Source organism: Pseudomonas sp. rhizo66 (assembly GCF_031931925.1).
Taxonomy (GTDB): domain Bacteria; phylum Pseudomonadota; class Gammaproteobacteria; order Pseudomonadales; family Pseudomonadaceae; genus Aquipseudomonas.
Genome location: NZ_JAUJWZ010000010.1, coordinates 1 through 217,733, shown reverse-complemented (window position 1 = coordinate 217,733; position 217,733 = coordinate 1). Strand labels below are relative to the sequence as shown.

General features: G+C 59.3%; 190 protein-coding genes, 2 tRNA genes and 1 riboswitch. Of the genes, 86 read left to right on the top strand and 106 right to left on the bottom strand.

Translation table 11 applies throughout. The features are described from left to right. Positions 1 to 1,172: retention module-containing protein (locus tag QZR14_RS14430; RefSeq protein ID WP_311996933.1), on the bottom strand; the 1,172-nt coding region annotated here is incomplete at its 3' end. 532 nt (positions 1,173 to 1,704) lie between these two features. On the opposite strand from QZR14_RS14430, the gene QZR14_RS14425 reads away from it, so the two are divergent. The 3 genes from QZR14_RS14425 to QZR14_RS14415 all read left to right on the top strand — a co-directional run bounded on the left by QZR14_RS14425 (position 1,705) and on the right by QZR14_RS14415 (position 6,768). Next, positions 1,705 to 3,063 carry a TolC family outer membrane protein gene (locus QZR14_RS14425; protein WP_007914523.1) on the top strand — a complete coding sequence of 453 codons (1,359 nt, stop codon included), beginning with the start codon at positions 1,705 to 1,707 and terminating at the stop codon, positions 3,061 to 3,063. 173 nt (positions 3,064 to 3,236) lie between these two features. Further along, a complete protein-coding gene (locus QZR14_RS14420; protein ID WP_250603647.1) occupies positions 3,237 to 5,396 on the top strand; it encodes a type I secretion system permease/ATPase in 2,160 nt (719 codons plus the stop codon). 10 nt (positions 5,397 to 5,406) lie between these two features. Then, positions 5,407 to 6,768 carry an HlyD family type I secretion periplasmic adaptor subunit gene (locus tag QZR14_RS14415; RefSeq protein ID WP_250603645.1) on the top strand — a complete coding sequence of 454 codons (1,362 nt, stop codon included), beginning with the start codon at positions 5,407 to 5,409 and terminating at the stop codon, positions 6,766 to 6,768. A 144-nt stretch (positions 6,769 to 6,912) separates the two neighbouring features. On the opposite strand, the gene QZR14_RS14410 is transcribed toward QZR14_RS14415, so the two are convergent. Continuing rightward, positions 6,913 to 7,509: a tRNA-uridine aminocarboxypropyltransferase gene (locus QZR14_RS14410; RefSeq protein ID WP_311996932.1), complete on the bottom strand. Its 597-nt coding sequence runs from the start codon at positions 7,507 to 7,509 to the stop codon at positions 6,913 to 6,915. Between the two features lie 18 nt (positions 7,510 to 7,527). After that, entirely contained in the window at positions 7,528 to 8,421 is an 894-nt protein-coding gene (locus QZR14_RS14405; RefSeq protein ID WP_007956593.1) for a LysR family transcriptional regulator, read from the bottom strand. A gap of 396 nt (positions 8,422 to 8,817) precedes the next feature. Here QZR14_RS14405 and speB point away from each other — a divergent pair, with 396 nt between their 5' ends. The 5 genes from speB to QZR14_RS14380 all read left to right on the top strand — a co-directional run bounded on the left by speB (position 8,818) and on the right by QZR14_RS14380 (position 14,122). Next, positions 8,818 to 9,768 carry an agmatinase gene (speB, locus tag QZR14_RS14400; RefSeq protein WP_003222717.1) on the top strand — a complete coding sequence of 317 codons (951 nt, stop codon included), beginning with the start codon at positions 8,818 to 8,820 and terminating at the stop codon, positions 9,766 to 9,768. 10 nt (positions 9,769 to 9,778) lie between these two features. Then, positions 9,779 to 10,201, top strand: coding sequence for a YybH family protein (locus tag QZR14_RS14395; RefSeq protein WP_311996931.1), 423 nt, complete (start codon positions 9,779 to 9,781; stop codon positions 10,199 to 10,201). Positions 10,202 to 10,258: 57 nt separating this feature from the next. Further along, a complete protein-coding gene (locus tag QZR14_RS14390) occupies positions 10,259 to 11,761 on the top strand; it encodes a purine-cytosine permease family protein (RefSeq protein WP_311996930.1) in 1,503 nt (500 codons plus the stop codon). A gap of 163 nt (positions 11,762 to 11,924) precedes the next feature. Continuing rightward, on the top strand, positions 11,925 to 13,304 hold the full coding sequence (locus QZR14_RS14385) for a sodium:solute symporter (protein WP_311996929.1): 1,380 nt from the start codon (positions 11,925 to 11,927) through the stop codon (positions 13,302 to 13,304). An 86-nt stretch (positions 13,305 to 13,390) separates the two neighbouring features. After that, a complete protein-coding gene (locus tag QZR14_RS14380) occupies positions 13,391 to 14,122 on the top strand; it encodes an MBL fold metallo-hydrolase (protein ID WP_311996928.1) in 732 nt (243 codons plus the stop codon). A 78-nt stretch (positions 14,123 to 14,200) separates the two neighbouring features. Here the strand turns inward: QZR14_RS14380 and QZR14_RS14375 are convergent, their stop codons facing one another. Then, on the bottom strand, positions 14,201 to 14,329 hold the full coding sequence (locus tag QZR14_RS14375; RefSeq protein WP_007914492.1) for a PA1414 family protein: 129 nt from the start codon (positions 14,327 to 14,329) through the stop codon (positions 14,201 to 14,203). A gap of 142 nt (positions 14,330 to 14,471) precedes the next feature. Next, entirely contained in the window at positions 14,472 to 15,365 is an 894-nt protein-coding gene (gene ptrR, locus QZR14_RS14370; RefSeq protein ID WP_311996927.1) for a putrescine utilization regulator PtrR, read from the bottom strand. A gap of 104 nt (positions 15,366 to 15,469) precedes the next feature. Between ptrR and QZR14_RS14365 the strand changes: the two genes are divergently transcribed. Next, on the top strand, positions 15,470 to 16,651 hold the full coding sequence (locus tag QZR14_RS14365; protein ID WP_311996926.1) for an MFS transporter: 1,182 nt from the start codon (positions 15,470 to 15,472) through the stop codon (positions 16,649 to 16,651). Here the strand turns inward: QZR14_RS14365 and QZR14_RS14360 are convergent. The 3 genes from QZR14_RS14360 to QZR14_RS14350 all read right to left on the bottom strand — a co-directional run bounded on the left by QZR14_RS14360 (position 16,596) and on the right by QZR14_RS14350 (position 19,138). Then, on the bottom strand, positions 16,596 to 17,528 hold the full coding sequence (locus QZR14_RS14360; RefSeq protein ID WP_311996924.1) for a DMT family transporter: 933 nt from the start codon (positions 17,526 to 17,528) through the stop codon (positions 16,596 to 16,598). The two genes, QZR14_RS14365 and QZR14_RS14360, sit on opposite strands and share 56 nt — an antisense overlap. 268 nt (positions 17,529 to 17,796) lie before the next feature. After that, a complete protein-coding gene (locus QZR14_RS14355) occupies positions 17,797 to 18,198 on the bottom strand; it encodes a DUF2177 family protein (RefSeq protein ID WP_250603627.1) in 402 nt (133 codons plus the stop codon). 103 nt (positions 18,199 to 18,301) lie between these two features. Continuing rightward, on the bottom strand, positions 18,302 to 19,138 hold the full coding sequence (locus QZR14_RS14350) for a CvfB family protein (protein ID WP_311996923.1): 837 nt from the start codon (positions 19,136 to 19,138) through the stop codon (positions 18,302 to 18,304). 340 nt (positions 19,139 to 19,478) lie between these two features. Here QZR14_RS14350 and QZR14_RS14345 point away from each other — a divergent pair, with 340 nt between their 5' ends. The 3 genes from QZR14_RS14345 (at position 19,479) to QZR14_RS14335 (ending at position 21,536) form a co-directional block, all read left to right on the top strand. Continuing rightward, positions 19,479 to 19,667 (top strand): hypothetical protein, encoded by a 189-nt coding sequence (locus QZR14_RS14345; protein ID WP_016985943.1) that lies wholly within the window; start codon positions 19,479 to 19,481, stop codon positions 19,665 to 19,667. A 204-nt stretch (positions 19,668 to 19,871) separates the two neighbouring features. Continuing rightward, positions 19,872 to 20,588 carry a TorF family putative porin gene (locus QZR14_RS14340; RefSeq protein WP_250603623.1) on the top strand — a complete coding sequence of 239 codons (717 nt, stop codon included), beginning with the start codon at positions 19,872 to 19,874 and terminating at the stop codon, positions 20,586 to 20,588. A gap of 78 nt (positions 20,589 to 20,666) precedes the next feature. Beyond that, the gene (locus QZR14_RS14335) at positions 20,667 to 21,536 is read left to right on the top strand and encodes a DUF6279 family lipoprotein (RefSeq protein WP_311996922.1); all 870 of its coding nucleotides are present in this window, start codon (positions 20,667 to 20,669) and stop codon (positions 21,534 to 21,536) included. A gap of 123 nt (positions 21,537 to 21,659) precedes the next feature. On the opposite strand, the gene QZR14_RS14330 is transcribed toward QZR14_RS14335, so the two are convergent. Continuing rightward, positions 21,660 to 22,052 carry a hypothetical protein gene (locus tag QZR14_RS14330; RefSeq protein WP_007914475.1) on the bottom strand — a complete coding sequence of 131 codons (393 nt, stop codon included), beginning with the start codon at positions 22,050 to 22,052 and terminating at the stop codon, positions 21,660 to 21,662. A 175-nt stretch (positions 22,053 to 22,227) separates the two neighbouring features. Here QZR14_RS14330 and QZR14_RS14325 point away from each other — a divergent pair, with 175 nt between their 5' ends. Further along, a complete protein-coding gene (locus QZR14_RS14325; RefSeq protein WP_311996921.1) occupies positions 22,228 to 22,962 on the top strand; it encodes a DUF899 domain-containing protein in 735 nt (244 codons plus the stop codon). 74 nt (positions 22,963 to 23,036) lie between these two features. Here the strand turns inward: QZR14_RS14325 and QZR14_RS14320 are convergent, their stop codons facing one another. Together QZR14_RS14320 and QZR14_RS14315 are read right to left on the bottom strand one after the other, a co-directional pair. Next, the gene (locus QZR14_RS14320; RefSeq protein ID WP_311996920.1) at positions 23,037 to 23,543 is read right to left on the bottom strand and encodes a hypothetical protein; all 507 of its coding nucleotides are present in this window, start codon (positions 23,541 to 23,543) and stop codon (positions 23,037 to 23,039) included. Then, positions 23,540 to 34,774: a two-partner secretion domain-containing protein gene (locus QZR14_RS14315; protein WP_311996919.1), complete on the bottom strand. Its 11,235-nt coding sequence runs from the start codon at positions 34,772 to 34,774 to the stop codon at positions 23,540 to 23,542. The genes QZR14_RS14320 and QZR14_RS14315 overlap by 4 nt, the downstream gene beginning before the upstream one ends. Positions 34,775 to 35,218: 444 nt before the next feature. On the opposite strand from QZR14_RS14315, the gene QZR14_RS14310 reads away from it, so the two are divergent. The 3 genes from QZR14_RS14310 to QZR14_RS14300 all read left to right on the top strand — a co-directional run bounded on the left by QZR14_RS14310 (position 35,219) and on the right by QZR14_RS14300 (position 36,946). Continuing rightward, positions 35,219 to 35,494: a hypothetical protein gene (locus QZR14_RS14310; protein ID WP_311996918.1), complete on the top strand. Its 276-nt coding sequence runs from the start codon at positions 35,219 to 35,221 to the stop codon at positions 35,492 to 35,494. A gap of 255 nt (positions 35,495 to 35,749) precedes the next feature. After that, positions 35,750 to 36,334 (top strand): papain-like cysteine protease family protein, encoded by a 585-nt coding sequence (locus QZR14_RS14305; protein ID WP_311996917.1) that lies wholly within the window; start codon positions 35,750 to 35,752, stop codon positions 36,332 to 36,334. A 12-nt stretch (positions 36,335 to 36,346) separates the two neighbouring features. Continuing rightward, the gene (locus QZR14_RS14300) at positions 36,347 to 36,946 is read left to right on the top strand and encodes a hypothetical protein (protein ID WP_250603611.1); all 600 of its coding nucleotides are present in this window, start codon (positions 36,347 to 36,349) and stop codon (positions 36,944 to 36,946) included. 54 nt (positions 36,947 to 37,000) lie between these two features. Here QZR14_RS14300 and QZR14_RS14295 read toward each other — a convergent pair whose 3' ends face one another. Next, positions 37,001 to 38,341, bottom strand: coding sequence for a DEAD/DEAH box helicase (locus QZR14_RS14295; RefSeq protein ID WP_103306179.1), 1,341 nt, complete (start codon positions 38,339 to 38,341; stop codon positions 37,001 to 37,003). Between the two features lie 191 nt (positions 38,342 to 38,532). Between QZR14_RS14295 and QZR14_RS14290 the strand changes: the two genes are divergently transcribed. Continuing rightward, positions 38,533 to 39,831 carry a mechanosensitive ion channel family protein gene (locus tag QZR14_RS14290; RefSeq protein WP_250603609.1) on the top strand — a complete coding sequence of 433 codons (1,299 nt, stop codon included), beginning with the start codon at positions 38,533 to 38,535 and terminating at the stop codon, positions 39,829 to 39,831. A 90-nt stretch (positions 39,832 to 39,921) separates the two neighbouring features. On the opposite strand, the gene QZR14_RS14285 is transcribed toward QZR14_RS14290, so the two are convergent. The 3 genes from QZR14_RS14285 to QZR14_RS14275 all read right to left on the bottom strand — a co-directional run bounded on the left by QZR14_RS14285 (position 39,922) and on the right by QZR14_RS14275 (position 42,251). Then, positions 39,922 to 40,779 (bottom strand): carboxylate/amino acid/amine transporter, encoded by an 858-nt coding sequence (locus tag QZR14_RS14285; protein WP_311996916.1) that lies wholly within the window; start codon positions 40,777 to 40,779, stop codon positions 39,922 to 39,924. A 327-nt stretch (positions 40,780 to 41,106) separates the two neighbouring features. Continuing rightward, complete coding sequence (locus QZR14_RS14280; protein ID WP_110720045.1) at positions 41,107 to 41,706, bottom strand: FMN-dependent NADH-azoreductase; 600 nt, start codon at positions 41,704 to 41,706, stop codon at positions 41,107 to 41,109. A 230-nt stretch (positions 41,707 to 41,936) separates the two neighbouring features. Beyond that, positions 41,937 to 42,251 (bottom strand): 3-phosphoglycerate kinase, encoded by a 315-nt coding sequence (locus QZR14_RS14275; protein WP_250603603.1) that lies wholly within the window; start codon positions 42,249 to 42,251, stop codon positions 41,937 to 41,939. A gap of 49 nt (positions 42,252 to 42,300) precedes the next feature. Between QZR14_RS14275 and QZR14_RS14270 the strand changes: the two genes are divergently transcribed. The 5 genes from QZR14_RS14270 (at position 42,301) to aqpZ (ending at position 47,536) form a co-directional block, all read left to right on the top strand. Continuing rightward, positions 42,301 to 43,224 carry a LysR family transcriptional regulator gene (locus QZR14_RS14270; RefSeq protein WP_007914443.1) on the top strand — a complete coding sequence of 308 codons (924 nt, stop codon included), beginning with the start codon at positions 42,301 to 42,303 and terminating at the stop codon, positions 43,222 to 43,224. Positions 43,225 to 43,238: 14 nt separating this feature from the next. Continuing rightward, entirely contained in the window at positions 43,239 to 44,042 is an 804-nt protein-coding gene (locus QZR14_RS14265) for an alpha/beta fold hydrolase (protein WP_311996915.1), read from the top strand. 3 nt (positions 44,043 to 44,045) lie between these two features. Beyond that, a complete protein-coding gene (locus QZR14_RS14260) occupies positions 44,046 to 44,609 on the top strand; it encodes a peptidylprolyl isomerase (protein WP_250603599.1) in 564 nt (187 codons plus the stop codon). 88 nt (positions 44,610 to 44,697) lie between these two features. Then, positions 44,698 to 46,530, top strand: coding sequence for an ABC transporter ATP-binding protein (locus QZR14_RS14255; RefSeq protein ID WP_250603597.1), 1,833 nt, complete (start codon positions 44,698 to 44,700; stop codon positions 46,528 to 46,530). Positions 46,531 to 46,840: 310 nt separating this feature from the next. Beyond that, positions 46,841 to 47,536, top strand: a complete 696-nt coding sequence (gene aqpZ, locus QZR14_RS14250) for an aquaporin Z (protein ID WP_250603595.1) — start codon at positions 46,841 to 46,843, stop codon at positions 47,534 to 47,536. Between the two features lie 103 nt (positions 47,537 to 47,639). On the opposite strand, the gene QZR14_RS14245 is transcribed toward aqpZ, so the two are convergent. Both QZR14_RS14245 and QZR14_RS14240 read right to left on the bottom strand, forming a co-directional pair. Then, positions 47,640 to 48,764, bottom strand: a complete 1,125-nt coding sequence (locus QZR14_RS14245) for a GNAT family N-acetyltransferase (RefSeq protein ID WP_250603593.1) — start codon at positions 48,762 to 48,764, stop codon at positions 47,640 to 47,642. Between the two features lie 107 nt (positions 48,765 to 48,871). Continuing rightward, the gene (locus QZR14_RS14240; RefSeq protein ID WP_311996914.1) at positions 48,872 to 50,197 is read right to left on the bottom strand and encodes a hypothetical protein; all 1,326 of its coding nucleotides are present in this window, start codon (positions 50,195 to 50,197) and stop codon (positions 48,872 to 48,874) included. Between the two features lie 376 nt (positions 50,198 to 50,573). Between QZR14_RS14240 and QZR14_RS14235 the strand changes: the two genes are divergently transcribed. Then, positions 50,574 to 51,896 (top strand): putative porin, encoded by a 1,323-nt coding sequence (locus tag QZR14_RS14235; RefSeq protein ID WP_007914428.1) that lies wholly within the window; start codon positions 50,574 to 50,576, stop codon positions 51,894 to 51,896. 183 nt (positions 51,897 to 52,079) lie between these two features. Here the strand turns inward: QZR14_RS14235 and QZR14_RS14230 are convergent, their stop codons facing one another. From QZR14_RS14230 to aceK, 5 genes are all read right to left on the bottom strand, one after another. After that, on the bottom strand, positions 52,080 to 52,319 hold the full coding sequence (locus QZR14_RS14230) for an anti-sigma factor family protein (RefSeq protein ID WP_250603589.1): 240 nt from the start codon (positions 52,317 to 52,319) through the stop codon (positions 52,080 to 52,082). Next, complete coding sequence (locus tag QZR14_RS14225) at positions 52,313 to 52,924, bottom strand: RNA polymerase sigma factor (protein WP_250603587.1); 612 nt, start codon at positions 52,922 to 52,924, stop codon at positions 52,313 to 52,315. Before QZR14_RS14225 ends, QZR14_RS14230 begins: the two co-directional genes overlap by 7 nt. Before the next feature lie 137 nt (positions 52,925 to 53,061). Beyond that, complete coding sequence (locus QZR14_RS14220) at positions 53,062 to 54,183, bottom strand: beta-ketoacyl-ACP synthase III (protein ID WP_311996913.1); 1,122 nt, start codon at positions 54,181 to 54,183, stop codon at positions 53,062 to 53,064. Between the two features lie 319 nt (positions 54,184 to 54,502). After that, positions 54,503 to 58,414 (bottom strand): ATP-dependent RNA helicase HrpA, encoded by a 3,912-nt coding sequence (gene hrpA / locus QZR14_RS14215; protein ID WP_311996912.1) that lies wholly within the window; start codon positions 58,412 to 58,414, stop codon positions 54,503 to 54,505. Between the two features lie 275 nt (positions 58,415 to 58,689). Continuing rightward, positions 58,690 to 60,411 carry a bifunctional isocitrate dehydrogenase kinase/phosphatase gene (gene aceK, locus QZR14_RS14210; RefSeq protein ID WP_311996911.1) on the bottom strand — a complete coding sequence of 574 codons (1,722 nt, stop codon included), beginning with the start codon at positions 60,409 to 60,411 and terminating at the stop codon, positions 58,690 to 58,692. A 398-nt stretch (positions 60,412 to 60,809) separates the two neighbouring features. On the opposite strand from aceK, the gene QZR14_RS14205 reads away from it, so the two are divergent. Beyond that, complete coding sequence (locus QZR14_RS14205) at positions 60,810 to 62,435, top strand: methyl-accepting chemotaxis protein (protein ID WP_311996910.1); 1,626 nt, start codon at positions 60,810 to 60,812, stop codon at positions 62,433 to 62,435. Between the two features lie 86 nt (positions 62,436 to 62,521). Continuing rightward, positions 62,522 to 63,430 (top strand): DMT family transporter, encoded by a 909-nt coding sequence (locus tag QZR14_RS14200; protein WP_311996909.1) that lies wholly within the window; start codon positions 62,522 to 62,524, stop codon positions 63,428 to 63,430. 88 nt (positions 63,431 to 63,518) lie between these two features. Here the strand turns inward: QZR14_RS14200 and QZR14_RS14195 are convergent, their stop codons facing one another. The 4 genes from QZR14_RS14195 to cysK all read right to left on the bottom strand — a co-directional run bounded on the left by QZR14_RS14195 (position 63,519) and on the right by cysK (position 67,194). Beyond that, positions 63,519 to 64,382 carry a DMT family transporter gene (locus tag QZR14_RS14195; RefSeq protein WP_311996908.1) on the bottom strand — a complete coding sequence of 288 codons (864 nt, stop codon included), beginning with the start codon at positions 64,380 to 64,382 and terminating at the stop codon, positions 63,519 to 63,521. Between the two features lie 95 nt (positions 64,383 to 64,477). Next, positions 64,478 to 64,642 (bottom strand): hypothetical protein, encoded by a 165-nt coding sequence (locus QZR14_RS14190; RefSeq protein ID WP_162835961.1) that lies wholly within the window; start codon positions 64,640 to 64,642, stop codon positions 64,478 to 64,480. A gap of 454 nt (positions 64,643 to 65,096) precedes the next feature. Continuing rightward, positions 65,097 to 66,035 carry an aspartyl/asparaginyl beta-hydroxylase domain-containing protein gene (locus tag QZR14_RS14185; protein ID WP_250603573.1) on the bottom strand — a complete coding sequence of 313 codons (939 nt, stop codon included), beginning with the start codon at positions 66,033 to 66,035 and terminating at the stop codon, positions 65,097 to 65,099. Positions 66,036 to 66,219: 184 nt separating this feature from the next. Then, positions 66,220 to 67,194, bottom strand: a complete 975-nt coding sequence (cysK, locus tag QZR14_RS14180) for a cysteine synthase A (protein ID WP_250603571.1) — start codon at positions 67,192 to 67,194, stop codon at positions 66,220 to 66,222. A 127-nt stretch (positions 67,195 to 67,321) separates the two neighbouring features. On the opposite strand from cysK, the gene QZR14_RS14175 reads away from it, so the two are divergent. From QZR14_RS14175 to QZR14_RS14165, 3 genes are all read left to right on the top strand, one after another. After that, positions 67,322 to 68,398, top strand: coding sequence for a DUF748 domain-containing protein (locus QZR14_RS14175; protein ID WP_311996907.1), 1,077 nt, complete (start codon positions 67,322 to 67,324; stop codon positions 68,396 to 68,398). 206 nt (positions 68,399 to 68,604) lie between these two features. Next, the gene (locus QZR14_RS14170) at positions 68,605 to 69,450 is read left to right on the top strand and encodes an AAA family ATPase (protein ID WP_007911294.1); all 846 of its coding nucleotides are present in this window, start codon (positions 68,605 to 68,607) and stop codon (positions 69,448 to 69,450) included. A gap of 12 nt (positions 69,451 to 69,462) precedes the next feature. Further along, positions 69,463 to 70,641, top strand: a complete 1,179-nt coding sequence (locus QZR14_RS14165; protein ID WP_311996906.1) for a vWA domain-containing protein — start codon at positions 69,463 to 69,465, stop codon at positions 70,639 to 70,641. 64 nt (positions 70,642 to 70,705) lie between these two features. On the opposite strand, the gene QZR14_RS14160 is transcribed toward QZR14_RS14165, so the two are convergent. From QZR14_RS14160 to QZR14_RS14140, 5 genes are all read right to left on the bottom strand, one after another. Further along, positions 70,706 to 71,254: a hypothetical protein gene (locus tag QZR14_RS14160; RefSeq protein ID WP_311996905.1), complete on the bottom strand. Its 549-nt coding sequence runs from the start codon at positions 71,252 to 71,254 to the stop codon at positions 70,706 to 70,708. 118 nt (positions 71,255 to 71,372) lie between these two features. Further along, a complete protein-coding gene (locus tag QZR14_RS14155) occupies positions 71,373 to 72,290 on the bottom strand; it encodes a biotin-dependent carboxyltransferase family protein (protein WP_311996904.1) in 918 nt (305 codons plus the stop codon). After that, positions 72,287 to 72,991: a 5-oxoprolinase subunit B family protein gene (locus tag QZR14_RS14150; protein WP_311996903.1), complete on the bottom strand. Its 705-nt coding sequence runs from the start codon at positions 72,989 to 72,991 to the stop codon at positions 72,287 to 72,289. Before QZR14_RS14150 ends, QZR14_RS14155 begins: the two co-directional genes overlap by 4 nt. After that, on the bottom strand, positions 72,988 to 73,740 hold the full coding sequence (locus QZR14_RS14145) for a 5-oxoprolinase subunit PxpA (RefSeq protein WP_311996902.1): 753 nt from the start codon (positions 73,738 to 73,740) through the stop codon (positions 72,988 to 72,990). Before QZR14_RS14145 ends, QZR14_RS14150 begins: the two co-directional genes overlap by 4 nt. Before the next feature lie 62 nt (positions 73,741 to 73,802). After that, positions 73,803 to 75,089 carry an MFS transporter gene (locus QZR14_RS14140; protein ID WP_311996901.1) on the bottom strand — a complete coding sequence of 429 codons (1,287 nt, stop codon included), beginning with the start codon at positions 75,087 to 75,089 and terminating at the stop codon, positions 73,803 to 73,805. 159 nt (positions 75,090 to 75,248) lie between these two features. Between QZR14_RS14140 and QZR14_RS14135 the strand changes: the two genes are divergently transcribed. Further along, positions 75,249 to 76,160, top strand: coding sequence for a LysR family transcriptional regulator (locus QZR14_RS14135; protein WP_250603561.1), 912 nt, complete (start codon positions 75,249 to 75,251; stop codon positions 76,158 to 76,160). 109 nt (positions 76,161 to 76,269) lie between these two features. Here the strand turns inward: QZR14_RS14135 and QZR14_RS14130 are convergent, their stop codons facing one another. Genes QZR14_RS14130 through QZR14_RS14120 form a run of 3 tightly spaced genes read right to left on the bottom strand, consistent with a single transcriptional unit; the run spans position 76,270 to position 78,114 of the window. After that, complete coding sequence (locus tag QZR14_RS14130) at positions 76,270 to 76,812, bottom strand: DUF2937 family protein (RefSeq protein ID WP_034153178.1); 543 nt, start codon at positions 76,810 to 76,812, stop codon at positions 76,270 to 76,272. Between the two features lie 12 nt (positions 76,813 to 76,824). Next, positions 76,825 to 77,601: a class II glutamine amidotransferase gene (locus tag QZR14_RS14125; RefSeq protein WP_007911322.1), complete on the bottom strand. Its 777-nt coding sequence runs from the start codon at positions 77,599 to 77,601 to the stop codon at positions 76,825 to 76,827. A gap of 15 nt (positions 77,602 to 77,616) precedes the next feature. Next, a complete protein-coding gene (locus QZR14_RS14120) occupies positions 77,617 to 78,114 on the bottom strand; it encodes an MFS transporter (RefSeq protein WP_250603560.1) in 498 nt (165 codons plus the stop codon). 226 nt (positions 78,115 to 78,340) lie between these two features. On the opposite strand from QZR14_RS14120, the gene QZR14_RS14115 reads away from it, so the two are divergent. Continuing rightward, positions 78,341 to 80,395 (top strand): S9 family peptidase, encoded by a 2,055-nt coding sequence (locus QZR14_RS14115; protein ID WP_311996900.1) that lies wholly within the window; start codon positions 78,341 to 78,343, stop codon positions 80,393 to 80,395. A 194-nt stretch (positions 80,396 to 80,589) separates the two neighbouring features. Further along, positions 80,590 to 81,063: a Crp/Fnr family transcriptional regulator gene (locus tag QZR14_RS14110; RefSeq protein ID WP_250603558.1), complete on the top strand. Its 474-nt coding sequence runs from the start codon at positions 80,590 to 80,592 to the stop codon at positions 81,061 to 81,063. On the opposite strand, the gene QZR14_RS14105 is transcribed toward QZR14_RS14110, so the two are convergent. Next, positions 81,060 to 81,344 carry a hypothetical protein gene (locus tag QZR14_RS14105; RefSeq protein WP_122600660.1) on the bottom strand — a complete coding sequence of 95 codons (285 nt, stop codon included), beginning with the start codon at positions 81,342 to 81,344 and terminating at the stop codon, positions 81,060 to 81,062. The two genes, QZR14_RS14110 and QZR14_RS14105, sit on opposite strands and share 4 nt — an antisense overlap. A 79-nt stretch (positions 81,345 to 81,423) precedes the next feature. Here QZR14_RS14105 and QZR14_RS14100 point away from each other — a divergent pair, with 79 nt between their 5' ends. From QZR14_RS14100 to QZR14_RS14085, 4 genes are all read left to right on the top strand, one after another. After that, positions 81,424 to 82,110 carry a spermidine synthase gene (locus tag QZR14_RS14100; protein ID WP_311996899.1) on the top strand — a complete coding sequence of 229 codons (687 nt, stop codon included), beginning with the start codon at positions 81,424 to 81,426 and terminating at the stop codon, positions 82,108 to 82,110. Between the two features lie 48 nt (positions 82,111 to 82,158). Then, positions 82,159 to 82,530 (top strand): YajD family HNH nuclease, encoded by a 372-nt coding sequence (locus QZR14_RS14095; RefSeq protein ID WP_007911336.1) that lies wholly within the window; start codon positions 82,159 to 82,161, stop codon positions 82,528 to 82,530. Positions 82,531 to 82,661: 131 nt separating this feature from the next. Further along, positions 82,662 to 83,132, top strand: a complete 471-nt coding sequence (locus tag QZR14_RS14090) for an RNA methyltransferase (protein WP_311996898.1) — start codon at positions 82,662 to 82,664, stop codon at positions 83,130 to 83,132. Between the two features lie 81 nt (positions 83,133 to 83,213). Beyond that, on the top strand, positions 83,214 to 83,591 hold the full coding sequence (locus QZR14_RS14085) for a YgaP family membrane protein (RefSeq protein ID WP_007911338.1): 378 nt from the start codon (positions 83,214 to 83,216) through the stop codon (positions 83,589 to 83,591). 95 nt (positions 83,592 to 83,686) lie between these two features. Here QZR14_RS14085 and QZR14_RS14080 read toward each other — a convergent pair whose 3' ends face one another. Both QZR14_RS14080 and QZR14_RS14075 read right to left on the bottom strand, forming a co-directional pair. Then, the gene (locus QZR14_RS14080) at positions 83,687 to 84,916 is read right to left on the bottom strand and encodes a hypothetical protein (protein WP_311996897.1); all 1,230 of its coding nucleotides are present in this window, start codon (positions 84,914 to 84,916) and stop codon (positions 83,687 to 83,689) included. A 35-nt stretch (positions 84,917 to 84,951) separates the two neighbouring features. After that, positions 84,952 to 85,401 carry a YcgN family cysteine cluster protein gene (locus QZR14_RS14075; RefSeq protein WP_003222605.1) on the bottom strand — a complete coding sequence of 150 codons (450 nt, stop codon included), beginning with the start codon at positions 85,399 to 85,401 and terminating at the stop codon, positions 84,952 to 84,954. A gap of 279 nt (positions 85,402 to 85,680) precedes the next feature. On the opposite strand from QZR14_RS14075, the gene QZR14_RS14070 reads away from it, so the two are divergent. Next, positions 85,681 to 86,274 carry a nitroreductase family protein gene (locus QZR14_RS14070; protein ID WP_311996896.1) on the top strand — a complete coding sequence of 198 codons (594 nt, stop codon included), beginning with the start codon at positions 85,681 to 85,683 and terminating at the stop codon, positions 86,272 to 86,274. Positions 86,275 to 86,399: 125 nt separating this feature from the next. Here the strand turns inward: QZR14_RS14070 and QZR14_RS14065 are convergent, their stop codons facing one another. The 4 genes from QZR14_RS14065 to QZR14_RS14050 all read right to left on the bottom strand — a co-directional run bounded on the left by QZR14_RS14065 (position 86,400) and on the right by QZR14_RS14050 (position 90,673). Beyond that, positions 86,400 to 87,332 carry a D-2-hydroxyacid dehydrogenase gene (locus QZR14_RS14065; protein WP_034153168.1) on the bottom strand — a complete coding sequence of 311 codons (933 nt, stop codon included), beginning with the start codon at positions 87,330 to 87,332 and terminating at the stop codon, positions 86,400 to 86,402. Positions 87,333 to 87,436: 104 nt separating this feature from the next. Then, entirely contained in the window at positions 87,437 to 87,730 is a 294-nt protein-coding gene (locus tag QZR14_RS14060; RefSeq protein ID WP_122608866.1) for a YcgL domain-containing protein, read from the bottom strand. Beyond that, entirely contained in the window at positions 87,727 to 88,860 is a 1,134-nt protein-coding gene (rnd, locus tag QZR14_RS14055) for a ribonuclease D (protein WP_123452454.1), read from the bottom strand. Before rnd ends, QZR14_RS14060 begins: the two co-directional genes overlap by 4 nt. A gap of 163 nt (positions 88,861 to 89,023) precedes the next feature. Continuing rightward, on the bottom strand, positions 89,024 to 90,673 hold the full coding sequence (locus tag QZR14_RS14050) for a phosphoethanolamine transferase (protein WP_311996895.1): 1,650 nt from the start codon (positions 90,671 to 90,673) through the stop codon (positions 89,024 to 89,026). Between the two features lie 404 nt (positions 90,674 to 91,077). Between QZR14_RS14050 and QZR14_RS14045 the strand changes: the two genes are divergently transcribed. Both QZR14_RS14045 and QZR14_RS14040 read left to right on the top strand, forming a co-directional pair. Beyond that, positions 91,078 to 92,262 (top strand): cyanate transporter, encoded by a 1,185-nt coding sequence (locus QZR14_RS14045; RefSeq protein WP_311996894.1) that lies wholly within the window; start codon positions 91,078 to 91,080, stop codon positions 92,260 to 92,262. Between the two features lie 185 nt (positions 92,263 to 92,447). After that, positions 92,448 to 93,383: a LysR family transcriptional regulator gene (locus QZR14_RS14040; protein ID WP_250603545.1), complete on the top strand. Its 936-nt coding sequence runs from the start codon at positions 92,448 to 92,450 to the stop codon at positions 93,381 to 93,383. A 3-nt stretch (positions 93,384 to 93,386) separates the two neighbouring features. Here QZR14_RS14040 and QZR14_RS14035 read toward each other — a convergent pair whose 3' ends face one another. The 6 genes from QZR14_RS14035 to QZR14_RS14010 form a co-directional block, all read right to left on the bottom strand. Next, positions 93,387 to 93,752: a 5-carboxymethyl-2-hydroxymuconate Delta-isomerase gene (locus QZR14_RS14035; protein ID WP_311996893.1), complete on the bottom strand. Its 366-nt coding sequence runs from the start codon at positions 93,750 to 93,752 to the stop codon at positions 93,387 to 93,389. Positions 93,753 to 93,919: 167 nt separating this feature from the next. Further along, positions 93,920 to 94,840 (bottom strand): LysR substrate-binding domain-containing protein, encoded by a 921-nt coding sequence (locus QZR14_RS14030; protein ID WP_311996892.1) that lies wholly within the window; start codon positions 94,838 to 94,840, stop codon positions 93,920 to 93,922. Positions 94,841 to 94,913: 73 nt separating this feature from the next. Beyond that, complete coding sequence (locus QZR14_RS14025) at positions 94,914 to 97,010, bottom strand: DUF6311 domain-containing protein (RefSeq protein ID WP_311996891.1); 2,097 nt, start codon at positions 97,008 to 97,010, stop codon at positions 94,914 to 94,916. Then, entirely contained in the window at positions 97,007 to 97,393 is a 387-nt protein-coding gene (locus QZR14_RS14020; RefSeq protein WP_250603538.1) for a GtrA family protein, read from the bottom strand. The genes QZR14_RS14025 and QZR14_RS14020 overlap by 4 nt, the downstream gene beginning before the upstream one ends. After that, the gene (locus QZR14_RS14015; protein WP_311996890.1) at positions 97,390 to 98,100 is read right to left on the bottom strand and encodes a class I SAM-dependent methyltransferase; all 711 of its coding nucleotides are present in this window, start codon (positions 98,098 to 98,100) and stop codon (positions 97,390 to 97,392) included. Before QZR14_RS14015 ends, QZR14_RS14020 begins: the two co-directional genes overlap by 4 nt. Positions 98,101 to 98,103: 3 nt before the next feature. Further along, positions 98,104 to 99,069, bottom strand: a complete 966-nt coding sequence (locus QZR14_RS14010) for a glycosyltransferase family 2 protein (protein WP_250603534.1) — start codon at positions 99,067 to 99,069, stop codon at positions 98,104 to 98,106. 277 nt (positions 99,070 to 99,346) lie between these two features. Between QZR14_RS14010 and QZR14_RS14005 the strand changes: the two genes are divergently transcribed. Further along, on the top strand, positions 99,347 to 99,538 hold the full coding sequence (locus QZR14_RS14005; protein WP_250603532.1) for a YegP family protein: 192 nt from the start codon (positions 99,347 to 99,349) through the stop codon (positions 99,536 to 99,538). A gap of 106 nt (positions 99,539 to 99,644) precedes the next feature. On the opposite strand, the gene QZR14_RS14000 is transcribed toward QZR14_RS14005, so the two are convergent. The 6 genes from QZR14_RS14000 to dapA form a co-directional block, all read right to left on the bottom strand. Continuing rightward, on the bottom strand, positions 99,645 to 103,145 hold the full coding sequence (locus tag QZR14_RS14000) for a glycosyltransferase (RefSeq protein ID WP_311996889.1): 3,501 nt from the start codon (positions 103,143 to 103,145) through the stop codon (positions 99,645 to 99,647). 378 nt (positions 103,146 to 103,523) lie between these two features. Next, positions 103,524 to 103,613 (bottom strand) — tRNA-Ser (locus QZR14_RS13995). Between the two features lie 83 nt (positions 103,614 to 103,696). Beyond that, positions 103,697 to 104,410: a phosphoribosylaminoimidazolesuccinocarboxamide synthase gene (gene purC, locus QZR14_RS13990; protein ID WP_250603528.1), complete on the bottom strand. Its 714-nt coding sequence runs from the start codon at positions 104,408 to 104,410 to the stop codon at positions 103,697 to 103,699. 28 nt (positions 104,411 to 104,438) lie between these two features. Next, a complete protein-coding gene (locus tag QZR14_RS13985; RefSeq protein ID WP_129390454.1) occupies positions 104,439 to 105,200 on the bottom strand; it encodes an MBL fold metallo-hydrolase in 762 nt (253 codons plus the stop codon). Positions 105,201 to 105,206: 6 nt separating this feature from the next. Continuing rightward, a complete protein-coding gene (bamC, locus tag QZR14_RS13980; protein WP_250603526.1) occupies positions 105,207 to 106,322 on the bottom strand; it encodes an outer membrane protein assembly factor BamC in 1,116 nt (371 codons plus the stop codon). Positions 106,323 to 106,339: 17 nt separating this feature from the next. Then, the gene (gene dapA / locus QZR14_RS13975) at positions 106,340 to 107,218 is read right to left on the bottom strand and encodes a 4-hydroxy-tetrahydrodipicolinate synthase (RefSeq protein ID WP_093438308.1); all 879 of its coding nucleotides are present in this window, start codon (positions 107,216 to 107,218) and stop codon (positions 106,340 to 106,342) included. 330 nt (positions 107,219 to 107,548) lie between these two features. On the opposite strand from dapA, the gene QZR14_RS13970 reads away from it, so the two are divergent. Together QZR14_RS13970 and QZR14_RS13965 are read left to right on the top strand one after the other, a co-directional pair. Then, positions 107,549 to 108,109, top strand: a complete 561-nt coding sequence (locus QZR14_RS13970) for a glycine cleavage system protein R (RefSeq protein WP_034153153.1) — start codon at positions 107,549 to 107,551, stop codon at positions 108,107 to 108,109. Between the two features lie 10 nt (positions 108,110 to 108,119). Beyond that, a complete protein-coding gene (locus tag QZR14_RS13965; protein WP_250603524.1) occupies positions 108,120 to 108,593 on the top strand; it encodes a peroxiredoxin in 474 nt (157 codons plus the stop codon). 124 nt (positions 108,594 to 108,717) lie between these two features. Here QZR14_RS13965 and QZR14_RS13960 read toward each other — a convergent pair whose 3' ends face one another. Both QZR14_RS13960 and QZR14_RS13955 read right to left on the bottom strand, forming a co-directional pair. After that, on the bottom strand, positions 108,718 to 109,788 hold the full coding sequence (locus QZR14_RS13960) for an AI-2E family transporter (protein ID WP_250603523.1): 1,071 nt from the start codon (positions 109,786 to 109,788) through the stop codon (positions 108,718 to 108,720). A gap of 30 nt (positions 109,789 to 109,818) precedes the next feature. Further along, positions 109,819 to 110,058 carry a sulfurtransferase TusA family protein gene (locus QZR14_RS13955; RefSeq protein WP_007911399.1) on the bottom strand — a complete coding sequence of 80 codons (240 nt, stop codon included), beginning with the start codon at positions 110,056 to 110,058 and terminating at the stop codon, positions 109,819 to 109,821. A gap of 98 nt (positions 110,059 to 110,156) precedes the next feature. On the opposite strand from QZR14_RS13955, the gene QZR14_RS13950 reads away from it, so the two are divergent. Further along, complete coding sequence (locus tag QZR14_RS13950) at positions 110,157 to 111,590, top strand: M48 family metalloprotease (RefSeq protein ID WP_250603521.1); 1,434 nt, start codon at positions 110,157 to 110,159, stop codon at positions 111,588 to 111,590. 82 nt (positions 111,591 to 111,672) lie between these two features. Here QZR14_RS13950 and QZR14_RS13945 read toward each other — a convergent pair whose 3' ends face one another. Then, positions 111,673 to 113,106, bottom strand: coding sequence for a DegQ family serine endoprotease (locus QZR14_RS13945; RefSeq protein WP_250603519.1), 1,434 nt, complete (start codon positions 113,104 to 113,106; stop codon positions 111,673 to 111,675). A 34-nt stretch (positions 113,107 to 113,140) separates the two neighbouring features. Between QZR14_RS13945 and QZR14_RS13940 the strand changes: the two genes are divergently transcribed. Beyond that, positions 113,141 to 113,302: a hypothetical protein gene (locus tag QZR14_RS13940; protein WP_007911405.1), complete on the top strand. Its 162-nt coding sequence runs from the start codon at positions 113,141 to 113,143 to the stop codon at positions 113,300 to 113,302. Positions 113,303 to 113,316: 14 nt separating this feature from the next. On the opposite strand, the gene QZR14_RS13935 is transcribed toward QZR14_RS13940, so the two are convergent. From QZR14_RS13935 to rpoE, 3 genes are read right to left on the bottom strand one after another with little or no spacing between them, the layout of a single operon-like run. Next, positions 113,317 to 114,282 carry a MucB/RseB C-terminal domain-containing protein gene (locus QZR14_RS13935; protein WP_311996888.1) on the bottom strand — a complete coding sequence of 322 codons (966 nt, stop codon included), beginning with the start codon at positions 114,280 to 114,282 and terminating at the stop codon, positions 113,317 to 113,319. An 8-nt stretch (positions 114,283 to 114,290) separates the two neighbouring features. Then, on the bottom strand, positions 114,291 to 114,878 hold the full coding sequence (locus QZR14_RS13930; protein ID WP_034153146.1) for a sigma-E factor negative regulatory protein: 588 nt from the start codon (positions 114,876 to 114,878) through the stop codon (positions 114,291 to 114,293). 30 nt (positions 114,879 to 114,908) lie between these two features. Beyond that, positions 114,909 to 115,490 carry an RNA polymerase sigma factor RpoE gene (gene rpoE / locus QZR14_RS13925; RefSeq protein WP_003172477.1) on the bottom strand — a complete coding sequence of 194 codons (582 nt, stop codon included), beginning with the start codon at positions 115,488 to 115,490 and terminating at the stop codon, positions 114,909 to 114,911. 558 nt (positions 115,491 to 116,048) lie between these two features. Between rpoE and nadB the strand changes: the two genes are divergently transcribed. After that, entirely contained in the window at positions 116,049 to 117,665 is a 1,617-nt protein-coding gene (nadB, locus tag QZR14_RS13920; protein WP_250603515.1) for an L-aspartate oxidase, read from the top strand. Here nadB and QZR14_RS13915 read toward each other — a convergent pair. Together QZR14_RS13915 and QZR14_RS13910 are read right to left on the bottom strand one after the other, a co-directional pair. After that, entirely contained in the window at positions 117,634 to 118,086 is a 453-nt protein-coding gene (locus QZR14_RS13915; protein ID WP_311996887.1) for a protein YgfX, read from the bottom strand. The genes nadB and QZR14_RS13915 overlap by 32 nt on opposite strands. Continuing rightward, positions 118,070 to 118,324 (bottom strand): FAD assembly factor SdhE, encoded by a 255-nt coding sequence (locus tag QZR14_RS13910; protein WP_095049216.1) that lies wholly within the window; start codon positions 118,322 to 118,324, stop codon positions 118,070 to 118,072. Before QZR14_RS13910 ends, QZR14_RS13915 begins: the two co-directional genes overlap by 17 nt. A gap of 150 nt (positions 118,325 to 118,474) precedes the next feature. Here QZR14_RS13910 and ygfZ point away from each other — a divergent pair, with 150 nt between their 5' ends. Then, complete coding sequence (ygfZ, locus tag QZR14_RS13905) at positions 118,475 to 119,416, top strand: CAF17-like 4Fe-4S cluster assembly/insertion protein YgfZ (protein WP_311996886.1); 942 nt, start codon at positions 118,475 to 118,477, stop codon at positions 119,414 to 119,416. A 35-nt stretch (positions 119,417 to 119,451) separates the two neighbouring features. Beyond that, entirely contained in the window at positions 119,452 to 120,273 is an 822-nt protein-coding gene (locus QZR14_RS13900; protein WP_250603510.1) for an HDOD domain-containing protein, read from the top strand. A gap of 105 nt (positions 120,274 to 120,378) precedes the next feature. Here the strand turns inward: QZR14_RS13900 and QZR14_RS13895 are convergent, their stop codons facing one another. Both QZR14_RS13895 and QZR14_RS13890 read right to left on the bottom strand, forming a co-directional pair. Further along, positions 120,379 to 121,764, bottom strand: coding sequence for a sensor histidine kinase (locus QZR14_RS13895; protein ID WP_311996885.1), 1,386 nt, complete (start codon positions 121,762 to 121,764; stop codon positions 120,379 to 120,381). Next, a complete protein-coding gene (locus QZR14_RS13890) occupies positions 121,757 to 122,428 on the bottom strand; it encodes a response regulator (protein ID WP_221734356.1) in 672 nt (223 codons plus the stop codon). Before QZR14_RS13890 ends, QZR14_RS13895 begins: the two co-directional genes overlap by 8 nt. 236 nt (positions 122,429 to 122,664) lie before the next feature. Between QZR14_RS13890 and QZR14_RS13885 the strand changes: the two genes are divergently transcribed. The 5 genes from QZR14_RS13885 (at position 122,665) to QZR14_RS13865 (ending at position 128,085) form a co-directional block, all read left to right on the top strand. Next, on the top strand, positions 122,665 to 123,957 hold the full coding sequence (locus QZR14_RS13885) for an OprD family porin (RefSeq protein ID WP_250603506.1): 1,293 nt from the start codon (positions 122,665 to 122,667) through the stop codon (positions 123,955 to 123,957). A gap of 92 nt (positions 123,958 to 124,049) precedes the next feature. Continuing rightward, positions 124,050 to 125,027 (top strand): Bug family tripartite tricarboxylate transporter substrate binding protein, encoded by a 978-nt coding sequence (locus QZR14_RS13880; protein ID WP_250603504.1) that lies wholly within the window; start codon positions 124,050 to 124,052, stop codon positions 125,025 to 125,027. A gap of 56 nt (positions 125,028 to 125,083) precedes the next feature. After that, on the top strand, positions 125,084 to 125,542 hold the full coding sequence (locus tag QZR14_RS13875) for a tripartite tricarboxylate transporter TctB family protein (RefSeq protein ID WP_250603501.1): 459 nt from the start codon (positions 125,084 to 125,086) through the stop codon (positions 125,540 to 125,542). Between the two features lies 1 nt (position 125,543). Further along, positions 125,544 to 127,058, top strand: coding sequence for a tripartite tricarboxylate transporter permease (locus QZR14_RS13870; protein ID WP_250603499.1), 1,515 nt, complete (start codon positions 125,544 to 125,546; stop codon positions 127,056 to 127,058). Then, the gene (locus tag QZR14_RS13865) at positions 127,051 to 128,085 is read left to right on the top strand and encodes an AbrB family transcriptional regulator (protein WP_311996884.1); all 1,035 of its coding nucleotides are present in this window, start codon (positions 127,051 to 127,053) and stop codon (positions 128,083 to 128,085) included. The genes QZR14_RS13870 and QZR14_RS13865 overlap by 8 nt, the downstream gene beginning before the upstream one ends. Positions 128,086 to 128,212: 127 nt before the next feature. Here QZR14_RS13865 and ung read toward each other — a convergent pair whose 3' ends face one another. Beyond that, complete coding sequence (ung, locus tag QZR14_RS13860; protein ID WP_311996883.1) at positions 128,213 to 128,905, bottom strand: uracil-DNA glycosylase; 693 nt, start codon at positions 128,903 to 128,905, stop codon at positions 128,213 to 128,215. A gap of 132 nt (positions 128,906 to 129,037) precedes the next feature. On the opposite strand from ung, the gene QZR14_RS13855 reads away from it, so the two are divergent. Further along, on the top strand, positions 129,038 to 130,150 hold the full coding sequence (locus QZR14_RS13855; RefSeq protein WP_311996882.1) for an enoyl-CoA hydratase/isomerase family protein: 1,113 nt from the start codon (positions 129,038 to 129,040) through the stop codon (positions 130,148 to 130,150). Positions 130,151 to 130,218: 68 nt separating this feature from the next. Here QZR14_RS13855 and QZR14_RS13850 read toward each other — a convergent pair whose 3' ends face one another. From QZR14_RS13850 to QZR14_RS13840, 3 genes are read right to left on the bottom strand one after another with little or no spacing between them, the layout of a single operon-like run. Next, positions 130,219 to 135,762, bottom strand: coding sequence for a calcium-binding protein (locus QZR14_RS13850; RefSeq protein ID WP_311996881.1), 5,544 nt, complete (start codon positions 135,760 to 135,762; stop codon positions 130,219 to 130,221). Positions 135,763 to 135,764: 2 nt separating this feature from the next. Beyond that, a complete protein-coding gene (locus QZR14_RS13845; RefSeq protein WP_311996880.1) occupies positions 135,765 to 136,619 on the bottom strand; it encodes a hypothetical protein in 855 nt (284 codons plus the stop codon). Between the two features lies 1 nt (position 136,620). Continuing rightward, positions 136,621 to 137,865, bottom strand: a complete 1,245-nt coding sequence (locus tag QZR14_RS13840) for a glycosyltransferase family 4 protein (RefSeq protein WP_311996879.1) — start codon at positions 137,863 to 137,865, stop codon at positions 136,621 to 136,623. 388 nt (positions 137,866 to 138,253) lie between these two features. Here QZR14_RS13840 and QZR14_RS13835 point away from each other — a divergent pair, with 388 nt between their 5' ends. After that, positions 138,254 to 143,563 (top strand): SET domain-containing protein-lysine N-methyltransferase, encoded by a 5,310-nt coding sequence (locus QZR14_RS13835; protein ID WP_311996878.1) that lies wholly within the window; start codon positions 138,254 to 138,256, stop codon positions 143,561 to 143,563. Positions 143,564 to 143,696: 133 nt separating this feature from the next. On the opposite strand, the gene QZR14_RS13830 is transcribed toward QZR14_RS13835, so the two are convergent. Then, the gene (locus QZR14_RS13830; RefSeq protein ID WP_311996877.1) at positions 143,697 to 144,104 is read right to left on the bottom strand and encodes a hypothetical protein; all 408 of its coding nucleotides are present in this window, start codon (positions 144,102 to 144,104) and stop codon (positions 143,697 to 143,699) included. A gap of 180 nt (positions 144,105 to 144,284) precedes the next feature. Further along, positions 144,285 to 144,545, bottom strand: coding sequence for a hypothetical protein (locus tag QZR14_RS13825; RefSeq protein ID WP_311996876.1), 261 nt, complete (start codon positions 144,543 to 144,545; stop codon positions 144,285 to 144,287). Positions 144,546 to 144,829: 284 nt separating this feature from the next. Continuing rightward, a riboswitch (guanidine-I (ykkC/yxkD leader) is annotated at positions 144,830 to 144,930 on the top strand. A gap of 63 nt (positions 144,931 to 144,993) precedes the next feature. Here QZR14_RS13825 and QZR14_RS13820 point away from each other — a divergent pair. The 13 genes from QZR14_RS13820 to QZR14_RS13760 all read left to right on the top strand — a co-directional run bounded on the left by QZR14_RS13820 (position 144,994) and on the right by QZR14_RS13760 (position 159,558). Further along, entirely contained in the window at positions 144,994 to 146,061 is a 1,068-nt protein-coding gene (locus QZR14_RS13820) for a putative urea ABC transporter substrate-binding protein (protein ID WP_311996875.1), read from the top strand. Positions 146,062 to 146,079: 18 nt separating this feature from the next. Beyond that, a complete protein-coding gene (locus QZR14_RS13815) occupies positions 146,080 to 146,895 on the top strand; it encodes an ABC transporter permease (protein ID WP_311996874.1) in 816 nt (271 codons plus the stop codon). Beyond that, on the top strand, positions 146,892 to 147,680 hold the full coding sequence (locus tag QZR14_RS13810) for an ABC transporter ATP-binding protein (protein WP_311996873.1): 789 nt from the start codon (positions 146,892 to 146,894) through the stop codon (positions 147,678 to 147,680). Before QZR14_RS13815 ends, QZR14_RS13810 begins: the two co-directional genes overlap by 4 nt. A 13-nt stretch (positions 147,681 to 147,693) precedes the next feature. After that, the gene (locus QZR14_RS13805) at positions 147,694 to 148,419 is read left to right on the top strand and encodes an urea amidolyase associated protein UAAP1 (protein WP_311996872.1); all 726 of its coding nucleotides are present in this window, start codon (positions 147,694 to 147,696) and stop codon (positions 148,417 to 148,419) included. A gap of 11 nt (positions 148,420 to 148,430) precedes the next feature. Then, the gene (locus tag QZR14_RS13800; protein WP_311996871.1) at positions 148,431 to 149,072 is read left to right on the top strand and encodes an urea amidolyase associated protein UAAP2; all 642 of its coding nucleotides are present in this window, start codon (positions 148,431 to 148,433) and stop codon (positions 149,070 to 149,072) included. A gap of 282 nt (positions 149,073 to 149,354) precedes the next feature. Next, the gene (gene uca, locus QZR14_RS13795) at positions 149,355 to 152,987 is read left to right on the top strand and encodes an urea carboxylase (RefSeq protein WP_311996870.1); all 3,633 of its coding nucleotides are present in this window, start codon (positions 149,355 to 149,357) and stop codon (positions 152,985 to 152,987) included. Positions 152,988 to 153,011: 24 nt separating this feature from the next. Further along, the gene (gene atzF / locus QZR14_RS13790; RefSeq protein ID WP_311996869.1) at positions 153,012 to 154,784 is read left to right on the top strand and encodes an allophanate hydrolase; all 1,773 of its coding nucleotides are present in this window, start codon (positions 153,012 to 153,014) and stop codon (positions 154,782 to 154,784) included. A gap of 282 nt (positions 154,785 to 155,066) precedes the next feature. Then, on the top strand, positions 155,067 to 156,554 hold the full coding sequence (locus QZR14_RS13785; RefSeq protein ID WP_250603476.1) for a sensor domain-containing diguanylate cyclase: 1,488 nt from the start codon (positions 155,067 to 155,069) through the stop codon (positions 156,552 to 156,554). Further along, positions 156,547 to 156,777 (top strand): cysteine-rich CWC family protein, encoded by a 231-nt coding sequence (locus QZR14_RS13780; protein ID WP_250603474.1) that lies wholly within the window; start codon positions 156,547 to 156,549, stop codon positions 156,775 to 156,777. Before QZR14_RS13785 ends, QZR14_RS13780 begins: the two co-directional genes overlap by 8 nt. Positions 156,778 to 156,810: 33 nt before the next feature. Continuing rightward, on the top strand, positions 156,811 to 157,503 hold the full coding sequence (locus QZR14_RS13775) for a pseudouridine synthase (protein ID WP_311996868.1): 693 nt from the start codon (positions 156,811 to 156,813) through the stop codon (positions 157,501 to 157,503). A gap of 316 nt (positions 157,504 to 157,819) precedes the next feature. After that, positions 157,820 to 158,704, top strand: a complete 885-nt coding sequence (locus QZR14_RS13770; protein ID WP_311996867.1) for an alpha/beta fold hydrolase — start codon at positions 157,820 to 157,822, stop codon at positions 158,702 to 158,704. 158 nt (positions 158,705 to 158,862) lie between these two features. Then, positions 158,863 to 158,936 (top strand) — tRNA-Gly (locus QZR14_RS13765). A gap of 217 nt (positions 158,937 to 159,153) precedes the next feature. Beyond that, entirely contained in the window at positions 159,154 to 159,558 is a 405-nt protein-coding gene (locus tag QZR14_RS13760; RefSeq protein WP_123452368.1) for a type II toxin-antitoxin system HicB family antitoxin, read from the top strand. A gap of 87 nt (positions 159,559 to 159,645) precedes the next feature. Here QZR14_RS13760 and QZR14_RS13755 read toward each other — a convergent pair whose 3' ends face one another. After that, positions 159,646 to 160,008, bottom strand: coding sequence for a DUF6124 family protein (locus QZR14_RS13755; protein WP_220558260.1), 363 nt, complete (start codon positions 160,006 to 160,008; stop codon positions 159,646 to 159,648). Positions 160,009 to 160,574: 566 nt separating this feature from the next. On the opposite strand from QZR14_RS13755, the gene QZR14_RS13750 reads away from it, so the two are divergent. Continuing rightward, positions 160,575 to 161,303: a class I SAM-dependent methyltransferase gene (locus tag QZR14_RS13750; protein ID WP_311996866.1), complete on the top strand. Its 729-nt coding sequence runs from the start codon at positions 160,575 to 160,577 to the stop codon at positions 161,301 to 161,303. A 160-nt stretch (positions 161,304 to 161,463) separates the two neighbouring features. On the opposite strand, the gene tam is transcribed toward QZR14_RS13750, so the two are convergent. Further along, positions 161,464 to 162,234, bottom strand: coding sequence for a trans-aconitate 2-methyltransferase (gene tam / locus QZR14_RS13745; protein ID WP_311996865.1), 771 nt, complete (start codon positions 162,232 to 162,234; stop codon positions 161,464 to 161,466). Between the two features lie 164 nt (positions 162,235 to 162,398). On the opposite strand from tam, the gene QZR14_RS13740 reads away from it, so the two are divergent. Beyond that, positions 162,399 to 162,809, top strand: coding sequence for a low affinity iron permease family protein (locus QZR14_RS13740; RefSeq protein WP_186623797.1), 411 nt, complete (start codon positions 162,399 to 162,401; stop codon positions 162,807 to 162,809). An 87-nt stretch (positions 162,810 to 162,896) separates the two neighbouring features. Here the strand turns inward: QZR14_RS13740 and QZR14_RS13735 are convergent, their stop codons facing one another. The 8 genes from QZR14_RS13735 to QZR14_RS13700 form a co-directional block, all read right to left on the bottom strand. Beyond that, the gene (locus QZR14_RS13735) at positions 162,897 to 163,397 is read right to left on the bottom strand and encodes a DUF4142 domain-containing protein (protein WP_311996864.1); all 501 of its coding nucleotides are present in this window, start codon (positions 163,395 to 163,397) and stop codon (positions 162,897 to 162,899) included. 76 nt (positions 163,398 to 163,473) lie between these two features. Continuing rightward, the gene (locus QZR14_RS13730) at positions 163,474 to 163,629 is read right to left on the bottom strand and encodes a KGG domain-containing protein (RefSeq protein ID WP_077045875.1); all 156 of its coding nucleotides are present in this window, start codon (positions 163,627 to 163,629) and stop codon (positions 163,474 to 163,476) included. A gap of 116 nt (positions 163,630 to 163,745) precedes the next feature. Beyond that, positions 163,746 to 165,095 carry a sensor domain-containing protein gene (locus QZR14_RS13725; protein WP_311996863.1) on the bottom strand — a complete coding sequence of 450 codons (1,350 nt, stop codon included), beginning with the start codon at positions 165,093 to 165,095 and terminating at the stop codon, positions 163,746 to 163,748. Between the two features lie 79 nt (positions 165,096 to 165,174). Then, on the bottom strand, positions 165,175 to 165,813 hold the full coding sequence (locus QZR14_RS13720; RefSeq protein WP_034153111.1) for a LysE family translocator: 639 nt from the start codon (positions 165,811 to 165,813) through the stop codon (positions 165,175 to 165,177). Positions 165,814 to 165,873: 60 nt separating this feature from the next. Then, on the bottom strand, positions 165,874 to 166,290 hold the full coding sequence (gene fos, locus QZR14_RS13715; RefSeq protein ID WP_311996862.1) for a fosfomycin resistance glutathione transferase: 417 nt from the start codon (positions 166,288 to 166,290) through the stop codon (positions 165,874 to 165,876). 4 nt (positions 166,291 to 166,294) lie between these two features. Then, a complete protein-coding gene (locus QZR14_RS13710; protein WP_311996861.1) occupies positions 166,295 to 167,023 on the bottom strand; it encodes a hypothetical protein in 729 nt (242 codons plus the stop codon). A gap of 29 nt (positions 167,024 to 167,052) precedes the next feature. Next, complete coding sequence (locus QZR14_RS13705; protein WP_311996860.1) at positions 167,053 to 167,787, bottom strand: hypothetical protein; 735 nt, start codon at positions 167,785 to 167,787, stop codon at positions 167,053 to 167,055. Between the two features lie 360 nt (positions 167,788 to 168,147). Further along, positions 168,148 to 169,425, bottom strand: coding sequence for a hypothetical protein (locus QZR14_RS13700; protein WP_311996859.1), 1,278 nt, complete (start codon positions 169,423 to 169,425; stop codon positions 168,148 to 168,150). A 219-nt stretch (positions 169,426 to 169,644) separates the two neighbouring features. On the opposite strand from QZR14_RS13700, the gene QZR14_RS13695 reads away from it, so the two are divergent. After that, positions 169,645 to 170,262, top strand: a complete 618-nt coding sequence (locus QZR14_RS13695) for a hypothetical protein (RefSeq protein WP_311996858.1) — start codon at positions 169,645 to 169,647, stop codon at positions 170,260 to 170,262. Between the two features lie 29 nt (positions 170,263 to 170,291). Here QZR14_RS13695 and yiaY read toward each other — a convergent pair whose 3' ends face one another. Then, entirely contained in the window at positions 170,292 to 171,440 is a 1,149-nt protein-coding gene (yiaY, locus tag QZR14_RS13690; protein ID WP_250603438.1) for an L-threonine dehydrogenase, read from the bottom strand. Positions 171,441 to 171,595: 155 nt separating this feature from the next. Here yiaY and QZR14_RS13685 point away from each other — a divergent pair, with 155 nt between their 5' ends. Next, positions 171,596 to 172,615 (top strand): DUF4917 family protein, encoded by a 1,020-nt coding sequence (locus QZR14_RS13685; protein ID WP_311996857.1) that lies wholly within the window; start codon positions 171,596 to 171,598, stop codon positions 172,613 to 172,615. Between the two features lie 97 nt (positions 172,616 to 172,712). On the opposite strand, the gene QZR14_RS13680 is transcribed toward QZR14_RS13685, so the two are convergent. Next, the gene (locus tag QZR14_RS13680; RefSeq protein WP_311996856.1) at positions 172,713 to 173,255 is read right to left on the bottom strand and encodes a helix-turn-helix domain-containing protein; all 543 of its coding nucleotides are present in this window, start codon (positions 173,253 to 173,255) and stop codon (positions 172,713 to 172,715) included. A gap of 106 nt (positions 173,256 to 173,361) precedes the next feature. Between QZR14_RS13680 and QZR14_RS13675 the strand changes: the two genes are divergently transcribed. Continuing rightward, on the top strand, positions 173,362 to 174,144 hold the full coding sequence (locus QZR14_RS13675) for an aldolase (RefSeq protein ID WP_077571483.1): 783 nt from the start codon (positions 173,362 to 173,364) through the stop codon (positions 174,142 to 174,144). A 22-nt stretch (positions 174,145 to 174,166) separates the two neighbouring features. Beyond that, positions 174,167 to 175,048 (top strand): dihydrodipicolinate synthase family protein, encoded by an 882-nt coding sequence (locus QZR14_RS13670; RefSeq protein ID WP_311996855.1) that lies wholly within the window; start codon positions 174,167 to 174,169, stop codon positions 175,046 to 175,048. A gap of 140 nt (positions 175,049 to 175,188) precedes the next feature. On the opposite strand, the gene QZR14_RS13665 is transcribed toward QZR14_RS13670, so the two are convergent. From QZR14_RS13665 to QZR14_RS13655, 3 genes are all read right to left on the bottom strand, one after another. Continuing rightward, positions 175,189 to 175,533 carry a YegP family protein gene (locus QZR14_RS13665; protein WP_311996854.1) on the bottom strand — a complete coding sequence of 115 codons (345 nt, stop codon included), beginning with the start codon at positions 175,531 to 175,533 and terminating at the stop codon, positions 175,189 to 175,191. A gap of 192 nt (positions 175,534 to 175,725) precedes the next feature. Next, positions 175,726 to 176,031, bottom strand: a complete 306-nt coding sequence (locus QZR14_RS13660) for a ribbon-helix-helix domain-containing protein (protein WP_311996853.1) — start codon at positions 176,029 to 176,031, stop codon at positions 175,726 to 175,728. Between the two features lie 13 nt (positions 176,032 to 176,044). Continuing rightward, on the bottom strand, positions 176,045 to 176,626 hold the full coding sequence (locus tag QZR14_RS13655) for a DJ-1/PfpI family protein (protein ID WP_250603421.1): 582 nt from the start codon (positions 176,624 to 176,626) through the stop codon (positions 176,045 to 176,047). Between the two features lie 278 nt (positions 176,627 to 176,904). Between QZR14_RS13655 and QZR14_RS13650 the strand changes: the two genes are divergently transcribed. After that, positions 176,905 to 177,795 carry a DMT family transporter gene (locus QZR14_RS13650; RefSeq protein ID WP_108225299.1) on the top strand — a complete coding sequence of 297 codons (891 nt, stop codon included), beginning with the start codon at positions 176,905 to 176,907 and terminating at the stop codon, positions 177,793 to 177,795. Positions 177,796 to 177,918: 123 nt separating this feature from the next. Here QZR14_RS13650 and QZR14_RS13645 read toward each other — a convergent pair whose 3' ends face one another. The 4 genes from QZR14_RS13645 to QZR14_RS13630 all read right to left on the bottom strand — a co-directional run bounded on the left by QZR14_RS13645 (position 177,919) and on the right by QZR14_RS13630 (position 181,514). After that, entirely contained in the window at positions 177,919 to 179,136 is a 1,218-nt protein-coding gene (locus QZR14_RS13645; RefSeq protein WP_311996852.1) for a class I SAM-dependent methyltransferase, read from the bottom strand. Between the two features lie 343 nt (positions 179,137 to 179,479). Beyond that, positions 179,480 to 180,097 carry a TPM domain-containing protein gene (locus tag QZR14_RS13640; RefSeq protein ID WP_250603416.1) on the bottom strand — a complete coding sequence of 206 codons (618 nt, stop codon included), beginning with the start codon at positions 180,095 to 180,097 and terminating at the stop codon, positions 179,480 to 179,482. Between the two features lie 33 nt (positions 180,098 to 180,130). Continuing rightward, complete coding sequence (locus QZR14_RS13635) at positions 180,131 to 180,892, bottom strand: TPM domain-containing protein (RefSeq protein ID WP_284676732.1); 762 nt, start codon at positions 180,890 to 180,892, stop codon at positions 180,131 to 180,133. A 13-nt stretch (positions 180,893 to 180,905) separates the two neighbouring features. Then, a complete protein-coding gene (locus QZR14_RS13630; RefSeq protein WP_250603414.1) occupies positions 180,906 to 181,514 on the bottom strand; it encodes a LemA family protein in 609 nt (202 codons plus the stop codon). Between the two features lie 260 nt (positions 181,515 to 181,774). Here QZR14_RS13630 and bglX point away from each other — a divergent pair, with 260 nt between their 5' ends. Beyond that, a complete protein-coding gene (gene bglX / locus QZR14_RS13625) occupies positions 181,775 to 184,066 on the top strand; it encodes a beta-glucosidase BglX (RefSeq protein WP_311996851.1) in 2,292 nt (763 codons plus the stop codon). A 98-nt stretch (positions 184,067 to 184,164) separates the two neighbouring features. Here bglX and QZR14_RS13620 read toward each other — a convergent pair whose 3' ends face one another. From QZR14_RS13620 to QZR14_RS13600, 5 genes are all read right to left on the bottom strand, one after another. Then, the gene (locus QZR14_RS13620; protein WP_311996850.1) at positions 184,165 to 185,322 is read right to left on the bottom strand and encodes a phospholipase D-like domain-containing protein; all 1,158 of its coding nucleotides are present in this window, start codon (positions 185,320 to 185,322) and stop codon (positions 184,165 to 184,167) included. Position 185,323: 1 nt separating this feature from the next. After that, positions 185,324 to 185,914, bottom strand: coding sequence for a YceI family protein (locus QZR14_RS13615; protein ID WP_250603407.1), 591 nt, complete (start codon positions 185,912 to 185,914; stop codon positions 185,324 to 185,326). A 143-nt stretch (positions 185,915 to 186,057) separates the two neighbouring features. After that, positions 186,058 to 186,354 carry an amidase gene (locus QZR14_RS13610; RefSeq protein WP_311996849.1) on the bottom strand — a complete coding sequence of 99 codons (297 nt, stop codon included), beginning with the start codon at positions 186,352 to 186,354 and terminating at the stop codon, positions 186,058 to 186,060. Beyond that, positions 186,351 to 187,430, bottom strand: coding sequence for a serine hydrolase domain-containing protein (locus QZR14_RS13605; RefSeq protein ID WP_311996848.1), 1,080 nt, complete (start codon positions 187,428 to 187,430; stop codon positions 186,351 to 186,353). Before QZR14_RS13605 ends, QZR14_RS13610 begins: the two co-directional genes overlap by 4 nt. 178 nt (positions 187,431 to 187,608) lie before the next feature. After that, positions 187,609 to 188,487, bottom strand: a complete 879-nt coding sequence (locus tag QZR14_RS13600; RefSeq protein WP_311996847.1) for an acyl-CoA dehydrogenase family protein — start codon at positions 188,485 to 188,487, stop codon at positions 187,609 to 187,611. Positions 188,488 to 188,640: 153 nt separating this feature from the next. Between QZR14_RS13600 and olsB the strand changes: the two genes are divergently transcribed. Further along, a complete protein-coding gene (gene olsB, locus QZR14_RS13595) occupies positions 188,641 to 189,396 on the top strand; it encodes an L-ornithine N(alpha)-acyltransferase (RefSeq protein WP_016982801.1) in 756 nt (251 codons plus the stop codon). Beyond that, positions 189,396 to 190,187 (top strand): lysophospholipid acyltransferase family protein, encoded by a 792-nt coding sequence (locus QZR14_RS13590; protein WP_311996846.1) that lies wholly within the window; start codon positions 189,396 to 189,398, stop codon positions 190,185 to 190,187. Before olsB ends, QZR14_RS13590 begins: the two co-directional genes overlap by 1 nt. A gap of 125 nt (positions 190,188 to 190,312) precedes the next feature. Here the strand turns inward: QZR14_RS13590 and QZR14_RS13585 are convergent, their stop codons facing one another. Next, positions 190,313 to 190,891 (bottom strand): acyl carrier protein phosphodiesterase, encoded by a 579-nt coding sequence (locus QZR14_RS13585; RefSeq protein WP_311996845.1) that lies wholly within the window; start codon positions 190,889 to 190,891, stop codon positions 190,313 to 190,315. Between the two features lie 170 nt (positions 190,892 to 191,061). Between QZR14_RS13585 and QZR14_RS13580 the strand changes: the two genes are divergently transcribed. From QZR14_RS13580 to QZR14_RS13570, 3 genes are read left to right on the top strand one after another with little or no spacing between them, the layout of a single operon-like run. Next, complete coding sequence (locus QZR14_RS13580; protein WP_007917068.1) at positions 191,062 to 191,364, top strand: ArsR/SmtB family transcription factor; 303 nt, start codon at positions 191,062 to 191,064, stop codon at positions 191,362 to 191,364. Between the two features lie 34 nt (positions 191,365 to 191,398). Next, complete coding sequence (locus QZR14_RS13575; RefSeq protein WP_311996844.1) at positions 191,399 to 192,565, top strand: MFS transporter; 1,167 nt, start codon at positions 191,399 to 191,401, stop codon at positions 192,563 to 192,565. 28 nt (positions 192,566 to 192,593) lie between these two features. Beyond that, positions 192,594 to 193,643: an alkene reductase gene (locus tag QZR14_RS13570; RefSeq protein WP_250603391.1), complete on the top strand. Its 1,050-nt coding sequence runs from the start codon at positions 192,594 to 192,596 to the stop codon at positions 193,641 to 193,643. A 478-nt stretch (positions 193,644 to 194,121) separates the two neighbouring features. Here the strand turns inward: QZR14_RS13570 and emhR are convergent, their stop codons facing one another. After that, positions 194,122 to 194,754 carry an efflux system transcriptional repressor EmhR gene (gene emhR, locus QZR14_RS13565; RefSeq protein WP_016982806.1) on the bottom strand — a complete coding sequence of 211 codons (633 nt, stop codon included), beginning with the start codon at positions 194,752 to 194,754 and terminating at the stop codon, positions 194,122 to 194,124. 266 nt (positions 194,755 to 195,020) lie between these two features. On the opposite strand from emhR, the gene emhA reads away from it, so the two are divergent. From emhA to QZR14_RS13540, 5 genes are all read left to right on the top strand, one after another. Beyond that, positions 195,021 to 196,178, top strand: coding sequence for an efflux RND transporter periplasmic adaptor subunit EmhA (gene emhA / locus QZR14_RS13560; RefSeq protein ID WP_311996843.1), 1,158 nt, complete (start codon positions 195,021 to 195,023; stop codon positions 196,176 to 196,178). 3 nt (positions 196,179 to 196,181) lie between these two features. Then, on the top strand, positions 196,182 to 199,346 hold the full coding sequence (gene emhB, locus QZR14_RS13555; RefSeq protein WP_311996842.1) for an efflux RND transporter permease subunit EmhB: 3,165 nt from the start codon (positions 196,182 to 196,184) through the stop codon (positions 199,344 to 199,346). Next, positions 199,343 to 200,803, top strand: a complete 1,461-nt coding sequence (gene emhC, locus QZR14_RS13550) for an efflux RND transporter outer membrane subunit EmhC (protein WP_311996841.1) — start codon at positions 199,343 to 199,345, stop codon at positions 200,801 to 200,803. The genes emhB and emhC overlap by 4 nt, the downstream gene beginning before the upstream one ends. A gap of 379 nt (positions 200,804 to 201,182) precedes the next feature. Then, on the top strand, positions 201,183 to 202,442 hold the full coding sequence (locus QZR14_RS13545; protein ID WP_311996840.1) for an OprD family porin: 1,260 nt from the start codon (positions 201,183 to 201,185) through the stop codon (positions 202,440 to 202,442). A gap of 268 nt (positions 202,443 to 202,710) precedes the next feature. Further along, positions 202,711 to 203,517 (top strand): methyltransferase domain-containing protein, encoded by an 807-nt coding sequence (locus tag QZR14_RS13540; protein WP_311996839.1) that lies wholly within the window; start codon positions 202,711 to 202,713, stop codon positions 203,515 to 203,517. 95 nt (positions 203,518 to 203,612) lie between these two features. Here QZR14_RS13540 and pcaC read toward each other — a convergent pair whose 3' ends face one another. From pcaC to pcaR, 11 genes are all read right to left on the bottom strand, one after another. Next, positions 203,613 to 204,005, bottom strand: coding sequence for a 4-carboxymuconolactone decarboxylase (gene pcaC, locus QZR14_RS13535; protein WP_024011942.1), 393 nt, complete (start codon positions 204,003 to 204,005; stop codon positions 203,613 to 203,615). 10 nt (positions 204,006 to 204,015) lie between these two features. Beyond that, positions 204,016 to 204,807, bottom strand: a complete 792-nt coding sequence (gene pcaD / locus QZR14_RS13530; RefSeq protein WP_311996838.1) for a 3-oxoadipate enol-lactonase — start codon at positions 204,805 to 204,807, stop codon at positions 204,016 to 204,018. A 12-nt stretch (positions 204,808 to 204,819) separates the two neighbouring features. After that, positions 204,820 to 206,184, bottom strand: coding sequence for a 3-carboxy-cis,cis-muconate cycloisomerase (locus QZR14_RS13525; protein ID WP_311996837.1), 1,365 nt, complete (start codon positions 206,182 to 206,184; stop codon positions 204,820 to 204,822). Between the two features lie 46 nt (positions 206,185 to 206,230). Beyond that, the gene (locus QZR14_RS13520; protein ID WP_311996836.1) at positions 206,231 to 207,526 is read right to left on the bottom strand and encodes an MFS family transporter; all 1,296 of its coding nucleotides are present in this window, start codon (positions 207,524 to 207,526) and stop codon (positions 206,231 to 206,233) included. Between the two features lie 210 nt (positions 207,527 to 207,736). Further along, positions 207,737 to 208,303 carry a protocatechuate 3,4-dioxygenase subunit alpha gene (pcaG, locus tag QZR14_RS13515; RefSeq protein ID WP_311996835.1) on the bottom strand — a complete coding sequence of 189 codons (567 nt, stop codon included), beginning with the start codon at positions 208,301 to 208,303 and terminating at the stop codon, positions 207,737 to 207,739. Position 208,304: 1 nt separating this feature from the next. After that, entirely contained in the window at positions 208,305 to 209,009 is a 705-nt protein-coding gene (pcaH, locus tag QZR14_RS13510; RefSeq protein WP_250603368.1) for a protocatechuate 3,4-dioxygenase subunit beta, read from the bottom strand. A gap of 36 nt (positions 209,010 to 209,045) precedes the next feature. Beyond that, complete coding sequence (gene pcaF, locus QZR14_RS13505) at positions 209,046 to 210,251, bottom strand: 3-oxoadipyl-CoA thiolase (protein WP_311996834.1); 1,206 nt, start codon at positions 210,249 to 210,251, stop codon at positions 209,046 to 209,048. Beyond that, positions 210,248 to 211,027 carry a CoA-transferase subunit beta gene (locus QZR14_RS13500; protein ID WP_064393051.1) on the bottom strand — a complete coding sequence of 260 codons (780 nt, stop codon included), beginning with the start codon at positions 211,025 to 211,027 and terminating at the stop codon, positions 210,248 to 210,250. The genes pcaF and QZR14_RS13500 overlap by 4 nt, the downstream gene beginning before the upstream one ends. Beyond that, on the bottom strand, positions 211,027 to 211,884 hold the full coding sequence (locus tag QZR14_RS13495) for a CoA transferase subunit A (protein WP_041070518.1): 858 nt from the start codon (positions 211,882 to 211,884) through the stop codon (positions 211,027 to 211,029). The genes QZR14_RS13500 and QZR14_RS13495 overlap by 1 nt, the downstream gene beginning before the upstream one ends. Positions 211,885 to 212,145: 261 nt before the next feature. Continuing rightward, positions 212,146 to 213,492 (bottom strand): MFS transporter, encoded by a 1,347-nt coding sequence (locus tag QZR14_RS13490; protein WP_127926124.1) that lies wholly within the window; start codon positions 213,490 to 213,492, stop codon positions 212,146 to 212,148. Positions 213,493 to 213,786: 294 nt separating this feature from the next. Next, positions 213,787 to 214,629: a pca regulon transcriptional regulator PcaR gene (pcaR, locus tag QZR14_RS13485; RefSeq protein ID WP_007917109.1), complete on the bottom strand. Its 843-nt coding sequence runs from the start codon at positions 214,627 to 214,629 to the stop codon at positions 213,787 to 213,789. A 652-nt stretch (positions 214,630 to 215,281) separates the two neighbouring features. Here pcaR and QZR14_RS13480 point away from each other — a divergent pair. Then, the gene (locus tag QZR14_RS13480) at positions 215,282 to 215,482 is read left to right on the top strand and encodes a hypothetical protein (protein WP_008080067.1); all 201 of its coding nucleotides are present in this window, start codon (positions 215,282 to 215,284) and stop codon (positions 215,480 to 215,482) included. A 374-nt stretch (positions 215,483 to 215,856) separates the two neighbouring features. Beyond that, on the top strand, positions 215,857 to 217,332 hold the full coding sequence (locus QZR14_RS13475; protein WP_064119763.1) for an inorganic phosphate transporter: 1,476 nt from the start codon (positions 215,857 to 215,859) through the stop codon (positions 217,330 to 217,332). Positions 217,333 to 217,733: the final 401 nt, after the last annotated feature.

Genomic DNA, 217,733 nt, shown 5'->3' with positions numbered 1-217,733 from the left:
TTGGTGTTCAGCGTGTAGGTGTACGTGCCGTCAGCATTCAGAACCAAGGTGCCGTAAGTGCCGGTGAACGTGCCCGGAGTTACCGGTCCGGTAGGGACGCGGTCAGCCCCTTGCACATCGTTGGTCAGCACGTTGCCGGTCAGGGTCAGCAGGGTTTCCGAGGCTGTACCGTTGGCGTCGTCAAACGCTTTCGGCACGTCGTCAGTGATATTGACGTCGAGCGTGCCCGTCGCGGTGTCGCCATTGCTGTCGCTGGCAATCACCGTGAACTGCTCGCTGAGGTTGTTCACGCCATCGCCGGCTGCGTGGCTTTCGTTGCCGTTGAGGGTGTAGCTGTAACTGACCACGCCCGTCGCCGGGTTGTAACCAGTGATGGTCAGGGTGTTGCCCAGTTGCGTGGTGATCGATTGCGGGAACCCGACCGCTACGCCGCCGTTGATCAGGTTGATGCCACCGATGCTCAGACTGGTCAAACCATCCGGCGCCGACACGGTGAAGCTGCCGCTTTGCGTCAGTGCTCCTGGATTGGCCGCCGAGCCGTCGGGCAGATTGGCTTCATTGACGTTCAGCTCGCCGCCAGCCACGTTCAGGCCGCTGAGGGTCACCGGATTGTTGACTGGAGGCGGCACAACGACTGCCGGGGTGTTGTCGCCGTTGTCGATCACCGCGTTACGACGTTCTTCGGGGAATTCAGGAATACCGCCGAACCCGGCGGTGGGGAAACCGATGATCGGGTCAACCCGGCCGCCGACTTCGGTCAGCAAGACAAAACTGTGGCCACCGCCCAGTTCACCTGGCGCACCGCCCGGAGCATTCGGGCCGGCCGCGGTGGCTTCAGCGGTTTTGCTCGGGTCTTCACCGGCGGCGATGGCTTTCTGGATCTGCTCGACGTCGGTGAGTTGCGCGTCGCTCGGGGTCACGGCCTCCGCAGCATTTACGTGTGCAGCCTGACCGGCCAACAGTTCACTGGTCATGGCCATGCTGCTGCCGCGTCCAAGGGTCAGTTCTTTGCCGTTGTCCAGCTTCACCGCCACCGCGCCTTCCGCGCCAGTGATCAGTTGATCGCCTGCAAACAAACGATCCCCCTCAACCAGTGCGCGTTTAATACCGTCGGCTGACTGGGCGAAAACCTGGCCAATGACTTTAGTGACTGTGCCGATGAGCGTTGCCATGTGAAATCCTCCGCTGCCGACCACCGTCGGCACTGGTAAGCGAAGCAGCCCATGGCTCAATCGGGTTGTCGGAGGTGACGCTCGCACCCTCGACAGTTCGTTTCGCAGGCGGCCTCTTTCGGAAACATCAGTGCTATCAAGCACTTCCACATCCTGATCAAAGCCATACGCCCACTAACGCTACGTAACGGTGGTGAATCACTCGAGTGACAAAAATCTGTCGCTCATCAGCCGCTACGCGTCCCTCCCCTTCAGCAGTACTTCGCCGTATGTCGCAAAGTGAGTGGAACTTTCCTCAAGCCTTTTTGCGCTCCCTAAAGCGCATAAAACAAAGGCTTTCATGCTGAACAATGTGCCGGTTTTTACAAAGCGCATAAGTTTTTTTCGGCATAAGCCTTATGAAAATTTTTTCTTAGCTACGCTTCAGGATGTTCTTAGCTCTGTTGTTACAAGAGTGAAACGCATACACCTAAAAATATCGTCAAATATTTGGCGACAGTAACACACCATCAGGACTCAGGGAGATGCACCCATGCGCGTTCTAACCCCCCTCTGCAGCGCGGTTTTGCTGGCCATGGCTTGCACTTCTCAAGCTCAGGCCATGAACCTCACCGAGGCGATTCAAAGCACCATCGCCACTCACCCGGAACTGGCCTCGCGCGTGGACGCCCGCCTGTCGGCAGATGAGCAAGTCAAAGTGGCCAAGGGCGGTTTCTATCCGTCCGTCGATCTGAACGCCGCGTATGGCCGTGGCTACAGCGACAACACCAACACCCGGGCCTTCGGTAATCACCACACCGAAATCCTCAATTACACCCAGTCCGAGCTGCGTTTGCGGCAAATGCTGTTCGACGGTTTCAACACCGCCAACGAGGTCGAGCGCACCAAAGGCGTGTCCAATTCGCGTGCGTACTACGCGCAGGGCACCGCTCAGGATCTGGCCTTGCGCACCATCGAGGTCTACCTCGAAGTGCTCAAACGCCGCGAGTTGGTGACGCTGGCGCGCAACAACCTGCAGGCGCACTTGCGGGTCAACGATCAGATCGGCCTGCGCACCGAGCGGGGTGTCGGCAGCACCGCCGACTCCGATCAATCGGTTGCGCGTAAAGCGCTGGCGCAGAACAACCTCGACACCGCCGAAGTCGATCTGTCTGACGCCGAAGCCAACTTCTACAGCGTGGTCGGACGCATGCCCGATGAACTGGAAACCCCGGCCTCGACCCGTGGCGAGTTGCCGACCGAACTGCGTGAAGCCCAGCAGAGCATGGTCGACAACAACCCGTATCTGAAATCCGCCCAGGCTGACGTGCAGTCGGCCGAGAGCCAGTACGAAGTCGCCAAATCGCCGTTCTACCCACGCTTCGATGCCGAAGCCGCCGTCGGCGCGAATAACAACGTGCAAGGCGATGAAGGCCACGACAACGAATGGCGGGTGGGCGTGGTGATGAACTACAACCTGTTCCGTGGCGGCAGCGACAAGGCGCGACTGGCCGCCAATGCCCACGACATCAATCAGGCCATGGACATCCGCAACAACGCCCTGCGTCAACTCAACGAGAACATTCGCCTGGCGTGGAACGCCATGGAAAACGCGAAGAAACAGACCCCGACCGCCCGCGAATACGCCGAAACCACCAAACGCGTGCGCGCCGCGTATCAGGATCAGTTCGGCCTCGGCCAGCGTACCCTGCTCGACTTGCTCGACAGCGAAAACGAGCTCTACAACGCCAACCGTCGTTACACCGAAATCCGCTACACCGAGGAATATTCGATGTACCGCGTGCTGGCGAACATGGGCCAGTTGCTGAGCAAGCAACGGGTGGTGCTGCCGGCTGATGCGATTGCGGCGACCGAAGTGAAGAACGAAGCGCGCCTGCCCGAGCTGAAATAACCAACTCCCTGTAGGAGCTGCCGCGGGCTGCGATCTTTTGACGTTGTTTTTTACGATCAAGATCAAAAGATCGCAGCCTGCGGCAGCTCCTACACGTGATTGGGGTGATAGACGATCAAGCGTTCCGTTCAGTTTTGTGTAGCCAGTGCCACCGTTTCAGGGGAGCGATCAATATGACCAGCATGGAACCCGGCAACATCGGGGTCGATCCGCGGCTGAGCTTCGATGATCCGTTACTCGACGGTCTGTTGATCCTTTGCAAACTGCATGGCGCGACGGTCAGCCGTGCCAGCCTGAGTGCCGGGCTGCCGCTGAACAAACAGCGTCTGAGCCTCGACCTGCTGCCCCGCGCTGCCGCCCGCGCCGGATTGCAGGCACGGATTCTGCGGCGTGAGCTGAAAGACATCTCGCCGCTCAACCTGCCGATTCTGCTGCTGCTCAACGACGGCCGCACCGCCGTATTGCGGCGTTTCGGCGATGACGGCAAAGCGCTGATCCTGCCCAGCGAAGCCGATGGCGGCGAACAATGGATCAGCCGTGAAGAGCTCGCCGAGCATTACAGCGGCCAGGCTCTGTTTGCGCGTCCGCGCCACGAACTCGAAGACCTGCGCTCGCCGCTGGTGCCACGGGTGCATGCATGGTTTCGCGACACCCTGAAGCTGTCGAAATGGCTCTACAGCGATGCGATTCTCGCCAGTTTCCTGATCAATCTTTTAGGCCTGATGGTGCCGCTGTTCGTCATGCAGACCTACGATCGCGTGGTGCCGAATCAGGCCACGTCGACCCTGTGGGTGCTGTCGATCGGGCTGTTGATCGGCACTGGGTTTGAACTGGTGTTGCGGGTGGTGCGTGCGCACCTGCTCGACACTGCCGGCAAGAAAACCGACGTGATCCTTTCCGCGACTTTATTCGAACGCATCACCGGCATGTCGATGAAGGCGCGGCCGGCAACCATCGGTGGTTTCGCCCAGAGCATTCATGACTTCCAGGGCCTGCGTGAATTTCTCACAGCGGTAACCCTGACCAGCCTGATCGACCTGCCCTTCGTGGTGCTGATGCTGGTGGTCATCGGCCTGCTCGGCGGCTGGCTGGTGGTGATTCCGCTGCTGGCGTTTCCGATCACTATCATCTTCGCCATGGCGATTCAGGTGCGCCTGCGCGACACCGTGCAGAAAAGCCTGAGCCTCGGCGCTGAACGCCAGGCAGTGCTGATCGAAACCCTCGGCGGTCTGGAAACCCTCAAGGCCTGCAGCGCCGAAAGCGAGCGCCAGCACAAATGGGAAAGCACCCACGGCGCCCTCACCCGTCTCGACAGCCATGCGCGCAACTTATCCGCGCTGGCCACCAACGGCACGTTATTCATTCAACAGTTTTCCGGAATGGCGACGATTGTTGCCGGGGTCTACAGCATCATCGCCGGCAACCTCAGCGTCGGTGCGCTGGTCGCCAGCTACATGCTCGGCAGCCGTGTACTCGCGCCGCTGGGGCAGATTGCCGGGCTGATCACCCGCTATCAGCAAGCGCAACTGACCATGAAAAGCACCGACGCGCTGATGGCGCTGCCGCAAGAGCGCGACGGCAAACAGCGGCCGCTGGAGCGCACGCAGTTGCAAGGCGCGCTCGACGTCAACGGCGTGACCTTTCATTACAACGGCCAGAATGCCCCGGCGCTGAGCAATGTCAGCTTCAGCCTGAAACCCGGTGAACGGGTCGGCATCATCGGTCGCAGCGGTTCGGGCAAAAGCACCTTGGCGCGTCTGGTCATGGGCTTCTATGAACCCGAGGAGGGCCAACTGCTGCTCGACGGCCTCGACCTGCGCCAACTCGATGTCGCTGACCTGCGCCAGCAGATCGGCTACGTCGCCCACGACCTGCCGCTGCTGGCCGGCAGCCTGCGCGACAACCTGACCCTCGGCGCACGTTACATCAGCGATTCGCGGATGCTCGAAGTCGCCGAACTGACCGGCGTTACGGAACTCGCTCGTCAGCATCCGCAAGGCTTTGATCGGCCAGTAGGTGAACGCGGGCAATTGCTTTCTGGCGGCCAACGCCAGGCGGTGTTGCTGGCGCGCTCCTTGTTGCTCGACCCGCCGATCATGCTGCTCGACGAACCCACCAGTGCCATGGACAACAGCAGCGAAGACCAATTGCGGCAAAAGCTGCATGGCTGGGTGCAAGGCAAGACACTGCTGCTGGTCACCCACCGCACCTCGATGCTGAGTCTGGTGGATCGGCTGCTGGTGCTGGACAACGGGCGGGTCGTCGCCGACGGTCCGAAAGAAGCGGTCATCGATGCACTGCGCAAGGGCCGTGTCGGCTCGGCGGCGGTCTAGGAGTTGCCCCATGTCTGCTTCCTCCGATAGCAAATCGCGCGGCTACTTCGACAGCTTCGGCAGAAGCGCCGAAGCCGAGTTCATGCCGGAAACCGCCGGTGCTTCCTTGCAGGATTCACCGCGCTGGTCGCGCATCACTGTGTGGCTGGCGGCGGCGCTGCTGATCAGCGCGGTGGTCTGGGCCAGGTTTGCCGTGCTCGAAGAAGTGACCATGGGCGAAGGCAAGGCGATTCCGTCGAGCAAGATTCAGGTGATCCAGAACCTTGAGGGCGGGATCGTCACCGAGATCTTTGTGCGCGAAGGACAAATGGTGAACAAGGGCGACACATTGCTGCGTCTGGATGACACGCGCTTTCGCTCGAACAAGGGCGAGAGCGAGGCCGATCGTTACGCCTTGACGGCGCAGGTCGAGCGGCTGTCGGCGGAGGCCGAGGGCCGGCCGTTCAAGCTCTCCGATGAAGTCATCGCCAAGGCGCCGCAAGTCGCCGAAGACGAGCGGTCGCTGTACGAACAGCGCCAACGTCGGTTGGCCAGCGAGCAGCGCACGCTTAGCGAACAACTGCGGCAGAAAACGCAGGAACTGGCGGAGTTTCGCTCCAAACAGGGCCAGTTCAGTTCCAGCCTGGCGCTGTTGCAGCAAGAGATGAACATGTCCGAGCCACTGGTCAAAACCGGTGCGGTGTCACCCGTGGAAATCCTCCGGCTCAAACGCAGTGCGGTAGAAATCCGAGGCTCTTTGAACGCGACGACGCTGGCCATTCCCCGCGCCGAATCGGCGATTGCCGAGATCCGCAGCAAGATCGACGAGTCGGAGCAAACCTTCCGCTCCGAGGCGGCGAAAGAGCTGAATGAGAAACGCACCGATCTGTCGAAAATCACCGCCACCAGCATCGCCATCGACGACCGCGTCACCCGCACCACGGTGACCTCACCGGTGCATGGGGTGATCAAGCAATTGAAGGTCAACACCATCGGCGGCGTGGTGCAACCGGGCAGCGACATGGTTGAAATCGTGCCGTTGGAAGACAACCTGCTGATTGAGGCCAAGGTGCGGCCGCAGGATGTTGCGTTCCTGCATCCGGGCCAGAAAGCCATGGTCAAGTTCAGTGCTTACGACTACACGATTTATGGCGGGCTGAGTGCCAAGCTTGAGTTGATCGGTGCGGACACGATTACCGATGACAAGGGCAACAGCTTCTACCTGATTCAGGTGCGCACCGATAAAAACCATTTGGGCGGAGATGTGAAACCGCTGCTGATCATCCCGGGGATGGTGGCGACGGTGGACATTATTACCGGGGAGAAAAGTGTGCTGGATTACTTGCTGAAACCGGTGCTTAAAGCCCGGACCGAGGCGATGCGCGAACGCTAGAGATATCCGGATTTTGTGGTGAATTGACTGGCCCCATCGCTGGCAAGCCAGCTCCCACAGTGTCCGTGTCGGCCACAAAACCTGTGAACACCTCAGAACCTGTGGGAGCTGGCTTGCCAGCGATGAGGCCAGCAAGAACACCGACTATTTTTCAGCATGATTACGCTGAAACGTCTCCTCGCCCATCGCCGCAATCTGCCCCTCGATCAACGCTTCGAACGGCTTGAGCAACGGCTCGAATGACGCCGGAGCCTCCAGTGTCTGCAACGCCTGCACAATCGCCTCAATCGTCGACAACGCCCCCGGCCCCGGCGCCTTGCGCAACCGATAGCGCGACACCCCGCCCTCGGCCAGCGTCACCCGCGGCAACGCCGCCAGCAGCGGATTGAGGTGGAGCATCTTGCGCGCTTTGCGCCACGTACCGTCCGGCACCACCAGCAACAGCGGTTCATCGGACTCGTCGTAAGCCTGCATCGGTTGGGCATCGTCCGCCGGGAACAACAACCGAGCCCGATACCCCGGGCGGTTCAACAGGGTCGGCAAATCCTCGAATACCTCACCGACAATCAGCTCGGCACTGCGTAAACCCAGCGCCGCCAGCCGCGCGGTATTCAACGCATGGTTAACCTCGCTCGGATGCTGCAACAGCAACACCCGCGTGCGGCTGTCGAGGTTCGGGATCAGCGGGCACAGGCAATGGGTTTGGGGGCGCAGGCAGCGCGGGCATTGGGGTCTGGACATACTTCTTGTTCCTGCAAGCTAAGCCTGATTGAGCTGAGCTTTGAGCAAATCGCGGAAGGTCTGGATCAGCGGTTCACGGCTACGACCGCGACGCATGATCATCGAAAACGGCGCCTGATAACCGAAGGTCGCCGGCAGCAACACGCGCAAATCGCCCTTGTCGGCCCACGCCTGAGCATAGTGCTCCGGCAAATAACCGATGTAGGCGCCGGACAGCACCAGAATCAGCTGCGCCTCCATACTTTCCACGGTGGCGGCGCTGTGCTTGAAGCCGTGGCGGGCCAGTTCCGCCTGACTCCAGTAACCACGCCCGACCATGCGTTGCTGGGTGATGACTTGCTCGGGAATGCGCCGCTCGTTGAACAACGGATGGCGGCTGCTGCAATACAACCAGTGCTGCTCGCGGTACAGCGGCATGTACACCAGACCGCTCATGCGCGTGGAAAACGCACCGATGGCCAGATCGAGACGATTGTCCTGCACGCCGAGTTGCAGTTCGTACGGGCTCATCACCGACAAATGCAAATGCACCGCCGGGTGTTCCTGACTGTAGGCACCAATGGCTTCGGCGAACGGCAGAGCCTTGTCGCTGACCGTGGAGTCGATCACGCCGAGGTTGAGCGTGCCGCGCAGTTCGCCCTTGAGCGCTGCCGCGTATTGCTCGAAACCTTCGAGCTCGGCGAGCAGGCGCAGGGTTTCCTGATGGAACAGCTCACCCTTGCTGGTCAGGCTGAACCCACCGCGGCCGCGATGGCACAGCACCAGACCGAGCGCGGCTTCAAGCTGGCTCATGTAGGTGCTGATCGCCGAAGTCGACAGGTTGAGTTCCTGCTGCGCATTGGCGAAACCCTGATGCCGGACCACGCTGACGAAGATGCGCAACAGTTTCAGGTCGGGTAAAGCGTTGGCCATTTCTACTCCGGGCTTTGCAACTGTGTGTCTGTGGGAAAACCCCCTCACCCCAGCCCTCTCCCGGAGGGAGAGGGAGCTGATCTCCATGGCTTTCAAATCCTGAGTTCGACTCGATTTTTCAGGTCGATGTAGATTCCGCCAACAACTCGGTCGGCCCCCTCTCCCTCTGGGAGAGGGCTGGGGTGAGGGGCGGCAATGTTCAGCCAGGCAAGAATCCCAAGACCGCAAAGTCTAATCCCAGCCCCGCCATTAGTTTAGAAAAATCTGAACTAAGTTTTTGCCCGTAGCGATTCTTTCCCCTCACTACATTTCGCATCATCGGCCCCACAGCGGCGTCCGAACCCGTGCTCAACGGCGCGCCGACATAAATAAAACAAAGACGATGAGGCCTTACCCGTGGACAAGATTCTTCACCAACCACTGGGCGGCAACGAAATGCCGCGCTTCGGCGGCATCGCCACCATGCTCCGACTCCCCCATGTACCGACCGCTGCCGGCCTGGACGCTGCCTTCGTTGGCGTGCCACTGGATATCGGTACTTCGCTGCGCCCCGGCACCCGCTTCGGGCCTCGCGACATCCGCACCGAATCGGTGATGATCCGCCCGTACAACATGGCCACTGGCGCTGCGCCGTTCGACTCGCTGTCGGTCGCCGACATCGGTGACGTGGCAATCAACACTTTCAACCTGCTCGACGCCGTACGCATCATCGAAGAAGCCTACGACAACATTCTCGAGCACAACGTGATCCCGATGACCCTGGGTGGCGACCACACCATCACCTTGCCGATCCTGCGCGCGATCCATAAAAAGCACGGCAAGGTCGGTCTGGTGCACATCGATGCCCACGCTGACGTCAACGATCACATGTTCGGCGAGAAGATTGCCCACGGCACCACTTTCCGTCGCGCCGTCGAAGAAGGCCTTCTGGACTGCGACCGCGTGGTGCAAATTGGTCTGCGCGCGCAGGGTTACACCGCTGACGACTTCAACTGGAGCCGCGATCAGGGCTTCCGCGTGGTTCAGGCCGAAGAGTGCTGGCACAAGTCGCTGGCACCGCTAATGGCCGAAGTGCGCGAAAAAGTTGGTGGCGGTCCGGTGTACCTGAGTTTCGACATCGACGGCATCGATCCAGCCTGGGCGCCTGGCACCGGCACCCCGGAAATCGGTGGTCTGACGACCATTCAGGCGATTGAGATCGTCCGTGGCTGCCAGGGCCTCGACCTGATCGGTTGCGATCTGGTAGAAGTCTCGCCCGCTTATGACACCACCGGCAACACCTCGCTGCTGGCCGCCAACCTGCTGTACGAAATGCTCTGCGTACTACCTGGCGTGGTCCATCGCTGAGGATCGGGTCATGAACGAACGTGATCAGGTTTTGCGAGCGGCCGCCGAACTGGTGGACGCCTTCGCCCGTAACGATCGCGAAGCTTACTTCGGCGCGTTCAGCGCCGATGCGAGTTTCGTTTTCTACACCCTCGAACAGCCACTGCTGTCGCGCGATGCCTATCAGGCCTTGTGGGACCGCTGGCGCGCCGAGGATGGCTTCGAGGTGCTTGCGTGCACCTCGAGCAACGCCTTCGTCAGCCTGCAAGGTGATGTGGCGATTTTCATCCATGACGTGGCCACCGAGCTGCGCATGCAAGGGGAGCAACACTTCAGCCAGGAGCGCGAGACGATTGTGTTCAAGAAACACGCGTCGAGCCTAGAACAACAAGGCCTTTGGCTGGCCTGTCACGAACATTTGTCCGCAATGCCGGAAGGGCTGCCATCCCCTTAGCCAAAACAGGTGACGCCTCACGCACGATGAGGCGCGCCTTTATGATCGGAGCAGATCATGAATAACAACAACAACGACCAAAGCCTTACGCAGATTGAAACCCACGGGGTCGAACAGATCCCGGACCACGAACGAACCGCAGGCCCGACGGACTTGTTCCGGATGATCTTCGGTGGTTCGAACACCTTTGCCACCGCCGTGCTCGGCAGTTTCCCGGTTTTGTTTGGCCTGTCTTTTCAGGCTGGCGTCTGGGCGATTGTGCTGGGCGTGCTGCTCGGCTCGCTGATCCTCGCACCGATGGGCCTGTTCGGCCCGCTCAACGGCACCAACAATGCCGTGTCGTCCGGTGCGCACTTCGGCGTGCACGGGCGGATCGTCGGTTCGTTCCTGTCGCTGTTGACCGCTATCGCGTTTTTCTCGCTCTCGGTGTGGAGTTCGGGCGATGCGCTGATCGGCGGTGCAAAACGCCTGATCGGTCTGCCGGAAACCGACCTGACCCTGGGCCTGGCCTACGGTCTGTTCGCGATTCTGGTGCTGACCGTGTGCATCTACGGCTTCCGCTTTTTGCTGTGGGTGAACAAGATCGCGGTGTGGAGCGCCAGCCTGTTGTTCCTGCTGGGGATCTTCGCCTTCGCCGGTCCGTTCGACGTCAACTACGCCGGTACGGTGAACCTCGGTCAGCCGGGCTTCTGGGCGGCGTTCATCGGTGCTGCGCTGGTGGCGATGAGCAACCCGATTTCCTTCGGTGCGTTCCTCGGCGACTGGTCGCGCTACATCCCGCGTGAAACCTCCAAGCAACGCATCATGGCGGCCGTGGTGCTGTCGCAGATTGCCACGTTCATCCCGTTCCTGTTCGGCCTGACCACCGCGACCATCGTCGCGATCAAGGCACCGGACTACATCGCGGCGAACAACTACGTGGGCGGTTTGCTGGCGGTGTCGCCGAGCTGGTTCTTCCTGCCGGTGTGCCTGATTGCGGTGATCGGCGGCATGTCCACCGGCACCACTTCGCTGTATGGCACTGGGCTGGACATGTCCAGCGTGTTCCCGCGAGTTCTCTCGCGAGTGAAAGCGACACTGCTGATCGGCGTGCTGTCGATTGCCTTCATCTTCATCGGGCGCTTTGCGGCGAACCTGGTGCAGAGCGTGTCGACCTTCGCCGTGCTGATCATCACCTGCACCACGCCGTGGATGGTGATCATGATCATCGGCCTGTTGGTACGTCGCGGCTTCTACTGCCCGGATGACCTGCAAGTGTTCACCCGTGGCGAACAGGGCGGACGCTACTGGTTCAGCCACGGCTGGAACTGGCGCGGCCTGGGGGCGTGGATTCCGAGTGCGGCAGTCGGCTTGTGCTTTGTGAATCTGCCGGGGCAGTTCGTTGGCCCGCTGGGTGAAATGGCCGGCGGCATCGACATCAGTTTGCCGGTGACATTAGGCCTGGCTTCGGTGGTGTACCTGACGCTGCTGAGCCTGTTCCCGGAACCGCGCGAAGTGTTCGGCCCCAAGGATGCCCGGCGTGAAGCCGCAGTAAAACCTCAACTGCGTCAGGCCGCCTGACGCCGATCCCCTGTGGGAGCGAGCCTGCTCGCGAAAGCAATCTTTCAGTCACTTCTTCGTTGAATGTGCTGACGCCTTCGCGAGCAGGCTCGCTCCCACAAAGGGCAGCTACACCGAACCAAATTTGTTTCACCATAAAAAAGACAATCGGAGACACGCCATCATGGCTTTGGATTTATTCGTCGTCCTCATCTACGCCGCCGGCATGCTCTTGCTCGGCTACTTCGGCATGCGCAAGGCCAAGACCAACGAGGACTTTCTCGTTGCCGGTCGGAACCTCGGCCCGAGCCTGTACATGGGCACCATGGCCGCGACCGTGCTTGGTGGCGCGTCCACCGTCGGCACTGTACGTCTGGGCTACGTGCACGGCATCTCCGGTTTCTGGCTGTGCGCGGCACTCGGTTGCGGCATCGTTGCGCTGAACCTGTTCCTCGCCAAACCGCTGTTGAAACTGAAGATCTACACCGTTACCCAAGTCCTGGAAAAACGCTACAACCCGATGGCCCGCTCGGCGAGCGCGGCAATCATGCTGGCCTACGCACTGATGATCGGCGTGACCTCGATCCTGGCGATCGGCACCGTGCTGCAAGTGCTGTTTGACCTGCCATTCTGGGTTTCGGTACTCGTCGGTGGTGGCGTGGTGGTGATCTACTCGGCGATCGGCGGCATGTGGTCGCTGACCCTGACTGACATCGTCCAGTTCATCATCAAGACTGTGGGCCTGATGTTCATCCTGTTGCCGATCTGCCTGTACCGCGTCGGCGGTTGGGACGAGCTGGTGCTGAAACTGCCGGCGACCGCCTTCAGCTTCACCACGATCGGCTGGGACACGATCATCACCTACTTCATGATCTACTTCTTCGGCATCCTGATCGGTCAGGACATCTGGCAACGGGTGTTCACCGTCAAGACTGCCAAAGTCGCGCAATACGCCGGCAGCCTCGCGGGCATCTACTGCATCGTCTACGGCCTGGCCTGCGCGCTGATCGGCATGGCCGCGCACGTGCTGATCCCGGATCTGGACAACGTCAACAACGCCTTCGCCGCCATCGTCAAACTGTCGCTGCCGGACGGCATCCGGGGTCTGGTGATCGCTGCGGCACTCGCGGCAATGATGTCCACCGCCAGCGCCGGCCTGCTCGCCGCTGCCACCACGCTGACTGAAGACCTGCTGCCGAAATTGCGTGGCGGCAAACAGTCGAGCCTGGGCGTCAACCGCCTGTTCACCCTGCTGACCGGTGTCGTGGTGCTGGGTATCGCGCTGGTGGTGAATGATGTAATCAGCGCCCTGACCCTCGCCTACAACCTGTTGGTGGGCGGCATGCTGGTTCCGCTGATCGGTGCGATTTTCTGGAAACGCGCGACCACCGCAGGCGCTATCGCCAGCATGGGCCTGGGCTTCGCCACGGCACTGCTGTTCATGTTCAAGGACGGTCTGGATGCGAACACGCCGATCTACTACAGCCTGGCGGTGGGTCTGGTGAGTTTTGTGGTGGTCAGCCTGGTCTCCCCTCGCCCGGCGACCGTGGCCAGTGCCATCTAAGCTTTGATGTAACGGCTTGATGCTTTCTTCGACGGGTGTGGCGTCGGTTGCCACACCCGTTTTTTTACGCCTGGAGAAAAGTGCTGATGAAAATAGTTTCTCGTGATCAGTGGTTTGAAGTGCAGCACCTGAGTGACGGCATTCGGCTGATTCATGAGCCGTATATCCGCCCGTTCTACCGCTGCAACCTGTGGCACGTTCAGGGCCGCGACAAAGATCTGCTGCTGGACAGCGGTTCGGGGCTGGTCAGCCTGCGCGAACAATTGCCGTGGATCACCGAGCGACCGTTGGTGGCAGTGGCCAGTCATTGCCATTTCGACCATATCGCCGGGCATCACGAATTTGCTGAACGGCTGGTGCATCCGGCCGAAGCGGACATTCTGGCCGCGCCGGATGGCGAAAACGATTTGAGCCGCGCTTTCGTCGGCGACGACATGTTCGAAGCGCATCCGGATTGCCCATTGTGCTACGCCGAATACCGGGTCAAAGCCGCGCCGGCCACCGGGTTTGTCGAGGACGGTGATGTGCTGGATCTGGGCAACCGCACGCTGCAAGTGCTGCACACGCCGGGGCATTCACCGGGCGGGATCAGCCTGTATGAAGCGGCGACTGAGACCCTGTTCAGCGGCGACATCATCTACGACGGGCCGCTGATCGAAGACGCCTACCACTCTGATCTGCAGGATTACGCCAGCAGTCTGAGGCGTTTGCAGGCGTTGCCGATCCGCACGGTGCATGGCGGGCATTTCGGCAGTTTTTCCGGCGCGCATTTGCGCTCCATGATTGACGAGTGGTTGCGCGGCCAAGACCGCGAATGACTTGAGTCGGTTTTTACTGGAGATTTCACGGCGCTGAAAACGCAAAAGATCGCAGCCTTTGATCTCGGATCGGGGGCGTTACCGGCGCCGTTGTTGACGGCGGCGTTGCTCGTCATCGGTGCGGATCGGTACAGGTTGCAGAGGCGGTTCGATCAAGCCGAGGGCAACACCCAAGTCGTGCAGCCAGTTTTGAATTTTCTCTTTCATCGTCGTGCCCCCTTCAGGGTGGTGCTGAGCGGCCGGAATTCTGAGGCCGCTTCGCACTGATAATAGTCCGAAGTCCTACGCAATGCTCGGCCAAATCCGCAATGATCTGTTACTGAATTGAACAGAGTGTGCCGCCATTGGTTCAGGCGGTTTCGCGGGTTTCGATCTGAGCCGCAGGATAGACAGCCTGCTGCACTTCGATCCATGCATTAAGGTTGGCGCCGACCATGCCCTTGCGCCACATGAGCCATGTTGTCGCACCCACGAATGGCTCGGCCAACGGATGTACCGCGATGCTGTCGCGCCCCGGCAGACTGGCCAGCATCGACTCCGACATCAGCGCCACGCCACTGCCGGCAATCACGCAGGCGAGCATGCCCTGATACGACTCGATCTCCATCGCCCGCCCCATGGTCGCGTGATAGTGCGAAAACCACGCCTCCAGGCGCATGCGGTAGGAACAGCCGCGACGAAAGGTAAACACCGATCGCCCTTCGACATCCCGCGCACTGTGCACCGGCGGATGATCGATTTCAGTGATCAGCACCAACCGCTCCTCGCACAACGGCACGCCGTCGAGCCCGGCCAGTTCCAGCGGGCCATCGACCAACGCAGCATCAAGGCGCCCGGTGAGTAATCCTTCCAGCAACTCACCGCTCGGCGCCGACTGCACCTGCAGATTCACCGCCGGATAGTGTTTGTGGTACTGCGCCAGCAACGCCGGCAAATGGATCGCCGCCGTGCTGTACATGGTGCCCAGAGCAAAGTCACCGGCGGGTTTGCCGCCCATCACCGCCGCACTGGCCTGATCGCGCAGAGCGAAGAGTTTGCCGGTGTAGTCCAGCAAGACTTTTCCCGCAGGCGACAACTGCAAACGCTGACGCTCACGGACGAAAAGCTCGACGCCCAGTTGCTCTTCAAGTTGTTTAAGCCGGGTCGACAGATTCGATGGCACCCGGTGCAGACGTTCGGCGGCGCGGGTGATGGAACCCTCCTCGGCCACGGCCTGAAAGATCCGCAATTGGCTGAACTCCACAACTATTCTCCAGAACAGAACAAGTTACTCACTATTATTCAATTTTAAAGAAAGTCAATCAGTCCTAGCCTGACGGTCATTGAAGCCCTCACGGAATGCCGACCATGTCGCCGCTCATTCGCTTATCCGCCTGCTTCGTGGCCTTGATGATGGCCATGGGCATCGGACGTTTCGCCCTCACCCCGCAAATGCCGCACCTGCTCAGCGAGGGGCAGATCGACCTGACAGCCGCCGGTCTGATTGCGGCGGCCAATTACCTCGGTTACCTGCTCGGCGCGGTGGACGCGATGTTCGCCCATCGCCCGCAGCAAGTTCAGCGGCGCTTGCATGGTGGCTTGTGGCTGTGTGTGCTGCTGACCCTGGCATCATTCTGGGCCGACGGTTTTTGGTCGCACCTGGTGCTGCGCTTCGGCACCGGGGTGGCAAGTGCGTGGGTGCTGGTGATGATCACGTCTTTAAGCCAACCCTTGGCAGCGGCAGCGGGTCGTCCACGTTTGGGCGCTCTGGTATTTGCCGGACCGGGTTTAGGGATTTTTCTGACAGGGTTGTTGGCACTGGTCTCGCATCAGCTTAACCAGACGTCCGCGACGTTGTGGCTGATTTATGCAGCGGCTGCGTTGGTGATGATGCTGAGCGTATGGCGACTGCTGCCAACGCCGGTCGCAGCGGCTTCGGTTGCTGTGGCGGCGGTCAGCCCATCGAATCGGGGCATCGGACGGTTGGCGATGATTTATGCGCTATATGGCGTCGGTTACATCATTCCGGCGACTTTCCTGTCACAGATGGCCACTGCGCAATTTCACGGGCAATGGCAGGCCGATCTGTTCTGGCCGTGCTTTGGCCTGGCCGCGGCGCTCGGGGTCTTGCTGGTGAGCTTGCGGCGTCACGATCCCGCAACCACTCGTCACTGGTTGATGGCGACGCTGTGGTTGCAAGCGGCCGGAGTGTTCGCTTGCCTGCTGGGCAGCGGCATTGGCCTCGCGTTGGGGGTGATCCTGTGCGGCACGCCATTCCTGGCGTGCATGCAACTGGTCATGCAACGCTCGCGGGAACTGGCGCCGCATGCCACTCAGCGCAATGCCGGCATGCTCACAGCCTGTTTCGCCGTCGGCCAACTCAGCGGCCCATTGCTGGCAGCATTGAGCAGCCATTTCAGCGGCGGTTTGCAGCCGGCATTGGTGATCGCCGGCAGCGGTTTGTTGCTGGCCGGCGGCTTGGCGATGCAGACGCCTAGCGCTGGCCCAGCGCTTTGCGCAAACGCCGACGCAGCCACTGCTCGGCGCTGACAAAAGTGATGCCGAGCAAAACCAGCACAGCTCCGATGACGAAGTTCGCAGTCAACGGTTCGCCAAGTAGCACCACGCCAAAGGTCACGCCGAACAGCGGCGTCATGAACGAGAACACCGCGAGGTTGGCCGCCAGATATCGGCGCAGCAGCCAGAACCAGATCAGGTAACTGAAGAATGACACGACCAGCCCTTGGAACAACACGCTGGCCACCGCCACGGGGGTCAGGCTGACGTGAGTGATCTGGCCGCTGAACAGCGCGATCAGCAGCAGGCCAAGGAAGCCGACGATCAACTGATAGAACAGGGTCAGTGTCACCGGCGCCTCCGAAAGACGCGAGGCGCGCACCACCACCGTGGTCGCGCCCCAACAGGCACCGGCCAGAACACCAAAGGCATCGCCGAGCAGCATACGGCGGTCGAGGTTGTCCCACGACACACCGCCGGCAAAGGCAATCGCGATGCCGATGAAAGCGAGCAGAATCCCCAGCCATTGCAAAGGTCGCAGTCGTTCACTGGCCAGTAGAAAATGCACGCCCAGCGCGGTGAAAATCGGCGCAGTGTAGAGGAACACCGACATGTGCGCAGCGGTGGTCAGTTGCAGGCCTTCGGCGATGAAAAAGAACTCCAGACCAAACAGCGCACCGGCCAGCAAACCACCGCGCCAAGTGTTGCCGACCTGACTCCAGCCGCCCTTCCAGCAGATCAGCAAGCCGACCAGCAACGCGGAAATCCCCGAGCGCCCCGCCGCTTGCATCACTGGCGCAATATCCGCCGCCGCCCACTTGATCATCACCTGCTGCACGCCCCAGATCAGACAGAGGCCGATCATCACTTGCAGGGCAAAACTGTCGGCATTGCGCCGCTCGACACTCACCGCAACACCTCGAATACACACAACATGGCAGGCCATCCAATGGTCAGAAAACAGTGTCGAGGATTATCAATGAGTCGGGCGGAAAAAGCCGTCTGGAAAAGACACTTTGTGCTTCAGTGGCGTCAGCGGGGAATGGCTGTCGGCTGCGCCGCCATTCGCGAGCAGGCTCGCTCCCACAATGACAGGGTTGTCCGCTGTTCCACTGTTCGACACAAAACCCTGTGGGAGCCTGGCTTGCCAGCGATGGCGTCAGTTCTATCAACCCTGCTCACGGATCTGAATGCAGTCGTTTAGCCAACAAAAAACCAACGCTACAAGCCACCGCAGTGGCAAACGCTCCCCACGCCCAATCCATCAACGTCACCTGCACCGACCAGCCACGCAATGTCGCCCAATTGGTCAGGTCATAGGTGCCATAAGCCACCAGCCCCAACAACGCGCCCCGCTTCGCCGCCCACTGCCAGGTCGCCGCCGGCAGCACCACAAACACCACACAACCAAAAACATACAGGCAATAAAAAACCGCTGCCGGAACCAGCAGCGGTTTTTCGAGCATCAGCGAACCGAGCAGTTCGCGATAGGTCGGCGCCATCAACAGGCCGAGCCAGATACCGTCGAGCAGCAGGAACGCAATCAGCGTCGCAACATATGCAACCAGAGTTTTCTTCATCACACCCGCCCTCAAGTAGGAGTTGCCGAAGGCTGCGATCTGTTGATCTTCAAAGTCAAAAGATCGCAGCCTTCGGCAGCGCCTACATGGGGCCAGCGGTGTCTCAGGTTAGTTCAATGCGATCGGCATGAATAACGATCTTGCCTTCCTTGTAAAGCGAACCGATGGCCTTCTTGAAGTTGCCCTTGCTGACGCCGAACAGGCTGCTGATCAACGCCGGATCGCTCTTGTCGCTGACCGGCAATGTGCCGCTGTTGTCACGCAACCTGGCGAGAATCTTCGAGTTCAGGCTGCTGGCTGCTTCCTGGCCAACCGGCTGCAGGCTCAGGGCGATCTTGCCGTCGGCCCGCACTTCCTTGATGTAGCCCTTCTCTATCATGCCGGCGCGCATGAACTTGAAGATTTCATTCTTGTGGATCAAACCCCAGTGCTTGTTGTTGATGATCGCCTTGAAGCCCATGTCGGTGGCTTCGGCAACCAGCAGATCAACTTCCTGGCCCTGGCTGTAGTTGGCCGGAGTCTTGTCGAGGTAGCGGTCCAGTCGTGCAGTGGCGGTGATACGGCGGGTGTGCTTGTCGAGGTAGACGTGCACTACGCAGTATTCGCCGGCGGTCATCTGGCGCTTTTCTTCGGAATACGGCAGCAACAGATCCTTCGGCAGCCCCCAATCGAGGAACACACCGATGCTGTTGACTTCAACGACTTTCAGACTGGCAAATTCGCCGACCTGAACTTTTGGTTTTTCCGTGGTGGCGAGAAGTTTGTCTTCGCTGTCCAGATAAACAAAAACATTGAGCCAATCTTCATCTTCGCTGGGAATATCTTTCGGAATATAACGGTTGGGCAAAAGAATCTCGCCATCGGCACCGCCGTCCAGATATAAACCGAAGTTAGTGTGTTTAACCACTTGCAAACTGTTGTAACGCCCGACTAAAGCCATTTCCAGAACCCTCATTGCGTGGGCGGCATTCTACCCGTTTTTGCCGTGGCCGTCGGGTGACAGATCGGCACGCGTGTGAAACCGGCTCAACACCTTGATTTTTCTTGGCCGCAGATGGGCGGAGGTGCCACTCGTCAGACAGACACGAACGCTCATGGCTGAATAATTCCATGCACGTGCACATAAATGTTTTTATTTAAAACAGCAGGTTAGCCGGATATTTCGAACATTTAATCGAGAATAATGCAGCAATGAGGTGGGTTATTCCGGGGGATATTTACCAAGCAATTGTCAAGTTATTCCTGTACGATGCCTGGCCGAGTTACTTTTCTACAGGTTAATGGCCGCCATGCGTGTAAAAGCATCCACCAGCAAAGCAAAGCCAGCTCCAGCCGTTGAAACCAGCGAATCGATCAACGATCAGATCGCAGCGTTCCTCAAGTCTGGTGGCGAGATCCAGCAAATTGCCAAAGGCGTCAGTGGCCAGACATTCGGCCCGTCCAAGCAGATCAGCCTGGGCAAGAAGTAATACCGGTTTTACACCCGTCCAGAGGCGCTTTGAGCTTCGAAGCGCCTGGACTGGCACCGCGTCCCCCCCTCCGTTTTAAACAAAATTCCTGGTAAATCGACGAACGGCCTTCAATGCCGGTCATTCGCCGGTATCCTTGCACGCGTCTAGATCAAGCGTTTCAGCAGGCCCGCCTTCCTGCGCTCGCTGTTCATGGAGTGACGCATGCGCAAAACATCCTGTTTATTAATCGTAGGCCTTCTGGCCAGTGCGACCGCGCACGCGCAGATTTTCCAGCGTGAACTCGGCGACTTTGATCTCAAACTCGGCACCACGCCAACGCGTAGCATGGCTCAAGGCCTGGTCAAACCGGCGGCCGTCGGTTCCTTCCATGGCGGCCTCGACCTTAGCCATGACAGCGGCCTCTATGTCGGCCAGTACGCACCGAGCATGGGCATCTCCCCGGGCAAGAACCTCGAAATCGATTCCTACGTCGGTTTTAAACAACCTTTCGATCAGACCCTCGGCTATGAAGTCGGGATGATCCACTACAGCTATCCCAAGGTCGACACCCTCGACAGCCAGGAGCTGTTTGGTGGCCTGACCCTGCTCGGCAGTCGTTTCGGCGTGGCCTTCAGCAACGACCCGGATAAACAGAACAACACATTGTTTGCCGATCTTGGCGGCAACCAGCCGTTCGGCATCGGCGTCAGCATGAAATACACCACCCACCAACTGAACACGCCAGTGGCAGTGGACGGTGGTTATGTCGGCAGTTTTACTGATTGGTCGGTGAAATTGTCCCGACCGTTCATGGGCGTCGACCTCGATCTGATCTACAGCGACTCCAGTCTCAGCGGCAGCGATTGCTCGGCCTACTCCGGGCACAACAGCGAGTGCGACGGCCTCGTCACCCTCAAGGCTGCGCGCGCGTTCTATTGATCGGCTGAACTGCCGGGTTCATTCTGCGTTCACATAGGAATCAGTCCCTCGAAGCCAGGCTCACGCAAGGATTCGCCCATGTCTCGCTGGTTCAAACACATCGCCGCGCTACTGATCTTCACCCTCGCCCTCGGCGCTTGCAGCCGTGTCGGCCTGGCCTATCGCAACCTCGACGTGATCATTCCGTGGACGCTCAGCGACTATCTGGACATGAACGGCGAGCAGAAAGACTGGTTCAACGAACGCCTCAAGGATCATTTGAGCTGGCATTGCACCACGCAATTGCCGGGCTATCTGGACTGGCTGGATCGCCTGCAGACCATGGTCGAAACCAATCAGGTCACCGATGCCGCGTTACAGGCGCGCACTACGGAAGCCAAGCAGGCCATCGCCGAAACCGCTCGAGAGATCACCCCGTCGGCGATCGAGTTGCTGCAGGGGCTGGATGACAAACAGGTCGCCGAGATGAATGACGCGTTTGCCAAGGATTTGCGCAAGCGTCAGCAGGAATACCTCAAGCCGCCGCTTGATCAGCAAATTGCCGAGCGTGGCGCACGGATGGTTAAACGCTTGAATGACTGGCTCGGCCCCTTGAGCGCCATCCAGGAACAGCGAGTCATGGCCTGGTCGACCGCGCTGGGCGATCAGTACACCCAATGGATTGCCAACCGGGCCCACTGGCAAAAGCAATTCAGTGCCGCCGTCGCTCAACGCAAAAGCCCCGAATTCCCACAGAGAATCGAGACGCTTCTGGTCAATCGCGAGAGTTTATGGACAGCGGATTACCGCAAGGCCTTCGCCGAAACTGAAGCGCAGGGACGCTCACTGGCGGTGGACTTGATGGCCGAAAGTACGCCGCAACAGCGGCAGCGGTTGTTGAAAAAAATCGAAGGCGTGCGCAAAGACTTCAACGATCTCAAATGCCTCAAGGCCGCGCAAAAAACCTGAACAAAACGAAGATTCAATGTGGGAGCGAGCCTGCTCGCGAAAGCGGTGCATCAGTTACTTCAAATGTCACTGACAGACCGTATTCGCGAGCAGGCTCGCTCCCACATGGGGATATCTTTGATCTCAGGCGATCTGGGCTTTAGACGCCACTTCATCAAAAGTCGCCTCAGCCAGCGCATCCTCTTGCTCATCCAGCACCTGACGCGGGTGATCATTGCCGGGAATGCTGCTGTCGATCAGGCTCAGCAGGCTAGAACCGCGTGGCGTCAGCACAAAATTGTTTCCCGTGCTGCCCTCCTCATCCGGGCGCGGTGCGATATAGCCGCGCAGGAGCAACAACCGTTCATAGTCGCAAGCCAGCGTTTTCAGATGATCCAGATTCTCGATCGGCTCGCCGGCGCTGGCTTTCGCTGCCGCATAGTCTTCGGCGTAGGCCCGCGGGGCAAAACTGTGGCCGGCACTGTTCTGCACTTCATGCAGCAAGCGTTCAATCAAATCCCAGTTATAAGTCGTCATCCTGATACAACCTCCGGTGCGCGTGATTTATGGCGCGTTCATAGGTTGTGACCTGAGCGATTCCCAGCCGTTCAGCCGCATTTCCCGAGGCGACCGACCGGCGGTCTGTCGATTTCCCGCAGGGTTAAACGACTAGTCTGAAACAGACGGTTTCAACCCCGCAGGAGAAATCATCATGAACGTTGAGAATCATCCGGTGGTATCGCGCGAAGAATGGCTCGCCGCCCGTAAACAGCATCTGACCCACGAGAAAGCGTTCACCAAGGAACGCGATCGGCTTAGCGCTGAACGTCGCGCCTTGCCATGGCTGCAGGTCGACAAGGATTACCACTTTCAGGGTCCGAACGGCGAATTGAAGCTGACCGATCTGTTTGGCAGACACAGCCAATTGGTGGTTTACCACTTCATGTTTGCCAAGGACTGGGAGGAAGGTTGCCAGGGTTGCTCGTTCCTCAGTGACCACATTGATGGCGCCAACCTGCATCTGGCGCATCACGATATTGCGGTGGTTGCTGTGTCTCATGCGCCGTTCAACGAGTTCCAGGACTTTAAACGGCGCATGGGCTGGAAGTTTGACTGGGTGTCGTCAGAGGGTTGCGACTTCAACTATGACTTCGGCGTTTGTGCCCGGGCTGAAGATGTCGCCGCTGGAAAAGCTACATACAACTACGAAAAGACTGACAGCGCCGAGGAAGAAATGCCCGGCCTGAGCGTGTTTTATCGTGATGCAAAGGGCGACATCTTCCACACCTACTCAACTTACGCTCGCGGTCTGGACATGCTGGTCGGTGCCTACAACTATCTCGACCTCACGCCCAAGGGCAGGAATGAGGACGAGATCATGGAGTGGGTGCGGCACCATGATCAGTATGACGGGGAAAAAGCGTCAAGTTGCTGCCACGAAAAATAAGTAGCGAGTAGACGGAAATTGTGGGAGTGGGTGCGCTCACTAGTGCCCTCTTTCGCATCCTTCCGGGCGCCTGTTCAGGGACTCTGAATTGTTTTGTCGCCGGAGCGGTAAGTATCAATGTTTCCCTGAGGAAGGAACAATCTGGCGGCGAACCAACACGTCGCCAGTGATGCGAAAAACACGCCCGACAACTCCATCAGATAATCCGAAATCCCGCCGCCCTTAATGTCTTCGTCGAACACCACGAGCAGGACGAAACAAAACACCCACCCGGTGGCGACACTGGCACCCGCCAGTGCCACCAGCGAACAGTTCGCCGTCGTCCTCCTGACCTTCAGCAATGAAATTGCCCCTGCCAATATTAAAAAGGGCAGGAGGAAAATCAGTTGCGCAAGAAATGGCGCTAATAGCGGCATCAGAACCAGTTCGCCTCCCCTGACCTCGCCCAAGAGTTTCGGGGTATTGACCAAGTGAGCAAGCAGAGTGATGGTCTTGATGATCCCCCCAATGAACCCCAAAACGAACGGGCATAAAAGAAACGCCAGAAAAACCCTGCGGCGTGGATACCCCGTCTTACTCATGGTGCGCAACCCTGGCTTTTCGAAAGACCCAGCAATTTACAGCCATATTCGACCCTTGAGTCGTAATTCAAAATAATCACGCCACCATCGACACCCTGTTTGTCGCCAATAAACGGGTTGAGTGATGTATCTGTTGCGTACTTGCCAACCGTTTGAAAGAACGTGTGATCACCCAGAAACTTCTCATGAATGGTCTGCAACAACGACTGCTCGTTCTTCAATTGTTTGATATCCCAGCCTGCCGGATCCGTAGCGTTTTTATTGTAAAGGTCTTTGAAGTTATCAAACCCGCCTGTAATCAACGCATCGCCAGCCGCTTTACGCCAGTCATAAACGGGCGCCAGGAACCAGCCCAGACCAAAGCTGAGGAACGATGCATTGCCATCTGCGCCCAGACCGGTCAACAGCGCTCGGGAAACGGTCTCAGCGCCTCCAAACCATGACGCGCCTATTCCGAGTTGTTGCTCATACACATTGCTCGCACCGAAAAAGTTGGCTCGGTTATCGATCGTGTTCAGATAGGTCACCAGACGATCAGAAGCACCTTGGGTGTTGTAGAGATAGTCAAAGGTCGTTTGCGATGTACGTGCCACGTCTTTGTGCATGACATTCCACGCATCCTGCATGGCAATGTATTTGAGTGCCGAGTTGACCGCCGTGCGGCAGCCATCACTTTGCGGGGCCTTGTCACACATGCTGCGCATTTCCGAATCAAGAAATTCGCTCAGCTTTTCGGCCTTTGCGATTGCAGCGTCTTTCTGTTCCTTCGTCGTGCAGGTTTTGCCATTGAGGCAGTTTTCGACTTCCTCGAAGGCTTGGTGAGACAGATAGTTGTAAAGCGTTCCATTGGCGGCCACCGAAGCGGCGATACCCACATCGCTACCGGAAGCGGCGGCGCCCAACACCCCCACTATTTGTGAGACGGCCAGCAGATTGGCCTGCGCCTGAATGTATTCAGGGGTTCCTGGAACATAGTTTTCCGGCAAGAGCTTATCGCCCAGCAAACCGACCAGAAACTCGTTGGCACCACCGGCAAGCGCTCCGGTGCCGAAATCTCCGCCCATGGCTTTGGACACCAGACCGCCGAGTCCGGCGTGCAGGAGAATTTTCTCCAGGCTGCCCTCAGGCAGTTTCAGGTCGCCAATTTCCCCAGCGCCCATGGCTGCGCCGATGCTGGCCAGCGTTCCGGCCGCAGAGCTGACCAGGTTGTCCTTGAAACTGCCTCCGTAGACGACGGTTTTGATCAACGCATCGGCAGTCACTTTGGTCGCCACAGCCTTGAGGCCCTCCGGCGTCAGAGTGATATTGCCCACATCGAACTTCATTCCCTGAGTAACGCCTGCAGTTGCCGCCGCCACGACGTAGCTTTTCAAGGCATCTTCGGACGTAACGTCCTTGAGCACTTTTCCAAGGTTACCGCGGTTGTCGATCGTGCTGACCGTCGCTTTGGTTGCGGCGGTAATGGCGACTCCCTGCAACATTGCGTTCATGCCGGCCATCATCGGTCCGAGGATGGCAGCCATGGCGATGGCAATGATCAGTTGTGAAGCTGGCCCCAAGCCGGAGTTCTGGTATTTGAAAGACTCATGAATCTCCTTGACCTGCCGCCAGTCCACATCGCCACGTTCTTCTGCCTGTTTAAGCCAGGCCATCTGCGGATCGGCCTTGACCATGGCATCAATGGACTCGCTGACCGTTTGCTGATTGACCTCCTTTACATCGATTTTCAGGCCATCGACCGCTTTGATGACGATGTCGCCCTTGGCAAACATCTGCGTCTGACGGAACGTTTCGTCGGTATTGCCCTTACCTTTGGAAGAGTTCCAGAACGCATTATTGTTGGTTTTCGTATGGCTCTCATCGTGCAGATCTTTCACGCCTTCAAAGACAATCTGCCCACCACTGTCCAACAGGATATCGCCACCGCTGTTGAGTTTCGCGACCTGGAATCGTTGATCGCCGCCACTCACTACAGCCAGGTTTCCACCGGTCGTAATCTCACTGCCAACGTTCGTCACCTGCGTGACTTCGTCATGCTTCAATTTCTTTTTGCCAAAACTACCTTTGTCTTTTTTGTCGTACAAAGAGTAGTCCGTGTCTTGTGCGGCAAGCACTTGAATATCGTTCTTCGCCACCAGATAGGCTTCATCGCCAGCGGTGATACGACTGGAGATCAGCGCCAAATCATTACCTGCCCGGATCGCGACATCACCACCGGCAGTGATCGTGCTGGCAATCTGTTTAACGTGGTCTTCCTGAGTCGTGAGTTTTTTGGTTTTTGAATAGGAGTGACTTTCATCAGCGGCTGAAGCAATCGTCACATCACCCTCTGCAACGAGGGTGAAATTTCGCTTGGCGTTCATGTCACTGCCCACGGCGGCAAAGTCACGGCCCGCGCTCATCAGGATATCGCGCCCAGCATTGATGCTGGATCCGTACTGCGTGATGGAGCTGCGTTTTTCCTTGCCGCCACTGTCAACGCTCAGCTGTTGCGCCGAAGCGATGGCGATATCTCGGCTGGCCTCGATCCGCGTGTCTCCCCCGCTGGACATGGCACCACCAATGCCAAGCACGTCCCGGCCCGAGAAGATGGTCAGATCATTGGCTGCTTCGATACGTGCAGCGCTATCAACGTAGTCCCGTTGCTGGATTTGGCCCTTGTTGTTCAAGACCGTACTGTTGACCGTGCGCTCGTTGATGACGTCTCCGGTCAGCGTCACCATGGTGACATCGCGTCCGGAAATGACACCGCCTGATTTATTGATGATGTCATGGGTGGCTAGCAGCCCCAGCCGATTCCCCGCCTCAATCAAGCCACTGTTGGTCAGGTCTTGCCCGGCACTGGCCGCCAGATTGTTGGTAGCGCGCAACGTTCCTGCGTTGGTCAGGTTCTGGCCCGCGATCAGGTCAACATCATTGCCCTGGATCAGCGCACCGTTCGGCGCCAGGCGGTTATCGGCATGGGCTAGATACAAGACAGGCACGAGCACCTTCTCACCGTTCACTTCGTGCTCTTCGAGCCAGACGATGTCGTGGGTCAGTGCCGCCACTTGCTGGGCGGTCAAGGTCACGCCCATCGACAGGTTGAGTTCATTCTTGCTGGCGATGGCGTTGTTCATCAGGTACTTGAACATGGCTTCGTCGGAGGTCTGGCCGTCGATGAAACGCTGGCCGGTGCGGGCGACCACGGCTTGCTGCACCAGACGTTGTTCAAACAGACCATCGCCCAGACGCTTGGCGCTGTTGTCGGGGTCGTAGCCGAGTTTGTCGAGCAAGTAATCCGAACTCATGAACTGCTTGAGATCGGTCAGCGCCGGGTTGGTCTCGATCAGATATTTGTGCGGGTTGGAACGCACGCTGGTGTCAGGCAAGCCTTGTACGCGCGGTACATCGAAGGCGCCGTTGCCACGCGTTGGCAGCAGCACACCTACTGGTCCGTCAGGAGCAGTTGCGCCGACGTTGAACTGCGCCGTTCTGTCGTTGAGATTCAGTGAGGCTGCATCACTCAGCGCCAGGTCGCGTTTTTTCATCGAGACCGGATCGTCTTTGTCGATCTGGAAATCGGTGGCATGCCTGACCGGCATTCCGCCTGCGTGGCCGGACGGTGCGGCAGTGATCGAGCCGATAGTCCAGTCTTTAGCCGCAACAATCGTCTGTTCGCTAACGTCCTTGCGGCTGAGTCGGAACAGGCCGTTATCACCGGTTGGCAAGGTGAAGCCCGGCAGGGCCAGCGGATTGACTTGCTGTTGAGCCAGATCCGGAGGCAACTGCGGATTCAAGAAGACTACGGTGGGTTTGGCGGAGTTCTTCACCCCGGTGTCGGCCGTTTCTTTTACTGTGCCACCAAAATTGGTGTACGGGTTCAGATTGCCGTTGTTGATCGTGGTTTTGGCGTTGATCTGGACGGCCTGGCCGGCCTGAACGATCGAGGAAACGCTGCCGCCGCCGTTGGTGAAGATCCTGCTGTCGTCTTTGAGTTGACCGGCGAGAATCGACGCAGGCACAGCAACCTCAGGCCCTACTCCGTACTTTGTATTGATCGTCGTGGTCAGTTGCTTGTCCAGGTCTGTGGATTCCCAATGGGTTCCCCCCTTATCCGGCTCATGCACGCTTTTCCCGTAGCGATAAACGTATTTCGAGTTCCTCAGTGCATAGTCGTACAGTTCGTTGTCATACCCGTCTATCAAGCTGCCTGACACGTACGACAGCTTGAAAGTTCGCGAGCGCGTGAAGCTGCCCGACTGCAACCCTTTATTATCAAAGGAATCCACATCCAGTTTGATATTTTGTCCGGCCGATATCAGAGAGGCGATGTTTGAAAACGCCCCGACGTTGGCAGTCAGGTTTCCGGCAACAGATAACGATGCCTGTGGTCCGGTGATCGTAGATTGCGAGTCAAAACTTTCTTTCACGTAGAACGTATTGTCACGCCAGTTAAAAGTGATGTCGCCAGAGACAAATTTCTCCTCACCAATCACACCCTCGGTCTTGTTATTGAAGCTATTGGCCGACAGCGAAAAATCACCATCGACATTGATCGAAGCTGCAAGGTTATTAACGCTGTTCGCACGCCCGCCGTATTGCCCGCCAATCGTCAAATTGCCAATGCTGTAAACGTCACCGGTCTGGTTGGTGAAATCGTTGACCATCAGATTCATGTTGCCGCCACTGAAAATCAGGCTGCGGTTATTCACCAGACTTGCAGTCCTGATCGTCAGATCCTGCGCAGCCCCCAACGTACCGGTGTTGCTCACCGCGCCGGCGTTGATCGTCATCGCATAGTTGGAGGTCAGTCGTCCGCCGGCATTGTTCAGCAGGCCACCAACGTTAACGGTGGTCAGGCCACCACCGCCGATACTGGAGGCGCTGCTCAGGCCCAGTTGCGCAGCATTGAAGGTCATATCGCCCAGACTGCTGACACGTCCATTGCCGCCGTAGGTGCCGCCCAGTTGCATGTCCAGGCTGCCGTCACTGGCGATCAAGCCTTCGTTGCTCCAGTTACCACCACGCCCCACCAGTTGATTGGAAGCCAGCAACTGCCCGCTCGCAGTCTGCACAAAGTTGCCGACATTCACCGTCAACCGCCCGGCCTGAATCACGCTGCTGTTGGTCCAGCTGTCCGCGTTCAGCGTCAGGCCGCCACGGGTCACCAGCGAGCCGCCGGCGTTCATCACGTTGGCGGTGGAGATGCCGAATTCACCGAGGCCGACATGCGTCACCGAACCGCCGGCATTGAGGAAGCTCGGCGCGGCCAATGTGAAATCGGTGTTAGCGGTTTCCACCAGACCATTACGGTTATCGAACAGGCTGCCGATCTGGAAATCGGTTTTGCCGCTGGTGCCGAGCGCGCGCAGTTTGCCGCCCTGGTTGTCGAGGTTGGCCGCGCGAATCGCCAGTGTGCCGGCGCTTTCGATCAGGCCGCCGCGGTTGCTCAGGTTGCCGTCGGCACCCAGCTCGATGTTGCTGCCGCTGATCTGGCCGTTGTTGTTGCTCATCAGACCGGCGATGGTTTTCACCACACCTTTGGCATAGATCCCGCCGCCGCTGTTGTCGAGGGTGTTACCGCCGGCATTGAGCAGGATGTTGCCGGTGTTGGCGGCGATCCGTCCGCCGTCGCTGTAGATACCGCCCAGTGCCTGCAGGTCGAGGCGACTGCCTTCGATCTTGCCGCCCTGGCCGTTGCGCAACACGCCGCTCAGGCGGGTTTGCAGCAGACCGTTGAGACTTGAGAGCACCCCGCCACGGCTGTCGAGGCTGGCGGCGGTGAGGGTAAGGTCGCCGTTCTGGGCGATGATTTTGCCGCCCTGGTTGTCGATCGCGCCGCTGCCCGTGATCACGGTCAGCGCGGTCATGCTTTGCACCGCGCCTTTGCCGTTGTTCAGTGCGGCGGCGGTAAGGGTTACACCGGCATCGCGGCTGGAGATCAAGCCGTCGTTTTCATTATGCAGCGTGCCGCCAGCGGCGATATCCAGTTGATCTTTGGCCGACAGGGTGCCGTGTTGGCTGTTGTTCAGATCACCGCTGGTAAACAGGCTCAGCAGGGTCTGGCTGATCAATTGCCCGCCGCGGTTATCAATGCTGGTGGAGCGGTTGATCAAGAATGCACCGGTACTGCCCAGAGTCCCATTGATATTGCTGAGAGCACCGAGCAGGTCGAGGGTGACGCTGTCATCGCCAACCAGACTGCCGCTGGTGTTGTTCAGTTGCGTGCCAGTGAAATTCAGGGCTTTTGTGGCGCTGATTCTGCCGGAGGTGTTGTCCAGCGTGGCGGCGCGGATATCCAGTGCGTCGCCACTTTCGATCAAACCACCCGCGGTGTTGCTGATGTTGCCGCCGCTGATGGTCAACGTCTGCTTGCCGCCGCTCGTGACGATGCCGTTGCTGTTGTCCAGACTGGTAGCCTTGATGCTCACCTCGCCTTTGCCGCCCACGCCCCCATTGCTGTGGTTGATCAACGCGCCACTGAGGTCGATGCTGGTGTTGCCGAGCAGACTGGAGACGGTGCCTTCGCGACTGTTATCGAGCGTGCCGCCTGTAAGGGTGACACTCTTCCAGCCCGAAATCAGTCCACCCTGGTTATTCAGTTCGGCAGCCGTGAGGCTCAACTGATCGTTGCTGATCAGGTTGCCGCCACGGTTATCGAAACGGTTGCCGGTGAGGCTGAAGCTGTTGACGCTGGAGATTTCGCCCTGCTGGTTATTCAAGTCACGCAGGGTGGCGATGCTCAGCACGCCTTTGCTGTTGATCACGCCGTTCTGGTTATTCAGGTCGTGCAGATGGGCAATGCTTAACCCGCCTTTGCTGCTGATCACTCCGTCCTGGTTGTTCAGATCCTGGGCGGTGGTGCCCAGATCCATCGACAGGCCTGAGACGCCAACCAACGTGCCGCCGTGATTATTCAGGCCGGTGCTGTTGAGGGTCAGCTGTTGCGCGGCGCGGATGCTGCCTTTGTTGGTGTTTTTTAACAGGCCATCGACAGTGACCTCGATGTCGCTGTCACTGAGCAACACGCCGCCGTCGCTGTTATCCAGACTAGCAGCGCGAACCTGCAACGCCGCAGCGGCAATCGTGCCTTTGATCGAGGTCAGTGCGTGGTCGATGGTCAGGGTGAGTTTGTGATTGCTCAGCAGTTGCCCGCCGCTGTTGTCCAGCGACTTGGCGATCAGTTCAAAAGTCTGATCGCTGGAAATCTCGCCACCACGGTTGTTCACATCGGTGAGGTTTTTCAGCCGCAACTGGTCCGGCGCGTTGATCACCCCGCCCTGGTTATTCAGCGCGCCGCCGTTCAGATCGACACTGACAGTGCCGCCGCTGAACAGTTTGCCGCCCTGCTGATCAAGGCCTTGGACATTGGCGGTCAGCGTCTTGCCGGCGCCGAAGCTGCCCGCTGTGTTGGTGACATGGCCGGCGGTTAGGGTCAATTGGTCGGCGGCGTAAATACTCGCGCCATCGTTGTTATTGAGCGCACCGGTGCTGATGTGCAGGTTGGCTTTGCTGCTGATCACACCTTTTTGCTGGTTATCCAGCGCGCTGCTGTTGAGGGTGAGATCGCCGTCGGTCAGCAGTTTGCCGCCCTGATTGCTGACGGCGCCGCGCGTGTCGACGGTGAGCGCGTTGGCGCTGGAGACAGTACCGGCGTTGTTGTTGAGACTTTGCGCGGTGATCGCCAAAGCGCCTTCGTTGACGAGGCTGCCCTGTGCGTTGTTCAGATCCCCGGAGAGGTTGATCGAGAGGTCTTTCTGGCTGGTCAGGCGCCCGCTGTTTTCCAGTGTCTTGCCGGTCAGCGTCAGCCCGCCGTCACCGGACAGCAGGCCTTTATTGCGGTTGATGACGTCATTGACGGTCAGCGCCAGATTGCCGCCGGCGAGCATGTAACCGCTGTCGCTGTTGTCGAGCCAGGCGCCGATCAGGCTGACGTCGCTTTTGCTCGACAGCTCGCCACTGCGGTTGTCGACGCGAGCGACGTTGAGCTTCAGCGCATTAGTCGATCCGATCAGACCTTCCTGACGGTTATCCAGACTGGCGGCGGTGATCGTCATGCCGTCGTCGGCGATGACCACACCGTTCTGGTTATCGAACATGCCAGTCACGCTGAAATCGACATCGCCCCGCACACGAATGTCACCGCTGTTGTTGTTCAGACTGTCGCTGCGACTGTCGAGGCTGGCGGAGGCGATCAGGCCTTTGACGTTGCTCAGCGCACGCTCAATGACCAGCGTGAGCTTTTCGTTGCTGAGCAGCTTCCCACCGTCGTTGTTCAGGTTTTGCGCGTTGACGCTCCAGGCCTTGGCGGCCGAGATTTCGCCGGCGCTGTTGTTGACGTCCTTGAGGTTTTTCAGCAGCAACTGGCCCGGCGTATGGATGTTGCCGCGCTGGTTGTCGAGCAGACCGTTGTTCATGTCCAGGGTCAGGTCGCCGTTGCTGAACAGCTCGCCGCCGTCCTGCGCCAGCGAGGTCACCGAGACTTCGAGTTTCTGCTGACTGCCGAGGCTGCCGCCGGAGTTGTCCAGGTGCGCAGCGGTGAGCAACAGCGTGCCGTCGGTAGCGATACTGCCGCCCTGTCGGTTCTTCAACTCGCCGGTAGTCAGGGTCGAATCGGCCTTGGCACTGATGAGGCCGTTGGCGCTGTTATCCAGACTGCCGCTCTTGATGGTCAGGCCTTTTTGCGAGGCGATCAGGCCGCCCTGACTCAGCACTGAACCGCTGACAGTCAGCGCCATCGCTTCAAGGCTCGACAGTTTGCCCAGACGGTTGTCGAGGCTGCCGGCGTTAAGGGTCATCTGCCTTTCGCTACTGATCAGGCCTTGCTGGTTGTCCATGGCCCCGTCGAAAGTCAGCCCGACAGTGTTCTGGCTGACAATGCGCCCGCCGACGTTGCTCAAACCGGTGCCGCTGAGGGTGCTCGCGCCTTTGCTGAATATCAGGCCGTTAGTGGCGTTGATGATCTGCGCGACTTTCAGCGCCAGCGTGGTGTCGGACAGCACCTTGCCGCCGTCGCTGTTGTCCAGACGCGCGCCGTTGATGTGCAGGTCCAGTTGGCTCGAGAGTGTGCTGGCGCGGTTGTCGATCTGCTCGACATTGACGGTCAGGCGCTTGAGCGAACCGACGAGGCTGTCCTGATGGCTGTTGAGGGTTTTGCCGGTCAGCAGCAGATTGCCTTCGGCGACCAGTTCACCGTGCTCTTGATTGAGGCTGTCGATGTTGGCGTCGATATCGCCCTTGGTGGAAATCCGTCCACCGTCGTTGGTCACGGTTTTGGCTTTGAGGCTCAACAGACCGGTCGATGTCAGCAGGCCGCCGTTGCTGTTGTTCAGCGTGTTGCCGTCGAAGCTCAGCGCGGTCTTGCTTTCGAGGCGACCCTTGTCGCGGTTGTCCAGGTTATCGATCAGCAGTTTGGCGGCCTGATCGGCGCGAATCGTCCCGCCACGGTTGTCGGTGTTGGCGCTGCTGACGGTCAGGGTATTGAGGCTGGAAATCTTGCCGGCGCGGTTATCCAGGCGCGTGGCCTGCACGTCCATGGCGCCGTTGGCCTGGATCAGGCCCTTGTTCTGGTTGTTCAGTTGCTCGCTGATCCGCGTGGTCAGCGTGCCTTCGCTGGTCAACTGGCCTTGCTGGCTGTTGTCGAGTTGTTGGGCTTTTACCAGCAAGGTCTGTTTGGCGCCGATCCGGCCGGTGCGGTTGTTGATCGCGCCGAGGGCGCTGATGTCGAGCAGACGGCCGGCGCTCATCAGGCCGGCAACGTTATCCAGCGAGGTGACGTTGAGAACAGCGTCGGTCTGGCTGCTGAGTTCGCCGTTGCTGTTGATCAACTGGCCGATGTTGGCGGTGAGGCTGGCGTTGCTGGTGATCACACCCTGGCTGTTGAGCACCTGCGCAGCATTGAGGTTCAGGGTGCTGTTGCTCTGCACTTTGCCGGCGTTGCGGTTGTCCAGTGTGCCGGCGGTGATCGCAGCGGTTTGCCCGCTGAGCGAACCGCCCTGGTTGTTCAGGGTTTGTGCGGTGTTGACCGTCAGGTTGCGGCTGGCGGTGAGGCTCTTGCCGGTGTTGTCGAGGTTCTGCGCGGTGAGGCTCAGATCGCCGTTGGCATTGCGGCTGCCGTCGGCGTTAACGCCCGCTTCGATGGCACCGGCGTTAGTCAGTTGCCCGCCAGCGCTGAGGTTAATGCTGTCGCGGGCCGCGAGGGTCTGGCGGTTGGTCAGGTTGCCTTGGGTTTGCACGTTGAGCGCGGTGCCGGCGTAAACCGGGCCGCGTGCATCAAGGCTCGCGGCCTTGACGTTGACGGCGCCGGTGGCCGAGGTGTCGGCCAGACTCAGTTGGCCATTGGCGTCGAGCTGGATATCGCCGCCGCTGGCAATCAGCTTGCCGTCGAGTTTCACCCCGACCCCGGCCTCGGTGCCGACCAGTTTGATCGCCCCGGCGTACATGCCGCCGAGGGCCGAGGAGTCGATGGCCAGTTGCGGTTTTGCGCTGCCGTCATCGGCGCGGGCGGTGGCATTCAGCGTTTGTGCGTTGACATCGTTGCGACCGGCGACAATCGTCAGGTTCTGCGCCTGAATCTCGGCGTTGATCTTCGCGCTGCGGGTGATGATTTCGAAGCGGTCGACATTGGTCGCGTTGAGTCCCGCACCCTCGATGGCCACCGAGCCCTGATCAACCTGAAAGCGATCCAGTCGGCCGTTATCGAGTACAGGTTTGCCGGTAGTCAGCGTGACGCGTGGCGAGTTGATGAAACCGCAGCCGTTACAGGTGATGCCATACGGGTTGGCGACAATCACCCGCGCCGACTGCCCCGCCACCTCGGTGTAACCGCGCAACTGGCTCGGGTTGCCGCTGATGACTTCGTTGAGGATCGCTTGCGCCGAACCGCTGTTTTTCAGGTTCGAGTTGCCGATGATATGGCCACCCAATTGCGTGGCGGTGGTCTGAGTCGATCCGTTATTGAGAATGACGCCCTGCGCACCGACGTTGTAATCATGGAACTGGTTGTGCGACAGCCCGCTGGCATTGGGCGTGGCGATGTTGATGATCGGTACGCCGTTGCCGGCACGATCCAGCGAGGTATTCGGGTTGGCCACCACAATGCCGTCGGCCTGCGCCCACATCGGTTGCCAGAACATCACGTTCGCCAGCAGAAACGCCAGGCCGCGCTTGGGCATGCCGAGGAAAGACTCGCGGTTTTTCACGGCAGCAGCAGGCTGACGAGCGAGAAAGACGTACTGGCGAACATCCATGTTTAAAATCTCTTTGCAACGGGCAAGTTGATCGGGGCAATCGACAGGCAAAGCAATCCCTACCCGACAAAAATCAGAGTGCCGGCAGAGTTAAAGAAACAAATGGGGATAAATGCGCGTTTCGGTCAGAACGTCCGAAACGATGCGAAAACAATCGCAGTGCAGAATGCGAAAAGTCTGTTCGATCCCTCGAAAGCGCACATTGATATCAATGTGATGGCTCGATGGTAGATTGCCATCATTCTGACGTCAATAAGTTGTAACAAGGCATTTTTGGCCACCGCTCTAGAATGCGCCTTTGCGAGACATGATGAAGATTTTGCCGAAAATCGCGACTTATCGGTCACACAACTCGACGCGCATCAGGTGCATTGCACTGAACTTTTCCAGGCCAGCAGCCCTCAACCGATCAACCCGCCTTGACCGGAACTGAGGCCGTCCTCCATGAAAATACTTAACACATTATTGATCGCCACCACCCTTGCCTGCGCCCTACCCGCCTGGGCCTGTACGCCGGAAGAAGCCACTGCCAAACGCGAACAACTGGCCAAAGAGGTCGCCAAGCTCACCGAACAGAACCCGGCCAAAGCCGAGGAGATCAACGCAGAGTTGCAGAAGATGGACTTGGGCACGGCGAGTGCCGATTTGCCGGACAAGTGCCAGTTGATCGATCAGCGGTTGAAAGAGTTAGGCACGGCGGAGAAAAAAGCGGAAAGCTAAAAGCGAAAGATCGCAGCCTTCGGCAGCTCCTACACCGATCCCTGTAGGAACGTCCGAAGTCTGCGATCTTTCGCCCTTGAAAATGCACCAATGCATTAATTATTTGCATTAACGCATACCCGCATCTACGGTTACATCGAGCAACAAGATCGGAACCGGCCATCGGAGATGGCAACCGCTGAACACCGATCGCTCGGCAACACCGCTACACCCACACAAGCTGGACGCTTGTTTTCACTCATGGAGGATTGAAAAATGTTAACCACAGAAGCAACGCAATTCACCGGCGAATCTTTGCCAAGGTGCCTGGCCAGTCATCTGCTCGACCCACAACTGGTCGAAGTCGAAGCCGCTGAACAGCTCAGCGCCCTCGCCGCCGGCAGCCTCAACTTCAATATGCAGAAACAGACCCAGACCAACTGGTGCTGGGCCGCCGTGTCCGCCTCGGTCGGCAATTATTACGGCACCGGTAACTGGACTCAGTGCGGCGTGGCCAGTACCCAGCTTGATCGCAATTGCTGCAACCAGCCGGGGCCGTGCAACGTCTACGGCTATCTGGATTCGGCCCTGCAAACCACCCGTAGTTACAACGGCATGAATCAGGGCTCGTTGCAGATGTCGGCCATTCGGAACCAGATCAGCATGGGCCGCCCGGTCGGTCTGCGCTGCGCCTGGTACGGCGGCGGTGCGCACTTTCTGACGATCTACGGCACCAACGGCGATTACGTATTGGTTGCAGACTCGATCTACGGCTATTCGACCCGTGCGCTGAACGCGTTTCCGCGAGCCTACAACGGCGGCGGTAACTGGACTCACACCTACTTCACCGTAAAAAACTAGGAGGGCGACATCATGCAACTGACTTATCCAAAGGCGCCTTCCAACGGCGTACAAACCTTACGCCCGGCGCTGCAAGCCGCGCTGCAAACCCAGGGGTTCGGCGCCAATCGCCAGTTCGCCAATGCAGTACCTGCGAAAATCAGCCTCAGCGAGGCGTACCGTGGCTACTCGCTGAATCTGGAGGACTTGAGCCACGGCAAAGGCCTGAAAGATGCCCGCCTCGGCGACTGGCATTACCTGGTGTTTGCCGACGGCGTGACGATTGCCGATGCGCAACTGGCCGAGGTGCGCGGGCATGTCGAGTTTGCCTCGCTGAACCACGGCGATCACGCCGCCGCGACGGTGGCTGCGCTGAAACTGGCGGAACAAGCGCCGCAATTGCAGGGTAAAACCGTTGAGCTGCGTGTGCTGTTTGTCTCGGCACTGCACGTTGTAGCGATCTGGCTGCACGCCGACGGTGAGGATGTGCTGATTCCGATCGCGCCGACGCCGAAGGAGCTGGCGGTCACGCGGCTGTACAGCGAGGCAGCCTTGCTCGCAGCATTGAAACCGGCGGCTGATCAGACCAAACGGCGCTTTGATGCCGACACCAGTGGCCAGCTCGGCAACTGATGGACGAAAAAAAACCCGGACACTGTCCGGGTTTTTTTATGCACGCCTGGAAGCTTATTCAGCCGCAGGCTCTGCTGGCTTGCGACGCTTGAGCGGTGCCATGCCATCGCTGCTCACCAACGAGTCCGGCTTCGGACGGTTGACGCTCTTGCGCTTGGTTGGCGTCTTGGCGGCGGTTTTCTTCTTGTCGCCCTTGGCGTCGGTCTTTTTCTTCTTCACGCCAACGGCTTTGCCCGAGGCCTTGACCTTTTTCGGCCCGCCGTAGGTGCCTTTGACTTCCTTGATAGTGCGGCGCTCGAAGCTCTGCTTCAGGTAGCGCTCGATGCTCGACATCAGGTTCCAGTCACCGTGGCAGATCAGCGAGATCGCCAGACCGTCGTTACCGGCACGACCGGTACGACCGATGCGGTGTACGTATTCGTCGCCGCTGCGAGGCATGTCGAAGTTGATCACCAGATCCAGGCCATCAACATCCAGACCACGGGCCGCGACGTCGGTAGCGACCAGAATCTTCACGCCGCCCTGCTTCAGACGATCGATCGCCAGTTTGCGATCCTTCTGGTCTTTTTCGCCGTGCAGCACGAACGCCTTGTATTCCTGAGCCACGAGGCGGCCGTAGATGCGGTCGGCCATGGCGCGGGTGTTGGTGAAGACGATAGCCTTCTGATAGGTCTCGTTGGCCAGCAGCCAGTTCACAATCTGCTCTTTGTGCTGATTGTGGTCAGCGGTGATGATCTGCTGACGGGTCGTCGAGTTCAACTGGCTGACCGCATTGAGCTGCAAGTGCTCAGGGTTGTTCAGCACCTTGGCGATCATTTCGCGCAGGCCGGAACCGCCGGTGGTGGCGGAGAACAGCATGGTCTGCTGACGGTTAGGGCATTCGTCGACCAGACGCTGCACGTCCTCGGCAAAGCCCATGTCGAGCATGCGGTCGGCTTCGTCGAGCACCAGTACTTCGACTTCTTTGAGGTCGAGGTTGCCGGCGTTGAGTTGCTCGATCATCCGGCCCGGGGTGCCGATCAGGATGTCCGGCACTTTGCGCAGCATGGCGGCCTGGACCTTGAAGTCTTCACCGCCGGTGATCAGGCCCGACTTGATGAAAGTGAACTGCGAAAAGCGTTCGACTTCCTTCAGGGTCTGTTGGGCCAGCTCGCGGGTCGGCAGCAGGATCAGCGTCTTGATGCTGACGCGAACCTTGGCCGGGCCGATCAGGCGATTGAGGATTGGCAGAACGAAAGCGGCGGTTTTGCCGCTACCGGTTTGCGCCGTCACCCGCAGATCACGCCCTTGGAGCGCCAGCGGGATGGCCGCGGCTTGCACAGGCGTTGGCTCGACAAATTTCAGCTCGGCCACAGCTTTTAGCAGGCGTTCGTGCAGGGCGAATTGGGAAAACACGGGTGCTACCTCGAAGATATGCAAAAAAACAGCTGCATAGGTTACCGGTTTCGAGCGCTCAGGCCGAGTTTCTTTATACAAACGGACGTAATCAGTGGCTTTTTTGTTGCTCGATTTGTCTCCAACGGTAATACACGGCGTCTTAAATGCTCTAATCGCCCATCGCGTCTTACAGAAGAATCGTTGCTCATATGGATTTCAAACAGCTCTGGCACAACGCCCAGGACCTCTGGGGCACCCTCGAACAACATCCACTGTTGCAGGCCGGTCTGGCTTTGACGGTGTTATTGGTCATCGCGCTGGTGCTCGGACGAGTGGCGCGTTACCTGATCCTGCACGCCAGCCGCATGCTCGGACGCCAACCGGCGCTGCACTGGATCAATGATTTTCGCCACAACAAGGTGTTTCAGCGTCTGGCGCAGATGACGCCGTCGCTGGTGATCCAGTTCGGCCTGCACCTGGTGCCGGAACTGAGCAAAACCGCGATGACCTTTCTCGGCAACGTGGCGCTTTCGTTCACCATACTGTTCCTGCTGCTCTCTATCAGTGCCCTGCTCAATGCCCTGCTCGACATCTATGCGCGTACCGAACATGCGCGTACGCGCTCGATCAAAGGCTACGTGCAACTGGCGAAAATGGTTCTGTACGTGTTTGGCGCGATCATCATCGTCGCCACATTGATCGACCGTTCGCCGCTGTTGCTGCTCTCGGGTCTGGGTGCGATGTCGGCGGTGATTCTGTTGGTCTACAAGGACACGCTGCTGTCGTTCGTTGCCAGTGTGCAACTGACCAGCAACGACATGCTGCGCGTCGGCGACTGGATCGAAATGCCGCAAGTCGGCGCCGATGGCGACGTGGTCGACATCACCCTGCACACGGTCAAGGTGCAGAACTTTGACAAGACCATCGTCTCGATCCCGACCTGGCGCCTGATGTCCGAGTCGTTCAAGAACTGGCGCGGCATGCAGCAATCCGGGGGTCGACGAATCAAACGCAGCCTGTTCATCGATGCAAGCGGCGTGCGTTTCATCCGTGACGACGAAGAAGAAAAGCTCTCCCAGGTACACTTGCTCACCGATTACATGAGCCGCAAAAAAGCCGAGCTCAAGGCGTGGAACGAGGCCCAGGGCAATGTCGCGGCGATGTCGGCGAACCGCCGGCGCATGACCAATATCGGCACGTTCCGCGCGTATGCACTGGCGTATCTGAAGAGTCATCCGGAGATTCAGCCGAACATGACCTGCATGGTTCGGCAGATGCAAACCACGGCGCAGGGTATTCCGCTGGAGATCTACTGCTTCACCCGCACCACGGCGTGGGCCGATTACGAGCGGATTCAGGGGGATATTTTCGATTATCTGCTAGCAGTGCTGCCGGAGTTCGGGTTGAGCCTGTATCAGCAGCCGAGTGGTGGGGATTTGCGTTCGGGATTGCTGCCGGCGGTGCTCGGCTCGGCCAGCATTCCCGAGCCACAGAAACACCTGATGTAACCCAAAATTCCCGTGTAGGAGCTACCGAAGGCTGCGATCTTTTGACTTTAAAGATCAAAAGATCGCAGCCTGCGGCAGCTCCTGCAGGGGTTATGCGGTACGTCTGATACCCAGTCGACTGATCCATACGGCGGCAAGGATGACGCTGCCACCCAGGAACAATCTTCCAAGCTCCTCATGCTGATTCCAGATCAGCAAATTCAACAGCAACCCCACCGGCACGTGCAGATTGTTCATCACCGCCAGCGTGCCGCCGTTGACCATGCACGCACCCTTGTTCCACCAGTACATGCCCAGCGCGGTCGAGGCCAGACCGAGAAACAGCAAAACGCCCCACTGCAGCGGTGCTTCCGGGAGGAAGTTGGCTTTGCCGAACATCAGGAATGCCGGCAACACCACCGCCAGCGCGCCGAGGTAGAAGAAGCCGAAACGCCGGTAATGCGGCAGGTCACTCGGGTGCTTCGCCACCAGATGCTTGTACATCACCTGGCCGGCGGCGTAGGTGAAGTTGGCCAGTTGCAGCAGCAGAAAGCCCATGAAGAAGTCCGGACTGACGCTGTCGAAACGAATCACCGCCGCACCGCCCACCGCCACCAACGCGGCGATCAGCGCCCAAGGGTTGAAGCGCCGGTTCAGCGCGTCTTCGATCAGGGTCACGTGCAGCGGCGTGAGGATAGTGAACAACAACACCTCCGGCACCGTCAGCACGCGGAAGCTCAGGTACAGGCAGACGTAGGTCACGCCGAACTGCAGCGCACCGATCAGCAGCATGCCGCGCATAAACGCCGGTTCCACCGAGCGCCAGCGGGTCAGCGGAATGAACACCAGCCCGGCCAGCACTACGCGCACCAGCACCGCGAAATAACTGTCGACGTGACCGGCCAGGTATTCGCCGATCAGACTGAAGGAAAACGCCTGGATCAGCGTGACAAAAAGTAGATAGCCCATGCTCGCCTCGAAATCGAATGGCGGCGACGATAGCGGTTTTTACTTTCTGGAACCAACACAAATCCCCATGTAGGAGCTGCCGCAGGATGCGATCTTTTGATCTTGTTTTTTAAAATCAAAAGATCGCAGCCTGCGGCAGCTCCTACAGAGGGATTGTTTGAACCAGAAAATATCGCAGGCAAAAAAAAGCCCGATCTCGCTAATGCGTTCAATCGGGCTACAGCACTCAGGAGCAACAAGTGCAAAGGGAGGTTCGATGCGCGTAAAGCCTTGAAGGGGTTGCGCCAGGACACTTAAACAATCGGCGATTATCTGGCGATTAAGCTATCAAGCGACCTGAGACAGTTTGGCGTTGGCCTGATTCAGGCCCTTCTCCTGGAAGTCACCACCGAGGTTCATGCCTTCGGCGTGAATGAACGTCACGTCGTTGATGCCGATGAAACCCATGACCTGACGCAGGTACGGTTCCTGGTGGTCGGCCGGGCCGCCGGCGTAGATGCCACCGCGAGCGGTGAGCACGTAGGCACGTTTGCCGCTGAGCAAGCCTTGCGGGCCAGTTTCGGTGTACTTGAAGGTCACGCCGGCACGCAGCACGTGGTCGAGCCAGGCCTTGAGGGTGCTCGGGATGGCGAAGTTGTACATCGGCGCGGCCATCACCAGCACGTCGGCGGCGAGCAACTCATCGGTCAATTCGTTGGAACGATCCAGCGACGATTGCTCGTTGGCATTGCGCTGCTCGGCGGGCTTCATCCAGCCCCCCAGCAGGTTGCTGTCCAGGTGGGGCACCGGGTTCGCGGCGAGGTCACGCACAGTGATCTGATCGTTGGGATGCGCCGCTTTCCACTGACTGATGAAAGTCTGGGTCAGTTGACGGGAAACCGAGTCTTGCTGGCGGGCGCTGCTTTCGATGATCAGAACGCGGGACATGGTGTGTAGCCTCCATCCGAGAATGTTGTAAGTCGATGGAGTGAAGGTTAAACAGAGTCGAATCGATGAAAAAGCGCAAATAATTGCTGCAAAGCATCGAATAATTCGTTTAGATGCAGTTGGGACCCTGTGGGAGCGAGCCTGCTCGCGAAGGCGGTATATCGGTCAGAAAATGTGTCGACTGACACTACGCCTTCGCGAGCAGGCTCGCTCCCACAGTAAATACGCTGTTATTTCGGGGTGCAGGTCAGCTCGATGCGCAGCTTGATGATCTCGCGAGTGAACTTGGCCGTGGCGTTTTTATGTTTGCCCGCCGGGACATCGATGCTGCGGATGCGCGGCGCTTCCGGGCCATTGCTGAATTTCGCTTTGCAGGTCGCATCGACATCACCGTAGTTGGCCACCCGAATCGAGCCGATGTCGTTATCGGTGTCGAAGGTCTCGTAATCGATCTTCATGCCGTTGAGATTTTTCTGCACATCGATCGGGTAAGCAAAAGCAGTCAGCGGCAGCAGCGCCAGCAGCACACAACAGAATTTTTTCATTCGGCAGTCTCCATGAGGGACGGCCAGCTTAGGACAAGAGGAGCTATTGATGAAAGCGCCCCGCGTGACCCTTGATCAATGGCGAACATTGCAGGCCGTGGTCGACCACGGCGGTTTTGCCCAGGCCGCCGAGGCCTTGCACCGTTCGCAATCGTCGGTGAGTTACACCGTCGCCCGCATGCAGGACCAGCTCGGCGTGCCGTTGCTGCGCATCGACGGGCGCAAAGCCGTGCTCACCGAAGCCGGCGGCGTGCTGCTGCGTCGTTCGCGGCAGTTGGTGAAACAGGCCAGTCAACTGGAAGACCTTGCCCATCACATGGAGCAAGGTTGGGAAGCCGAAGTACGGCTGGTGGTCGACGCCGCCTATCCAAGCGCGCGGATTGTCCGCGCGTTGACCGCGTTCATGCCGCAGAGTCGCGGTTGCCGCGTGCGTCTGCGTGAGGAAGTGTTGTCGGGTGTCGAGGAAGTGCTGCTCGAAGGGGTCGCCGATCTGGCCATCACCGGCCTGAGCATTCCCGGCTACCTCGGCGCGGAATTGAGCGATGTAGAGTTTGTCGCCGTCGCCCACCCCGATCACCCGCTGCACCGGCTCAACCGTGAGCTGAGCTTTCAGGATCTGGAAACCCAGATGCAGGTGGTGATCCGCGACTCCGGCCGCCAGCAACCACGGGATGTCGGCTGGCTCGGCGCCGAGCAGCGCTGGACCGTTGGTAGCCTTGCCACGGCCGCCACGTTTGTCAGCAGCGGCCTCGGTTTTGCCTGGCTGCCCCGGCACATGATCGAGCGCGAACTGAAAGATGGCTCGCTCAAGCTGCTACCGTTGGACAGAGGCGGCAACCGCAATTCCAGCTTCTATCTGTATTCGAACAAGGACAAACCCCTGGGCCCGGCCACGCAAATCCTCATCGAACTGCTGCGTACCTTCGACACCTTGCCGCTGGACGCACCGTTCGCCGCCCCTGAACAAGCCTGACACGGAGTTCACCGATGGCGTATTTCGAGCACGAAGGTTGCAACCTGCACTACGAGGAATATGGCCACGGTACGCCGTTGCTGCTGGTTCACGGACTCGGTTCGAGCACGCTGGACTGGGAACTGCAGATCCCGGCACTGGCCGCGCACTATCGGGTGATCGTTCCGGACATCCGTGGCCACGGACGTTCGGACAAACCCCGCGAGCGCTACAGCATTGCCGGTTTCAGCGCCGACCTGCTGGCGCTGATCGAGCACTTGAACCTCGGCCCGGTGCACTACGTCGGGCTGTCGATGGGCGGGATGATCGGCTTCCAGTTTGGTGTCGATCATCCTGACCAGCTCAAGAGCCTGACCATCGTCAACAGCGCGCCCGAGGTCAAACTACGCAGCCGCGACGACTACTGGCAGTGGTTCAAACGCTGGAGCCTGATGCGCGTGCTCAGCCTAGCGACCATCGGCAAAGCCCTCGGCGGCAAGCTTTTCCCCAAGCCCGAGCAGGCTGATCTGCGGCAGAAAATGGCCGAACGCTGGGCAAAAAACGACAAACGTGCTTATCTCGCCAGCTTCGATGCGATTGTTGGCTGGGGCGTTCAGGAACGACTTTCCCGAGTGACCTGTCCAACGCTCGTCATCAGCGCCGACCGTGACTACACACCGGTGGCACTCAAAGAAACCTATGTAAAACTACTGCCGAATGCGCGGCTGGTGGTGATCGCCGATTCGCGCCACGCCACCCCGCTCGATCAACCCGAACGCTTCAATCAAACGCTGCTGGAGTTCCTCGCCGCAGCCGATATTCAATCTCAGGATCTCTGACCCATGTTGAAAAAACTCGCCCTCGCCGCTGGTACTGTGCTGTTTGCCGCCAACCTGATGGCTGCCACGCCGGTCAAAGCACCGCACGTGCTGCTGGACACCACCAACGGCCAGATCGAAATCGAACTGGATCCGGTCAAGGCACCAATCAGCACCAAAAACTTTCTGGATTACGTCAACAGCGGTTTCTATACCAACACTATTTTCCACCGTGTGATCCCGGGCTTTATGGCTCAGGGCGGCGGCTTCACACCACAGATGCAGCAGAAAGAGACCAAGGCGCCAATCAAGAACGAAGCCAGCAATGGTCTGCATAACGTTCGTGGCACCCTGTCGATGGCACGTACTTCCGATCCAAACTCGGCCACCAGCCAGTTCTTCATCAACGTGAAGGACAACGACTTCCTCGACCCGGGCCGCGATGCCGGTTACGCAGTGTTCGCCAAAGTGGTCAAAGGCATGGACGTGGTCGACATCATCGTCAACTCGCCGACCACCACAAGACAAGGCATGCAAAACGTGCCTTCCGACCCTGTGATCATCAAGTCGGCCAAAGTCATCGACTAAGCTGTACAGGGCGTATCGAGCGGCGCCGGCCTGATCCCGCGCCGCTCACACCGATAAAAGGAGAGCCCGTACTCCGGGCGGTTATCTGATGCTCTATCGCCGTTTCGAACAACTGATCGACATATTCCGTGAAGCCCCGACGGCGTCTCCGCCGGACCGCGTTCTCCCCTTCTACACCTATTACCTCAAGCAGGTCTGGCCGAGTTTTGCCGCCCTGCTCGTCGTTGGCCTGTTCGCCGCGCTGATCGAAGTGGCCCTGTTCAGTTACCTGAGCCGCATCATCGACCTGGCCCAAGGCACACCGAACCCGAATTTCTTCAGCGACCATGCCCTCGAACTGACGTGGATGCTGGTGGTTGCCCTGGTGCTGCGACCGATCTTTTTCGGCCTGCACGATCTACTGGTGCACCAGACCTTGAGCCCCGGCATGACCAGCATGATCCGCTGGCAGAACCACAGCTACGTGCTCAAGCAGAGCCTGAATTTCTTCCAGAACGATTTCGCCGGGCGCATCGCTCAGCGCATCATGCAGACCGGCAACTCGCTGCGTGACTCAGCGGTGCAAGCGGTGGATGCGCTGTGGCACGTGGTGATCTATGCGATCAGTTCGCTGGTGTTGTTCGCCGAGGCCGACTGGCGCCTGATGATCCCGCTGTTGACGTGGATCGTCGCCTACATCGGCGCGCTGTATTACTTCGTACCGCGTGTGAAAGACCGTTCAGTGGAAGCCTCCGACGCACGCTCGAAACTGATGGGCCGCATCGTTGACGGCTACACCAACATCGCGACGCTGAAGCTGTTTGCCCACACCAACTTTGAACAGCACTACGCCAGGGAAGCCATCGAAGAACAGACCGTCAAAGCACAAATGGCCGGTCGCGTCGTCACCAGCATGGACGTGGCAATCACTGCCATGAACGGTTTGCTGATTGTCGGCACGACGGCGTTGGCCCTGTGGTTGTGGACGCAGTCGCTGATCACTGTCGGTGCGATTGCGCTGGCCACCGGCCTGGTGATCCGCATCGTCAACATGTCCGGCTGGATCATGTGGGTGGTCACCGGCATTTTTGAAAACATCGGCATGGTTCAGGACGGTCTGCGCACCATCTCGCAGCCGGTCAGCGTCACCGATCACGAACTGGCCAAACCGCTGGACGTGGCCCGTGGCGAAGTGCGTTTCGAGCATGTGGATTTTCACTACGGCAAGAAACGCGGGATCATCGGCGACCTAAATCTGAACATCAAACCGGGTGAGAAAATCGGTTTGATCGGGCCGTCCGGTGCGGGCAAATCGACCCTGGTCAACTTGCTCCTGCGCCTTTACGACGTCGAAGGCGGACGGATTCTGATCGACGGCCAGAACATCGCCGAAGTCGGCCAGGAAAGCCTGCGCGCACGGATCGGCATGATCACCCAGGACACCTCGCTGCTGCACCGTTCGATCCGTGACAACTTGCTGTACGGCAAACCCGATGCGACCGACGCAGAATTGTGGGACGCGGTGCACAAGGCGCGCGCCGATGAGTTCATTCCGCTATTGTCGGACGCTGAGGGCCGCACAGGTTTTGATGCGCATGTCGGTGAGCGCGGGGTGAAACTGTCCGGCGGCCAACGCCAGCGTATCGCGATTGCGCGAGTGCTGCTCAAGGACGCGCCGATCCTGATCATGGACGAGGCGACCTCGGCACTGGACTCGGAAGTCGAAGCGGCGATTCAGGAAAGCCTGGAGACCCTGATGCAGGGCAAAACCGTGATCGCGATCGCGCACCGACTCTCGACCATCGCACGGATGGATCGCCTGGTGGTGCTGGAGAACGGCAAGATTGCCGAGAGCGGCACCCATGCTGAATTGCTGGCTCACCGTGGCTTGTATGCACGGCTGTGGGCGCATCAGACCGGGGGGTTTGTCGGCATCGACTGACAGTTCTGCCCGACGCAAATCCTGTGGGAGCGAGCCTGCTCGCGAAAGCAGTCTGTCAGTCCCATTGATGTTGACGGATACACCGCTTTCGCGAGCAGGCTCGCTCCCACAGGGGATTTGCGCAGCTCCGACTGGATAAAACCGCCACAGCCCGCCATCCACGGGCGCTGGCGGTTTTTTTTGTGCCTGCTGGAAATCGGTTAAAAGCCTGCTGTACTCAGCCAAGGTTCCGGCACGAAACCTGTAGTAAATCTGCAGGGATGCACAACGCGATGCAGTCTCGATAGCAGGGCTATCAAGGACGCCTCTCATGTCTCTGTTCAAACGTTCAGTCACTGAGTTGTTAGGCACGTTCTGGTTGGTATTGGGTGGTTGCGGCAGCGCGGTGATTGCCGCGTCTTCACCGTTGGGTATCGGGGTGCTGGGGGTGGCCCTGGCGTTTGGTCTGACGGTGCTGACCATGGCCTTCGCCATCGGTCACATCAGCGGATGTCACCTCAACCCGGCCGTATCGGTCGGTCTGTTCGTCGGCGGTCGGTTTCCGGCCAAAGAGTTGCCCGCCTACATAATCGCGCAGGTGCTCGGCGCGATTCTCGCCGCGGCGCTGATCGCACACATCGCCAGCGGCAAGGAGGGTTTCGACATCGCCGCCGGCCTGGCCTCCAACGGGTATGGCGAGCATTCGCCGGGCAAATACTCGATGGCGGCAGGGTTTGTGACCGAAGTGGTGATGACGGCAATGTTCGTGATCATCATTCTGGGAGCGACCGACAGGCGCGCGCCGCCGGGGCTGGCACCGATCGCCATCGGCCTGGGCCTGACGCTGATTCACCTGATCTCGATTCCGGTCACCAACACCTCGGTGAACCCGGCGCGCAGCACGGGGCCAGCGCTGATGGTCGGCGGCTGGGCGATCGCGCAGTTGTGGATGTTCTGGGTCGCGCCGTTGATTGGCGCGGTGGTCGGTGGCGGGATCTATCGCTGGTTGGGCAAAGAGGAAACCTGAAACCTGCGATGATCTCCCTGTAGGAGCTACCGAAGGCTGCGATCTTTTGATCTTGCTTTCAAAAATCAAAAGATCGCAGCCTTCGGTAGCTCCTACAGGAGATTTATGTCTGGCGATAGGGCAAGGCTGTTTTTGCTTCCTCGGCATAGGCCAGAACGCCAGCGCGTTCCTGTTTCAGGAAATCCTTCACCGCCGCTTTCAACCCCGGATGGCGCAGGTAATGCCATGAATGGGTGATCACCGGTTCAAAGCCACGAATCAGCTTGTGCTCGCCTTGGGCGCCGGCATCGAAACGCTGATAACCCTGCGCGATCGCATAATCCATGCCCTGATAAAAACAGGTCTCGAAGTGCAGCCGATCAAATTCCGCCAGACAGCCCCAATAGCGCCCGTAGAAACTGTCGCCACCGACCAGACTGAAGGCCATCGCCACTGGCCGTGAGCCTTGTTTGGCCAGTACTACGCGGATCGCCTCGGGCATGCGCTCGGCCAGCAGACTGAAAAATTCCCGCGTCAGGTAGGGCGTCTGACGCCGCACCGCATACGTGTTGGCGTAGCAGGCATAAACAAAATCCCACTGCGCCTCGTCCAGCTCGCGCCCTTCCAGCCATTCAAATTCAAAGCCCTGCCCCGCCACTTGCTCGCGTTCCTTGCGCATCTGTTTGCGCTTGCGCGAACTGAGTACATCGAGGAAATCCTGGAAGTCGCGATACCCGCGATTCTGCCAGTGATACTGACAGCCGATGCGTTGCAGCCAGCCCGGTTGTTCGGCCATTGCAGCGTCGGTGAAAGGATCCGTGAAGTTGATGTGTGCGCTGGAAAGCCCTTCGATCTCCAGGTAACCAGGCAGGCTCTTGAGCAGTTCGAAACCGTCTTCGACATTGGCCGCCAACAAGCGCGGGCCGCTGACCGGGCTGAACGGCACGGCGCTCAACAGCTTGGGGTAGTAATCGATGCCGGCGCGGGCGCAGGCGTCGGCCCAGCCGTGATCGAACACGTACTCGCCGTAGGAATGCCACTTGCGATAACTGGGTAACGCGGCGATCAGACGATCATCTTCGATGTGCAGCAGATGCTCAGGTTGCCAGCCGGTGTGAGGGCCAACGCTGCCACTGTCTTCCAGTGCACTGAGAAAAGCATGGCGCAGAAAGGGCTGGCTTTCAGGCACCAGCGCATCCCAGCTTTGTGCTGCTACTGCCGATAAACTTTCATAAACGTGCAACGTCATTTCGTTTCTCGATGGATGCCCCTCTCACCACCGAGTATCCCCGATCTTCAATCCAAGCCAAAACAATAAACCACATCGAAAGGGATCAAAGTCGGGGAAACAGAGAGTCAGCCCTTGAACCGCACTACATACACACGACCGTCACCCGTGGTTCCTACAACGACAACTGCGTTGTCTTCCTGCACTGCGATGCCTCCCGTATAGGCGTTTTCATTAATATTGAAGGCAATCCATCCCTTATGCTCTCTACCAAAACTGCTATCCAAAGCGCCGTCACTTAGAAAACGGCAAAGTGCAAGGCTTGATGAGGGCAGTACCCTATTTTCGCTCATTTCGTTATAACGAGCAGGAGTCAAAACATCTCTGGACTGCAGCACATCTGAAGGTCGTGGATCCGATGCATAACCCATTGCAAGAATCCGCCCGTCTTCCTGTACCGCACCGTGATACCAATCCGTTGAGTAGTTTATTTCGGTGAATACCGGATCACCGTTATTAAATTTTTTATCAGGAGAGCCATCAACGACAAAACTGCGCAATGCGCCTCGATGACGGATAAAATCTCCGCTTTCAATATCTGCGTGACGCCCCACCGTTAATAACGTTGGGTTACCCGTGTCAGGTAGACTCTTGACTTCCGAATAGTGACCTTCAAATACAGTGAACCCATCCTCGCCATAACTGGAATCTACTTCCCCACGAAGAGAAACCCTGCATAGTGCCCCAACTCCATCTGCACCATCGACGGAACCAGCCAGATAAATACCCTCGGGTGTTGCTCGGACACGATCAAGTTGTGCACCGCGAGGGTGTTTTATATTGACAGTCCCGGTACCGGCAACTCCGAACTGCTTATCAAATTGGCCGTTCCGGTCAAGACACGTCAAGACAGTAGAGAGACCGTTGGCTAGGCGAAACGCCGCCACGTAGGTTTTCCCGTTATCGAAAGACCAGTTTGGCGCCCACCGAGGATCCATGAAACGAAGATCTCCATCTGCGAAATCCGGATCGATAACCTGGTACCCATCACTTCCATATGCCGTGTCCCGAACCCCATTCAACCGATAGCTGGCAACGGCTGGGCAATATCTGATAACGCCCTCTTTCAACACTTGAGTCGTCCCCAGAATACGCACCCGATCGTCGTCCACCGCAATCCGGAAACCGGTCGAACGTTCAGCGCCGAAAAAGGAATCCAGCAGAATACCGTTAACGGCAAAATCTTCAGCGAAAGAGCCGTCTGGATTCAGAACAACTATCGCAAAGCGCCCCTCAACAGTACCGGCAATATAAATACGCCGATCGGAACCTATTGCAACGTCATATGCAGCAGCGGTCTCACCCTCGTAAAAACGAAAGGTTAGAACACGACCTCCGTTGAAACTTTCATCAAGATCACCCGATGAAATTAAAGCGCTAAATTGACTATTCATTTGAATGCCTCCCGTCCCGGATTACCTGGTCGTTTTCGGCAAAAAGAGAAATGCTCGAAAACCGTTATTTGATCCCTTCAAATCAAACATCAATCCAGCATTGCCCGCCACTGTCAGAACTTACAGGTTTATCGATTCAGCAACTCAATAGTCGATATAGACGTTTGTCGCTCTTATCTGCTTGGAGGAATGACTTTTCAATCGCCCGCTCGTCATCAACCTGCCATCACTGTGCCACTGCCCTGTCATAAACCATCGCGATACTGGCGCCTGTTTTTAGAGCGCCGGGTTCTACCCGGACACTGTTTTCCGACGTTCGAATCGTCGGTTGTGCCCCGGATGGCTGTGCCATCCCCTCTCATCTTCGGAGATTGCTATGCGTCTTGCTTCCACGAAAACTGCGGCGGCCCTGTGCGGTGGCTTGTTGCTGGCCATGAGTGTTCCGGCCAGTGCTGCAGTCGACGCCAAACTGCTCGACATGCTCAAGGCTAACGGTTCCATTTCCCAGGCGCAGTACATCGAACTGCAAACTGAACTGGCCAAGGATCAGAAGGCTCAGCAAATCGCGCAGCAGGCGCAGCAAGAGACCAACGAACAAGTCGCCGCTGTTGCGAAGAAAACCAACGAGCAAAGCGTCTTCGATCAGAAACTGGCCTGGGCGGCCAAGACCCAGTTCAAGGGCGATGTGCGTATCCGTCAGGAAACCATCAAGATCGACGGCGAACCGAACAACGGCGGCCGCGACAAGGACCGTCAGCGCATCCGTGCCCGTCTGGGTGCCTACACCGAGATCAACCCGCAGGTCGACACCGGTATTCGTATCGCCACTGGCGGCGGCGACGATGCCCGTTCGACCAACCAGGATCAGGACAACTACTTCGACAAGAAGCAGATCTGGCTGGATCTGGGCTACATCGACTACCACCCTGACCAGATCAAGAACCTGCACATCATTGGCGGCAAGATGCTCCAGCCGTGGGTCAGCATGGGCGACGTGATCTGGGACAGCGACATCAACCCGGAAGGTCTGGCCGTTACCTACAAATATCCACTGGGCAGCAGCGCCGAACTGTTCGGCAGCCTGGGTAACTACAACCTCAAGGACAACGTCGACGGCGACGGCGTGCAGTTCCGTCACGACCTGCGCCTGACCGCTGGCCAATTGGGTAGCCGTTTCAACATCACCGACAACCTGAAAGTGACCCTGGGCGGCAGTGTCTACGCCTACCAGAACGACGAAGACAGCCGCTGCACCGGCACTTCCACACCGTGCGCCCTGGCGGTCAACGGCAACTCGGCCAACAACGAATTCCGTCTGTATGAAGGCTTCAGCCAGGTCGACATCGGCGGTCTGCCAATGCCCCTGTCGTTCTACGGCCAGTACGTGAAGAACAACGACGCCGTGACCGATCAGGACACCGCGTGGCTGTTGGGTGCCAAGTCGAAAGTCTTCGGCCTGAACCTCGATTACAACTACCGCGACGTGCAGCGCAACGCCGTAGTCGGCGCCTTCACCGACTCCGACTTCGCCAACGGCACCACCGGTTCCCGTGGCCACAAGTTCAAGGTCGGTTACGACATCGACAAGAACTTCGCCATTGGCGCGACGTACTTCCTGACCAAGGCCGACTTCGCCAGCCGTACCCAGCGTGACGCTGACGCCAACACCTTGCAGTTGGACGCGGAAGCCAAGTTCTAAAACGCTTCACCCTTTAGCCCGGTGCGGGCGGGACGATCCCCATCATCCGTTCGCTTCACCCGCACCGGGTTATTTCAGCAGGATGCAAAAACCCCCTGTAGGAGCTGCCGAAGGCTGCGATCTTTTGATCTTGATCCTGAAAACAAGATCAAAAGATCGCAGCCTCGTTTCACTCGACAGCTCCTACAGGGGGTTATCTTTTCGTCGTTGCTCGGCCAGGCGTTCGGCCAGTTCTTCGACGCCTTCTACCGGTTTCTCCGGCAGCGCCTTCAACGTGGCCTGCATCAAACGCATCTGTCGAATGAAACGCCGACAGTTCGGACAAAACATCAGGTGATGACGCACCATCCACTTTTCGCGAAAGCTCAATTGCTCATCGAGATAATCGCTGGAGCGCGCCACTTGCTCCTTACAGGTCAGCATTCTCCTGTCTCCTCAAAATGCTCCACGGTCGCGAAGACTTTCAGCCGCGCACGATGCAGCAGCACACGGACATTGGAGAGCGAGATCTCCAGAAGATTACAGATCTCTTCCAGCTCCAGCCCCTGGCGTTCACGCAACAGCAAAACGCTGCTTTGCAGTTCCGACAGGCTTAGCAGCGTGTGCTCCAGACACTCGCGCAGTTCGCCTTCAGTAAGTAGCGCTTCGGGTGTGTCCTGGTGCCAGGCGAATGGGGCGACCAGCCAATGGCCGTCACCGGGAGAAAAACGGTCGTCGTCGATCGTGCCGTGGGGCGATGGCAAATCATCCATCAACACTTCCCGGCGATTTTGTTTATAACGACTTTTGGCCGAGTTGGCCGTAATGGTCAACAGCCAGGTCTTGAGACTGGAACGACCTTCGAAGCTGGCAATGTGGCGCACCACCGAAAGCCAGGCATCCTGCACCACTTCTTCGACATGTCGCTGGCCGACAATCGCATACGCCACGGCACGCATGGCGCTCTGGTACGTCGTCACCAGTTCCTTGAAAGCCTGTTGCTCGCCCGCCAGCAGACGCGCAAGCAGTTGGGTGTCGTCAGCCGCCATCCATCAATCCCCTTGTACCGATCCCGGAAATAAACGCGGCAGGTCTCTACCTGCCGCCATTTCCGAAAAATTACAGCGTTTGAGCCGATTCGGATGTAGGAAAGTTCGGCGCGATTAAGAGGAAATTAAACCTATTTTCAACGCTTGCGCAGGATCACGCTGCCGATCGAATAGCCGGCACCGAACGAACTCAGCACCGCCAGCGAACCGCTCGCCAAATCATCCTGATATTTGTGGAAAGCAATCACCGAACCCGCCGAGCTGGTGTTGGCGTAGGTGTCGAGAATCACCGGGGCTTCTTCCTCGGTGGCTTCGCGGCCCAGCAACTTGCGCACGATCAGGTGGTTCATGCTCAGGTTGGCCTGGTGCAGCCAGAAGCGTTTCACGTCACCGACGTTGAGCTGGTTCTCTTCCAGGTGTTCGCCAATCAGCTCGGCAACCATCGGGCAAACGTCCTTGAACACCTTGCGGCCTTCCTGCACAAACAGCTTGTCGCGGGTACCGATACCCTCTTCCGCTGCGCGGTTGAGGAAGCCGAAGTTGTTGCGGATGTTATTGGAGAACTTGGTCAGCAGTTTGGTGCTGACTACATCGAACTGGTGCTTGGACGTCGCGGTGTCCGCACGCTCGATGATCACTGCAGTCGCGGCGTCGCCGAAGATGAAGTGGCTGTCGCGGTCACGGAAGTTCAGGTGCCCGGTGCAGACTTCCGGGTTGACCATCAGGATTGCCCGGGCCTGGCCCAGTTGCACGCTGTTGGCCGCAGCCTGGATGCCGAAGGTGGCCGAGGAGCAGGCCACGTTCATGTCGAAACCAAAACCCTGAATGCCCAAGGCTTCCTGGACTTCGATGGCGATGGCCGGATAGGCGCGCTGCAGGTTGGAGCAGGCAACGATGACGCCGTCGATATCAGCGGCGGTTTTGCCCGCGCGTTGCAGGGCCTGTTCGGCAGCGCCGATGGCCATCTGGCAAAGCACCGACCATTCGTCGTTGGAGCGTTCCGGCAGACGCGGGGCCATGCGTTGCGGATCGAGGATGCCATCCTTGTCCATGACAAAGCGGCTCTTGATGCCCGAGGCTTTTTCGATGAACGCGGCGCTGGATTCGGTCAAGGCCTGGACTTCGCCGCTGGCAATGGCTGCGGCGTTGTCGGCGTTGAACTGGGCGACGTAGGTATTGAAAGACTGCACCAGCTCTTCGTTGGAGATGCTGTTGGCCGGGGTGTACAGGCCGGTGCCGCTGATGACGACGTTATGCATGGTCGTTTCTCTAATCTGTTCAGGCAGAAAGTGCTGGAACCGTCGTACCAACACACAAAGGGTCTATTCCCATCCGGGGGACGCAAACCTGGCATCGCTTTATTCCGTCGCGCGACACGGCCGAGGGCTCTAGGTCGCGAAACCGGCGTTTATGGTCGCGAAGTTTGCCATAAACGCGGACTTTTGGCGCCTTTCTCAAGATCGACACGGATGATCGTTCCCACGCTCCTGCGTGGGAATGCAGCCCGTGACGCTCCGCGTCACTGGACGCGGAGCGTCCCCAGAGGCATTCCCACGCAGAGCATGGGAACGATCAACGTTACGGTTCGACCTGGCTCCACTGCTTGTTCAGGCGTTTGTCGGAGATCGGGACTTTGGTGCCCAACTGCTGGGCGAACAGCGACACCCGGTATTCCTCCAGCCACCAGCGATACAGCTCAAGCTGCGGATCGCGTTTGCCTTCCTGCGCATGTTTGGCCGCGCGCGTCTGGTATTGCGACCAGAGGCCGGCGAGTTCGCCGCTCCAGACCCGATCCTTCTGCACCTGCGCGCCGAGCTTTTCGAAGCGCTGCTCGACGGCTTTCAGATAACGCGGCAGCTCTTTGAGCCACTGCATCGGCGTCTCGCGGACAAACCCCGGATACACCAGATTGCCGATTTGCTGCTTGATGTCGTTCAGCGCGACGGCTTGGGCCAGATCGATCTTGCCCTTGAAGCGCTTTTGCAGACCGTGCCAGAGCTTGAGAATCTCCAGGGTCAACCGGGCCACGCGCTCGGCGTGCTCGGTCCAGTTGCCGCGTTTGCGCTCGGCCAGTGCCGCCAACCCGGCGCCGTCGCGGGGCAACGGGTCTTCGCCTTCCAGAATGCAGCTATCGAGACTGGCCAGCAGAATGTCTTCGACCAGCGCATCGACGCGACCCAACTCGCGGTAGAGCAAGCCCAGTTCGGTCTGCCCCGGCAACTTGCCGCGCAGGAACTTGGCCGGCTCAGCCAATTGCTGCATCAACAAGCGCTGCAAGGCGCGACGATGCTGGAACTCGGCCTCGGCCGGGGTCGAGAAGCGCCCTTCCTTGACCGTACCGCCCTCTTCGACCAGCGCCGGATACACCGTCATCGACAGCCCGGCGATCTTCTGCTGAGTCTTTTCCGCCACCGGCGCGAAGACTTTCGCCTCCACCGGCTGCTGACTTTTCGCACTCTGCGGCACCGCCAGTGCGGCCTGACTGGCTTCGGCAAACCGCGCCGTCAACTCCGCCAGATCGCGGCCTTCGCCGAGGAATTTGCCTTGGCCGTCGACGATTTCCAGGTTCATCCGCAGATGCCCCTCCACGCCTTGCTCAGCCTCGGCCCACGCCTCGTCGCTGACCCGAGCGCCGGTCATGCGCAGCAATTCGCGACCAAGCGCCTGCGGCAACGAACCCTCGGCAAAGGTCATGCGTTGCAAGGCAGCCTTGATGAAGTCCGGCACCGGCACGAAGTTCTTGCGCAAGGCTTTCGGCAGGTTGCGCACAAGGGCGATGCACTTGGCCTCGATCAGCCCCGGCACCAGCCATTCCAGGCGTTCCGGTGGCAGCATCGGCAACAGCGGGGCCGGCACGCGCAGAGTCACGCCGTCGCGCGGATGATTGGGCTCGAAGTGATAAGTCAGCGCCAGTTCCAGATCGCCGATGTGCAGCGTGTCCGGGTAATCCCGCGCGGTGACTTCACTGGCTTCGCGGGCCAGCACGTCTTCTTCGCGCATGATCAACAGTTGCGGGTTCTTCTGGCTGTTGATGCGGTACCAACTGTCGAAAGTCGCGGTCTGATGAATCTCCGCCGGCAAGCGCGCGTCGTAGAACGCGTACAGGGTTTCTTCGTCGGCGAGAATATCGCGACGACGGGCCTTGGCTTCCAGTTCATCGAGCTGTTCGAGCAACTGTTTGTTGGCGGTCAGGCACTTGGCTTTCGATTGAATTTCGCCACGCACCAGACCTTCACGGATAAACAGCTCACGGGAAACCACCGGATCCACCGGGCCGTAATGCACCGGGCGGCGGCCGACCACGATCAGCCCGAACAGAGTGATCTGCTCATAGGCCACGACCTGGCCGCGCTTCTTTTCCCAGTGCGGTTCGAAGTGGTTTTTCTTGATCAGGTGCCCGGCCAATGGCTCGATCCAGTCGGCATCGATCTTGGCGACCATCCGCGCGTAGAGCTTGGTGGTTTCTACCAGTTCGGCGGTCATCAGCCATTGCGGGCGCTTCTTGCCAATGCCCGACGACGGGTGGATCCAGAAACGTCGCTGACGCGCGCCGAGGTAATCACCGTCCTCGGTTTTCTGCCCGATCTGGCTGAGCAAGCCGACCAGCACCGCTTTGTGCAGTTTCGCGTAATCCGCCGGCTCTTTGTTCAGGCTCAGCTGCATGTCGCGGCAGATCAGGCTCAACTGCCGATGGGAATCGCGCCACTCGCGCAGACGCAGATAGTTGAGGAAATTCTTCCGGCACCAGTTGCGCAGCGGGCTGGCGGTCAGTGCCTGGCGCTGCTCTTCAAATCCGCGCCACAGATTCACTAAACCGGCGAAGTCGGAATCAACGTCTTTCCATTGCGCGTGGGCCTGATCGGCGGCTTGCTGACGTTCCGGCGGCCGCTCGCGCGGGTCTTGAATCGACATGGCACTGGCGACGATCAGCACTTCCTGCAAACTGCCGAGCCTGGCTGCTTCGAGCAGCATGCGGCCCATACGCGGGTCGACCGGCAGGCGCGCCAACTGACGGCCCAATGGGGTCAGCTGACTGTTGCGATCCACCGCCGAGAGTTCTTGCAGCAGGTTGAAACCGTCGCTGATCGCCTTGCCATCCGGCGGCTCGATGAACGGGAATGCGGTGATCTCGCCGAGGCGCAGATGCAGCATCTGCAGAATCACAGCGGCGAGGTTGGTGCGCAGAATCTCCGGATCGGTAAATTCCGGGCGTCCATTGAAATCTTCTTCGCTGTACAGCCGAATGCAAATGCCCGGCTCTACCCGGCCGCAGCGACCTTTACGCTGGTTGGCACTGGCCTGGGAAATCGCTTCGATCGGCAGACGCTGAACCTTGGCGCGATAGCTGTAACGGCTGATGCGCGCGGTGCCGCTGTCGATCACATAACGGATGCCCGGCACGGTCAGCGAGGTCTCGGCGACGTTGGTTGCCAGCACCACGCGACGGCCCGGGTGCGACTGGAAAATCCGCTGCTGTTCGGCCGGCGACAGGCGCGCGTACAACGGCAGGATTTCGGTGTGTTTGAGCTGGGCCTTGCGCAGCATATCGGCGGCGTCACGAATCTCGCGCTCGCCGGGCAAAAACACCAGCACATCACCGGGACTGCGACGTTCGCTGCGCTCATAAGCGGCAATTTCATCGAGGGTGGCGAGGATCGCTTGATCCACCGTCAGGTCATCCTCAACGCGGTTGCCCTCTTCGTCCTGCTCCAGGGTCAGCGGGCGATACCAGGTTTCTACCGGGAAGGTACGGCCGGACACTTCAACAATCGGCGCGTCATCAAAATGCTTGGAGAAACGTTCCAGATCGATGGTCGCCGAGGTGATGATAACTTTCAGGTCCGGGCGACGCGGCAGCAGGGTTTTCAGGTAGCCGAGCAGGAAGTCGATGTTGAGGCTGCGTTCGTGGGCTTCGTCGACGATGATCGTGTCGTAGCGTTCGAGGTAGCGGTCGTTCTGGGTTTCCGCCAGCAGAATACCGTCGGTCATCAGCTTGATCAGCGTGTTGGAATCGCTTTGATCCTCGAAACGCACCTGGTAGCCAACCAATGAACCGAGCGGTGTGCCGAGTTCTTCGGCGACGCGACTGGCAACGCTGCGCGCAGCGATCCGGCGCGGCTGGGTGTGGCCGATCAGACCGTGCTGACCGCGACCGATTTCCAGACAGATTTTTGGCAACTGGGTGGTTTTGCCCGAGCCGGTTTCGCCGGCGATGATCAGCACCTGATGTTTCTCGAGCGCAGACTTGATTTCATCGCGCTTGGCGGCGATCGGCAGGCTGTCGTCGTAACGAATCACCGGCAGGCTGGCACGGCGAGCCAGCACCTGATCACAGGACGCCTGCATGCGCGTCACCCACTGAGCCAGCTTGGCCTCGTCGGGTTTCTTGCGCAGCTCAAGCAACTGCCGCCGCAGCCGGTGACGGTCGGCGAGCATGGCGTGATCGAGGTTTTTCAGCAGTTTGTCGATGGAGGGCGATTCGTCGGTCATCGGGTAGGCAATTCGGTCGTCTATTTATGCAGGGGGCGGATTGTCGCAGATTTGGCGGATTTGTGGCGTGTCAGGGGGGATTGCTGCCCTCACCCTAGCCCTCTCCCCGAGGGAGAGGGGACCGACCGAGTCGACTTCGCCAGCTTCGCCGACCTGAACGTGCATCACCGAAGCCATAATCGCCAAGCTCTTTCAGGTCGGTGCTTGACGCAAGACACCTCACCCCAGCCCTCTCCCTCCGGGAGAGGGCTGGGGTGAGGGTGTTTTTAAGAAGGCTACTCGTTATCCAGACCTTTGCGGCGGTACGGGAAGACATCAATGACTTTCCCCGCCCGAATCGCCTCCTGCAGGCTTTTCCAGTAATCGGCGTTATACAACTCGCCATGCAACTGATCGAACAACTTGCGCTGTCCGGCATCGGCAAACAGGAACGGTGGAAACTCTTCGGGGAACACGTCCAGCGGGCCGATCGAATACCACGGTTCCGAGGCCATTTCGTCCTCCGGCGTGCGCGGCGCGGGGATGTGGCGGAAGTTGGCTTCGGTCAGGAAGCAGATTTCGTCGTAGTCGTAGAACACCACCCGGCCGTGTCGAGTGACGCCGAAGTTCTTCAGCAACATGTCGCCGGGAAAGATGTTGGCCGCCGCCAGTTGCTTGATCGCCAGGCCGTAATCCTCCAGCGCCTCGCGCACCTGCGCATCGTTGGCGTTTTCCAGATACAGATTGAGCGGCGTCATGCGACGTTCGGTCCAGCAGTGACGGATCAGCACCGTGTCGCCCTCGACCGACACCGTCGACGGCGCCACTTCCAACAATTCCTCAAGACAGGCCGGATCAAACTTGCTCAGCGGAAAACGGAAATCGGCGAACTCCTGGGTGTCGGCCATGCGCCCGACCCGATCGACGCTTTTCACCAGTCGGTACTTCTCGATCACCGTGGCGCGGTCGACGTTTTTCGACGGCGAGAAACGGTCCTTGATGATCTTGAACACGGTGTTGAAACCCGGCAGGGTGAACACGCTCATGACCATGCCGCGCACGCCCGGCGCCATGATGAACTGGTCGTCGGTGTTGGCCAGGTGATTGATCAGCGCGCGGTAAAACTCGGACTTGCCGTGCTTGTAGAAACCGATCGAGGTGTACAGCTCGGCAATGTGCTTGCCCGGCAAAATGCGCCGCAGGAAACCGATGAACTCCGCCGGCACCGGTACATCGACCATGAAATACGAACGGGTGAACGAGAAGATGATCGACACATCGGCTTCGTCGGTGATCAGCGCGTCGATCTGAATCCCGCGCCCTTCGCGGTGCAACAGCGGAATTACCAGCGGCCATTGCTCGTCGCGGGTGTAGATGCGCCCGACCAGGTAGGCGCCCTTGTTGCGGTACAGCACCGAGGAAAACAGCTCGACGCTGAGTTCCGGATCCTTGCACACCCAATCCGGCAGGTTCTCGCGCAGTTGCGCTTCGAGGCGGCGCAGGTCTCCCGGCAGATCGGCGTAATCCTCGCTGAAACGGTAATCGGCAAAAATGCTTGCGAGCATGCCCGACAACTGCCCCTGCGGTTTGTAGGTGCGGGTTTGCGCGGCACGGGCACGGCGCAGGCTCGGGCGGGTGGTGTGGATGAACATGCAGCCGTCGCTGATCAGGTCGTGGCTGAACAGACCGCAGAAAATCGAGTTGTACCAGGTCTCGGACAGTTCATCGTCGAAGCGCAGGTCGATGACGCTGATATAGGCACTTTTCACCAGTGGCCAGCAACTGACGTTCATCAGCGTTTCATCATCGAAGTATTCGCGCAGGCGAGCGATGGTTTCGCCGACCTTTTCTTCGTAGAGATTGATCCGCGCCGCCGACGCCGTTTGCGTCTCCTGCCAGCGCGCCTGCTCGAAACGCTCCCGTGCGCCATCGGTGATCCGCCGGAAATGCTCGCGATAATCGTCGAAGCCATCGAGGATCATGCGGGCGATGTCGGTGGCTGGCCATGGTTGCGGCATAGTTAAGACCTCGGCGTGCGTGGGGAAAACCTGTGCCTGAGCTTAGCCACGCAAGCGTGTGTGCGTGAAGTGCAATTTCTGCCAAATCCGCGTCAGGGTTGTACAGCGACACAGTTTTTTGCAAAGTTTTTTAATCGACCGTTCGGTCAGTTAATCACCTCAGCGGTGCTTCTCGCCGCCCTGCCCCAGCCCGCGAATTCTCTGGCCTTCGGATCCAATACCTGACCGACGCGTCTAGTACGCGGCTTTGCTGCGACTGAGCGGACCGCCTGCGACAAACCCAGATTGGTCTTACCAAAATAGTGGCACTTTGATATATACCCCGCCAGCACCCGCCTCCTAACAAGATCCTCGCTGACGAGGACGACCTCCCCCCTCAAAGATCAAGGAGCACACTGATGTCTATCCGGAATCTGCGCATAGGTTTGCGCGCCAGTTTGAGCTTTGCCGTTTTGGCCGGTCTGCTGGTGGTGGTCGGCCTGTTCGGTCTGGGCCAGATGAAAACCCTGCGCGAAAGTGCAACGGTGATTGAAGAATCATGGATGCCGAGCATCGAGAGCATCCATGACGCGGCAGCGAACATCGCCAGCATTCGCCTCGAATCCTTGCGCCTGATCAGCAGCACCCAGCCTGCCGTGCGCGACAGAAGCAAAGGCATCATCAAGGCGCAGCGCGAAGAACTGCTCAAGCGCCTCGCCGATCACAAAGCCCTGCTCACCAGCGAAGAGGAACGGGTGATGCTCGACGGCTTGAATGCCAACACCGCCAAGTACATGAGCATTCTCGAACAGATCATCGGCCAGATCGACGCCGGGCAAAGTGAACAGGCCTACACGCGCCTTAACAATGAACTGGCGCCGCAGGGCACGCTGCTCGACAAAACCCTGGAGCAGATGATCGCGTTCAATCAGCAAGGCGCCGATGCCGCTGCCGATGCCGCCGCTGCGATGTACCAACAGGCACTGTGGATTGTCGCGACCATCATCGTGGCTGCCCTGATTGCCACGCTACTGCTGGCCTGGCAGTTGACGCGCAGCATCACCACCCCGATCAATCAGGCACTCAATGTGGCGCGGCGCATTGCTGCCGGTGACCTCAGCGGCCAGATCGTCAGCACCGGTAAAGACGAGGCTGCGCATCTGCTCGACGCCTTGGCCGAGATGCAGGGCAATCTGCGTTCGACCATTCGCGGCATCAGCGAATCGGCGCAGCAACTGGCGTCCGCAGCCGAGGAAATGAGTTCGGTGATGGAGCAAAGCACTCGCGGCCTGCAACAGCAGAACGATCAGATCGAACAAGCCGCCACCGCGGTCACCGAGATGAGCACGGCGGTGGACGAAGTCGCGGCCAACGCGGTGTCCAGCGCAGAAGCGTCCGCCGCGTCCAACGAGGACAGCAAGCACGGCCATGTGCAGGTCAGCGAAACCATCAGTTCGATCCAGGAACTGGTCGACGCCGTACTCGGTGCATCTGCACAAGCCGAGGGCCTGGCCACGCAGGCACAGGACATCAGCAAAGTGCTGGAAGTGATTCGCGGGATTGCCGGGCAGACCAATCTGCTGGCGCTCAATGCGGCGATCGAAGCGGCACGCGCCGGTGAAGCCGGGCGCGGTTTCGCGGTGGTCGCCGATGAAGTGCGTTCGCTGGCACAACGCACGCAGAATTCCACCGAAGAAATCGAGCTGATGATCAGCAGCATCCAGCAAGGCACGGGGTCGACGGTGGGCGCGTTGCAGAGCAGTGCCGAGCAGGCCGGACAGACGTTGCGCCGCGCCAACAGCGCAGGTCAGGCGCTGGAGAAAATCACCGCGTCGATCTCGCAGATCAACCAGCGCAATCTGGTGATCGCCAGCGCGGCCGAACAACAGGCCTTGGTGGCGCGCGAAGTTGATCAGAATCTGGTGACCATCCGCGATCTCTCGACCCAGACCGCCGCTGGCGCCACCCAGACCTCGGCCGCAAGCCAGGAGCTGTCGCGTCTGGCCGTCGATCTCAACGGTCTGGTGACACGCTTTGTGATCTGAGCGAACAGTTCAATGCCCGAATAGCGGTTGCCTTCGTCAGGGCGCTCGGCAACACTCTCGTCCCGATCAAGGAAGGAGACCCCGCCGTGAGCCCTGTCGATATTTTCCGTATGTTGTCGCTGGCGGCCATCTGGGGCGCGAGTTTTCTGTTCATGCGCATTATTGCGCCGGTGATCGGCACGATCCCGACCGGTTTTTTTCGCGTGTCGATTGCGGCCCTTGGCCTGCTGGTGATCCTTGGGCTGATGCGCGTACGCTGGGATTTCAAAGGCAAACTGAAAACCGTGATGCTGCTGGGCGTGATCAACTCAGGGATTCCGGCGACGCTGTATTCGGTTGCGGCCCAAGTGTTGCCGGCCGGCTACTCGGCGATTTTCAATGCCACCACGCCGTTGATGGGCGTGCTGATCGGCGGGTTGTTCTTCAGTGAAAAACTTACCGCTGCCAAACTGGGCGGGGTGTTCCTCGGCCTGTTCGGCGTTGGCGTACTGACCCGCGCCGGCCCCGTGGCATTTGACATGCAACTATTGATGGGCGCCCTCGCCTGCTTGCTGGCGACGACCTGCTACGGCTTTGCCGGTTTCCTCGCGCGCCGTTGGCTCGATCAGGCCGGAGGTCTGGACAGTCGTCTGTCGGCGCTGGGCAGCATGCTCGGCGCGACATTATTCCTGTTGCCGTTGTTCGGCTATAGCGTGATCACCGCACCGCCGCTCAGTTGGGGCGGCTGGCATGTCTGGCTGTCGCTGCTGGGCCTGGGCCTGGGTTGCACGGCGTTCGCCTACATCATTTATTTCCGCCTGCTCAGTTCGATCGGGCCAGTGAAATCGATGACCGTGACCTTCATGATTCCGCCGTTCGGCGTGCTGTGGGGGGCGTTGTTGCTGGATGAGCCGCTGTCGATGGCGCACATTTATGGCGGGGTGTTGATTGCGGCGGCGTTGTGGCTGGTGTTGAAGCCGGCGGCGGTGAAAGCTTCTCAGGTGACAGCCCGTTAGACCTCTGGCGCTGCTGAAATGGCTATCGCGAGCAGGCTCACTCCTACAGGGGAATGCATTCCAATGTGGGAGTGAGCCCGCCTGTCAGCTAGTCGGTTTTACGGAAGACAAAAGCCAGACCGACAATGATCAACAGCATGCCCAGCACACTTAACGCCGCCAGGCGATTGCCGAAAATCAGATAGTCCATCACTGCCGTCACCGCCGGCACCAGATAGAACAAACTGGTGACATTCACCAGATTGCCCCGTGCAATCAGCCGATACAGCAACAGCGTCGCCAGCACCGAGACCACCAGCCCCATCCACAACACCGGCACGATAAAACCTGTGCTGTGCTCAAAGTGGAACGGCTGGAACGGCACGAAAATCCCGCACAACAACAGCCCGGCCAGGTATTGCACCGGCAGCGTACCGAGGGGATTGTCGGTGATGCGCTTCTGCATGATCGAGCCCAGCGTCATGCTTGCCAGCGCCAGCAAACCCCAAAGCATCCCCGCCCACAACATCCCGGCCAGACCAATGCCTTGGTAAACCACCATGATCAGACCGGCCAGCCCCAGCGCCAGACCGAACATTCGGCTCGCGGAACGCTGTCGCTCCATCAACACCACGGTGAGAATCGGCTGCACTCCCATGATGGTCGCCATCACTCCCGGGGTGACTCTGCTGTCCAGGGCCAGCAAATAGAAAATCTGATAGGCCCCCAACAACACCACGCCGGTGGCGATCGCAAACATCATTGGTTTGCCGCCCTTGGGCAACTTCAGTTTGAGCAACGGCGCCAGCAGCACCAATCCGCACAAGGCGATCGCAAAGCGAATCAGCAGAAAGGCAAACGGTGAAGCATGGGCCAAGCCCCATTTGGAGAAGATCGCGCCGCTGCTCCACAGCAGAACGAACAGGCTCGTGGACGCGGCCGCGAGCGCGGATTTTTTCGACAGGACAAACATGAATACCACCTGTAGTCAGGCAAGAAGCCAACTCAGCCGAAGCTGAAATTCAGTAGGTTTTTCTGGCGGGCGCAGGGAGCAGCAGAAACTGCCGATCAGCCCGAAACGCCAACGCCCGGCGGTGATACGACTGCGCACACCGGCGTGCTACTGACAGGTGGAGGGTAATGACTGATCTGCTTGGGCTGCTGATTCCCGCACGGCACGACGCCAGCGTTGACCGCTGAATCGACTACCGCGTTGATGAGGGATGCAGGCATTTGCGCAGATCTTTTTTGAAGGGTTGGAGGGTGAGGCATACGTCTCACGTGCGCCGACTATAACCAGCGGGCGACATGGATTGCAATGATTTGAGCAAAGGGCCGGCAGGGACAACTGGACGCAAGGTGAATAGGCTGGATTGCGATGGCGACACCCAACCATGGGGACAAGGGCTAATTGACTAAGACTAGTATCGAACAACTGCTCATTTAATGATCAACGCCGGAGGCACCATGAAGGCTGCCGTTAAAAAAAAATGGCGCCAGATCGATAAAAGCTGATAGAAAACGCTCATCCGGAAAATTGTCTGAGCGGGAGTTGCACCGAATCAGAGAAACGTTGATGAGTCCAGTCGTAGACGAGCCCGGAGGCGTTCTCGCCGGCAACTCGTTCACCTTCTCCTCATAAAAAAAACCGCTCACAAGGAGCGGTTTTTTATTGCCTGATCCAGCCTTAACCAAACAGCCAATACCCCAACAACGTCAACACCACCACCGCCAGCACCGGCCGCATCACGCGGTAGGCCTTCGGATGACGGCGCTTCCACTGTTTGACCACGCCACTGAACCTGTCACTGAAGTTCTTGCTCCAGGCGTAGGCCTGGTTGATCCCGCCGACGCGTTCGTCGTCGAGGTTCTGCGGTGCGGTAGCACGACCGAGGAAAGCGCTGATGGAGCGGTTGATACGGGTCATCAGACGGTTGCTCAGCGGACGCTCGACGTCGCAGAACAGGATGACGCGGGTTTGGTCGGTTTCGTTCTTGACCCAGTGCACGTAGGTTTCGTCGAACATCACGTCTTCGCCGTCACGCCAGGCGTAAACCTGACCATCGACGAAAATCCGGCAATCGTCGGAGTTCGGCGTCGACAAGCCCAGGTGATAACGCAGGGAGCCGGCGAACGGATCGCGATGCGGGTTCAAGTGGCTGCCACCCGGCAACAACGCAAACATCGCGCCTTTGACGTTGGGAATCGCACTGACCAGCGCCACGGTTTTCGGGCACAGGGTTTCAGCCGATGGCAGCGGTTTGTCGTACCACTTGAGGTAGAAACGCTTCCAGCCCTTTTTGAAGAACGAGCCGAAACCGGCGTCGTTGTTCTTTTCTGCGGCGCGGATATAGCCCTCGTCGAACAGGTGCATGGCCTCGTCGCGAATGGTTTCCCAGTTGTCGCGCAACACGTCCAGTTCCGGAAATTTGCTGCGATCCAGGTACGGCTTGGACGGCACGCCGGAGAACAGGTACATCAGGGCGTTGTACGGAGCAAACAGCGCCGAGTGGTTGACGAACTGGCGCAGAACCGGCAAACGCGCCTTGCCGCGCAAATGCACATAGAGGATGCTGCCCACGAACAGCAGCAACACCAACACCTTGGCGGCTAACGAAAAGGTCATCAACGACTCCTTGAATAAAAACAACGCTGCGCAATGCCCTTTACCCGACATGACAGCCGGCCATGATAAACACTACCGGCGCCGGGCAAAACCCGCCTTACACAAGATTCAGTGTTAAGAATTGCGCAACAAAGCATTTATTAGCATAAAGATCCTGAACCCCGGCTGATCTGAATCAACGCGGTTACTGCTGATTCTCCTGTTCGGTAAACAGATCGCTGAACAACATGCTCGACAGATAACGCTCACCGGAGTCCGGCAGAATCACGACGATGGTCTTGCCCTGCATTTCCGGCGTCTCTGCCAGACGCACCGCAACTGCCATGGCGGCGCCACAAGAGATGCCGCACAAAATCCCCTCTTCCTGCATCAAGCGCAGCGCCATGGCCTTGGACTCTTCGTCGCTGACCTGCTCGACCCGGTCGACCATCGCCAGATCCAGGTTCTTCGGGACGAAACCGGCACCGATGCCCTGAATCTTGTGCGGGCTGGGTTTGATTTCTTCACCGGCCAGCGCCTGGGTGATCACCGGCGACGACATCGGCTCCACAGCCACCGAGAGAATCGGTTTGCCCTGGGTATTCTTGATATACCGCGAAACGCCGGTGATGGTTCCGCCGGTGCCGACGCCCGCGACCAGCACATCGACGGCGCCGTCGGTGTCATTCCAGATTTCCGGACCGGTGGTCTTTTCATGGATGGCCGGGTTGGCCGGATTATCGAACTGCGCCGGCATGAAATATTTGTCGGCGTCGCTGGCGACGATTTCAGCCGCTTTCTCAATCGCGCCTTTCATGCCCTTGGCCGGCTCGGTCAACACCAGTTCGGCGCCCAGAGCCTTGAGGACTTTACGACGTTCGATGCTCATCGAAGCCGGCATGGTCAGCATCAACTTGTAACCACGGGCCGCGGCAACAAAGGCCAGACCGATCCCTGTGTTCCCCGACGTAGGTTCGACAATGGTCATGCCCGGCTTGAGTTTGCCGCTGCTTTCGGCGTCCCAGATCATGTTGGCGCCGATCCGGCACTTGACCGAATAACCGGGGTTGCGCCCCTCGATCTTGGCCAGAATAGTCACGCCTCGCGGTGCGATGCGGTTGATCTGCACCAGCGGCGTATTACCGATGGAATGGGCGTTGTCAGCAAAAATACGGCTCATGGCTGGGTCCTTATGCAGCGTTGAATTCAGCCTTCCAAGGTATGCCTGTTGCCTGGCGCAGTCCAGTCGGGTCGAACGACTGCGCGACGTAACAGTCAATCGCTTACATCGTCTGGGAAATGCTGTCATGAAGCGTCGCTACAGTTGGCCACTAGGGATTTTCACCGTCGTCGTTGTGCTGTTGATCGCACTGCATATCGCCCTGCCTTACATGGTGCGTGACTACCTGAACGGCAAACTGGCGGACATGGGTGACTATCGGGGCCAGATCACTGATGTCGATCTGGCCCTATGGCGCGGCGCCTACAAAATCAATGGACTGAAGATCGTCAAGGTCGATGGCAAGGTTCCGGTACCGTTCGTCAACGCGCCGCTGATCGATCTGGCAGTCAGCTGGCATTCGCTGTGGTACGACCACGCCGTTGTAGCGCAAGTAAAGTTCGTCAAACCTGAGGTCAACTTCGTCGATGGCGGGGCCAACAAACAGAACTCCCAAACTGGTCAGGGCACTGACTGGCGTGCGCAATTGGGGAAGCTGCTGCCGATCACTCTCGACGAGGTCCAGATTCAGGAGGGCAAAATCACTTTCCGTAATTTCAACTCCAAGCCACCGGTCAATATGAACGCCACCAACGTCGAGGCCAGCATCTACAACCTGACCAACGTGGTCGACAAGCAGGGCAAACGTGACGCGCGCTTCGAAGGCAAAGCGCTTTTGCTCGGCCATGCGCCACTGGAAACCACTGCCACCTTCGACCCGTTGAGCAATTTTGAAGACTTCCAGTTCCGCCTGCGCGCCAAAGATATCGAACTCAAAAGCATGAACGACTTCGCCTCGGCCTACGGCAAATTCGACTTCAATGCCGGTCACGGTGATGTGGTGATCGAAGCCCAAGCCAAAAAAGCCCAGGTCAACGGCTACATCAAACCCCTACTGCGCGACGTCGAAGTGTTCAATTGGCAGCAGGACGTGGAAAACAAGAACAAAAGCATCTTCCGCTCGGTCTGGGAAGCCATCGTCGGCGGCTCGGAAACCGTGCTGAAGAACCAGGCGAAAAACCAGTTCGCCACCAAGGTCGAACTCAGCGGTAACGTGCATCAGCAAAACATCAGCGCGTTCGAAGCGTTTTTGCAGATTTTGCGCAATGGTTTCATCCAGGCTTTCAATGCGCGGTATGAACGACCGAAGCCGGATGCGGGTTAGTTTTTTGAAATGGGAGACCAATTCCCTCGCCACAACCGTGTTGTCTGGCGTCAGGCCGAGACCGAGTCAACATGTGACGCCCCATTCAGAGACTGAATAAGCCGTCTGCGTTCACAGTCGACCGGGCTGCGCGTTATAGTCGGGCATCCGATTATTTCGCCCCCGCCCTGCCCGTCAGGTCGGCGTTACCGTTCGAGGATTAGCAGATGAAGTTCGAAGGCACCCAGGCCTACGTCGCCACCGATGACCTGAAGCTGGCAGTCAACGCCGCCATCACGCTGGAGCGGCCGCTGCTGGTCAAGGGCGAACCGGGCACCGGTAAGACCATGCTCGCCGAGCAACTGGCCGAATCGTTCGGCGCCAAGTTGATCACCTGGCACATCAAGTCCACCACCAAAGCGCATCAGGGCCTGTACGAGTACGATGCGGTCAGCCGTCTGCGCGACTCGCAACTGGGTAATGAAAAAGTCCACGACGTGCGCAATTACCTGAAGAAGGGCAAGCTCTGGGAGGCTTTCGAGTCCGAGGAGCGGGTCATTTTGCTGATCGACGAAATCGACAAGGCCGACATCGAGTTCCCCAACGACTTGCTGCAAGAACTCGACAAGATGGAGTTCTACGTTTACGAGATCGACGAGACCATCAAGGCCAAGAAGCGCCCGATCATCATCATTACCTCCAACAATGAGAAAGAGCTGCCGGACGCTTTCCTGCGCCGCTGCTTCTTCCACTACATCGCCTTCCCCGACCGCACCACCCTGCAGAAAATCGTCGACGTGCACTACCCGGACATCAAGAAGGATCTGGTCAGCGAAGCGCTGGACGTGTTCTTCGACGTACGCAAGGTGCCAGGTCTGAAGAAGAAGCCGTCGACCTCGGAACTGGTGGACTGGCTGAAGCTGCTGATGGCCGACAACATCGGCGAAGCGGTTTTGCGTGAACGCGATCCGACCAAAGCCATTCCGCCACTGGCCGGTGCGTTGGTGAAGAACGAACAGGACGTGCAACTGCTTGAGCGCCTGGCGTTCATGAGCCGTCGCGGCACCCGCTAAGAGGCTGACGCCATGTTGCTCAACCTGTTCAATGAAATGCGTGCAGCCAAAGTGCCCGTGTCGGTGCGCGAGTTGCTCGACCTGATCAACGCGCTGAAACAGCGCGTGACCTTCGCCGACATGGACGAGTTCTATTACTTGTCGCGGGCGATTCTGGTGAAGGACGAACGCCATTTCGACAAGTTCGACCGCGCGTTCGGCGCCTACTTCAATGGCCTGGAAAAGCTCGACGATCACTTGCAGGCATTGATTCCCGAAGACTGGTTGCGCAAGGAGTTCGAGCGTTCGCTGACTGACGAGGAACGCGCGCAGATCCAGTCCCTCGGCGGTCTGGACAAGCTGATCGAAGAGTTCAAGAAGCGTCTGGAAGAACAGAAGGAACGCCACGCCGGCGGCAACAAATGGATCGGCACCGGCGGCACCAGCCCGTTCGGCTCCGGTGGGTTCAACCCAGAGGGAATTCGAGTCGGCGATGCCGGCAAACGCCAGGGCAAAGCGGTGAAGGTCTGGGATCAGCGCGAGTACAAGAACCTCGACGACTCGGTGGAACTGGGCACGCGCAACATCAAGGTCGCCCTGCGTCGTCTGCGCAAGTTCGCTCGTCAGGGCGCGGCGGAAGAGCTGGACATCGACGGCACCATCGACCACACCGCCAAGGACGCCGGCCTGCTGAATATCCAGATGCGCCCGGAACGGCGCAACACGGTGAAGCTGTTGTTGCTGTTCGACATCGGCGGCTCGATGGACGCCCACGTGAAGATCTGCGAAGAGCTGTTCTCGGCCTGCAAGACCGAGTTCAAGCATCTGGAGTATTTCTACTTCCACAACTTCATTTATGAATCGGTGTGGAAGAACAACATGCGCCGCACCTCCGAGCGCACCTCGACCCAGGACCTGCTGCACAAGTACGGCGCCGACTACAAAGTGATCTTTATCGGTGACGCCGCCATGGCGCCGTATGAAATCACACAGGCTGGTGGCAGTGTCGAGCACTGGAACGAAGAGCCGGGCTACGTTTGGATGCAGCGGTTCATGGAGAAGTACAAGAAGCTCATCTGGATCAATCCGTACCCGAAAGATACCTGGGGCTATACCTCATCGACCAATATCGTGCGGGATCTGATCGAGGATCAGATGTATCCGTTGACGTTGCGTGGGCTTGAGGAAGGGATCCGGTTTTTGTCCAAGTAAGATTGCGAAGGTAAATACTGAAAGGCAAACCGCATGAAAGCGGCTGCCTTTCAGGCTCGCGGATTTACCAACCTGTCGCGAGATAAGACTTGCAGAGCCGGTCCATGAAAGAGGTGTCGAGAATCGCGGGGCCGACAGCAGTCGTTTTTTGCCCGCGGCGTTTTTTCTTCCCTTTGGCGAGAACTTTCGCCCCACCATTTTCCAGCGCTACCCTGCGATTTTTTTCAATGTCCGTTTCAGGACTCAGGATCACTTCACTCTTCATTTCGCCCTCTGGCGCCAGAAAGCGAAACCTTACGCTTTTCACCTCTGCACCCGCATTGGTCTCCACGGTCATCAGCTCCATGGCTTCACCACTCGCCTCCGTGCGGTGATTCCAGTGAAACATACGCATCATGTCGACCGTTGCGGTGGACATGAATGTCTCGATACGCTCAACGGTGTCCTGATTACCGGCATCTTCGGCGTCCAGTCGTTGCACATTGTAGAAACGATCAATGCTCGCCCGATAAACCGGCACGCTGCCCACTTCCTCATAAAAACCGACAATGTGCCCATCGACACGGTTCGCACACTCGCCCTCTGACTGGGCCATCACTTTCATAAAACGCATCTGTAACTTCCTTGTAAAAGATGAAGACCGATAGTTCCACAACCTCTCGACGCGTGATGTAGGGCGACTTACCAAAGTGTCAGGAAACGTCTCGGTCTTCAGTCCGAAATACGGTCAATTACAAGTAGGACTTCAGGTAGTTGATATGGTCTTGCCATGCACGCTCTTGCATGACTGGCGTGAACCGCACCCTGTCACCCGGGAGACATTGCGCCAGCCTCGCCAGGGCCAAGGGTGTCAGCGCCCCCAAGCGTGGATAACCACCAATGGTCTGACGATCATTGAGCAACACGATCGGTTGCCCGTCCGGCGGCACCTGCACCGCCCCGAGTGGAATGCCTTCGGAAATCATCGGTTGCCCCTGATAGTGCAAGGCGCTGCCCAACAAGCGAATGCCCATGCGATCTGCGCGACTGTCCACAGCCCAGGTCGTGTTGAACACATCAAACAGGCTCTGCCCGCTGAACTGGCCAATCTGCGCGCCGAGTACCAGATCCAGCGGCGCATTCGATTTCAAATCCAGCCGTAACGCCAAAGGCACTTCGCGAAGCAACACCGCTTCACCGCGATAACTCAGCGCCGCCTCCTTGGCCAACGGCAAGCCCAGGCCATCCAGACCGCCGAACCCTTCGCGCATCACTGTCGCGCTGCTGCCCAAGACCTTGGGGGCCTCGAAGCCGCCGGGCGCCGCCAGATAAGCCCGGGCACCGAGCAACGGCTGCGTGAACAGCAACTTCTGTCCTTTACCCAACTTGAAACTGCGCCACGGCGCCAGCGGTTGACCGTCGATCTGCGCGCCAAGATCTGCGCCAGCCAAGGCCAGCCAACACGCCTCCTCGGCCACCACGGCAAAGCCGCCGAGGGTGATTTCGATCACCGTTGCATCCAGCTCGTTGCCGAGCAACCAATTGGCCCAGCCCATCGAACACCAATCCGCCGCGCCGCCCTGGGTGACGCCCAGATGCCGCACGCCGAAACGTCCCGCGTCCTGCAACAGGCACAGCGGCGTACTCGCTTCAATTGTCAGTCGGCTCATGCCAGTGCCTCCAGTGGCGTGTCATCACCGCCCAGATTGATGAACTCGGCATGACTGACCGCTTCGAATCGCACCGTGTCACCCGGTTGCATCAGGCTGTAGCCATCGCGATCGCGGTCGAACAGTTTTGCCGGGGTGCGGCCAATCAGGTTCCAGCCACCGGGGGATACCACCGGGTAGGCCGCCGTTTGCCGCTCGGCAATGCCGACGCTGCCGGCAGCGACTTTCTTGCGGGGTGTGTTCAGACGTGGCGCGGCCAGAACCTCTTCGACCAGTCCCATGAAGGCGAAGCCCGGGGCAAAACCGAGGGCGAACACCTGATACTCCCGCGCACTGTGCCGCCGGATCACCTCCGCCAGCGCCAGACCGCTGCGCTCGGCGAGCAAGCTCAACTCAGGGCCGACGCTCAAGTCATACCAGACCGGCAGCACATGGCACTGGCCAGCGGCTCGCGCATTCGGCGACAGGTCGATCAACGCTTCGGCGATCAATTCCCGCGCCTGGTTCGGGCTCAGTGCAGTCAGATCGTAGTGCACCATCAACGTCGTATAGGACGGCACCAGATCAATCAGTTGCTTGCCGAATGCCGCACGCAAACGCTCACTGGCAGCGAGCATCCACGGCATGTTGGCTTCGGCGATTTCATCGAACAGACGCAGCATCAGACAATCCAGTGCCACCACTTCAACCCTTGGGTTCATGAGGCACGCTGCTGATTCAAGGCCTCGCGAATGCGCTGCACGGCGGCTACTGAACTGGCATTGTCGCCATGTACGCAGAGGGTATTGGCATGCAGAAGCAAGGCGCTGCCGTCGCTGGCGGTGAGGTTGTCGCCACGGGCGATGGTCAGGGCCTGCTCGATGATTTTCTCCGGGTCGTGATGCACCGCGCCCGGCAGTTGCCGTGAAACCAGTTTGCCGGCGCTGTCGTAAGCGCGGTCGGCGAAGGCTTCGAACCACAGGGTCACGCCATACTCATCGCCGATCTGCTGCGCTGCCGAATTGTCGCGGGTGGCCATCAGCATCAACGGCAGGCTGCGGTCGTAAGCGGCTACCGCCTGAATCACCGCACGCAATTGCGCCGGGTTGGCCATCATGTCGTTGTACATCGCGCCATGGGGTTTGACGTAACTGACGCGCCCGCCCTGGGCTTTGCAGATGCCGTCGAGGGCGCCGATCTGGTAATGCAGAATGTCTTGCAGCTCTTGCGCCGAATACGCCATGGAGCGGCGACCGAAACCGACCAGATCCTGATAAGCCGGGTGTGCACCGATCTGCACGCCGTGGCTCAACGCCAGGCTGACGGTCTTGCGCATGATGCCTGGGTCGCCAGCGTGGAACCCGCAGGCCACGTTGGCGCAATCGATGAAGGGCATGACCTCGGCGTCCAGACCCATGGTCCAGCTGCCGAAGCTCTCGCCAATGTCGCAATTCAATAGCAGGCGGCTCACGGTGAACACTCCTGTAGGTGCTTGTCTTCTTATCTGTAGGACTGTGCTTCGCAGGTTATCAGTTACTGCGCATCGAGTTGCTTGCCGCGGGTTTCCGGCAGGCTCAACGCCGCGATAATCACCACGCCGTAAGACACCGCTGCAAAGGCGCCAATGCCGACGCTCAACGGTACTTTCTGGCTGAGCAGGCCGATCAGCAGCGGAAACAAGGCCGCCAACGCGCGGCCGATGTTGTAGCAAAAGCCCTGCCCCGAGCCGCGAATTCGCGTAGGAAACAGTTCAGTCAGAAACGCGCCCATACCGCTGAAAATCCCCGAGGCGAAGAAGCCCAGCGGAAAGCCCAGCCACAGCATCACACCATTGCTCACCGGCAGTTGCGTATAGAGCAGAACGATGGTGAACGAGCCGACCGCAAAGAGAATGAAGTTCTTCTTACGCCCCAGCAGGTCGGTGAGATAAGCACTGATCACGTAGCCGACGTAGGAGCCGACAATCACCATCGCCAGATATCCACCGGTGCCGAGTACGCTCAAGCCGCGCTCGTTTTTCAGGAAGGTCGGCAGCCAGGAAGTGATCGCGTAATAGCCGCCCAGCGCACCGGTGGTCAGCAGTGAAGCGCGAAACGTGGTGAAGAGCATGCCGGGCGCGAAGATCTCGTAGAATTTCGATTGAGTCTCCGGCGTTTGTTGGGCCTTGGCTTCGCGATAGATCTCCGGATCCTTCACCAGACGACGGACAAAAATCACAAAAATTGCCGGCACGATGCCGAGGATGAACAGTGCGCGCCAGGCATCTTCCGGCGGCAGCACCGAGAACAGCAGCGCATACAGAATCGCCGTCAGTCCCCAGCCCAGTGCCCAACCGGATTGCACCATGCCTACCGCTTTGCCACGGTCCTTGGCGCGGATCACCTCACCGATCAGTACCGCGCCAGCGGTCCATTCGCCGCCGAATCCGAAGCCCATCAACGTGCGCGCGATCAGCAGTTGTTCGTAGTTTTGCGCGAAGCCGCAGAGAAAAGTGAAGAAGGCGAACCACAACACGGTGAGTTGCAGGGTGCGCACGCGACCGATGCGGTCAGAGAGAATCCCCGCCACCCAGCCGCCAATGGCCGAAGCAATCAACGTGCTGGTGTGAATCAGCCCCGCTTCACCAGTGGTGATGCCCCAAATGGCAATCAGTGTCGGCACGACAAAGCTGAGCATCTGCGTGTCCATGCCGTCCAGACCGTAGCCGATCTTGCAGCTCCAGAACGTGCGGCGCTCCTGCTGGTTGATGTTGCGATACCAATCGAACGGCCCCGGACGCGCCGTTGCCTTGGGGACTTCTAGGGTGTCGGGAGCACGCATGGCTTATCTCCGCAGGTTTTTTATTGGTCTTGTTCGTAGCCCCGACGACGCCTATCGTGGGGACCGGATGCGTCGATTTTTCGTCGCGCGGCCCTGCTGCGTCCAACGAATAAAAACCCGCCTTAGCCATAAGAAAAATTTGTCACACGAGCCTTGCCCATGAACCTGAAGTTTCTCGAGACCTTTGTCTGGGTCGCCCGACTGAAGAGTTTTCGCCTGACCGCCGACAAGCTGTTCACCACTCAGGCGTCGATTTCCAGCCGCATTGCGGTGCTGGAAGGCGAGCTGGGGGTGAAGCTGTTTCTGCGCGATTCACGCGGTGTCAGCCTGACGCCCGAAGGCCTGAAAGTGCTGGAGTATGCCGAGCAGATGCTCGACACGATGTCTGCACTCAAGCAATCGATCGAGACCCGCTCGAGCAAGGTCGGCCGTGTACGTATCGGCGTGATGGACACGGTGATTCACACTTGGCTCAGCCCGTTGGTGGCGCAGATGACCGATCTGTATCCACGGGTCGAAATCGAGCTGGTGGCGGATACCTCGCTGAACCTCTGCGATCAGTTGCAAAAAGGCTTTCTCGACATCGTTCTGCAAACCGACCTGATCCGCCATGAAAGCGTGCGCAGTCTGGAGTTGGCCAGTCATCCGCTGGGCTGGATTGTTGCGAGCAATTCGATATACAACCGCGATTACGCCGACCTCGCCGAACTGGCGCAGGAACGGATCATCACCTACTCGAAAAACTCCCGGCCGCACCAGGATCTTCTCGCATTGATGCAGGCCAATGGCGTACTGGCGCCACGCTTGAACTGCGTGAATTCGGTGTCAGCGATCACGCGGTTGCTGCGCGATGGTTTTGGGATTGGCGTGTTGCCACCGGTGTTAGTGGCTGAGGAATTGGCGCGGGGCGAGTTGACCTTGCTCGCCATCGATCAGCGCCCGCCGAACCTGCAGGTGGTGGTGTCGTGGCGGGTGGGCGTTGAGTGGGTCGAGGAGATTGTGACGTTGTGTCAGCAGGTGCTGGAAGGTTATGCGCGCAAGGTGGGCAAGGACTACATCGCGTTAAGTTGATCGTTCCTACGCTCTGCGTGGGAATGCAGCCCGGGACGCTCCGCGTCCCTCGAAAGCCGAACGCGGAGCGTCCGTTGAGGCATTCCCACGCAGAGCGTGGGAACGATCATCAGAGGCCGCGCACGTCGCGGTCTTCGATCGGCCGGCTCTGGCGCAGGCGGCGGCCACCGAGAACGACCCAGTCGATCAAGCGGAACAGGCACTCGATGCCGAACGACAGCAACAGCGCACCGCTCATGCCCCAGATCATGGCTTCCGGGGTCAGCAGGATCTGGTAGCTGTAACCGTTCCAGGTTTCCTTGCGAATGTCCGGATCGGCGGCCAGCACCACTTGCAGAAAACGGATGTACCACGGGCCCTGCATCGCCTGGAACTGCTTGTCCAACGCCACCTGACGCGTGAGCAAGGTGTTCAGACTGTCGGCGTCGCTGCGGAAGATCGGATCTTCACTGGCGCGGTAATGCGCGACCAGCGCCTGCATATCGCCCTTGAAAAACTGCTCGGCCGTGCCCTGAAAGCCGCGCAGGCCGGTCTGCGCCTCGATCAGGTGCGCCTCGACACGTTTGGCGTAATCGTTGATGAACCCCGGCACCTGGACACCGATCAACAGGCCCGCCGCAAACAACACCAGCCGTACATAACTGAGCAACATGAGGTGCAATCCTTATTCGGTCTTGCCCTGACTGACGCATTCGCCGCGTCGCCACAGGCTCCATTGGCCCGGTTCGTAGCGGGTCCAGGTTTCGTTTTCGGTCAAAGGCTCGGTGGCGATCACCGTGACCACGTCGTTGGGCGTGGTTTCCGCCTGGAAATCGACAATCACGTCGACATCCTTCAGACGCGCCGGGCCGAACGGTGCACGGCGGGTGATCTGTGCGAGTTTGGTCGAGCAATAGCAGAACAGCCAGTCGCCATCGCTGAGCAAGCAGTTGAACACGCCTTTGCTGCGGTACTCGGCGCACGCGGCGACCAGATCCGGCAGCAGTTCTTCTATATCGACCGGTTCTGGGAATGCTGCACGCACGCGGTTGAGCAAATCGCAGAACGCCGCTTCGCTGTCGGTATCGCCCACCGGGCGGTAAAAGCTTTTGATCGGAGTGAAGTCGGCAAGCTGGCCGTTGTGCGCAAAGCACCAGTTGCGCCCCCACAGTTCGCGGACGAACGGGTGGGTGTTGGACAGGCAGACCTTGCCGACGTTGGCCTGACGGATGTGGCCGATGACCACTTCGCTCTTGATCGGATAGCGCTGCACCAGATTGGCGACTTCCGATTCGCAACTCGCCGCCGGGTCCTGAAACAGGCGCAAGCCGCGCCCTTCATAGAAGGCAATGCCCCAGCCGTCGCGGTGCGGGCCGGTGCGACCGCCGCGCTGCATCAGGCCGGTGAAGCTGAACACGATATCGGTCGGCACGTTGGCACTCATGCCCAGTAATTCACACATGTGCGGACTCTCGGGTTACAGGCGCGGCTCGACCCGCATGCGCTGCGGATTGTTCGGCACTGGCGGGCGACCGTAGCGGTCATCACCGGCGCCGCCGAACGGTTGATCGTCGTCGCGGTCATCGGCGCGAGCGGCGGCCTTGGCGGCTTCTGCCTGTTCACGACGCGCACGGGAAGCACGCTCGATCGGGAAGCGGATCAGCACGAAAATCAGGTAGATGCCGAACGCGATCATGCCGTACATGAACAGATCGGAGACCGCCCGCCAGGCGTTGTTGCCGACCTTGAAGGCCAGATCCAGTGCAGTGATGGCGATGGACGGCGCAACCTTGGCCTTCACCGGATCAATGATGGTCGGGCTGAACAGCAACACCGCCATCAACACCCGCAACGGTTCGCGCAACCAGCGCCACATCCAGGTGGTCAGGCGCATCCATACCAACAGGCAGCCCACAGCGGCAAAGGCGTAGAGGCCCCAGGCGATCAGATAGTCGTTCTCGGTCATGGTGTCCATGGCAAGGCAGGCAAAGAGGCGCTTATAGTAACGACTTTTCGCCCGCCAGGCTTGTCCCAATAGACACACGACCTGTGGGAGCGAGCCTGCTCGCGAATACGGACTGTCAGTTGAAACATTGTTGTCTGACCCACCGCTTTCGCGAGCAGGCTCGCTCCCACAAGGGTCTGCGACGGTTTCAAGCGCTGCGAAAACCCTATTTCCGAACTTTGTCCGAGAGCCTTCCATGCCCCAATCCGCCAACGTCATCAGTGCCCCGATTGCCCACAAGGCGCCTGGTGCCGACCCGTATGCCTGGCTGCAGGAGCGCGACACCGACGCGGTGCTCGATTACCTCAAGGCCGAAAACGCCTGGCAGGAAGCGCAAACCGCCGATCAGGCCGATTTGCGTGAAAGCCTGTTTGAAGAGATCAAGGGCCGGATGCTTGAAACCGATCTGTCCCTGCCCTCGCCTTGGGGGCCCTACCTGTATTACACGCGCACCACGGCGGGCGACGAATACGCCCGGCACTACCGCTGCCCGCGTCCGGCGGACGACAGCCTGACCCTCGACGAAAGTCGCGAACAACTGCTGCTTGACCCCAATGTACTGGCCAATGGCGGTTTCTTCTCACTGGGCGCTTTCAGCATCAGCCCGGACCACCAGCGTCTGGCCTACAGCGTCGACGCCTCGGGGGATGAGATTTACACGTTGTTCGTCAAGGAACTGGCCAACGACAAAGTCAGCGAGCTGGAATTTCAGGACTGCGATGGCAGCATGACCTGGGCCAACGACAGCCTGACCCTGTTTTTCGGCGTACTCGACGTCACCCATCGCCCACACAAACTGTTCCGCTATCGCCTCGACGGTACCGCGGCCGAAGAGGTGTTCCACGAGCCGGACGGGCGTTTCTTCCTGCACTGCTACCGCTCCAGTTCCGAACAGCAATTGCTGTTGTCGCTGGGCAGCAAGACCACCAGCGAAGTCTGGGCGCTCGACGCCCACCAGCCGCACCTGCCGTTCACCTGCCTGGCGCCACGGGTCGAAGATCATGAATACGATGTCGATCACGGCCTGCTTGATGGCGTGTGGACATGGTTTATCCGCACCAACCGTGACGGCATCAACTACGCCCTGTACCAAGCGCCGGACACCGGCACCGCGCCGACTGAGGCCGAGTGGCAAAACCTGATCCCCCACAGCGATACGGTGATGCTCGACGGCGTCAGCCTCAACACCGAGGCGATGACCCTGAGCTTGCGCGAAGGTGGTCTGCCGATAATCGAAGTTCACCCACACGGTCTGGCGCCTTATCGCGTGCAATTGCCGGACGCGGCCTACAGCCTCTATGTGCAAAACAGTCTGGAATTTGAGAGCGGCCGCATTCGCCTGCGCTACGAGGCGTTGAACCGCCCGGCGCAGGTGCGCCAACTGATCCTCGCCAGCGGCGAGCAAACGGTGTTGAAAGAAACCCCGGTGCTCGGCCCGTTCGACGCCGACGCTTACGTCAGCCAGCGTCTGTGGGCGACGGCGCCGGACGGCACGCAGGTGCCGATCAGCCTGGTGATGAAGCGCGAAATGGTCGGCCAGGCAGTGCCGCTGTACCTGTACGGTTACGGCGCTTACGGTTCGAGTCTTGATCCGTGGTTCTCCCACGCGCGCCTGAGCCTTTTGGATCGTGGCATGGCCTTCGCCATTGCTCACGTGCGTGGCGGCGGTGAACTGGGCGAAGCCTGGTACCGCGCCGGCAAGCAGGAACACAAGCACAACACCTTCAGCGACTTCATTGCTTGCGCCGAGTTCTTGATCCTCAACGGCATCACCACTGCGGAAAAACTGGCAATCAGCGGCGGCAGCGCCGGTGGTTTGCTGATCGGCGCCGTGCTTAACCAGCGTCCGGATCTGTTCGGCGTGGCGATTGCTGAAGTGCCGTTCGTCGACGTGCTCAACACCATGCTCGACCCGGAGCTTCCGCTGACCGTCACCGAGTACGACGAGTGGGGCAATCCCGAAGAGCCGGAGGTTTACGAGCGGATCAAGGCTTATGCGCCGTACGAAAACGTCAGCGCGCAGAATTACCCGGCGACGCTGGTGATCGCCGGCTACAACGACAGCCGCGTGCAGTACTGGGAAGCGGCCAAGTGGGTGGCGAAATTGCGTGCGACCAAAACCGACAACAATGTGCTGCTGCTCAAGACGGAACTGGGCGCCGGGCATGGCGGGATGAGCGGGCGTTATCAGGGATTACGTGACGTAGCGCTCGAATATGCATTTGTGTTCAAGGTTTTGGGCCTGGTCTGAGGAACTCCGTCGGTCACTTGGGTCTTAATTGCAGACCCAAGAGGCCGATACCCCACAGATCCCTGTAAGAGCTGCCGAAGGCTGCGATCTTTTGATTTTTTGAAAGGCAAGATCAAAAGATCGCAGCCTTCGGCAGCTCCTACATAGGGACCGTGTGAAGCCTGAAACAGTGAAAACAAAAAGACCGTGACGACATGTCAGAACCGACCTTCCTGAACAACGAAATCCGCGACTGGCTGATGGACTGCGGCCTCTTCGATCAATTGCAACTGGCTGACTTTGCGGCCGCTGCCGGCTACTTCAGCATCAGCACCGTGGCCGAAGGCGAAGCGATTTTCCGCGAGGGCGATGCCGGCAGTTTCATGTGCATCCTCCACACCGGCCAGGTCGCCGTGCAGAAAACCGGGCCCGATGGTCAGGTGATCACCATGGCCACCCTACGCAGCGGTCGGGCGTTCGGTGAAATGGCTGTGCTTGATGGTGAGCGACGTTCGGCCACCTGCATTGCCGCGAGTAACTGCCAACTGCTGAACCTGGGCAAGGATTCGCTGGAAAAAATGCTCAACGACGCGCCGAAAATCGCCGCGAAGATCATCCGCGCCCTCGCCGTGTCCCTGTCGAAACGACTGCGCATGGCCGACGGCCAACTGGCGGCGCAACAGGTTTAACCGCCGGGGGATTTAGCCTTGGTGCCGCTCGGTTCAATGCCTGGCACCGGTTGATCCTTGCTCGGCGGGCTGGGCATTTCGATCGGTACCAGCGGTGGGCTGCCGCTGCCGGCGCCGGACTTGGGAATGTTGATTGGCGTGATCTGCGGGTACGGCGTCGGTGTCGCAGTGCCGGGCGAACCGGGCTGCGGCGCCGGGCTTACCGGAATGGCTTGCTGCGCCTGCACTGCAGTAATCGAGAGCGCGGCCAGGGCAATGACCGTTAGAATGGTGCGCTTCATCAAGGGCTCCGTTTGGCCTTAGTCTGCACTCAGGCTACTCCCAACGGGCCTGCTTGCCTTCCCCCTTGTAGAGATTTCCATGAAACGTTTCGTTCTGCTCGACACCACCCCGATCCCTGAAAGCGGCGGTGCCCTGTGCCTGTTCGAATATGGCGAGGATTTCGTCATCAAGATCCAGGGCGGCGATGGCGGGCAATTGATGAACACGCGCATGCATGGCTCCGAAGACGCGCTGGCCGAGATCCCTTGCCGCAAGGTCGCCGGCCGACCGGATTCGCGGGTGTTGATCGGTGGCCTGGGCATGGGCTTCACCCTCGCCTCCGCGCTGAAGCATCTGGGCAAGACCGCTGAAGTAGTGGTCGCTGAGCTGGTGCCTGGGGTAGTTGAGTGGAACCGTGGCCCGCTCGGGGAAAAGTCCGGTCGGCCACTGCTTGATCCACGCACGGTGATCCGCCAGGACGATGTGGCCAATGTGCTGCAAAGTGAGCCGAACGGTTTCGACGCGATCATGCTCGACGTCGACAACGGCCCCGAAGGCCTGACCCAGAAGACCAACAGCTGGTTGTATTCGGCCGCCGGCCTGAATGCCTGCGCCAAAGCCCTGCGCCCCAAAGGTGTGCTCGCCGTGTGGTCGGCCAGTGCTGACCGGCAGTTTTCCGACAAATTGAAGAAGGCCGGTTTCAAGGCCGAAGAAGTCCAGGTCTTCGCCCACGGCAACAAGGGCACCCGCCACACGATCTGGATTGCCGAGAAGCTCAAAGGCTGAGCTAAACTCTGCCCATAACCGTCATCAGTCTTTTACAAAGGTGAACCCATGAGTTCGTCCACCCCAACCAATACGTCGAAGCTGGATCGCATCCTCGCCGACAACCAGCGCGACAAGGAAATGGGCTACCGCGACAAGGCCCTGAAAATGTACCCGCACGTCTGTGGCCGCTGCACCCGGGAATTTTCCGGCAAGCGTCTGAGCGAACTGACCGTGCACCACCGCGACCACAACCACGACAACAACCCGCAAGACGGTTCGAACTGGGAATTGTTGTGCCTGTATTGCCACGACAACGAACACTCGCGCTACACCGATCAGCAGTATTTCAGCGAAGGCTCGCTGAGCACGCCGAAGATCGCCAAGGCCACGCACAACCCGTTTGCCGCCCTGGCCGGGTTGATGAAAAAAGAAGATTAAAAGCAAAAGATCGCAGCCTTCGGCAGCTCCTACAGGGTGTACGCCATCCAACTGTAGGAGCTGCCGAAGGCTGCGATCTTTTGATCTTATCCCCGTATAATCGCGCTCTTTTTCCCGAAGGCACCCCGCTCGTGGCAGACAAACGGTACAGCTGCATTGGTTTGTATAACCCCAAATCACCGGAAAACGTCGGTTCGGTGATGCGCGCCGCAGGCTGCTATGGCGTGGCCTCGGTGTTCTACACCGGCAAGCGATATGAACGCGCCGCCGACTTCGTCACTGACACCAAACGCGTGCACTACGACATCCCGCTGATCGGCATCGATGATCTGAAAAAGATCCTCCCGCTCAACTGCGTGCCCGTCGCTGTGGAGCTGGTCGAGGGCGCCCGACCGCTGCCGGAATACACCCACCCGGATCGCGCCCTGTACATCTTCGGCCCGGAAGACGGTTCGCTCGATAAAGAGATCCGCGACTGGTGCGAAGACGTCGTGTACATCCCGACCACCGGCTGCATGAACCTCGCCGCCACGGTCAACGTCGTGCTCTACGACCGCATGACCAAGGGCTTGAACACCCGCTCCGGGCCGAAATTCCGCTGAAGCGTCGCACATCCGATGGAACGAGCTGACCGCTCTGGCAGTCAGCTTGTTTATCCATTATTCATTGCCTGGAGAAAGATCATGACCGAACTCAAACGTGTCGAACGTATCGAATCCACCCCGTTCCAGAGCCGTTCCGAGCAGAACGTCGAAGGCTGGGAGCGCATCGGCTCGCTGGCTGGCGGCGTGATCATGGTCGGCAAGGGCCTGCGCCGTGGCGGGGTGTTCGGGTTGATTCAGGTAGCGATTGGCGGTGTGGCCATGGCGCGCGGGATTACCGGGCACAGCTCGGTGAAGAGCCTGATCGAGAAGAGCCGTCAGGACATGAACAATGTGCGGGCGAAGATCGAGCGGGCCGGGGAAGAACTGAGCAAGCTCAAGGCCAATGCCGAGGCGGCGACCAGCACCGCTACCGTGACCGGCAATGATTCAGTGAAATCGCCGAAAGCCGGGGTTTGATAGCTTAAAAGCAAAAGATCGCAGCCTTCGGCAGCTCCTACAGGGAAAACGCATTCCACAGGTAGGAGCTGCCGAAGGCTGCGATCTTTTGATCTTTACTGTAGCAACGCGGTATCAAGGACTTTCGAGGACTCGCCCAGCACGCTCTCGGCCAGTTGCACAAACGCCTTGGTGCTCACCGTCCCCAAATGCATCGCCCCGCGCAACACATCATCCAGCGAGCGCTTGTTGCGCGTCTTCAGGCGAATCTCGCCATCCAGTTCCTGCAATAGCACCACCGCTTTCGCCACTTGCGCCGGGCTGATCTGCTCGCCGCGCAACGTCGTGACCTTCTGGCCATCCCTGGCCAGTTTCGCCTGTAACGCCTGATAACGGTCATCGCTCATGCCGCCGGCACGGCGCACCAGTTCAATGGCGTAATACTCGGCAAAACCCTCACTGATCCAGTCGCTGCGCTGCTCGTCGTTGATCCGCCCGAACACCTGCGCCAGCTCACGCACCAAAGCGCTGCTGCCACTTTCGCTGACCAGCGGCAATCGCGTGTTCACGTAGATGGATTCATGGGCACCGAGGCTGCCGCGCCACATCGGGTCATTGGCGCCGACGACCAACAGTTTCGCGGGATGGCGTGGATAAACCGCCTGCACCTGCGGCCAGACGAATGTCAGCAGGGTCAGCACGTCCATCCGGCGCATGCCCTGCCCTTGCGGCGAGGCCACGGTGACTTCGGTTTCGCCCAGGCGCGTACGGCGGCTGCCGAGGTGGCCAGCGAGCATCCACCCGGTCGGACGGTCGAACAGGGGTGACGGGTTGTCGATACGAAATTTGTTTTTGCCGATGCGTGGCCAGGCGGTTTCGATGCTTTTCCAGCCATCGGGCAATTCGAATTGCAGGCGCGCGACCAGTTCAGTGCCGTCTTGCTGATCGAGTTTGGCTGGCGGCACCAGTTCATCGCCACGCATCAACGCCCAGTTCGGGGTCATGCGGGTGTCGAAACTGCCGTTCTTGCGCCCGTGGCTGATGCGCACACGGTAAGTCAGGCTGGCCTTGTCACTGGTCGGGCGCCAGACGCCCCGTGCGTTTTTGCCCGGGGTCAGCAGCCATTGGCCGTCAGCCTTGAAATCGCTGTAATGGCTGCCGTCGCCAAGGTCGAAATCGAGACTGCGCACCGCCTCGCCTTTGGCCAGGGTCAGGCGCACCTCGGCCTGATCGCTTTGCGGCAACAGGCGCACGTGATAATCCAGATCGACTTTCTTCGCCGCCCACACCGGGGCGCTCAGCGCCAGCAGCGCCATCATCAACGCTCGCTGCAGTCCGACAGCCATACACACTCCTTGGTAAAGCTTGAATCAGCAGGTATTCAGCCCGCGCGGAAAATCAGGTGATCTTCCCAGTCATCCTCCGGCACGCTGCCCTCGGCGAGCATGCGCCCGGATTGTGAGATCCGCTCATGGTGCACCGCATCGCGATCGCCACACACCAGGTGGTGCCACAACGGCAGATCCTTGCCTTCGCTGACCAGTCGATACCCGCAGGTCGGCGGCAGCCATTTGAACTCTTCGGCCTGACCCGGGGTGAGCTGGATGCAGTCAGGGACAAACTTGATGCGGTTCGGGTAATCGCTGCACTGGCAGGTTTTCAAGTCCAGCAGTTTGCAGGCGATGCGCGTGTAATAAACGCTGTTGTCCTCTTCATCCTCGAGCTTTTGCAGGCAGCACAGACCACAGCCATCGCACAGCGATTCCCATTCCTCGTGATCGAGTTGATCGAGGGTTTTGCGTTTCCAGAACGGTTCGACTTTGGCGGCCATGGCTCAAGCATCAACATCAGGTGGTGAAAAGGCCGCCAGTCTAGTGCCCAAGGCCTTGCGGGCCAAGCGCTGGCGACTGCCGGTTGCGCAGGACTTGTCAGTTTTTGTGGCGGCGGGTAGCTTTGCCAGTCGCAAGGAGCCTTGCCCGCAAGCCATTAACGCTCGACCGCGTTGCATTGTGGTGAACCCTCAGGCTCGGAAAACCCCATCGTTCAGCGCAACTGATCCCGCCGGGTTTTCATTCAAATCCCTGACTCAAACGTAGCAAGGAATCTCTTGATGAGTGCCAACCCTCGCGTTGCCGATTACGCCATTCACCCGCAATTCACCGACCGCTGGTCGCCGCGCGCCTTCACCGGCGAAGCGATCCCGGAAGAAACCCTGCTGAGCTTCTTTGAAGCGGCACGCTGGGCGCCCTCGGCGTACAACTCGCAGCCTTGGCGTTTCCTTTATGCGCGTCGCGATACGCCGAACTGGGAGCGCTACCTGGGTCTGCTCAACGAATTCAACCGTAGCTGGGCGCAGCACGCATCGGCGCTGGTCATCGTGATTTCGAAAACCACGTTCATTGCACCGGGTGCGACGGAAGAAACCCCGGCGCTGTGGCACACCTTCGACACCGGTTCGGCGTGGGGCCACCTGGCGCTGCAAGCGAGCATCAGTGGCTGGCACACCCACGGCATGGCCGGGTTCGATCAGGATCTGACGCGCAAAGAGCTGAACATTCCTGAAGGTTACGCGCTGCATGCGGCGGTGGCCGTTGGCAAACTCGGTGACAAGGCCACGCTGGCTGAATACCTGCAGGCCCGTGAAGAGCCGAGCCCGCGCCGCCCGCTGAACGAATTGGCGGCGGAAGGTGACTTCACCTTATAAAAGCCTGCACAAAAATAAAGTGGGAGCGAGCCTGCTCGCGAAAGCGGTGTGTCAGACAACGATGATGTTGGCTGACACTCCCCCTTCGCGAGCAGGCTCGCTCCCACATTTTATTCGGCGAACACTCAATATCCGCGGTTGAAATCCACTTCCCCGCGCAACGCTTCACCCGCCTGATACGCCTTCAGGTTCTCGACAAACAGCTGCACCATCAACGCCGGTGACGTCGGTGCCGAGCTATGCCCGGTCAGCAGCAAGCCCCACGCAGTCCAGAATGGATGGCGCTGCGGCAGGGGCTCCTGACGGCAAACGTCGATCACCGCGCCTGCCAGATGGCCTTCCTTCAATGCTTCCACCAGATCGGCATCGACCACCGCGACACCGCGCCCGGCATTGATGAACAACCCGGTCGGCTTGAATTGCTTGAACAGCGCCGCGTCGTAGATATCGTGGGTGTGTTCGGTGTTCGGCAGCAGATTAACCACGTAATCCACTTCGCCCACCAGTCGCGGCAGGTCAGCCATCGAGCCGACTTCGACAAACGGCGCCTGCTCACGGGCGCTGCTGGCAATACCGTACAGCTCGATGCCGAACGGCAGCAGGAACTGCGCCACGCTCTGGCCGATGTCGCCAGTGCCGACGATCAGCACTTTGCGCCCGACCAGGCTCTGGCCGCTGCGGTTGTCCCATTTGCGTTCGACCTGGCTGACCAGTCGCGCCAGCACTTCACGCTCATGGCCGAGGATGTAGGTCAGCACGTACTCGGCCATCACCTGACCGAAAATCCCCACCGCGCGGGTCAAGCGGTAATCGCGGCGCAAGCCGTCAGCGAGCAACGGCGTGATACCGGCCCAGGTCGATTGCAGCCATTGTGGTTGATGGCCCTGACGCAACAGGGTCGCCAGCAAGTCCGGTTGTCCCAGCCACACCGGGCAATCGGCGGCCTGACGGGCCAGCTCCGCGGAGTCACCGCTGGTCAGTACTTCAAGCTCGGGTGCTGCCTGACGCAGCAGCCGGGCGTATATCGCGTGGTCGTGTTCGGCAATCAGAACGCGCATCTTCAAACCTTTCGCAAACCGTGCAGACGGCCGCCGGATTCGGCTGGCCATCGCGGTAAAAACAGTTCCAGGGTAAACCGAGACTCAGAACAGAGCCTCGCAGATCAGACCGGGTCGTTGCGTCGCAGCAACTCTTCGGGCAAGTGCTCGATGTACTCGTCCTCGGCCGGCGGCATTTGCAGGTGGTAGCCCTGCTTGTCGAGGTTTTCCAGGACCACGACGATGTCCTCGCTGGCCAGTTTGCGCTCGGGCGACAGCACCAGGTCGAAGGCATGCTTCGGCTTGCCGAACGCCAGCATCAGCGCCTCCGGCACACGCTCCAGGGCATCACTTTTGAGCACATAAAGGTACATGCCGCTGCGCTTGGAGCTTTGGTAGATGGAACAAATACGTTTCAAGGCTGTTCTCCGGCGGTGGCCAGGCTGTCGAGCAGCTTCTGACCCATGAGTTCGCGGCGCCAGCCACGCAACGACTCAGGCAATTGGTAAGGACCCTCGGGAAAGCCGCTTTTGACCAGGGCTTCGAGGGTTTTCTTGCGCAGCATCAGTTCCGGGGCAATGCCCAGACGCTCGGCCTCAGCCTGGCCCAATGCGCGCAGTTGTTTGATCAATGCTGCGGCTTCGATCGGCAATGGCTCCGGTACGGCGGGCGGCCATTGATCAGGCCCCACACTGCCAGAGCGCTTGATCAGATCAAGCAGAAATTGGCCGTCCTGACGCACGGTACGCGGGTGCATGTCTTCGATCTTGCCCAACGCCGCGAGGTTGTCCGGTTGTGTGCGGGCCAGCGGCCACAGCGAATGCTCGCGGACGATGCGGTTACGCGGCAGATCGCGGGCGCGGGCTTCCTTTTCCCGCCAGGCGCACAGCTCACGCAGAACCGCCAGTTGCGCACGGGAGAGTTTCCACGCCAGTTTGGCCTCGCGATAGACCTCGTACGGGTCGGTTTCACGGCGCAGGTTGGCGACCAGTTCAGCGCCGTCCTCCAGCACCCAGGCGAATTTGTCGTCAGACAGTTTCGGCCGCAGCTGTACGAAAACCTCCGCCAGATGCACGGCATCTTCGGCGGCGTAGCTGATTTGCGTGTCGGACAGCGGACGCTGCAACCAGTCGGAACGGGTCTCGCCCTTCGGCAGTTCGATGCCCAACACTTCCTGCACCAGCCGCGAATAGCCCATCGAGAACCCGAGGTTCAGGTAAGCGGCGGCCAGTTGCGTGTCGAACATCGGCGCCGGCAGGCTGCCGGTCAGGCGCAACAGCACTTCGAGGTCTTCACTGCAGGCGTGCAGGACTTTGAGCACCGCCGGGTTCTCCAGCAGCGCAGCCAGCGGTTGCCAGGCATTGATGGTCAGCGGATCGATCAGGTAGGCGCGTTTGCCGTCGCCCACCTGCAACAGGCCGGCAATCGGGTAGAAGGTGTCGACCCGCATGAATTCGGTGTCGAGGGCAACGAACGGCAGCTGCTGCCACTCGGCGCAAAACTGCGCGAGGCTTTCGTTGTCGCGAATCCAGTGAATATCGATGGCCACACGGCTCTCCCTTGAAGAATGGCGCGCAGTATATATCGCCACTGGCGATTTACGCGCCTGCGAAGGGCAAGAGCTGTAACGAAATGTCCTGCCCAAGGGAAAGAATAGTCTGACAGAGGATAAGGACAGCTCCGTCGCGTCAGAACGACGGAGCCGATTGGCCTCAGTCCTTGGCGAGCACGCCGTCGATCACCGCACCACGGCAACCGGCAAACATGTCCAGACCCGGCTGATAGACCTTGCTCTTGACCTCGAGCAGGCCAAGCATCGAGTGGAACAGGTTGTCCTGGCTCAGCGGTTTGTCGCGGCTCATTTGCAGGCAATGGGTGTCGACCGAATAAGCCTTCTGATAGTTATTGGAGAACCACGCCAGCATCGCTACATGCTTTTGTTGTTCAGGCGCCAGCATGTAAGGCGTGCCATGCAGGAACAAGTTGTACTCGCCCAGCGACTCGCCGTGGTCCGACAGATACAACATGGCGGTATCGACTTTGTCCTGATTGCTGCGCAATAGATCGATCAGGCTCGACAGCACATGGTCGGTATACACCAGCGTGTTGTCGTAACCGTTGACGATACTTTCACGGCTGCAATTGTTCAGCGCATTACTTTCACACACCGGGGTGAAGTGTTCGTATTCCTTCGGATAACGCTTGAAGTATTCAGGGCCGTGACTGCCCATCTGGTGCAGGACCAGCACGGTGTCCTTGTCCAGATGATCGATGAAGCTTTGCAGGCCTTGCAGGAGAATCTCGTCGCGGCACTCGCTGTTGGCACACAGCGCCGGGTCTTTCAGGTTGCTGACATCTTGCAGGGTGACTCGATCGCAAGTGCCTTTGCAGCCGGACTGGTTGTCGCGCCAGATCACGTCGATACCGGCACGCTTGAGTACATCGAGCAGACCTTCCTCATTCTTCGCCTTACTGGCGTCGTAATCCTTGCGGCCCATGTTGGAGAACATGCACGGCACCGATACCGCCGTTTCCGTCCCGCAGGAATGCACGTCAGTAAAAGCGATCAGCCCGGCTTCCTTATCAAGTGTCGGCGTGGTGTCACGGTGGTAACCGAGGATGCCGAAGTTCTCCGCCCGGGCACTTTCACCCACCACCAGCACAGTCAGGGATTTACGCGGTTGAAATTTAAAATCCGGGTTGCGCTCGGCGTCCTCGCCGATCTTGATGAAAGGCTGCCGCGCCGAGACCACTTGCTCACGTAGATAACCCGCCGAAGCGCCGATGTAATTGCTGGGCACCAGCATCAGGCGAATTTCGTGGTGATTGCGAAACAGCGAAGACAAGCCCTGATAGTTGGCCAGTGCCACCCCGCCAATCACCGCCGCCGAGGCGACACTGACTATAACTTTGCTGAACAACTCACGGTGCCAGCGACGATAGTTGACTGGAACTTTCCATAACAACCAGGATGGCAAAACACCGAGCAGCAGAATATAAGCAAACAACTTCAACGAGAGCAGATCGCGCACTTCCGTTGCATTGGTTTCGGCAAAGTTGCGAAACATGCCGGCGTCAATCATGACGCCATATTGGCCCATGAAGTAAGCCACACCGGCGCTGATCAGAAATATCAGGGTCAGCAGTGGTTTGAGCAACGGGCGGAAAGCCAGAAGCGTCAGCACGATGTTGAATGCCGCGAGGATCATCACCCCGAACGCCACGCGCATGGCGATGCCCTTGCCATCGGCGGCGGTGATCTCGAACAGGTGCTGCCAGAGGACAACATTGCAGCCGATTAAAAGAAAGGCACTGGCAATCAACGTCACCCATTCCGGGCGCACGGCTTTTAACTTCAACATAGAAGGGGCGATTCCTGAAAAGAAGAGCCTCGGCCAATGAGCGAATATTCAATTGTGAAAGTTTCATTAACTTAGGCACGACAAACTTTAAGCAGGCAACCATCAATTTTTTGTGAAAAAGACGCCAACGATTAGTTGGCTTTCGGCAATGCGATGAAACTTGCGAAGTATTTGAGAATGGTTCAGGTTCTATTCAGCAGACAATGCGCCCTCTGTAGGAGCTGCCGCAGGCTGCGATCTTTGATCTTGATCTTTAAAGCCAGATCAAAAGATCGCAGCCTCGTTGCACTCGACAGCTCCTACAGGGATCGGTATTTGATTTTTAAAAAGGGCTGTGGATTTTCTGGTTTGCCCGACACAAGCGGTTCCGCGCTTAATCATCTGCCCCGCTCAAAGGTCTGATGATGGAAAACGTCCGCGCCACCGCTCGCCCCGCTGCCTGGTTGATGCTCGCGATCATGCTCGTCGCCCTCAATCTGCGTCCGTCGATGGCGGCCGTCGGCCCGTTACTGTGGGCCATTCGCGCTGACATCCCGCTGAGTTTCAGCGTCGCGTCGCTGCTGACCATGCTGCCGGTGATGGCCATGGGGCTGGCGATGTTTTTCGGCCTTGGCATCAGTCAGCGGCTGGGCGAACAACGGACGGTGTGGCTGTCCTTGCTGATCATTGGCCTGGCGACGTTGTCACGGCTGTTTATCGAGTCGGCGCCCCTGTTAATCGTTAGCGCGGTGCTGGCCGGCCTCGGCATTGCGTTGATTCAGGCGTTGATGCCGGCGCTGATCAAATCGCGCTTCGCCGACAATGTCGCGCTGTGCATGGGTTTATATGTCACTTCGATCATGGCTGGCGCGGCTATTGCGGCCTCGTTCGCACCGCTGGTGATGGTGCAAACCGGGAGCTGGCGCAGCGGTTTGGCGATCTGGGCGATCCTCGCATTCATCGCGCTGTTGTTCTGGAGGTCGCAACGCCGCCAGCAGTCCTCCACGGTGACGGCGACAATCGGAAAAGATTCGTTCTTCAGCCATTCCCGTGCCTGGTTGCTGGCCATCTTCTTTGGCCTGGGAACAGCGTCCTACACCTGCGTGCTGGCCTGGCTCGCGCCGTATTACGTGGAAAAAGGCTGGAGCGAACAAAACGCCGGGCTGCTGTTAGGCTTTCTGACGGCCATGGAAGTGATTTCCGGTCTGGTGGTTCCTGCTATCGCCAATCGCAGCCGGGACCGGCGCGTGATTCTGATGACGTTGTTGGCGCTGATCATCGCCGGGTTTTGCGGCCTGATTGTCAGCCCGCAACAATTCAGCCTGCTGTGGCCATGCCTGTTGGGTTTGGGTATTGGCGGTTTGTTTCCGATGAGCCTGATCGTCTCGCTTGATCACCTCGACAACCCGCAACGCGCCGGTGGCCTGACCGCCTTCGTGCAAGGTATCGGCTACCTGATTGCTGGCCTCTCTCCGCTGCTGGCAGGAATGATCCGCGATCAACTCGGTAGCTTCGAATGGGCGTGGTGGTCGTTGACCGCGGTAATGGTGATGATGCTGCTGATGGTGTGGCGCTTCGATCCCCGGCATTACGCAAGGCACTTTTCCTGATCGGGCTAAAGGCCTCTGGCCATCTTTGTGCGGTTTGACACGTGACGTCGTGTTAGTAAAAGTTTCTGTCCCACAACTGACTGTGAAACGTCCTACAGGGCTTTGTCCTGGCACCATCGTTCCGTTAGGATCATTCGCACACGTTTGCGCGGATTCAGCGCAAGGAGCACAGCGGGACGGAACGGATGCTGAACAGTAACTTGCTTCGAAAGCTCGACATGCAGGATCTCATGGTGTTTATCGCTGTTTATGAGCAGAGCAGCGTCACCGATGTGTCGGAAACCCTGTTCGTCAGCCAGTCCACGGTCAGTTACTGTTTGAAAAAACTGCGCACCAGTTTCGAAGACGAACTGTTTATCAACACCCGCACCGGCATGCGTCCGACCTACAAGGCCAGCACCATGTACGGCCATGTGCAGAAGATCCTCGAAAGCATCAACCTCTGCCACGCCGGTGCCCCCACGTTCGACCCGACCCGACAAGCCGTCACCTTCAACATCTGCGCCCCGGAATACTTCGAGCAACTGATCCTGCCGCGTCTGTTGAAGCGTTTCGACTTCGACGATTTGCCGGTGATGGTCAACATGCACAAGTTCGAGACCGACGTCCCGGCGGATGAGCTGCGCGACGGCAGCCTCGATCTGGTGATCAGCTTCGGCCCCAACTTCCACCGTCATCACGCTGACCTGAAATCACAAATGCTGCTGGAGGACGATCTGGTCTGCGTCTTCGACAAACGTGCCACGCCACTGGAGCCGCGCCTGAGCCTGCAAGCCTTTACCGAACGCCGGCATGTGTTCCCGACGCCGTGGACGTCGACCACCAACATGGTCGATGGCTGGCTGGCGCGGCAGGCGCAGAAGCGTCAGATCGTCGCGCGCTCGAACAGCTACAGCGCGGCATTGAAAATGATCACGGGGACCGACTTCATCCTCACCCTGCCCCGCCGCATCCAGCGCTTGCTGACCAACGAGGCCGTGTTCAATCACTGCGAGGCGCCAAACGGCCTGCCGGGCTTCACCCTCGACATGCAGTGGAGCCAGAGCGTTGATCAGGACAGCGCCAACCTCTGGTTGCGCGAGCAGGTGGTCAAGGTGTGCGGCGAACTCGAAGCAGCCTGATTCCTACACGCCAATGGCGGTTTTGCTGTAGGACTCACGGTCCATGTCGACCAGTTCGACACACAACTGCACCTCGACACCGGCCGGCCATTCGCACAGGTCCTGCAAGACTGCCAACAGGCTTTCTGACAACTGCTTCTTGATCTGCGGTGAACGCCCGCTGAGCAGCGCCAGCTTCACATAGACGAAGGCGCGCTCGGCCATCGCGGTACCGACCTTGAAGGTCTCGACTTTCACCGCACGGCTCTTGATATCGAACTCCGCCGCGAACTGACCGGAGCCCACCAAGGTGTTGTTGAACCGCATCAACGCGACGTCGGCGTTCAACTGCGGCAGGTTGGCGGTGTATTCCATGTGCAGGTGTGGCATTGCAGGTCCCCGGTGGTTGGCAGAAAGGTCGTACGTATAGCACATGCAGCTCATCACTAATCCCTGTAGGAGCTGTCGAGTGAAACGAGGCTGCGATCTTTTGATCTTGAGATTTGAAGATCAAAAGATCGCCGCGTGCCGCAGCTCCTGCAGGGGAGTGTTGTAGCTCAGGATGGCGTCAGTGGCCGTTCGCTCATGAACTGCTCCAGCCTGGAACGCAACCAGCGCTCCGCCGGATCGCTGTCCACATGACTGAGCCAGACCATCGACAGGTCCAGCGTCGGCGTCTTGAACGGAAACGGTTCCTTGAACAGTAACCCGGAGGCCGCCATGGCGGCGGCGGTGTAATCCGGCAGACTGGCGATCAGGTCGGTGCCGGCCAGCAGTGCCGGCAATGCGCTGTATTGCGGCACCGACAGCACCACCTGACGGGTACGACCCAGCTCTGCCAGCCACTCATCCGCAAACCCACTGACGTTGGCCGTGTGCGAAACCAGTACGTGGGGGCGCGCGCAATATTCATCCAGCGTCAGCGGTGTATCGCTGGCGTCGGCGCGCAGGATGCTGGGCTGGATGTGCCGCAGCAGTTTGCGCTTGGCATTGGCCGGCAAGCCACGGGTCTGGCTGATGCCAACCGTGATATCACCCGCCGCGAGCAGATCGGGAATACGCCAGTAATCGACGTGTTGCACCACGAACACCACGTTCGGCGCTTCCTGACGCAGCACACGCAACAGCGGCGGCAGCAGGCCGAACTCGACGTCATCGGACAGACCGATGCGAAACGTCATGGTGCTCACGGCCGGGTCGAAATCACGGGTCAGGCTCAGTGCAACCGACAGTGAATCCAGCGCAGGCTTGAGATGGCGGAAAATATCCTCGGCACGAGCCGTCGGTTCCATGCGGTGGCCGACGCGGATAAACAGTGGATCGTTAAGCATGGTGCGCAAGCGATTGAGCGCCGAGCTGATAGTCGGCTGGCCGAGAAACAACTTCTCGGCCGCCCGGGTCACGTTGCGTTCGAGCATCAAGGTCTCGAACACCACCATCAGGTTGATGTCGGCCTTGCGAAGTTCATTGCGGTTCATCCATTGCCCCCTGCCCCCCGGAATACCGGCAGTGTAGAAAGGCTGAGGCCCCGCCGTCCATCGCCACGCTGCGTCAGTTCACCGTCAGGCGCTTCAAGCCCAGTCCCATGATTCGCGAATCGTCATTGATGCCCAATTGTTCAGGGCTGACGGCGTCGGGCAATTGCAGCTCGATCGTCAGGCGATCATTGTCAGCCAGATGCTGACGGATCGCAGGACTGATCGGGATCTCCAGATGATTATCCTCAAGTTGTACCAGCCGCGTGCTCAGCACCTGCTCGCCATTCAAACTGACAATCACTCGCTGCGCCGGGTGTTGCGGCAAAACGAATGCCATGACCTCCAGCGCAATCGAGCGCGCCTCGGGTGTCACCCGCAAGTCGAGCTGCGCCTGCAGCCCCGTCGACCATGTTCCCCAGTTTTCCGGGATCGACCAACCACTGGTCAACTGCCGGGCGGCGTAGTTGAAGATCAGCGCCTGACCGGGACGCATCAACGCCAGCGATGACATCTGCCGCCCTTCATCCGGCATGCTCAGGCACCGCGAGCAACGCTTCCAGCCCGGCGCCAGCACCACCAGACCATCCACTCTGGTCAGCAGATCCGTTTCACTGTTGATGCTTTTGGCGGCATCGGCCAGTACGGAATCGTCGAGGATGTACAACGAGTCGGCATCGTATTGACCCGACTCAAGCATGCGCTGCGTTTTCTGCCGAGCCTGATCCAGTGCTTTGGCACTCATGCGTCCCAGATAAACAGCGTCGGTTTTCAGGCCATGGGTCGCGGCGAAACCGGCAATCACCTGCCAGCGTTCGGACTGATTCTGCGGCATCAGACTGCGCACCTTCGAGTAATGCGCCGCTGCACTCGCCCAGAACGGATCGCGCATCGGCGTTGGCCATTCTGCGGAGGGCGTGATCATCTTGCTGTTGCGCAAGCCCATCCAGCCGTTGCGCGTGTCGATGACCTGTATCGTCAACGCCACCGCGAGCAGCGCGACGACGATGCGGGGCCGATAACCGCGCACCAGCAGGAAGATCACCATCAGGACGAGCGCGTACAACACCGGCCAGAACATCCGCCCCGAGGCGCGAAAAATATTGGCCAGTTTGAGGGCGATTTTCGGCAGCGGATAACTGAACGTGTGCGCGCCGACACCGATCTGGTTCGATAGCGCGAACAGCCACAAACCGATCAGCGCCAGCAACAGCCAAGGACGAACGCGAAGCTCATCCTTCAGCGGCTGGCGATTTCTCAGAAAGGCAATCAGCGCCAACGGCACCAGCAACAGCACGCCGAGGCCCAGGTAGTTGAAGCCTTCGTAATCGCCGCTGGCTTTCGGCAGATCCGGCAAAATGAACGACCAGCCCGCCGGGTCGATGGGCGACAGCAGGTTCATCCGGTACAAACCGAAACCGCCGGACTGCGCGCCGTCGGCAATCGCGAAGTAACCGGCCTGCCAGCAACACACACTCACCACGGCAAACAGCAACAGGCCTTCCAGCAGCCCCTGACGCCGAGTCAATTGTTGGCTGAAGGTCTTGCCAAGCAGATCCGCCACCCAGATCAACGCCACCATCGCCAGCAGGTACGCATGCACCATCGCCGTCACCGCCAGCAGCGCGCCCCAGGCCAGACGACGTCGAGACAGGTTCGGCAACAACGCCAGGTACAGCGCTGCCAGAATCAGAAAATGCCCGGACAGGGAAAGGTGTCCGCCCATGCGCAGGAACATCGGCGGTGAAACCACCAGCAAACCGGTGCCCAGCAAGCGAATCAGCGGATTGCCCGTCATCAACCCCAGCAGTTTCCAGGCGAACCAGGCTTGCAGCACAAAACACGCCAGTAGCCACAGACCGAAATACTGGAAGGTCGCCGGCAACCAGGCATTGAACGGTTTGAACAGCAGCGCCAGCAGCGGATTGGAGTCGGAAAAAATGATCGAACTGCCCAGTTCCAGACCATAGGACGGGTTGAGTCCGAGCGGAAAGGTCCAGGGTGAATGGCGAAAATACTCCCAGCCCAGATAATGCGTCGCCGGATCGCCCTGCTCCAGCCAGGCAATGTTTTGCGGATCCAGCGCTTGCGGCCCGATCACACAGAAAAATGCCAGCACGCCGAGCAGTAAAGGCAACAGGCCCAGCGCCGGATGGTTTCCTGAAGCCTTCATCGATACGTCCAGAAGTTGTGCAAGACAAAGGTGAACGCGGGAATCGTCAGTGCTACTGCAACGATGCCCAGTAGATAGTGCAGCCCGGCAGCCTGCGCGGCCCAGGCAACGAACATCGCGAGGAAAAAGCCGCCCATGGACACCAACAGAAAACGCACCAGGGTTCGTCCGTGCAAGCGGGCAGAAAAACTCCAGGTGGTGTTGATTACATAGGAAACCACCGTCGCCACGGCAAACGCCACGCCATTGGCCAGTGGCGGTTGCGCAGCAATGAAATTGATGAACAACACCGCCACCAGCGCATGCAGCGCAGTGACGAACAATCCGGTCACGGCAAAGCGCAAACCCCGCTGAATCAATGCGTTTTTTTGCGTCGAGGTCACGGTTTGCGCGCCAGCACGAACACACTCAACCCGGCCAGACGGTTCATGCTCATCAACGGCAGTTCGAGGCGGCATAAAGTCTTGAGGACGCCGTTCACCAGCGGATGATGACGCTTGAGCTGCGAGCGCGGCGCCTGGGCTTGCGCGCCCTGCGGCAGCAGGCGCAACGCCGCCGCGATCGGAAACACCGCGCCGAAATAATAGGCTCCGCGCTGCACCGTCAGACCGGCATCCCGCGCCAGGGTTTCGAACTGCGCCAGGGTGTAGCGGCGCTTGTGCTCAAGAAAGTCATCGTGGCCACTCCACAAGAACTGGAATGCCGGCACCGTCATCAGAAACCGGCTGCCCGATGGCACTTTGTCGACATACATCTTGAGCAGGCCGAGGTCATCATCGACATGCTCCAGCACGTCCATCAACAGCACCAGATCGGCCTCGATGCTTTCAATCCCGCGCCGGTAGTGCACCGGTTTGCCGGCGGTGGTTGCACTGGAGTCGGCCGGATAGCTGATATCCACGCACCACGCTTCGCGGGCATCGGTATGCGTCAGCAAGTGGTGGGAGAAAAACCCTGAACCGGCGCCGACATCGAGGATTCGGCTGATGGGCGCATCCCCCAGCATACGCTTTGTGGCCGCAGCCTTTGAACGGTAATACCAATGCTCGTTGATGCTGTCGCCGAGGATGTCGGTTTCCTTGAGATCCATGTGTCAGTCCTTGGGGTCATAGACGCGACGCACCAGAAAAACCGGTCGGCGTTTGGATTCGATATACGTGCGGCCCAGGTACTCACCGAGCACCCCGATGCCAATCAATTGCAGTCCACCGAGAAAGGTCACGGCCACCATCAGCGAGGCATAACCGGGCATGTCGATACCGTGAATCAGCGTGCGTAGGACAATGAATATGGCGAAGGCAAATGACACCAATGACACCAACGCGCCGACATACGTCCAGATCCGCAACGGTTCAGTGCTGAAACTGGTGATGCCTTCCAGCGCGAAGTTCCACAGGCGCCAGCCATTGAACTTGCTCTGCCCCGCGACGCGCTCCGGGCGCTCGTAATCGACGTGGGTGGTGCGAAAGCCGACCCAGGCGAACAGGCCTTTCATGAAGCGCCGGGACTCCGGCAGGGTCAGCAAGGCATCAACCACGCAACGATCCATCAGACGAAAATCGCCGACATTCTCGGGCAAAGGCTGTTCAGCGATCTTGTTGTGCAGGCGATAGAACCAGTGCGCCGATGTCTGTTTGGCCCAGGTATCGCTGCGACGGCTGATGCGGTGACCGAGCACCACTTCAAAGCCTTCTCGCCAGCGCTCGATCATCTGCACAATGACCTCGGGCGGGTCCTGTAGATCAGCGTCGATCGGCACCACGATCTGCCCGGTCGCAATCTGCAAACCGGCGGACAATGCTGCTTCCTTGCCGAAGTTGCGGCTCAGGTCGACGATACGCAGGCGCGCATCATGCCGCTGCTGTTCGAGCAGACGTTCGAGCGTGGCATCGGTGCTGCCGTCGTTGACGAATACCAGCTCAAGATCGATCAACGCTTGCGCCTGAAAGACCTCATTGATGCGCCGCAGAAACGTGTCGAGACTGTCCTCCTCGTTAAAAACGGGGACCACCAGCGATAACGTCACCTGCCCGGCCTGTTGCGTTCCGTGCTCAGTCAAAGGAGTGCTCTTCTTATAGTGATTGTCGGTCGTCGAACGATATTCGACGCCATGAGCCGTCCCGTATTAAGCAGTAGCGTCGGCGGCGTTGCAAGGGTCTAACGGCGTCATATTGGCCAATCCGCAGGCCTATTGCTGCGCTCTAGCTCGCGGCCTTCAGAAACATCCGCGAACGATTGGAAACAAATGTCCGATGGCCAAAAAAACCGTCTGCGCTAGGCTTGCGACCATGCGCCACACAGGCTGTCGCACTAACGAATCGCATGGAGCGAAGTGAATGTATTTCGAGATTTACAGGCAATCCAGAGGCACCCCGAGCACCGGCAAAGGACAATGGCGCTGGAGATTGCGGGCGGGTAACCACGAGACCATCGCCAGTGGCGAGTCGTATGTGAACAAGGCGGATTGTCTGCACGTGATCGGGTTGATCAAGGCTGTTCATGGGGAGACGCCGGTCAAGGAGATTTAGCCGCTCGGCAAGACAGTGCGGAAATGGAAAAGCCCCACAGTTTCAAGGCTGTGAGGCTTTTTTTCGGGCCGGTATCAAAAGACCAGAAAGCGCGCAGGCTTCTTGTTCAGTCCGCCAGCCAGGCGTTTCGCCACGCCAACAGATGTTCGTCCTTGAGCATCCAGTTCTCAAGCACAACGCTGCGCAGAGCCTCTCCAGCTTTGGCGCTGGCATCGGGTTCAGCAAGGTGTTCGCGTATGGCAGCAATCCAGTCTTGCGATCTGTTCCTGACCCTCGTCACCGGGAAATCACCACGATAACAAGGGATGTCCGAGCAGATCACGGGGAAACCACAGGCGCCATATTCCAACAAGCGCAGATTGCTTTTGCAGGCGTTGAAAAAGTTGTCTTTCAGAGGTGCCAAAGCCAGGTCCAGGTTCAGGCTGGCCAGTCTTTGCGGGTATTTTTCGATACTCACCCCCCTATGGAACTCATGAACATGGGGACGCAGTGCCGGTGGGCACATCCCCATGAACACCCATTCAACTTCCCCTGCCAGCGCACGAACCACTTCGGCAATGACTTGCAGGTCGGCGCTGTGACTCGAGCCGCCGGCCCAGCCGACTCGAGGCTTGCGGCCCTGCTGGCGATGGCTGGTCAGGCCGCTCCACCAATGGCTCGGCAGACGGTTTTCCACGACCCGAATGTCGGCGTTGAACCCCTTGAGCGCATTGGCCAGCGGCTCGGTCGATACCACCAACCGGTCGCACAGCCCTGCGGCTTTCTTCAAGCGTTTGGTGATGTCTTTGGGCAGCAATTCGTGGCTCAAATTGCCAGCAGGCACGTCAAGGATATAGTCATCCAGCTCGTAGACCTTGAAGGCCCTGGAAAACGCCTTGGTGGCCTGCATGTATTCCAGATGCGGCGTGGTGTGTTGCCCCTGGAAAATGATCGAGTCCGGCGCCATGCGCTCCAGTGCTGTCGGTTGAAGTCCCTCGTCGCTCACCGCGCCGCCGATCAACTGTGCGGCTTTCAGGGCCGCGAAAGGCTGACGCACGCGGTAATGTCCGCTGCCGAAAGAGTCGAGGGGGTGGCACAACACGTGAGGCAACTCACGACTGGCAAACGGGTGCCAGTCAGTATCGGTGCGGTATTTGGAGGAGAAACCACTGCCCTCCAGGGTCAGGTTGCGGTTATAGGCCGGATCATTGGCGATCTGTGCAAGCCAACGCTGGTACATCATCGACTGTTCGCGCTGGAAGCGTTTGCGCTTGGCTTCCTCCTTGGTGGTGTCGACGTTGTTCTGGCTCACGCTGGCTTCGTGAACGAGCACCGCGTATGGCGTCCAGACAATCAACCGCCCAGCCTGGCCGACTTTCAGGCACAGATCCACATCGTTAAAGGAAACGGCCAGGCCGACCTCGTCCATTCCACACACTTGCTGGTACAGCTCGGTGCTGATCATCAGGCAGGCGGCGGTGACCGCGCTGTAGTTCTGATCAAGATGCAAGCGGTGAAGGTAGCCGTTGGACTGCATTGAATCACCGATAAACGGGTGGTCTGCAACCCCACGCAACCCGAGTACCACGCCAGCATGCTGAACCGTCCCGTCGAGGAATAACAGTTTGGCGCCCACTATTCCCACTTCTGGCCGCTGGGCGTGATGGAGCATCGCACCAAGCCAGTCGCCATCAATGACTACCGTGTCATTGTTGAGCAGCACCAGGTAATCGCCACGGGCATGGCTGGCGGCAAAATTATTGATCGCCGAATAGTTGAACGGGTGCGGATAACGCAGGATGCGCACTTTGGGATTGTTCAACTGCTCCATGCCGTTGAACCAGTCCCGTGCTTCGACGGTTTCGCTGTTGTTGTCGACGATGATCAGTTCGTAATTCGTATAGCTGGTTTTCTCCATGACGCTTTCGATGCAGCGCAGCAGCATCGGCAGGCAGTCCTTGGTGGGAATAAGGATAGAGACCAGCGGCTGTTCCGCATGTTGGTAGACCACGCGGTTAGCCATTGGCAAAGGTCCGGGCTGCAGCTCATGCGCCACGCCCAGGCGCTGCAAGTGCGCGCCGACGATAGCCGCCGAATTCGCGATGACCTGGGGTTCACCGAGCCACTGGGGGAAATTGATTGCCTGGTGCACCAGCACATCCGCGAGGTGCCCGACAGTACCCAGACCGTGAGTTTCAATCAGCCGAAAAAGCAAATCATGAGGCGCCAGTTCGCTGAAGGCGGGATCAAAGCCGTCGGCAGATAACGCGGCGTCGCGACTGAAAGCCAGTGCGCGGCCGACATAGGGATAACTGCGCAACATATCCAGATTCAAATCCGGCTTGAATACCGGACTCTGACAGCCTTCAGCAGTCAGTGAGTCTTCATCGCTGTAGCAGGCGCTGACACCGGGATTGAGGGCGATGCCTTCGGCGAGCAAAAGCAGTGCGTGGGGATCCAGTTCGTCTCCGCCACGCAACAGGTACCACCAGTCAACGTCGATCTCCTGCAACAGTTCATTAAGCTGGCTCGGCCAGGATTCGGCCAACGGCAGCCAGACCAGATTATCGGCCGGCGTCACGCCTACAGGTTCAGCATTGGAGAGCACCACGATGGCCGCCGCCCGATAAAGCTGGCGGTCGATGCTTTCCAGGCTGGAACGCAACAGTCCGATATCCCCCGTAGTATCGGTCAACACCAACAACACATCCGGTTGCCGCGGCCAGCTCGCCAGTCGCGCGGGTAGACCCTCGACCTCGACGGCGGCCAGTTGCCGGCTCGCAAGCCAGCGGTGGTAAAGGTCGATATTGCGCTGCTGGCGACCAACATTCGCCAGAACGCCGAAAAAACGCTCTAAGGTGTGGGCCAGGGTGCCGTCGAGCTGGCCATTTTCAGCTTCGAAATCGCTACCCGCGAGTTGCATCCGTTCCAGAGGCGCAAACACTTCAATGCGCGCAAAGAACATGGTGCCGGCAAAATAATCCGCGTCGTTGATGCCTTGCGGATCAATGCCGCCACGCTCGGCCAGGGTGACAAGCAACGCGCGATTGCTTTCGCTGAGGAATCGGGTGACGGGCACCAGGTATCGCTGAGGCCCCAGCATCGGCACATGCACCGGATCGGCAAGGTGTTCCAGCGCTCGACTGAAGCGTACCGGGCCCAGCAGATCATCGAATAGTTCAACGCCCCAATCGATCTCCCCGCCCAAGTGCAGCGAACGCTTGGTGTGCAGCTTGACCAGCATGCGGATGTTATCGGCACGCAAGAGCGGCAGCATCCGCAGAAACGGCAAAACGTCCCTGCCGTGATTCGGCACCCGGTATAGCGAATAACTCAATCCACTGGCCGTCAGCTGAGTACGGATCTCATCTTCACGTCCGGCTACGCAGGTTACGTAGAGATGCAGACGTTCGGACAGTTTAATCAAACGGCCCAGAATATCTTTCAGCACTTCGGGGTAATACGCATGGATAACCACGCCGACTGGCGGCTCGCCATCCTCGAACGCTGGCGGCTGCGCAACCAGCACTTCGCACTCTTCGACGCGGGGAGCAGCGCTGCCGCCTGACTTGACGGACTGACGTTCAGAAACGCGGTGAGCACCTTGGGCTGATGGTGGAATTTTCATATTCAAACCAATTCAAATAGGGAGCGAGGCTGGAACTCGCTGGATGCGCCTTTCACGGCCGAGGCGAGCAAGTATCCACTTTAGTGAAAGCGCTGGCCTCATGGCTGGGCAGAGGATAAACGACGACAGGTGTGATTTGGCGGCTGATCGCTGGCCAATAAAGACAGCCCCCTACTCTGAGAACGCGACTTTAAAGGGGTCGGTGAGTCCTGTGAGCATTGTGTCTCTAATGTCGGCCGAGGCTGTGTTTACTTAAATTGCCTCTCTGCCGATGAGCTCACCGCGCAAGACGCGCTTCAGCGCTATCGCCACGAATACTGGATTCGCAGAAACGAAAAAGCCCCGTAGATTTTCATCTACGGGGCTTTTTCCATGTTATGGCGGAGAGATAGGGATTCGAACCCTAGGTACCGGTGAAGGTACAACGGATTTCGAATCCGTCCCATTCGGCCACTCTGGCATCTCTCCAACGGCGCGCATCATAACAACACTTTTACCGAAAGCAAACCCTCTTTCGAAAATTTCTTCGTGCTATCAGATGCTTGCGTCGATTAAAGCGGTACGCCCAGACGATTGGCGACTTCTTCGTAGGCTTCGATGACGTCACCGAGGCCCTGACGGAAGCGGTCCTTGTCCATCTTCTTCTTGGTGTCCTTGTCCCACAGACGGCAGCCGTCCGGGCTGAACTCGTCACCGAGGACGATGGAGCCGTCGCTGAACACGCCAAATTCGAGCTTGAAGTCGACCAGCAGCAGGCCGGCGTCGTCGAACAGTTTGGTCAGCACTTCGTTGACCTTGAGCGACAATTCTTTCATGCGAGCCAGTTGTTCGGCGGTGCCCCAACCGAATGCCACGACGTGGGATTCGTTGATGAACGGGTCGCCCTTGGCGTCGTCCTTCAGGAACAGCTCGAAGGTGTAAGGATTGAGCTTCAGGCCTTCCTCGACGCCCAGACGCTTGACCAGGCTGCCGGCGGCGTAGTTACGCACGACGCACTCGACCGGGATCATGTCGAGTTTCTTCACCAGGCACTCGTTGTCGCCCAGCAGCTTGTCGAATTGGGTCGGTACGCCGGCCGCTTCGAGTTTCTGCATGATGAAGGCGTTGAACTTGTTGTTGACCATGCCTTTGCGGTCGAGCTGCTCGATGCGCTTGCCGTCGAACGCCGAGGTGTCGTTGCGAAACAGCAGGATCAAGCGGTCAGCGTCGTCGGTCTTGTAAACCGATTTGGCTTTGCCGCGGTAGAGTTCTTCACGTTTTTCCATGATGGGCTCCGCTTGCTAAGTAGGTGGGCTAGGCGATGTGGCGCCAGTCGAGCCCTGAATCTTGATCGGCCAGTTGCAGCCAGTCCGGGTCGCACCCGAGGGTGTCGACAAAACATTGCCGGGCCAGCTGCGGCATGTTGTTCTTGCTGCTCAGATGGGCCAGGACCAGGTGTTGCAAGCCCTGCCAGCCCAACTCGGACACCAGGAATGCCGCCTGATGGTTGTTCAAATGTCCCAGCTCGCCGCCCACCCGTTGCTTGAGAAAGTACGGGTAATGACCACGGGCCAGCATGTCGCGGCAATGGTTGGACTCGATCATCAACGCATCGAGGTCCCGATAACCGTCCAGCACCCGCTCGCAGTAGGAACCCAGGTCGGTCAGCAGGCCGAAGCGCCGCTGCTCGTGATCACTGAAGACATACTGTGTCGGTTCCTGCGCATCATGAGCCACGGCAATGACCCCGATGTTCAGTGCTCCGATCTGCAGTTGCTCGCCGCCGGCCAGAAAGCCTGCGGGTTCAATCGGTTTGCGCATCCCGCGCAGTGTGCCGCGACTGAGGTAGACCGGTAGATTGTAGCGCCGAGACAGTAAACCCACGCCATGCACGTGGTCGGCATGTTCGTGGGTTACGAGTATCGCGCTCAGTTGCGCCGGGTTCACACCCAGGCGCAACAGGCGTTTTTCGGTTTCCCGCAGGGAAAAACCACAATCCACCAGCACATACGTATCAGCACTGGCGATCAGCGTGCCGTTCCCTTGGCTACCGCTGCCGAGAACGGCAAAACGCATGGTTGATCAGCCCAGGTTGTCCTGAATCACGCTCAACACTTTGCGTGCCACTTCAGCCGGCGCGACGGTGTTGATGTTTTTCTCGACGGTTACCTGAATGTTCTCGCCAACCTTGCTCAGGCGAACCTGATAACGCTCGGCACGGGCTTCAACTTCTTCCTTGCTTGGCGCACTGCCGAACAGGCTGCTGAAGAAACCAGGCTTGTCGTCTTTCTTCTCGGCTTTTTCAGCCAGGTTGATGTAGTACAGGCCCAGGCTGCGGTTGATGTCTTCAACGCGCCATTCGCCTTGTTCCAGTGCGCGGCCAACGCTCGACCAGGCGCGGTCCAGATCGGTACCGACGTTCAACACCGGGTTGCCGCTGCCGTCTTCACTGAGGCTGACACGGCTCGGGGTATCGAAATCACGCGAGGCCAGCATCGACACCGAACCGCCCTTCTCGGAGATCCGGCTCATGCTCGCGAGCATGTCGTCGACCAGCGCCGCGTCCAGGCCAGTGTTGACCGAACGGTTGGTGAAAGCGACGTCGGCAGTGCTGCCGGCAGGACGCTCGGCGCTGACCACGTAAATTTCACTGGTGTTGCGCTGCACGCCCGGCTCGATACGCACACGCACACGGGTTTCGCTGTCGCTGGCGATACCGGCTGCGCTCAGGCGCTTGGCCATGGCCGCAGACAGTTCGTCGGAATGCTGCCAGGTGGTGGTGAACTCACCGGTCTGCGGGCGCTGTTCATCCAGGCGGAAACCGTTGTCCTGGAAGAATTGCACAGCCACTGGCCAGACTTCGGCCGGCGGATGCTGAGCCACGACCCAACGCGAATCACCGCTCTTCTGCAGCGAATAATCGCTGGCATCGGCAACGGCCGAAAGCGGCTGAGGACGCGGCACAATGTATTCGCCCTTGGCGGTGTCATCAGCGACGTTACGCGGGATCGGCAACAGCGGATCCAGACGCTTGGAGGTGCTGACATCCGGTGGCAGTTGCATCGGTGCAGTCTGTTGCGCTTCCAGGTAATCGCTACCACGGTCACGGAAATAACCTTCCGGGCCCCAGACCCATCCGCAGCCGCTGGTGCTGGAGATAATCAAGGCAAGTGCGGAAAGTCCGGCCATTCGCTTCATGCGTTGTACTTCCTCAATTAAACCAGGACGCTGCACTGGCGCAGGGCCGAGCGGAGCGTTTCGTGACAAGGTGTGCTCAGCCAGGTCAGTGGCAGGCGGATGCCTTCGTGCATCAGGCCCATTTCTACCAAAGCCCACTTCACCGGAATCGGGTTGGCTTCAATGAACAGGTCTTTGTGCAGCGGCATCAGTTTTTCGTTGATGGCCCGTGCGGTGTCGGCGTCGCCCTTGAGCGCAGCCTCGCACAGGTCGGCCATTTCGCGCGGAGCGACGTTGGCGGTTACCGAGATGTTGCCTTTGCCGCCCAGCAGGATCAGCTCAACGGCGGTCGGATCATCGCCAGACAGCACGATGAAGTCCTTGCTCACACCATCGATGATCGCTTTGGCGCGTTTCAGGTCGCCGGTGGCTTCCTTGATACCGATGATGTTCGGCACGGTGGACAGGCGAATCACGGTCTCGGCCTGCATGTCGCAAGACGTGCGGCCAGGAACGTTGTAGAGAATCTGCGGAATGTCGACCGCTTCAGCGATGTGCTTGAAGTGCTGGTACAGACCTTCCTGAGTCGGCTTGTTGTAATACGGAACCACCAGCAGGCAGGCATCGGCACCGGCTTCCTTGGCATTGCGGGTCAGCTCGACAGCTTCGCGTGTCGAGTTGGCGCCAGTGCCGGCGATGACCGGAATGCGTCCGGCAACCTGTTTGACCACGGCTTTGATGACGGCGATATGTTCTTCTACATCAAGGGTTGCCGATTCGCCGGTAGTACCGACCGCGACAATGGCATGGGTGCCGTTCTTGAGATGGAAGTCCACGAGTTTGCTGAGGCTGTCCCAGTCAAGACGCCCTTGTGCATCCATGGGAGTGACCAGTGCCACCATACTGCCCGCAATCATGAAACCGCTCCTGCCGGAAAAAGAGAGCGGTAATGGTACTGGCGCCAAGATGCTTGCACAAGCGAAGTACTGCGCTGCCGCCATTCCCCTTGGCGCCGCTTTTCGCTACCCTTCAGACTTTGATCGGTACTGATCAGCTTGTACGCCGGGTTCCAGCCTCCCTTTACGGCCTCCCAGACCCCGTTCCTGCGTCGCATCGACGCGCTCCCGCCATAGTGGAGCGAGCCGCGAGCGCTTGCCGGGCCTCTTTGTACGGACAGCCAGAACAGGCACTCCCCGGTGGCCAACGCCCGTAAACCTACCGACCGCTCATCGCTTTAGGAATGCTGCATGTCCACCCCCACAGTTCGCGAACAATTCCTTGTCATCAGTGCCCTCGGCGCCAACCCCATGGAGCTGACCAACGTCCTGTGCCGCGCCAGCCATGAAAATCGCTGCGCCGTGGTTACTTCGCGCCTGACCCGCCACGGCGAGTGCAGCGCTTTGGTCCTCGAGGTCTCCGGCAGCTGGGACGCCCTCGCCCGCCTGGAAGGCAGTCTGCCGGGCCTGGCCAAGAAACACGCTTTCACCGCCAACGTGGTGCGCAGCGCGCCGCTGGAAAATCGTCCGCAGGCCCTGCCGTATGTGGCGTATGTCAGCTCGGCGTATCGCCCGGACATCATCAATGAGCTGTGCCAGTTCTTCATGGATCACAACGTCGAACTGGAAAACCTGACCTGCGACACGTACCAGGCGCCGCAGACCGGTGGCACCATGCTCAACGCCACGTTTACCGTGACCCTGCCAGCCGGCACCCAGATCAGTTGGCTGCGCGACCAGTTCCTCGACTTCTCCGACGCGATGAACCTGGACGCACTGATCGAGCCTTGGCGCCCACAGAACCCAATGTAAGGAAGCTTTCATGGCCGTTGTCATCGACCAACCGGTTGCCGATTTCGAAGCACCTGCCACCAGCGGGCAGACTGTCAGCCTGTCCGCCCTCAAGGGCAAACAAGTGGTGATCTATTTCTACCCTAAGGACAGCACCCCGGGTTGCACCACTGAAGGTCAGGGCTTTCGTGATCAGTACGGCGCATTCAAGGCCGCCAATACCGAGATTTTCGGTATCTCCCGCGACAGCCTGAAGTCCCACGAGAACTTCAAGTGCAAGCAGGAGTTTCCGTTCGAGCTGATCAGCGACAAGGACGAGGCCGTTTGCCAACTGTTCGACGTGATCAAGTTGAAGAAGCTCTACGGCAAGGAATACCTGGGCGTTGATCGCAGCACATTCCTGATTGATAAGGACGGTGTGCTGCGTCAGGAATGGCGCGGCGTGAAAGTGCCGGGGCATGTGGATGCGGTTCTGGCAGCCGCTCAGGATCTGAATAAAGCCTGATGTTTCGCTGACGCCATCGCTGGCAAGCCAGCTCCCACAGGTTTTGTGTGCACCGAAAACCCTGTTGGGAACTGGCTTGCCAGCGATGAGGCCCTGAGCCACAACGAATAATGCTGATCAGTCACTAAAGCAGCGGCGAAACTTCGGGCTCCTTGCGCGGCCACGCATCGAGCACAGCCTTGAACAGCGTCGCCAACGGGATCGCAAAGAACACGCCCCAGAATCCCCACAACCCGCCAAACAACAGCACCGCGCAGATGATTGCCACCGGGTGCAGATTGACCGCCTCCGAGAACAGCAGCGGCACCAGCACGTTGCCATCCAGTGTCTGAATGATCCCGTACACCGCCATCAGATAGATGAACTGGTCGCTCCAGCCCCACTGGAACAGCGCAATCAGCGTCACCGGCACGGTCACCACCACCGCGCCCACATACGGCACCACCACCGATATACCGACCAGCAATGCCAGCAGCGCCGCATAGTTGAGTCCGAGGGTGACAAACGCGATGTAGGTCACGCCGCCGCAAATCACGATTTCAATGACCTTGCCGCGGATGTAGTTGGCGATCTGCCGGTTCATCTCCTGCGCAACCCGAGTGATCAGCGCGCGCTCACGCGGCAGGTAGCCACGCACCCATTCGCCGATCATGACCCGGTCCTTGAGAAAGAAGAACACCAGAATCGGCACCAGCACCAGATAGATCATGATGTTCACCAGCAGCGGCAGACTCGACAGCGAGAATGTCAGCGCCCACTGGCCGAACTTGCCGATCTCGCCACGCGCCGCTTCGATCGCCTGCAACACTTGCTCATCGGATACCAGGTGCGGATAGCGCTCCGGTAACAGCAACAGCAGCGACTGCCATTTGGCGAGCATGCCTGGCAGCTCGTTGAACAGCGTGATCAACTGATGCCAGAGCAACGGCAGCACCACGACGATAAAAAGCAGCAGCACGCCCATGAACAGCGCGAACACCAACCCTACCGCCACGCCACCCGGCACGCGCATACGTTCCAGCGTGACCACCAGGCCCTGCATCAGATACGCCAGCACCATCCCCGCCAACACCGGCGCGAGCATGCCGCCGAGCGTTAGCACGGCCGTGAAAGCGAGAAACAGCAGCACCGCCAGCACCACCGCTTCTTCGTCGGAGAAGTAGCGCTGAATCCAGTCGCGTAACACTTTGAACATCAATAATCCTTAGATTTAACGCTGTCGGTTTCAGGCCTTTTTCAACCAGTAACGGTAGACGCCTGCTTCGTCTTCTTCGCGCAGCAGCGTATGACCGGCCAACTTGGCAAAGGTGCGGAAGTCGCGCTGTGAGCCCGCGTCGGTCGCGATGACCTTGAGGACTGCGCCACTCTGGAGCTTGTTGAGTTCCATTTTTGCCTTGAGCAACGGCAACGGACAATTCAGGCCACTGGCGTCCAGTTCCACGTCATGGGCTACAGCGTCAGTCATTGCGTCACTCCGGTTCAGGTCGTCGAGCTGCCTAGAATATCTGGTCGCAGCTCCGGTGTCCGGCTACAGTAAGGTCTTTGTCTTCTAAGGCTTTGTGCATGACTTTTCTGCGCCCTACCCTGCTGACGCTCGCTTGCCTGCTCGCCTCACCAGGCTTTGCCGACGATCTGCCGTCACTCGGCGACGCCAGTTCTGCCATTGTCTCGCCGCAACAGGAATACCAGCTCGGCCGCGCGTGGCTGGCCATGTTGCGTAGCCAGGTTTCCCAGCTTAACGACCCACAGCTCAAGGATTACGTCGAGTCCAGCGTCTATAAGCTAGTAGAAACCAGTCAGGTCAGTGACCGGCGTCTTGAGTTCATCCTGATCAACAGCCCACAACTCAACGCCTTCGCGGCGCCGGGCGGCGTGGTCGGGGTCAATGGTGGCTTGTTCCTCAATGCGCAGACCGAGGGTGAATACGCTTCAGTACTGGCGCACGAATTGGCGCACTTGTCGCAACGCCACTTTGCTCGCGGTGTAGAGGCCTCGCAGCGGATGCAGGTGCCGATGATGGCCGCGCTGTTGGCCGGGATCGTCATTGCGGCGGCCGGTGGCGGCGATGCCGGTATTGCGACCATCGCCGGTACGCAGGCAGCGGCTATTCAGTCGCAACGCACCTTTTCCCGCCAGAACGAACAGGAAGCCGACCGCATCGGCATCCTCAATCTGGAAAAGGCCGGGTATGACCCGCGCTCGATGCCGACCATGTTCGAACGCCTGATGCGTCAATATCGTTTCGATGCCAAGCCGCCGGAATTCCTGCTGACTCACCCGGTGACAGAATCGCGTATTGCCGACACCCGCAACCGTGCCGAGCAGGCCAAACCGGGCGGCATTGAAGATTCCAAGCGCTATCAGTTGATCCGCGCGCGCGTGCAGTTGATCTACGAAGAAACCCCAGGCCTGGGCGCCAAGCGCTTCCGCGCGCAGCTGGATGAAAACCCGAAAAACGATGTGGCGCGCTACGGTCTGGCGATTGCCCAGATCAAGGGCGGTCAGTTGAATGAGGCTCGCGAGAATCTCAAGCAACTGTTGGCCACCTCGCCGAACGAAATCATCTACAACCTCGCTCAGGTCGATCTCGACATCACCAATAATCGTTTGCCCGACGCGCAATCGCGGGTTGACCGGATGCTCACGCAATATCCGGGCAACTACCCGTTGAATCAGGTGCGCGTCGATCTGCTGCTGAAACAGAATCGCGCTGCCGATGCAGAAAAAGCGCTGGAAGCGTTGCTCAAATCACGCCCGGATGATCCGGATGTCTGGTATCAGGTCGCCGAAACCCGTGGTTTGTCGGGGAACATCATTGGTCTGCACCAGGCACGCGCCGAGTATTTCGCCTTGGTTGGCGATTATCGCCAGGCGATCCAGCAACTCGATTTCGCCAAGCGCAAGGCGGGCAGCAACTTCCCGTTGTCGTCGCGTATCGATGCTCGCCAGCGTGAGCTGATGGAGCAGGAACGCATGATCAAGGACATGATGGGCTAAGCCTCAAGCCATCCAGACAAAAGCTTCAGGCATAAAAAAACCGCCTCTTTCGAGGCGGTTTCTTTTTTACCTTGGCGCTGGATTATTCAGCCAGTTTGAAGGTGATGAAGCTGGCACGACCTTGACGCAGAACGCGCATCGACACCGAACGGTTCTTCGGCAGCGCCTTGGCGATCTCGCCGAACTCCTTGCTGGAGCCAATAGCCTGGTTGTTCAGATGGGTGATCACGTCACCTGGCTGCAGACCAATCAGCGCCGCAGGACCGTCCTGCACTTCCTTGATCACCACACCACCTTTGAGGTCGTAGGTTTTCTTCTGCTCGGCGGTCAGCTCGCCCACCGACACTCCGAGGCGGTTGCTGGTGCTTTCAGTACCGGACTTCGGCAGCGCATCCAGCTCTTTGTCTTCGTCCGGGATCGCGCCGACGGTCAGTTCGACATTCTTGCGTTTGCCTTCACGAATCACTTCCAGATTGGCTTTGGCGCCAGCTTTCAGTGCGCCGACCAGATGTGGCAGGTCAGCCGACATGACGATCGGCTGGCCGTTCATGCTCAGGATCACGTCACCGACTTGCAGGCCACCCTTCGCGGCCGGGCCGTCATCCTGAATCTGTGCAACCAGCGCGCCGGCCGGTTTATCCAGACCGAACGACTCGGCCAGATCCTTGTTCACTTCCTGGATGACCACGCCCAGCCAGCCACGGCTGACCTTGCCACCGGTCTTCAGCTGATTGGACACATCCATCGCCACGTCGATCGGGATCGCGAACGACACGCCCATGAAGCCGCCCGAACGGGTGTAGATCTGCGAGTTGATGCCGACCACTTCGCCGTTCAGGTTGAACAGAGGGCCACCGGAGTTGCCCGGATTGATCGGCACGTCGGTCTGAATGAACGGCACGTAGTTTTCGTTTGGCAGGCTACGGCCCACGGCACTGACGATGCCTTGGGTCACGGTGTGGTCGAAGCCGAACGGCGAACCGATAGCGACGACCCACTGGCCGGCTTTCAGGTCCTGGGATTTGCCAAGCTTCAATACCGGCAGATCCTTGCCTTCGATTTTCAGCAGCGCCACGTCGGAACGTGGGTCGGTGCCGATCAGCTTGGCTTTCATTTCGCTGCGGTCGGCGAGGCGGACGAGGATTTCGTCGGCATCGGCGATCACGTGGTTGTTGGTGAGGATGTAGCCATCCGAGGAGATGATGAAGCCCGAACCCAGCGACTGCGCTTCACGCTGACGACCGCCACCGCCCGGCGAACGCTGCTGAGGCGGCATGCCACGTTCGAAGAACTCGCGCAGCATCGGCGGCAGGCCCTCCAGATCAGGCATCTGCTGGTTCACTTTGCGATCCGGCAGTTTCTGCGTGGTACTGATGTTCACCACGGCTGGCGAAGCTTGTTCGACCAATTGGGTGAAGTCAGGCAGATCGGCTGCTTGCGCCGCAGGCACCGCCTGACCGAGCAACAGCACAGTGGCGAAGATGGAGAGATAGGATTTCAAACTTGGTATCGACATACAGCTCCCGTTACGACGAGCAGGGTTAAGCGATATGGAGCAAGGAACACCGGAAACCACCGACCGGCATTTTTGTTCCGGCAACAACAAACAAGGCCAGAGCCGTGAGGCACTGACCTATAAAAAATTTTCGGGTTATTTGCAAATGAAAATGCTCAGCAAACATTTCATCTACGTCTCGACGAAGAAGTGGTAATGACTGAAATCAGCTCACTGCTTGCTGGTTGCAGTGCCATCAGTATTACGCATCGACAGAGCAATTCGTTCGGCGGTGCCAATCGGGATTTCGCCAACCACCGTGACCATCATTTCGCCCTCGGGCGTGGTCAGGCGACGGGAAACAGCCACGGTCGGACCGAGTTGAGTGCGGGTATCGGTAACCGTCGCACCGTTCAACGGCTCGAGGAACACCGAGAAACGCGCCAGCCCGTCGTCATACATCAGGCTGTTGACCTGAGTCTTGGTCTCCGGATCTCTGTGCGAGGTACTGCTGGTCAGTTCAAAACCCGGCGGCAGCCAGTCTGAATGCCAGACTTGAGCGGTCTTGACCGCCGAAGCCTTGTCACTGTCGAGCGTTATCGCTTTACAGTCGGCATCAGCCTGCAAATCTTTGTCCGACGGTACTTCGTCAGTATCGAGACTGGTGAACTGGAAGCGTTCGAGCAACTGCCCTTTGTCATTCAGCAGCAAAGACTTCAGCGGCAAGCCGGTTTTCTTGTCCAGATGCAATTCAAAACCGTACCGATGCTGATCGCGAGGCGTCAGCGATACGATCACTGCGTCTCGCCCAGCCACGCGCGATTTGCCGATGACGGCAAGGTCATACCAGTTTTTCAGCTTTTTCGGATCGAGAGGACGAGCGGCCGAGTTGGGGGAATCCCCCAGACCGGCAATCAGGGTGCCGCTGACGCATTGAGTGTGTCCATCAATGCGCACGACTTCCTGCGCCGAACCGTCGAGCTGGAGTAAACGCTCACGGACTTGGCCATTCTGGACGCGATGCCAGATGTTATGGGTAGAGAAGCTACCGTTACGCTCGTAAACGAATGTGCCGTGAAAGCTTTGCTGCTGCTCGGCTTGGCCCAGACGGGTCAACCAGTCCTGGGCCTCGTCAGCGTGGGCTGGAACTATGAACCAGCCACTGAGCAGAAGCGAAAGTAGAGGTATGGCGCGCATGATCCTCCTTAACGGTTTTCCAGACTTGCTGCACGTGCGTATGGCAACGCGCTTTCAGTGCCTTTCAATGCAGCCTGTTGGGCGTGCTGGCGCAAGTACCCTGGCAGACGCTGATCGTGCCAGCCTGGCTGACCTTGCAGAACGCCGTTAGCCATAGGGCCAGTCGCTTCCGAACTCTCGCTGTAGCCTGCCAGAACAGCCGGGCCTTTGACCTGTGGGGTGGCCAGGGTTGGCTGATTGGATTGCTGAGCCAGCTCAACACCGGCGATTTCATCCTGGTTGTACAGGCGAACACCAGCCAGAACGGCAACAGTCACCGAGGCTGCAACAGCCAGACGGCCGAGGTTGCGCCATGGGCTGCGAGATACTTTGGCCGGGGCCGTTTCGTCTTCCAGTGCAGCAGACACTGCCGCAGCGATATCCAGACGTGGAAGCAGCAGATCCTTGTGCATGGCTGCCCGAGCGATCTGGTAACGAGCCCAGGTCTCACGGGTATCAACATCATCCAGTGCATTGAGCACTCGACGCAATTCCAGTTCGTCCGCTTCGTTATCCATCACTGCGGACAGCGATTCCTGCAGGGCTTCACGACTCATGGCGTTCCTCTCTTGGCTGTCGCCGCTGTCTCAGTTTTCCTGCAACAACGGCTGCAGGGCTTTATCGATGGCCTCCCGAGCGCGGAAAATCCGGGAGCGCACGGTACCCACCGGACATTGCATGACGCTCGCAATGTCCTCGTAACTCAGACCATCGAACTCACGTAAAGTTAAAGCTGTACGTAAATCTTCTGGCAGTTGCTGGATGGTTCGATGGACGGTGCCTTCGATCTCATCCCGCAGCAGTGCACGTTCTGGTGACTCGAGATCCTTGAGGCCGTGATCGCCATCGTAGAACTCTGCATCTTCGGAACTTACATCGCTATCCGGCGGCCGGCGGCCGCGTGAAACCAGGTAATTCTTCGCCGTGTTAATGGCAATACGGTACAGCCACGTATAAAACGCACTGTCGCCGCGAAAGTTTCCAAGTGCTCGATACGCCTTGATAAAGGCTTCCTGAGCCACGTCCTGGGCTTCATGGGTGTCGTGCACGAAACGCACGATCAACCCGAGAATCTTGTGCTGATACTTCAGCACCAACAGATCGAAAGCTCGCTTGTCGCCGCGTTGAACGCGCTCGACCAGCTGCTGATCCTCTTCCTGGGTTAGCATGAACACTCCTCGATAAGCCCGAAGGAGACTTGCATAACTAAACGACCAGACTTGCAAACATAGACTCGGGCTTTTCGCAAAAGTTCTCCCCCTCCAGGCAAGTTTCCTGCGAGCTCTGATTTGGCACGCACGAAAAACGCAGCTCGGGATAAACCGGCTGCGCGAATAATCTTGTCATCGGTTTCGCCGGCAGGAATCCAACCGCAGATTCCGCACTGAAGCCGACACTGTCCCTTATCTCTGGCACCGACTATTGATCTTGGGCCTTTGGCAAAAGTTCCAATTATTTATAGCCGTCGCCACCCGACATTTGGCAACCCTGTGCAGAAAAAGTCTGTTTCAGCACCGATACAGTCGCCTTTTCCCCCAACGGGTGAAAAAAACTTCCGACGAAGCACACGGTTTTTTCGGTCACAGTAGTTTCACAATGCCATATCGGCCCGGCTATTGTGCCGCTCCCCCCCTCTATATACTAGTGGGCTGTGTGGCTGTCTTGACTCGCCGATCCAGCTGTCTTGCACCACCCCCGACCCGGGTCGCTTTGAGCGGAATCCTGTAATGAGCCAACAATTCCAACATGATGTTCTGGTCATAGGCAGCGGTGCTGCCGGTTTGAGTCTCGCGCTGACCCTGCCGGGTCATTTGCGCATTGCCGTATTGAGCAAAGGCGATCTCGCCAACGGTTCCACCTATTGGGCCCAGGGCGGGGTCGCTGCCGTGCTGGATGACACCGACACTGTCGAATCCCACGTCGATGACACCCTCAACGCAGGCGGAGGCCTGTGCCATGAAGACGCTGTGCGTTTCACCGTCGAGCACAGCCGCGAAGCCATTCAGTGGCTGATTGATCAAGGCGTGCCCTTCACCCGCGACGATCAGTCCGGCACTGAAGACGGCGGGTTTGAATTCCACCTGACCCGTGAAGGCGGCCACAGTCACCGCCGCATCATCCATGCGGCCGATGCCACCGGTGCGGCCATCTTCAAAACCCTGCTGGCCCAGGCCAAAGAGCGTTCGAACATCGAACTGCTGGAGCAGCGGGTTGCCGTCGATCTGATCACCGAACGGCGCTTGGGCATGGAAGGCGAACGCTGCCTCGGCGCCTATGTACTCAATCGCAAAACCGGCGAAGTCGACACCTACGGCGCACGCTTCGTGATTCTGGCCTCGGGCGGTGCCGCCAAGGTCTACCTCTATACGAGTAACCCCGACGGCGCTTGCGGTGATGGCATCGCCATGGCCTGGCGTTCGGGCTGCCGCGTGGCGAACCTGGAGTTCAACCAGTTCCACCCGACCTGCCTGTATCACCCGCAGGCCAAGAGTTTTCTCATTACCGAAGCCCTGCGCGGCGAAGGCGCCCATTTGAAGCTGCCCAATGGCGAACGCTTCATGTCCCGCTTCGACAAGCGCGCCGAGCTGGCACCGCGCGACATCGTCGCCCGAGCCATCGACCATGAAATGAAGCGTCTGGGGGTCGATTGCGTCTATCTCGACATCAGCCACAAACCCGAAGCATTCATTAAAAGTCACTTTCCGACTGTTTATGAGCGCTGCCTGGGCTTCGGCATCGATATCACCAAGCAGCCGATCCCGGTCGTGCCGGCCGCGCATTACACCTGTGGCGGCGTGATGGTCGATCAGAACGGTCGCACTGATGTGCCCGGTCTGTACGCCATCGGTGAAACCAGCTTCACCGGCCTGCACGGCGCCAACCGTATGGCCAGTAATTCACTGCTCGAATGTTTCGTCTATGCCCGCTCCGCAGCAGCCGACATCCTCGCGCAACTGGACCATGTCACCGCCCCAAACGCCCTGCCCGTCTGGGACGCCAGCCAGGTCACCGACTCGGACGAGGACGTGATCATCGCGCACAACTGGGATGAATTGCGGCGTTTCATGTGGGACTACGTCGGCATCGTGCGCACCAACAAGCGCCTGCAACGGGCACAGCACCGCGTGCGCCTGCTGCTGGACGAAATCGACGAGTTCTACAGCAACTATAAGGTCAGTCGCGATCTGATCGAACTGCGCAACCTGGCGCAAGTCGCCGAACTGATGATCTGCTCAGCCATGGAGCGCAAGGAAAGTCGCGGCCTGCATTACACCCTCGACTATCCCGATCTGTTGCCCGAGGCGCTCGACACTATTCTGGTGCCGCCCACCTACGTCGGCTGAACTTGAGCCGTACTCGCAGGCGTCGGTGCAGATCCGCCGCCTGCGAGTCCCGTGGCACACAGATCGATCGGACCTGCCATTCGCCACGCAATCTGAACCTCAGCACCACAATCAGCGGAAGCGCGAGACTGTCCGGGCGCAGCTGTACCGCCTGCCAGCCGTCCGCCTGATTCCACAACTGCCAGCCATCGGCGTCGCGGCGCAATCCGCGAAACGCCTTGGGATGACTCAGCAGAATCTGCCGAGGCAGCACCCAAATTCCGTGAAGCAGGCAAGCGAAAGCGCCGAGCAGACTGGCCCAGAGTGGAATAGAAAGCAGAAACAAGGAGCCCATTGCGAACGCCTGGGCCAACAGATACGCCGCCAGCAGCTGCCGTGAGGCATGCCAGCGGCATTCAAACGTATTACTTTGGCTGGACACGGTCCAGGATCATGCGAACCATGCGCTGCAGTTCCGGATCTTCAGACTCGCTGCGCTCCATGAACCAACCGAACATGTCCTGATCCTCGCACTCCAACAGGCGAACATACAACGCACGATCCACCTCGTTTAGATCGGCATAAACCTCTTTCACGAATGGCACCAGCAACACGTCAAGCTCAAGCATGCCGCGACGGCTGTGCCAAAAGAGGCGATTCAGTTCAACTTGTTCGACCATGGAGCCCTCCTCAAATTTGGCGGCAAGTATACAGCGCCGAGGCGGGTCGCACAGTCGGCTTTGGTCGGGCACCACCGATCCTTTATCAACTACCCATTTCACCAACGCGCCCTTATGATGTGCCCCAGTCTATTTACCCTGCGAAGACCCATGGCCGATTATGCTTTTTTCTGCACCCTGTCTCATGAAGGCGTTCTCGCGGTTCGCGGCGCGGATGCCGGAAAATTCCTGCAAGGCCAGTTGACCTGCAATCTCAATTACCTGAGCGACAATCGCGCCAGCCTCGGCGCCCGTTGCACACAGAAGGGCCGGATGCAGTCGAGCTTCCGCATTCTGCTCGAAGGTGACGGTGTAGTCCTGGCAATGGCCAGCGAGCTGCTCGAGCCGCAACTGGCGGACCTGAAAAAGTACGCGGTGTTCTCCAAATCGAAACTGACCGACGAAAGCGCCGCTTGGGTGCGCTTCGGTCTGGAGCTCGGCGACAGTGCCTTGGCCAGCCTAGGTCTGGACCTGCCCGCGGAAACCGACAGCGTTGCACGTCACGAAGGCCTGATCGCGATTCGCGTCTCGCCCGATCGCGCCGAACTCTGGGCCCCGGCCGATCAGGCTGACGCGATCAAAGCCAAAGTGTCCGCTGCCCTGCCTGAAACCGAGCTGAATCAATGGCTGCTGGGCCAGATCCGCGCCGGTATCGGCCAGGTCATGCCAAGCACCCGCGAGCTGTTCATCCCGCAGATGCTCAACCTGCAGGCCGTCGGCGGCGTGAGTTTCAAGAAAGGCTGCTACACCGGCCAGGAAATCGTTGCGCGCATGCAGTACCTGGGCAAACTCAAACGGCGACTGTATCGCTTGAGCCTGGACGCTGCTGATTTGCCGGAGCCTGGCACACAATTGTTCGCGCCAAGCCACAACAGCGCCATCGGCGAAGTGGTGCTGGCCGCCAAGGCCGGGCAAAACATTGAACTCCTGGCGGTGCTGCAGGCCGAAGCTGCCGAAGCGGGCGATCTGCACGTGGGTTCTCTCGAAGGCCCGGCGCTGCACCTGCTCGACCTGCCTTACGAACTGGATCGCGACCGCGAAATCCAGCGCTGACCGCAGCATTTGTTGCAACACCCTAGAGAGTTTAAATGAGCGAACTGGCGGAAAAAGTCCAACAGGATTTGGTTGCGGCCATCGATAACGATGACCTGGTTCTGCCCACGTTGCCGGAAGTGGCCCTGCAGATTCGCAAGGCCGCGGAAGACCCGGAGATCAGCGTCAGTGACCTGAGCAAAATGATCGGCCGTGACACGGCGCTGTCGGCGCGCCTGATCAAAGTGGTCAACAGCCCGCTGCTGCGCGCCGCTCAGGAAGTCACCGACCTGCACACCGCCATCACCCGTCTGGGTATCAACTACAGCAGCAACCTGGCCATCGGTCTGGTGATGGAGCAGATCTTCCACGCCCGCTCCGAGGTGGTCGAGCAGAAGATGCGCGAGGTCTGGCGCAAGAGTCTGGAAATTGCCGGGGTCAGTTACGCGTTGTGCCGCCGCTACACACAACTCAAACCCGATCAGGCGGCCCTCGGCGGGCTGGTGCATCAGATCGGTGTGCTGCCGATTCTGACCTACGCCGAAGATCACTATGAACTGCTGTCGGATCCGGTCAGCCTGAACCATGTGATCGACCATATTCACCCGTTGCTCGGCGACAAGCTGCTACGGGTCTGGGAGTTTCCGGAGCGGTTGGTGGAGCTGCCGGGGCTGTATCAGGATTTCAAACGCGACTCGGCGGACATCGATTATGTTGATCTGGTGCAAGTGGCAAGCCTGTATTGCCACAAGGGCACTGATCATCCGTTTGCGCGAATTGATCCGCTGACTGTACCGGCGTTCAGAAAGCTCGGGATTGATCCGGAGAACAAAGCGCTGTGCGAAGACCTGGAAGAGTCGCGGACGATGTTTTACTGATACGAGACCGCGTCGCCCCCTTCGCGAGCAGGCTCGCTCCCACAGGAAATGCATTCCAGAGTGGGAGCGAGCCTGCTCGCGAAGGGGCCAGCAAAACCACCACAATCACCCGGCAATAAAACTGACCCGCACCTTCAATCCCGCCTGTTCGCCATCATGCAAGGTAATCTGGGCCAGATGCGCCCGGCAGATCTCGCCGACAATCGCCAGCCCCAGCCCTGAACCCGCCACCTGCTGATTACGCCGGTAGAACCGTTCGAAAACGCGATCGCGCTCTTCCAGGGGAATACCCGGCCCGTCATCTTCAACCTCAAGCACCGCCGGCGCGGTCACCCGCAAAATCACGTTGCCGCCCGGCGGCGTGTGCGCCAAGGCGTTGTCCACCAGATTGCTCAGCAACTCATTGAGCAACGTCGGCTCACCCCGCAGCCAGACCGGTTCGTCCGCCTCCAGCGCCAGTGCCACCCCGCGTTTGTGCGCCAGTGGCGCCATGGCCATGCCCAGCTCTCGGGCCAACTGACTCAGATCGAGCAACTGCGCGCCGCCCTCGGCAATCGCCCGGGCGCCGTTTTCGACCCGCGCCAGCGACAGTAACTGATTGGCCAGATGCGTCAGGCGATCAGTGCTTTGTGCCGAGGACTCCAGCGTTGAACGCCAGACTTCGGCATCGTTGGAGCGCAGGCCCAACTCAAGCCGCGCCTTCAGCGCTGCCAAAGGCGTACGCAACTCATGGGCCGCATCGGCAATGAACTGCGCCTGCCGTTCGAACTGCCCGCGCAGACGCTCGGTGAAGTGATTGAGCCCGCGCACCAGCGGCCACAGTTCATGCTGCACCTCAACCAAGGGCAGCGGGCGCAGATCGTCGGGCTGGCGTTCTTCCACCGCCGTGCGCAAACGCTCCAAAGGGCGCAGTGCCGCACTGACCGCAAACCAGACCAGCAACAACGCACCAATCGCCAACATGCCCAGACGCAGCAAGGTATCGGCGGCCAGACTGCGCGCCATGCTCACCCGCGCTTCGTCGGTTTCGGCGACGCGGATTTCCGCCATGCCGTTCATGTTCGGCTCGCTCACAGCCTTGAGCAGGCTGACCACGCGCACGTTCTGCCCTTTGTAGGTGGCGTTGTAGAAGCGCGCCAACGCGGGATAACTGTCGGTGCGCGGCGTGCCGGGCGGCGGGCCTGGAAGGTTTTCATAGCCAGAAATCAGCTTCTGATGAATGTCATTGACCTGATAGTAAATCCGCCCGGCGCTGTCGTAAGCGAAGGTGTCGAGTGCCACGTAAGGCACATCGGCACTCAGTGTGCCGTCACGTTGCGACAGGCCAGCCGCGATGGTCCGCGCCGAGGCCAGCAGCGTGCGGTCGTAGGCGGTGTCGGCGGCTTCGCGACCATTCCAGTAAGCGCTCAAGCCGCTGGCGAGCATCAGCACCACCAACAGCAACGCGAGGTTCCACAGCAAACGCCAGCGCAGGCTGCTGGGCTTATGCATCGCGACTTTCCAGCAGATAACCCAAACCGCGGAACGTCACGATCGCCACCGGTTGGCCGTCGAGTTTCTTGCGTAAACGGTGCACGTAGATTTCGATGGCATCGGGGCTGGCCTCTTCGTCGAGACCGAACACCTGGGATGCCAGTTGCTCCTTGCTCATCACCCGCCCCGGCCGGGCGATCAGCGCTTCCAGCACCGCTTGTTCACGGGACGTCAACGTCAGCAATTCTTCGCCGAGGGTGAAGCGCCGGGTGTCGAGGTCGTAGGCCAGCACGCCGCAGCGCTGCTGGCGTTCGCCACCGAGCACAGTGCGGCGCAACAAGGCTTTGACCCGTGCTTCCAGTTCAGTCAGTTCGAACGGTTTGGCGAGGTAATCGTCAGCGCCAAGATTGAGGCCATGGACGCGATCCTTCACATCGCTGCGCGCCGTCAGCATCAGCACCGGCAGATTCTTGCCGCGTGCGCGCAAACGCGCGAGCACCTCGAAACCGTCCATGCGCGGCAGGCCGACATCGAGGATCGCCACGGCGTATTCCTCACTGCCCAGCGCCAGATCGGCGGCCACGCCATCGTGCAACACATCCACGGTCAGACCGGTGCTCTTGAGCGCCTGCGCAACGCTTTCGGCCAATTGCAGATGGTCTTCGACGAGCAGAACACGCATGGATTTTTACCTCGTTCAGGGATGGCCAATGCCACGCTTTGCCGCGGAGTTTACAGCCGCAACCGCCGCTGTGAAGCCCGAAAACCTTGAAAGTCAGTTGAAAGGTTAGCGAAAGGTTAGCTGGTTACAGTCGGCCCACGGACAGTTCCGGCTGCCGTCGCTGATGCCACACAGCGCAAAGAAAAACGCCTCGAAGCGTTTTCGACCAATAAGAACAATAAACGGAGTACACCCGCATGCCGTCCATGCAGCCTCAGGCGTCCACGCCTGTTCGCCCTTCCCGTTTCAGCCACACCGCCCTCGTCAGTGCCGCCGCCCTTGCCGGCTTTTCGCCGTTGAGTCATGCCGACTTCATTGAGGACAGCAGCGCCACGTTCGAAACCCGCAACATGTATTTCAATCGCGACTTTCGCGATGGCACCAGCGCTCAACAGTCCAAGCGTGACGAATGGGCTCAGGGTTTCATGCTCAATCTGCAATCGGGTTACACCGACGGCACCGTGGGGTTCGGTGTCGATGCTCTGGGCATGCTTGGAGTCAAACTTGATTCAAGCCCGGACCGCACTGGCACCGGCCTTTTGCCGACCCATGACGACGGGCGTGCGGCTGACGAATACTCGAAAGTCGGCCTGACCGGCAAAGTGAAAATCTCCGCCACCGAGCTGAAAATCGGCAGCCTGATTCCTGAACTGCCGATCCTCAAACCGAACGACGGGCGCATCCTGCCGCAGACCTTCGAGGGCGGCTTGCTGACCTCCAAAGAGATCAAGAACCTGACCTTCACCGGTGGCCGCCTGGAGAAAGCCAAGGATCGCGACAGCACCGATTTCGAGGACATCGCCCTCAACAACAAGAACAGCCGTTTCGCTGGCACCGCAGCCGGCAAGCATTTCGATTTTGGCGGCGTGGATTACAAATTCACCGACAAGATCACCGGCAGTTACCACTTCGCCCAACTCGACGAAGTCTACAACCAGCACTTCTTCGGCCTCGTTGCTTCCCGGCCGATGGGCCCCGGCACGTTTGCCACCGATCTGCGTTTCGCCGTCAGCGATGACCAAGGCGCGGCCCGTGGCGGCGAGATCGACAACCGCTCGCTCAACGGTCTGGTCAGCTACGCGCTGAGCGGCCACAAGTTCAGCGCCGGTTATCAGCACATGTCTGGCGACAGCGCCTTCCCGTATGTCGATGGCAGCGATCCGTATCTGGTCAACTTCGTCCAGATCAACGACTTCGCCGGCGCCGAAGAACGTTCCTGGCAGGCTCGCTACGACTTTGACTTCGCCAAACTCGGCATCCCTGGCCTGAGCTTCATGAGCCGCTACTTGAGCGGTGACAACATCAAGCTCAAGAACGGCGAAGAAGGTAAAGAGTGGGAGCGCAACACCGAGATCAAATATGTAGTACAAAGCGGCGCCTTGAAGGATGTCGCCGTGCGTTTGCGTAATGCCACTTACCGCTCCAACTACTCCGCTCGCGATGCAGACGAAGTGCGTTTGCTGGTGAGCTACAGCGTTGCCCTTTGGTAATTGATTGAAACGTCGAAGATCAAGATCACAAGATCGCAGCCTTCGGCAGCTCCTACACAAAGCCCCTACAACAAGAAACTGTGGAGAGACCAATGAATTTGTCACTGCGTAAAGTTGCACTGGCCGCCAGTTGCATCCTGTTTGCCGGCCAACTGATGGCCGAACCGAAACGTCCGGAATGTATCGCCCCGGCCTCCCCCGGCGGTGGTTTCGACCTGACCTGCAAACTGGCGCAGAGCGCCCTGGTCAACCAGAAACTGCTGACCAAACCGATGCGCGTGACCTACATGCCCGGCGGTGTCGGCGCGGTGGCGTACAACGCCGTGGTCGCACAACGTCCGGCCGATGCCGGCACGCTGGTGGCGTGGTCGAGCGGTTCGCTGTTGAACCTGGCCCAAGGCAAGTTCGGTCGCTTCGATGAGACCAACGTGCGCTGGCTGGCAGCCGTCGGCACCAGCTACGGTGCCATCGCGGTGAAGAGCGATTCGCCCTACAAGACCCTCGACGATCTCGTTCAGGCACTGAAGAAAGATCCGAGCTCCGTGGTGATCGGTTCCGGCGGTACCGTCGGCAGTCAGGACTGGATGCAAACCGCACTGATCGCCAAGGCTGCCGGTATCAACCCGCGCGACCTGCGTTACGTCGCGCTTGAAGGTGGCGGCGAAATCGCCACCGCCCTGCTCGGCGGGCACATCCAGGTCGGCAGTACCGACATCTCCGACTCCATGCCGCACATCCAGAGCGGTGACATGCGCCTGCTCGCGGTGTTCGCCGACAAGCGTCTCGACGAGCCGGAAATGAAAGACATCCCGACCGCTCGCGAGCAAGGCTACGACATCGTCTGGCCGGTGGTACGCGGCTTCTACCTCGGGCCAAAAGTCAGCGATGAAGACTACGCCTGGTGGAAAGACGCGTTCGACAAACTGCTGGCTTCCGATGATTTCGCCAAGCTGCGCGATCAGCGTGAACTGTTCCCGTTCGCCATGACCGGCCCGGAACTGGACACCTACGTGAAAAAGCAGGTGGCGGACTACAAAGTGCTGGCCAAAGAGTTCGGCCTGATCCAGTGATCGCCTCTGTCTAGCGGCTGCGTTCCCGGTTGCGGGGACGCGGCACAGGAGCTCCCATGCTTATTCAACGTATTTTCGCCTCGGTGCTGTTGCTGGTCTGTGCCGGCCTGGCACTGATGGCGTGGCCGTACCAAGCGGCTTTTTCCTACGAACCGGTCGGCCCACGCGCCTTCCCTCTGCTGATGCTCGGCCTGATGGGCCTGGCGCTGCTGTACATGGTGTTCCGCCCGGCACCGATCAAACACAGCGAAGACGAGCCGCCACTGGATCGCGCAACCCTGATCAAGATCGCAATCTGCGTCGTCCTGCTGCTGGTGTTCGCCGGCACATTCGAACCTCTGGGTTTCATCATTGCCAGCATCATTACCGGCGTACCGATGGCGCGCCTGTACGGCGGCCGCTGGCTACCGAGTGTGGTGATCATCAGCCTGATGGCGATCGGTCTTTACCTGCTGTTCGACCGTGTGATGGACGTTCCGCTGCCCCTCGGCCTGCTCAGCGTTCTGGAGAACTGATATGGATACTCTTGGCTATTTGGGTCAGGGTTTCGGCGTTGCGCTGAGCCCGTACAACCTGGTGACCGCGCTGTGCGGCACTCTGATCGGCACCGTCGTCGGCCTGTTGCCGGGCCTGGGCCCGATCAATGGCGTGGCATTGCTGATCCCGATCGCATTTGCCCTCGGCCTGCCACCGGAGTCGGCACTGATCCTGCTGGCAGCGGTGTACCTGGGCTGCGAATACGGCGGCCGGATCAGCTCGATCCTGCTGAACATTCCAGGCGAAGCCTCCACCGTGATGACCACCCTCGACGGTTACCCGATGGCCCGCAAAGGTCTGGCCGGTGTGGCGCTGTCGCTGTCGGCGTGGAGTTCGTTCATTGGCGCGTTCATCGCCACCTGCGGCATGGTCCTCTTCGCACCGTTGCTGGCGAAATGGGCGATTGCGTTTGGCCCGGCGGAATATTTTGTGCTGATGGTGTTTGCGATCGTCTGTCTCGGCGGCATGGCCGGTGACCGTCCGCTCAAAACATTCATTGCGGCGTTGATCGGTCTGTTCCTGTCAACGGTCGGCATCGATGCCAACAGCGGCGTATATCGCTTCACCGGCGACAACATTCACCTGACTGACGGCATTCAGTTCGTCGTGCTGGTGCTGGGTCTGTTCTCGATCAGCGAAATTCTCCTGCTGCTGGAAAAAACCCACCACGGCCAGGAAGCGGTAAAAGCCACCGGCCGGATGATGTTCAACTTCAAGGAAGCGGCGTCGGTGTTCGTGGTCAACGTCCGTTGCGGCGTGCTGGGTTTCATCATGGGCGTGTTGCCGGGTGCCGGCGCGACCCTCGCCAGTGCCGTGGCCTATATGACCGAGAAACGTCTGGCCGGCGCCAGCGGCAAGTTCGGTGAAGGGGATGCCCGTGGCCTCGCCGCGCCGGAAACCGCGATCGGTGGCGCAGCCTGCGGTGCGCTGGTGCCGATGCTGACCCTCGGCGTTCCAGGCTCGGGCACCACCGCGGTGATGATCGGCGCTCTGTCGCTGTACAACATCACCCCGGGCCCGCTGCTGTTCCAGCAACAACCGGACATCGTCTGGGGCCTGATCGCGTCGCTGTTCATCGCCAACATCATGCTGGTGATCCTCAACATCCCGATGATCCGCATCTTCACCCGCATCCTTGCCGTGCCGAACTGGGCACTGGTGCCGGTGATCGCAATCATCACCGGGATCGGCGTCTACGCGGTGCACGCCACCACGTTCGACCTGTTCCTGATGATCGGCATCGGCATCTTCGGTTACATCCTGCGCAAGCTGGACTTCCCGCTGTCGCCGTTGCTGCTGGGCTTTATTCTCGGCGAACTGATGGAGCAGAACCTGCGTCGCGCCCTGTCGATCTCTAACGGTGCGCTGGAAATCCTCTGGTCGAGCCCGATCACCGTCGGCTGCTGGGTGCTGACGGCAATCATGCTGCTGATGCCGATCATCCGCATCTGGCGCAAACGCTCGGTCGCGCGCCGCGCCCTTGCCGATGTTTGATCGCGCTTCACTGAAATCCTGGTGGGGAACCCCGCTGGTCGGTCTGCTTGGCGGTTACCTCGCCAGCCAGATCGGCTGGCCACTGCCGTGGATGGTCGGCTCGTTGCTGGCGATCATCCTCGTGCGCTGCCTGACCCCGTGGCAACTCACGGAAATCCCTGGCGGCCGCAAGTGCGGCCAGTGGATTGTCGGCATTGGTATTGGCCTGCATTTCACCCCAGTGGTGATGGAGCAGGTGCTCAGTCATTTCGGTTTGATCTTCTTCGGTGCGCTGGTCACCAGTTTGTCGGCGGTGGTCGGCGTCTGGCTGATGCGCCGCACCGGCGAGGATCGCGCCACAGCGTTTTTCTCCAGCATGCCCGGCGGTTCCGGGGAGATGGTCAACCTCGGCGCCCGTAATGGCGCGATGCTCAGTCATGTTGCGGCGGGGCAGAGTTTGCGGGTGCTGGTGGTGGTGCTGTGTGTGCCGGCAGCGTTCAAGTACCTGCTCGGCGACGGTACACCGATTTCTCATGCAGGCAGCGTCGATTGGCGCTGGCTGGCGATTCTGTTTCCGGCGGGTGGTTTGCTGGCCTGGCTCTGGCAGCGTTTGCGCCAGCCCAATCCGTGGCTGTTCGGGCCGTTGCTGGTGAGTGCGGCGGTGAGCATCGGCTGGGATCTGCACATCGGTTTGCCCAATGGCGGCAGTCAGATTGGCCAGTGGCTGATCGGTAGCGGCCTGGGTTGTCACTTCAACCGACAGTTCTTCCGTCACGCGCCTTCGTTTATGGGGCGGACATTGATTGGCACGGCGTTGACCATGTTGATTGCGGCGTTGGCGGCGTTAGGGCTGAGCGCCCTGACACACCTGGATTTGCGTTCACTGACCCTGGGCATGATGCCTGGCGGGATTGCCGAGATGAGTTTGACGGCGGAGACGCTGCAACTGTCGGTGCCACTGGTGACAGCGATGCAGGTGATGCGGTTGTTGTTCGTGCTGTTTCTGGCGGAGCCGTTGTTCAAGTACTGGAATCGTAATCCGGAGTAAAACCGAGTCGCCCTTTTCGCGAGCAGGCTCGCTCCCACAGGTTCTTGTGGGTGCCACAGATTATGTGTACACCTCAAAACCCTGTGGGAGCGAGCCTGCTCGCGAAGGGGCCGGCTCAGTCAGCCCATCAAATGGGCGGCAAACGCCACTCGATCGGCGTCTCGCCATTCTGCTCGAGAAACTTGTTGGTGCGGCCAAAGTGCCCGCAACCCAAAAACCCGCGATATGCCGACAATGGCGACGGATGCACCGACGTCAACACCAGATGCTTGGTCGCGTCGATCAGCTTCTGCTTGCTCTGCGCATGGGCGCCCCAGAGCATGAACACCAGATGCGGCTGGCGCTCGCTGACCAGTTCGATGATGCGATCGGTGAAGAACTGCCAGCCCTTGTCCTTGTGCGCATTGGCGTTGGCACGCTCGACGGTCATGGTGGTGTTGAGCATCAACACGCCCTGATCGGCCCAGCTCTGCAGGTAGCCATGATTGGGAATATCGATGTTGAGATCGCGCTTCAACTCTTTATAGATGTTGACCAGCGACGGCGGCGCCGGTACGCCCGGTTGCACCGAGAAGCACAAGCCGTGGGCCTGGCCCGGGCCGTGATACGGGTCCTGGCCGAGGATCACCACCTTCACTTTATCCAGCGGCGTCGAGTTCAGCGCGTTGAAAATCATCGGTCCCGGCGGATAGATTTCCTTGCCGGCCGCCCGCTCCTGCTGCAGAAAATTGCGCAACTCTGCCATGTAAGGCTGGTCGAATTCAGCACGCAGTGCCTCCTTCCAGCTCGGTTCGAGTTTGATACGGTCGTCAGCAGTCATGGTCATACCCGGCAAAAACAATGGGGCGAACCCTAGGAAAGCCGACCACGCTTGTCAATTGATCTGATGCATATCCGGCACTTTCCCACACAACGATCATACTGATCGTTCAAATTCCCGATCGAGGTCACGATGAATCTGCACTTCGAAGAACTCACCGGCACCGACGGCGCCCGCATCGGTATCGCCAGCCTGGATGCTGAAACGTCGCTGAATGCGCTGTCCCTGCCAATGATCAATGCCCTCAGCGACAAGCTGAGCGCTTGGGCCAAGGATCCACAAATCGTCTGTGTGTTGCTACGTGGCAACGGCGCCAAAGCCTTCTGCGCCGGCGGCGAAGTGCGCAGCCTGGTCGAGGCTTGTCGCGCTCACCCCGGCGAAGTCCCACCGCTGGCCGCACAGTTTTTCAGCGCGGAATACCGCCTGGATTACAGCCTGCACACCTATCCGAAACCGTTGATCTGTTGGGGCCATGGCTATGTGCTCGGTGGCGGCATGGGCCTGTTGCAAGGCGCGAGTACACGGATCGTCACACCGAGCAGCCGTTTGGCCATGCCGGAAATCACTATTGGTCTGTATCCGGACGTCGGCGCCAGTTGGTTTCTCGCGCGACTGCCGGGCAAACTCGGTTTGTTTCTGGGCCTGACCGGGGCGCACATGAACGCTCGTGATGCGATTGATCTGGATCTGGCCGACCGCTTCCTGCTCGACGAACAGCAGCCGCAACTGATCGAAGGCCTGTTGCAGCTGAATTGGCAGGAACAGACCGACATGCAACTCAACAGCCTGCTCAAGGCCCTGCAGCAGGAAGCCGTGGCGCAGATGCCCGCGGCACAGTGGCTGCCGCGTCGTCAGCAAATCGACGAACTGCTCGACGTCAGCGACGTGACCTGCGCCTGGAAAGCCATCAGCCTGCAACGCGACAGCAGCGATCCGTTGATTGCCCGCGCGGCGAAAACCATGAGCGAAGGCTCACCGCTGACCGCACATCTGGTCTGGGAGCAGATCATCCGTGCCCGCCATATGTCGCTGGCCGAAGTCTTTCAGATGGAATACACCCTGAGCCTCAATTGCTGCCGGCATCCGGAGTTCAGCGAAGGGGTTCGCGCACGGTTGATCGACAAGGATCAGAAGCCGCACTGGCATTGGCCGGACGTCAGCAGCGTGCCGGATGCGGTGGTCGAGGCGCACTTTCACAAGGTCTGGGAGGGCCGACATCCGTTGGCGGATTTGACGCAGTATTGAACTGACGCGATGCTCGCGATGACGACTGGATTCCCATCGCGAGCTGGCTCAATCGGTCGCCATAGGACTCAGACATTCAGCTCGTAAAACTGAATGATCTCCGTCATCGCCCGCTGCGCTTCTTCGTCGCCCTTGATCAAAATGTCTTCGACATCCCTCAATGGCGGAAGAGGATGCAGACGTTCAGCAATCTGCATCGCGCTGTAGTCTTGAGTCGCTGTTCCTTCGCTGACTCTTATGAAGCCGATAGCGCTTTCGCCTGCGGCAAAATGATTGGAAACCCGGGTTTTCGGTGCCATGCCGTAATCCACCACGATCACCAGATCATCGCGTTCACGGTGAAACTTCAAGTTGTCGATCGTCAGCCTGCGCTCGGAAAAGTCGATTCCGTCAAGGCCGTCTCCCCGATTGATGATCACGTCCCTGCCGAGGCCATCGTATCGGTAGATATCATTTCCGGCGCCGCCGGTTAGCGTGTCATTGCCCGGCCCACCCAACAGCAGATCATCACCGGGGCTGCCCGTGAGCACGTCATCCCCTTCCATGCCTCGGATTTCCCCCGCACCGCTTATCGTGTCGTTGCCTCGACCACCGACTAACGGCAGCGCCCGTCCGTCTCGCAGAGACGTAAAACGCGTTGAATTGTTAACGGTTACACCCGTATGAAAAGTCTCGGGCGCAGGGCCCAGCTGACTTGACTCCAAGAGTTGTTTCAAACTCACGACCGACCCATCGGCGAAATTCAAGAGTTCAATCCCGGCCCCCTCAAGTTCACCATTGAGGGGCAAGACGATGCGAACTTTCTGTATCCCACCCCAATTGATATCGAGTGTAGGATGGAGCATTTTCGCTCTTGGCGGATTGCGGTGTGCCCCGCGACCTGGGTTGGGTTCCAGCTCGACATGTGTGGTTTCTATCAGCGCAGCACCCCAGCTCAATTGCAGTGCATCGCGCTGCGCATCTGCTGGAAGGACGACCGTGTCCTGATCGATCAATCCGTACTCGTCCTTCCACCCCGCTGCGCCAACTTCTGCTCGGTGGAAAACAGGGTTCGGCACATCCGCAATCGTGGTAGTTGCTCCGGCGTGCGCTTGCACGATGTAGGTGTCGGCACCGTCTTCACCGTAAAGCCAATCATCCCCTGCCCCGCTGACCAGATAGTCGGCGCCCTCGGAGCCCAGCAAGGTGTCGTCACCTGCACCTGCGGATAAAAACACGCCCGGTGTTCTGTCGCCGACAGTGCCGTAGTCAAGTGGGGAGCCTGCATAAGCGACAATCAGATCGTCTCCCGCGCCGCCGTGGAAAACGTTTTCCACTTCGACGTTGACTCGCCCGCCGGCATCGTCGCCAAGGACGATTTTGCGTTTGATCGTTTCAATTGTGACATCCCAGCGAACCGCCTTGGGCACCGTTTCCCCCGAACCGAAGCATGCTGCCGGATAGATGTACCAGCCCTCAAGCGCGCCAGATTCCTTACGGTCTTCAACCAATACATCTCCCGTATTGAATGAAAAGCCGTTGGCCGAGCCGGATCGATAATAGCGAGGCGCCTGACTCGAAGAGGCTATCGCCCCATCGGCTTTCACCTGTTTATGTTCGACACGAGTTGTGGTTTTCGACTGCCTTTCACTGACCACGGCATGCCCTGCATCAACCTTCATCCATGGCGGCGTTTCAGACAGTGTTCCCGCTTCGACGCCGTCATCGCTCAGCTCGGTGTGAGTGATGTAACCGGTGTCGCTAGTCGTGATATGACTGCGAACCCAGACGCCTTGATCACTCAAGGTGAAACCTGTGGCGTGTTTGCGGGCGTAGCGCCTGGATTTGATTTGCGCGAGGAATTTTTCAGTCCAGTCAACGGGGTGATCAGATGCCACAGGGCGTTGCGCCGCGATGGTTACATCGTCTGGCAGAACCGGGTCTTCAACTTTGCTTTGCTGGATTCCTGAGGCGGTTACAACTTCCGGTACAGGTGACTCGGGCACCTTTATCGGAGGCAATGTTTTGCGCAGGACATCCTCATAACCCAGTACAACGCCATCGCTGAAACTGAATGTGGAATCCTTCCACTGCTCGTGACTCCTGATGAGTATCGCGTCGCCCGCGCCATTGGCCAGCCGCAATACTGTGCCGACGGCAACTTCGATAATGTCGGCTTTCAGACTTTGTGCGGAAAAGCCTGCGCCGAACCTGATGATGTTGCGGCCGCCGGCATCGGTAACAATATCCAGACCATCGCCAGCGCCGAAATAGTAAACATCAGCACCGTCACGGCCCTCCATCACGTCGTTACCGGCCCCGCCATCAAAAACGTTATTGCCGGAATCCCCACGAAGGTGGTCTACACCCTCCCCGCCCAACAACGTGTCGTTGCCACCACCGCCGAGCAAGGTATCGTTGCCTGAACCACCGTCCAGATAATCCGCACCGTGTTCAGCCTCGACTGTCTGCGCGTAGTCGCCGGATAAAATGTCATCATCTGCGCCGCCATAAAGCGTGTCGGCGCCCAAGCCTCCCAAAAGGGTATCGTTTCCTTCATCGCCTTGAAGGTAATCATTGTTGATTCCACCTGACTGCAGGTTGAACACATCACCATCCATCGCGTCAGCTCCTGCCCCACCGATCAGGGTATCGGAGCCACCCATTCCCTGAAGTGTGTCATCGCCCGCTCCACCATCAAGTAAATCATTACCGTGATAACGAACCGGATGCTCAGCATAATCCCCGGCCAGCGCGTCGTTGCCTTCACCTCCGAACAGCAGATCATCCGCCCCACCGCCCCAGAGTGTGTCGTCTCCCGCACCACCGTCCAGCTGGTCATTTCCAAAAAAGCGGGCGGCGTCACCGGCAACGCCGTTCAGTACATCGTCATCCCCCTTGAGAGTGTCACTGCCCGGGCCGCCATAAATCGCATCGGCTCCACCGTTACCAGCGAGCCAATCATCGCCACTGCCACCGTCCAATACATCGTTGCCATGGTGTTTGCTTTGCAGTCCACCGCCCCAATCGAGGTTGTCTCCCATCATTGTGTCGTTACCGCTTCCTCCAGCCAGCGTGTCATTCCCCCCCTCCCCCCAAAGAAGATCATCTTCAGTTCCGCCATCAAGCAGATCCTCACCCCATCCGCCATTGAGAACATCGCGACCGCCCTGACCGTAGAGAACATCGTTATCGCCCTGCGTCGAACTATTGAAGGAGGCCTTAGAAAAGACAGTTCGGTGACTGGTGACACCACCGTCTATAAGAACTTTGACGCGTGTGAATCCCCATTTCTGCTCCAGCGCGCCGGTCGTTTCATCCCCTGATAAAACGTCATCTCCCGCACCTCCAATCAGCGTATCCCGATCGTTACCGCCCAGAAGCACGTCCTGGGATGCCGTACCGATGAGCAAATCGTGACCTGCCCCGCCATCAAGCCAATCGCCTCGAGCGGCTTTCCCTTTAGAGTCGCCAGCGGCCATGGCTTTTTCGAGCGTCGTCTGTTTATCCCCAAACAACTGATCGTTTCCGTCCTTGCCGAACAATCGGTCTGATCCACCAAGTCCGAGAATGATGTCGTCTTTTGCAGAGCCGTAGAGCACATCGGCCTTGTTTCTCTGTTTTACGTTGGGCAATAGCAAGGCGTTGCCCAACTCATCGTATGAGAACTGATCACCGGGAACATTGGGGTCGATATCTTTCGCTTTCCAGTCGCCCTGGAGAACCAGATCGGGAGCAGAGACCGTATGGTCTTGGTGTTCAGGAAGTCGGATGCCAAGCATCCCGGGGCGGAAGTTCTTGATAACGACGAGGTCGTTCAGGCCATATTTGATGTTGAGGGTGGGTTCAGTGAGTTCTTCGATGAGGGTCAGGGTGATGGCCTGATCCTCGGTCGACCAGATATTGCTCAAAGGGGCGCGACGTTTGAGTGAAGGAATCGGCGAGCCGTTGATCCATAACTGCCCATTTACGTTGGCGTCGAAGATCTCATCGATGCCATCACCGCTGGAAAACTCATAGCGGTCGCTGCCTTCGCCACCGATCAAAGAGTCGTTACCCTTTCCTCCGACCAAAACATCATCACCGGCCATTCCGTACAGCGCATCATTGCCGTCGCCTCCGCCAAGCAAGTCGTTGCCGCGTCCACCCTCAATGACATCGTGACCTGCCAGTCCGTTGATCGTGTCATTGCCCGCGCCGCCATACAGATGATCAGTGTTCGCACCGCCCGCGAGAGACCGCGCACCGTCATCGCCGAACATGACCAGCGGATTCAACACACCGGTGGTCATCGGCGCCTGTTTGGCTGAGGCGAGATCGGAGTAGGAAAACTTCTGCAGCGAGTGTTCTCCAAACGAGCCCTGGGTTCGGACAATCAACCGGGCCAACATCTGCGCACGATCGGCAAGCCATTGCGCGGTGATGAAACCTTCGCCGGTCAGCGGATCGTAGAGTTCCAGTCCGCGTCCGGGGTAACCCTCATCGCGTTCGATGACGATTTCACTGAGTTGCTTCAGGGAATTGCGCAGCGCCAGGCCGATGGATGTCGACTCGCCAGCCAGTTTTGCCCATGAATTGGCGTTTCCGTATTCACCTATTGATCGGGTGACGATGCTTTGGGACTGCTCCGGTGAAAATGCCGAGAAGAATGCGTAAGCGTTGGTGGCGAAGGTTTCATCGGTGGTAGCTGGCGCTGCTGAATCGCCGTCGTAGGTGCGCTTGAACATGTCGAGGAATTCGTTCTGGCCATAGCGCAATATCAGGTCGACTACGACGGAAACCGGCGTGCCTTTCACTACATGCTGAATCAGCGGATTGAGGCTGCCACTGGCGAGCGCGATATTGATTTGCTCTGGCACGACGGAAAGCAGACTTTGCAATGGATTGACGCCGAAATTGCTGATCGCCGCTCGCAGGCCGACACTGTAGGAATCGATGGCGAACAGAATATTTTTATAGTCATCGAGCCTGTTGGCTTTTGTTTGAGTCGGCGGGCCGCCATCTTCCCCTTGCGAATCACCCGCGGAGATCAATCTCCAGGTTTCATAGGGCGGCGCTCCACCCAACAGGCTGAATCCGACTGTCCCTGACCAGCCGGCGTTATGGCTCACGGCGGTATCCTTCTCTCCGCAAGTCTCACTAAACAGTGCCTTGCCGATCGCACTGGCATCAATCTCTGCAATCTGGCTGATGGATGGAACCGTCCAGGGTGCCAGCCGACCCGCGAGGGATCCGTCGATCAAGGTATTGATGAAATTGGCGGCGACCTGATTCGATGACAGCTGCATCAGGTTTTCACTGAAGATTTTATTCAATCTCAGTTCACCTTGCCGCGAGGTGTAGCCGCGAATCAGGGCGGAGTAGGCACCGTTTCCACCGTTGGCATCAATGGCCACGGCAAGCCAGAGCCTGGCGCTTTTCAGAATTTTTCCCGCTTCATTATCGACAACGGTAACCTCAGAAACTCTTCCGCCAATAATATCGAATAGTTTTTGATACAGGGGAGCGCAGCTAGCCCCTGTTAATTCCAGCGCAAGATATTCGACATCTTCAGAATCGAACATCAGTCCCTTGCAAATATTTGCTGCATTTAAGATTTCTGTTTTTTCCAGATCATTAAAAACATAACTCATCGTTACTTCCTTGTAATAACAGAGCGTGAAAGATAGCTACTGAGAAACTTAAGCATCTCAGGTGACTCTCGTAATGACGTAAGACCGAGACTTACCCGACCGTGCCCTCCGGAAAAATCAAAGCTGTGCAACTCCACAGTGCAAAAAAAGTTCAAACTCCCAAAATCCAGGTTTTCCAGTTCGGCTCTACTGAGCTTTGCCAATTTCTTGTCAGTCAGTTCCTCCTCAGCAGCCGGGCGAATCAAGCCGTTACAGCTTATCAATCGAGGAGTGCCATCACGCCGCGGCCAGTGAGCAATGACAAACTTTCGAACGGAAGCCTCATTCTTGAAATGCGGCGGAGGTGCATTAAGCCAAAGCTCCAGTCCCGGATAATTTTTTAGCTTTACAATCAACTCATCCGGCCAGTTGACGTGCCGATAGCCCCGCTCATGGGGTTCAGTGTTTTCTTTTTTTGTATAAAGCCCAGCGTTCAGTTTATAAAGACGCCAACTTTCAGGAATCGGCTTTACACTCTGATCGTGGTACGACCGTATCTCCGTCCCGGTCCACCAGAAATGCCCCTTGAGCGTATTGGCCAGACACGCTTTCTTATTCGCCAGTTCAGGCATGCCTACATAAAACTCCGGCACCAGAGTCTTATCCACATAGCTGCCGCCCAGTATGGGCACCTGCTTCATGCTCGCCAGCTTCTTTTGACAGGCCTCCTGATCCGCGTAATAGATTGCCATCGCCTCGGCGACTTGTTCTTCACGGATATAAAAATCCACCACGCAATAACAGGCATAAATAAACAAGCCGTATTTCAACAACTTCTTAAACCATTTAACCCATGGCTTACGCGACATCCGGAGCATTTCAAATCTCCCTGTCAAACTGAGGATCAGGCTGTTTCTTCAGATGCCCGAACATCGCGCTTTCAAATACGTCAAAGTAGTGTTTCGTGCCGTACGCCACATCAAATCTGCTCGCCGTCAACTTCGCAGCGCTACGAAGGCAGTCGTACTCATCAACGGAATCAAGAACCTTGGCAATACGTTTGGCGATACCGTGATGATCGAAGAAATCCACCAGCATTCCATTGTGACCATCGACGATCACCTCCCTTACCGGAGCCGTATCCGACGCTACTACCACACACCCAGCCGCCATCGCCTCCAGTAACGACCACGACATAACAAACGGATACGTCAAATAAACATGAACCTTTGAACAGTCCAGAACTGCCCGGTAAGTCCGGTAAGGAAGCTTCCCTGTGAAATGAACGGTGGAATGATCGAAACTTACCTCTGCCTCCATCCTGCTGCGCCAATTTGCATAGCCAACCGGCTTACCCCCATAACTGACGTCATCACCGCCCACTATGATTATCTGCGCATCGGGACACTCAGCCTGAATATGCGGGATCGCTCGCATAAAACTGTGAAACCCGCGATAAGGCTCAAGATTCCTCGCGACATAAGTAACGATCGGCTGCCCGGCTCTCAGTTCGACGCCATTGGGCAACCTGACGGCCCCAGTTTTCGCCAAACTGGAACTTTGAATGACGCCCTCGTGAATAACCCGAATGGCCGACTGATAAGCTGCAGGAAACAGACTGCGCTGCCACCGCGTGGGCGCAATGGCAGTGTCACATTGCTCAAGATTCAAAAGATGCAGCGAATTGAGCACTCGCAGCCTTGATGACTCTCTTGTGGCTCGCGGGAATTCAGGGTCGAACCCGGAATCTGCGCCCTGCGCCCGATAGTAATATTCGCAATAGTGAATAAGCGGCGCGTCAGGATAGACATCCTTGACGAACAGCGTTTCCCCCCATCCGGGATGAGCGAGAATCACGTCCGGCCGATAACCCGAATGTTTCAGCCGGCTCAGAATTTCAGAAACCTTCTGTCCATCAGTCACCGCTTGTTCGTAACGGGTCAGGTAGGGGTGAATACCGCCCGGTGCTCGGCTGGCAGCGCGGTATCGATATATTTTCACCCCAGCGATACCCGGCGCCGTATCCCGACCTATCGCCAAAACCTCATAACGCCTGTCAATCGCCGCCAGCACCACATGACGGAACTGGCCCGGAAAGTTTTGGTGAATCACAAGAAGCTTCATAGCGGCATCGTCCTTTTATTCGCCGCTGTTGAACTGAGTTTTGCTCACCTCGATCGGCACGAACAGACGCTAACAAATGCAAGGAAATGAAACTGTAGGAAGCGTCTGGGAATGCCCTAGGAGATGGCTAACGGGAAGACTTTTCGACGGTTTGCGTGGTAACGCGGGGCGGCATCCGTTGGCGGATTTGACGGTTTACTGAGCCAGACGCAGGGTCGGACCGGACGCAAATCTACATCCTGTCCGACCGCCAACACGGCGTTTAACTGGACACAAAGACTCGTACTTGGTTTATGGAATGTGTTCACCGCGTGTTTTTACACTCGTGAACGCTGGAAGCGCCTACCTGCGCTTTCCCAAGGACGACTCTTTGACTATGGACAGTCTCATGACGGGCAACACCCTCGTACGCACACCTTCGCTGACACACCCGCTCCTCCCCGACGAAACTGAAGGCATCGAAGCGCTGGCGACTGTCACTGACAGCACGATTGAACACCCATTGGGCAATCTGGGTGGGGCGTTGTCCTGGCCCATTCCACTGAGTGCTGACGAACAACGCCGCCTGCGTCTGATCACCATGAGCCATGCACACCACTTGGGCGACCAACCGCTGGTGATGCAGATCAAGGGCGGTGTGCTGGAGTTCTTGCGTTATCAGCACCCTCTCCCCCAGCAAGTGGCCAACGACCCTGCAAAAATGCTCGACGCGCTGCTCCGCTCCCCGCAAGGGCAATCGATGGGCAAAACGCTGCAACAGAGAATGCAAGGCATCGACAGCGATAGCAGCGTCATGGATTACCTGCTGGCGGGGATCGCACTGCAGATGGATCCTGAGTCGATCACTGACCCTGACCGCAACAAAACAGCGGGCTTCGATCTGGCCAGTCAACAACATTGTGGCCGGCATGCGTCTGCCGTCGTGGATGACCTCGCTGCACACTTGATCGGTGAAACCAGAACCAGCCCCGGACTGGCAAAAGTCGCTACCCACCTTTTGCTGGCCAGGCTGGCCCCGCAATATCTGATTGCCGACATTCCTCAGAATGTGAAAGTGGGCAGTCTGGCCTGGGCCAACCTCACCATGGCGGCAATGGCCATCGAGGCTCAAACACCGGGCAAAGTCTCCGGCCTGACGTTTTCCCAAGTCATGAGCGGGGCTGAAAGTGCCAGCCTGACTGACCCGGCATCTACTCAATGCATTCAGACAGCCGTCTTACTCGATTGGGCTGTCGCCAACGAAATCATCCGGAAAAGAAACGATGACACCCATACCGCCGGACAACTTGAAACAATAAGAACGACATTTAACCAAGAGCTTGAAGAGCGACTTGCTGCCGCCAGGAATCTGGACAAGGCATTACCGACACGAAAAGACATTGCCCTGACACTATTGATAGAGCGGTTTGGCGACTTGGGTCCGCTTTTCGACGTCAAGGCACTCCGCACCGATACGTATCGCGGCGAGAGTGGACAGACAGGTTTTAGCGGCACTCATTCGCTACTGGATTACGCGATGATGGACTTGCCGAATCCGCGTCCGCTTGCATCAAATGATGCCCGCCTCCCACTTGAGGCATTGAACAACAACCCGACGTTCGGTGTGCGCGAGGCCTTCGACCGGCAGTTCGCACGCGCAATTCTGGAAAAAAAGGCTGCCGTCAATACAACGATCAGGCACATGATCTCTCTGCTCCCACCAGAAGACAGAAAGAACTTCGAATTTGGAAAAGTCAGTTTTTTCCAACAAGGTTCATTTGTCTCGGATGGCTTTTTCAATCATGCCCCTTGCCCCAACGAGGCCGGACTGCTCATCAGGACGGAGCTGAGCGGCACGATCCAGGCGTATGAAATCAACATCAATAACGACACGATTGAACGGACAGCCCTGCACAAGGCAAAGCAACAGGAATCGAGGCAAGCCAACAAATATTTCACGACCAAAGAGCTTGTCCCCCGTGAGGCGGCAAATGAACTGGGTCGTGAGTACGCTCTGAGCGAATCACTGGTAAACAGTTTCAGCAGCGCTCGATCCCGCGCGATTGCCGACGCCCTTGTGCAACATCTCGACCTGGATGACCCCGCAATCAAAGAGCTGGCACGCGGGCAGACACCCATGGACGAATATTACCGGCCCAAACCGCTGGGTGAGTTTTTGTTGAACCTGATCCCCTTCAGATCCGCCATTGTCAACTTTCAAAAGGGCAACTACGGCGAGGCGGTGTTTGATCTCACCGTGGATATATTCGGTTTTCTCACGGCGGGCGCTGCCACAGCAGGAAAACTGATCAGGATCGGCAGGACTGCGCTGTCCACCGGCGCCAAGGCATTGAAGACCGTCCATGTCATCGGTGTCGCCACCATTGATGTGCTCAACCCGCTGGGTGGCTTGGCTGATCTGACCAGACTCGTGGGCACCGGCGGCCTTTATCTGCTGTCCAGAGGCGCCAAAGCCGTCAACCGGCTCAGGGGGGCCGCCGACCGTTACGATGTATTGAAAGCGCTCAGCACACAGTATGACGCGGCGGCAACGGGCACTGTAAAAGTGACTGGCCAGACGGTGGAAGGGGCGGCCGTGTTGAAGAACGGTCAATGGTATTCATTTGATGCCGACACAATGCGACCTTACGGCAGCCCGCTAGAGGAATTCGCCGTCGCCACCCAGGCGGTTGCCGGTGAAGTGCTCACTTCACACGTCGCTGAGTGGCACGAACTGAGTCATGCCCTGTTCAGCCGCTACAGTGTGCCCGAATCGATAATCGCCGGTCTCTCTCGCAACAGCCAAGGGGTGTATGTTGCCGCCGATGGGCACCTCTCCCACATACGCCATACCAATGGCAGCGGTGAAACGGCGGTGTACGAGGTCAGGCAAGTCACTCGCACTGAAGAAGGCGTCGTGCAGGCGCAGATATATCACCACAACCGGCAAACCGGATTGCTGGTTCAGCATCTCCAAGGTGATCAGTGGCAACGACTGGGATTGTTTGGTGGGGGGCAAATCACGGCGGATCACTTGCGGGCGTGGGAGGCGTTGCCGCAAGCGGAACAGAAGAGGCTGACCATTCCGGGCTTTGCGCGTCAGAACGGAGTGTCGGCCAAAACCTTGGCGTACTACGTAGAACCCGAGGGTCAGTTGAGCGCTGCCGGTTTGCTCATGCGTAACCGACCTGCCAACACCCCTTTCAACAAGGTGACTCATGTACATGTCCGTGATTGGCACACCATGACACAGCCGGCGCGTGACGCAATGACCATGGAAGGATTTGCCGGTCATCACCACCTTAGTCCGAACTCGTTCAAATCTTATGTGCGGGCCGATGGGCTCGGGCCCGCTGGTGAAACGCTGCTGAACAGAATGGCCGGCAGCTCTTATAACGCGATTACCGATGACCATTTACGCACGTGGAAAGGGTTGTTCGAGCAACCGGACAACTCAGTCACGCCGCAAGCGTTCATACGGGAACACGGGTTCAGCCCGAACTCTTGGAAACATCACGTAAAAGTTGATGGCACCTTGAAAGATGAGACTGTGCAGCGTCTTGATCAAGCCCGGCAGAAGTCCGCAGTGCCTGTCGCTGCGTCGCCAGCCCGGGTTCCGGCGCGGGTTCCGGGCGGACTGGAGGAGAAGATCACTGCCGAAAATCTACTGAATTGGGAGGCGGTGTCGCGTAACGGACAGGGGAACACGAGTCGTGCAGACTTTGCCCGGCAACATAACCTGTCCCGGCCAACGTTTGAATACTACGTGCAACCTGACGGCCAACTGAGTGCTACGGGCGCAATTGTGCGCAACCGCCCCGCCAATACCCCCTTCAATAAAGTGATCCAAACGCATATCGATCATTGGCAAAACATGACGCAACGAGAGCGTGACGCAATGACCATGGAGGGATTTGCCGGTCATCATCACCTTCATCCGGGGACGTTCAAAAGCTTTGTGCGGCGCAATGGCAGCTTGGGGCCTGCCGGTAAAGCGCTATTGAACAGGGCAACCGGCACGGCCTATAACGCGATTACCGATGATCATCTACGTGAGTGGAGCCGGCAATTCGGGCAACCGGATAATTTGGTCACGGCAGCGGAGTTCGTCAGTCAACACGGATTTAGCCCAACCTCTTGGCATGCGCAAGTAAGAGCTAATGGATCTTTACGAGATGCGACTGCGCAGCGTCTCTATCCAACAGAGGGCGACGTTGCACTACTCCCTTCCGCGCCCCAGAAACCTGATGCAAGTGCGAGCCTGCCGGCTCATGTGTCAGGCCGGCATAGTGAGTTAATTACTGCTGAGCACTTATTGGCTTGGGAAGCCTTACCGCGAGCAGAACAGCTGTCGCTTACCCGCGAGGGTTTTGCCCGCCAGAAAGGTCTATCCGGCAAAACCTTTGCATACTATGTGGAGCCCGACGGACAGTTGAGCGCCGCGGGCATGATCGTACGTGAACGCCCCGCCGGCACACCCGTAAATCAGGTAACCGGTACGCATATTCGTGATTGGCAAGCCATGACACAACCGTTGCGTGATGCAATGACCATGGAGGGATTTTCCGGTCTTCATCACCTTCATCCGGGTTTGTTTAAAAGTATCGTCCGGCAAAATGGAAGCCTGGCACCTGCCGGTGAAGCGAAAATGAACAGGGCGGCAGGCGTTGTTTACAACTCGATTAGAGATGAGCATCTAAGCCTGTGGAAAACACTCTTCGAGAAGTCGGACAACACCGTCACAGTAGAGGAATTCGTACGCCAGCACGGATTAAGCCCCAACTCCTGGCGGCGACTTGTCAGAGCTAACGGACTCTTGAAAGATACCGCTTTGCGGCGTCTCGAACATGCAGGGAAAAGCACCGCCCTGTCTCCCGCGCCTCAACAAATCGAGACAAGTCCGGGACAAAAGCGGCCTGCACAGGAATCCCTCGATCCGACCCAGCCGAAGAAGTCTGCCGACACACCACAAAACCCAGAACAAGCTCCCGGCCCCTCCTCGGACATCCTGCCTGTCGCAATCAAGGTTGAAACTGGAACGTCCTCGTCATTGCCTCACCAGGTCGACAACACATTGCCAATCCTGCAGGACCCAAAGAACCCCAGGCTCAGCTTGACCCATGCATTAGAGGGGCCGATAGATGATATCCGTATCGCCCACTGGAGTGGCCTGCTTGACGGTCTCGATAACGCAGGCAAAAAACGCGTCTCAAGCCAGATCAAGGAGTCGATCAAAGACTGGTTGCGAACAGAGGGACAGCATCAGTCGCGGTTTGATCAGACGCTGGAAGTGCTCACGGCACTGGATGACGGTGGACCCAATCGTGGCGCGTCGGTGTGGGCGCGACGCGATATCGCCAGATTTGAAGTGCTGGGACCGTATGCAGGCAAGTTTCATGAATCAGATGCGTCGTTGTTTCAGGAGATACGCAAACAAGGTTCACGGGCCGTACTGACCTACTTGTTCGGCACACGGTCGGGCAATCGCTCGGTGAGTGCGCTGCACACGGGCAATACCCTGAGCCTGATCAATACCTCGCAACTGGGCAGTGGACCGGCATGGAAATCGAATAACGTCATTTCCATTGCAGCGGGGAAAAACCTGACGTTCTTCGTGGCGCTGCAAGACATCAGCAAGGGTGATGAATTGCTGATGGATTACGGCCTGCTCTATCAGCCCGTACCTGATATAGCGATCAAACAGGACCCAGGTCGCTGATTGCCCCGTTCAGGTGCCGAAGCGCCTGCGGCCAATGATCCTGGTGGGCGCTGTAAAGTGGCGCCTTCATCCTGACGATAGTCGCGGGCACAAAAAAGCGGCGCTTCAAGCGCCGCTTTTCATTTGCGGGTGATTACCAGCGGTTGCCACGTCCGTTATGGTCGCCGCGTCCGCTGTGTCGGTCGTAGTTACCTCGACCGCGGTGATCGTTATCCCAACCGCCGCGACGGTGGCCTTCCCAGCGCCCACGATCATTGTCGTGCCAGCGGCGGCTTTCGTAATAACGTGGAGCCGGTTGGTAGTAACGCGGCGCCGATTGGTAATAGCGCGGTTGCTGGTAATACCGCGGGGCTGGCTGGTAGTAGCGTGGCTGCGCGTAATACGTGCTGCCACCGCGGTAATAGGTGCCGCCCGTGTTGTAGTAGGCCGGTGCGGGTGACGTGTAAACCTCTGAGCTGTAATACGAGTCCGCGTAAGAGTAAGGGACGCATCCGGCAACGGAGAACATCAACGCAGCAAGCAGAAGAATTCGTCTATACATGGCGGCCTCCTGGACCGCGGGTTGGCCGCACCAGCGACGCTGGCAGGCATCAGTCATTTAATCGGTGACTGACGAAAAATCAGACAGCGTTTTCCGCATCTGGTGCGCTCCTGCAACAAGTTGAAACAAGTGATTGATGAAATCCTGTTCATTTGGAAAACGCTGTCATTCAGCCGCTGATTAATGGTGGCCACCGTGATATCCGCCGCCGTGATAACCCCGTCCGTAACCACCTCGATAGCCGTAGCCACCGTGGTAATAACGCGCACCGCCGTAGTAGCGCGGGCCGTAATAACCCCCGTAGTAATAAGGCGAGTAATAACCGGGATAGTAGCTAGACGGATACGCATCGTAGGGACCGGCATAGTAGTAACACCCGGACAGACCGAAACCGAGCACCGCGCCCAGCAGCCCCCTTCGCAACGTTTTGGGAATAAGCATGGCGGCCTCCTGGAAAGACCTGCGACAGCAGTCGGCACAGACCGGCTGACACCTGTTTTGACTGGCAAAGCCATGCCGAGTGCCGACACCTCAAGATCATCGGATCAGCGGCAAACACGCTGCATCGCGGTGCAGCCGCGCACCAACACAAAGCGCCGAACCAGACTTGTAATCCTCCCGCGCCTACCCGCAACCCCGTGCCAGAGCGCCTGACGCAACTTGGCACGCCTCTCGCTTTAGCAAACCCGTGCAGGAGTCATCACAGGTTCGCGGCACCACAATTTGCAATGGCTGACTAGGGTTCCGGCTCGCGATCGCGAGTGGCTGGTCCGAGAGTTGGCGACCTCCAGTTGAGGTTACACGGCGGGACAAAAGCCCGGGAGACAAGCCACCGTTCGCGGTGCCGCGTTGCCTTCCTGTCCGCCCTCGATCAACTGGAGAACCCATCATGTCCCGACTACGTTTGCCCGCCCTGCTCGCCGCCGCGTTCGCCGCGCTCCTCAGCACCCAATCCCCCGCCGCCCAGAAGGATCACTTCAGCGTCTGCTGGACGATCTACGCCGGCTGGATGCCCTGGGAATACGCCGGCAGCCAGGGCATCGTCGACAAATGGGCGAAGAAGTACGGGATCAAGATCGACGTCGTGCAACTCAATGACTACGTCGAATCGATCAACCAGTACACCGCCGGCCAGTTCGACGGCTGCACCATGACCAACATGGACGCACTGACCATTCCTGCGGCAGGCGGCGTCGACAGCACTGCGCTGATCGTCAGCGACTTCTCCAACGGCAACGACGGCATCGTCCTCAAGGGCACCGGCAAGACAGTCGCCGACCTCAAGGGCATGGACGTCAATCTGGTCGAACTGTCGGTCTCGCACTACCTGCTCGCCCGCGCGCTGGACTCGGTTGACCTGAGCGAGAAAGACCTGAAAGTGGTCAACACCTCCGACGCCGATATCTCCGCCGCTTTCAACACCGAACAGGTCAACGCCGTCACTACTTGGAACCCGATGCTCTCGGACATCAAGGCCAAACCGGGCGTGACCGAAGTGTTCAATTCCAGCCAGATTCCTGGCGAGATCATGGACATGATGGTGGTCAACAGCGCCACCCTCAAAGACAACCCGGCGCTGGGCAAAGCGCTGACCGGTGCGTGGTTCGAAGTGGTCGAGCTGATGAACGCCAAAAACGCCGCGAGCAAAGCCGCGCTGGAGCACATGGCCAAGGCCTCGGGCACGGATCTGGCCGGATTCCAGGCACAACTGGACACTACCAAACTGTTCGCCACACCGAAGGAAGCCTTGAGCTTCGCTACCAGCAAGCAACTGCCGGAAACCATGCGCAAGGTCGCCGAGTTCTCCTTCCAGCACGGCTTGCTCGGCGAAGGCGCGAAAGACACCAGCGCGGTCGGCATGGCCTTCGCCAACGGCGTGACCAGTGGCGATACCGGCAACCTCAAGCTGCGTTTCGATCCGACCTACGTGCAGATGGCCGCCGACGCCAAGCTGTAAGCCACGGAGGATTTGGCCATGCGCCTGATCAATCGCCACCCGGATCGCCCGAGTCACCTGTTGTTGGTGATCCTGCCGTTCGCCCTGGTGCTGTTCGCCTACTTCATGGGTTCGGCCGAGCGCCTGGCGGACAACCCCAACGACAAACTGCTGCCCAGCGCCGTGCAGATGACCGACGCGGTAAAACGCCTGGCCTTCAATGCCGACAGCCGCACCGGTGACTACCTGTTGTGGCAGGACACCGCGTCGAGCCTGCGGCGTCTGGCCATCGGCCTCGGCATCGCTGCATTGGCCGGGCTGTGCCTGGGCATCGCCGCCGGCACGTTGCCGTTGTTTGGCGCGCCGTTGTCGCCGCTGCTAACGGTGCTGTCGATGGTGCCACCGCTGGCAATCCTGCCGATTCTGTTCATCGTCTTCGGCTTGGGCGAGTTGTCGAAAGTCATGCTGATCGTGATCGGCATCACCCCCGCGCTGGCTCGCGATCTGGAACAACGCGCCCGGGAAATCCCCGTCGAACTGCTGATCAAGGCACAGACCCTCGGCGCCTCGACCTGGACGCTGATGCTGCGGGTGGTGCTGCCGCAACTGCTGCCGCGCTTGCTGATCTCGTTACGGCTGATGCTCGGTTCGGCGTGGCTGTTCCTGATTGCCGCCGAAGCGATCGCCTCCACCGACGGCCTCGGCTACCGGATTTTTCTGGTGCGGCGTTATCTGGCGATGGACGTGATTCTGCCGTACGTGGTGTGGATCACCCTCCTCGCCTGGCTGATGGATTGGGGCCTGAAGTACCTGACCCGTCGCGCCTTCCCTTGGTATGAGGGGGCGACCAAATGAGCTTCATCACGGTCAAAAACGTCTGGCAGCAATACGCCGATCAAGTGGTGCTGGAAGGCTTGAACCTGAGCGTCAACGAGGGCGAGTTCTGCACTCTGGTCGGCGCGTCCGGTTGCGGCAAATCGACCTTCCTGCGCCTGCTGCTCGGTCAGGAAACGGCGAGTCGCGGCGAGATTCTGCTCGACGGTCAAGCGCTGACCAGCGAGCCGGATGCCAGCCGTGGCGTGGTGTTCCAGCGCTACTCGGTGTTCCCGCATTTGAGCGTGCTCGACAACGTCGCACTCGGCCTTGAACTGCCGCGTGCGCCGCTGCTGGGGCGGTTGTTCGGCAGTGCCAAACGTGAGGCTCGCGATCAGGCCGCGACATTGCTCGACAAAGTCGGCCTCGGCCATGCGCTCGACAAGTTCCCGGCGCAGCTGTCCGGCGGCATGCAGCAACGGCTGGCGATTGCCCAGGCGCTGATCATGAAACCGCGCGTGTTGCTGCTCGACGAACCGTTCGGCGCACTCGATCCGGGCATCCGCAAAGACATGCACGCCTTGCTGCTGGAGCTGTGGCGCGAGACCCAGTTGACCGTGTTCATGGTCACCCACGACTTGTCTGAAGGCTTCAGCCTCGGCACCCGTCTGCTGGTGTTCGACAAGGTCCGCCTCGACCCGCACGCCCCCGGCGCCTATGGCGCACGCATCACCTACGACATCCCTTTGAACAGCGACCGCCGCGCCCAGCGCGCCGCCGTCGACGCCCTGCCGTTGCCACTGGCAGGCGCCCTTCGCACCGCTTGAGAGGACTGCTCCAATGACTGATTCGACCCAACTGTTCCCACCGTTTGCCGAAGAAATGCTCCCCGGTGGCGGCCACCGCTCCTTCGTATTGAAGCGCGGTCAATTGCTGCGCCTGACCGATCTGCGCGGCGGCGCCAACGTCAGCCTGACCCTGCTCAACGCCAATGAAAAAACCGAGCGGCTGAACCTGCCCGACAGCCTCAAATGCCAACACACCGCCAAGCTCACCAGCGGCCACTGCCTGTACTCGGACATGGGCCGCGTACTCGCCGCAATCACCGCCGACACCTGCGGTTGGAGCGACAGCCTCGGCGGTGTGCTCTGCGCCGAAGAGGTCGCGCAGAAGTACGGTCAGGGCCGCTATCAGGAACTGCGCAACGGTTTCTTCCGCAACGGCACCGACAACCTGTTGGTGGAACTCGGCAAGTGGGGCCTGGGCCTCTCCGATCTGTTGATGACCCTCAATCTGTTCAGCCGGGTCAACGTCGATGAGGCCGGGGGTTTTCACTTCGTCGAGGGCAACTCCAAGGCCGGCGATTACATCGAGTTGTATGCGCCGATGGACACGCTGGTGGTGCTCACCGCGCTGCAACATCCGATGGACCCGTCCCCTGAGTACGCGCCAAAACCGCTGAAGCTGAGCTGGATGAACGCCGACGCCAGCGTCGCCGAACACTGCCGCACCTCGCGCCCGGAAAATGAGCGCGGCTTTATCAATACCGACCGTTTGTTCGCCTGAGGACTGCTGCCATGTCAGTTGCTATTGCCACTTCGCAAAACCACCCCGACACAGCGGTGTACCGCGCCACGATCCCGGCCGGTGAGCCATGGCTGATGGAGGTCAAGGCCGGCCAGACCCTGCGTATCCTCGACCTGGAAGGCAATCAGGCCGTCGATACGTTGTTCTACAGCCTCGCCAATCCCAAGGAACGCTACGACGTGCAGCGCACCTTGCGTCGGCAGAACAGCGTCTACCTGAGCACCGGCAGCGTGCTGTATTCCAACCTCGGCAAACCGATGCTGACCATCGTCGCCGACACCTGCGGACGCCACGACACCCTCGGCGGCGCCTGCGCGCAAGAGAGCAACACCGTGCGCTATGCCCTGGAAAAACGCTACATGCACAGCTGCCGCGACAACTACCTGCGCGCTTGTGCCCATGACGGGCGACTGGGCAAAGGCGACATCGGGCCGAACATCAATTTCTTCATGAATGTACCGGTGACGGCGGATGGCGGGCTGACCTTCGAGGACGGGATTTCGGCGCCGGGCAAGTACGTCGACCTGCGTGCAGAGATGGATGTGATTGTGTTGATTTCCAACTGCCCGCAATTGAACAACCCGTGCAACGCCTACAACCCGACACCTGCGGAGCTGCTGGTATGGAACTGAAAATCAGCCGGTTACGCAGTTGGCTATTCGCCCTGTGCCAGGCCCGCTCCGGCCAGTGCCTGAAATCGCCCAAACAACGCTAAACCCTGTGGGAGCTGGCTTGCCAGCGATGGCGGTGTGTCAGTCACCATTGATGTTGGAAGTGCTGACGTCATCGCTGGCAAGCCAGCTCCCACAGGGAATTTCAGGTGGTTTGAAGTCAATGTGGTTTTTCATCCGGGACGGCCCGGATGTCTGTCGAAAAACGGCGGGACGGCCCGCTTCCCCTTCAGGGGTTATGCCATGTTCGAAAAAGTCCTCATCGCCAACCGTGGCGCCATCGCCTGCCGCATCCTGCGCACCCTCGCTTCACTGCAGGTCAAAGGTGTGGCCGTGTATTCCGAAGCCGACGCCGCCAGCCTGCACATCCTGCACGCCGATGAAGCGCACAGCCTCGGTGAAGGCGCCGCCGCCGGCACCTATCTGGCGGTCGAGAAAATCCTCGCCATCGCCAAACAAAGCGGCGCCACGGCGATCCATCCCGGTTACGGGTTTCTCTCGGAGAACGCCGCGTTCGCCGAAGCCTGCGAAGCGCACGACATCGCCTTCATCGGCCCGACGCCGGAACAACTGCGGGTGTTCGGCCTCAAGCACACCGCCCGTGCGCTGGCCAAACAGCACGGCGTGCCCATGCTCGAAGGCACCGAACTGCTCGACAGCCTCGACGCCGCGCTGATTGCCGGCGAACAAGTCGGCTACCCGGTAATGCTGAAAAGCACCGCCGGCGGTGGCGGCATCGGTATGCGCGTGTGCCGCAGCGCCAGCGAATTGAGCGAATCCTTCGAAGCGGTGAAACGCCTCGGTCAGAACAACTTCAGCGACGCTGGCGTGTTCATCGAGAAGTACATCCAGCGCGCCCGGCACCTGGAGGTGCAAGTGTTCGGCGACGGTCGCGGTGAGGTCATCGCCCTCGGCGTGCGCGACTGCTCGGTGCAGCGGCGCAATCAGAAAGTCCTCGAAGAAACCCCCGCGCCGAACCTGCCGGACGGCATGGCCGAAGAGTTGTGCGCAGCGGCGATCAAACTGGCGAAAGCGGTGAACTATCGCAGCGCCGGCACCGTGGAATTCGTCTTCGACAGCGAAGCGCAGCGTTTCTATTTTCTTGAAGTGAACACGCGTTTACAGGTCGAGCATGGCGTCACCGAACAGGTCTGGGGTGTCGATCTGGTGCGCTGGATGGTGGAGCTGGCGGCGGGTGATTTGCCGCCGCTAAGCGAGTTGTATCGCCAGTTGAAACCTGAAGGCCACGCAATTCAGGCACGGCTGTACGCGGAAGACCCGGGCCGTGATTTCCAGCCGAGTCCGGGTTTGCTGACGGCAGTGGAATTCCCGCCGGCCAACGGCATTCAACTGCGCATCGATACCTGGATCGAGGCCGGTTGCGAGATTCCGCCGTACTTCGACCCGATGATTGCCAAAGTCATTACCTGGGCGCCGAGCCGCGAACAGGCGCGTGCCGAGTTGCATCAAGCGTTAGGCGACAGTCTGTTGTACGGCGTGGAAACCAACCGCGATTACCTGCGGCAGATTCTGCTCGACACGCCGTTCGCCAGCGGCGAGCCGTGGACCCGTTGCCTGGAAGGTCTGGTCTATCGCGCCAACACTGTCGAAGTGCTCAGCGCCGGCACGCAAACCAGCGTGCAGGACTATCCCGGTCGCCTCGGCTACTGGGCGGTCGGTGTGCCGCCATCGGGGCCGATGGACAGTCGCGCGCTGCGTCTGGGTAATCGTCTGCTCGGCAATGCTGAAGGCGCGGCGGCGCTGGAAATCACCATGAGCGGGCCACTGTTGCGCTTCAATTGTGAGGCGGTGGTCGCGGTGACGGGTGCGCCGATTGGTCTGACGCTTGAGGGTGAAAGCGTGCCGATGAACACCGCCCTGCTGATCCCGGCGGGCGCAACGTTGCATCTGGGCAGCATCAGCGGCGCTGGTGCACGCAGTTATCTGTGCCTGCGCGGCGGCTTGCAGGTGCCGGATTATCTGGGCAGCAAAAGCACCTTCACCCTGGGTCAGTTTGGTGGGCACGGTGGTCGGGCGTTGCGCGCCGGTGATGTGTTGCATATCCCTGCGCTGAAGGACCGCAGTGCTGGTGAGCAACTGGCCGAGCAGCACATCACCGCGTTGCCGGCGGTGCGGCAGATCCGGGTGATTTACGGCCCGCACGCGGCACCGGAATACTTCACTGAAAACTACATCGGCACGTTCTTTGAAACCCAGTGGGAAGTGCATTTCAACTCCAGCCGCACTGGCGTCCGGCTGATCGGGCCGAAGCCGGAATGGGTGCGCGCCGACGGCGGCGAGGCCGGGTTGCATCCGTCGAACATTCACGACAATCCGTATGCCATCGGCGCCGTCGATTTCACCGGTGACATGCCGGTGATCCTCGGCCCGGATGGCCCGAGCCTTGGCGGGTTTGTCTGCCCGGTGACGGTGATCGAGGCGGATCTGTGGCAACTGGGGCAGCTCAAGGCGGGCGATAAAATCCAGTTCATTCCCGTCGACCTCAAGACCGCCCGGGATCTTGCCTGTCAATGGGATAACTGTGGGAGCTGGCTTGCCAGCGATGGGGCCCGTCCAGACACCGCATTAACTTCATCGCTGGCAAGCCAGCTCCCACAGGATCTTGTGTCGCCTGTGGTGCTGGCGTTGGGTCAGGGTGATATGCGACTTGTCGGGCGGGTTTCCGGCGACACCCATTTACTGCTGGAAATCGGCGAGCCTGAACTCAATCTTGTTCTGCGCTTCCGCGCTCACGCCCTCATGCAAGCGTTGGAACACAAAACCCTGCACGGCGTGATCGACCTCACCCCCGGCATTCGCTCGCTGCAAATCCACTATCAACCCGAGCAACTGCCATTGGCCGATCTGCTCGGCCTCATCGCCGGCGAGTGGGACGCGGTGTGCGCCGCCAAGGACCTGCAAGTGCCGTCGCGCATCGTCCATTTGCCGCTGTCGTGGGACGACCCGGCCTGTCAGTTGGCCATCGAAAAATACATGACCACCGTGCGCAAGGACGCGCCGTGGTGCCCGAGCAATCTGGAGTTCATCCGCCGCATCAACGACCTACCCAATCTCGACGAAGTACAGCGCACGGTGTTCGACGCGAGCTATCTGGTGATGGGCCTTGGCGACGTTTACCTCGGTGCGCCGGTGGCCACGCCGCTCGATCCGCGTCATCGCCTGGTCACGACCAAATACAACCCGGCACGCACCTGGACCGCCGAGAATTCGGTGGGCATCGGCGGCGCCTACATGTGCGTGTACGGCATGGAAGGCCCCGGCGGTTATCAGTTTGTCGGGCGCACTTTGCAGATGTGGAATCGCTATCGCGAAGTCGCCGCGTTCGATGGCAAACCGTGGTTGCTGCGCTTCTTCGACCAGATCCGTTTCTACCCGGTCAGCGCCGCCGAACTGCTGCGCATCCGCCGCGATTTTCCGCTGGGGCGCTTCGATCTCAACATCGAACACAGCCAGATCAACCTTGCCGATTATCAGGCTTTTCTCAATCGTGAAGCCAAAGGCATCAGTGCCTTTCGTGCCCAGCAACAGGGCGCGTTCAATGCCGAGCGCGAACGCTGGATCGCCAGCGGTCAGGCGCATTTCGACAGCGAAGAAGCCGTCCCGGAATCGACCGAGGAGGCGCCACTGGCCGACAGTGAACACAGCATCGACAGCCACATCGCCGGCAATCTCTGGCAGGTGCAGGTCGAGGCCGGTAGCCGTGTCGCGGCGGGTGACGTGCTGGTGATTCTCGAGTCGATGAAGATGGAAATCCCGGTACTCGCGCCGATGGCCGGGGTGGTGCGCGAGATTCGCGTGCAGCCCGGTTCGGCGGTGCGTGCCGGACAACGGGTCGTGGTACTGGCACTCGACTGAAGCCAATTGGATAAGGATCAACTCATGAATCTGCAACTCGATGTTCTGCGCCAGGCCTATCGCAATGGCGACACAACACCGCGTCAACTGCTGCTGAAACTGCGCGAAAAAGCCGCCGCGCTGAACCCGGATTATCACCTGTTCATTCATCTGCTCAGCGTCACCGAACTGGAGCCGTATCTCGCCGCCCTCGACGGTCGCGACCTCGACAACCTGCCGCTGTTCGGCGTGCCGTTTGCGATCAAGGACAACATTGATCTGGCGGGCATCCCGACCACCGCCGCGTGCCCGGACTTTGCTTATGTGCCGGAGCGCTCGGCGACCATCGTCGAGCAACTGATAGCGTTGGGGGCAATTCCGCTGGGCAAGACCAATCTCGATCAATTCGCCACGGGCCTCAACGGCAGCCGCTCGCCTTATGGCGCGTGCCCGAACAGCGTGTTGAGCGAGTATCCGTCCGGCGGATCCAGCGCCGGGTCGTCGCTGGTGGTGGCATTGGGCGTGGCGAGTTTTGCCCTGGGCACCGACACCGCAGGCTCCGGCCGGGTGCCGGCGGCGCTGAACAATCTGGTCGGGTTGAAGGCGAGCAAAGGGCTGATTTCCACAACTGGCGTGCTGCCGGCGTGTCGCACGCTGGACTGCGTGACCACGTTCACCGCAACGGCGCGTGAGGCCAGTCAGTTGCTGGCACTGACCGCCAGGCTTGATCCTCGCGACGAATACAGCCGCCGCAATCCATCGTGGAATGACGGCTCGGCGTTTGGTGCGCCACGCCCATTTCGTTTCGGTGTGCCGCGCGCGCAGGACCTTGAGTTCTTCGGCTGCGTCGAAGGCCCGCTGTTGTTCGGCGATGCCATCGACCGGCTCAAGGCTTTGGGTGGCGAAGCGGTCGAACTGGATCTGTCGCCTTTCCTTGAAGCCGCGCGCCTGCTTTACGAGGGGCCTTGGGTCGCCGAGCGCTACAGCGTGGCGGGCGAGTTGATGGAGAAAAATCCCGAGGCCGTTTTGCCGGTGATCCGCGCCGTGCTGGCCAAGGCTCCGGCGGTGACCGGCGTGCAGACCTTCCGCGCGCAGTATCGGCTGCAAGCCCTGAAAGCCCTGTGCGATCAGGCCCTCGAAGGCCTCGACTGCGTACTCACCCCGACCATCGGCCGCCCGGTGACCCTCGCCGAACTGCACGCCGAACCGGTGCTGCGCAACTCCGAACTGGGTTACTACACCAACTTCATGAACCTGCTCGACTACACCGCCGTCGCCGTGCCGAGCGCGTTTATGGCCAGCGGTTTGCCGTGGGGCGTGACGCTGTTTGGCCGGGCGTTCACCGATCAATATCTGCTGAGCGTGGCCGATGCGCTGCAGCGTCAACAGGATTGCGACCTGCCGACACCGGCGAACGCAGCTCGCCATGATCGCGCACGCATCGTGGTGTGTGGCGCGCATCTGCAAGGGTTGGCGTTGAACTGGCAACTGACCCAGCGGGGTGGGAGATTGCTGGAGACCACGTTCAGTTCGCCGGACTATCAACTGCACGCGTTGGCCGGCGGCCCGCCGCTGCGTCCGGGGATGGTGCGGGTCAAGGACGGCGGCGTGGCGATTGCGGTGGAGGTGTGGGAACTGCCGAGCAGTGAGTTGGGCTCGTTCCTGACCGGGATTCCGGCACCGCTGGGACTGGGCAAGGTGCAACTGGCGGATGGACGTTGGGAGAGCGGGTTTATTTGTGAGCCGTATGGTCTGGAGGGTGCGCTGGACATCAGCCATTTGGGGGGATGGCGGGCGTATCTTGAAACTCGGAGCTGATCCAGAAACCAGCCCTCACCCTAGCCCTCTCCCGGAGGGAGAGGGGACTGACCGAGGTGTCTTTAAGATAGTTGTCATTCGGTGATACCGAGCCGAACACAATTTTTGAAATCACCACAATCTAGCTCCCTCTCCCTCCGGGAGAGGGCTGGGGTGAGGGAGCTATCCTTCTGACACACCCTCTGCGTCATATTCCCCGCCATTTCAGGCATAAATCCCGCAGTCTTTTACCGCCCATCCCACTAGAATGCATGCCATCGGGCCACTGCTAACGGATCTGCCATGCCGCTTCGTTCTCCCCTGTACTCGCAACGCTCGCTGGTCCTGACGCTGATCGCCCTGCTCGGCGCCGGGTTCCTCGCCACATCGTTGCTGAGTTACTACGCCTCCCGCGCGTCGATCCGCGACAACATCGTCAACACCGAACTGCCGCTGACGTCCGACACGGTCTACTCGGAAATCCAGAAAGACCTGGTCCGGCCGATCCTGATTTCCTCGATGATGTCCCGCGACACCTTCATGCGCGACTGGGTGGTCAATGGCGAGCAGAATCCCGAGCAGATGACCCGCTACCTCGACGAGGTCATGAGCCATTACGGCGCCTACACCGCGTTCTTCGTTTCCGACAGCACCCACACCTACTATCACGCCAAAGGCGTGCTCAAGCAGGTCAAGGTCGATGAGCCGCGTGACGCCTGGTACTTCCGCGTGCGCGACATGAAGGATCCGTACGAGATCAACGTCGACCCGGATCTGGCCAACAAGGACAACCTGACCTTCTTCATCAACTACAAGGTTTACGACTACCACAACCGCTTCATCGGCGCGGCAGGTGTCGGCCTGACCGTGGACGCGGTGATCAAGCTGATCGACAAATATCAACAGCGCTATCAACGCAGCGTGTACTTCGTCGACACCTTCGGCCGACTGGTGTTGACTGGCGCTGATGGCGGCCCGGAGGGCGCGCACAGCGGCCAGAGCCTCGGCGAACTCGAAAGCATGAAAAGCCTGGTCAGCCAGTTGCCCAAACCGCACAGCGGCAGCTACGAATATTCCACCCAGGGCCAAGGGCACTTCCTCAACGTAAGATTTATCCCGGAGCTGAACTGGTATCTGTTCGTCGATAAACGCGAAGACGGCGCGCTGAGTGAAATCCGCCAGTCGCTGTACCTGAATCTGCTGATCTGCCTGCTGGTGACGCTGATTGTCCTGGCGCTGCTCAACCGCGTGATCAAGCGCTATCAAAGCAAAATCCAGGCGCAGGCCATTCTCGACAGCCTCACCGAACTGCCCAACCGCCGAGGCTTCGACATTCTCGCCGTGCAGGCCCTGCACGAAGCGCAACGCGAGACCAAACCACTCACGGCGTTGCTGCTCGACCTCGATCACTTCAAGGCGTTGAACGACACCTACGGGCACATGGCCGGCGATCAGGTGTTGATCGGTTTTGCCCGCGACCTGCAAAGCTGCCTGCGCCATGCCGACATTGTCTGCCGCTGGGGCGGTGAGGAATTTATCGTTTTACTGAAGGACACCGACGGTGACACCGGTCAGAAAATTGCCGAGAAGATCCGCCAACACGTCGAACAACACGAATATGCCTACAACGGCCACCACCTCAATCTGACGGTGAGCATCGGCGCCACCACCCTGCAACGCGACGACACCTTGCACACCCTGCTATCGCGGGCCGATCATGCGATGTACCGAGCCAAACAAACCGGCCGCAATCGCACCTGCGTGGAAATGCCTCACTCGACTTATGCCTGATTCCGACGTTAAACCCGACCTTTGCCCGGCCTGCGGCGCCCGCAACGACTGCAGCCTAGCCGACCCGCGCACCGCCGACCGCGAATGCTGGTGCTATGGCGTTAGCATCGACCCGGCCGTGCTTGAAGCGCTGCCGCCAGAACTGCGCGACCGATCCTGCCTGTGCCCGCGTTGCGCGCAGGTCGAGGCGCAACTGCAAGCGGCCAAACGGCCGATCCCGTAAGATGCGCGCCCCGCCACTCATCGAACACTGAACATGCGCGTCGACCGTTTCCTCAGCAACCTGCCCCGCTACAACCGTCAGCAGGTTCGCCTGTTGCTGGTGGAAAAGCGCATGCGGATTGACGGAAAAATCGTCAGCGATCCGCACAGCGAAGTGCTGGAATTCAGCCGTGTCGAAGTCGATGACGAAATCCTGCAAAGCGGCAAAGCGGCACGCTATTTCATGCTGCACAAACCGCCGGGCTGCGTCAGCGCCACCCGCGATCCGCAACATCCGACCGTGCTCGACCTGATCGATGAGCCGGACACGGACGACCTGCACATCGCCGGACGCCTGGACTTCAACACCACCGGCCTGATGCTGATCACCAACGACGGCGCGTGGTCGCGGCGCCTGACCCAGCCGCAGACCAAGCTGCCGAAGGTCTATTACGTCGAGACCGAGCAGGAGATTGGCGCGCACTATGCGAGCACCTTTGCCGAGGGGATCTACTTCGCCTTCGAAGACCTGACCACGCAGCCGGCGCAATTGGAGCTCCTTGGGCCACGGTCGGCGCGGCTGAGCATCGTCGAGGGCCGCTATCATCAGGTGAAGCGCATGTTTGGTTTCTTCAACAACAAAGTCCTGCGCCTGCACCGCGAATCGATGGGCCCGCTGCGGCTCGATAACGCGCTAAAACCGGGCGAGTACCGCGCTTTGCGCACCGAAGAGATTCATTTGTTCTAAGCCGGCGACCGCTCAGCAGAAGTTGTCGAACAATTCACCAACGGCACTTGCGCGATCCCGACTCCCCTGCTTGAATCAGGACGTCGGCCAGATTGTGACCGATGAGTCACAACATACATCCAAGAAACTTTTTGCCGGTAGAGAGCCTTCAAGGCTCCGCCTCAGCCGGCAGACTGCCCGCCAATAACAACACCCGTCGACCGCAGTCATGGATCGACATGGGCCAAGCAAATTCCAGGCGTATGCCTACCTGTCACAAAGCTCGTGCAATCTCTATTTGCGCGCATACCCGCTTGCTTGCCAGGAGTCTTATGACATGAGGCCAGAAATCGCTGTGCTGGATATACAGGGTCAGTATCGGGTTTACACGGAGTTCTATCGCGCAGACGCCGCAGAAAAGACCATCATCCTGGTCAACGGCTCGATGGCCACGACTGCGTCGTTTGCACAGACCGTGAAAAACCTGCACCCGCAATTCAACGTGGTTTGCTACGACCAGCCCTACGCGGGCCGGTCAAAAGCCCACAACCGCCATGAGAAACATCTGACGAAGGACGTCGAAGGGCAGATTCTGCTCGAGCTGATCGACCACTTCGCCGCCGAACACGTGCTGTCGTTCTCCTGGGGCGGCGCCGCGACCCTGGTCGCCCTCGCCCACCAGCCACGGCGCATCGAGCGGGCGGTGATCAGCTCGTTCTCGCCAGTGATCAACGCGCACATGCTCGATTACCTCGAACGCGGCGTCGACTACCTTGGCCAGCGCGACGGCGACCGCGTCGGCCATCTGGTCAACAACACCATCGGCAAACACCTGCCGTCGTTGTTCAAACGCTTCAACTATCGCCACGTCAGCAGCCTCGCCGAGCACGAATACGGGCAGATGCACTTCCACATCAGCGACGTGCTGCACAGCGATCGCCAGTGCTATCTGAATGCGGCGAAAAAGATCAACGTGCCAGTGCTGTTTCTAAACGGCGAATGGGACGAATACACCGCTGCCGAAGACGCACGCCTGTTCGGCAACCACGTGGCCCAGAGCACGTTCACCACGCTGCAGGCCACCGGGCACTTCCTCGACATGGAACACAAGGCCGCGTGCCGCGATAGCCAGAACGCCTTGCTCGGCTTTCTGAAACCGGCACAGCAGACCAGTCGAACGCGTTACTCGTTTGTTCGGGATCAACATGCATTGGCTATTTGAAAGGGTGTCGTCGCGAGCGAGGTTGTGGGGTCGGGATTTGGCTTTTCTCACCGCAGCGCTCGCCCGCGATTGAACGTTTTCAGTGATTTAAAGCGTTCATGAGTAAAAGAAAAACTTCAAATCCGTGGCCGAGTCTGGTACAAAGTCAGCCGCTCTGAGCGGGTATAGTTTAATGGTAGAACAGTAGCTTCCCAAGCTTCCGACGAGGGTTCGATTCCCTCTACCCGCTCCAATCGAATTTTGTCTCACGTTGTGTTTTTTTGACGGGGGATGCAAGAACAGCAAAAACCGGCCTACAGGGCCGGTTTTTTTGTGTCTGGGATTTGAGGTTGGCCACTTGGGCGCAGAACCATTCAGAAACACACCGTTGATTGCAGATTCGCCATCCCCCTTTACCCTTTGAGCTCTCTAACGATAAGAAGCGCTGCGTGCTCAAGGGGATGATCTAGATGCTCTATCCAATCGCAATCTCTGCCAGTGACGGTGAATGTGCCTGGGGTGTTGAGGTGCCGGATCTGCCGGGATGTTTTTCTGCAGGAGAGGATCAAGAGAATGCCATTGAGATGGCAAAAGCGGCCATAGAGGCCCACATCGAGATTCTGGCCGAAAGTGGTGCAGCCATTCCGGTCGCAGGCAAACTTGGAACTCACTTTTCCAATCCGAAATACGCAGGCTGCGTTTGGGCGTTGGTGGACGCGGATGTCGGTCGGTGCCTCGGGAGTCCGCAGGAAGTGAGTATTACGCTGCCGGGCTACCTGCTGGAACGCATTGATCTTCACGTTCACCATCATCCGGAGGAGAAGAATCGTTCGGCGTTTTTGACATCGGCGGCGTTGCGGATGCTGGCGCCCTGAATCGCGAATGTCTGTAGGCGCAACTTCAAAAAACCGGCCTCTAGGGCCGGTTTTTTTTGTGCCTGCTACAAATCGACGATGTTGTGATTACGCCGCCGGCACGACCTTATCCAGTGCCTGATTCACCGCCAATTCCCCCAACATGACGACTTGCGCGATACCGAGCGCTGTTTTGCGGTGTGAGGTGTCGAGAAGCGCGGCGAAGTTGTTGAGCATGGTGGTGGCCGAGCCGAGTGTTTCGCTGGCGTTGGCCAGCAAGGATTCGGTGTCGTAGGCAGGGTTGGCGAGGTACATCGGTTCGGGTTCGTGGGTGGAACCCATGATTCTGGCCGTGGGGCTGAGGTAGTGGTCGAGGGCGCGTTCGGCGGCTTCGTGGAATTTCTTTGAATTGGGTGATTCGTAGGGGGATGCCGGATCGGTTTCCGGCGGATTTGGCGTTACTTTGAACATTTGGTGTATTCCAAAATAGGGCTACGACCATTCCGCTGCTACACGAAAGGGTGGCGGCTGTACGCAAGTTAGCAGACCGGGCGAATCCACCAAAATCCCGGCGCACCCGAGGGTGCCATGCGCACAGCCACCATTAAGCACAGGAGATCCTGGCTAAATGACGCTCGTACGATTTGGTGGAAACGCGTGGCTGCTAAACCCGATCACTGGAAATCAGTGACGCGAACCAAGTTACCGACCGCCCCTAAAGCGCACAAGCCGGCGGATTCTGGCGTAGCGGTAGGCAACGGCGCAAGGATTTGTAGGCTTCAGGACGTAACACCGAACACTTATAAACACTGGTCACCGAATACGTTTATACAGTCGAAAAAACCTGCGGAATTTTCCGTCATTACAGATCCACAACACGCCACCGGTTTTCACCTCCAGCCCAACCGACTAGCATTTCTCCATCGACCACCACCCTCCCCCTGCGCGGCCATCGACGAATACGCGCCATCACTTTCGAGGGATTCCAATCGCGGCCACTTTGCCGCTGACGATCGAACTCAAAAGAGCCCTTCACCATGACGCAAAACATTTACGACGATCCCGAGTTTTTCCAGGGCTACAGCCAGATGAACCGCTCAATCGGCGGGCTCGACGCGGCGCCGGAGTGGCCTGCGCTCAAGGCATTGCTGCCATCCATGCACGGTTTGAACGTGGTGGATCTGGGCTGCGGTTATGGCTGGTTCAGCCGTTGGGCCATCGAGCATGGCGCGGCCAGTGTGTTGGCGCTGGATGTCTCAGAGAAGATGCTGGAGCGTGCGCGGGCAACCACGACGGCGGCGAACATTCGTTATGAGCGCGCCGATCTGGAACAGCTCAACTTGCCCGCCTGCAGTGTTGATCTGGCTTACAGTTCACTGGCGCTGCATTACATCAAGGATTTGCCGGGGCTGTTTGCGCACCTGTATGCGGCGCTGAAACCGGGTTCGCATTTTGTGTTTTCCATCGAGCATCCGATTTTTATGGCGCCGCGTCATCCGGGCTGGTTGATTGACGCTGAAGGCAACAAGCGTTGGCCGCTGGACAGCTATCAGTTGGAGGGTGAGCGGGTTACGAACTGGCTGGCTGAGGGCGTGATCAAGCAGCATCGTACGGTGGGGACGTTGCTCAATTCGCTGATCGATGCGGGGTTCACGATTCGACATGTCAATGAATGGGGGCCGAGCGATGCTGAAGTGGCGGCGCAGCCGGCGCTGGCGGAAGAACGGGAGCGGCCGATGATGATGTTGGTGGCAGTGCAGCGCTGAGCCCTCACCCTAACCCTCTCCCAGAGGGAGAGGGGACTGACCGCAGTGCCAGTAAGAGCTACGCCGACGTGCGAAATCGAGTCGAACTCAGGTTTTGGAAGCGACACCAATCGGCTCCCTCTCCCTCGGGAGAGGGCTGGGGTGAGTGGGCCAATTTATTTCAGCGCGTCGCAACGATAAATAACCGTGGAAATGGCAACAGCACCGAGCCATCCGCCAACGCCGGATAAGCCTTCTCAACCTCCGCCAGATATTGCTCCAGGTACTGCGACTTTTCCGTCTCGGTCAGCGGATTCAAAAACGGAATCAACCCGCTACCCTTGAACCACTCCACCACCCCCGCCGCCCCGCCAGACAGCTGATGGTGATAGGTGGTGCGCCATATATCGACCCGCGCGCAGTGTGGCCGCAGCATCGAGAAATAATCGTTGGCACTCGCCATGTCGGTACGCTGCCCCGCAGCGCCTGAAAGCTTGCTCGCCCACGGACCATTCGCGGCGACTTCACGCATCAAGCGGTGTGAGGGTTCATTGAGGTTATCCGGCATCTGGATCGCCAGGCTGCCACCCGCCGACAACTTGCTGACCAACGCCGGCAGCAACGTCGCGTGATCCGGCACCCACTGCAGCACCGCATTGGCGAAGATCACCTCGAACGGCCCGGCATCGGCCCACTTATCAATCTCGGCCACCTCGAACCGCAGATCCGGCAAGCGCTTGCGTGCGGCATCGATCATGTCCGCCGAGCTGTCCAGCCCGCTGACCTTCGCACCGGGAAAACGCTGTACCAGCAATTCCGTGGAGTTACCGGGACCACAACCGATATCGACCACTGTTCGCGCCTCAGGCGCGGGAATCGCCGCCAGCAGATCACGGGCCGGGCGGGTGCGTTCATCTTCGAAAGCGACGTATTGTTTGGCGGACCAACTCATTGCGTTCTCCTGTCGGGGCATTTCAGCGGTTCGTCACGATACCGCTAACTGGCGTGTCTGCCTGCCCTACCAACGTCAGATGACGTTGGCGGATTTGTAATCAGAATTTTCCACCAGCCGCCAATGTCTGAATTTCAAGCACTCCTCCAATAAGGAACACGGCCATGAAATTCGCAAAGATTTCCCAGAAACTTGCTCTGTGGGCGGGTAGCCCGAAAACCTTTATGGGGGCGTTGATCCTGATCGGTGTGTGGGGATTGTGTGGGCCGATCTTCGATTACAACGACACCTGGCAACTGATCATCAACACCTCGACCACCATCATCACCTTCCTGATGGTGTTCCTGATCCAGAACACGCAGAACCGCGATACCGACATTCTCCATCTGAAAATCGATGAATTGCTGTTGGTGACCAAAGAGGCACAAAACGCGATGCTTGGGCTGGAAGCGCTGGATCTGAAGCAGTTGGAGGCGTTGCGCAGGCACTATCGTTCGTTGGGCGAAGGGGAAGTGTTCAACCTTGAGGGGTTGGGCGAGAAGAGCAAGTCGAAGCAGGATCTGAATGAATGTTGAGGGGTTAAAATCAAAAGATCGCAGCCTTCGGCAGCTCCTACAGGGATTGAGTAGGAGCTGCCGAAGGCTGCGATCTTTTGCTCTTGATTAGCGGCTGGCCTGTAACTGGCGAGCCATTTCCAAATGGCTTCGCAATTTCGGCAGTGTTTCGTCAGCGAAGGCTTTGATCTCAGGCACGTCAGTGGTCTGCGCTTCCTGCTGAATCTGCTCGATGGCCTCTTCAGTGGCTTTGACCTGGCTGGCGGCATAGGCCTGATCGAAGGTGTCACCGTCCTTCACTTGCGGCATCAATTCCTTGGCCTTGTCGGCCAATTCTTCCCGGGGCGCCACCGGCAGGTCGAGCTTCTTGGCGATTTTCGCCAGGTGCTGATTGGCAGTGGTGCGGTCGTTGATAACGACGATGGTGTAGTCCTTGACCTCTTTCGATTCGGCTTTGCTGTGGGCCAGACGACTGGCCTCGATGTCGGCCATGCCTTTGGCCGAGGCATCGTTGATGAAATCGGCGGGCGACTGGGCAAAAGCGCTGCTGGCACACAGCAATAGCGATGCAAAACTCATGGTGCGTATACGGGTGGCCATCCGGCTCATGGTCGCGCCCTCCTTACTTGCGAAATTCAAGCGGGAGCTTACGCCCCCGCCTCTCAATCAAAACTACCTTCACCGACTACTTCGATTTCTGAGCGGGCTTGCGGCCCATGTCTGTTTTTGGCTCTTTGTCGACAGTCGTTGTGGTGGTTTTCCCACCTTTGCGACCTGCTTCAGAGGCCTTCGTTCGATCGTTGGCGAAGTTTCCCGAGTTCGAGTTTCTTGAATTAGGCATGATTCTCTACCTCTTGGTAATGATCGTGGCGAGCAGGTGCCCGCCTAGATTGAGAATTTTCTGGCCGGCAAAGGTTTAGAAAAGTTGCAGTCGCTGCGACGAACGGCGCTGCTTTATCAGCCGTTGAGCGCGTGATGGTTCAACCGTTTGGCGGCGTACATCGCCTGATCGGCATGGCGGAACAACTGTTGCTCCTCGCTGCCGTTCTCTGGATAGCGGGCGACGCCGATACTGGGTTCGATGTGCAGGTTGTGGCCATCGAGACGCATCGGTTGCGCCAGCACCTGTCGGATTTTTTCCGCCACGCCGTCAGCATCTTCCGCGGCCTGAACACTGTGCAGCAGGACGACAAATTCATCGCCCCCCATTCGGGCAACGGTGTCGGTTTCCCGCACGCAACCCTTGAGGCGGTTGGCCACGGTTTGCAAGAGCATGTCGCCGACCGCATGGCCGAAGGTGTCGTTAACCTGTTTGAAGCGATCCAGATCGACATACAGCAAAGCCATGTGCCCGGATTGCTCACGAGCATTGGCTAAAGCAGCCTTGAAGCGATCGCGCAGTAATTCACGATTGGGCAGTTGCGTCAGTTGATCGTACTGCGCCATGCGCCGCAGGCGGGCGTGCAATTGCTGACGCTCGATGGCCGTGGTGACCTGGGCGCAGACGTACTGCAGCAATTCCTTGTCCTGCTCGGTGTAGCGTTCGCCGCCGGGCAGGCTTTTGACGATCAAGGCGCCGATGGTGCCGTTCTTCGAGTTCAACGGCACACCGAGCCAGCAAGGCGCGTTCTGGCCTGCCACCAGTTCGGCGAAATCGGCTGGGGAATCCGGGCTGTCTGGCGTCAGCAGAATCGGTTGGCCGCTGCGAATGACCTCCGTGCACAGACGTCCGGTGACGGTCCCCGGCTGCTCGGGCTGCAATTCGTGATCGTCGACGTGATAGGGGAAATTCAGTTGTGCGCAGTGTTCGTCGTAAAGCGCCACGGAAAAATTCATCGCCGGCAGCCATTCGCCGATGATCAGGTGGATGCGCTTGAACAGCGCCAGCAGATCTTCCGCCGCATGAGCCGCTTCGGAAATCGCGTACAACGCTGCCTGCCGCGACTCGGCCAGCTTGCGCTCGGTGATGTCGCGCGCCACGGCAATGCGCAGTTGATCGACTTCCGACCAGCGCGCCGACCAGAGGATATGCACAACGCTGCCATCCTTGCGCAGGTAACGGTTTTCGAAGTTGAGCTTGGGTTCGCCACCCATGATTTCCTTGGCGGCGGCGAGGGTGCGTTGCCGATCCGCCGGGTGCACCAGGTCGATCATGGGCCGGCCGATCAACTCTTCAGGCGTATAGCCGAAAACACGCTCACAGGCGGCACTGACAAAAACAAAGCGACCCTGCTTGTCGACCGCACACACGGCGTCCAGCAACAGATCAATAAAACTCGCCAACGGCGCGGAATTTCGGCTTTCCATGGTTCAGCGGGGGTGTCCGGGTAATGCAGCACTGATCAACCTTCCCTGACCTCGTGATTGCGCCTCCCTGCACTCACTTTCAAGCCTTGTTCGGCATCAGCCCCGGCAGCGCGTGCACCAGCGCATTGATGGCGAAACCGATAAACATCACGCCGCACAGCCGGGTGATCAACAGTTCGTGGCGCTGATACAGCGTGCGCACCCGCTGCGCGCCGACCACGCCGATGAGGATAGCGTAGGCCAGCAGGCCGCCGAGGAAACTCAGGGCAATCAGCGCCGGCAGCATCGACCAGTTGAGCAATTCAGCGCGGCTCGACAGCAGCGCGGTGAACGTCGCGACCGCCACCGGGTAGGCCTTGGGATTGGTCAGACCAAACAGAATGCCGTGCCAGAACGGCTTGCGCGCCGCGCCCTGGGGTTCGTCGCCGTTGCGGCGCTGGGCTCGCACTGCGCGCCAGCCGAGCCAGAACAGGTACAAGCCGCTGAGCACACCGAGCACATCAAACGCGGTGCTGCCGATTTCCCGGGCGCCGACAATGGCGATCAGCGCCGTGCTGCACCAGACCACATCGCCGAGCAGATGCCCGCACAGAAACCCCGCCCCGGCCCGCCGCCCGTGGGCTGCACCGATGCCGAACACCGCTAGCACACCCGGCCCGGGCGTGATGCCGTAAATGAAACCCGAGGCCAGCACGGCCATTAGCAACGATGGAGTCATGGAAAACCTGCAAGCACCAGAACACGTGGCCGCCAGTCTATATCAGACAAATGTGTCTGATCATGACTCGTCGTAAAAACGCATGCCGGCGTACGGTTTTTGCCGACACGCCGCCAGCCGTGAAGCGAGATCGCCGACATGGGCTTCGAGCTTGTGGCCGTCGGGATCGAGAAAGTAGAAAGACGCACCTTCGCTGCGGTTATCCCGCCACTCCTGCACGTTCGCCGCTTTTAGCTTCTGCACGAACGTTGAGAGATCTGCCGCGTTGAGGCTGAACGCGTAATGGGTGTAATCGACGCAAGCTTGAGTTTTGCGCAAGGGATCAAGCGATAGACACAACCACAAACCCGGCAGCGACAGGTAGGCACCAGCATCCCACGTGGCTTCAACGCGCAACTGCAAGACATCGCGGTAGAACGTCAGGCTGCGCTGCAAATCGCTGACCGCGAGGGTCAGGTGGTTGAGGCCGGTGAGCATCGGGTCAGTAACCTCTGAGGTCTTCGGGGACGATGTATTGCTGGCCGTCGTAGGTCAGGGTGACGCGAGTTTTCTTCATCTCGATCGTTTTCGAGATGCACTTCTTATCCGACAGGAAGGATTTGTAAACTGAACCACTCGAGCTGACGATCAGATCGGCGAAACCATGGTGAGTCGTCGGTGCGATATCGATAGTTCTGCGAATTTGCGTGTCCTCGGTTCCACACTCATCCGTTCCTTCGCCGAATTCCTTGCGAATCACCAAGCCTTCCAGCACCGGGCGCAATTTGTTGCCTTCGCGCACATACAACGCCAGGTCGGTTTTCGCGTAAGGATTCGCTCGGGAGCCGTGGCTGGCGAATTTCGAACGCAAACCGAACGCACGGATATCAGCAGCCAATCGGTAACGGGCCGTATCGATGGTCAAATCGTCGAAACTGATGGCATCGGAATTGTAGGCACCGGGTTTGGCATAGGTGGCGAGACTCTTGCCGCTTGTCGAACTGACGAGCGCCAGTTCCAGATCGAACACCCCCATTTCATCGTCGCCCGAATCCGAGAGAAATGAAGATTTCGCCGCAATCGACTGATCGTTGAACGCCGGCCACGCTTTGCAGCGCGAAAGGGAATGGCCGTCGAACTTCTTCACTTCGCAGGCGGCCTGGGCTTGAGCGGCCATCGTCAAAAGGCCCATTGCGATGAAAGCGCCCAGCAGTGTGTTAGGCAAAATCATTGTTCTTCCTTGAGTAAAAGACATCTGTCTTAGTAGCCTTTGAAATCTTCGGGCATTTCATAGTTTTTGCCGTTATAGCGAAGCGTCGTCAAGATCGGTTTTTGCGCGACGGTATTGGATACGCAAGCCTCGCCTTCACCCTTGCCAACGGTCGAGCTACGGATCGTTTTGATCATCAGATCGGCAAAGCCATGGCTGCTGGTCTTGGCCAATGCTACGGTTCGCGTAGTCTCGTAGCGCTCTCCCGCACAATTGCCATCCCACTCCCCGCCATATTCATAAACCACCAGGCGATCCATTACCGGACGCAATGCGTTGCCGTCTTTCACATAGAGCGATAACCAGGTTTCATCCACAGGATTCACACGCGAAGAGCCTTTGAACCGCACTCGCACGCCAAAGGCCTGCAATTGCGGCGCGAGCTTATAGCGGGCGGTATCGAATTTCAGTTCATCAAGCGCGATGGCATCCACAGAGAATGCAGAGGGCTGAAAAAAGCTCGCTAACGGCTTTGAATCTCCGCTCGCCACCAAGGACAAGCGCAGGTCGTAAAACCCCACAGTCCCTGACTCGCCATACACCGAATCGGGCGAAAAACGGGCGGCGGCGGTGAGCGTCAGCCCGGGATACGCCGGCCAATCCTTACAGAGGGAAAAATCCATCTCCTGCGCTGTGGACGGCGGCGTGCAATCGGCAAATACCTGCCCCGCCAGCAACCACCCGCACAATACCGCACACCCGACCCAGCCAGACTTCACTGTCACTTCCTGCTCCCTGATCACTTTTTCAGCCGCGCACTATCCCCTGCTGTATCGGCCCTTTCAACCGAATCATCAGTAGACCAACGTGCATTTCCCGTTTGCTAGCGAGAAGTCGTTGACGGCGTCGCGGGTGGTGGGGCGATGTTGGCGATCGCGGGGGGTGTTGATTCGGATGTTTGAGAGGAACGGGCTGGCTGTTAGCTGATGTCATGAATCCATGATTTTTCTGCGTCTGGACGTCAGTCTTCGCGAGCAGGCTCCCACAGGGAAATGCATTTCAACTGGGAAATGCGATCAACTGTGGAAGCGAGCTTGCTCGCGAAGAGGTCAGCCCATTCAGCGAAGGCTTGTCAGCCCTCCCCGTCAGTCTGCTGCCGTCAACAATCGCACCAGATGAGCCGCTTCATTTCTCTGCCCCAACACCAGCACTGACGAACCCTGCAGACAGGCGTCCTGCGCGATCCACTCGATAGCGGCGGCGCCTTCTACATCAAACCCAGGATCCACGGCGCCATCGACCAAAAAGCCTCCCGTCAGCAACCGCCGTGTGCCGTCAGAGGTCTGTCCGACCGTGACGATTCGCGGGCCGGGGGAGTCATTCAGCGCGAACCCTGCACTCCAGCTTTTCAGATCCAGTGGCTGCGCGGCAACGGTAAGGACAGGCGCCCCGCGGTTGAACGCTAAATCAGGCCCACCGTCGCGGGTGAACCCGCTGATGAGGCCGTGCTGGCGCTTCTCCCCGGCGGACGACTCGACGGCCGATCCGACCATCAACAAGCCCTGCGCCGATTGCACGACGATGCGGTTCACTGAGCTTTCGAGCGGTGCCCCCGCATTTTGCAGTTCCAGCAGCAGCGTACCGCCCTTGCCGAACGACGTGGCAACCTGCCCGGAACTGTCGAAAGCCATGACCAGTCCCTGATTGGTAACTTCTGTCTTGCCATGGACAAGAATCTTCCCATCGTCCAACTGCGTAACCCCGTGCAACGTGATCGCCACACCGGAAAGCGTCAGGTGGATCCAGCCTTTGCCGGCAAATGCCGGGTCATCCTTGCCATCCAGAAAGAAACGCGTCAACAACCCGCTGCCCCCTTGAGAGATGACGAAGAGCAATCTGTCCGGCATCGCTTCGGGAGTGGAGTGCGCCAAAATCAAGCGACCGCCCGTGGCATTTTCGAGCGCAGGAATACGCATCGGCACGACCCGGTAGCCAGGCTGTCCATCACCAAACTCGGGATCGAGCGTACCGTCGGGGTTGAATCGAGCGATGATTTGCTGGAGTTTGCCCTCAGGATCTGCAAGCACTGCGCTCATCCAGAATGCGTCGTCGCTCTCATCGACAACCAGACTCCCGCCTTGTGATAACCGACCGTTGGCAAACTGGCCGCTCAGGTATCCGCCCTGACCGAAGCCGGTGTCGATAAGACCGTCAGGGAGCAGTCGTGCAAGGCCGTAGTGCGAGGCTCCCGCTGCGTCGATAACCGTTGCACTTACCATGATCCGACCCGAAGGCAGCACTGCGACACTGTTGCCGATGGTTTTGCGCGCGCCAGGAAACTCCAGCGTTTGCAGACCCGAATGGGCAAACGTCTGATCCAGCCCACCTGCTGATTGTGCTTTAGGTGCGTTGGTGTTCGGCATGTTCATGTGCTCCTCAAGGGATCGGGGTCGCCCCCGTTGTCAGAGCATTCGATCCGAAGCAGCCAAACCAGACAACTGACAGAAATGACAGTTTTTTAGAAGAAAATGAAATTGCCGACCAAGCAAAAAAAACTAAAAGACTGGTAGTTCTTACAGGTTCAAAACGCAACCGGTCATGCCAGCCTCTCGATTCAAGTTCAGCCTGAAACGAGAAGAACAATGAGCATTTCCGATAAGCCCAAGACGCAACCTGTCCCGCCCCCGACTATCACGTACCCCGAAGAGGGCCAGGAAACGGGAGTTGCAACGCTGTTTCTCGGGAGCGGTATACCGAGTGCTCAGGTGCAGGTCTGGAACATTGAAAATACGCACTTACTCGGTGGAGGACCGGTCAGCGCAAATGGACGATGGGCGTTTAGCATCAGCGGTGCCCAGTCGACGGGTCAGCACGGGGTTCGCGCCCGCCAGACATGGGAAGCCATCAAGTCAGACTGGAGTGACGAGCGCAGGTATACCGTGCTACTGCAGCCAGCAATCGACGTCCCGGTAATTGTCGAACCAAAAGAAGAAGCTCAGGTAAGCGCTGTTCCGGTCTTTTCCGGAAATGTCACAAAAGCTGAAGGCTTCGTTAGCATTATCGATCTGGACACCGGCGAGATGATTGCCAAAGCCGACGTCGACGCCCTCAAGCAATGGAGTAAACAGATTACAAAACCCTTACCTCCCGGACCGCACCGGATATCCGCCATTCACAACATCAACGGGAATTTGTCCGACTGGGTCCGTGTTCGTACGTTTACGGTGATCGCTAAAGGCAAGGGCAAGGGTAAAACCTGACATTCAAGAAATTAACCCTGCCGCGCCCATTAAAACGCGTTGCGAAAAATCTCCTCGATTTGGCGCTGATCCGCCGCCCGAGGATTGGTCAAACCGCAGGCGTCTTTCAGCGCATTGCTGGCGAGCACCGGAATGTCACTGAGCTTGGCGCCCAATTCGCGCAAGCCACCGGGAATTTCGACATCCTTGGCCAGGCAGCGGATCGCGTTGATCGCTGCCTGTGCGCCCTCTTCGGCGCTGAATCCACGAATGTCCGCACCCATGGCGTGGGCAACATCGGTCAGCCGATCGGCGCAGACCAGCGCATTGAACGTCTGCACATGGGGCAGCAGCACGGCGTTGCACACGCCATGCGGCAAGTCGTAGAACCCGCCCAACTGATGCGCCATCGCATGCACATAACCGAGCGAGGCGTTGTTGAAAGCCATGCCGGCGAGGAACTGCGCGTAAGCCATGTTTTCCCGCGCGGCGAGATCACCGCCATCGCGCACAACCAGACGCAGGTTGTTGCTGATCAGGGTCATGGCTTTCAGCGCGCAGGCGTCGGTGATCGGGTTGGCGGCGGTCGAGACATAAGCCTCGATGGCGTGGGTCAGCGCATCCATGCCGGTGGCGGCGGTCAGGCCTTTGGGCATCGCGACCATCAGCGCCGGGTCATTGACCGAGAGCAGCGGCGTGACGTTGCGATCGACGATGGCCATTTTCACGTGGCGCGATTCGTCGGTGATGATGCAGAAGCGGGTCATCTCGCTTGCGGTGCCGGCGGTGGTATTGATGGCGATCAGCGGCAATTGCGGCTTGCTCGATTGATCGACGCCTTCGTAATCGCGAATCTGCCCGCCATTGGTCGCGCACAGGGCAATGCCTTTGGCGCAATCGTGGGGCGAGCCGCCGCCCAGCGACACGATGAAATCGCAGCGAGTCTCTTTGAGCAGCCCCAGCCCGGACTCGACGTTGGCGATGCTCGGGTTGGGTTTGGCGCCGTCGAAAATCACCGAATCGATGTCCTGCATTGCCAGTTTCTCGGCGATCATCGTGGCCACACCAGCCTTGGCCAGCCCCGCGTCAGTGACGATCAGCGCCTTGCGAAAACCGTAGTTGCGGATCGCGACCATGGCTTCGTCGAGGCAACCGTTGCCCATGATGTTTACCGCCGGAATAAAAAAGCTGCTGGTCATGCGCGCATCTCCTGACAAGGGCCGAATCGACTGCTCCGATACGGCGGATGTGCACAGCATCGACCGATCGGTCACGGCCGATGTTGATCTGGCTCAATGCCCGCTCGTGATAAAGTCGCCGCCCATCAGCCCCTTTGTTTTGAGACGCCTGCGCAATGACCGATTTTCTGGATGTCGACGCCACCCTCGAAGACTGGAACGCCTTGCGCGCCACCAGCGACTTCAACGGCCTGCTGGTGGGCAATGGCGCCAGTCGTGCGGTGTGGGACGACTTCGGCTATGACTCGCTGTTCGAAAACGCCCGAACCGTCGAGGAAAAACCGCTGAGCCCGTCGGAACTGGCGGTGTTCGACGCCATGCAAACGCGCAGCTTCGAGCAGGTCCTCGGCGCGCTGAAAACCACCAGCCGGGTCAACAAAGCGTTGGCCGTCAGCTCGGCGGCGCCGCGCAACCGCTACTACGCGATCAAGGAAGCGCTGATCAACACCGTGCACGCCGTGCACATTCCGTGGCGACTGGTGAAAGCCTCGACGCTGGCGACGCTGAATGAAGAACTGGCGCGCTATCGCACGGTGTTCACCACCAATTACGACTTGCTCAACTACTGGGCGCTGCAGCACCACAGCGAGGCCATCGACGACTTGTTCAACGGCGCAAATGCCAGCTTCGATCTGGCCGAACGTGCCACCGACAAACCGCGCTTGTTGTACCTGCACGGTGGCCTGCACCTGGTGCGCAATCAGGACGGCACCGCACGCAAACTGACCTCAACCGAAGGCACGCTGCTCGGCAGTTTCGCGATCAACAACACGATCAAGACGCTGGATGATGTGCCGCTGTTCGTCACTGAAGGGCCGAGTGCGGACAAACTCAAGACCATTCGCAGCTCGGATTATCTGTCGTTCTGTTATGACCAATTGCTGGGGCATGACGGCAGTCTGTGCATCTTCGGTCATGCCTTGGGCGAGCAGGATGCGCATATCGTGCGGGCGCTGCGTTTGGCGAAACCAAAGACTGTGGCGATCTCGATTTATCCGCGCAGTGCGGCGTTCATTCAGCATCAGAAACGGCATTACGCGAAGGTGTTCGAGGGCACGGAGGTTGAGTTGCGGTTTTTTGATGCGAAGAGCCATGCGCTGGGGAATCCGAAGCTTTCGGTACCCGTCGAGGTTTAAAGCAAGATCAAAAGATCGCAGCCTTCGGCAGCTCCTACAGGGGAACGCATTCCAACTGTAGGAGCTGCCGAAGGCTGCGATCTTTTGATTTCAAGGTTCATTCTTCGGCGCTGTGCACCACCACCAGCAACTGCGCCTGCACCTCACCCACCGAGCGGATCCGGTGCGGCTTCTGTGCATTGAAGTGCAGTGCATCACCGCGTTCCAGCAGCACCTTCTCGTTCATGAAATCCACTTCGACCTGCCCTTCGTGGACGAACAGAAACTCCTCGCCCACATGCTCCTTGAAGGTTTTGTCAGTGAACTCGCTCGGCGGGTAGATGATGAACGGCAGCAGACTGCGCTCGCTGACCTGATGAGCCAACACCGCATAACCGGGGCTCTGATCATTCGCCGCCAGTGACTGGCGCTCATGGCTGCGCACCAGGCTGTAGCTGTCGAGGCTGACGCTGTCTTCGGAGAACAACTCCTCGACTTTGACGTTCAACGCCTTCGCCAGTTTCAACGCGGCAGCAATCGACGGGGTGTTCAGCCCGCGCTCGACCTTGGACAGATAACTCTTGGTCATGCCGGATTTTTCGGCCAATGCCTCAAGGGTAACGCCAAGTTTTTTTCTCAATAGTTTCAAACGGATAGACATGCGCGGTGGTTATTCCAGCAAGGAAGCAGCGATTCGTGCTTGCCAATGACACTTTGTGTCATATAGCCTCTTTCGTGTCATTTGCTCTCACCCAAAGGACACAGACATGGCCAAGACATTAGCACTACCCAAGGACCAACTGGTCAAGCAAGCGCTGACCCAGATGCAAAAAAGCCTCGCGGATAATACGTGGACCGACCGACAAAAGCTGGCCCTGACCTGCCGGATTCTCTTCGAAAACGGCCACGACTCCGGTCTGGCCGGACAAATCACCGCCCGTGGGCCGCAACCCGGCACCTATTACACCCAGCAACTGGGCCTGGGTTTCGACGAAATCACCGCGAGCAATCTGCTGCTGGTCAACGAGGATCTGGAAGTCCTCGAAGGTCACGGCATGGCCAACCCGGCCAACCGTTTCCATAGCTGGGTGTACCGCGCCCGGCCGGACGTGAACTGCATCATTCACACCCACCCTACCCACGTCGCGGCGCTGTCGATGCTTGAAGTGCCGCTGCAGATTTCCCACATGGACTTGTGCCCGCTGTACGACGACTGTGCGTTTCTCGAGGGCTGGCCGGGGGTGCCGGTGGGCAACGAAGAAGGTGAGTTGATTGCCGGAGCGCTGGGCGACAAACGCGCAATTGTGCTTTCGCACCACGGTCAGCTGTCGACCGGCACGACGATTGAGGAGGCGTGTGTCATCGCCCAACTGATCGAGCGTGCGGCAAAACTGCAACTGCTGGCGATGGCGGCCGGTACGATCAAGCCGATCATTCCCGAGCTTGGCCGCGAGGCACACGACTGGATCGCCAAGCCGAAACGCCACGCCGCTGCCTTCAACTATTACGCCCGGCAGAACCTGCGCCAACACGCCGATTGCCTGAACTGAACCCTGTTACGGAGAGATTCCCATGTCCACTATTCACGGCATCATCGGCTACACCATCACCCCGTTCGACGCCAATGGCGAAGGGCTGGATCTGCCAGCGCTCGGGCAATCGATCGATCGCCTGATCGACAGCGGCGTCCACGCGATTGCGCCGCTGGGCAGCACCGGCGAAGGCGCTTACCTGAGCGATGCGGAGTGGGATGAGGTTGCCGAGTTCAGCATCAAGCACGTCGCCAAACGGGTGCCGACCATCGTCAGCGTGTCTGACCTGACCACCGCCAAAGCCGTACGCCGCGCACGTTTCGCCGAAGGCCACGGTGCCGATGTGGTGATGGTGCTGCCAGCTTCGTACTGGAAGCTCACTGAGGCAGAAATTCTTGCCCACTACCGCGCCATCGGCGAGCGCATCGGCGTGCCGATCATGCTCTACAACAACCCGGCCACCAGCGGCACTGACATGTCCGTTGACTTGATTTTGCGCATCTTCAACGGCGTGGAGAACGTGACCATGGTCAAGGAGAGCACTGGCGATATTCAGCGCATGCACAAACTGCAACTGCTCGGCGAAGGTCAGGTGCCGTTCTACAACGGCTGCAATCCGCTGGCACTGGAAGCATTTGCGGCCGGGGCGAAAGGCTGGTGCACGGCGGCGCCCAATTTGATTCCACAACTGAATCTGGACTTGTACGAGGCCGCCATGGCCGGTGATCTGGATCGCGCGCGGGATCTGTTTTACCGCCAATTGCCGCTGCTGGATTTCATCCTCAAGGGTGGCTTGCCCGCGACGATCAAGGCAGGTTTGCGTCAGACCGGGCTTGAAGTGGGCGATCCACGCTTGCCGGTGTTTCCGTTGAGTGAGGCGGGTCAAACGCAGCTGCAGACAATCCTCAAGACCCTGCGCTGATCTCAAGCAATACGCAAAACCCTGTGGGAGCTTGGCTTGCCAGCGATGGCGGCGTACCAGTCTACATCCATGCTGAATGAAATGGCCTCATCGCTGGCAAGCCAGCTCCCACAGGAATGATGCTGGATTTGAAAGTGAGGTCAGAGGACAGGCAAGGTCTTGTCCTTGATCACTTTGCTCGTTCCGTTCGCCTTCACACTGGCAATGCCTTTATCGCACGCCGCCTCCGAGGAATAGGATTCGCTGCTGCCGATGACCTGATGATTGGCGGCTTTCAGGTTGAAGTACGGATGGCCGTCCTTCGTCGACTTCTTCTCGTAGCGTTCCTCCAGCGGGCTATTGGTTTGCACCGCCGCGATGCCGCCGTCAGCCGCTGCGCGAGTGGTGTACAGCTCGCTGGTCAGAATCGTTTCGGCATTCGCCGCTTTCAGCACGAACCTGAACTGGCCGTTGCTGCTTTTACTGATTTCGTACCATCCGGACATGCTCGTTGCTCCTTGGCGATTGAGAGATTTCGCGCAAATGAGTAAAGACCAGCTGCAGCCTTCTGTCGCCTGGACCGGCCCCATCGCTGGCAAGCCAGCTCCCACAGGAATCTTCTGTGTGCTCACTCACTGAGCCGCACCGCTAAACCTGTGGGAGCTGGCTTGCCAGCGATTGGGGCAACTCGGTCCAGGCTATTTCAGCGCAGTGCGCACCACCGACAATTCTGCGACAGCCCCGCGCCGCTGAGTCAGATAACGCGTACAACTCACCCGCAGGAATGAGGCAAAATTCACCACCTCCCCGCGATAATCCATCACCTCTTCATACAGCCTGGCGATCAGTTGGTTGGTGGTCATGCCGTCGACCTCGGCGATTTCGCTGAGGATGTCCCAGAACTGATTCTCCAGGCGCAGCGTCGTCACCACGCCGCAGATGCGCAGCGAACGCGAGCGCGACTCATAGAGAATCGGGTCAGCCTTGACGTAGAGCTCGCACATCGGCGATTCCTCGTTACAGGGTGATTTTGGTGCCGAGCAAACCGAGGAAACCGGCCAGCCAGTTCGGATGCGCCGGCCAGGCCGGGGCAGTGGCCAGATTGCCTTGAACGTGGCCGTCCGTCACCGGGATATCGATGTACGTACCGCCCGCCAGGCGCACTTCCGGCGCGCAGGCCGGATAGGCGCTGCATTCGCGCCCCTCAAGCACACCCGCCGCCGCGAGCAATTGCGCGCCGTGGCAGACCGCGGCAATCGGCTTGCCGGCCTTGTCGAAGGCGCGCACCAGTTCGAGGACTTTTTCGTTCAGGCGCAGGTATTCCGGCGCACGTCCGCCGGGGATCAGCAGCGCGTCGTAATCGGCCTCGCTCGCCTTGGCGAAGTCGAAGTTGAGGGCGAACAGGTGACCGGGCTTTTCGCTGTAGGTCTGATCGCCTTCAAAGTCATGGATCGCGGTGCGCACGGTTTTGCCGGCAGCCTTGTCCGGGCAAACGGCGTGGACGGTGTGGCCGACCATTTGCAGGGCCTGGAACGGCACCATCACTTCATAATCTTCGACGTAATCGCCGACCAGCATCAGAATCTTTTTCGCGGCCATGGGGAGGACTCCTCTGGGAATTGCCTGGGAGTGTTCAAGGTAGACCTTATCCAGCGGCTCGGGTAACAACCGGCTACTACCTGAGAACGTGTCATCGTTCTTCGCGAGCAGGCTCGCTCCCACAGGAAGAATGCATTCCAAATGTGGGAGCGAGCCTGCTCGCGAAGAGGCCCTCAAACTGTACGCCTAAGTCCGTGCCTAGCTGTAACACCCCGAAATTCGCGGATTATGGCTAGATGAGGACACCTTCCAATTCCCTACGATTCTGGTCTCCCCTCATGTCCTCGCGCGAAAACACCGGCATGGCCCTCGGCCTGCTCGGCGTGGTGATTTTCAGCCTTACCCTGCCCTTCACCCGCATCGTGGTGCAGGAACTGCATCCGCTGCTCAACGGTTTGGGGCGCGCGTTGTTCGCGGCGATTCCGGCGGCGTTGCTGCTGTTGTGGCGGCGCGAAAAGTGGCCAACCTGGCAGCAGGTCAAAGGCCTGAGCCTGGTGATTGCCGGGGTGATTCTGGGTTTTCCGGTGTTGTCGGCGTGGGCCATGCAAACCTTGCCGGCGTCCCACGGTGCGCTGGTCAACGGCCTGCAACCGTTGTGCGTGGCGTTGTATGCCGCGTGGTTGTCCCACGAGCGCCCGTCAAAAGCCTTCTGGGCCTGTGCGGCGTTGGGCAGTGCCTTGGTGCTCGGTTATGCCTTGTATACCGGGGCCGGCAGCATTCAGGCGGGTGATTTGCTGATGCTCGGTGCGATTGCGGTCGGTGGACTGGGTTACGCCGAGGGCGGCCGCTTGGCCAAGGAGATGGGCGGCTGGCAGGTGATCTGCTGGGCGCTGGTGCTGTCGACGCCGCTGTTGATCGGGCCGGTGCTGTATCTGGCCCTGCAACATCAGGGCGCGGTCTCAGCCAAGACCTGGTGGGCGTTTGGTTATGTCGCGTTGTTCTCGCAGTTTCTCGGCTTCTTCGCCTGGTACGCCGGGCTGGCCATGGGTGGCATCGCCCGGGTCAGTCAGATCCAGTTGCTGCAGATTTTCTTCACCATCGCGTTTTCGGCGCTGTTCTTTGGTGAACATGTCGAGCCGATCACTTGGGTGTTTGCCTGCGGTGTCATCGCAACGGTCATGCTCGGCCGCAAAACCGCCGTGCGCCCTGCCCAACCTGCCACAGCCTGAACACATTCCCTTGTAGGAGCTGCCGCAGGCTGCGATCTTTTGATCTTGTTTTTAAGGTCAAAATCAAAAGATCGCAGCCTTCGGCAGCTCCTACAGGTTTTGCATTCCAAGCTCAGTTCAGGGTCAGGTCAGGTAACCGTCGGCGCGCAGCAGGGTTTCCAGGCAGTGTTCGCTGATGTTGTAGAAGGCCTTCAACTCTTCGATCTTCACTAACAACTGCGCCGGGTTCACCGGCTCGGCGCGTTTCACCGCGAGAATCATCTTGTTCTTGTTGGTGTGTTCCAGCGAGATGAACTCGAACACCTTGGTCTCGTAACCACAGGCCTCAAGGAACAACGCACGCAGACTGTCGGTGACCATTTCCGCCTGCTGGCCCAGGTGCAAACCGTATTGCAGCATCGGCTTGAGCAACGCCGGGCTCTGGATCTGCAGGCGGATCTGTTTGTGGCAGCACGGCGAGCACATGATGATCGACGCGCCCGAGCGGATGCCGGTGTGGATCGCGTAATCGGTGGCGATGTCGCAGGCATGCAGGGCGATCATCACGTCCAGCTCGCTCGGCGCGACGCTGCGCACATCACCGCACTTGAACACCAGCCCCGGATGATCGAGCTTCGCCGCCGCGGCGTTGCACAGGTTGACCATCTCTTCGCGCAGCTCGACGCCGGTGACCTCGCCCTCAGCCTTGAGCGTGTTGCGCAAGTAATCGTGAATCGCGAACGTCAGGTAACCCTTGCCCGAACCGAAATCCGCCACGCGCACCGGTTTGTCCAGCGCCAGCGGCGACGAGGTCAGCGCATGGCTGAACACTTCGATGAACTTGTTGATCTGCTTCCACTTTCGCGACATCGCCGGGATCAGCTCATGTTGCGCGTTGGTCACACCGAGGTCCTTGAGGAATGGCCGGCTCAGCTCAAGGAAGCGGTTTTTCTCGCGGTTATGCTCAGCGGACGGCGCCTCGCGCAATTGCTGAGGTTTGCTCTTGAACAGTGAAGACTTGTCCTTTTTGCTGTATTCCAGCTGCGCTTCGTCGGTCAGCGCGAGCAAATGCGCATTTTTGAACGAGGCCGGCAACAGCCCGGCAATCGCCGCCACACCTTCAACCAACGGCAGGTTTTTGGTGATATCGCGGGTCTTGTAGCGATAGACGAACGACAGGTTCGGCTGCGCTTTGACGGTCACCGGTTTGATGATGACCCGCTGCAGATCCGCCTCTTCACCAACGTACTTGGCCAACACCAGTTTGATGAAGCCGTTCTGTTCGAGGCTGGTTTGCAGCAACTCGATGAACTGGGCGTGGTGATCGGGCGCAGGCTTGGTGGCAGGAGCAGTAACGGACATGGAAAAGCGGCCTCGGACGGGCGAAATCGGGAATGGCAGGTATTTTAGGGGGGATGGGGGTTGGGGACACGCTCTTATTTACCCAACGGTTGTTAAGAGCACCCTCACCCTAGCCCTCTCCCAGAGGTAGAGGGGACTGACCGAGGTGTTTTCACGAGTTACACCGACCTGAAATACCGAGCCGATCTCAGGTATCAGAAGCGATAAATTCAACGGTATCCGTTAATCCATAATCGACTCGGTCTTTCAGGTCGATGTCGAGCGCAAGACACCTCGGTCGACCCCCTCTCCCTCTGGGAGAGGGCTGGGGTGAGGGTTTGGATCCAAAACAGGAGAAAGTACTTCAGCCCAACACCACCAACCGATTCGGCAACTCATTCCTCACCTGCGTCACCGGCACATGCACTTTCAGCAACTCCCCACACGCCTCGATACACGTCACAAACCCTTCCAGCGTGCGCCCCTGCCTGACCTGCTCGGTAAACGCCGCCACAATCGAATCCCAGGTTTTATTGTCCAGCCGCTTGGAAATCCCTTCATCCACCAGAATCTCCACATAGCGTTCAGCCTCGCAGACAAAAATCAGCATGCCGGTACCGCCCACCGTGTGATGCAGGTTCTGTTCGAGAAACTGCCGCCGCGCCAGGTTCGAGGCGCGCCAGTGCCGTACATGGCGCGGGATCAGGTGCGAGGTGACTTTGGGCAAGCGAAACAGCAGGCACAAAACGACAAATGCGCCCCACTGCACCAGCAGCAGACTGCGCAGGGTCAGCCACCCGGTCAGGTAGTGCACGACGCCGGGCACCACCAGCGCCAACAGGCTGGCCCACAACAGCGGGATATACGCGTAGTCATCGGCGCGCGCAGCGAGCACCGTCACCAGTTCGGCGTCGGTGTCGCGCTCGACCCGGGCAATCGCCTCGGCGACTTTGCGTTGTTCGTGTTCGGTCAGTAGTGCCATGTTGAAAAGTGCCTGCTCATTGTTCTTTTAATGTCACCAGCCGCCGGACGAACCACCGCCGCCGAAACTGCCCCCGCCGCCGCTGAAGCCTCCACCTCCACCTCCACCGCCGCCGCCAAAACCGCCACCACCGCCAAAGCCGCCCCCTCCTCCGGAGCCACCCCGGCCGGCAGGCAGGATACCGAGCATCTGGCAGACAAACACCGTCAGGATGAACAACATCACCAAAAACACGAATAACCCGGGATGTCGCGAAATGAAATCATCGGACGGATCGCCGCTCGATTCATACACCGTCGACGGCTCATCGAGCGGATTGCCGCCCAGCACCACCAGCATCGCCGCTACGCCGTCACTGATGCCTTTGCTGAAGTTGCCACTCTTGAACGCGGGCGTGATGACTTGATGAATGATCACTGACGTCTGCGCGTCGGTCAGCCGATCCTCCAGGCCATAACCGACTTCGATGCGCAGTTTGCGCTCGTCACGGGCGACGATCAGCAGCGCGCCGTTGTTCTTGTCCTTTTGCCCTATGGCCCAGTGCCGCCCGAGCTGAACGCCGAAGTCCTCAATGGTCGTGCCTTGCAGATCCGGCACGGTAACCACGACCAACTGCTCGCCGGTCGCCTGTTCGTGGGCCTGCAACTGCTGGCTCAGTTGCGCACGCACCGACGGCTCGAGCATCTGCGCTTCGTCCACCACCCGCCCGCTCAGCGCCGGGAACGTCAACTCGGCCCGGGCGCTGACGGCGAACAGCCACAGCATCAGCACCAGGCCCATTTTCAACACGCGCATGGACAACCTCGAATCAGAATTTCACTTCCGGGGCCTTTTCCGCGCCGGGCGTGGTGGCTTCGAAGGTTTCGCGGATCGGCAGGTCGCTGTACATCACGCTGTGCCAGAGGCGACCGGGAAAGGTGCGGATCTCGGTGTTGTACTTCTGCACCGCCAGAATGAAATCGCGGCGCGCCACGGCAATGCGGTTTTCCGTGCCTTCCAGCTGCGATTGCAGGGCGAGGAAGTTCTGGTTGGCTTTCAGATCCGGATAGCGCTCGGAGACCACCATCAAGCGGCTCAAGGCGCCGGTCAGTTGATCCTGCGCCTGCTGGAACTGCTTGAGCTTCTCGGGATTGTCGAGGGTGCTGGCGTCAACCTGAATCGACGTCGCTTTCGCCCGCGCTTCAATCACTGCTGTGAGGGTTGCCTCTTCATGCTTGGCGTACCCCTTCACCGTTTCCACCAGATTGGGGATCAGGTCAGCGCGGCGCTGGTACTGGTTCTGCACCTGGCCCCACGCAGCTTTGGCCTGTTCGTCGAGGGTCGGGATATTGTTGATGCCGCACGCGGTCAGCAGGGTGGCCAGCACCAACAACGTGGCAACCTGCAAACGTGAGCGATAGGTTGGACTTGCATTCATCGCAGTGATGCTCCTTGGCACATATCATTATAAAAACCGAGCGCGAAACATTCTCAGCGGGCTCTTGGGGCATAATCGGCCGCGTCGCTGGATTACGACGGGGCAATGGGCTAAAAAGTGCCCTGCGTGATCATGCTGCCAAGTGTTGGCTGCCGTTTTGGCTCTGGTTCTTTGAGCCTGTACCCGAACAACAATAGTCGCTCCCTAAATTTTGGCTGGCCGGCGTTGCATTGCCGCTTGGGCCCTTGAGAAAACTATTCATGAAGAAGCTGTGTTTGCTGGGTCTGTTCGTCAGCCTGGCCAGTCATCAAGTATTGGCCGCCACGACCCCGGTACCCCTGGAAAACAAGGACGCGTTCATCAGCGACCTGATGAAGCAAATGACCCTCGACGAGAAGATCGGCCAGTTGCGCCTGATCAGCATCGGCCCGGAAATGCCCCGTGAGCTGATCCGCAAGGAAATCGCCGCCGGCAACATCGGCGGCACGTTCAACTCGATCACCCGCGCGGAAAACCGACCGATGCAGGACGCTGCCATGCGCAGCCGCCTGAAGATTCCGATGTTTTTTGCGTACGACGTGATCCACGGTCACCGTACGATTTTCCCGATTCCACTGGCCCTCGCCTCGAGCTGGGACATGGACGCCATCGGCCAGTCCGGGCGCGTGGCCGCCAAGGAAGCTGCCGCCGACAGCCTCGACATCACCTTCGCGCCGATGGTCGACATTTCTCGCGACCCGCGCTGGGGCCGCAGCTCCGAAGGCTTCGGTGAAGACACCTACCTGACCTCGCGCATTGCCGGCGTCATGGTCCGCGCCTATCAGGGCGCCACACCGAGCGCAGCCGACAGCATCATGGCCAGCGTCAAGCACTTCGCCCTGTACGGCGCGGTCGAGGGCGGTCGCGACTACAACACCGTCGACATGAGCCCGGTGAAGATGTACCAGGACTACCTGCCACCGTACCGCGCCGCGATTGATGCCGGTGCTGGCGGTGTGATGGTCGCGCTGAACTCGATCAACGGCATCCCGGCCACGGCCAACACCTGGCTGATGAATGATCTGTTGCGCAAGGACTGGGGCTTCAAAGGCCTGGCGGTCAGTGACCACGGCGCGATCTTCGAACTGATCAAACACGGCGTCGCCCGCGACGGTCGTGAAGCGGCGAAGCTGGCGATCAAGGCCGGTATCGACATGAGCATGAACGACACCCTGTACGGCAAAGAGCTGCCGGGGCTGCTCAAGTCCGGCGAGATCGAACAGAAAGACATCGACAACGCCGTGCGTGAAGTGCTCGCGGCCAAGTACGACATGGGCCTGTTCAAAGACCCGTACCTGCGCATCGGCAAGGCTGAAGATGATCCGGCCGACACCTACGCCGAGAGCCGTCTGCACCGCGCCGAGGCCCGTGAAGTGGCGCGTCGCAGCCTCGTTCTGCTGAAGAACCAGAACGAAACCCTGCCGCTGAAGAAAGACGCGAAAGTCGCGCTGGTCGGTCCGCTGGCCAAAGCGCCGATCGACATGATGGGCAGCTGGGCCGCCGCCGGGCGTCCGGCGCAGTCGGTAACGCTGTTCGACGGCATGAGCTCGGTGATCGGCGACAAGGCGAACCTGATCTACGCCCGGGGCGCCAACATCACCAGCGACAAGAAGGTGCTCGACTACCTGAACTTCCTCAACTTCGATGCGCCGGAAGTGGTCGACGACCCGCGCCCGGCCAACGTGCTGATCGAAGAAGCGGTGAAAGCCGCCAAGGATGCTGACGTGATCGTCGCGGCAGTCGGCGAATCCCGTGGCATGTCTCACGAGTCTTCCAGCCGCACCGACCTGAACATCCCGGAAACCCAGCGCGAGCTGATCCGTGCGCTGAAAGCCACCGGCAAACCGCTGGTGCTGGTGCTGATGAACGGCCGCCCACTGACGATTCTCGAAGAGAACCAGTCGGCTGACGCGATTCTGGAAACCTGGTTCAGCGGTACCGAGGGCGGCAACGCCATCGCTGACGTGCTGTTCGGCGACTACAACCCCTCGGGCAAACTGCCGGTGACCTTCCCGCGCTCCGTGGGCCAGATCCCGACCTACTACAACCACCTGAGCATTGGCCGGCCGTTCACGCCGGGCAAACCGGGCAACTACACCTCGCAGTATTTCGATGACACCACGGGCCCGCTGTTCCCGTTCGGTTATGGCCTGAGCTACACGCAATTCGCCCTGAGCGACATGGCGCTGTCATCGACCACCCTGAACGCCACCGGCAAACTCGACGCCAGCGTGATGGTGAAGAACACCGGCAAGCGCGACGGCGAAACCGTGGTGCAGTTGTACATCCAGGACGTCACCGGCTCGATGATCCGCCCGGTGAAAGAACTGAAGAACTTCCAGAAAATCATGCTCAAGGCCGGCGAACAGAAAGTCGTGCACTTCACCATCAGCGAGGATGACCTGAAGTTCTACAACGCCCAGCTCAAATACGCCGCCGAGCCTGGCAAGTTCAACGTGCAGATCGGCCTGGACTCCCAAGACGTGACGCAGCAGAGCTTCGAGTTGCTGTAACCGCTAAAAGCAAAAGATCGCAGCCTTCGGCAACTCCTACATTGGGATGTCGTACACCCTGTAGGAGCTGCCGCAGGCTGCGATCTTTTGATCTCGCTCTACCCGCGGCGGTCGAGAATGTTGACGACCAAGCGATCCACCCAGCCCCACACCCGCTGCTTCACCCGCCGCCACAACGGTCGGCGCTGCCACTCTTCCAGACTCACCTGCTGACTCAGCCCGAAGTCCTTCAAAAAACTCGCCTGCACCGCTGCCGTCAACGACGGGTCCAGTGCCTCCAGATTCGCCTCAAGATTGAAACGCAGGTTCCAGTGATCGAAGTTGCACGAACCGATGCTCACCCAATCGTCCACCAGCACCATTTTCAAATGCAGAAAGCACGGCTGGTATTCGAAGATCTTCACGCCAGCCTTGAGCAGTCGCGGGTAATAACGATGCCCGGCGTAACGCACTGACGGATGATCGGTGCGCGGCCCGGTCAGCAGTAGCCGCACATCCACCCCGCGTACAGCAGCCTTGCGCAGGGAACGGCGGATTTTCCACGTCGGCAGGAAGTACGGCGTGGCCATCCAGATGCGTTTTTGCCCGCTGTTCAAGGCACGGAACAGCGATTGCAGAATGTCGCGATGCTGGCGGGCGTCGGCATACGCCACGCGGCCCATGCCCTCGCCCTTGTCCGGCACCCGTGGCAAACGCGGCAGACCGAAATGCGCAGCCGGGCGCCAGGCGCGGCGATAACGGTTGGCAATCCATTGGCGATCAAACAGCAATTGCCAATCGATCACCAGCGGGCCGCTGATCTCGACCATCACTTCGTGCCATTCGCTGGTGTCGTGGCCCGGCGTCCAGAACTCGTCGGTGACTCCGGTGCCACCGACCACTGCCAGACGCTGATCGACCAGCAGCAACTTGCGGTGATCGCGATAAAAGTTGCCGACCCAACGCCGCCAGTGCAGGCGATTGTAAAAACGCAGTTCGACCCCGGCATGGGTCAGACGCTGACGCAGGTTGAGCGTAAAGGCAAGGCTGCCGTAATCATCGAACAGGCACCGTACGCGCACGCCACGCTCGGCGGCCAGCACCAGCGCTTGCACAATGGTTTCGGCACAGGCGCCGGCCTCGACCAGATACAACTCGAGTTCGATCTGCTCCTGCGCGCCGGCAATCTGCTCGAGCATGCGCGGGAAGAATTGCGGGCCGTCGATCAACAGTTCGAAGCGGTTGCCATCGCGCCACGGAAACACCGCGCCGCGCATGTCAGCGCGCCGTGAAAATCAGCACCGCACCCACCGGCACCGACAGACTGATGGCCGACAGGTCAGCGAGTTTGCGCAGGCTTTCCAGCCCCGGCACGAGATCGAAATCCTCGGCGTTGATCACCAGCGGTTCTAGCGTGACCACTTGAAAACGTCGGTCATCAAGACGCGTCGCCAGCAGCTCAGCGGGGTACTCGTGCTGCTTGCCGTGCAGCTTGACGGTCAGCGGCAGGCGCAATTCCAGCTGCGCACCGGGGGCCAGATCGTTGATCGGACGCAGGTCGATCTGGGTAGTGATGGTTGCTTCGGGGAATTGCTCGATCTGGAACAGCTCCTTGCGCATGCGCTCATCACGCAGCGGGATGCCGCTGTTGATCGAATCCAGCTCGACTTCGACTTCGGCGCGACCGTTGGGGTCGACCTTGCCGTGCAACACCAGAAAGCGCTGCACCTCGGAAATATGGGTGTTTTTCGTGCTGACAAACGACAGCCGCGACGACTCGCCGTCCAGATACCAATTGGCGTGCGCCGGCATCGCGACGGTGGCGAGCAGCAGGCTGGACAGGGTTGCACAGAGAGAGCGGTTGAACATTGAACACTCGTGGGGCCGATAAACCTGCACGAACCTTAACCGCCCCCAAAGTTATTGCAACATCAAGATCAAAAGATCGCAGCCTTCGGCAGCTCCTACAGGGTGGACCCGATCATGTAGGAGCTGCCGAAGGCTGCGATCTTTTAAGGCTGTAAACGACAACCTTGGCGTTCGCTCAACCACTGGGCGCGGTTGCTGCGGCCCATGCCGCTGACGGTGATGGTTTTGCTGGCGCTGTCATCGGTGAATGCGCTGGTCGGCAGCCACTGTTTTACGTAGCCACGGCAGTATTGCGCGTCGTTATTCATCACATAGCGGCACGAACAGTATTCCTTGGCGGTGTACGCACTGATGATGTCGGGGAAGGCCCACAGGTTTTCGCGCTCGTAGCCGACCCAGCCGAGCAGCAGGACAAGCAGTAACAACCAGAAGCGCTTCATGGCTGCACCGCCTTCAGCACGCGCTGAAGCAATTCGTTGTGGCGATAGCTACCGTCGCGGTCATCGGCATAGCGCACGATCACCAGCTTCTCGCTGGGAATCACGTACAGCGCCTGGCCCCAGTGGCCGAGGGCGGCGAAGGTGTCCGGCGGTGCGTCGGGCCACGGTGACGCGGCGCCATCGGCCGGACGATTGAGCCACCAGTGGCCGCCGGGCACAGCTTCGTCCTGATGGGCCTTGTAACCGGCGAAGGGAGTGCGGTTGAACGCCAACCAGTCCTTGGGCAATAACTGCCGATCCTGCCAGCGCCCGTCACGGGCCATCAGCAGCCCGACCCGCGCCAGATCCCGCGCCGTCAGGTAAGCGTACGACGACGCGACAAGAGTGCCAGCGGCATCGGTTTCCCACACGGCGTGGCGGATGCCCAGCGGCTCGAACAACGCCGTCCACGGATAATCCGGATAACGCTGCGGGCCGACGATAGTTTTCAACGCCGCCGCGAGCAGGTTGCTGTCGCCGCTGGAATAACGGAAGACCTGCCCCGGTGCGGCGTAGGCGTCGTGATCGGCAGTGAACGCGGCCATGTCGCGATGGCCACGGGTGTAAAGCATTGCCACCACCGAGGATTTCAGTGGCGCGTATTCGTAGTCTTCCTGCCAGTCGATGCCCGAGGCCCAGTGCAGCAGGTCGGCGATTTTGATCGCCGGGTGCTGTTCCAGCGGCGGGTAAAACTGCACGGCCGGATCGTCGAGTTTGAACAGACCTTCGCCGTACGCCACGCCGAAAACGGTGGCCATCAGGCTTTTGCTGATCGACCAGGTCAGGTGCGGGGTATGTTCGGTGGTCGGGCCGGCGTAGCGTTCGTAGATGATCTGGCCATCGCGGACGATCAACAGCGCGTCGGTGCGGATGCCTTTGCGGGTGGTGTCATCGCGGGGTGGGAAGGCGTAACGCTCCAAGGCCTCAACGGCCGGGCCGGTGATCTTCGGGCCGGTTGGCCATTGTTCGCCGGGCCATGGTTCGGCTTGAACGGTAAAGCAGATCAGCAGCAGAAACAGCGACAGGCCTTTGAACATGGTGAGGGCTCTTGGGGGAACCTGCTGAGACTAGTCGGAGTTCATGACACATTTGAGTTTTGCTATCCATAAGATCGCCATCGCTGGCAAGCCAGCTCCCACAAGGTTCTTTAGTGAATACAAATTTTGTGATCACCTGTGAAACCTGTGGGAGCTGGCTTGCCAGCGATGGGGCCAGTCAGGACACCACCAGAGCCTTGGCCAAGCGCTTGGCCCGAGCCCCCGCCGCCAACTGCATCACGCTTTGATCGCGCTGCCACATCTGCGCCCACTCTGCCGGACCGTCAGCCAACGCCTGACTCACCTCCCCCTCCAGCGCCTCAAACTGCGCAAACAAGCCACCCAGCAACACATGCCCGGCCGGATTGTTCGGCGGCTGCCGACTCGCCTCCGCGCACCCGGCCAACAGCGCCAGCAAGCGCAATTGCAGCGCCTGCGGCCAGTCACTGTCCTGGCCGACGCCATATAGCCACGCGGTCATCGCGCTCAGCACGTAGACATCTTCCAGCGTGCGAAACGGTTTGACGTAAGCGTCCCAACCATCGCCCGCGAGCAATTCGCACAACGCGCCATCCAGTTGCAGGCGGCCATGACTGATGTCCGGCATCAACGGCAGCGCCGGCAGTTTTTCCACGGTCACGCCGGGTTCGCCGGGATACACCACGGCCAGACTCAGACGCGGCGTTTCACCGGGGTCCTCACTGCGTGCAGCGATCAACAGCCAGTCTGCCGCATCGCCGGCGGTGACGAAATCCTTGCGTCCATGCAGACGCAAATCGCTAAGCCGTGTCTGCATGTCCGCCGGGCGCAGACTGCGCTGTTCGGTCGCGCACAACGCACCAAGGCTCAGCGGTGCGCTCGGCCACAGCATGCGCAAGGCCGCCTGATAACCGACCAGAAACGCCAGCCCCGGCGTCGCCATCCGCCGCCCGCCCGCGACCGCCAGTTCGAACGGGGTGACGTTGCCCAGTTGCTGCAACAACGTCGAAAAACCCTCGGCCAGGTCAGCAACGGCGGGCAATCGTTCACGGCGGTGCAGCAGATCTGGCCAGGGCATAAGCGGCTCCTTGTGGGCTGTCATATAAGCATCACCGAACGTTCATGGCGATGACACCGGGGCTACATAGCCTGACTTTGCACAACACGGCTGCATAAAGAAAGTCGATCGGCTGCAACCCACGACGGGTTAAAGGCCCGTACGGAGATTCACATGACTCAGATCGCCCGCATCAGCGACACCGGCAATGAACGCCGCCTGCAAGCCGAACGCCTGATCGGCGCCGAGGCCTTGCAGCAAGCCCAGGCCTTGCGCTTCAACGTCTTCAGCGGCGAGTTCAACGCCAAACTGAAAGGCGCGGAACTGGGTCTGGACATGGATGATTATGATGTTCACTGCAGCCATATCGGCGTGCGTGACTTGAACACCGGCCGTCTGGTCGCGACCACCCGCCTGCTCGATCACACCGCCGCCAGCAGCCTCGGCAAGTTCTACAGCGAAGAAGAATTCAGCCTGCACGGGCTCGCTCATCTGCAAGGCCCGATCCTCGAAATCGGCCGCACCTGCGTCGACCCGGCGTACCGCAACGGCGGCACCATTGCGGTGTTGTGGGGCGAATTGGCCGAAGTGTTGAATCAGGGCGGTTACAGCTACTTGATGGGTTGCGCGAGCATTCCGATGCAGGACGGCGGTATCCAGGCCCACGCGATCATGCAGCGCCTGCGCGAACGTTATCTGTGCACCGAAAACCTGCGCGCCGAGCCGAAAAATCCGCTGCCGACGCTGGATATCCCTTCCAACGTGATTGCGGAAATGCCGCCGCTGCTCAAGGCTTATATGCGCCTGGGCGCGAAAATCTGTGGCGAGCCGTGCTGGGACGAAGACTTCCAGGTTGCCGACGTGTTTATCCTGCTCAAGCGCGACGAACTCTGCCCGCGCTACGCCAAGCACTTCAAGGCGGCCGTGTGATGAGCCGGTTGCGCGTGTACGCGCGAATCGCGCGAGTGTTGTTGGTGGTGGCACTGGGTTTGACCATGGCCAGCGTCTTTGGCATGTTTGAACGGATTGGCCTGGCGCATTCGATGGAGCGGCGCCAGCGCTGGTCGCGCTTCTTTATGGCGCGCCTGAGCAATGCCCTGCCCTTTCGCGTGACCGTGCACGGCGAGTTGCCGAAACAGCCGATGCTGTGGGTCAGCAATCATGTGTCGTGGACCGATATTCCGCTGCTCGGCATGCTGACGCCGCTGTCGTTTCTGTCCAAAGCCGAAGTGCGCACCTGGCCGGTGGCCGGTTGGCTCGCGGCGAAGGCTGGCAGCCTGTTCATCCGTCGCGGTTCGGGCGACAGCCAGTTGATCCGCAAACAGATGACCCGTCACCTGCAAACCGACCATGCGCTGTTGATGTTCCCCGAGGGCACCACCACCGATGGCCGCTCGCTGCGTACCTTTCATGGACGCTTGCTGGCAGCGGCGATTGATTCCGAGGTGATGCTGCAACCGGTGGCAATCCGTTATCTGCGTGACGGTGAAATCGACGCACTGGCGCCGTTCATTGGGGATGACGATCTGCTGTCGCACCTGATGCGCCTGTTCAGCAATGATTGCGGCGATGTCGAAGTGCACCTGCTCAAGCCGCTTGCCTGTCAGGGTCGTGAACGTGCGGCGCTGGCGTTTGAAGCGCAGCAGGCGGTGCAGAAGGCGTTGTTTGGTGCGATTCCGGAAACCCGACAATCGCCAATGCGCCCGGCAATCGCTGCCTGATATACAAATCCTGAAATCACCCTGAGACCCTGTGGGAGCTGGCTTGCCAGCGATAGCGGCAGACCAGTCGACATATAAGTTGGATGTGTCGACGCCATCGCTGGCAAGCCAGCTCCCACAGGGATTCAGGTTGTCTGAGAGAGTTGAGAAAAGTCCTGGAGCTGCGGGTAGAACAAGCGGAAGTCATCGCTCAACGGCTCATACAACCGCCGCAATTCCTGCATCGCCCCCGCCAGCTCTTCCGGCCGACTCAATCGCCGCGAGATGCCGCGCAACACTTGCTCCAGCACTTCGAATTCCTGATACGAGCCCAACCAGTCGTTGGCGACCATGTGCGGGGCGATCTTCGCCAGCCGTTCGGGCAATTGCGGTTCACCGGACAGCACCCGATACACATCGGCGGTGAAGTGCTCCAGCGGCTGATTGGCATACAGCGTCCAGTCCCGCGCCAGGCAATGATCGAAAAACACGTCGAGCACGATCCCGGCATAGCGCCGGCGCGTGTCGGAAAATCGGCCGAGGGCGATGTCCACCAGCGGATGGCGGTCAGTGAACACGTCAATCCGTCGATGCAGTTGAATGGCCGCCTCCACCTCCGGCGCAAACTGCCCTTGCAGCCGACCTTTGACGAAATCGCCATACAGACTGCCAAGCAGTTGCCCGGGGCGCTGGCCTCCGAGGTGTAAATGTGCGAGATAGTTCATGGGCGCAGCTTAGCACTGCGACCCATAAGCCATACACCCACGTATCGTTATAACGCGATATACCAATTTATGCTGACGTCAGATCAAAATCATATTGGTGTATCGCGATCTAACGATTTATATTTCGCCACATCGCGATATAGCGTTGTACACATTGTGAGCACCCTGCCATGAACCTCGACCTCGACGAAATAATAAAAGCCCTGGCGCACCCGGTACGGCGAGACATCCTCAACTGGCTGAAAGACCCGAAGAACGAATTTCCGGAACAGTTGCACAACCATGAGTACGGCATCTGCGCCGGGCAGATCGATCAACGCTGCGGCCTGTCACAGTCGACCGTTTCGGCACACCTCGCAACGTTGCAACGCGCCGGCCTGATCAGCAGCCAGAAGGCCGGTCAATGGCACTTTTTCAAACGTAACGAGGACGTCATCCAGGCGTTCCTCAGTACCCTCAGTAAAGAGCTCTGACCCTTAACGTCAGCCAGCCGACAAGGAAACCTGCATGCCCCTCTCGCTCCTCATACTCGCCTTGAGCGCTTTCGCCATCGGCACCACCGAGTTCGTCATCATGGGCCTGCTGCCCGATGTGGCGGCTGACCTCGGTGTGTCGATCCCCGGCGCCGGCTGGCTGGTGACCGGTTACGCCCTGGGCGTGGCGATCGGTGCGCCGTTCATGGCAATGGCCACGGCCAGACTGCCGCGCAAGGCAGCCCTGGTGGCGTTGATGGGCATCTTTATTGTCGGCAACCTGCTCTGCGCCATTGCCAGTGACTACAACGTGCTGATGTTCGCCCGAGTGATCACGGCGCTGTGCCATGGTGCGTTTTTCGGCATCGGTTCTGTCGTCGCGGCGAATCTGGTGCCGGCCAACAAGCGTGCGTCGGCGGTGGCTTTGATGTTCACCGGCTTGACCCTGGCCAACGTCCTCGGTGTGCCGCTGGGCACTGCGCTGGGTCAGCAATACGGCTGGCGCTCGACCTTCTGGGCGGTGACCGTCATCGGTGTGATTGCCCTGATCGGCCTGATCCGTTTCCTGCCGGCCAAGCGTGACGAAGAGAAACTCGACATGCGCGCCGAACTCGCCGCCCTCAAAGGTGCGGGGATCTGGCTATCGCTGAGCATGACCGCGCTGTTCGCCGCGTCCGTATTCACCCTGTTCACCTACGTCGCCCCGCTGCTCGGCGAAGTCACCGGTGTGTCGCCGCGTGGCGTGACCTGGACGCTGATGCTGATCGGCCTGGGCCTGACCGTCGGCAACATCATCGGCGGCAAACTCGCCGACAAAGGCATGGCCGCCACGTTGATTGGCGTGTTCATCGCCATGGCCGTGGTCTCCACCGTGCTGACCTGGACCAGCGTTGCGCTGATCCCGACTGAAATCACCCTGTTCCTCTGGGCCACCGCGTGTTTCGCCGCCGTACCGGCGCTGCAAGTCAACGTGGTGACCTTCGGCAAAGCGGCACCGAACCTGGTCTCGACCCTGAACATCGGCGCGTTCAACGTCGGCAATGCCCTCGGCGCCTGGGTTGGCGGCAGCGTTATCGCTCACGGCTACGGCCTGACCCGTGTACCACTGGCAGCCGCCGCGCTGGCAGTGCTCGCTCTGCTGGTGACCCTGATTACTTTTCGTCAGAACGGCAATGCCGATCTGGCCCCGGCAACCAACTGATTAACTTTTACTTACGAGGGTTGTAGACATGGCAACTATTTTTGATCCGATCAAACTCGGCGACATCGAGCTGGCCAACCGCATCATCATGGCCCCGCTGACCCGCTGCCGCGCCGACGAAGGCCGCGTACCGAACGCGCTGATGGCTGAATACTACGTACAGCGCGCGTCCGCTGGCCTGATCCTCAGCGAAGCCACTTCGGTAACGCCAATGGGCGTCGGCTACCCAGACACCCCGGGCATCTGGTCCAACGATCAAGTGCGCGGCTGGGCCAACGTGACCAAAGCGATTCACGCTGCCGGCGGCAAGATTTTCCTGCAACTGTGGCACGTGGGCCGTATCTCTCACGAGTCGTACCTCAACGGTGAAGCGCCGGTGGCACCGAGCGCGATCCAGCCTAAAGGTCACGTCAGCCTGGTGCGCCCACTGGCCGACTACCCAACCCCGCGTGCCCTGGAAACCGCTGAAATCGCCGACATCGTCGATGCTTACCGCACCGGTGCCGAGAACGCCAAAGCCGCCGGTTTCGACGGCGTGGAAATCCACGGTGCCAACGGTTACCTGCTCGACCAGTTCCTGCAAAGCAGCACCAACCAGCGCACTGACAACTACGGTGGCTCGCTGGAAAACCGTGCGCGTCTGCTGCTGGAAGTGACTGACGCCGCGATCGAAGTCTGGGGCGCCGGCCGTGTCGGTGTGCACCTGGCACCGCGCGCCGATTCCCACGACATGGGCGATGACAACCTGGCAGAAACCTTCACCTACGTCGCACGTGAACTGGGCAAGCGCGGTATCGCGTTCATCTGCTCCCGTGAGAAAGAAGGCGCCGACAGCCTCGGCCCACAACTGAAAGAAGCCTTCGGTGGCCCGTACATCGCCAACGAAAAATTCACCAAGGAAAGCGCCAACGAGTGGCTGGCCAGCGGCAAGGCTGACGCCGTGGCGTTTGGCGTACCGTTCATCGCCAACCCGGATCTGCCGGCTCGTTTGAAGGCGGATGCGCCGTTGAATGAGGCGCGTCCGGAGTTGTTTTACGCTAAAGGGCCGGTGGGTTATATCGACTATCCGACGCTTTAAGGCATCACGCAGAAACGCAAAAGCCCCCGACTTGTGAGAGTCGGGGGCTTTTTTTGTGCTCGCTTGAGATTGATTGCGCGGCTGAGTACGTAGCCCCTCACCCCAGCCCTCTCCCGAGGGAGAGGGAGCCGATCGGGGAATGTTCAAAACCTGAGTTCGACTGGATATTTCAGGTCGGCGTATCTCGAAAGAACACCTCGGTCAGTCCCCTCTCCCTCTGGTAGAGGGAGCCGATCGGGGAATGTTTGAAACCAGAGTTCGACTGGATTTTCACGTCGGTGTAACTCGAAAGAACATCTCGGTCAGTCCCCTCTCCCTCTGGGAGAGGGCTGGGGTGAGGGCAAGCGGCCAACACTTGTTCACACAGACGACACAAATTCCCTACAAAATGCGTAGCTCGCTACGTTTAAACTCCCCGCCGCGAACGGGTATAAAAGCAGGTCAATTGACATAGGCTGTGCCAATTACGCATTTTGTTTCATTTGCGCAGGCTGGGGCTCAGGCGCAGCATATCCAACCCTGTATCGACCCAACGTTCGGCCTCGGCATGCAGCTCAAAGCTGTCCGGCGCCAGCAGCCAACCATACAGAAGGCCATCGATATAGCTGTGAATACTGATGGCCGCACGGGCGGTGTCGAGATCTTCCGGCAACTGTCCGCGATTGACCGCATTACGCAACGTCAGAGCGATGCGCTCGTTGCAATCGAGGCTGACGTCCCGGCGCTGTTGGCGCAAATCGCACATTTCATCGGTGAACTCGCACTTATGAAACAGAATTTCGTTGATACGCCGGGTTTTCGGGTCCAGTGCAACTTGATGAAACAAATGAATCAGCAGTTGGCGCATGCAGCCCAACGGATCGAGTTCATCTTCACTTTCGCTGGCCCTGGCCAATTCATCCAGCGGCTCACGCAGCGAATCCAGCATGGCCTGTACCAGATCAGCCTTGTTACTGAAATGCCAGTAAATAGCACCGCGCGTGACCCCGGCCATTGTTGCGATATCGGCCAGCGTCGTACGAGCGACGCCCCTTTCATAAAAGGCTTTCTCCGCCGCTTCCAGAATCTGGCTACGGGTTTCTTGAGCTTCCTCTTTGGTACGACGGACCATGACAGTAAAACCTCAAACAGGATGTTTCAGGGATGGCTGAATATCCGCTGAATAAAGAGGGGGCGATCTCTCACGGATCAGCTCCCCGGCCTACAATTTCAAACCTTGCAACGACTTTTGTAACGGGTTGGGTACGCGGCAAAGGTATTTACAAACAACCATGAACGTAAGTATATTCCTTAGCAAGCTACTTATCCACCCGGCACCCTTTTTTTACCCTTCCACACTTCTTGTGCGCTTTTTGCGCGCCTGACCCGAGGATCTTCATGCAATTCAAGCCAGCTGTTACCGCTCTGGTCACTGCCGTCGCCCTGGCATCGCTGCTCAGCGGATGTAAAAAGGAAGAAGCGGCCCCGGCCGCTCCACCGCCTCAGGTCGGCGTCGTCACCCTGCAACCACAAGCCTTTACCCTCACTTCCGAACTGCCGGGCCGCACCAGTGCGTTCCGCATCGCCGAAGTGCGACCACAGGTCAATGGCATCATTCTCAAGCGTCTGTTCAAGGAAGGCGGCGATGTCAAAGCCGGCCAGCAGCTGTATCAGATCGATCCGTCGGTCTATGAAGCGACCCTGAAAAGCGCCGAAGCCAACCTGCGTTCGACCAAGTCGATCTCTGACCGCTACAAGCAACTGGTCGACGAGCAGGCCGTGAGCCGTCAGGAATACGACACTGCTGTGGCCAACCGCATGGAATCGGAAGCTTCGTTGCAGAGCGCGCAGATCAACGTGCGTTACACCAAGGTCTACGCGCCGATCTCCGGGCGTATCGGCCGTTCTTCAGTGACCGAAGGTGCACTGGTCAGCAATGGCCAGACCGACGCCATGGCCGTGATCCAGCAGCTGGATCCGATCTACGTCGACGTTACGCAGTCGTCGGTTGAACTGCTTGAACTGCGCCGTGAGCTGGAAAGCGGTCGCCTGCAAAAAGCCGGCGATAACGCCGCTGCGGTCAAGCTGACCCTGGAAGACGGCAGCCAGTACAAGCTCGACGGTAAGCTGGAATTCTCCGAAGTGTCGGTCGATCAGACCACCGGTTCGGTGACCCTGCGTGCCGTGTTCCCGAACCCGGATCACACCCTGTTGCCAGGCATGTTCGTCCACGCGCAGCTGCAGGCCGGTGTCAACAGCGCCGCGATCCTCGCGCCACAGCAAGGCGTGACCCGTGACCTCAAAGGCACGCCGACCGCGCTGGTCGTTGGCGCCGATAACAAGGTCGAACTGCGTCAGCTCAAGGCCAGCCGCACCGTGGGCAGCCAGTGGCTGATCGAAGACGGCCTGAAGGCTGGCGATCGTCTGATCACCGAAGGTCTGCAGTACGTCAAACCAGGTGTTGAAGTCAAAGCCACTGAAGCGACCAACGTTCACGCAAAGAACCCGGCCCCCGCACAGGCAGCTGACAAAGCCGCCGGCGGCAAAGGGGAGTAACCCATGTCAAAATTCTTTATCGACCGTCCGATTTTCGCCTGGGTAATCGCCCTGGTGATCATGCTGGTCGGGGCACTTTCGATCCTGAAATTGCCGATCAACCAGTACCCGAGCATTGCGCCGCCGGCCATTGCGATCTCCGTGACCTACCCGGGCGCTTCGGCGCAAACCGTGCAGGACACCGTGGTCCAGGTCATCGAGCAGCAGCTCAACGGTATCGACAACCTGCGTTATGTGTCCTCGGAAAGTAACTCCGACGGCAGCATGACCATCACCGCGACCTTCGAGCAAGGCACCAACTCCGACACCGCGCAGGTGCAGGTTCAGAACAAGCTGAACCTGGCCACCCCGCTGTTGCCGCAGGAAGTGCAGCAACAAGGTATCCGTGTGACCAAGGCAGTGAAGAACTTCCTCTTGGTGATCGGTGTGGTTTCGCGTGACGGCAGCATGTCCAAGGACGACCTGTCCAACTACATTGTGTCGAACATGCAGGATCCGATCTCGCGGACCGCCGGTGTCGGTGACTTCCAGGTCTTCGGTGCCCAGTACGCGATGCGCATCTGGCTCGACCCGGCCAAGTTGAACAACTTCAACCTGACCCCGGTCGACGTGAAAACCGCCATTGCGGCGCAGAACGTCCAGGTCTCGTCCGGCCAGCTCGGCGGGTTGCCTGCCGTACAAGGCCAGCAACTCAACGCCACGATCATCGGCAAGACCCGTCTGCAGACCGCCGAGCAGTTCAAGGAAATTCTGCTCAAGGTCAACAAGGACGGCTCGCAGGTTCGCCTCAAGGACGTCGCCGACGTTGGCCTGGGTGGCGAGAACTACGCGATCAGCGCCCAGTTCAACGGCAGCCCGGCTTCCGGTCTGGCGGTGAAACTGGCCAACGGCGCCAACGCCCTCGACACCGCCAAGGCCCTGCGCAAGACGATTGATGACCTCAAGCCGTTCTTCCCGCAAGGCATGGAAGTGGTGTTCCCGTACGACACCACCCCCGTGGTGACCGAGTCGATCAAAGGTGTGGTTCACACCCTGGTCGAAGCGATCGCGCTGGTGTTCCTGGTGATGTTCCTGTTCCTGCAAAACTTCCGCGCCACCGTCATCACCACGATGACCGTGCCGGTGGTATTGCTCGGTACGTTCGGTATCCTCGCCGCCGCCGGGTTCAGCATCAACACGCTGACCATGTTCGGCATGGTACTGGCCATCGGTTTGCTGGTGGACGACGCCATCGTCGTGGTGGAAAACGTCGAGCGGGTGATGAGCGAAGAAGGCTTGTCACCCAAGGAAGCGACCAAAAAGTCCATGGGCCAGATCCAGGGCGCACTGGTCGGTATCGCCCTCGTACTGTCGGCGGTATTGCTGCCGATGGCGTTCTTCAGTGGCTCCACCGGTGTGATCTACAAGCAGTTCTCGATCACCATCGTCTCGGCCATGGCCCTGTCGGTGCTGGTCGCCCTGATATTCACCCCGGCGCTGTGCGCCACCATGCTCAAGCCGATTCCGAAAGGCGAGCATGGCACGCCGAAAAAAGGCTTCTTCGGCTGGTTCAACCGCAATTTCGACCGTGGCGTACAAAGCTACGAGCGCGGTGTCGGCAACATGCTCTCGCGCAAAGCACCGTACCTGCTGGCCTACCTGCTGATCGTCGTCGGCATGATCTGGCTGTTCACCCGCATTCCGACCGCGTTCCTGCCGGAAGAAGACCAGGGCGTTCTGTTCGCCCAGGTGCAGACTCCGGCCGGTTCCAGCGCCCAGCGGACTCAGGTGGTCGTGGATGAAATGCGTGAATACCTGCTACGTCCGAACAAGGACGGCGGCGAGGCAGACGCGGTGGCTTCGGTGTTCACCGTCACCGGCTTCAACTTCGCCGGTCGCGGTCAGAGTTCGGGTATGGCGTTCATCATGCTCAAGCCGTGGGGTGAACGTAACGCCGACAACAGCGTGTTCAACCTTGCGGCCCGTGCCCAGCAGCACTTCTTCAGTTTCCGCGATGCGATGGTGTTTGCCTTTGCCCCGCCAGCGGTACTGGAGCTGGGTAACGCCACTGGTTTCGACGTATTCCTGCAGGACCGTGCCGGTATCGGCCACGAAAAACTGATGGAAGCGCGCAACCAGTTCCTCGGCATGGCGGCGCAGAGCAAAGTCCTGACGCAAGTGCGTCCGAACGGCCTGAACGACGAGCCGCAGTTCCAGCTGGAAATCGATGACGAGAAGGCCAGTGCCCTGGGCATTACCATCAGCGACATCAACAACACCCTGTCGATTGCCTTGGGCAGTAGCTACGTCAACGACTTCATCGACCGTGGTCGCGTGAAGAAGGTGTACGTGCAAGGCCAGCCGGATTCGCGCATGAGTCCGGAAGACCTGAAGAAGTGGTACGTACGGAACGCCGCCGGCACCATGGTTCCGTTCTCGGCATTCGCCAAGGGCGAGTGGATCTACGGTTCGCCGAAACTGGCGCGTTACAACGGCGTGGAAGCGGTCGAAGTGCTGGGTGCTCCTGCGCCGGGTTACTCCACCGGTGAAGCGATGGCCGAAGTCGAAGCGATTGCCAAGAAACTGCCGGCCGGTGTCGGTATCTCCTGGACCGGTCTGTCCTACGAGGAACGTCTGTCCGGTTCGCAAGCACCGGCGCTGTACGCCCTGTCGCTGCTGATGGTGTTCCTGTGTCTGGCAGCGCTGTATGAGAGCTGGTCGATTCCGATTGCCGTTATGCTCGTGGTGCCGCTGGGGATCATCGGCGCACTGATGGCCACCAGCCTGCGCGGGCTGTCCAACGACGTGTATTTCCAGGTGGGCTTGTTGACGACTATCGGTCTGGCGGCTAAAAACGCCATTCTGATCGTCGAGTTCGCCAAGGAACTGCATGAACAAGGGCGTAGCCTGCGCGATGCGGCGATCGAAGCGTGCCGCATGCGTCTGCGACCGATCATCATGACCTCGCTGGCCTTCGTCCTCGGTGTTGTACCGTTGGCGATCTCCACCGGCGCCGGTTCGGGCAGTCAACATGCGATCGGTACGGGCGTGATTGGCGGTATGCTCACCGCCACGATCCTGGCGATCTTCTGGGTCCCACTGTTCTTCGTCACGGTTTCGTCCATGGGCCAGCGTAAAAACGCCGACCAGGATGAAACTAAAGAAACTCCTAAAGAGGCTGGCCAATGAGCAAGTCGCTACTCTCCCTCGCAGTCGCCGCCTTCGTGCTGAGCGGTTGCTCGCTGATACCTGACTATCAGCAGCCTGAAGCCCCGGTCGCAGGCCAGTACCCACAGGGGCCGGCATACTCGCCGGCCCAGGCTCCGGCGCAGGCCGCTGCCGAACAGGGCTGGAAGCAGTTTTTCCATGACCCGGCCCTGCAACAGCTGATCCAGGTCTCGCTGGAAAACAACCGCGACCTGCGTGTTGCCGCACTGAACATCGACGCTTACGCGGCTCAATACCGCATCCAGCGCGCCGACCTGTTCCCGGCAGTTTCGGCCAATGGCAGCGGCAGCCGCCAGCGGGTTCCGGCCCGTGCCTCGCAGACCGGCGAGTCGAGCATCACCAGCTCCTACTCCGCCACGGTCGGCGTCAGTGCCTACGAACTCGACCTGTTCGGTCGGGTTCGCAGCCTGAGCGAACAAGCGCTGCAACAATACTTCGCCACTGAAGAAGCGCGCCGCAGCACCCAGATCAGCCTGGTCGCCAGCGTCGCCAACGCCTACCTGACCTGGCAGGCCGACAAGGAACTGCTCAAGCTGACGCAAGACACCCTCGGTGCCTTCGAAGAAAGCTACAAGTTGACCAGTCGCAGCAACGAAGTCGGTGTCGCCTCGGCACTGGATCTGGCGCAGTCGCGCACCTCGGTCGAGAACGCCCGGGCACAACTGGCGCGTTACACCCGCCAGGTGGCGCAGGACGAAAACAGCCTGACCCTGCTGCTCGGCACCGGTATCCCGGCCAATCTGCAAACGGCCAAACCGCTGTCCGATGACCTGCTCAGCGATGTTCCGCCGGGTCTGCCTTCGGATCTCTTGCAACGTCGTCCGGACATCCTGCAAGCCGAGTACAACCTGAAAGCGGCCAACGCCAACATCGGCGCGGCCCGTGCCGCGTTCTTCCCGAGCATCAGCCTGACCGCCAACGCGGGTAGCCTGAGCCCGGATCTGTCCGGTCTGTTCAAGGGTGGTTCGGGGACGTGGCTGTTCCAGCCGCAGATCAACCTGCCGATCTTCAACGCCGGCAGCCTGCGCGCCAGCCTCGACTACGCCAAGATCCAGAAGGACATTGGCGTGGCGAACTACGAGAAGTCCATTCAAACGGCCTTCCAGGAAGTCGCCGACGGCCTGGCCGCACGCCAGACCTACACCGAGCAGTTGCAAGCGCAGCGTGACTTCGTGCAGGCCAACCAGGATTACTACCGTTTGGCCGAACGTCGCTACCGCATCGGCGTCGACAGTAACCTGACCTTCCTCGATGCCCAGCGTCAGCTGTTCAGCGCGCAACAAGCGCTGATCACCGACCGCCTCGCGCAGCTGACCAGTGCGGTCAACCTGTACAAGGCCCTGGGCGGTGGCTGGAATGCGCAAACCGCGCAGAACGAACCGCTGAAAGAAGAAGCACCGAAGATGAAGCTGTTCTGATCATCATCGGCTGAATACAAGGAGCCCACCGATTGGTGGGCTTTTTGTTGCCTGAGAATCAAAAGATCGCAGCCTTCGGCAGCTCCTACATTTGAAAGGCGTTGCCCTGTAGGAGCTGCCGAAGGCTGCGATCTTTTGATCTTCAATGCTGTTCGATAATCGCCCGAAACCCGCTTTTCCCAATTGAATCCGAACATCCGCCCCCCGCACCATTCGCTCAACAAAACCAATAACAACAGGTTAGACACCATGCTCCCGCGCCCTGCTCCGACCGGCTGACCGCCGTCGCTTCACCCCCTGAATTCATCGCATTTCTGCACCGTAAAAACCGGCCGCAGCGCACCCGTTCGCCCTAAAAAAACAAGAGAGACCCGAGCCCATGACAACCTCCCCTGCGCCTTACGCAATTCCCGGCCTGATCGCCCTGGCCCTGGCCGGTGCGGCGCTGCCCGCTGCGGCTGAAGAAGCCGGTTTCATCGAGGGCGCGAAGGTCAACCTCAACCTGCGCAACTTCTACATCAACCGCAACTTCACCAACCCGACCAAAGCGCAGGGCAAGGCTGAAGAGTGGACGCAGAGCTTCATCCTCGACGCCAAATCCGGCTTCACCCAAGGCACCGTCGGCTTCGGCATGGATGTACTCGGCCTGTACTCAGTGAAACTCGATGGCGGTAAAGGCACGGGCGGCACGCAGCTGTTGCCGCTGGATCACGACGGTCGCCCGGCGGACCATTTCGGCCGCACCAATGTCGCCTTCAAGGCCAAGCTTTCGCAGACCGAAGTGAAGGTCGGCGAGTGGATGCCGGTGCTGCCGATCCTGCGTTCGGACGACGGTCGCTCGCTGCCGCAAACCTTTCGCGGCGGGCAGATCACGTCCAAAGAAATTGACGGCCTGACCCTCTATGGCGGCCAGTTCCGCGCCAACAGCCCGCGCGACGACAGCAGCATGAGCGACATGTCGATGACCGGCAAATCGGCGTTCACCTCCGATCGCTTCAACTTTCAGGGCGGTGAATACGTTTTCAACGAAAAACGCACGCAGATCGGGCTGTGGAACGCTGAACTCAAGGACATCTACAGCCAGCAATACGTCAACCTGATCCACAGCCAGCCGCTGGGCGACTGGACCCTCGGCGCCAACCTCGGTTTCTTCTACGGCAAGGACGACGGCAGCGCCCGCGCCGGCGATCTCGACAACAAAACCTGGTCAGGGATGTTCTCGGCGAAGTACGGTGGCAACACCTTCTACGTCGGCCTGCAGAAACTCACCGGCGACAGCGCCTGGATGCGCGTCAACGGCACCAGCGGCGGCACGCTGGCCAACGACAGCTACAACGCCAGCTACGACAATGCGCAGGAACGCTCCTGGCAAGTGCGCCACGACTACAACTTCGTCGCGCTGGGCATCCCCGGCCTGACCCTGATGAACCGTTATATCAGCGGCGACAACGTGCACACCGGGACGATCACCGACGGCAAGGAATGGGGCCGCGAATCGGAACTGGGCTACACCGTGCAGAGCGGCGCGCTGAAGGACTTGAACGTCAGATGGCGCAACTCGACCATGCGCCGCGACTTCAGCAACAACGAGTTCGACGAGAACCGTTTGATCGTCAGCTATCCGATCAGCCTCCTTTAAACACCGATCCCCCCCTGTAGGAGCTGCCGCAGGCTGCGATCTTTTGATCTTAAAAACAAGATCAAAAGATCGCAGACTGCGGCAGCTCCTACATTGGAATTCTCGCCACTGGTCAGGACAAGTCGTACTTTGCCGGCCGGCAGGTAAAGTGACAAAACCTGAAGGAATCAGGTGTTAATCCTTCCCGCTTCCGTCGTCGTAGTCGGTCCTCAAGCTGTGAGCCAGGTTGTCATCGGAAGACACCACCGATCACCAGAGGACCTCCTCAATGATCTCTCGTCTAACCGCAACACCCGACTGGGACGCCAAGGCGTACCAGCAGTTCTCCCGTCTCAGGCAACGCCCGGTCAACGAACTGCTCGACCGCGTCGACCTGCACAACCCGCAACGCATTTACGACCTCGGCTGCGGCACCGGCATTGCCACGCAGTTGTTGGCCAAACGCTGGCCGCGCGCGCAGTTGCAGGGCGTCGACAGCTCCGCGCAGATGCTCGATGAGGCACGCTGCCTGCCGATCCGGGCGTTGTGGAAACATTGCGACCTGCTTGATTGGCAACCTGAGCAGCCGGCGGATCTGCTGTTCGCGGCCGCCGTGCTGCACTTTATCGAAGGCCATGAAAAACTGCTGCCGCGCCTGCTCGGTTATCTGAATCCCGGCGGCTGTCTGGCGGCGCACATGCCGGACTGGCGCGATGCGCTGTGGTATCGGCTGATGCTCGACACCCTCGAAAACGGCGGCACCGGTGGCACGCCACTGGGCACTCCTGAACTGCGCCAGCGCATGGCGGCGCGGCCGTTATTGGCACTGGAGGATTACTACCGGTTGCTCGCGCCCATGACTACGTCGCTGGATATCTGGGAGACCGAGCAGTTGCAGGTGGTTGACGGCAAGTCGCCGGTGTATGACTGGGTGAAGGTCTCGGCGCTGCGGCCGGTAATGCAGGCGTTGAGTTCAGCGGAACAGGCGCGGTTTATCTATCACTACCTGATGCGGGTGCATAAGCATTATCCGCAAGAGGGGGATGGGCATACGTTGTTTGCGTTCAAGCGGATATTTATTGTGGCCACGGTTTGAAGAGCAAAAGATCGCAGCCTTCGGCAGCTCCTACAGGGGAACGCATTCCAAATGTAGGAGCTGCCGAAGGCTGCGATCTTTTTCGGTTTCAACCGTCAATCCCGGGATTCGACTCCCAACTCATCCCACACCGATTCGGCCAAGTGAAACGTCGCATTCGCCGCCGGGATCCCGCAGTAAATCGCACTCTGCATGATCACTTCCTTGATCTCGCCCCGGCTCACGCCGTTATTGGCCGCCGCGCGCAGGTGCAGTTTCAGCTCGCCTTCGCGGTTCATGCCGATCAGCATGGCGATGGTGATCAGGCTGCGCGTGTGCCGTGGCAAGCCCGGACGCGTCCAGATATCGCCCCAGGCATGGCGGGTGATCATTTCCTGAAACTCCGAGTTGAACTCGGTCAGCGTGGTCAGGCTGCGATCAACATGCGCATCGCCCAACACCGCGCGGCGTACCTGCATGCCTTCGTCGTAACGTTGTTTCTCGTCCACAAACACTTCCTCACTTAGCCTGCAAAAACGCCAACACGCGATCACTGAAATCTGCACCGGCCTGCACGTTGGACAGGTGCGCCGCATAGAACTCGGCATATTGGGCGCCGCGTACGTGCTCCTGAATAAAGTGCCCACCGGACGGCGGTGTCACCGCATCTTCGGTGCCGGCAATCACCAGCAACGGCACATTGATCGACGTCAGTTGTTCGCGGAAATCGGCATCACGCACCGCCGCGCAGTTGGCCGCATAACCTTCAGGCGAAGTGGCCGCGAGCATGTCGGTAATCTGCTTGGCCGCCGCCGGATGCGCTGCCGAAAAGTCCGGGGTAAACCAGCGGGCAATCGACGCGTCACGCAGGGCCACCATCGCTGCGGCACCGTCGCGCAGCACGGTTTCAATGCGTGGATTCCACACCGATGGATCGCCGATTTTCGCCGCCGTATTGCACACGATCAGCTTGTTCAGGCGATGCCCGGCATTGATCCCCAGCCACTGGCCGATCAGGCCACCCATCGACAGCCCACAAAAATGCGCGCGCTCGATGTGCAGCGCATCCAGCAAGCCGAGCACGTCATGACCCAGTTGCTCGATGCTGTAAGGCCCCGGCGTCACCAGTGATTGGCCGTGACCACGAGTGTCGAAACGCAGCACGCGAAAATGCTCGGTGAACGCTGGCATCTGCGCGTCCCACATGTGCAGATCAGTGCCCAGCGAGTTGGACAGCACCAGCACCGGCGCATCGACCGGGCCTTCAATTTGATAGTGCAGTTCGCCATCGGCGAGTTGAACGAAAGCCACAGCCCTCTCCTTTCAGACAGACAATGCGTTGTGTTCGGCCACCGCACGCTCGACCCAGGTTTTCGCCTGGCCGAGGTAATGGGCGGGGTTCAAAAGCTGATCTAGTTCAGCGTTGCTCAGCTCAGCAGTGACTTGCGGTTCGTCACCCAGCACGGCGCGTAAATGGCGCTGCTCGGCCACGGCGCGTTTGCAGCATTGTTCGAGCAGATGATGCGCGGTGTCGCGGCCGACACGCTGGGCGAGGACGATGCTGACGGCTTCGGCCAGCACCAGCCCCTGAGTCAATTCGAGGTTGCGGCCCATGCGCTCGGCATCGACTTCCAGGCCATCGGCCAACAAGCGTGCTTGTTGCAGTGAACCGGATACGAGGCAGCAGATTTCCGGCAAGGTTTCCCATTCGGCATGCCACAGACCCAGGCTGCGTTCATGTTCCTGCGGCATCGCGCTGAACAGCGTCGACACCAGACCCGGCACGCGCGTCGCCGCGCCGATCAACACCGCCGCACCGACCGGATTGCGCTTGTGCGGCATGGTCGACGAACCGCCCTTGCCCGGTGCCGACGGCTCGAACACCTCTGCCGCTTCAGTTTGCATCAACAGACTGATGTCGCGGCCGAATTTGCCGAGGCTGCCGGCGATCAGACCGAGCACCGCGCCGAACTCGACCACGCGATCACGCTGGGTGTGCCACGGCTGTTCCGGCAAGGTCAGTTGCAGTTCTTCAGCCAGCGCCTCAGCGATCGGCAAGGCCTGCGCGCCCAGCGCGGCGAGGGTTCCGGACGCACCACCAAATTGCAGCACCAGCAGACGCGGCTTGAGTTCGCGCAAGCGTTGACGGCTGCGCGTCACAGCGCCCAGCCATCCGGCGATTTTCATGCCGAGGGTGACCGGCGTCGCATGTTGCAGCCAGGTGCGCCCGGCCAACGGCGTCGCCGCATGGCGTTGCGCTTGGGTCGCGAGGGAATCAGCGAGTTGCGCGAGATCGTTCTCGATCAACGCCAGCGCCTGTCGCAATTGCAACACCAGCCCGGAATCCATCACGTCCTGACTGGTCGCGCCCAAATGCACATAACGTTCGGCTTCAGCGTCGCTGGCAGCAATCTGCTTGCCCAATGCCTTGACCAGCGGAATCGCCGAATTGCCGGCCGTGGCAATCGCCTCGCCCAATGCTGCGAAGTCATACAGATCAGCACTGCATGCAGCCGCAATAGGTTTCACCGCAGAAGAAGGAATCAAACCGACCCGCGCCTCGGCCCGGGCCAGCGCCGCTTCGAAGTCGAGCATGGCCTGCACGCGGCCCTGATCGCAGAACACTTCACGCATATCGCGGGCAGTGAAATAGGCATCGAACAATTGATTGCCCGGTCGCTGAGTCATAAACAGTCCTTGCCGGCGCGGGCCATTACGGCCCGCGCGCATCGGGTTAGAGATCGTGGTGCAAATACGCCGCCTGTTTCGGCAGGCGCAGGCTGAACAGGAACGCGATCGCCATCATCGCCGTCACGTACCAGTAGAAGGAGTTTTCCATGCCGATGTTCTTCAGGCTCAGGGCGACGAATTCCGCCGAGCCGCCGAAGATCGCATTCGCCACCGCGTAGGCCAGACCGACGCCAAGTGCACGGACTTCCGGCGGGAACATTTCGGCTTTTACCAGGCCGCTGATCGAGGTGTAAAAACTGACGATCGCCAGCGCCACGGTAATCAGCACAAACGCGAGGAACGGGCTGCTGACGCTTTTCAGGCTCAACAGAATCGGCACGGTGAACAGCGTACCGAGCGCGCCGAACCAGAGCATCGAATTACGTCGACCGATCTTGTCGGCGAGCATACCGAACAGCGGCTGCATGCACATATACAGGAACAGCGCGCCGGTCATGATGTAGCTGGCAGTCTTGGCGTGCATGCCGGCGGTGTTCACCAGGTATTTCTGCATGTAGGTGGTGAACGTGTAGAAAATCAGCGAGCCACCGGCGGTGTAACCGAGCACGGTGATGAACGCAGCTTTGTGATCGCGGAACAACGCGCTGATGCTGCCGGCGTCTTTGTGTTCGCGGGTTTCCTTGTTGGTGGTTTCTTTCAGCGAACGACGCAGGAACAGCGAAATCAGCGCCGCCACCGCACCGACCACAAACGGAATCCGCCAGCCGTAGGCGCGCAGATCGTCTTCGGTGAGGAATTGCTGCAGCACCACCACCAGCGACACGGCCAGCAGTTGGCCGCCAATCAACGTCACGTACTGGAACGAGGCGAAAAATCCGCGCTGGCCCTTGAGCGCGACTTCGCTCATATAGGTGGCAGTGGTGCCGTACTCACCGCCGACCGACAGCCCTTGCAGCAAACGTGCGAACAACAGCAGGACCGGCGCCCAGACGCCGATGTCCTTGTACGTCGGCAGGCAAGCAATCAGCAGAGAGCCGAAGCACATCATCAGAATCGAGATGAGCATCGAATTCTTGCGCCCGTGCTTGTCAGCGACCCGGCCGAAAATCCAGCCACCAATCGGACGCATCAGGAAGCCGGCAGCGAACACACCGGCGGTGTTGACCAGTTGCACCGTCGGGTTGTCGGAGGGGAAGAACGCCGGGGCGAAATAGATCGCGCAGAAGGCGTAGACGTAGAAGTCGAACCATTCGACGAGGTTGCCAGACGAGGCGCCGACAATGGCAAAGATGCGCTTGCTGCGCTCTTCGCCGGTGTAATGGGAGGTGGTCGTTGTCATTGTTTTTCACTCGATAGGGACAGTGAGAGTCTAGACACACTTTGCAACAGTCCCGTTCCACATCCTGTATTGATCGTTCCCACGCTCCGCGTGGTAACGCATCCGGTGACGCTCCGCGTCACGGTGGACGCGGAGCGTCCATGGCATCATTCCCACGCAGAGCGTGGGAACGATCATGCAGGAGCTGCCGCAGGCGGCGATCTTTTGATCTTAATAATCGAAGAACACCGTCTCGGCATCAGTGCCCTGCAGAACCACATTCCACTGGTACACACCCGAGGCGTCCTGCTTGGCCAGCAACGTGCTGCGACGTTCGGCCGGCACACATTCCAGCAACGGATCATTCACGTTCGCCGGTTCGCCTTCAAAGTAGATCCGCGTCAGCAAGTGCTTGACCAGGCCACGGGCAAACACCAGCACCACCAGATGCGGCGCCTGCGTCGACCCCTTCAGGCCCTCAACCGTGCCCGGTTTGATCGTGGTGAAACGGAAGCGCCCTTCCGCGTCCACCGGCACCCGGCCAAAACCTGCAAAGTTCGGATCAAGCGGTTTGTCCTGCTCGTCTTCCGGGTGGTCGTACTTGCCGGCGGCGTTGGCCTGCCAGACTTCGAGCATGGCGTCGTTGACGACATCGCCGTTGCCATCCACCACCTGCCCGGTGATCGCCACGCGCTCGCCGAGGGTTTGCTCGACGGTGAGGTTTTCGCGGTTCAGCCAGGTCAGGCCGATGTGGTAATACGGCCCGACGGTGTGGGACGTGGTCGCAGTCAGCGTCATCTTATTTCTCCATCGGCGTGGCTTCACGCCCGCGCAGCACGATGTCCCAGCGGTAACCGAGGGCGTAGGACGGAATGGTTTTTTCCAGATCGAAACGGGCGATCAGGCGTTCCTTGGCCGAGGTGTCCGGCACGCAGTTGTAGATCGGGTCGTAGGCCAGCAGCGGATCGCCCGGGAAATACATTTGCGTGACCAGCCGGGTAAGGATGCTCGGCCCGAACAGCGAAAAGTGGATGTGCGCCGGGCGCCAGGCGTTGTGGTGGTTGCCCCACGGGTAGGCGCCGGGCTTGATGGTCTGGAACTGATACCAGCCGTCGGCGTCGGTGACGGTGCGACCGGTGCCGGTGAAGTTCGGGTCCAGCGGCGCGTCGTGCAGGTCGCGCTGGTGGTTGTAGCGACCGGCGGCGTTGGCCTGCCAGATCTCGACGAGAATTCCCGGCACCGGCAGACCGTTTTCGTCGAGCACGCGACCGTGAATGATGATGCGCTCACCCAGCGGTTCGCCGCTGTGCTGTGCGGTCAGGTCGTTATCGCGGTCGCCCACGCGCTCGGCACCGATGGTCGGCCCGGTGATTTCCGACAGCGAATGCGGCAGAAACACCAGTGGCTTGGACGGCGAGCGCAGGTTGGTGGATTGATACGTCGGGTGCAGGTATTCAGGCTGAGTGCCTTCCTGCGGACGACGGTAACCAGGCTTGTCAGACATGTCGCTTTCCTCTGTTCTATTTCGTCACGGCTTGCGTCAGACGCGTTCGATGGCCAGGGCCAGACCTTGGCCGACACCGACGCACATGGTCGCCAGACCTTTCTTGCCGCCGGTCTTTTCCAGTTGATGCAGTGCGGTCAACACCAAACGTGCACCGCTCATGCCCAACGGGTGACCGAGGGCAATCGCGCCGCCATTCGGGTTGACCTGCGCGGCGTCGTCGGCCAGACCCAGTTCACGCAGCACCGCCAGGCCTTGGCTGGCAAACGCTTCGTTGAGTTCGATCACATCAAAATCGCTGACCGCCACGCCGAGGCGTTCGATGAGCTTGCGCACCGCCGGCACCGGGCCGATGCCCATCACGCGTGGCGCAACCCCGGCGCTGGCCATGCCGAGCACTTTGGCGCGGGCGATCAGGCCATGCTTTTTCACCGCTTCGGCGGACGCGAGAATCAGTGCGGCAGCACCATCGTTGACCCCGGAGGCATTGCCGGCGGTGACGGTTTTGTCCGGGCCGTTGACGGGTTTCAGCTTGCTCAGTGCTTCAATCGTCGTATCGGCGCGCGGATGTTCGTCCTGGCTGACCACGGTTTCGCCTTTCTTGTGGGCAATCCGCACTTCGACGATTTCTTCAGCGAAGTAGCCGGCAGCCTGCGCGGCGGCGGTACGTTGCTGACTGCGCAGGGCGAACGCGTCCTGATCGGCGCGCGACACTTTATAGTCGTCGGCGACGTTGTCGGCGGTCTGCGGCATCGCATCGACGCCATACTGCGCCTTCATCAACGGGTTGATGAAACGCCAGCCGATGGTGGTGTCTTCCAGTTTCATATTGCGCGAAAACGCTGCGTCAGCCTTGCCCATCACGAACGGCGCGCGGGACATCGACTCGACGCCGCCAGCAATCGCCAGCTCCATCTCGCCGCTGGCGATCGCACGGAACGCCGTGCCGATCGCATCCATGCCCGAAGCGCAGAGACGATTGAGGGTCACGCCCGGTACGCTTTCCGGCAGGCCCGCCAGCAGCAGGGCCATACGCGCAACGTTGCGGTTGTCTTCACCGGCCTGGTTGGCGCAGCCGAGGAACACTTCGTCGATGGCGTTCCAGTCCACCGACGGATTGCGTTCCATCAGGGCTTTGATCGGCACAGCGGCCAGGTCGTCGGCGCGAACGGCAGACAAACCGCCGCCGAAACGGCCGATCGGGGTGCGAATCGCGTCGCAGATATAAACGTCACGCATCATGCTTCTCCCGGTGCCTGGCCGTGGGCGGCGGCAGTACGCGCTTCGAGATCGCGCAGCGCAGTCAGTTCGACTTCAGTCGGTTCAGCGGTGTTTTCAACATGCTCGGCAAAACGAATCGCCCAACCGGTGGCCGCGACCACTTGCTCGCGGGTCACGCCCGGGTGCAGCGCGGTGACCACGAATTCGTGGGTGCCTTCTTCCGGTTCCATGATGCACAGGTCGGTGATGATCCCGACCGGACCGGCGCCCGGCAGGCCCAGACGTTTGCGCGAATCACCGCCCTCGCCGTGACCGACCGAGGTGATGAAATCGAGTTTGTCGACGAACGAACGTGCCGACTGTTTAAGGATGATCAACACGCTTTTCGCCGAACCGGCAATTTCCGGCGCGCCACCGGCACCCGGCAGACGCACTTTCGGCGAGAAGTAATCGCCAACCACGGTGGTGTTGATGTTGCCAAAACGGTCGACTTGCGCGGCGCCGAGAAAGCCGACGTCGATGCGCCCGCCCTGCAGCCAGTAGCGAAAAATCTCACCGGTCGGCACGACGGTGTCGGCGGTTTCCGCCAGTTCGCCATCACCAATGGACAGCGGCAATACGCTTGGCTTGGCGCCAATCGGGCCCGACTCGTAGATCAGCACTACATCAGGCGAAGAAGTCAGACGCGCGAGGTTGGCGGCTTTCGACGGCAGGCCGATACCGACGAAGCACACCGAGCCGTTCTTCAGCCGACGGGCCGCCGCGACGGTCATCATTTCATTGGTGGTGTAAGTCATTACTTGGCCTCCGAAGCAGCGGCCAACTTGGCCTGGAACGCACTGAAGTCAGCGCAGCCATGGATGTATTCGTTGATCCACGCGGTGAAGGTCTCACGGTCGCGGGCGATCGGGTCCCACGCCTGATAGAAACGATTGTCACGCTCGGTGTAACCGTGGGCGTAGGACGGATGTGCGCCGCCGGGTACGTGGCAGACTGCGCTCAAGGCCCAGGTCGGCAGCACGCAGGCATTCATCGGCGCGTTGAGGTTGTCGACGATTTCTTCAACCGTGACGATGCAGCGCTTGGCCGCCAGTGCCGCTTCTTTCTGCACGCCGAGAATGCCCCACAGCAGGACGTTGCCTTGACGGTCGGCTTTCTGTGCGTGGATCACGGTCACGTCCGGGCGCACCGACGGCACTGCCGCCAGCACTTCACCGGTGAATGGACAGGTCACAGACTTGATCAGCGGATTGACCTTCGGCAGGTCGGAGCCGGCGTAGGCACGCAGCACCGCGAACGGCAGGCCGGAGGCGCCAGCGACGTAGGCGTTGGCCAGGTCGGCGTGGCTGTGCTCTTCGATTTCCAGCGCATGCGGCCATTGTTTCTCGACCGCGTCACGCAGGCGGTGCAGCGAACCGACACCCGGGTTGCCGCCCCAGGAGAAAATCAGTTTGCGTGCGCAACCGGCACCGATCAGTTGGTCGTAGATCAGGTCAGGCGTCATCCGCACCAGCGTCAGATCTTTCTTGCCCTGACGAATGATTTCATGACCCGCTGCCGTAGGGATCAGGTGAGTGAAGCCTTCGAGTGCGACGGTGTCACCGTCGTTGACGAATTGCTTCACCGCATCGTGCAGCGAAAGGATCTCAGCCATGGAGCGGGCTCCTGTTTTTGTATGAATCGCCAGTGATAAAAAGGCGCGAGGTTCAGCGCCGGAGTCACTGCAGATTAAGCGCGGTAAAACCGCCAAACAATCCGATAATCGACTGAGTGTTCGTTTATCGAACGGATTGTTGCCAGCCTATCGGTCCGTGTTGCCTGCAAAAGATCGCAGCCTTCGGCAGCTCCTACAGGGTTACGCGTTCACATGTAGGAGCTGCCGAAGGCTGCGATCTTTTCGCTTTACATCGAAATATCAGGTCGCATCCGCATGACTGACCATGCCTTTGATCACCACCGCCGTGGTCGCCAATGCCGCCGGAATCACCAACGCCGTCAGCACTTGTTCAAAATTCCAGCCCAGGCCCAACAACGTTGCGCCCATCCACGCCCCGAGAATCGCGCCGAAGCGGCCAATCCCCAGCATCCACGAGACCCCGGTCGCCCGCCCCTGAGTCGGATAAAACCGCGCCGCCAGCGACGGCATCGCCGATTGCGCGCCGTTGACGCACATCCCCGCCACCAGCACCAAAGTCGCCAGCAAGGTGATATTGCCCAGGCTCTGCCCCACCGCGTAGGCAAACACCCCCGCCAGCAGATAGAACGTGCCGATGACCTTGTGCGGGTTGAAGCGGTCCATCGCCCAGCCCACCGCCACCGCGCTCAACACCCCGCCGAACTGGAACAACGCACCGATAAACGCGGCTTGCTCCATGCTCGCGCCGCTGTCACGCATCAGCGTCGGCAGCCAACTGGTCAGCAGATAAACGATCACCAGGCCCATGAAGTAGGTCAGCCACAGCAGCAAAGTGCCGGTGCTGTAAGTGCCGGAGAAGATCACCGCGAACACGTTGCGCGCCTTGACGGTTTTCTGTTCCGGTACGCTGAAACTTGCGGCCTGGGCGACGGTAGCCGGATCGATCGGCGCCAGGGTTTTGCGGATCTTGTCGGTGCCACGATTGCGCACCACCAGATAACGCGCTGACTCCGGCAGCCAGAACAGCAGCACCACGGCGAGGATCAACGGCAGGATCCCGCCGATCAGTAACAGACTGTGCCAGCCGAACGCCGGAATCAGTTTCGCGGAAATGAACCCGCCGCCGGCCATGCCGAGGTTGAAGCCACAGAACATGCTGGTCACCAACAGCGACTTCTTGCGTTCCGGGGTGTATTCCGAAAGCAGCGTAGTGGCGTTCGGCATACCTGCGCCGAGACCCAGACCGGTCAGGAAGCGCAGCACCAGCAACTGTTCAACGTTGGAGCTGTACGCCGACGCCAGACTGAAAGCGCCGAACAGCACCACGGCGCCGACGAGGACGACTTTTCGCCCAAAGCGGTCTGCCAAAGGGCCTGACCCCAAGGCGCCGAAGACCATGCCGATCAGCGCGGCACTCATCACCGGGCCGAGGCTGGCGCGGTCGATGCCCCAGTCCTGGGACAGCGCCGGGGCAATAAAGCCCATCGCGGCGGTGTCGAGGCCATCGAGAAAGACAATCAGGAAACACAGGATCACCACGCGCCACTGATAGCGCGAGATCGGTTGGGCATTGATGAAGGTCTGCACGTCGAGGCAGTTACCCACAGCGGACTGAGGCTGGTTCATTATTTTTATTCCACGCAAAAAACGCAGTCGACCGGCGGCCGGCCAGAGAGCGGCACGGTCACAAGAATAGAAGGTCTGGATCAGGCGTTGCGGTCAATCCGGCAACAGCGGAGGGAGCGGAGACAGTCGGGGAACATGCGCATGGTGAGTTGCCTCTTGTCATTATTATGGGAGTCGACCGTCCGGCGGGCTCATTCACATCAGCGCCGGATGACGCTGCCGCGACATTAATGATCCGAGGGTTTTAGCGTCAATTCGATAAACGCAACACTGTGCGTTTATCGAACAGCTTCATCAGGCGAACAGCTGCGCACTGAGGTCGCGGCTGGCGCTAAGCAGACCCGGCAAGAAGCGCTGTTCCAGTTCGGTACGGCTGACGCGCCCGGCGTGGGTGCTGACGTTGAGCGCCGCGACGACCTGGCCGGAAGCGTCGTAGACCGGCACGGCAATCGAACGCAGGCCTTGTTCCAGTTCCTGATCGACGATGCACCAGCCTTGCTGCCGCACTTCCTGCAGGCATTCGAGCAACGCGTCGGGGGTGTGAATCGTGCGGCTGGTCTTGGCGACCAGTTCGGCGTGATCGAGGTATTCACGCAGCGACGTGTCATCAAGGGCCGCCAGCAGAATCCGCCCCATCGAGGTGCAATACGCCGGCAGGCGCCCGCCCACCGACAAATCCACCGAGATCAGCCGCTGGGTGGTCGCCGAGCGCGCAATGTAGAGAATGTCGTCGCCCTCGAGCGTGGCCATGTTGCAGGCTTCATGCAGTTGCTCGCTCATACGGTCCAGGTACGGCTGGGCCGATACCGCCAACGGCGTCGACGACAGATAGGCGTGGCCGAGGGTCAGCACTTTGGGCAGCAATGAATAGGTGCGCCCGTCCGTGGTGGCGTAACCGAGTTTGATCAGCGTATGCAGGCAACGGCGCACGGCGGCGCGGGGAATCTCCGTGCGGTGGCTGATCTGGGCGATGGTCAGGTGGCGTTTGCGCTCCTGAAACGCCTGCACCACCGCCAACCCCCGGGCCAGCGAGGTCATGAAGTCCGGATCACCGGTCAGCGCCTGGATACGTTTGGCCGGCGAGGCAACGATCGGCGGTGCCACGGAGGTGAAGGAGTTGCGCATTTGATCGTTCATTTGTTGTCCTGTTATCCGGCACGGATCAATGGGCTATACAAGCGGCTCGCCAAGCAATGCACAAGCGCTGGGCCTGCAAGATTGGGCGATTATCGAACCGCCGATCGATAATCGCAATCAGCTGTGCGGCTCGCCTCAAACGCTTCGAGGGTTCGACTCAACTTTGGCTTTTATCTGAATCAGCGCCTTAGTTGTTCGACTAAATGGCGCCAAAAACAGATCGTTCGCTAAATAATCGGCGCTCTGCACTTCAACTTGCGACAAAAGTTACGAGTCACAAAACAATCACACATCCGGAACCGTTTTTAACTTGGCAAAGATAGTCATTCCTGAATCGGCCGCTATAATGCACCTCAGTGGCAACTCGCTTTTAATCATCGAGGTCGCCATTCGCTGCGGCGATGTCCATCGCCAACAGCCCGGCCAGCGCCCGACGCGCATCACTCATGCAACGCCTGCGCTCGCTGAAACAGGAAACTGATGCTGCGTCAGTTTTTATCTGGTGCCGTAGCCGCCTGTAACACGGAAGTCTTGATCGCCCCACCGTTTACACCAATGCCTATCCAGGCGTTGAACTCGCGGCGGCTGCGTTCAATCGATTCGTTGCAGTGCGTTTCACCAGACACTTAACTCAACTCATACAGGTAGCACTGTGACGAAAGACGAACTGCGCGCGGAACTTGAGCGCCAGGAACAACGTTACAAGGAAGTTTACGGCGGGGAAGTCACCACCTACGCCGCTCAGCCCGAACCGGAACGCAAAGCATGGCGTAAACGCCCTACCGTTCAGGATCAGGTCTTCAAGCAGGAAATAGAAAAGATCGAAAAGGAACTCAAAGCCGAAGAGCCTTGAGCGACGGTTTTCGGATCTTTTGAAGGTTTGCGTCCACACCGGTTACAAGCGCGGTGGAACGACGATGCCTTGCGCGCCCGCTACCCGCGGGCAGCGGCCATTACCCGGTCTGGTTGACTGAGAATGGGCGTCCTACAGGTTTCAGAGATATTTCAGACAAGCGTTTGAGACCACTCAACGCCGGTAAAAACGCCTGTTAAAAATGGTTTTTATCAATTAAATCAACCACTTGAAAAACCCTGCGCTCCGCTAGGTTTTCATGTGCTGCAACAAATTAAATCGAAGAAGTGTGAAACCGATGAGCAGGTAGGGGATCGATTTCCAGTCTTTTCTGGCATAATCGCGCCCCCTTACGACCGGGTCAGAAAACCTTCATGATCGATTTATTCAGCGGACTGGATGCTTGGGTGCTTGTGAGCCTCTTGCTCGCCCTGACGTTTGTCCTCGCCTTCGAGTTCATCAATGGATTTCATGACACCGCTAACGCGGTAGCCACTGTTATCTACACCAAAGCCATGCCGCCCCACCTGGCGGTGTTCTTTTCCGGTGTGTTCAATTTCCTCGGCGTGCTGCTGGGCGGCGTTGGCGTGGCGTACGCCATCGTCCATTTGCTGCCGGTTGAACTGCTGATCAATGTGAACACCGGCCATGGCCTGGCAATGGTGTTCTCGTTGCTCGCCGCGGCAATCGCCTGGAACCTGGGCACCTGGTACTTCGGTATCCCGGCTTCCAGCTCGCACACCCTGATCGGCTCGATCCTCGGTGTCGGCCTGGCGAACGCCCTGATCAACGACATTCCGTTGGCCGACGGCGTGAACTGGCAGAAAGCGATCGACATCGGCGCCTCGCTGGTGTTCTCGCCAATGGCCGGTTTCCTGATCGCCGCGCTGATCCTGATCGGCCTGAAATGGTGGCGTCCGCTGTCGAAGATGCACAAGACGCCGGAACAGCGCCGCAAGATCGACGACAAGAAGCATCCACCGTTCTGGAACCGTCTGGTCCTGGTGATCTCGGCCATGGCCGTGAGCTTCGTGCACGGTTCCAACGATGGCCAGAAAGGCATCGGCCTGATCATGCTGGTGCTGATCGGTATTGTCCCGGCGCAGTTCGTGCTCGACCTGAACAGCACCACGTACCAGATCGAACGCACTCGCGATGCGACCCTGCACCTGAGCCAGTTCTACCAGCGCAATGCCGATTCGCTGGGTGAATTCCTGGCCCTGGGCAAAAGCGTGGAAGGCGACCTGCCGGAGAAATTCCGCTGCAACCCGCAGCAGACCGAACCGACCATCAGCGCCCTGCTGCACACGCTGAAAGGCGTAGCGGACTACCATTCGCTGTCGTCAGACAGCCGTATCGAAGTGCGTCGCTACCTGCTCTGCCTGGACGACACCGCGAAGAAGGTTGGCAAGCTGCCTGGCCTGGAAGCCCGTGAAAAGGCAGACCTCGACAAGCTGCGCAAAGACCTGACCACCACCACCGAATACGCCCCGTTCTGGGTGATTCTGGCGGTGGCCCTGGCTCTTGGCCTCGGCACCATGGTTGGCTGGAAACGCGTAGTGCTGACCATCGGTGAGAAGATCGGCAAGCAGGGCATGACCTATTCTCAGGGCATGTCTGCGCAGATCACCACCGCGAGCCTGATCGGCATGGCCAACATTTTCAGCCTGCCTGTGTCGACCACTCACGTTCTGTCCTCGGGCGTGGCGGGCACCATGGTCGCGAACAAGAGCGGCCTGCAGGGTGGCACGGTGCGTACCATTCTGTTGGCGTGGGTGTTGACCCTGCCGGCGACTGTGGCGCTGTCGGCTGGTTTGTTCTGGCTGGCGTCAAAGGCGCTGGGTAGCTGATAGCTAGCGGCACATGAGAAAGGCGTGATTCGAGAGAATCGCGCCTTTTTTGTTTATGGGGTTTTGGGATTGGGATTGGGATTGGGGGCATATCCGTTGCTGCGGGTGCTGCCGCTGGCGGTTTCGCTCTTACAGCGACTCACTTTTCCAAACGCCGAAAAGTAAGCAAAAGGCTTTGCCCCTGGCGTACGGCACTTCGCTGAGGCTCAGTGTTCCCTCGCTACGGTGTCCATCCGGGGGCATCGCCTACGGTGTGCTTCGCTGCACCTCCTCTCGATGTATGCGGCTACGCCGCACGGCGCTACGCGCCTCCCCCCGGATGAACACCTTCGCTCGGCCTGCCGATGGGGCAAAAGATCAAAAACCAAAGCCAGAGCAAGATCACAAACCAGATCAAAAGC

Excerpts from the sequence above, each read along its gene's own strand:
- QZR14_RS14425 (WP_007914523.1), top strand. The coding sequence starts at position 1,705 with ATGCGCGTTCTAACCCCCCTCTGCAGCGCGGTTTTGCTGGCCATGGCT.
- QZR14_RS14420 (WP_250603647.1), top strand. The coding sequence starts at position 3,237 with ATGACCAGCATGGAACCCGGCAACATCGGGGTCGATCCGCGGCTGAGC.
- QZR14_RS14415 (WP_250603645.1), top strand. The coding sequence starts at position 5,407 with ATGTCTGCTTCCTCCGATAGCAAATCGCGCGGCTACTTCGACAGCTTC.
- QZR14_RS14410 (WP_311996932.1), bottom strand. The coding sequence starts at position 7,509 with ATGTCCAGACCCCAATGCCCGCGCTGCCTGCGCCCCCAAACCCATTGC.
- QZR14_RS14405 (WP_007956593.1), bottom strand. The coding sequence starts at position 8,421 with ATGGCCAACGCTTTACCCGACCTGAAACTGTTGCGCATCTTCGTCAGC.
- QZR14_RS14395 (WP_311996931.1), top strand. The coding sequence starts at position 9,779 with ATGAACGAACGTGATCAGGTTTTGCGAGCGGCCGCCGAACTGGTGGAC.
- QZR14_RS14390 (WP_311996930.1), top strand. The coding sequence starts at position 10,259 with ATGAATAACAACAACAACGACCAAAGCCTTACGCAGATTGAAACCCAC.
- QZR14_RS14385 (WP_311996929.1), top strand. The coding sequence starts at position 11,925 with ATGGCTTTGGATTTATTCGTCGTCCTCATCTACGCCGCCGGCATGCTC.
- QZR14_RS14380 (WP_311996928.1), top strand. The coding sequence starts at position 13,391 with ATGAAAATAGTTTCTCGTGATCAGTGGTTTGAAGTGCAGCACCTGAGT.
- QZR14_RS14375 (WP_007914492.1), bottom strand. The coding sequence starts at position 14,329 with ATGAAAGAGAAAATTCAAAACTGGCTGCACGACTTGGGTGTTGCCCTC.
- QZR14_RS14365 (WP_311996926.1), top strand. The coding sequence starts at position 15,470 with ATGTCGCCGCTCATTCGCTTATCCGCCTGCTTCGTGGCCTTGATGATG.
- QZR14_RS14355 (WP_250603627.1), bottom strand. The coding sequence starts at position 18,198 with ATGAAGAAAACTCTGGTTGCATATGTTGCGACGCTGATTGCGTTCCTG.
- QZR14_RS14350 (WP_311996923.1), bottom strand. The coding sequence starts at position 19,138 with ATGGCTTTAGTCGGGCGTTACAACAGTTTGCAAGTGGTTAAACACACT.
- QZR14_RS14345 (WP_016985943.1), top strand. The coding sequence starts at position 19,479 with ATGGCCGCCATGCGTGTAAAAGCATCCACCAGCAAAGCAAAGCCAGCT.
- QZR14_RS14340 (WP_250603623.1), top strand. The coding sequence starts at position 19,872 with ATGCGCAAAACATCCTGTTTATTAATCGTAGGCCTTCTGGCCAGTGCG.
- QZR14_RS14335 (WP_311996922.1), top strand. The coding sequence starts at position 20,667 with ATGTCTCGCTGGTTCAAACACATCGCCGCGCTACTGATCTTCACCCTC.
- QZR14_RS14330 (WP_007914475.1), bottom strand. The coding sequence starts at position 22,052 with ATGACGACTTATAACTGGGATTTGATTGAACGCTTGCTGCATGAAGTG.
- QZR14_RS14325 (WP_311996921.1), top strand. The coding sequence starts at position 22,228 with ATGAACGTTGAGAATCATCCGGTGGTATCGCGCGAAGAATGGCTCGCC.
- QZR14_RS14320 (WP_311996920.1), bottom strand. The coding sequence starts at position 23,543 with ATGAGTAAGACGGGGTATCCACGCCGCAGGGTTTTTCTGGCGTTTCTT.
- QZR14_RS14315 (WP_311996919.1), bottom strand. The coding sequence starts at position 34,774 with ATGGATGTTCGCCAGTACGTCTTTCTCGCTCGTCAGCCTGCTGCTGCC.
- QZR14_RS14310 (WP_311996918.1), top strand. The coding sequence starts at position 35,219 with ATGAAAATACTTAACACATTATTGATCGCCACCACCCTTGCCTGCGCC.
- QZR14_RS14305 (WP_311996917.1), top strand. The coding sequence starts at position 35,750 with ATGTTAACCACAGAAGCAACGCAATTCACCGGCGAATCTTTGCCAAGG.
- QZR14_RS14300 (WP_250603611.1), top strand. The coding sequence starts at position 36,347 with ATGCAACTGACTTATCCAAAGGCGCCTTCCAACGGCGTACAAACCTTA.
- QZR14_RS14290 (WP_250603609.1), top strand. The coding sequence starts at position 38,533 with ATGGATTTCAAACAGCTCTGGCACAACGCCCAGGACCTCTGGGGCACC.
- QZR14_RS14285 (WP_311996916.1), bottom strand. The coding sequence starts at position 40,779 with ATGGGCTATCTACTTTTTGTCACGCTGATCCAGGCGTTTTCCTTCAGT.
- QZR14_RS14280 (WP_110720045.1), bottom strand. The coding sequence starts at position 41,706 with ATGTCCCGCGTTCTGATCATCGAAAGCAGCGCCCGCCAGCAAGACTCG.
- QZR14_RS14275 (WP_250603603.1), bottom strand. The coding sequence starts at position 42,251 with ATGAAAAAATTCTGTTGTGTGCTGCTGGCGCTGCTGCCGCTGACTGCT.
- QZR14_RS14270 (WP_007914443.1), top strand. The coding sequence starts at position 42,301 with ATGAAAGCGCCCCGCGTGACCCTTGATCAATGGCGAACATTGCAGGCC.
- QZR14_RS14265 (WP_311996915.1), top strand. The coding sequence starts at position 43,239 with ATGGCGTATTTCGAGCACGAAGGTTGCAACCTGCACTACGAGGAATAT.
- QZR14_RS14260 (WP_250603599.1), top strand. The coding sequence starts at position 44,046 with ATGTTGAAAAAACTCGCCCTCGCCGCTGGTACTGTGCTGTTTGCCGCC.
- QZR14_RS14255 (WP_250603597.1), top strand. The coding sequence starts at position 44,698 with ATGCTCTATCGCCGTTTCGAACAACTGATCGACATATTCCGTGAAGCC.
- aqpZ (WP_250603595.1), top strand. The coding sequence starts at position 46,841 with ATGTCTCTGTTCAAACGTTCAGTCACTGAGTTGTTAGGCACGTTCTGG.
- QZR14_RS14245 (WP_250603593.1), bottom strand. The coding sequence starts at position 48,764 with ATGACGTTGCACGTTTATGAAAGTTTATCGGCAGTAGCAGCACAAAGC.
- QZR14_RS14240 (WP_311996914.1), bottom strand. The coding sequence starts at position 50,197 with ATGAATAGTCAATTTAGCGCTTTAATTTCATCGGGTGATCTTGATGAA.
- QZR14_RS14235 (WP_007914428.1), top strand. The coding sequence starts at position 50,574 with ATGCGTCTTGCTTCCACGAAAACTGCGGCGGCCCTGTGCGGTGGCTTG.
- QZR14_RS14230 (WP_250603589.1), bottom strand. The coding sequence starts at position 52,319 with ATGCTGACCTGTAAGGAGCAAGTGGCGCGCTCCAGCGATTATCTCGAT.
- QZR14_RS14225 (WP_250603587.1), bottom strand. The coding sequence starts at position 52,924 with ATGGCGGCTGACGACACCCAACTGCTTGCGCGTCTGCTGGCGGGCGAG.
- QZR14_RS14220 (WP_311996913.1), bottom strand. The coding sequence starts at position 54,183 with ATGCATAACGTCGTCATCAGCGGCACCGGCCTGTACACCCCGGCCAAC.
- hrpA (WP_311996912.1), bottom strand. The coding sequence starts at position 58,414 with ATGACCGACGAATCGCCCTCCATCGACAAACTGCTGAAAAACCTCGAT.
- aceK (WP_311996911.1), bottom strand. The coding sequence starts at position 60,411 with ATGCCGCAACCATGGCCAGCCACCGACATCGCCCGCATGATCCTCGAT.
- QZR14_RS14205 (WP_311996910.1), top strand. The coding sequence starts at position 60,810 with ATGTCTATCCGGAATCTGCGCATAGGTTTGCGCGCCAGTTTGAGCTTT.
- QZR14_RS14195 (WP_311996908.1), bottom strand. The coding sequence starts at position 64,382 with ATGTTTGTCCTGTCGAAAAAATCCGCGCTCGCGGCCGCGTCCACGAGC.
- QZR14_RS14190 (WP_162835961.1), bottom strand. The coding sequence starts at position 64,642 with ATGCCTGCATCCCTCATCAACGCGGTAGTCGATTCAGCGGTCAACGCT.
- QZR14_RS14185 (WP_250603573.1), bottom strand. The coding sequence starts at position 66,035 with ATGACCTTTTCGTTAGCCGCCAAGGTGTTGGTGTTGCTGCTGTTCGTG.
- cysK (WP_250603571.1), bottom strand. The coding sequence starts at position 67,194 with ATGAGCCGTATTTTTGCTGACAACGCCCATTCCATCGGTAATACGCCG.
- QZR14_RS14175 (WP_311996907.1), top strand. The coding sequence starts at position 67,322 with ATGAAGCGTCGCTACAGTTGGCCACTAGGGATTTTCACCGTCGTCGTT.
- QZR14_RS14170 (WP_007911294.1), top strand. The coding sequence starts at position 68,605 with ATGAAGTTCGAAGGCACCCAGGCCTACGTCGCCACCGATGACCTGAAG.
- QZR14_RS14165 (WP_311996906.1), top strand. The coding sequence starts at position 69,463 with ATGTTGCTCAACCTGTTCAATGAAATGCGTGCAGCCAAAGTGCCCGTG.
- QZR14_RS14160 (WP_311996905.1), bottom strand. The coding sequence starts at position 71,254 with ATGCGTTTTATGAAAGTGATGGCCCAGTCAGAGGGCGAGTGTGCGAAC.
- QZR14_RS14155 (WP_311996904.1), bottom strand. The coding sequence starts at position 72,290 with ATGAGCCGACTGACAATTGAAGCGAGTACGCCGCTGTGCCTGTTGCAG.
- QZR14_RS14150 (WP_311996903.1), bottom strand. The coding sequence starts at position 72,991 with ATGAACCCAAGGGTTGAAGTGGTGGCACTGGATTGTCTGATGCTGCGT.
- QZR14_RS14140 (WP_311996901.1), bottom strand. The coding sequence starts at position 75,089 with ATGCGTGCTCCCGACACCCTAGAAGTCCCCAAGGCAACGGCGCGTCCG.
- QZR14_RS14135 (WP_250603561.1), top strand. The coding sequence starts at position 75,249 with ATGAACCTGAAGTTTCTCGAGACCTTTGTCTGGGTCGCCCGACTGAAG.
- QZR14_RS14130 (WP_034153178.1), bottom strand. The coding sequence starts at position 76,812 with ATGTTGCTCAGTTATGTACGGCTGGTGTTGTTTGCGGCGGGCCTGTTG.
- QZR14_RS14125 (WP_007911322.1), bottom strand. The coding sequence starts at position 77,601 with ATGTGTGAATTACTGGGCATGAGTGCCAACGTGCCGACCGATATCGTG.
- QZR14_RS14120 (WP_250603560.1), bottom strand. The coding sequence starts at position 78,114 with ATGGACACCATGACCGAGAACGACTATCTGATCGCCTGGGGCCTCTAC.
- QZR14_RS14115 (WP_311996900.1), top strand. The coding sequence starts at position 78,341 with ATGCCCCAATCCGCCAACGTCATCAGTGCCCCGATTGCCCACAAGGCG.
- QZR14_RS14110 (WP_250603558.1), top strand. The coding sequence starts at position 80,590 with ATGTCAGAACCGACCTTCCTGAACAACGAAATCCGCGACTGGCTGATG.
- QZR14_RS14105 (WP_122600660.1), bottom strand. The coding sequence starts at position 81,344 with ATGAAGCGCACCATTCTAACGGTCATTGCCCTGGCCGCGCTCTCGATT.
- QZR14_RS14100 (WP_311996899.1), top strand. The coding sequence starts at position 81,424 with ATGAAACGTTTCGTTCTGCTCGACACCACCCCGATCCCTGAAAGCGGC.
- QZR14_RS14095 (WP_007911336.1), top strand. The coding sequence starts at position 82,159 with ATGAGTTCGTCCACCCCAACCAATACGTCGAAGCTGGATCGCATCCTC.
- QZR14_RS14085 (WP_007911338.1), top strand. The coding sequence starts at position 83,214 with ATGACCGAACTCAAACGTGTCGAACGTATCGAATCCACCCCGTTCCAG.
- QZR14_RS14080 (WP_311996897.1), bottom strand. The coding sequence starts at position 84,916 with ATGGCTGTCGGACTGCAGCGAGCGTTGATGATGGCGCTGCTGGCGCTG.
- QZR14_RS14075 (WP_003222605.1), bottom strand. The coding sequence starts at position 85,401 with ATGGCCGCCAAAGTCGAACCGTTCTGGAAACGCAAAACCCTCGATCAA.
- QZR14_RS14070 (WP_311996896.1), top strand. The coding sequence starts at position 85,681 with ATGAGTGCCAACCCTCGCGTTGCCGATTACGCCATTCACCCGCAATTC.
- QZR14_RS14065 (WP_034153168.1), bottom strand. The coding sequence starts at position 87,332 with ATGCGCGTTCTGATTGCCGAACACGACCACGCGATATACGCCCGGCTG.
- QZR14_RS14050 (WP_311996895.1), bottom strand. The coding sequence starts at position 90,673 with ATGTTGAAGTTAAAAGCCGTGCGCCCGGAATGGGTGACGTTGATTGCC.
- QZR14_RS14045 (WP_311996894.1), top strand. The coding sequence starts at position 91,078 with ATGGAAAACGTCCGCGCCACCGCTCGCCCCGCTGCCTGGTTGATGCTC.
- QZR14_RS14040 (WP_250603545.1), top strand. The coding sequence starts at position 92,448 with ATGCTGAACAGTAACTTGCTTCGAAAGCTCGACATGCAGGATCTCATG.
- QZR14_RS14035 (WP_311996893.1), bottom strand. The coding sequence starts at position 93,752 with ATGCCACACCTGCACATGGAATACACCGCCAACCTGCCGCAGTTGAAC.
- QZR14_RS14030 (WP_311996892.1), bottom strand. The coding sequence starts at position 94,840 with ATGAACCGCAATGAACTTCGCAAGGCCGACATCAACCTGATGGTGGTG.
- QZR14_RS14025 (WP_311996891.1), bottom strand. The coding sequence starts at position 97,010 with ATGAAGGCTTCAGGAAACCATCCGGCGCTGGGCCTGTTGCCTTTACTG.
- QZR14_RS14015 (WP_311996890.1), bottom strand. The coding sequence starts at position 98,100 with ATGGATCTCAAGGAAACCGACATCCTCGGCGACAGCATCAACGAGCAT.
- QZR14_RS14005 (WP_250603532.1), top strand. The coding sequence starts at position 99,347 with ATGTATTTCGAGATTTACAGGCAATCCAGAGGCACCCCGAGCACCGGC.
- QZR14_RS14000 (WP_311996889.1), bottom strand. The coding sequence starts at position 103,145 with ATGAAAATTCCACCATCAGCCCAAGGTGCTCACCGCGTTTCTGAACGT.
- purC (WP_250603528.1), bottom strand. The coding sequence starts at position 104,410 with ATGGAAAAACGTGAAGAACTCTACCGCGGCAAAGCCAAATCGGTTTAC.
- QZR14_RS13985 (WP_129390454.1), bottom strand. The coding sequence starts at position 105,200 with ATGCGTTTTGCCGTTCTCGGCAGCGGTAGCCAAGGGAACGGCACGCTG.
- bamC (WP_250603526.1), bottom strand. The coding sequence starts at position 106,322 with ATGAAGCGAATGGCCGGACTTTCCGCACTTGCCTTGATTATCTCCAGC.
- dapA (WP_093438308.1), bottom strand. The coding sequence starts at position 107,218 with ATGATTGCGGGCAGTATGGTGGCACTGGTCACTCCCATGGATGCACAA.
- QZR14_RS13970 (WP_034153153.1), top strand. The coding sequence starts at position 107,549 with ATGTCCACCCCCACAGTTCGCGAACAATTCCTTGTCATCAGTGCCCTC.
- QZR14_RS13965 (WP_250603524.1), top strand. The coding sequence starts at position 108,120 with ATGGCCGTTGTCATCGACCAACCGGTTGCCGATTTCGAAGCACCTGCC.
- QZR14_RS13960 (WP_250603523.1), bottom strand. The coding sequence starts at position 109,788 with ATGTTCAAAGTGTTACGCGACTGGATTCAGCGCTACTTCTCCGACGAA.
- QZR14_RS13955 (WP_007911399.1), bottom strand. The coding sequence starts at position 110,058 with ATGACTGACGCTGTAGCCCATGACGTGGAACTGGACGCCAGTGGCCTG.
- QZR14_RS13950 (WP_250603521.1), top strand. The coding sequence starts at position 110,157 with ATGACTTTTCTGCGCCCTACCCTGCTGACGCTCGCTTGCCTGCTCGCC.
- QZR14_RS13945 (WP_250603519.1), bottom strand. The coding sequence starts at position 113,106 with ATGTCGATACCAAGTTTGAAATCCTATCTCTCCATCTTCGCCACTGTG.
- QZR14_RS13940 (WP_007911405.1), top strand. The coding sequence starts at position 113,141 with ATGGAGCAAGGAACACCGGAAACCACCGACCGGCATTTTTGTTCCGGC.
- QZR14_RS13935 (WP_311996888.1), bottom strand. The coding sequence starts at position 114,282 with ATGCGCGCCATACCTCTACTTTCGCTTCTGCTCAGTGGCTGGTTCATA.
- QZR14_RS13930 (WP_034153146.1), bottom strand. The coding sequence starts at position 114,878 with ATGAGTCGTGAAGCCCTGCAGGAATCGCTGTCCGCAGTGATGGATAAC.
- rpoE (WP_003172477.1), bottom strand. The coding sequence starts at position 115,490 with ATGCTAACCCAGGAAGAGGATCAGCAGCTGGTCGAGCGCGTTCAACGC.
- nadB (WP_250603515.1), top strand. The coding sequence starts at position 116,049 with ATGAGCCAACAATTCCAACATGATGTTCTGGTCATAGGCAGCGGTGCT.
- QZR14_RS13910 (WP_095049216.1), bottom strand. The coding sequence starts at position 118,324 with ATGGTCGAACAAGTTGAACTGAATCGCCTCTTTTGGCACAGCCGTCGC.
- ygfZ (WP_311996886.1), top strand. The coding sequence starts at position 118,475 with ATGGCCGATTATGCTTTTTTCTGCACCCTGTCTCATGAAGGCGTTCTC.
- QZR14_RS13900 (WP_250603510.1), top strand. The coding sequence starts at position 119,452 with ATGAGCGAACTGGCGGAAAAAGTCCAACAGGATTTGGTTGCGGCCATC.
- QZR14_RS13895 (WP_311996885.1), bottom strand. The coding sequence starts at position 121,764 with ATGCATAAGCCCAGCAGCCTGCGCTGGCGTTTGCTGTGGAACCTCGCG.
- QZR14_RS13890 (WP_221734356.1), bottom strand. The coding sequence starts at position 122,428 with ATGCGTGTTCTGCTCGTCGAAGACCATCTGCAATTGGCCGAAAGCGTT.
- QZR14_RS13885 (WP_250603506.1), top strand. The coding sequence starts at position 122,665 with ATGCCGTCCATGCAGCCTCAGGCGTCCACGCCTGTTCGCCCTTCCCGT.
- QZR14_RS13880 (WP_250603504.1), top strand. The coding sequence starts at position 124,050 with ATGAATTTGTCACTGCGTAAAGTTGCACTGGCCGCCAGTTGCATCCTG.
- QZR14_RS13875 (WP_250603501.1), top strand. The coding sequence starts at position 125,084 with ATGCTTATTCAACGTATTTTCGCCTCGGTGCTGTTGCTGGTCTGTGCC.
- QZR14_RS13870 (WP_250603499.1), top strand. The coding sequence starts at position 125,544 with ATGGATACTCTTGGCTATTTGGGTCAGGGTTTCGGCGTTGCGCTGAGC.
- QZR14_RS13865 (WP_311996884.1), top strand. The coding sequence starts at position 127,051 with ATGTTTGATCGCGCTTCACTGAAATCCTGGTGGGGAACCCCGCTGGTC.
- ung (WP_311996883.1), bottom strand. The coding sequence starts at position 128,905 with ATGACTGCTGACGACCGTATCAAACTCGAACCGAGCTGGAAGGAGGCA.
- QZR14_RS13855 (WP_311996882.1), top strand. The coding sequence starts at position 129,038 with ATGAATCTGCACTTCGAAGAACTCACCGGCACCGACGGCGCCCGCATC.
- QZR14_RS13850 (WP_311996881.1), bottom strand. The coding sequence starts at position 135,762 with ATGAGTTATGTTTTTAATGATCTGGAAAAAACAGAAATCTTAAATGCA.
- QZR14_RS13845 (WP_311996880.1), bottom strand. The coding sequence starts at position 136,619 with ATGCTCCGGATGTCGCGTAAGCCATGGGTTAAATGGTTTAAGAAGTTG.
- QZR14_RS13840 (WP_311996879.1), bottom strand. The coding sequence starts at position 137,865 with ATGAAGCTTCTTGTGATTCACCAAAACTTTCCGGGCCAGTTCCGTCAT.
- QZR14_RS13835 (WP_311996878.1), top strand. The coding sequence starts at position 138,254 with ATGACGGGCAACACCCTCGTACGCACACCTTCGCTGACACACCCGCTC.
- QZR14_RS13830 (WP_311996877.1), bottom strand. The coding sequence starts at position 144,104 with ATGTATAGACGAATTCTTCTGCTTGCTGCGTTGATGTTCTCCGTTGCC.
- QZR14_RS13825 (WP_311996876.1), bottom strand. The coding sequence starts at position 144,545 with ATGCTTATTCCCAAAACGTTGCGAAGGGGGCTGCTGGGCGCGGTGCTC.
- QZR14_RS13820 (WP_311996875.1), top strand. The coding sequence starts at position 144,994 with ATGTCCCGACTACGTTTGCCCGCCCTGCTCGCCGCCGCGTTCGCCGCG.
- QZR14_RS13815 (WP_311996874.1), top strand. The coding sequence starts at position 146,080 with ATGCGCCTGATCAATCGCCACCCGGATCGCCCGAGTCACCTGTTGTTG.
- QZR14_RS13810 (WP_311996873.1), top strand. The coding sequence starts at position 146,892 with ATGAGCTTCATCACGGTCAAAAACGTCTGGCAGCAATACGCCGATCAA.
- QZR14_RS13805 (WP_311996872.1), top strand. The coding sequence starts at position 147,694 with ATGACTGATTCGACCCAACTGTTCCCACCGTTTGCCGAAGAAATGCTC.
- QZR14_RS13800 (WP_311996871.1), top strand. The coding sequence starts at position 148,431 with ATGTCAGTTGCTATTGCCACTTCGCAAAACCACCCCGACACAGCGGTG.
- uca (WP_311996870.1), top strand. The coding sequence starts at position 149,355 with ATGTTCGAAAAAGTCCTCATCGCCAACCGTGGCGCCATCGCCTGCCGC.
- atzF (WP_311996869.1), top strand. The coding sequence starts at position 153,012 with ATGAATCTGCAACTCGATGTTCTGCGCCAGGCCTATCGCAATGGCGAC.
- QZR14_RS13785 (WP_250603476.1), top strand. The coding sequence starts at position 155,067 with ATGCCGCTTCGTTCTCCCCTGTACTCGCAACGCTCGCTGGTCCTGACG.
- QZR14_RS13780 (WP_250603474.1), top strand. The coding sequence starts at position 156,547 with ATGCCTGATTCCGACGTTAAACCCGACCTTTGCCCGGCCTGCGGCGCC.
- QZR14_RS13775 (WP_311996868.1), top strand. The coding sequence starts at position 156,811 with ATGCGCGTCGACCGTTTCCTCAGCAACCTGCCCCGCTACAACCGTCAG.
- QZR14_RS13770 (WP_311996867.1), top strand. The coding sequence starts at position 157,820 with ATGAGGCCAGAAATCGCTGTGCTGGATATACAGGGTCAGTATCGGGTT.
- QZR14_RS13760 (WP_123452368.1), top strand. The coding sequence starts at position 159,154 with ATGCTCTATCCAATCGCAATCTCTGCCAGTGACGGTGAATGTGCCTGG.
- QZR14_RS13755 (WP_220558260.1), bottom strand. The coding sequence starts at position 160,008 with ATGTTCAAAGTAACGCCAAATCCGCCGGAAACCGATCCGGCATCCCCC.
- QZR14_RS13750 (WP_311996866.1), top strand. The coding sequence starts at position 160,575 with ATGACGCAAAACATTTACGACGATCCCGAGTTTTTCCAGGGCTACAGC.
- tam (WP_311996865.1), bottom strand. The coding sequence starts at position 162,234 with ATGAGTTGGTCCGCCAAACAATACGTCGCTTTCGAAGATGAACGCACC.
- QZR14_RS13740 (WP_186623797.1), top strand. The coding sequence starts at position 162,399 with ATGAAATTCGCAAAGATTTCCCAGAAACTTGCTCTGTGGGCGGGTAGC.
- QZR14_RS13735 (WP_311996864.1), bottom strand. The coding sequence starts at position 163,397 with ATGAGCCGGATGGCCACCCGTATACGCACCATGAGTTTTGCATCGCTA.
- QZR14_RS13730 (WP_077045875.1), bottom strand. The coding sequence starts at position 163,629 with ATGCCTAATTCAAGAAACTCGAACTCGGGAAACTTCGCCAACGATCGA.
- QZR14_RS13725 (WP_311996863.1), bottom strand. The coding sequence starts at position 165,095 with ATGGAAAGCCGAAATTCCGCGCCGTTGGCGAGTTTTATTGATCTGTTG.
- QZR14_RS13720 (WP_034153111.1), bottom strand. The coding sequence starts at position 165,813 with ATGACTCCATCGTTGCTAATGGCCGTGCTGGCCTCGGGTTTCATTTAC.
- fos (WP_311996862.1), bottom strand. The coding sequence starts at position 166,290 with ATGCTCACCGGCCTCAACCACCTGACCCTCGCGGTCAGCGATTTGCAG.
- QZR14_RS13710 (WP_311996861.1), bottom strand. The coding sequence starts at position 167,023 with ATGATTTTGCCTAACACACTGCTGGGCGCTTTCATCGCAATGGGCCTT.
- QZR14_RS13700 (WP_311996859.1), bottom strand. The coding sequence starts at position 169,425 with ATGCCGAACACCAACGCACCTAAAGCACAATCAGCAGGTGGGCTGGAT.
- QZR14_RS13695 (WP_311996858.1), top strand. The coding sequence starts at position 169,645 with ATGAGCATTTCCGATAAGCCCAAGACGCAACCTGTCCCGCCCCCGACT.
- yiaY (WP_250603438.1), bottom strand. The coding sequence starts at position 171,440 with ATGACCAGCAGCTTTTTTATTCCGGCGGTAAACATCATGGGCAACGGT.
- QZR14_RS13685 (WP_311996857.1), top strand. The coding sequence starts at position 171,596 with ATGACCGATTTTCTGGATGTCGACGCCACCCTCGAAGACTGGAACGCC.
- QZR14_RS13680 (WP_311996856.1), bottom strand. The coding sequence starts at position 173,255 with ATGTCTATCCGTTTGAAACTATTGAGAAAAAAACTTGGCGTTACCCTT.
- QZR14_RS13675 (WP_077571483.1), top strand. The coding sequence starts at position 173,362 with ATGGCCAAGACATTAGCACTACCCAAGGACCAACTGGTCAAGCAAGCG.
- QZR14_RS13670 (WP_311996855.1), top strand. The coding sequence starts at position 174,167 with ATGTCCACTATTCACGGCATCATCGGCTACACCATCACCCCGTTCGAC.
- QZR14_RS13665 (WP_311996854.1), bottom strand. The coding sequence starts at position 175,533 with ATGTCCGGATGGTACGAAATCAGTAAAAGCAGCAACGGCCAGTTCAGG.
- QZR14_RS13660 (WP_311996853.1), bottom strand. The coding sequence starts at position 176,031 with ATGTGCGAGCTCTACGTCAAGGCTGACCCGATTCTCTATGAGTCGCGC.
- QZR14_RS13655 (WP_250603421.1), bottom strand. The coding sequence starts at position 176,626 with ATGGCCGCGAAAAAGATTCTGATGCTGGTCGGCGATTACGTCGAAGAT.
- QZR14_RS13650 (WP_108225299.1), top strand. The coding sequence starts at position 176,905 with ATGTCCTCGCGCGAAAACACCGGCATGGCCCTCGGCCTGCTCGGCGTG.
- QZR14_RS13645 (WP_311996852.1), bottom strand. The coding sequence starts at position 179,136 with ATGTCCGTTACTGCTCCTGCCACCAAGCCTGCGCCCGATCACCACGCC.
- QZR14_RS13640 (WP_250603416.1), bottom strand. The coding sequence starts at position 180,097 with ATGGCACTACTGACCGAACACGAACAACGCAAAGTCGCCGAGGCGATT.
- QZR14_RS13635 (WP_284676732.1), bottom strand. The coding sequence starts at position 180,892 with ATGCGCGTGTTGAAAATGGGCCTGGTGCTGATGCTGTGGCTGTTCGCC.
- QZR14_RS13630 (WP_250603414.1), bottom strand. The coding sequence starts at position 181,514 with ATGAATGCAAGTCCAACCTATCGCTCACGTTTGCAGGTTGCCACGTTG.
- bglX (WP_311996851.1), top strand. The coding sequence starts at position 181,775 with ATGAAGAAGCTGTGTTTGCTGGGTCTGTTCGTCAGCCTGGCCAGTCAT.
- QZR14_RS13620 (WP_311996850.1), bottom strand. The coding sequence starts at position 185,322 with ATGCGCGGCGCGGTGTTTCCGTGGCGCGATGGCAACCGCTTCGAACTG.
- QZR14_RS13615 (WP_250603407.1), bottom strand. The coding sequence starts at position 185,914 with ATGTTCAACCGCTCTCTCTGTGCAACCCTGTCCAGCCTGCTGCTCGCC.
- QZR14_RS13610 (WP_311996849.1), bottom strand. The coding sequence starts at position 186,354 with ATGAAGCGCTTCTGGTTGTTACTGCTTGTCCTGCTGCTCGGCTGGGTC.
- QZR14_RS13605 (WP_311996848.1), bottom strand. The coding sequence starts at position 187,430 with ATGTTCAAAGGCCTGTCGCTGTTTCTGCTGCTGATCTGCTTTACCGTT.
- QZR14_RS13600 (WP_311996847.1), bottom strand. The coding sequence starts at position 188,487 with ATGCCCTGGCCAGATCTGCTGCACCGCCGTGAACGATTGCCCGCCGTT.
- olsB (WP_016982801.1), top strand. The coding sequence starts at position 188,641 with ATGACTCAGATCGCCCGCATCAGCGACACCGGCAATGAACGCCGCCTG.
- QZR14_RS13590 (WP_311996846.1), top strand. The coding sequence starts at position 189,396 with ATGAGCCGGTTGCGCGTGTACGCGCGAATCGCGCGAGTGTTGTTGGTG.
- QZR14_RS13585 (WP_311996845.1), bottom strand. The coding sequence starts at position 190,891 with ATGAACTATCTCGCACATTTACACCTCGGAGGCCAGCGCCCCGGGCAA.
- QZR14_RS13580 (WP_007917068.1), top strand. The coding sequence starts at position 191,062 with ATGAACCTCGACCTCGACGAAATAATAAAAGCCCTGGCGCACCCGGTA.
- QZR14_RS13575 (WP_311996844.1), top strand. The coding sequence starts at position 191,399 with ATGCCCCTCTCGCTCCTCATACTCGCCTTGAGCGCTTTCGCCATCGGC.
- QZR14_RS13570 (WP_250603391.1), top strand. The coding sequence starts at position 192,594 with ATGGCAACTATTTTTGATCCGATCAAACTCGGCGACATCGAGCTGGCC.
- emhR (WP_016982806.1), bottom strand. The coding sequence starts at position 194,754 with ATGGTCCGTCGTACCAAAGAGGAAGCTCAAGAAACCCGTAGCCAGATT.
- emhA (WP_311996843.1), top strand. The coding sequence starts at position 195,021 with ATGCAATTCAAGCCAGCTGTTACCGCTCTGGTCACTGCCGTCGCCCTG.
- emhB (WP_311996842.1), top strand. The coding sequence starts at position 196,182 with ATGTCAAAATTCTTTATCGACCGTCCGATTTTCGCCTGGGTAATCGCC.
- emhC (WP_311996841.1), top strand. The coding sequence starts at position 199,343 with ATGAGCAAGTCGCTACTCTCCCTCGCAGTCGCCGCCTTCGTGCTGAGC.
- QZR14_RS13545 (WP_311996840.1), top strand. The coding sequence starts at position 201,183 with ATGACAACCTCCCCTGCGCCTTACGCAATTCCCGGCCTGATCGCCCTG.
- QZR14_RS13540 (WP_311996839.1), top strand. The coding sequence starts at position 202,711 with ATGATCTCTCGTCTAACCGCAACACCCGACTGGGACGCCAAGGCGTAC.
- QZR14_RS13525 (WP_311996837.1), bottom strand. The coding sequence starts at position 206,184 with ATGACTCAGCGACCGGGCAATCAATTGTTCGATGCCTATTTCACTGCC.
- QZR14_RS13520 (WP_311996836.1), bottom strand. The coding sequence starts at position 207,526 with ATGACAACGACCACCTCCCATTACACCGGCGAAGAGCGCAGCAAGCGC.
- pcaG (WP_311996835.1), bottom strand. The coding sequence starts at position 208,303 with ATGACGCTGACTGCGACCACGTCCCACACCGTCGGGCCGTATTACCAC.
- pcaH (WP_250603368.1), bottom strand. The coding sequence starts at position 209,009 with ATGTCTGACAAGCCTGGTTACCGTCGTCCGCAGGAAGGCACTCAGCCT.
- pcaF (WP_311996834.1), bottom strand. The coding sequence starts at position 210,251 with ATGATGCGTGACGTTTATATCTGCGACGCGATTCGCACCCCGATCGGC.
- QZR14_RS13500 (WP_064393051.1), bottom strand. The coding sequence starts at position 211,027 with ATGACTTACACCACCAATGAAATGATGACCGTCGCGGCGGCCCGTCGG.
- QZR14_RS13495 (WP_041070518.1), bottom strand. The coding sequence starts at position 211,884 with ATGGCTGAGATCCTTTCGCTGCACGATGCGGTGAAGCAATTCGTCAAC.
- QZR14_RS13490 (WP_127926124.1), bottom strand. The coding sequence starts at position 213,492 with ATGAACCAGCCTCAGTCCGCTGTGGGTAACTGCCTCGACGTGCAGACC.
- pcaR (WP_007917109.1), bottom strand. The coding sequence starts at position 214,629 with ATGAACGATCAAATGCGCAACTCCTTCACCTCCGTGGCACCGCCGATC.
- QZR14_RS13475 (WP_064119763.1), top strand. The coding sequence starts at position 215,857 with ATGATCGATTTATTCAGCGGACTGGATGCTTGGGTGCTTGTGAGCCTC.